195 protein-coding genes, 11 tRNA genes and 16 pseudogenes (2 of these 222 only partly in view) are annotated in these 228,784 nt (G+C 69.6%); 162 read left to right on the plus strand and 60 right to left on the minus strand.

The features are described from left to right. Positions 1-447, minus strand: partial view of a plasmid replication/partition related protein gene (locus tag B1L07_05895; protein ID AUZ56482.1) — the 5' portion only. The gene continues 432 nt to the left of window position 1, outside the view; the window shows 447 of its 879 coding nt (coding positions 1-447); the start codon lies at positions 445-447; its stop codon lies beyond the left edge, outside the window. 120 nt (positions 448-567) lie between these two features. On the opposite strand from B1L07_05895, the gene B1L07_05900 reads away from it, so the two are divergent. Next, positions 568-927 (plus strand): hypothetical protein, encoded by a 360-nt coding sequence (locus B1L07_05900; protein AUZ54707.1) that lies wholly within the window; start codon positions 568-570, stop codon positions 925-927. On the opposite strand, the gene B1L07_05905 is transcribed toward B1L07_05900, so the two are convergent. Beyond that, on the minus strand, positions 924-1,868 hold the full coding sequence (locus tag B1L07_05905; GenBank protein ID AUZ54708.1) for an IS481 family transposase: 945 nt from the start codon (positions 1,866-1,868) through the stop codon (positions 924-926). The genes B1L07_05900 and B1L07_05905 overlap by 4 nt on opposite strands. A 132-nt stretch (positions 1,869-2,000) precedes the next feature. Between B1L07_05905 and B1L07_05910 the strand changes: the two genes are divergently transcribed. Next, positions 2,001-2,357: a hypothetical protein gene (locus B1L07_05910; GenBank protein AUZ54709.1), complete on the plus strand. Its 357-nt coding sequence runs from the start codon at positions 2,001-2,003 to the stop codon at positions 2,355-2,357. Between the two features lie 220 nt (positions 2,358-2,577). Further along, positions 2,578-3,477: a 4-hydroxy-tetrahydrodipicolinate synthase gene (locus B1L07_05915; protein AUZ54710.1), complete on the plus strand. Its 900-nt coding sequence runs from the start codon at positions 2,578-2,580 to the stop codon at positions 3,475-3,477. A gap of 83 nt (positions 3,478-3,560) precedes the next feature. On the opposite strand, the gene B1L07_05920 is transcribed toward B1L07_05915, so the two are convergent. After that, on the minus strand, positions 3,561-3,995 hold the full coding sequence (locus B1L07_05920; GenBank protein AUZ54711.1) for a peptidase M4: 435 nt from the start codon (positions 3,993-3,995) through the stop codon (positions 3,561-3,563). Between the two features lie 382 nt (positions 3,996-4,377). Between B1L07_05920 and B1L07_05925 the strand changes: the two genes are divergently transcribed. Continuing rightward, positions 4,378-5,658 (plus strand): MFS transporter, encoded by a 1,281-nt coding sequence (locus B1L07_05925; protein AUZ54712.1) that lies wholly within the window; start codon positions 4,378-4,380, stop codon positions 5,656-5,658. A gap of 148 nt (positions 5,659-5,806) precedes the next feature. Here the strand turns inward: B1L07_05925 and B1L07_05930 are convergent, their stop codons facing one another. After that, positions 5,807-6,268, minus strand: coding sequence for a bacteriohemerythrin (locus B1L07_05930; protein AUZ54713.1), 462 nt, complete (start codon positions 6,266-6,268; stop codon positions 5,807-5,809). 70 nt (positions 6,269-6,338) lie between these two features. Beyond that, positions 6,339-7,667, minus strand: coding sequence for a diguanylate cyclase response regulator (locus B1L07_05935; GenBank protein AUZ54714.1), 1,329 nt, complete (start codon positions 7,665-7,667; stop codon positions 6,339-6,341). A 158-nt stretch (positions 7,668-7,825) separates the two neighbouring features. Between B1L07_05935 and B1L07_05940 the strand changes: the two genes are divergently transcribed. The 6 genes from B1L07_05940 (at position 7,826) to B1L07_05965 (ending at position 15,830) form a co-directional block, all read left to right on the plus strand. Continuing rightward, a complete protein-coding gene (locus B1L07_05940; protein AUZ54715.1) occupies positions 7,826-8,491 on the plus strand; it encodes a two-component system response regulator in 666 nt (221 codons plus the stop codon). Next, on the plus strand, positions 8,478-9,875 hold the full coding sequence (locus tag B1L07_05945; GenBank protein AUZ54716.1) for a hypothetical protein: 1,398 nt from the start codon (positions 8,478-8,480) through the stop codon (positions 9,873-9,875). The genes B1L07_05940 and B1L07_05945 overlap by 14 nt, the downstream gene beginning before the upstream one ends. A gap of 301 nt (positions 9,876-10,176) precedes the next feature. Continuing rightward, positions 10,177-11,211, plus strand: coding sequence for a hypothetical protein (locus tag B1L07_05950; protein AUZ56483.1), 1,035 nt, complete (start codon positions 10,177-10,179; stop codon positions 11,209-11,211). 4 nt (positions 11,212-11,215) lie between these two features. Beyond that, positions 11,216-14,275, plus strand: coding sequence for a cytochrome-c peroxidase (locus B1L07_05955; GenBank protein AUZ54717.1), 3,060 nt, complete (start codon positions 11,216-11,218; stop codon positions 14,273-14,275). Next, on the plus strand, positions 14,275-14,577 hold the full coding sequence (locus tag B1L07_05960; protein AUZ54718.1) for a hypothetical protein: 303 nt from the start codon (positions 14,275-14,277) through the stop codon (positions 14,575-14,577). The genes B1L07_05955 and B1L07_05960 overlap by 1 nt, the downstream gene beginning before the upstream one ends. Next, the gene (locus B1L07_05965) at positions 14,574-15,830 is read left to right on the plus strand and encodes a hypothetical protein (GenBank protein ID AUZ54719.1); all 1,257 of its coding nucleotides are present in this window, start codon (positions 14,574-14,576) and stop codon (positions 15,828-15,830) included. The genes B1L07_05960 and B1L07_05965 overlap by 4 nt, the downstream gene beginning before the upstream one ends. Positions 15,831-15,878: 48 nt before the next feature. Here B1L07_05965 and B1L07_05970 read toward each other — a convergent pair whose 3' ends face one another. Beyond that, positions 15,879-17,171, minus strand: coding sequence for an FAD-dependent oxidoreductase (locus B1L07_05970; GenBank protein AUZ54720.1), 1,293 nt, complete (start codon positions 17,169-17,171; stop codon positions 15,879-15,881). A gap of 175 nt (positions 17,172-17,346) precedes the next feature. On the opposite strand from B1L07_05970, the pseudogene B1L07_05975 reads away from it, so the two are divergent. The 8 genes and pseudogenes from B1L07_05975 to B1L07_06010 all read left to right on the plus strand — a co-directional run bounded on the left by B1L07_05975 (position 17,347) and on the right by B1L07_06010 (position 25,772). Beyond that, a pseudogene (locus tag B1L07_05975) lies at positions 17,347-18,737 on the plus strand (glutamine synthetase). A gap of 132 nt (positions 18,738-18,869) precedes the next feature. After that, the gene (locus tag B1L07_05980; protein ID AUZ54721.1) at positions 18,870-19,997 is read left to right on the plus strand and encodes a spermidine/putrescine ABC transporter substrate-binding protein PotF; all 1,128 of its coding nucleotides are present in this window, start codon (positions 18,870-18,872) and stop codon (positions 19,995-19,997) included. Between the two features lie 261 nt (positions 19,998-20,258). Then, positions 20,259-21,400 (plus strand): annotated as a pseudogene (gene potG, locus B1L07_05985) (polyamine ABC transporter ATP-binding protein). Next, complete coding sequence (locus B1L07_05990) at positions 21,397-22,323, plus strand: putrescine ABC transporter permease PotH (GenBank protein ID AUZ54722.1); 927 nt, start codon at positions 21,397-21,399, stop codon at positions 22,321-22,323. The pseudogene potG and the gene B1L07_05990 overlap by 4 nt, the downstream one beginning before the upstream one ends. Next, positions 22,320-23,165, plus strand: a complete 846-nt coding sequence (locus tag B1L07_05995) for a putrescine ABC transporter permease PotI (GenBank protein ID AUZ54723.1) — start codon at positions 22,320-22,322, stop codon at positions 23,163-23,165. The genes B1L07_05990 and B1L07_05995 overlap by 4 nt, the downstream gene beginning before the upstream one ends. A 156-nt stretch (positions 23,166-23,321) precedes the next feature. Further along, positions 23,322-24,689: a succinate-semialdehyde dehydrogenase gene (locus B1L07_06000; protein ID AUZ54724.1), complete on the plus strand. Its 1,368-nt coding sequence runs from the start codon at positions 23,322-23,324 to the stop codon at positions 24,687-24,689. Between the two features lie 139 nt (positions 24,690-24,828). Then, positions 24,829-25,035: pseudogene (locus tag B1L07_06005) on the plus strand (IS481 family transposase). Between the two features lie 77 nt (positions 25,036-25,112). Beyond that, a complete protein-coding gene (locus tag B1L07_06010) occupies positions 25,113-25,772 on the plus strand; it encodes an IS481 family transposase (GenBank protein ID AUZ56484.1) in 660 nt (219 codons plus the stop codon). 15 nt (positions 25,773-25,787) lie between these two features. Here B1L07_06010 and B1L07_06015 read toward each other — a convergent pair whose 3' ends face one another. From B1L07_06015 to B1L07_06055, 9 genes are all read right to left on the minus strand, one after another. Then, positions 25,788-27,092, minus strand: a complete 1,305-nt coding sequence (locus tag B1L07_06015; protein AUZ54725.1) for a hypothetical protein — start codon at positions 27,090-27,092, stop codon at positions 25,788-25,790. 52 nt (positions 27,093-27,144) lie between these two features. Beyond that, positions 27,145-28,164, minus strand: a complete 1,020-nt coding sequence (locus tag B1L07_06020; GenBank protein AUZ54726.1) for a magnesium transporter CorA — start codon at positions 28,162-28,164, stop codon at positions 27,145-27,147. 6 nt (positions 28,165-28,170) lie between these two features. Further along, on the minus strand, positions 28,171-29,370 hold the full coding sequence (locus B1L07_06025) for a hypothetical protein (protein AUZ56485.1): 1,200 nt from the start codon (positions 29,368-29,370) through the stop codon (positions 28,171-28,173). Positions 29,371-29,420: 50 nt separating this feature from the next. Then, positions 29,421-30,233, minus strand: a complete 813-nt coding sequence (locus tag B1L07_06030; protein ID AUZ54727.1) for a magnesium/cobalt efflux protein — start codon at positions 30,231-30,233, stop codon at positions 29,421-29,423. A 134-nt stretch (positions 30,234-30,367) separates the two neighbouring features. Beyond that, positions 30,368-30,940 carry a hypothetical protein gene (locus B1L07_06035; GenBank protein AUZ54728.1) on the minus strand — a complete coding sequence of 191 codons (573 nt, stop codon included), beginning with the start codon at positions 30,938-30,940 and terminating at the stop codon, positions 30,368-30,370. A gap of 34 nt (positions 30,941-30,974) precedes the next feature. Then, a complete protein-coding gene (locus B1L07_06040; protein AUZ54729.1) occupies positions 30,975-31,490 on the minus strand; it encodes a hypothetical protein in 516 nt (171 codons plus the stop codon). A 75-nt stretch (positions 31,491-31,565) separates the two neighbouring features. Continuing rightward, on the minus strand, positions 31,566-32,051 hold the full coding sequence (locus B1L07_06045) for an rRNA maturation RNase YbeY (GenBank protein ID AUZ54730.1): 486 nt from the start codon (positions 32,049-32,051) through the stop codon (positions 31,566-31,568). Positions 32,052-32,386: 335 nt separating this feature from the next. Further along, complete coding sequence (locus tag B1L07_06050; protein AUZ54731.1) at positions 32,387-32,857, minus strand: hypothetical protein; 471 nt, start codon at positions 32,855-32,857, stop codon at positions 32,387-32,389. 123 nt (positions 32,858-32,980) lie between these two features. Continuing rightward, on the minus strand, positions 32,981-33,964 hold the full coding sequence (locus B1L07_06055; protein AUZ54732.1) for a phosphate starvation-inducible protein PhoH: 984 nt from the start codon (positions 33,962-33,964) through the stop codon (positions 32,981-32,983). A 197-nt stretch (positions 33,965-34,161) separates the two neighbouring features. Between B1L07_06055 and B1L07_06060 the strand changes: the two genes are divergently transcribed. Genes B1L07_06060 through B1L07_06075 form a run of 4 tightly spaced genes read left to right on the plus strand, consistent with a single transcriptional unit; the run spans position 34,162 to position 37,856 of the window. Next, entirely contained in the window at positions 34,162-34,866 is a 705-nt protein-coding gene (locus B1L07_06060; GenBank protein ID AUZ54733.1) for a TetR family transcriptional regulator, read from the plus strand. Further along, on the plus strand, positions 34,859-35,824 hold the full coding sequence (locus B1L07_06065; GenBank protein ID AUZ54734.1) for a hemolysin secretion protein D: 966 nt from the start codon (positions 34,859-34,861) through the stop codon (positions 35,822-35,824). Before B1L07_06060 ends, B1L07_06065 begins: the two co-directional genes overlap by 8 nt. 20 nt (positions 35,825-35,844) lie before the next feature. Continuing rightward, complete coding sequence (locus B1L07_06070) at positions 35,845-36,771, plus strand: ABC transporter ATP-binding protein (GenBank protein ID AUZ56486.1); 927 nt, start codon at positions 35,845-35,847, stop codon at positions 36,769-36,771. After that, positions 36,768-37,856 carry an ABC transporter gene (locus B1L07_06075; GenBank protein ID AUZ54735.1) on the plus strand — a complete coding sequence of 363 codons (1,089 nt, stop codon included), beginning with the start codon at positions 36,768-36,770 and terminating at the stop codon, positions 37,854-37,856. The genes B1L07_06070 and B1L07_06075 overlap by 4 nt, the downstream gene beginning before the upstream one ends. Before the next feature lie 270 nt (positions 37,857-38,126). On the opposite strand, the pseudogene B1L07_06080 reads toward B1L07_06075, so the two are convergent. Continuing rightward, positions 38,127-39,535 (minus strand): annotated as a pseudogene (locus B1L07_06080) (tRNA (N6-isopentenyl adenosine(37)-C2)-methylthiotransferase MiaB). Positions 39,536-39,755: 220 nt separating this feature from the next. Between B1L07_06080 and B1L07_06085 the strand changes: the two are divergent. From B1L07_06085 to B1L07_06110, 6 genes are all read left to right on the plus strand, one after another. Continuing rightward, positions 39,756-40,658, plus strand: a complete 903-nt coding sequence (locus tag B1L07_06085; protein AUZ54736.1) for a transglycosylase — start codon at positions 39,756-39,758, stop codon at positions 40,656-40,658. 171 nt (positions 40,659-40,829) lie between these two features. After that, positions 40,830-41,450 (plus strand): ubiquinol-cytochrome c reductase iron-sulfur subunit, encoded by a 621-nt coding sequence (locus B1L07_06090; protein AUZ54737.1) that lies wholly within the window; start codon positions 40,830-40,832, stop codon positions 41,448-41,450. 2 nt (positions 41,451-41,452) lie between these two features. Further along, on the plus strand, positions 41,453-42,715 hold the full coding sequence (locus B1L07_06095; protein ID AUZ54738.1) for a cytochrome b: 1,263 nt from the start codon (positions 41,453-41,455) through the stop codon (positions 42,713-42,715). Continuing rightward, the gene (locus B1L07_06100; GenBank protein AUZ54739.1) at positions 42,708-43,451 is read left to right on the plus strand and encodes a cytochrome c1; all 744 of its coding nucleotides are present in this window, start codon (positions 42,708-42,710) and stop codon (positions 43,449-43,451) included. Before B1L07_06095 ends, B1L07_06100 begins: the two co-directional genes overlap by 8 nt. A 152-nt stretch (positions 43,452-43,603) precedes the next feature. Continuing rightward, on the plus strand, positions 43,604-44,239 hold the full coding sequence (locus tag B1L07_06105; GenBank protein AUZ54740.1) for a stringent starvation protein A: 636 nt from the start codon (positions 43,604-43,606) through the stop codon (positions 44,237-44,239). 76 nt (positions 44,240-44,315) lie between these two features. Then, positions 44,316-44,753, plus strand: coding sequence for a ClpXP protease specificity-enhancing factor (locus B1L07_06110; GenBank protein ID AUZ54741.1), 438 nt, complete (start codon positions 44,316-44,318; stop codon positions 44,751-44,753). A 66-nt stretch (positions 44,754-44,819) separates the two neighbouring features. On the opposite strand, the gene B1L07_06115 is transcribed toward B1L07_06110, so the two are convergent. The 4 genes from B1L07_06115 to B1L07_06130 all read right to left on the minus strand — a co-directional run bounded on the left by B1L07_06115 (position 44,820) and on the right by B1L07_06130 (position 47,405). Then, positions 44,820-45,167, minus strand: a complete 348-nt coding sequence (locus tag B1L07_06115; GenBank protein AUZ54742.1) for a hypothetical protein — start codon at positions 45,165-45,167, stop codon at positions 44,820-44,822. A 107-nt stretch (positions 45,168-45,274) separates the two neighbouring features. Beyond that, complete coding sequence (locus B1L07_06120) at positions 45,275-46,141, minus strand: hypothetical protein (GenBank protein ID AUZ54743.1); 867 nt, start codon at positions 46,139-46,141, stop codon at positions 45,275-45,277. Positions 46,142-46,263: 122 nt separating this feature from the next. Beyond that, positions 46,264-47,136: a nicotinate-nucleotide diphosphorylase (carboxylating) gene (locus B1L07_06125; protein ID AUZ54744.1), complete on the minus strand. Its 873-nt coding sequence runs from the start codon at positions 47,134-47,136 to the stop codon at positions 46,264-46,266. Beyond that, on the minus strand, positions 47,136-47,405 hold the full coding sequence (locus tag B1L07_06130; protein ID AUZ54745.1) for a hypothetical protein: 270 nt from the start codon (positions 47,403-47,405) through the stop codon (positions 47,136-47,138). Before B1L07_06130 ends, B1L07_06125 begins: the two co-directional genes overlap by 1 nt. 59 nt (positions 47,406-47,464) lie before the next feature. Between B1L07_06130 and B1L07_06135 the strand changes: the two genes are divergently transcribed. The 3 genes from B1L07_06135 to B1L07_06145 all read left to right on the plus strand — a co-directional run bounded on the left by B1L07_06135 (position 47,465) and on the right by B1L07_06145 (position 49,554). Then, positions 47,465-47,968, plus strand: a complete 504-nt coding sequence (locus tag B1L07_06135; GenBank protein AUZ54746.1) for a 5-(carboxyamino)imidazole ribonucleotide mutase — start codon at positions 47,465-47,467, stop codon at positions 47,966-47,968. Beyond that, positions 47,965-49,110: a 5-(carboxyamino)imidazole ribonucleotide synthase gene (locus tag B1L07_06140; protein AUZ54747.1), complete on the plus strand. Its 1,146-nt coding sequence runs from the start codon at positions 47,965-47,967 to the stop codon at positions 49,108-49,110. The genes B1L07_06135 and B1L07_06140 overlap by 4 nt, the downstream gene beginning before the upstream one ends. Positions 49,111-49,218: 108 nt before the next feature. Further along, a complete protein-coding gene (locus B1L07_06145) occupies positions 49,219-49,554 on the plus strand; it encodes an alkylhydroperoxidase (GenBank protein AUZ54748.1) in 336 nt (111 codons plus the stop codon). Between the two features lie 64 nt (positions 49,555-49,618). Here B1L07_06145 and B1L07_06150 read toward each other — a convergent pair whose 3' ends face one another. Beyond that, positions 49,619-50,197 (minus strand): superoxide dismutase, encoded by a 579-nt coding sequence (locus B1L07_06150; protein ID AUZ54749.1) that lies wholly within the window; start codon positions 50,195-50,197, stop codon positions 49,619-49,621. Positions 50,198-50,319: 122 nt separating this feature from the next. Here B1L07_06150 and B1L07_06155 point away from each other — a divergent pair, with 122 nt between their 5' ends. The 5 genes from B1L07_06155 (at position 50,320) to B1L07_06175 (ending at position 56,953) form a co-directional block, all read left to right on the plus strand. After that, on the plus strand, positions 50,320-50,640 hold the full coding sequence (locus B1L07_06155) for a monothiol glutaredoxin, Grx4 family (GenBank protein ID AUZ54750.1): 321 nt from the start codon (positions 50,320-50,322) through the stop codon (positions 50,638-50,640). Next, the gene (locus B1L07_06160) at positions 50,637-51,395 is read left to right on the plus strand and encodes a short-chain dehydrogenase (GenBank protein AUZ54751.1); all 759 of its coding nucleotides are present in this window, start codon (positions 50,637-50,639) and stop codon (positions 51,393-51,395) included. The genes B1L07_06155 and B1L07_06160 overlap by 4 nt, the downstream gene beginning before the upstream one ends. Continuing rightward, positions 51,392-51,985: a hypothetical protein gene (locus B1L07_06165; protein ID AUZ54752.1), complete on the plus strand. Its 594-nt coding sequence runs from the start codon at positions 51,392-51,394 to the stop codon at positions 51,983-51,985. The genes B1L07_06160 and B1L07_06165 overlap by 4 nt, the downstream gene beginning before the upstream one ends. Positions 51,986-52,222: 237 nt before the next feature. Next, on the plus strand, positions 52,223-55,453 hold the full coding sequence (locus B1L07_06170; protein ID AUZ54753.1) for an Oar protein: 3,231 nt from the start codon (positions 52,223-52,225) through the stop codon (positions 55,451-55,453). Between the two features lie 108 nt (positions 55,454-55,561). After that, positions 55,562-56,953: an LOG family protein gene (locus B1L07_06175; protein ID AUZ54754.1), complete on the plus strand. Its 1,392-nt coding sequence runs from the start codon at positions 55,562-55,564 to the stop codon at positions 56,951-56,953. An 82-nt stretch (positions 56,954-57,035) separates the two neighbouring features. On the opposite strand, the gene B1L07_06180 is transcribed toward B1L07_06175, so the two are convergent. Beyond that, positions 57,036-58,040: a hypothetical protein gene (locus B1L07_06180; GenBank protein ID AUZ54755.1), complete on the minus strand. Its 1,005-nt coding sequence runs from the start codon at positions 58,038-58,040 to the stop codon at positions 57,036-57,038. A 140-nt stretch (positions 58,041-58,180) separates the two neighbouring features. Here B1L07_06180 and B1L07_06185 point away from each other — a divergent pair, with 140 nt between their 5' ends. From B1L07_06185 to B1L07_06210, 6 genes are all read left to right on the plus strand, one after another. Continuing rightward, the gene (locus B1L07_06185; GenBank protein AUZ54756.1) at positions 58,181-58,714 is read left to right on the plus strand and encodes a hypothetical protein; all 534 of its coding nucleotides are present in this window, start codon (positions 58,181-58,183) and stop codon (positions 58,712-58,714) included. Continuing rightward, entirely contained in the window at positions 58,711-59,199 is a 489-nt protein-coding gene (locus tag B1L07_06190; protein ID AUZ54757.1) for a hypothetical protein, read from the plus strand. Before B1L07_06185 ends, B1L07_06190 begins: the two co-directional genes overlap by 4 nt. Next, complete coding sequence (locus tag B1L07_06195; protein ID AUZ54758.1) at positions 59,196-60,056, plus strand: hypothetical protein; 861 nt, start codon at positions 59,196-59,198, stop codon at positions 60,054-60,056. The genes B1L07_06190 and B1L07_06195 overlap by 4 nt, the downstream gene beginning before the upstream one ends. Continuing rightward, positions 60,053-60,604, plus strand: a complete 552-nt coding sequence (locus B1L07_06200; protein AUZ54759.1) for a hypothetical protein — start codon at positions 60,053-60,055, stop codon at positions 60,602-60,604. Before B1L07_06195 ends, B1L07_06200 begins: the two co-directional genes overlap by 4 nt. A 1,634-nt stretch (positions 60,605-62,238) precedes the next feature. After that, complete coding sequence (locus tag B1L07_06205; GenBank protein ID AUZ56487.1) at positions 62,239-64,311, plus strand: hypothetical protein; 2,073 nt, start codon at positions 62,239-62,241, stop codon at positions 64,309-64,311. A 2-nt stretch (positions 64,312-64,313) separates the two neighbouring features. Further along, positions 64,314-64,718 (plus strand): hypothetical protein, encoded by a 405-nt coding sequence (locus B1L07_06210; GenBank protein ID AUZ54760.1) that lies wholly within the window; start codon positions 64,314-64,316, stop codon positions 64,716-64,718. Between the two features lie 97 nt (positions 64,719-64,815). Here the strand turns inward: B1L07_06210 and B1L07_06215 are convergent. Together B1L07_06215 and B1L07_06220 are read right to left on the minus strand one after the other, a co-directional pair. Beyond that, positions 64,816-64,892 (minus strand) — tRNA-Asn (locus tag B1L07_06215). An 81-nt stretch (positions 64,893-64,973) separates the two neighbouring features. After that, positions 64,974-65,539: pseudogene (locus B1L07_06220) on the minus strand (hypothetical protein). A 165-nt stretch (positions 65,540-65,704) separates the two neighbouring features. Between B1L07_06220 and B1L07_06225 the strand changes: the two are divergent. The 12 genes from B1L07_06225 (at position 65,705) to B1L07_06280 (ending at position 77,709) form a co-directional block, all read left to right on the plus strand. After that, positions 65,705-67,720 (plus strand): excinuclease ABC subunit B, encoded by a 2,016-nt coding sequence (locus B1L07_06225; protein ID AUZ54761.1) that lies wholly within the window; start codon positions 65,705-65,707, stop codon positions 67,718-67,720. Positions 67,721-67,866: 146 nt separating this feature from the next. After that, a tRNA-Val gene (locus tag B1L07_06230) sits at positions 67,867-67,941 on the plus strand. Between the two features lie 418 nt (positions 67,942-68,359). After that, positions 68,360-70,264, plus strand: a complete 1,905-nt coding sequence (locus B1L07_06235; GenBank protein AUZ54762.1) for a threonine--tRNA ligase — start codon at positions 68,360-68,362, stop codon at positions 70,262-70,264. 66 nt (positions 70,265-70,330) lie between these two features. Further along, a complete protein-coding gene (locus B1L07_06240) occupies positions 70,331-70,855 on the plus strand; it encodes a translation initiation factor IF-3 (GenBank protein ID AUZ54763.1) in 525 nt (174 codons plus the stop codon). A gap of 286 nt (positions 70,856-71,141) precedes the next feature. Next, positions 71,142-71,339 (plus strand): 50S ribosomal protein L35, encoded by a 198-nt coding sequence (locus B1L07_06245; protein AUZ54764.1) that lies wholly within the window; start codon positions 71,142-71,144, stop codon positions 71,337-71,339. Between the two features lie 11 nt (positions 71,340-71,350). After that, positions 71,351-71,710, plus strand: coding sequence for a 50S ribosomal protein L20 (locus B1L07_06250; GenBank protein ID AUZ54765.1), 360 nt, complete (start codon positions 71,351-71,353; stop codon positions 71,708-71,710). A 357-nt stretch (positions 71,711-72,067) separates the two neighbouring features. Further along, positions 72,068-73,063 carry a phenylalanine--tRNA ligase subunit alpha gene (locus tag B1L07_06255; GenBank protein AUZ54766.1) on the plus strand — a complete coding sequence of 332 codons (996 nt, stop codon included), beginning with the start codon at positions 72,068-72,070 and terminating at the stop codon, positions 73,061-73,063. Positions 73,064-73,130: 67 nt separating this feature from the next. Further along, positions 73,131-75,512 (plus strand): phenylalanine--tRNA ligase subunit beta, encoded by a 2,382-nt coding sequence (locus tag B1L07_06260; GenBank protein AUZ54767.1) that lies wholly within the window; start codon positions 73,131-73,133, stop codon positions 75,510-75,512. A gap of 23 nt (positions 75,513-75,535) precedes the next feature. Then, positions 75,536-75,835 (plus strand): integration host factor subunit alpha, encoded by a 300-nt coding sequence (locus B1L07_06265; protein ID AUZ54768.1) that lies wholly within the window; start codon positions 75,536-75,538, stop codon positions 75,833-75,835. Next, positions 75,816-76,172 (plus strand): MerR family transcriptional regulator, encoded by a 357-nt coding sequence (locus tag B1L07_06270; GenBank protein AUZ54769.1) that lies wholly within the window; start codon positions 75,816-75,818, stop codon positions 76,170-76,172. Before B1L07_06265 ends, B1L07_06270 begins: the two co-directional genes overlap by 20 nt. 66 nt (positions 76,173-76,238) lie before the next feature. Then, positions 76,239-76,314 (plus strand) — tRNA-OTHER (locus tag B1L07_06275). A 375-nt stretch (positions 76,315-76,689) separates the two neighbouring features. After that, complete coding sequence (locus B1L07_06280; protein ID AUZ54770.1) at positions 76,690-77,709, plus strand: TraB/GumN family protein; 1,020 nt, start codon at positions 76,690-76,692, stop codon at positions 77,707-77,709. A 12-nt stretch (positions 77,710-77,721) separates the two neighbouring features. Here the strand turns inward: B1L07_06280 and B1L07_06285 are convergent, their stop codons facing one another. Continuing rightward, complete coding sequence (locus B1L07_06285) at positions 77,722-78,738, minus strand: hypothetical protein (GenBank protein ID AUZ56488.1); 1,017 nt, start codon at positions 78,736-78,738, stop codon at positions 77,722-77,724. Between the two features lie 92 nt (positions 78,739-78,830). Then, positions 78,831-79,118, minus strand: coding sequence for a hypothetical protein (locus B1L07_06290; protein ID AUZ54771.1), 288 nt, complete (start codon positions 79,116-79,118; stop codon positions 78,831-78,833). A gap of 187 nt (positions 79,119-79,305) precedes the next feature. Here B1L07_06290 and B1L07_06295 point away from each other — a divergent pair, with 187 nt between their 5' ends. The 5 genes from B1L07_06295 (at position 79,306) to B1L07_06315 (ending at position 84,491) form a co-directional block, all read left to right on the plus strand. Continuing rightward, entirely contained in the window at positions 79,306-79,722 is a 417-nt protein-coding gene (locus tag B1L07_06295) for a preprotein translocase subunit TatC (GenBank protein ID AUZ54772.1), read from the plus strand. Positions 79,723-79,888: 166 nt separating this feature from the next. Next, entirely contained in the window at positions 79,889-81,298 is a 1,410-nt protein-coding gene (locus B1L07_06300; protein ID AUZ56489.1) for an oxygen-independent coproporphyrinogen III oxidase, read from the plus strand. A gap of 141 nt (positions 81,299-81,439) precedes the next feature. Continuing rightward, positions 81,440-81,526 (plus strand) — tRNA-Leu (locus B1L07_06305). Between the two features lie 22 nt (positions 81,527-81,548). Next, entirely contained in the window at positions 81,549-82,838 is a 1,290-nt protein-coding gene (locus tag B1L07_06310) for a UDP-N-acetyl-D-galactosamine dehydrogenase (GenBank protein ID AUZ54773.1), read from the plus strand. A 30-nt stretch (positions 82,839-82,868) separates the two neighbouring features. Then, positions 82,869-84,491, plus strand: a complete 1,623-nt coding sequence (locus B1L07_06315) for an FMN-binding glutamate synthase family protein (protein AUZ54774.1) — start codon at positions 82,869-82,871, stop codon at positions 84,489-84,491. 79 nt (positions 84,492-84,570) lie between these two features. On the opposite strand, the gene B1L07_06320 is transcribed toward B1L07_06315, so the two are convergent. Together B1L07_06320 and B1L07_06325 are read right to left on the minus strand one after the other, a co-directional pair. After that, entirely contained in the window at positions 84,571-85,833 is a 1,263-nt protein-coding gene (locus B1L07_06320) for an NAD(FAD)-utilizing dehydrogenase (GenBank protein AUZ54775.1), read from the minus strand. Then, positions 85,802-86,233 (minus strand): peptidylprolyl isomerase, encoded by a 432-nt coding sequence (locus B1L07_06325; protein ID AUZ54776.1) that lies wholly within the window; start codon positions 86,231-86,233, stop codon positions 85,802-85,804. The genes B1L07_06320 and B1L07_06325 overlap by 32 nt, the downstream gene beginning before the upstream one ends. Before the next feature lie 156 nt (positions 86,234-86,389). On the opposite strand from B1L07_06325, the gene B1L07_06330 reads away from it, so the two are divergent. The 3 genes and pseudogenes from B1L07_06330 (at position 86,390) to B1L07_06340 (ending at position 88,683) form a co-directional block, all read left to right on the plus strand. Then, positions 86,390-86,755, plus strand: coding sequence for a hypothetical protein (locus B1L07_06330; protein AUZ54777.1), 366 nt, complete (start codon positions 86,390-86,392; stop codon positions 86,753-86,755). 27 nt (positions 86,756-86,782) lie between these two features. Next, a complete protein-coding gene (locus B1L07_06335; GenBank protein AUZ56490.1) occupies positions 86,783-87,529 on the plus strand; it encodes a sulfurtransferase in 747 nt (248 codons plus the stop codon). 165 nt (positions 87,530-87,694) lie between these two features. Then, a pseudogene (locus B1L07_06340) lies at positions 87,695-88,683 on the plus strand (luciferase family oxidoreductase). A gap of 48 nt (positions 88,684-88,731) precedes the next feature. Here the strand turns inward: B1L07_06340 and B1L07_06345 are convergent. Next, the gene (locus B1L07_06345; GenBank protein ID AUZ54778.1) at positions 88,732-89,406 is read right to left on the minus strand and encodes a hypothetical protein; all 675 of its coding nucleotides are present in this window, start codon (positions 89,404-89,406) and stop codon (positions 88,732-88,734) included. After that, a complete protein-coding gene (locus B1L07_06350; GenBank protein ID AUZ54779.1) occupies positions 89,390-90,706 on the minus strand; it encodes a hemolysin in 1,317 nt (438 codons plus the stop codon). Before B1L07_06350 ends, B1L07_06345 begins: the two co-directional genes overlap by 17 nt. 277 nt (positions 90,707-90,983) lie before the next feature. Here B1L07_06350 and B1L07_06355 point away from each other — a divergent pair, with 277 nt between their 5' ends. Both B1L07_06355 and B1L07_06360 read left to right on the plus strand, forming a co-directional pair. Further along, complete coding sequence (locus B1L07_06355) at positions 90,984-91,610, plus strand: pit accessory protein (GenBank protein ID AUZ54780.1); 627 nt, start codon at positions 90,984-90,986, stop codon at positions 91,608-91,610. 142 nt (positions 91,611-91,752) lie between these two features. Next, positions 91,753-92,874 carry an inorganic phosphate transporter gene (locus tag B1L07_06360; GenBank protein AUZ54781.1) on the plus strand — a complete coding sequence of 374 codons (1,122 nt, stop codon included), beginning with the start codon at positions 91,753-91,755 and terminating at the stop codon, positions 92,872-92,874. 90 nt (positions 92,875-92,964) lie between these two features. On the opposite strand, the gene B1L07_06365 is transcribed toward B1L07_06360, so the two are convergent. Continuing rightward, positions 92,965-94,455, minus strand: a complete 1,491-nt coding sequence (locus B1L07_06365) for a peptidase S10 (protein AUZ54782.1) — start codon at positions 94,453-94,455, stop codon at positions 92,965-92,967. A gap of 249 nt (positions 94,456-94,704) precedes the next feature. Then, positions 94,705-96,594 (minus strand): DNA topoisomerase IV subunit B, encoded by a 1,890-nt coding sequence (locus B1L07_06370; protein AUZ54783.1) that lies wholly within the window; start codon positions 96,592-96,594, stop codon positions 94,705-94,707. Between the two features lie 161 nt (positions 96,595-96,755). Between B1L07_06370 and B1L07_06375 the strand changes: the two genes are divergently transcribed. The 8 genes from B1L07_06375 (at position 96,756) to B1L07_06410 (ending at position 104,095) form a co-directional block, all read left to right on the plus strand. Further along, on the plus strand, positions 96,756-97,004 hold the full coding sequence (locus B1L07_06375; GenBank protein ID AUZ54784.1) for a hypothetical protein: 249 nt from the start codon (positions 96,756-96,758) through the stop codon (positions 97,002-97,004). 179 nt (positions 97,005-97,183) lie between these two features. Then, positions 97,184-98,854, plus strand: a complete 1,671-nt coding sequence (pyrG, locus tag B1L07_06380; protein ID AUZ54785.1) for a CTP synthetase — start codon at positions 97,184-97,186, stop codon at positions 98,852-98,854. A 154-nt stretch (positions 98,855-99,008) separates the two neighbouring features. Continuing rightward, positions 99,009-99,842 carry a 3-deoxy-8-phosphooctulonate synthase gene (locus B1L07_06385; GenBank protein AUZ54786.1) on the plus strand — a complete coding sequence of 278 codons (834 nt, stop codon included), beginning with the start codon at positions 99,009-99,011 and terminating at the stop codon, positions 99,840-99,842. Positions 99,843-100,004: 162 nt separating this feature from the next. Continuing rightward, positions 100,005-101,297: a phosphopyruvate hydratase gene (locus B1L07_06390; GenBank protein AUZ54787.1), complete on the plus strand. Its 1,293-nt coding sequence runs from the start codon at positions 100,005-100,007 to the stop codon at positions 101,295-101,297. A gap of 5 nt (positions 101,298-101,302) precedes the next feature. Further along, on the plus strand, positions 101,303-101,653 hold the full coding sequence (locus B1L07_06395) for a cell division protein FtsB (GenBank protein AUZ54788.1): 351 nt from the start codon (positions 101,303-101,305) through the stop codon (positions 101,651-101,653). Beyond that, positions 101,650-102,345, plus strand: a complete 696-nt coding sequence (locus B1L07_06400; GenBank protein AUZ54789.1) for a 2-C-methyl-D-erythritol 4-phosphate cytidylyltransferase — start codon at positions 101,650-101,652, stop codon at positions 102,343-102,345. The genes B1L07_06395 and B1L07_06400 overlap by 4 nt, the downstream gene beginning before the upstream one ends. A gap of 42 nt (positions 102,346-102,387) precedes the next feature. Beyond that, the gene (locus B1L07_06405; GenBank protein ID AUZ54790.1) at positions 102,388-102,894 is read left to right on the plus strand and encodes a 2-C-methyl-D-erythritol 2,4-cyclodiphosphate synthase; all 507 of its coding nucleotides are present in this window, start codon (positions 102,388-102,390) and stop codon (positions 102,892-102,894) included. Between the two features lie 151 nt (positions 102,895-103,045). Next, on the plus strand, positions 103,046-104,095 hold the full coding sequence (locus tag B1L07_06410; GenBank protein AUZ54791.1) for a tRNA pseudouridine(13) synthase TruD: 1,050 nt from the start codon (positions 103,046-103,048) through the stop codon (positions 104,093-104,095). 183 nt (positions 104,096-104,278) lie between these two features. Here B1L07_06410 and B1L07_06415 read toward each other — a convergent pair whose 3' ends face one another. After that, a complete protein-coding gene (locus B1L07_06415; protein AUZ56491.1) occupies positions 104,279-104,818 on the minus strand; it encodes an SMR domain protein in 540 nt (179 codons plus the stop codon). 174 nt (positions 104,819-104,992) lie between these two features. Between B1L07_06415 and B1L07_06420 the strand changes: the two genes are divergently transcribed. From B1L07_06420 to B1L07_06440, 5 genes are all read left to right on the plus strand, one after another. Further along, a complete protein-coding gene (locus tag B1L07_06420; GenBank protein ID AUZ54792.1) occupies positions 104,993-105,772 on the plus strand; it encodes a 5'/3'-nucleotidase SurE in 780 nt (259 codons plus the stop codon). Further along, a complete protein-coding gene (locus B1L07_06425) occupies positions 105,769-106,443 on the plus strand; it encodes a protein-L-isoaspartate O-methyltransferase (protein AUZ54793.1) in 675 nt (224 codons plus the stop codon). Before B1L07_06420 ends, B1L07_06425 begins: the two co-directional genes overlap by 4 nt. Before the next feature lie 18 nt (positions 106,444-106,461). Further along, a complete protein-coding gene (locus tag B1L07_06430; protein AUZ54794.1) occupies positions 106,462-107,076 on the plus strand; it encodes a hypothetical protein in 615 nt (204 codons plus the stop codon). Next, a complete protein-coding gene (locus B1L07_06435; protein ID AUZ54795.1) occupies positions 107,073-107,858 on the plus strand; it encodes a hypothetical protein in 786 nt (261 codons plus the stop codon). The genes B1L07_06430 and B1L07_06435 overlap by 4 nt, the downstream gene beginning before the upstream one ends. Before the next feature lie 361 nt (positions 107,859-108,219). Further along, positions 108,220-108,447 (plus strand): hypothetical protein, encoded by a 228-nt coding sequence (locus B1L07_06440; protein ID AUZ54796.1) that lies wholly within the window; start codon positions 108,220-108,222, stop codon positions 108,445-108,447. 88 nt (positions 108,448-108,535) lie between these two features. Here the strand turns inward: B1L07_06440 and B1L07_06445 are convergent, their stop codons facing one another. Together B1L07_06445 and B1L07_06450 are read right to left on the minus strand one after the other, a co-directional pair. Further along, a complete protein-coding gene (locus B1L07_06445) occupies positions 108,536-108,907 on the minus strand; it encodes a hypothetical protein (protein AUZ54797.1) in 372 nt (123 codons plus the stop codon). A 17-nt stretch (positions 108,908-108,924) separates the two neighbouring features. Beyond that, positions 108,925-109,230, minus strand: coding sequence for an RNA-binding protein (locus tag B1L07_06450; protein AUZ54798.1), 306 nt, complete (start codon positions 109,228-109,230; stop codon positions 108,925-108,927). Positions 109,231-109,267: 37 nt separating this feature from the next. Between B1L07_06450 and B1L07_06455 the strand changes: the two genes are divergently transcribed. The 6 genes from B1L07_06455 to B1L07_06480 all read left to right on the plus strand — a co-directional run bounded on the left by B1L07_06455 (position 109,268) and on the right by B1L07_06480 (position 115,800). After that, a complete protein-coding gene (locus B1L07_06455) occupies positions 109,268-109,924 on the plus strand; it encodes a 23S rRNA (uridine(2552)-2'-O)-methyltransferase (GenBank protein ID AUZ54799.1) in 657 nt (218 codons plus the stop codon). A 55-nt stretch (positions 109,925-109,979) separates the two neighbouring features. Then, positions 109,980-111,902, plus strand: coding sequence for an ATP-dependent metalloprotease (gene hflB, locus B1L07_06460; protein ID AUZ54800.1), 1,923 nt, complete (start codon positions 109,980-109,982; stop codon positions 111,900-111,902). Between the two features lie 357 nt (positions 111,903-112,259). Continuing rightward, complete coding sequence (locus B1L07_06465; protein ID AUZ54801.1) at positions 112,260-113,156, plus strand: dihydropteroate synthase; 897 nt, start codon at positions 112,260-112,262, stop codon at positions 113,154-113,156. Continuing rightward, the gene (locus tag B1L07_06470; protein ID AUZ54802.1) at positions 113,156-114,109 is read left to right on the plus strand and encodes a tRNA (adenosine(37)-N6)-dimethylallyltransferase MiaA; all 954 of its coding nucleotides are present in this window, start codon (positions 113,156-113,158) and stop codon (positions 114,107-114,109) included. Before B1L07_06465 ends, B1L07_06470 begins: the two co-directional genes overlap by 1 nt. Before the next feature lie 90 nt (positions 114,110-114,199). Next, the gene (locus B1L07_06475) at positions 114,200-114,475 is read left to right on the plus strand and encodes an RNA chaperone Hfq (protein ID AUZ56492.1); all 276 of its coding nucleotides are present in this window, start codon (positions 114,200-114,202) and stop codon (positions 114,473-114,475) included. A 14-nt stretch (positions 114,476-114,489) separates the two neighbouring features. Continuing rightward, positions 114,490-115,800 (plus strand): GTPase HflX, encoded by a 1,311-nt coding sequence (locus B1L07_06480; protein ID AUZ54803.1) that lies wholly within the window; start codon positions 114,490-114,492, stop codon positions 115,798-115,800. Between the two features lie 315 nt (positions 115,801-116,115). Here the strand turns inward: B1L07_06480 and B1L07_06485 are convergent, their stop codons facing one another. Both B1L07_06485 and B1L07_06490 read right to left on the minus strand, forming a co-directional pair. Further along, positions 116,116-116,958, minus strand: a complete 843-nt coding sequence (locus B1L07_06485; protein AUZ54804.1) for a phosphatidylserine decarboxylase — start codon at positions 116,956-116,958, stop codon at positions 116,116-116,118. After that, positions 116,955-117,602, minus strand: coding sequence for an SCO family protein (locus B1L07_06490; GenBank protein AUZ54805.1), 648 nt, complete (start codon positions 117,600-117,602; stop codon positions 116,955-116,957). Before B1L07_06490 ends, B1L07_06485 begins: the two co-directional genes overlap by 4 nt. A gap of 204 nt (positions 117,603-117,806) precedes the next feature. On the opposite strand from B1L07_06490, the gene B1L07_06495 reads away from it, so the two are divergent. The 8 genes and pseudogenes from B1L07_06495 to B1L07_06530 all read left to right on the plus strand — a co-directional run bounded on the left by B1L07_06495 (position 117,807) and on the right by B1L07_06530 (position 125,988). Continuing rightward, a complete protein-coding gene (locus B1L07_06495) occupies positions 117,807-118,733 on the plus strand; it encodes a ribosomal protein L3 N(5)-glutamine methyltransferase (protein AUZ54806.1) in 927 nt (308 codons plus the stop codon). After that, positions 118,730-119,833 (plus strand): chorismate synthase, encoded by a 1,104-nt coding sequence (locus B1L07_06500; protein AUZ54807.1) that lies wholly within the window; start codon positions 118,730-118,732, stop codon positions 119,831-119,833. Before B1L07_06495 ends, B1L07_06500 begins: the two co-directional genes overlap by 4 nt. After that, complete coding sequence (locus tag B1L07_06505) at positions 119,826-120,875, plus strand: D-glycerate dehydrogenase (protein AUZ54808.1); 1,050 nt, start codon at positions 119,826-119,828, stop codon at positions 120,873-120,875. Before B1L07_06500 ends, B1L07_06505 begins: the two co-directional genes overlap by 8 nt. 82 nt (positions 120,876-120,957) lie before the next feature. Then, positions 120,958-121,983, plus strand: a complete 1,026-nt coding sequence (locus B1L07_06510; GenBank protein AUZ54809.1) for an aspartate-semialdehyde dehydrogenase — start codon at positions 120,958-120,960, stop codon at positions 121,981-121,983. Positions 121,984-122,277: 294 nt separating this feature from the next. Next, positions 122,278-124,122: a hypothetical protein gene (locus tag B1L07_06515; protein ID AUZ54810.1), complete on the plus strand. Its 1,845-nt coding sequence runs from the start codon at positions 122,278-122,280 to the stop codon at positions 124,120-124,122. Next, positions 124,119-124,499 (plus strand): glyoxalase/bleomycin resistance/extradiol dioxygenase family protein, encoded by a 381-nt coding sequence (locus tag B1L07_06520; GenBank protein AUZ54811.1) that lies wholly within the window; start codon positions 124,119-124,121, stop codon positions 124,497-124,499. Before B1L07_06515 ends, B1L07_06520 begins: the two co-directional genes overlap by 4 nt. 60 nt (positions 124,500-124,559) lie before the next feature. After that, positions 124,560-125,333 carry a tRNA pseudouridine(38-40) synthase TruA gene (locus tag B1L07_06525; GenBank protein ID AUZ54812.1) on the plus strand — a complete coding sequence of 258 codons (774 nt, stop codon included), beginning with the start codon at positions 124,560-124,562 and terminating at the stop codon, positions 125,331-125,333. Continuing rightward, positions 125,330-125,988: pseudogene (locus B1L07_06530) on the plus strand (N-(5'-phosphoribosyl)anthranilate isomerase). Before B1L07_06525 ends, B1L07_06530 begins: the two are co-directional and overlap by 4 nt. A 35-nt stretch (positions 125,989-126,023) precedes the next feature. Here the strand turns inward: B1L07_06530 and B1L07_06535 are convergent. Continuing rightward, the gene (locus B1L07_06535) at positions 126,024-126,917 is read right to left on the minus strand and encodes a transcriptional regulator (protein ID AUZ54813.1); all 894 of its coding nucleotides are present in this window, start codon (positions 126,915-126,917) and stop codon (positions 126,024-126,026) included. Positions 126,918-127,366: 449 nt separating this feature from the next. Between B1L07_06535 and B1L07_06540 the strand changes: the two genes are divergently transcribed. The 6 genes and pseudogenes from B1L07_06540 (at position 127,367) to B1L07_06565 (ending at position 133,884) form a co-directional block, all read left to right on the plus strand. Then, a complete protein-coding gene (locus tag B1L07_06540; GenBank protein ID AUZ54814.1) occupies positions 127,367-128,584 on the plus strand; it encodes a tryptophan synthase subunit beta in 1,218 nt (405 codons plus the stop codon). 131 nt (positions 128,585-128,715) lie between these two features. After that, positions 128,716-129,339 carry a hypothetical protein gene (locus B1L07_06545; GenBank protein AUZ56493.1) on the plus strand — a complete coding sequence of 208 codons (624 nt, stop codon included), beginning with the start codon at positions 128,716-128,718 and terminating at the stop codon, positions 129,337-129,339. A gap of 1 nt (position 129,340) precedes the next feature. Continuing rightward, positions 129,341-130,150 carry a tryptophan synthase subunit alpha gene (locus B1L07_06550; protein ID AUZ54815.1) on the plus strand — a complete coding sequence of 270 codons (810 nt, stop codon included), beginning with the start codon at positions 129,341-129,343 and terminating at the stop codon, positions 130,148-130,150. A gap of 82 nt (positions 130,151-130,232) precedes the next feature. Next, positions 130,233-131,390: an acyltransferase gene (locus tag B1L07_06555; protein ID AUZ54816.1), complete on the plus strand. Its 1,158-nt coding sequence runs from the start codon at positions 130,233-130,235 to the stop codon at positions 131,388-131,390. Between the two features lie 237 nt (positions 131,391-131,627). Beyond that, on the plus strand, positions 131,628-132,515 hold the full coding sequence (locus tag B1L07_06560) for an acetyl-CoA carboxylase subunit beta (protein ID AUZ54817.1): 888 nt from the start codon (positions 131,628-131,630) through the stop codon (positions 132,513-132,515). Further along, positions 132,515-133,884, plus strand: a pseudogene (locus B1L07_06565) (phosphoglucosamine mutase). The gene B1L07_06560 and the pseudogene B1L07_06565 overlap by 1 nt, the downstream one beginning before the upstream one ends. A gap of 114 nt (positions 133,885-133,998) precedes the next feature. Here B1L07_06565 and B1L07_06570 read toward each other — a convergent pair. Beyond that, a complete protein-coding gene (locus B1L07_06570; GenBank protein AUZ54818.1) occupies positions 133,999-134,853 on the minus strand; it encodes a hypothetical protein in 855 nt (284 codons plus the stop codon). After that, a complete protein-coding gene (locus tag B1L07_06575) occupies positions 134,765-136,012 on the minus strand; it encodes a glycosyltransferase family 1 protein (protein AUZ54819.1) in 1,248 nt (415 codons plus the stop codon). Before B1L07_06575 ends, B1L07_06570 begins: the two co-directional genes overlap by 89 nt. Before the next feature lie 183 nt (positions 136,013-136,195). Here B1L07_06575 and B1L07_06580 point away from each other — a divergent pair. The 39 genes and pseudogenes from B1L07_06580 (at position 136,196) to B1L07_06770 (ending at position 175,941) form a co-directional block, all read left to right on the plus strand. Next, a pseudogene (locus tag B1L07_06580) lies at positions 136,196-137,130 on the plus strand (flavonol synthase). A gap of 162 nt (positions 137,131-137,292) precedes the next feature. Then, entirely contained in the window at positions 137,293-138,048 is a 756-nt protein-coding gene (locus B1L07_06585; protein AUZ54820.1) for a triose-phosphate isomerase, read from the plus strand. A 28-nt stretch (positions 138,049-138,076) separates the two neighbouring features. Then, on the plus strand, positions 138,077-138,499 hold the full coding sequence (locus tag B1L07_06590; GenBank protein AUZ54821.1) for a preprotein translocase subunit SecG: 423 nt from the start codon (positions 138,077-138,079) through the stop codon (positions 138,497-138,499). Between the two features lie 52 nt (positions 138,500-138,551). After that, positions 138,552-138,636 (plus strand) — tRNA-Leu (locus B1L07_06595). Positions 138,637-138,748: 112 nt separating this feature from the next. Beyond that, entirely contained in the window at positions 138,749-139,105 is a 357-nt protein-coding gene (locus B1L07_06600; protein AUZ54822.1) for an NADH-quinone oxidoreductase subunit A, read from the plus strand. Beyond that, on the plus strand, positions 139,096-139,650 hold the full coding sequence (locus B1L07_06605; GenBank protein ID AUZ54823.1) for an NADH dehydrogenase: 555 nt from the start codon (positions 139,096-139,098) through the stop codon (positions 139,648-139,650). The genes B1L07_06600 and B1L07_06605 overlap by 10 nt, the downstream gene beginning before the upstream one ends. 32 nt (positions 139,651-139,682) lie before the next feature. Further along, the gene (locus B1L07_06610) at positions 139,683-140,435 is read left to right on the plus strand and encodes an NADH-quinone oxidoreductase subunit C (protein AUZ54824.1); all 753 of its coding nucleotides are present in this window, start codon (positions 139,683-139,685) and stop codon (positions 140,433-140,435) included. Then, a complete protein-coding gene (locus B1L07_06615; GenBank protein AUZ54825.1) occupies positions 140,432-141,739 on the plus strand; it encodes an NADH dehydrogenase in 1,308 nt (435 codons plus the stop codon). Before B1L07_06610 ends, B1L07_06615 begins: the two co-directional genes overlap by 4 nt. A 91-nt stretch (positions 141,740-141,830) precedes the next feature. Continuing rightward, a complete protein-coding gene (locus B1L07_06620; protein ID AUZ54826.1) occupies positions 141,831-142,358 on the plus strand; it encodes an NADH-quinone oxidoreductase subunit E in 528 nt (175 codons plus the stop codon). Positions 142,359-142,361: 3 nt separating this feature from the next. After that, positions 142,362-143,699, plus strand: a complete 1,338-nt coding sequence (locus tag B1L07_06625) for an NADH-quinone oxidoreductase subunit F (GenBank protein AUZ54827.1) — start codon at positions 142,362-142,364, stop codon at positions 143,697-143,699. Continuing rightward, positions 143,696-145,942, plus strand: coding sequence for an NADH-quinone oxidoreductase subunit G (locus tag B1L07_06630; GenBank protein AUZ54828.1), 2,247 nt, complete (start codon positions 143,696-143,698; stop codon positions 145,940-145,942). The genes B1L07_06625 and B1L07_06630 overlap by 4 nt, the downstream gene beginning before the upstream one ends. Then, complete coding sequence (locus tag B1L07_06635; protein ID AUZ54829.1) at positions 145,939-147,033, plus strand: NADH-quinone oxidoreductase subunit H; 1,095 nt, start codon at positions 145,939-145,941, stop codon at positions 147,031-147,033. Before B1L07_06630 ends, B1L07_06635 begins: the two co-directional genes overlap by 4 nt. 3 nt (positions 147,034-147,036) lie before the next feature. Continuing rightward, the gene (locus B1L07_06640) at positions 147,037-147,525 is read left to right on the plus strand and encodes an NADH-quinone oxidoreductase subunit I (GenBank protein AUZ54830.1); all 489 of its coding nucleotides are present in this window, start codon (positions 147,037-147,039) and stop codon (positions 147,523-147,525) included. A gap of 10 nt (positions 147,526-147,535) precedes the next feature. Continuing rightward, a complete protein-coding gene (locus B1L07_06645) occupies positions 147,536-148,195 on the plus strand; it encodes an NADH:ubiquinone oxidoreductase subunit J (protein AUZ54831.1) in 660 nt (219 codons plus the stop codon). Beyond that, on the plus strand, positions 148,192-148,497 hold the full coding sequence (locus B1L07_06650) for an NADH-quinone oxidoreductase subunit K (GenBank protein ID AUZ54832.1): 306 nt from the start codon (positions 148,192-148,194) through the stop codon (positions 148,495-148,497). The genes B1L07_06645 and B1L07_06650 overlap by 4 nt, the downstream gene beginning before the upstream one ends. Positions 148,498-148,504: 7 nt before the next feature. Next, positions 148,505-150,643: an NADH-quinone oxidoreductase subunit L gene (locus B1L07_06655; protein ID AUZ54833.1), complete on the plus strand. Its 2,139-nt coding sequence runs from the start codon at positions 148,505-148,507 to the stop codon at positions 150,641-150,643. A gap of 20 nt (positions 150,644-150,663) precedes the next feature. Continuing rightward, positions 150,664-152,175, plus strand: coding sequence for an NADH-quinone oxidoreductase subunit M (locus tag B1L07_06660; GenBank protein ID AUZ54834.1), 1,512 nt, complete (start codon positions 150,664-150,666; stop codon positions 152,173-152,175). A gap of 37 nt (positions 152,176-152,212) precedes the next feature. Beyond that, entirely contained in the window at positions 152,213-153,673 is a 1,461-nt protein-coding gene (locus B1L07_06665; GenBank protein ID AUZ56494.1) for an NADH-quinone oxidoreductase subunit N, read from the plus strand. A 207-nt stretch (positions 153,674-153,880) separates the two neighbouring features. Continuing rightward, positions 153,881-153,957 (plus strand) — tRNA-Met (locus tag B1L07_06670). Between the two features lie 196 nt (positions 153,958-154,153). After that, positions 154,154-154,744 (plus strand): ribosome maturation factor, encoded by a 591-nt coding sequence (locus tag B1L07_06675; GenBank protein AUZ54835.1) that lies wholly within the window; start codon positions 154,154-154,156, stop codon positions 154,742-154,744. 4 nt (positions 154,745-154,748) lie between these two features. Beyond that, positions 154,749-156,259, plus strand: a pseudogene (gene nusA, locus B1L07_06680) (transcription termination/antitermination protein NusA). A gap of 95 nt (positions 156,260-156,354) precedes the next feature. Further along, complete coding sequence (locus tag B1L07_06685; GenBank protein ID AUZ54836.1) at positions 156,355-158,988, plus strand: translation initiation factor IF-2; 2,634 nt, start codon at positions 156,355-156,357, stop codon at positions 158,986-158,988. Positions 158,989-159,063: 75 nt separating this feature from the next. Continuing rightward, positions 159,064-159,456: a ribosome-binding factor A gene (locus tag B1L07_06690; GenBank protein ID AUZ54837.1), complete on the plus strand. Its 393-nt coding sequence runs from the start codon at positions 159,064-159,066 to the stop codon at positions 159,454-159,456. A 432-nt stretch (positions 159,457-159,888) separates the two neighbouring features. Then, positions 159,889-160,800: a tRNA pseudouridine(55) synthase TruB gene (locus tag B1L07_06695; GenBank protein ID AUZ54838.1), complete on the plus strand. Its 912-nt coding sequence runs from the start codon at positions 159,889-159,891 to the stop codon at positions 160,798-160,800. Between the two features lie 184 nt (positions 160,801-160,984). Further along, on the plus strand, positions 160,985-161,245 hold the full coding sequence (locus B1L07_06700; protein ID AUZ54839.1) for a 30S ribosomal protein S15: 261 nt from the start codon (positions 160,985-160,987) through the stop codon (positions 161,243-161,245). Between the two features lie 145 nt (positions 161,246-161,390). After that, complete coding sequence (locus B1L07_06705) at positions 161,391-163,499, plus strand: polyribonucleotide nucleotidyltransferase (GenBank protein ID AUZ54840.1); 2,109 nt, start codon at positions 161,391-161,393, stop codon at positions 163,497-163,499. Between the two features lie 237 nt (positions 163,500-163,736). Further along, a pseudogene (locus B1L07_06710) lies at positions 163,737-166,126 on the plus strand (transporter). A gap of 3 nt (positions 166,127-166,129) precedes the next feature. Further along, complete coding sequence (locus B1L07_06715; protein AUZ54841.1) at positions 166,130-166,789, plus strand: biopolymer transporter ExbB; 660 nt, start codon at positions 166,130-166,132, stop codon at positions 166,787-166,789. A gap of 6 nt (positions 166,790-166,795) precedes the next feature. Continuing rightward, entirely contained in the window at positions 166,796-167,218 is a 423-nt protein-coding gene (locus tag B1L07_06720) for a biopolymer transporter ExbD (protein AUZ54842.1), read from the plus strand. Beyond that, a complete protein-coding gene (locus B1L07_06725) occupies positions 167,215-168,960 on the plus strand; it encodes a lipid A export permease/ATP-binding protein MsbA (protein AUZ54843.1) in 1,746 nt (581 codons plus the stop codon). The genes B1L07_06720 and B1L07_06725 overlap by 4 nt, the downstream gene beginning before the upstream one ends. Beyond that, positions 168,960-169,982: a tetraacyldisaccharide 4'-kinase gene (locus B1L07_06730; protein ID AUZ54844.1), complete on the plus strand. Its 1,023-nt coding sequence runs from the start codon at positions 168,960-168,962 to the stop codon at positions 169,980-169,982. Before B1L07_06725 ends, B1L07_06730 begins: the two co-directional genes overlap by 1 nt. Before the next feature lie 214 nt (positions 169,983-170,196). Next, positions 170,197-170,970 (plus strand): 3-deoxy-manno-octulosonate cytidylyltransferase, encoded by a 774-nt coding sequence (locus tag B1L07_06735; protein ID AUZ54845.1) that lies wholly within the window; start codon positions 170,197-170,199, stop codon positions 170,968-170,970. Next, a complete protein-coding gene (locus B1L07_06740; GenBank protein AUZ54846.1) occupies positions 170,967-171,455 on the plus strand; it encodes a phosphotyrosine protein phosphatase in 489 nt (162 codons plus the stop codon). The genes B1L07_06735 and B1L07_06740 overlap by 4 nt, the downstream gene beginning before the upstream one ends. Then, entirely contained in the window at positions 171,452-172,867 is a 1,416-nt protein-coding gene (locus tag B1L07_06745) for a hypothetical protein (GenBank protein ID AUZ54847.1), read from the plus strand. Before B1L07_06740 ends, B1L07_06745 begins: the two co-directional genes overlap by 4 nt. Further along, positions 172,864-174,783 carry an excinuclease ABC subunit C gene (gene uvrC / locus B1L07_06750; GenBank protein ID AUZ54848.1) on the plus strand — a complete coding sequence of 640 codons (1,920 nt, stop codon included), beginning with the start codon at positions 172,864-172,866 and terminating at the stop codon, positions 174,781-174,783. The genes B1L07_06745 and uvrC overlap by 4 nt, the downstream gene beginning before the upstream one ends. Positions 174,784-174,790: 7 nt before the next feature. Next, a complete protein-coding gene (locus B1L07_06755) occupies positions 174,791-175,405 on the plus strand; it encodes a CDP-diacylglycerol--glycerol-3-phosphate 3-phosphatidyltransferase (protein ID AUZ54849.1) in 615 nt (204 codons plus the stop codon). 50 nt (positions 175,406-175,455) lie between these two features. Continuing rightward, positions 175,456-175,531: transfer RNA gene (locus tag B1L07_06760), tRNA-Gly, on the plus strand. Positions 175,532-175,714: 183 nt separating this feature from the next. Continuing rightward, a tRNA-Gly gene (locus B1L07_06765) sits at positions 175,715-175,790 on the plus strand. 77 nt (positions 175,791-175,867) lie between these two features. Then, positions 175,868-175,941: transfer RNA gene (locus B1L07_06770), tRNA-Cys, on the plus strand. 830 nt (positions 175,942-176,771) lie between these two features. On the opposite strand, the gene B1L07_06775 is transcribed toward B1L07_06770, so the two are convergent. The 4 genes and pseudogenes from B1L07_06775 to B1L07_06790 all read right to left on the minus strand — a co-directional run bounded on the left by B1L07_06775 (position 176,772) and on the right by B1L07_06790 (position 182,279). Continuing rightward, complete coding sequence (locus B1L07_06775) at positions 176,772-178,682, minus strand: 1-deoxy-D-xylulose-5-phosphate synthase (GenBank protein AUZ54850.1); 1,911 nt, start codon at positions 178,680-178,682, stop codon at positions 176,772-176,774. 541 nt (positions 178,683-179,223) lie between these two features. Then, a pseudogene (locus B1L07_06780) lies at positions 179,224-179,888 on the minus strand (HNH endonuclease). 87 nt (positions 179,889-179,975) lie between these two features. Next, positions 179,976-181,765, minus strand: a pseudogene (locus tag B1L07_06785) (acyl-CoA dehydrogenase). Positions 181,766-181,802: 37 nt separating this feature from the next. Further along, positions 181,803-182,279: a hypothetical protein gene (locus B1L07_06790; protein ID AUZ54851.1), complete on the minus strand. Its 477-nt coding sequence runs from the start codon at positions 182,277-182,279 to the stop codon at positions 181,803-181,805. Between the two features lie 174 nt (positions 182,280-182,453). On the opposite strand from B1L07_06790, the gene B1L07_06795 reads away from it, so the two are divergent. The 5 genes from B1L07_06795 to B1L07_06815 all read left to right on the plus strand — a co-directional run bounded on the left by B1L07_06795 (position 182,454) and on the right by B1L07_06815 (position 190,764). After that, positions 182,454-185,813, plus strand: a complete 3,360-nt coding sequence (locus B1L07_06795; protein AUZ54852.1) for a hypothetical protein — start codon at positions 182,454-182,456, stop codon at positions 185,811-185,813. A gap of 61 nt (positions 185,814-185,874) precedes the next feature. Then, positions 185,875-186,462 carry an RNA polymerase subunit sigma-24 gene (locus B1L07_06800; GenBank protein AUZ54853.1) on the plus strand — a complete coding sequence of 196 codons (588 nt, stop codon included), beginning with the start codon at positions 185,875-185,877 and terminating at the stop codon, positions 186,460-186,462. After that, the gene (locus B1L07_06805; protein AUZ54854.1) at positions 186,446-187,456 is read left to right on the plus strand and encodes a hypothetical protein; all 1,011 of its coding nucleotides are present in this window, start codon (positions 186,446-186,448) and stop codon (positions 187,454-187,456) included. The genes B1L07_06800 and B1L07_06805 overlap by 17 nt, the downstream gene beginning before the upstream one ends. Before the next feature lie 15 nt (positions 187,457-187,471). Next, complete coding sequence (locus tag B1L07_06810; protein ID AUZ54855.1) at positions 187,472-189,292, plus strand: amidohydrolase; 1,821 nt, start codon at positions 187,472-187,474, stop codon at positions 189,290-189,292. A gap of 11 nt (positions 189,293-189,303) precedes the next feature. Continuing rightward, on the plus strand, positions 189,304-190,764 hold the full coding sequence (locus B1L07_06815) for an amidohydrolase (protein AUZ54856.1): 1,461 nt from the start codon (positions 189,304-189,306) through the stop codon (positions 190,762-190,764). A gap of 10 nt (positions 190,765-190,774) precedes the next feature. Here B1L07_06815 and B1L07_06820 read toward each other — a convergent pair whose 3' ends face one another. Next, positions 190,775-191,314 (minus strand): hypothetical protein, encoded by a 540-nt coding sequence (locus B1L07_06820; GenBank protein AUZ54857.1) that lies wholly within the window; start codon positions 191,312-191,314, stop codon positions 190,775-190,777. Positions 191,315-191,581: 267 nt separating this feature from the next. On the opposite strand from B1L07_06820, the gene B1L07_06825 reads away from it, so the two are divergent. Together B1L07_06825 and B1L07_06830 are read left to right on the plus strand one after the other, a co-directional pair. Then, a tRNA-Phe gene (locus tag B1L07_06825) sits at positions 191,582-191,657 on the plus strand. Positions 191,658-191,770: 113 nt separating this feature from the next. Next, on the plus strand, positions 191,771-193,360 hold the full coding sequence (locus tag B1L07_06830) for a diguanylate cyclase (GenBank protein AUZ54858.1): 1,590 nt from the start codon (positions 191,771-191,773) through the stop codon (positions 193,358-193,360). A 72-nt stretch (positions 193,361-193,432) separates the two neighbouring features. Here B1L07_06830 and B1L07_06835 read toward each other — a convergent pair. Together B1L07_06835 and B1L07_06840 are read right to left on the minus strand one after the other, a co-directional pair. Further along, positions 193,433-193,508: transfer RNA gene (locus B1L07_06835), tRNA-Ala, on the minus strand. A 79-nt stretch (positions 193,509-193,587) separates the two neighbouring features. Next, positions 193,588-194,682: a ribonuclease D gene (locus B1L07_06840; protein ID AUZ56495.1), complete on the minus strand. Its 1,095-nt coding sequence runs from the start codon at positions 194,680-194,682 to the stop codon at positions 193,588-193,590. 82 nt (positions 194,683-194,764) lie between these two features. Here B1L07_06840 and B1L07_06845 point away from each other — a divergent pair, with 82 nt between their 5' ends. Continuing rightward, on the plus strand, positions 194,765-196,633 hold the full coding sequence (locus B1L07_06845) for a serine/threonine kinase (GenBank protein ID AUZ54859.1): 1,869 nt from the start codon (positions 194,765-194,767) through the stop codon (positions 196,631-196,633). A gap of 386 nt (positions 196,634-197,019) precedes the next feature. Next, positions 197,020-197,919 (plus strand): peptidase, encoded by a 900-nt coding sequence (locus tag B1L07_06850; protein AUZ54860.1) that lies wholly within the window; start codon positions 197,020-197,022, stop codon positions 197,917-197,919. A 380-nt stretch (positions 197,920-198,299) separates the two neighbouring features. Here B1L07_06850 and B1L07_06855 read toward each other — a convergent pair whose 3' ends face one another. Further along, positions 198,300-199,637: an exodeoxyribonuclease VII large subunit gene (locus B1L07_06855; GenBank protein ID AUZ54861.1), complete on the minus strand. Its 1,338-nt coding sequence runs from the start codon at positions 199,635-199,637 to the stop codon at positions 198,300-198,302. Between the two features lie 80 nt (positions 199,638-199,717). Continuing rightward, on the minus strand, positions 199,718-200,800 hold the full coding sequence (locus B1L07_06860; GenBank protein ID AUZ54862.1) for a tRNA epoxyqueuosine(34) reductase QueG: 1,083 nt from the start codon (positions 200,798-200,800) through the stop codon (positions 199,718-199,720). A 23-nt stretch (positions 200,801-200,823) separates the two neighbouring features. Between B1L07_06860 and B1L07_06865 the strand changes: the two genes are divergently transcribed. From B1L07_06865 to B1L07_06890, 6 genes are all read left to right on the plus strand, one after another. Further along, positions 200,824-202,296, plus strand: a complete 1,473-nt coding sequence (locus B1L07_06865) for a bifunctional ADP-dependent (S)-NAD(P)H-hydrate dehydratase/NAD(P)H-hydrate epimerase (GenBank protein ID AUZ54863.1) — start codon at positions 200,824-200,826, stop codon at positions 202,294-202,296. Positions 202,297-202,304: 8 nt separating this feature from the next. Next, positions 202,305-202,784 carry a tRNA (adenosine(37)-N6)-threonylcarbamoyltransferase complex ATPase subunit type 1 TsaE gene (locus B1L07_06870; protein ID AUZ56496.1) on the plus strand — a complete coding sequence of 160 codons (480 nt, stop codon included), beginning with the start codon at positions 202,305-202,307 and terminating at the stop codon, positions 202,782-202,784. Positions 202,785-202,864: 80 nt separating this feature from the next. Beyond that, positions 202,865-204,409, plus strand: a complete 1,545-nt coding sequence (locus B1L07_06875) for an N-acetylmuramoyl-L-alanine amidase (GenBank protein ID AUZ54864.1) — start codon at positions 202,865-202,867, stop codon at positions 204,407-204,409. 223 nt (positions 204,410-204,632) lie between these two features. Beyond that, complete coding sequence (locus B1L07_06880; GenBank protein ID AUZ54865.1) at positions 204,633-206,483, plus strand: DNA mismatch repair protein MutL; 1,851 nt, start codon at positions 204,633-204,635, stop codon at positions 206,481-206,483. Between the two features lie 2 nt (positions 206,484-206,485). After that, complete coding sequence (locus tag B1L07_06885; protein AUZ54866.1) at positions 206,486-207,427, plus strand: hypothetical protein; 942 nt, start codon at positions 206,486-206,488, stop codon at positions 207,425-207,427. Beyond that, the gene (locus B1L07_06890) at positions 207,424-208,431 is read left to right on the plus strand and encodes a hypothetical protein (protein AUZ54867.1); all 1,008 of its coding nucleotides are present in this window, start codon (positions 207,424-207,426) and stop codon (positions 208,429-208,431) included. Before B1L07_06885 ends, B1L07_06890 begins: the two co-directional genes overlap by 4 nt. A 78-nt stretch (positions 208,432-208,509) precedes the next feature. On the opposite strand, the gene B1L07_06895 is transcribed toward B1L07_06890, so the two are convergent. The 3 genes from B1L07_06895 to B1L07_06905 all read right to left on the minus strand — a co-directional run bounded on the left by B1L07_06895 (position 208,510) and on the right by B1L07_06905 (position 210,894). After that, on the minus strand, positions 208,510-209,031 hold the full coding sequence (locus tag B1L07_06895) for a polyhydroxyalkanoate synthesis repressor PhaR (GenBank protein AUZ54868.1): 522 nt from the start codon (positions 209,029-209,031) through the stop codon (positions 208,510-208,512). A gap of 175 nt (positions 209,032-209,206) precedes the next feature. Further along, entirely contained in the window at positions 209,207-209,950 is a 744-nt protein-coding gene (locus B1L07_06900) for a beta-ketoacyl-ACP reductase (protein ID AUZ54869.1), read from the minus strand. A 59-nt stretch (positions 209,951-210,009) separates the two neighbouring features. After that, a complete protein-coding gene (locus B1L07_06905; GenBank protein AUZ54870.1) occupies positions 210,010-210,894 on the minus strand; it encodes a tRNA glutamyl-Q(34) synthetase GluQRS in 885 nt (294 codons plus the stop codon). Positions 210,895-210,988: 94 nt separating this feature from the next. On the opposite strand from B1L07_06905, the gene B1L07_06910 reads away from it, so the two are divergent. Then, positions 210,989-211,852, plus strand: coding sequence for a zinc metalloprotease HtpX (locus B1L07_06910; protein ID AUZ54871.1), 864 nt, complete (start codon positions 210,989-210,991; stop codon positions 211,850-211,852). A gap of 935 nt (positions 211,853-212,787) precedes the next feature. Here B1L07_06910 and B1L07_06915 read toward each other — a convergent pair. Beyond that, the gene (locus B1L07_06915; protein ID AUZ54872.1) at positions 212,788-213,615 is read right to left on the minus strand and encodes an inositol monophosphatase; all 828 of its coding nucleotides are present in this window, start codon (positions 213,613-213,615) and stop codon (positions 212,788-212,790) included. Between the two features lie 120 nt (positions 213,616-213,735). On the opposite strand from B1L07_06915, the gene B1L07_06920 reads away from it, so the two are divergent. From B1L07_06920 to B1L07_06930, 3 genes are all read left to right on the plus strand, one after another. Next, positions 213,736-214,491: an RNA methyltransferase gene (locus tag B1L07_06920; GenBank protein ID AUZ54873.1), complete on the plus strand. Its 756-nt coding sequence runs from the start codon at positions 213,736-213,738 to the stop codon at positions 214,489-214,491. A 122-nt stretch (positions 214,492-214,613) separates the two neighbouring features. Further along, on the plus strand, positions 214,614-215,471 hold the full coding sequence (locus tag B1L07_06925) for a metal-binding protein (protein ID AUZ56497.1): 858 nt from the start codon (positions 214,614-214,616) through the stop codon (positions 215,469-215,471). Then, positions 215,468-217,612: a hypothetical protein gene (locus B1L07_06930; GenBank protein ID AUZ54874.1), complete on the plus strand. Its 2,145-nt coding sequence runs from the start codon at positions 215,468-215,470 to the stop codon at positions 217,610-217,612. Before B1L07_06925 ends, B1L07_06930 begins: the two co-directional genes overlap by 4 nt. Before the next feature lie 526 nt (positions 217,613-218,138). Here B1L07_06930 and B1L07_06935 read toward each other — a convergent pair. Beyond that, complete coding sequence (locus tag B1L07_06935) at positions 218,139-219,140, minus strand: EF-P beta-lysylation protein EpmB (protein AUZ56498.1); 1,002 nt, start codon at positions 219,138-219,140, stop codon at positions 218,139-218,141. 136 nt (positions 219,141-219,276) lie between these two features. Here B1L07_06935 and B1L07_06940 point away from each other — a divergent pair, with 136 nt between their 5' ends. From B1L07_06940 to B1L07_06960, 5 genes and pseudogenes are all read left to right on the plus strand, one after another. Beyond that, positions 219,277-219,843, plus strand: coding sequence for an elongation factor P (locus B1L07_06940; protein AUZ54875.1), 567 nt, complete (start codon positions 219,277-219,279; stop codon positions 219,841-219,843). Positions 219,844-219,847: 4 nt separating this feature from the next. After that, complete coding sequence (locus B1L07_06945) at positions 219,848-220,486, plus strand: hypothetical protein (GenBank protein AUZ54876.1); 639 nt, start codon at positions 219,848-219,850, stop codon at positions 220,484-220,486. Between the two features lie 39 nt (positions 220,487-220,525). Then, positions 220,526-221,868: pseudogene (locus B1L07_06950) on the plus strand (N-ethylammeline chlorohydrolase). Positions 221,869-221,895: 27 nt separating this feature from the next. After that, the gene (locus tag B1L07_06955; GenBank protein AUZ54877.1) at positions 221,896-222,618 is read left to right on the plus strand and encodes a bifunctional 3-demethylubiquinol 3-O-methyltransferase/2-polyprenyl-6-hydroxyphenol methylase; all 723 of its coding nucleotides are present in this window, start codon (positions 221,896-221,898) and stop codon (positions 222,616-222,618) included. Continuing rightward, a complete protein-coding gene (locus B1L07_06960) occupies positions 222,615-223,301 on the plus strand; it encodes a phosphoglycolate phosphatase (protein AUZ56499.1) in 687 nt (228 codons plus the stop codon). Before B1L07_06955 ends, B1L07_06960 begins: the two co-directional genes overlap by 4 nt. A 19-nt stretch (positions 223,302-223,320) precedes the next feature. Here B1L07_06960 and B1L07_06965 read toward each other — a convergent pair. Then, positions 223,321-223,772: pseudogene (locus B1L07_06965) on the minus strand (hypothetical protein). An 88-nt stretch (positions 223,773-223,860) separates the two neighbouring features. Here B1L07_06965 and B1L07_06970 point away from each other — a divergent pair. Both B1L07_06970 and B1L07_06975 read left to right on the plus strand, forming a co-directional pair. Beyond that, the gene (locus tag B1L07_06970; GenBank protein ID AUZ54878.1) at positions 223,861-224,760 is read left to right on the plus strand and encodes an AraC family transcriptional regulator; all 900 of its coding nucleotides are present in this window, start codon (positions 223,861-223,863) and stop codon (positions 224,758-224,760) included. 70 nt (positions 224,761-224,830) lie between these two features. Beyond that, a complete protein-coding gene (locus B1L07_06975; GenBank protein AUZ54879.1) occupies positions 224,831-225,520 on the plus strand; it encodes a phytoene/squalene synthase family protein in 690 nt (229 codons plus the stop codon). A gap of 83 nt (positions 225,521-225,603) precedes the next feature. On the opposite strand, the gene B1L07_06980 is transcribed toward B1L07_06975, so the two are convergent. From B1L07_06980 to B1L07_07000, 5 genes and pseudogenes are all read right to left on the minus strand, one after another. After that, positions 225,604-225,927, minus strand: a complete 324-nt coding sequence (locus B1L07_06980) for a hypothetical protein (protein ID AUZ56500.1) — start codon at positions 225,925-225,927, stop codon at positions 225,604-225,606. Between the two features lie 39 nt (positions 225,928-225,966). Next, positions 225,967-226,122: pseudogene (locus tag B1L07_06985) on the minus strand (hypothetical protein). Between the two features lie 294 nt (positions 226,123-226,416). Beyond that, a complete protein-coding gene (locus tag B1L07_06990) occupies positions 226,417-227,268 on the minus strand; it encodes a peptidase M23 (protein ID AUZ54880.1) in 852 nt (283 codons plus the stop codon). Then, positions 227,268-228,614 carry a dihydroorotase gene (locus B1L07_06995; GenBank protein AUZ54881.1) on the minus strand — a complete coding sequence of 449 codons (1,347 nt, stop codon included), beginning with the start codon at positions 228,612-228,614 and terminating at the stop codon, positions 227,268-227,270. The genes B1L07_06990 and B1L07_06995 overlap by 1 nt, the downstream gene beginning before the upstream one ends. Before the next feature lies 1 nt (position 228,615). Further along, positions 228,616-228,784, minus strand: the 3' portion of a protein-coding gene (locus B1L07_07000) for a membrane protein insertion efficiency factor YidD (protein AUZ54882.1). 86 nt of this gene lie beyond the right edge of the window; only the last 169 of its 255 coding nucleotides appear in the window; its start codon lies off the right edge, out of view — the gene reads right to left on this strand; it ends in the stop codon at positions 228,616-228,618.

A 228,784-nucleotide genomic window follows, 5' to 3' on the forward strand; every position in this document is an offset into this window, starting at 1 on the left:
CCTGGACAGCTTCGGCGCCGGCTCCCACGGCGGCAGGTCGGCATCGGCCGGGCCGTCGGTGGCCGCCGCCAGCGGCGCCTCGCCCTCGCTCTCGCGGCGCAGCTGTTCCTGCTCGGCGCGGTGCCGGGCCTCGACGATCGCGCGCTTGCGCAGGGCCAGCACGCCGCGCTGGAAATCGGACACGCTGCGCCGCCCCAGGTGCTGCTCGATCATCCACAGGTGCACGTCCTGCATCGACTGGAAACGGGTGTTCTGCACCGTCTGGAACGGGATGCCGTGCTTGCGGCAGATGCCGTAGCGGTTGTGGCCGTCGACCAGCACGTTGCCCCACAGCACCAGCGCGTCGCGGCAGCCCTCGGCCAGCAGGCTGCGCTCCAGCGCGTCATGCTCGTCCGCGGTCAGCGGATCGATGTAGGCCTTGAGTTCTTCGTTGACGATGATGTCCATGCGCATGCCGGTGGAACAGGGGGCGGCATTGTAAGTGAGGCCGGGGACGCCGCGGCCACCGTGCTTGCCGGCCTGCGGCAAGTCGCGCATGCTCGCCTGCCGCGACTGGACGAGGCGGTCATGCTCCTCATTGCCGATATCGCGACCGCCCTGGTCGCGCTGATCCATGCCGGCATCCTTGTGCTGGAGATGTTCCTGTGGACGCGGCCGGCGGGGCGCAGGGCCTTTGGCCTGAGCCGTGAATTCGCCGAACAGACGCGGGTGCTGGCGGCGAACCAGGGGCTCTACAACGGCTTCCTGGCCGCCGGCCTGGTCTATGCCCTGGCGCTGGGCGCGGCCGGATACGGCGTGCGCACGTTCTTCCTGTCCTGCGTGCTGGTGGCCGGCCTGTATGGCGCCGCCACCGCCAGCCGCGCCATCCTGTTCGTGCAGGCGCTGCCGGCCGCCGTCGCGCTGGCGCTGGTGCTGGCGGCCCGCTAGTTGTGTAAACCCAGCACGTTGTTCAGGGGTATGCGGGAGATGGGTGGTTTGTAGCCGAGGCTTGCATGAGGGCGGTGCCAGTTGTAGTGATGCAGCCAGTCATGGAGGGCGCCAGCCCGCTGCCCGGAGTTGTCATAGGCGCGGGCATAGGCCCACTCGCGCAGGCTGGTCTGGACCAGGCGTTCGGCCTTGCCGTTGGTGCGCGGGGTGTAGGGACGCGTGCGCAGGTGGCGCATGCCAAGGCGACGGAGCAGGCGCTGGAAACGGCGCGACCTGTAGCAGGTGCCGTTGTCGGTCAACACCCGCTCGAAGCACACGCCCAGGCTGCGGTAGTAGCGCACCGTGCGGATAAGGGCCTTGCAGGCGCTGGTCCCGCGCTCGTCCGGCTCGATGGAGGCGAAGGCCACGCGCGAGTGATCGTCGATGGCCAGATGGACGTATTCCCAGCCAATGCCCCTGTGTCGATGCGAGCGGTCACCGGTCACACGGTGGCCCGGGGAACCGATCCGCCCCAGCTTCTTGATGTCCAGATGCAGCAGTTGGCCGGGCCGGGCGTGTTCATAGCGGTTCTCCGGCAGCGCCGGCTCCAGTTCGGCCAAGCGGTGCAGTCCGGCACGGCGCAGCAACCGGGCGATGGTGCTTGGCGCCACGGACAGCCGCTGGGCGATCTGGCGATAGGTCTGGCGTGAGCGTCGCAGTTCCAGCATCTGCGCTGCGATGGTTGACGGTGTGGCATGGGGGCAGGCATGCGGCCGGGAGCTGCGGTCGGCCAAGCCAGCAGGACCCTCTTCCCGGTACCGCTTCAGCCACTTGTAGGCCGTGCGCACGCTCACGCCAGCTGCATGGGCGGCCTCCGCGATGCGCAGGCCCTGCACGAGGATGCGGTCCACAAGCAGGGCTCGACCGCGAGGCGTCAAACGGGCATGTTTATGCAGGTTCATCCGGGGCTCCTGGGGCTGGGTTGGTGTCGTAACCCCCATCTTCCAGCGATGCCCCGGATGAACAACCTACTGAGAGATCACAGCTAGTCCACGCCGCACGCAGCCGCTCCCCCGAAACGCAACGCGCCGCTCATGATTCCCCTGTTTCTGAAATCCCTCCTGGGCGCGCTGGCGGTACTGGCCATCGCGCTGCTGGCCAGGTCGAAGAGCTTCTTCATCGCCGGCCTGGTGCCGCTGTTCCCGACGTTCGCGCTGATCGCGCACTACATCGTCGGCAGCCAGCGCACCGGTGCCGACCTGCAGAAGACCGCCCTGTTCGGGCTGTGGTCGCTGTTTCCCTATGCCGGCTACCTGGTGGCGGTCTACTTCGGCAGCGTGCGCTGGCCGCTGGCGGTCACGCTGGGCGTGGCCACCGCGGCCTGGGTGCTCCTGGCGCTGGCGATGATCGTGTTGTGGGCGCGGCTGCATCCGGCGGTGGCCGGCGCCTGAGCCGCCCGCTGCCGTGCGTGGTCGCCGTGTCCGCAGAGCCGGTCGCCGCGGCGGGCGACGGCGCGCGCTGGCCGCTGGCGGTACCTGCCGGCGCGGGAGTGCCCGCGCGATCTGGTTGGGGTTGAAACCAACGTGCGCGGCATCGGACGGACAGGGCCGCGTGCCCGGCTTCACGATTAGAATCGACGCTTCCTTCTCCCCGACGCCCCCGGATACCGCGATGACCTCCTCCCACGTCCCCCTGCGCGGCAGCATCGTCGCGCTCGTCACGCCCATGCACGAAGACGGCAGCGTGGATTACCCGGCGCTGCGCCGGCTGGTGGACTGGCACGTGGCCGAGGGCACCGACTGCATCGGCGTGGTCGGCACCACCGGCGAGTCGCCGACGGTCACCGTGGAAGAGCATTGCGAGATCATCCGCGTGGCGGTGGAGCAGGCGGCCGGGCGGGTGCCGGTGATGGCCGGCTGCGGCGGCAATTCCACCGCCGAGGCCATCGCGCTGGCGCAGTACGCGCGCCAGGTCGGCGCCGACAGCCAGCTGCAGGTGGTGCCGTACTACAACAAGCCGGGGCAGGAAGGGCAGTACCGCCATTTCCGTGCCATCGCCGAGGCCACCGGTGACCTGCCGATCGTGCTCTACAACGTGCCCGGCCGCAGTGTCGCCGACCTGCAGCACGACACCGTGCTGCGGCTGGCGCAGGTGCCGGGGGTGATCGGCATCAAGGAAGCCACCGGCAACCTGGAGCGCGCGCAGTGGCTGATCCGCGACGTGCCGGACGGGTTCGCGGTGTACTCCGGCGACGATGCCACCGCGGTGGCGCTGATGCTGTGCGGTGGGCATGGCAACGTGAGCGTGACCGCCAACGTGGCGCCACGGCTGATGCACGAGCTCTGCGTGGCCGCGCTGGCCGGGCAGGTGCCGGCGGCGATGGCGATCCAGCGGCGGCTGCTGCCGCTGCACCGGCAGCTGTTCGTCGAGGCCAACCCGATCCCGGTGAAGTGGGCGATGCAGCGGCTGGGCCTGTGCGGCGGCACCCTGCGCCTGCCGATGACCGAACTGGAGTCGGGCAACCAGCCGCGGGTGGAAGCGGCGCTGCGCGAGGCCGGCTTGCTGGCCTGACGCGATCCACGCACGCCGCGGGCCCGTGGCCTGGGCCGGCCCGCGGCGGCCACCGCTGCGTCATGCGCCCGGCATGGCGGCGGTCAGTCCTTTTCCAGTGCGATCACTTCACCCGTCGCCGGATCCAGCTGCACCTTCACCTTCTCGCCCGCGGCGGTCGTGCCCTTGGCCTGCCACAGGCCATCGTCGAGCTTGACGTCATGCACCCCGCTGTAACCGGCGGTGGCCAGCTGGGCGCGGATATCGGCCTCGCCCAGCGGCGACACCGCCTTGTCCGGGTACACCTTGCCGGTACGCGGATCCAGGCGCACATCCACGTGCTTGCCGTTGGCGCTGGTGGCATCGGCCTTCCACATGCCGTCCTTGAACTCCAGGTTCTTGACCTTGGTATAGCCCTGCGCCTCCAGCTGCGCGCGTACCTGCGGCGCGGTGAGCGCGTCCTGCGCGTGGGCGGCGCCGGACCCGGCCAGCGCCAGCGCGGCGGCGAGGAGGGCGGTCTGTAGCGGTCGATCGTTCATGGCTGCTCCTGTCGTTTCGGCGTGTCGATATGCGCACGGCCGAACCTAGCCGAGCGCCCGTGCATGCGACCGTGAACCGGCAGCGTGGCGCGGCTCGCCGCTGCGCCGCGGTTAACCGCGGTGGAGGGCGCGGCAAGGCCGCGTTCAATTCCCGTTGCGGGGACGTCGCGCGGGCGTGAACGCACGCCGTCGTGGCCGGGCCCGGGGCAACGTGCCGGCGGGCCGCGGTGGGTCGCTTCGCGCAGCGCCGGGCAGCGTGCCGGGCAGGCCAGGAGGGGGCGATGCAGGGGGCGGTGGACGCGCTGGCGTGTTGCCGCCGGCGGCCGGCAGTGGCTGCCCGCGGCGTGGCAGACTGCGCGGACATCTCCCCACCCTGGCGCCCATGCCCTCGATCGCGACTCCCGCCAATTCCCCGCGCCGCGTGCTCGCCGCCAGCCTGGTCGGCACCACCATCGAGTTCTTCGATTTCTACATCTATGCCACCGCCGCGGTGCTGGTGTTTCCCACGCTGTTCTTTCCCGAGAGCAGCGCCAATGCGGCGCTGCTGCAGTCGCTGGCGACCTTCGCGGTGGCCTTCATCGCGCGGCCGGTGGGCTCGGCGCTGTTCGGCCACTACGGCGACCGCATCGGCCGCAAGGCCACGCTGGTGGCGGCGCTGCTGACCATGGGCCTGTCCACGGTCGCCATCGGCCTGTTGCCCACCCATGCCGATATCGGCCTGCTGGCGCCGGCGCTGCTGGCGCTGTGCCGCTTCGGCCAGGGCCTGGGCCTGGGCGGCGAATGGGGCGGGGCGGTGCTGCTGGCCACCGAGAACGCGCCGCCGGGCAAGCGCGCCTGGTACGGCATGTTCCCGCAACTGGGCGCGCCGCTGGGCTTCCTGATGTCGGCCGGCATCTTCCTGCTGCTGGGCCGGCTGCTGGACGATGCCGCGTTCCTGGCCTGGGGCTGGCGCGTGCCGTTCCTGGCCAGTGCGCTGCTGGTGATCGTCGGCCTGTGGGTGCGCCTGAACATCCACGAGACCCCGGATTTCCGCCGCGCGGTCGCGCACGGGCAGCGGGTGCGGCTGCCGATGCGCGAGGTGATCGCCGGCCATGGCTTCGCGCTGGTGGCCGGGACCCTGGCGGCGTTCGCGACCTTCGTGCTGTTCTACCTGATGACGGTGTTCACCCTGGGCTACGGCACCTCGGCGCTGGGCTATACGCGCGAGCAGTTCCTGCTGCTGCAGATGGTCGGCATCCTGTTCTTCGCCGCGGGCATCCCGCTGGCGGCGCTGCACGGCGACCGCCACGGCACGATCCGCACGATGCTGTGGGCGACCCTGGCGATCTTCGTGTTCGGGCTGCTGTTCCAGCCGCTGTTCCAGGCCGCGCACCCGTGGCAGGTGCTGGGCTTCCTGTCGCTGGGGCTGTTCCTGATGGGCCTGACCTACGGCCCCTGCGGCACCATGCTGGCCAGCCTGTATCCGGTGCAGGTGCGTTATACCGGCGCCTCGCTGTCGTTCAACCTGGCCGGCATCCTCGGCGCCGCGCCGGCGCCCTACGCGGCGACCTGGCTGGCCGGGAAGTTCGGGGTCGGTGCGGTGGGCGGTTACCTGTGCGCCACCGCGCTGGCCACCGCGCTGGCGTTATGGGCGATCCAGCGCCGCGCGGCGCCGCGGCGCTGATCCGTGCCGCGCGTGGTGGGCAAGGGGGGCCGCCATCCCTGGCGGCCATCGGCCGTTCATGGCCGGGTGCCGGGCATCGCTCCCGGCGGTTCCATGGTGCACGAACCGCCGCCATGCGCCGCGCGGCGCCGGCAGGCGTGCGCTGCGCTCAGCGGAACAGGCGCTTGAGCGTGCGCCCGAGCCAGCCGCCTTCCTCGTGTTCGCGGGCGAACTTGTTGAGGTGGCGCTTGACGTGCTCGGCGTAGGCCTTGTCGTCGCCGCGGATGTGGTTGAACAGCCAGCGCGAGAGCATGTTGCGCAGGTCGTCGGTGATGTCCTCGCCCGACTCGAAACGCATGCGGTACTCGGAGACGCGCTTGATGAACACCTCGTGCACGCGCTTGTGCGCGGCGCAGAACGGGTAGCCCGCCTCCTCCATGAGCTCTTCCTCGAAGGCGAAGTGCGACAGGGTGTAGTCGATCAGCTCGTCGATCACCTCGCCCACGGCGACGCGCTCCATGCTCTTCTGGGTCACGTGCAGGTGGTTGAGCATCTCCACGATGCGCATGTGCTGGTGGTCGATGACCTCCACGCCCGTGTTGAGATCGTCCTGCCAGACCAAAAGTGCCACCGCCGCTTCTCCAAGTAGGTGCTGTCGGGCGCACTCTAGGCAGGGCGGCGGCGCGCCGCGTTGATCTGGATCAAAGCACGCAGGCGGTTTCGTCCAGGGTAATGCCGTGCACGCGGTTGCGGCCGCCGGCCTTGGCCAGGTAGAGCTGGCGGTCGGCCTCGGCGATCAGCGCGTGCAGCGTGCAGCTGTGCGCCGGCATGCGGCACACGCCGATGCTCACGGTCATGCGCAGCGTGCTGCCGCCCAGGGTCAGCTCCAGCGCGGCCACGGCCGCGCGCAGCTGTTCGAAATGGCGCGCGCAGGCGTCCTCGTCCTCCACGGTGACCAGCAGGCAGAACTCCTCGCCGCCGAAACGGGCGCTCAGGTCCTGCGGCCGGGTGTGGGCGTGCAGGACCCCGGCCACCGCGCGCAGCGCCTGGTCGCCGGCCTCGTGGCCGAGGCTGTCGTTGATGTGCTTGAAATGGTCGATGTCGACCATCGCCACCGCCACGCTGCCGGCATCGGCGGCGCGCCGCTCCAGCTGGCGCTGGCTGCGCTCCAGGAAGCTGCGGCGGTTGGGCAGGCCGGTGAGGAAGTCGCGGGTGGCCAGGTCCTGCAGGGTGCCGATCAGCTCCAGCTGGTCGACGTTCTGCGACACCCGGCAGAAGAACTCCTCGCGCGAGAAGGGTTTGCGCAGGAAGTCGTTGGCGCCGTTCTTCAGGAAGCGCGGGATCAGCGACGGGTCGGAGTTGCCGGAGATGCCGATCACCGCCACCCGGTCGCGCGCGCGCAGGGCGCGCAGCCGGCGGGTCAGCTCGACCCCGTCCATCCCCGGCATTTCCTGGTCGACGATGGCCAGGCGGATCGCCGGGTCCGCTTCCAGCGCCTGCAGCGCGGCCGGGCCGTCGCCGGCCTGGGCGACGCGGTAGCCGTACATGGCCAGCAGCGAGGCGGCGTAGCCGCGCGCCGACGGCGAGTCGTCCACCACCAGCGCCGAGATGCGGCGGTTGCGCTCCAGCCGCTGCACCAGCCACACCAGGTAATCCAGGCTGCCGGGCGTGTTCTTCAGGACGTAGTCGATGATGTCCTGCTGCAGCACCCGCCGGCGCAGGTCCTCGTCGTAGACGCTGCTGACCACGATGGTCGGCAGCCCGCGTTCGACGAAGTAGGCCACCACGCCGTCGCGGTCGCCGTCGGCAAGCACCAGCCCGGTCAGCACCAGGAACCAGTCGTCCTCGGCGTCGAGCAGGGCGCCGGCCTCGGCCAGCGAGGACGCCACGCTCACCGGCAGCTCCAGGCGCTGCTCGATGGCCTCGCGCAGCATCGTAGTGAAGGTGCGCGAGTTCTCGACCAGCAGGATGCGCTGGGGCAGGGGGGTGATCGGTCGGCTGTCGAAGCCGGCCGGCGGCGACACTGTCATGGGTGGGGGAATCCGGTGGCGGGTCGTCGCAAGCAGTTAGCGGCCGGCGTGCGGCGGACTTTAGCCCGGCGCCGGCGACGGCGGCATGACCGGCCCGCGGTGCATTGGCCGGACGGACAGGGCATGATGCCGCGGTCTCCGGTGATGTCGTCTGCCCCATGCGGTTGTTGCTTGTCGAGGATTCCACCGCCCTGCGCGAGAGCCTGGCCATCGCCCTGGCCGCGGAGGGCCACGCGGTCGACGCCGCCGCCGATGGCAGCCAGGCGCTGGGGTTCCTGGCGCATTACGACTATGACCTGATGGTGCTGGACCTGGCGCTGCCGGGCATCGACGGGCTGGGGGTGCTCGACGGCCTGCGCGCGCAGCGGCGCGCCACCCGCGTGCTGGTGCTGTCCGCGCGCGACCAGGTCAGCGACCGGGTCGAGGCGCTCAACCGCGGCGCCGACGACTACCTGGTCAAGCCCTTCGCCATCGACGAACTGCTGGCGCGGCTGAAGGCGCTGGCGCGGCGCCGCTTCGACGACGCGTCGCCGCGGCTGGTCGCCGGCGCGCTGAGCGTGGATACCGCGACCTGCCTGGTGACCGGTCCGCACGGGGCGATCGCGCTGTCGCCCAAGGAGTACGCGCTGCTGGAACTGCTGCTGCGCGAGCGCGGCCGCGTGCATACCCGCGGCGGCCTGTTCGAGCGCCTGTATGCCGGCAGCAGCACCGCCTCGGACAAGGTGATCGAGGTACTGGTCAGCACCCTGCGGGCCAAGCTCGCGCGTGCCGGCGTCGATGGCCTGATCGAGACCCGCCGCGGGTTCGGCTATGTGGTCGTCTGAGCGGCACTGGCTGAGGTCGATCCGGCGGCGCCTGATCGTGGCGCTGGTGGGCGGGCTGGGCAGCCTGCTGGTGGTGTTGTTCCTGCTGCTGGACCAGGTGCTGGACCACCACCTGTACGCGCGGCTGGACGCGCAGCTGCTCGACCGCGCGCGCGCGGTCGGCGCCATGCTTGCCAGCGGCACCCCGGTGGATGCGCTGATGCCCGAGTTCCGCGAGCACGGGCATACCGATTTCTACACCATCTGGGACCGCACCGGCGCGGTGCTCGCGCGCTCGTCCTCCAGCGGCGCGCAGGCACTGGCGCGCCCGCCGCGGCTGCCCGCCGCCGAGCCGTTGTATTACGACCTGGTGCTTCCCGACGGCCACCGCGGCCGTGCGGTGGCACAGCCGGTGGCCCCGGGCCCGGCCGGCGACCCGCGCGCGGCGCTGCTCACCGTCGCCATCGAACGCACCGACGTGGACCTGCTGGAACGGCGCATCCACCTGTCGCTGCTGCTGGTCAGCCTGCTGGCGGCGCTGGGCGCGGCGGCGCTGGCGATCGTGGTGGTCAACCGTGGCTTGCGGCCGCTGCTGCGGCTGGGCAGACGGGTGGGGGCGCTGTCGCCGGAAACCGCGCAGGTGCCGCTGCTCGACGCGACGCTGCCGTCCGAGCTGGCGCCGCTGGCCGCGGCGCTGGACAGCGCGTTCGGCCGCCTCTACGACGCGCTGGAACGCGAACGCCGGTTCGCGCGCGACGTCGCCCACGAGCTGCGCACGCCGCTGGCCGAGATCCGCACCAGCGCCGAGCTGGCGCTGCGCGGTGGCGACCCCGGCCGCGCGGCGGCGGCGCTGGCGATATCGCTGGCGGCGGTGGAGCGCATGCAGCGCAGCGTCGATGGCCTGCTGGCGTTGTCGCGCTACGAGTCCGGCCAGGCCGAGCCGCAGCCGGAGCCGCTGGACCTGCGCGCGCTGCTCGAGCAGCAGCGCCAGGTATTGGCGCGGGCCACGTCCGCGGGCGCGCGCATCCAGCTCGATGACGCGGTGGAGTGGTGGACGTCGAGCGACGTCGCGCTGCTCGAGCGCATCGTCGCCAACCTGCTGCAGAACGCCGCCGAATACGCCCCGCCCGGCAGCCGCATCGTGGCCGGGGTGCGGGTGCTGGCGGAGGGCGCCTGGCTCGAGGTCCGCAATCCCGCGCCCGATCTGCACGACAGCGACCTGCCGCGGCTGGGCGAGCGCTTCTGGCGCAAGCGCCCGGAGCATGCGCCCGACACCCACGGCGGCCTCGGCCTGGCCCTGGCGCGGACCCTGGCGCGGATACTGGCGCTGGACCTGCAGTTCCGCCTCGAAGCGGGCGAACTGGTCGCCCGCCTGGGCCCGTTCCCGGCGCTGCCGGAGGCCTGACCGCGGTCGCCACGGCCGTGCCGGTGCGACCCAGCACGGCCGCTCCATCGTGCACGGCAGCCACTGGCCCGGCGCTCGCAACCGGCGTGCACGGGGGCGGTGCCGCCGTGTGCAGGCACGCCGCCGGCGGCAACCCGCCGGATGCCGGCAGCGGGACGCAAACGCAACTGCTTCGCACTCGAGCGCCTTAAGCGTTTCCAAAGCCACGCCCGGCAGACTCCCGGCACCCCGTACCCCACGTCGAGGTTGTTCGATGTCCTGCCGTCCCCGTTTCCTTCCGGCGCTGCCGTTCGGCCTGGCGCTGCTGCTGGCCAGTTGCACCGCGGTGGCTGCCGCGGCGCCGGCGGCGATCCGCCTGCCGGCCGAGCAGGCGCGCGCGCTGGGCGTGCGCAACGCGGCGGCGGTCGCGGCCACCGGCATTCCGCTGGAACACCTGCCGGCGACGGTGGAGCCGGCGCTGGAGCGCAGCGCGGTGGTGACCGCGCCGTACGCCGGTACGGTGACCCGGGTGCTGGCGGTCGAGGGCAGCCAGGTCGCGGCGGGTGCGCCGCTGGCGCGGGTGCAGAGCCGCGAACGGATGATGCTCGAGGCCGACGCCGGGCGCGCGGCCAGCGAAGCACGCCTGGCGGCGCGGCAGGCGCGGCGCGATGCCGAGCTGCTGGCCGAGGGCATCGTGCCCGCCGCGCGTGCCGAGAGCAGCCGCGCGCTGCAGGAGCAGACCGGGGCCACCCAGGCGCAGTTCGCGCGGGCGCTGGCGCTGGCGCCGGCGGCCAGGGGCGGGCTGCCGGGCGAATACGAACTGCGCGCGCCGCTGGCCGGGCGCGTGCTCGAGCGCAAGGTTGCGCCGGGGCAGGCGCTGGAGGCCATGGCCGCCGCGTTCGTGGTGGCCGATACCGCGCAGTTGGACGTGGCCATCCGCGCGCCGGTGGCAGCACGCATGCGCCTGGCGGCCGGGCAGGTGGCGCGCATCGACGGCACCGACGCGCGCGGCCGGATCACCGCCGTGGGCAGCGCGGTCGATGGCGCCAGCCAGACCGTGCCGGTGCGCGCGCGCTTTGCGGCCGCCAGCGCACTGGTGCCGGGCCAGCCGGTGGCGGTGACGCTGGAACTGCCGGCACCGCAGGGAGCGCTGGCGCTGCCGCGCGGTGCGTTGGCACGGGTGGGCCGCGACAGCGTGGTGTTCGCCGCCACGCAGGGCGGCTACCGGGTGGTGACCGTCGAAGTGCTGGGCGAATCGGCGACCCAGGTGGTGGTGCGCGGGCCGCTCGCGGCCGGTAGCGCGGTGGCGGTGGCCGGTACCAGCGCATTGAAGGCGCTGCTGGCGGCCGGGGAGTAAGCCGATGCTCGGACGCCTGGTCGAATTCTCCCTGACCCAGCGGGTGCTGGTGCTGGTAGCCGCCGCGGGGCTGGCGCTGGCCGGCGCGCTGGCGTTCCTGGAACTGCCGGTGGATGCCTACCCGGACATCGCGCCGACCCAGGTCAAGCTGATCCTGAAGGCGCCGGGGATGACCCCGGAGGAAGTGGAGAGCCGCGTCGTCGCGCCGCTGGAGCTGGAGCTGCTCGGCCTGCCCAACGGCACCATGCTGCGCTCCACCGCCAAGTACGCCATCGCCGACATCACCCTGGACTTCGCCGAAGGCACCGACATCTACTGGGCGCGGCAGCAGGTCGCCGAGCGCTTCGGCAACGTCGCGCTGCCGGACGGGGTCGGCGGCGGGCTGGCGCCGATCGCCACGCCGCTGTCCGATCTTTTCATGTTCACCATCGAGGGCGGCGACCTGCCGCTGGCCGAGCGCCGCGCGCTGCTGGACTGGGTGATCCGCCCGGCGCTGCGCACCATCCCCGGCGTGGCCGACGTGAACGCGCTCGGCGGCGAGGTGAGCAGCTACGTGGTGGTGCCCGACCGCGCCGCGCTGTCGGCCGCCGGCCTGCATTTCCGCGACCTGGCCGACGCGCTGGAGCGCAACAACCGCAACGACGGCTCCGGCCGCCTCGGCGACGGCGAGGAAGCGCTGGTGGTCCGCGCCGAGGGCGCGGTGCGCGGGCTGGAGGACCTGCGCAACATCGTGTTGCGGGTGCAGGACGGCATCCCCCTGCGGGTCGGCGATGTGGCCCAGGTGCGCATGGCCGGAATGACCCGCTATGGCGCGGTCACCCGCGACGGCCAGGGCGAGGCGGTGCAGGGCATCGTGGTCGGCCTGCGCGGCGCCGATGCCGGCGCGGTGGTCGGCGCGGTGCGCGCGCGCCTGGCCGAACTGGCGCCGCAACTGCCGGCCGGGGTGCGGGTGGAGCCGTTCTACGACCGCAGCGCGCTGATCGACCGCGCGGTCGGCACCGTGACCAAGGCCCTGCTCGAGGCCACCGTGCTGGTGGTGGTGCTGCTGCTGCTGTTCCTGGGCGAGCTGCGCGCGGCGCTGGTGGTGGCGCTGACCCTGCCGTTCGCGGCGCTGCTCACCTTCCTGATGATGCGCGCGTTCGGCATGAGCGCGAACCTGATGAGCCTGGGCGGGCTGGCGATCGCCATCGGCATGCTGGTCGATGCGGCGGTGGTGGTGGTGGAGAACACCGTCAGCCGGCTCGACCCGGCTGCGTCCGGCGCGGGCCTGCCGCGCCTGCACCGGGTGTTCGCCGCGGTGCGCGAAGTGGCCGCGCCGGTGGCATCGGGCATTCTCATCATCTGCCTGGTGTTCCTGCCGCTGCTGGCGCTGGAAGGCCTGGAGGGCAAGCTGTTCGGCCCGGTGGCGCTGACCATCGTGTTCGCGCTGGCCGGCTCGCTGCTGCTGTCGCTGACGGTGATCCCGGTGCTGGCGTCGCTGCTGCTGCGCGAACGCGCCCACGCCGAGCCGTGGCTGATGCGCAGGCTCGACGCCCTGTACATGCCGCTGCTCGATGGTGCGCTGGCGCGGCCGCGGCGCGTGGCGATCGGCGCCGGCGCGGCCTTGCTGCTGGGCGTGGCGGCGTGGTTCGGGGTCGGCAAGACGTTCCTGCCGACCATGGACGAGGGCGACCTGCTGGTGCAGCTGGCCAAGCTGCCGTCGATCGGCATCGAAAGCAGCGTCGAACAGGACCTGGCGGTGGAACGGGCGCTGAAGGCGCGGGTGCCGGAGATCCTGCACGTGATCGCGCGGGTGGGCTCGGACGAGCTCGGCCTGGACCCGATGGGCCTGAACGAGAGCGACGTGTTCCTGGAGCTCAAGCCCAAGGCGCAGTGGCGCAGGCCGGACAAGGAATGGCTGGCCGACCAGATCCGCACCGTGCTGGAGGATTTCCCCGGCATCGACTACGGCTTCACCCAGCCGATCGAGATGCGGGTCAGCGAGATGCTCACCGGCAGCCGTGGCGACGTCGCGGTCAAGGTGTTCGGGCCGGAGCTGGCCACCGTCAACCAACTGGGCACGCGCATCGCGCAGGTGCTGCAGGACGTGGCCGGCGCGCAGGACGTGCTGGCGCAGACCGCCGAGGGCGTGGAATACCTGCGCCTGCAGATCGATGCCCAGGCCGCTGGCCGCGCCGGCCTGGCCGTGGCCGACGTGCAGGACGAACTGCGCGCGCAGATCGAAGGCCTGCCGGCCGGCACGGTGATCGCACCAGACCGGCGCATCCCGGTGCTGGTGCGCGGGGATGCCGGCGTGCAGCAGGATCCGGCGCGCTTCGAGCGGCTGCTGCTGGCGCGCGGCGATGGCACCGGCGAGGTGCCGTTGTCGGCGCTGGCGCAGATCGAGCGCAGCACCGGCCCGGTGGCGGTGCGCCGCGAGAACGGCTCGCGCTTCGCCCTGGTGCAGGCCAACGTCGACGGCCGCGACCTGGTCGGCTTCGTCGAGGAGGCGCGTGCCCGGGTCGCCGGCGAGGTGCCGTTGCCCGAAGGCTACCGCATCGTCTGGGGCGGCCAGTTCGAAAACCAGCAGCGCGCCGCCGCGCGCCTGGGCATGGTGGTCCCGGTCGCCATCGGCCTGATCTTCCTGGTGCTGTTCTCCACCTTCGGTTCGATGCGGCAGGCGCTGCTGGTGCTGGGCAACGTGCCGTTCGCGATGGTCGGCGGCGTGCTCGCGCTGTGGCTGACCGGCCAATACCTGTCGGTGCCGGCCTCGATCGGCTTCATCGCCCTGCTCGGCATCGCGGTGCTCAACGGGCTGGTGCTGGTCGAGCACTTCAACCAGTTGTCCGCCACCGGCATGGCCATGGCGAGCGTGGTGCGCGAAGGCGCGCGGCGGCGCCTGCGCCCGGTGCTGATGACCGCCAGCATCACCGGCCTGGGGCTGGTGCCGCTGCTGTTCGCCAGCGGCCCCGGCTCGGAGATCCAGCGCCCGCTGGCGATCGTGGTGATCGGCGGGCTGGTCAGTTCGACCGCACTGACGCTGTTGCTGCTGCCGGTCCTGTTCCGCCGCTTCGGAGCCCGTTGATGGAACTGCGTCGCCTGAACCTGGTTTTCTCCCCCGTACTGGAGGACGCGGTGATCGCCGCGCTGCTCGACATGCCCGACCTGCCCGGTTTCACCACGCTGCACGGCGAGGGCCATGGCAGCAGCTTCGATACCGCCAGCGTGCGCGAGCGCGTACGTGGCCGCGTCGCCCGCGACCTGGCCTGGCTGGTGCTGCCGGCCGAGCGCGTGGACGAGGTGCTGGACGGACTGCGCCAGCGCCTGCCCGGTGCCGACATCCGTTGGTGGAGCGAGATCGTCGAACGCTTCGGGAGGCTGGCATGAAGCCGCTGCGGCTGACCCTGGCGCTGGCCGCGTGGCTGGCCGCCCCCGGCCTGGCGCTGGCCGCGCCCGATGCCGCCTACCTGCCGCCCGAGCCGCTGGTCCTGCAGGCCATCGCCGTGCACCCGGACGTGCAGGCGGCCGCCGCACGCGCCAGCCGTGCCGAGGCCGAGGCGCGCGGGCTGGCCGCCGGGCCGCACGAACCCACCCTGAGCCTGATGTCGCAGCAGCGGCGCGTGCATGGCGGCCTGGACTACCGCGAATACGAAGCCCAGCTCAGCCGCGGCGTGCGGCTGCCCGGCAAGGCACGGCTGGACCGCGAGATCGGCCGGTTGGGGCGCGAGGTCGCCGGCCTGCAGCTGGCCGACGCCGAGCACCAGGCCGCGCGCCTGCTGCTGGCGCAATGGATGGAATGGTTGCGGGCCGAAGCCGGGGTGGCCCAGGCGCAGGCGCAGCTGGCGCTGGTGCAGCGCGACCGCGATGCCATCGCCCGCCGCGTCGCTGCCGGCGATGCCGCCCGGCGCGACCTCGACAGCGCGCAGGCCGCGGCGGCGCAGGTCCGCGCGCAGGCGACCGCGGCGGCGGCGCGCTGCGAGGCCGCGCGCATCGCCCTGCGCACCACGTTCCCCTCGATCCCGCTGCCCGAACGTGCGCCGGCGCTGCCCGAGCCGGTCGCCGACGACACCGGCGCGCAATGGCACATCGACCACATCGTCAGCCGCAGCCATGAGATCGGCGCCGCCGAGCGCGAGGCCGAACGGCTGGAGCGCGCGGCCCTGCGCGCCCGCGCCGAGCGCCGCCCGGATCCCAGCGTGGGCCTGCGCTGGCTGGACGAGCGCGGCGGCGAGGAACGTTCGCTCGGAGTGGTGGTCAGCATTCCGTTCGGCGGCGCGCTGCGTTCGGCCAATGCCGATGCGCAACGCGCCAGTGCCGAGGCCGGCAGCGCCGTGGCCGAGGGCATGCGCCGGCTGATCCAGCGCGAGGCCGAGCAGACTGTGCGCCAGGCCGATGCCGCCTGGCGGCTGTGGCGCGACAGCTGGCAGGCGCTGGAGGCGGTGCGCGCCAGCACCGGCAAGGTCCGCCGCGCCTATGCGCTGGGCGAAGCCGGGATCGCCGAACTGATCGCCGCGCAGCGCCAGGAACAGGACAGCGCGCTGGCCGAAGCCGAGGCCCGTGCCAATGCACTGGAGGCGGCCCTGCGCATCCGCGTCGACGCGCACGAGCTGTGGCACGACGCCGGGGACAACGACGCCTGAGCGCAGCGCCGGGCGCGGGACACGGCCCGGCCGCACGCGGCCGGCGGTTCACCACAGCAGGTCGCGCAGCTTGTACCAGGCCATCGCCGCCACCAGCAGCGGGCGGCGCAGCGCGCTGCCGCCGGGAAAGCGGTGGTGCGCGATCCGTTCGAATACGTCCAGCCGCTGGGCCTGGCCGGCGATGGCCTCGGCGATGACATCGCCGGCCAGGCCGCTGCTGGCCACGCCGTGGCCGGAAAAGCCCTGCGCGAAATAGATGTTCGGCCCGAGCCGGCCCCAGTGCGGGGCGCGGTTGCGGGTGATGTCGATGTAGCCGCCCCACACGTACTCCAGCTCCACGTCGGCCAGCTGCGGGAACACCGCGCGCATGCGCCGGGTCATCACCCCGCGCAGGCCCGGCGGCGGCAGCGCCGAATAGCTGGCCTGGCCGCCGAACAGCAGCCGGTGGTCGCGGCTGAGGCGGAAATAGTCCAGCGCCCAGTTCACGTCGGCCACGGCCATGTCGTTGCCGATCAGCGCACGCGCGCGTTCGGCGCCGAGCGGCGTGGTCGCGCCGATGTAGGTGCCGACCGGCATCATCCGGGTCTCCAGTTCCGGGGCGATGCCCTGCAGCCAGGCGTTGCCGGCCAGCACCACGAAGTCGGCCTCGAGCCTGCCCTGCGCGGTGTGCAGGACCGGGCGCGCGCCACGTTGCAGGCGCTGCACCGGCGAATGTTCGTGCAGCGTGGCACCGGCCGCCTCGGCCGCGCGCGCCAGCCCCTGCGCATACGCCAACGGGTGCAGGTGGCCGCTGCCCGGGTCGTACAGCGCGCCGCGGTAGCGGTCGCTGGCCAGCACCTGGCGCAACTGCGCGCGGTCCCACCATTGCAGCGGGTAATCGTAGCGCCGCGCCAGGGTGTCCATGTCCGCGCGCAGCGCCCGTTCCTGGCGGCGGCGGATCGGCACGCTGGCATGGCCATCGCGCCAGTCGCAGTCGATGCCGTGGCGCGCGATGCGCTGCCTGAGCCGGTGCAGGCCCTCGCGCGAGAACTCGAACAGCAGCCGCGCATCGCGCTCGCCGAGCAGCGATTCCAGCGTCTGCGCGTCGCAGCCGTAGCCCACCAGCGCCTGCCCGCCATTGCGGCCGGAGGCGCCCCAGCCGACCCGCTCGGCCTCCAGTACGCTCACCCGGTAACCCTTTTCGGCCAGCGCCAGGGCGGCGGTCAGCCCGGTGTAGCCGGCGCCCAGTACCGCCACGTCGGCGCGCGCGTGGCCACGCAGCGGCGCGCGCGGCGCCAGCGGCGGCAGGCTGGCCGCATACCAGCTGGGCGGATAGTCGGGCCGGGCGGCGGCGTCGGGCATCGGGCGCATCGAAGCAGGCGGGCAGTGCAGTCTACGTGTCCGGGCTGCCCCGGGCACGGTGGCGGGCGGTTGCCTAAACGCCGGGGCGGCAGTAGCGTGCCAGCACGCCTGTCCACCGGGGCAGGGCCTGCATACCGGTGGCGGGCGCCTGTCATGCCACCGAAGCCGAACCGTCATGAGCTCCCGTCCCCGTTCCCGCCCCCGCAAGCCCGCCGCCGTGCAGGAAGACAGCACCCTGCTGCGCTGGCTCAAGCAGCGCAACATCACCGAGGTCGAATGCCTGGTGCCGGACATCACCGGCAATGCGCGCGGCAAGATCATCCCGGCCGACAAGTTCTCGCACGACTACGGCACGCGCCTGCCCGAGGGCATCTTCGCCACCACCGTCACCGGCGACTCGCCCGACGACTACTACGAACTGGTGGCGCCGGCCGATTCGGACATGGTGCTGCGCCCGGACCCGGACACGGTGCGCATGGTGCCGTGGGCGACCGACCCGACCGCGCAGGTCATCCACGACTGCTACACCCGCAGCGGGCAGCCGCACGAGCTGGCGCCGCGCAACGTGCTGCGACGGGTGCTGGCCGCCTACGAGGAACTGGGGCTCAAGCCGATCGTCGCGCCGGAGGTGGAGTTCTTCCTGGTGCAGAAGAACACCGACCCGGACTTTCCGCTGCTGCCGCCGGCCGGCCGCTCCGGGCGCCCGGAAACCGCGCGCCAGTCGTATTCGATCGACGCGGTCAACGAGTTCGACCCGATCCTCGACCTGATGTACGACTACTGCGACGCGATGCAGCTGGACGTGGACACGCTGATCCACGAATCCGGCGCGGCGCAGCTGGAGGTGAACTTCACCCACGCCGACGCCATGGCGCTGGCCGACCAGGTGTTCCTGTTCAAGCGCACCATGCGCGAGGCGGCGCTGCGCCACGGGGTGTACGCCACCTTCCTGGCCAAGCCGATGGAGAACGAGCCGGGCAGCGCCATGCACATCCACCAGAGCCTGCTGCGCACCCGTGACGGCGCCAACGTGTTCGCCGGTGAAGGCGAGGGCGAGTACAGCGCACTGTTCATGCAGTACCTGGCCGGGCTGCAGAAGTACGTGCCGATGGCGATGGCGTTCTTCGCCCGAACGTGAACTCCTACCGCCGCCTGGTGTTCGGCGAGGTGTCGCCGAGCAACGTGGAATGGGGCTTCGACAACCGCACCTGCGGGCTGCGGGTGCCGATCGACAGCCTGGAGAACAGCCGCGTGGAAAGCCGCTTCGCCGGCTCCGACGCCAACCCCTACCTGGCGATCGCCGCGACCCTGGCCTGCGGCCTGCTCGGCATCCGCGAGAAGCTCACTCCGACCGCGCCGGTGGCCGGCAATGCCAAGGCGCCGGGCTATGCACTGCCGCGCTCGCTGGGCGAGGCGCTGGACGGGCTGGAAGGCTGCGCGCCGCTGCAGGCGCTGCTCGGCCCCCGCTTCTGCCGGGCCTATGTGTCGGTCAAGCGCAAGGAATACGAGACCTTCTTCCGCGTCATCAGCTCCTGGGAGCGCGAATTCCTGCTGCTCAACGTGTGAACGCGCGGCGGCCGCAGCCGGCGCTCCGGGGTGAAGGCCGGGGCGGGCGGCGTCGCCCCGGCCGGTGCTTCGTGGGACAATGGCCGGCCACGCCGGTTCAGCCGGCCCCTCCCGGATCACACTGGAGAACCCATGAATCTGCGCATCCTGACCGCTGGCGTCGCCCTGTCCCTGCTTGCCGCCTGTGGTGGCAAGGAGCAGGGCGCCCCGACCGCCGACGCCGGCGGCGAGGCCAAGGTCCTCAACGTCTACAACTACTCGGATTACATCGCCGAGGACACCATCCCGAACTTCGAGAAGGCGACCGGCATCAAGGTCACGTACGACGTGTTCGACAGCGACGAGATGGTCGAGACCAAGCTGCTGACCGGCGACAGCGGCTACGACATCGTGGTGCCGACACTGAACTTCTTCGGCCGCCAGATCCAGGCCGGGGTGTTCCTGCCGCTGGACAAGAGCAAGATCCCGAACCTGGCCAACCTCGACCCGGAGGTGATGGCGCGCATCGCCGGCCAGGACCCGGAGAACAAGTACGGCGTGCCGTACATGATGGGCACCACCGGCATCGGCTACAACGTGGCCAAGCTCAAGGAGCGCTTCGGCGGCAGCACCGACATCGCCGGGAGCTGGGACCTGGTGTTCAAGCCGGAGAACATCGCCAGGATGAAGGATTGCGGGGTCACCCTTCTCGACACCCCGGCGGACATGATTCCGATCGCGCTGCACTACCTGGGCCAGGATCCGCACAGCACCGATCCGGCCACCATCCAGAAGGCCGCGGACCTGCTCAAGAGCATCCGCCCGTACGTGCAGAACTTCCACTCCAGCCAGTACGTCGGTTCGCTGGCCAATGGCAGCACCTGCCTGGTGGTGGGCTGGTCGGGCGACATCATCCAGGCCCGCGACCGTGCCGAGGAGGCCGGCAACGGCGTGGAAGTGGCGTATTCGATCCCGAAGGAAGGCGCGCCGCAGTGGTTCGACATGCTGGCCATCCCGAAGGACGCCAAGCACCCGCAGAACGCCTATGCGTTCATCAACTACCTGCTCGAGCCGCAGGTGGCCGCCAACAACACCAACGTCACCCACTACGCCAACCCGGTGAAGCCGGCCACGCCGCTGGTGGACGCGGCGATCCGCGAGGACCGCACCATCTATCCGCCGCAGGACGTGGCGGCGAAGATGTTCACCTATGCGATCAACCCGCCGGAAGTGGACAAGCTCTATACCCGGCTCTGGACCGAGATCAAGACCGGGCGCTGAACTACGCATTCGCGTAGTTCCCCAAGGTTTGCAAGGCAAACCTTGGGCCCCGGCTCATCTTCATCCACATCCCCGCGCCTATGGCGCGCCCCCCTTGGACTCCAAGGGGGGGCTTCTCCTTCGGCCGGCATTTCTGGCGCGCCACCCGGTCCATACAGCGTCGAACAGGGCATTCCTGCGTGGAACGGCAGGGTGTCCCCGGCAAAACGCCGGCACTACACTACGCGCGCCCGTCCGTCCCGCCCGTTCCCGGAACCCTTCATGCCCGTTGATGCCAAGCCCGACATCCGGCCCGACGCCATCGCCCTGAACAGCGAGCCCGGCTACCTGTCCATCCGCGACCTGCGCAAGGAGTTCGATGGCTTCGTCGCCGTCGACGACGTCAACCTGGACGTGCGTAAGGGCGAGATCTTCGCGCTGCTGGGCGGCTCGGGCAGCGGCAAGTCCACGCTGCTGCGCTGCCTGGCCGGCTTCGAGACCCCGACCCGCGGCCGGATCCTGCTCGACGGCCAGGAGATCAACGCGCTGCCGCCCTACGAGCGGCCGATCAACATGATGTTCCAGTCCTACGCGCTGTTCCCGCACATGACCGTGGAGCAGAACATCGCCTTCGGCCTGAAGCAGGACGGCATGGCCCGCGACGCCATCGCCCGCCGCGTCGGCGAGATGCTGGAACTGGTGCAGCTGCAGAAGCTGGGCAAGCGCAAGCCGCACCAGCTCTCCGGCGGCCAGCAGCAGCGCGTGGCGCTGGCGCGCTCGCTGGCCAAGAGCCCCAAGCTGCTGCTGCTGGACGAGCCGATGGGCGCGCTGGACAAAAAGCTGCGCTCGAAGATGCAGCTGGAGCTGGTCAACATCATCGAACAGCTCGGCGTGACCTGCGTGATGGTCACCCACGACCAGGAAGAGGCCATGACCATGGCCACCCGCATCGCGGTGATGGACCAGGGCTGGATCCAGCAGATCGGCAAGCCGGACGACATCTACGAGCAGCCGGCCAACCGCTTCGTCGCCGGCTTCATCGGCTCGGTCAACCTGTTCGAGGGCGTGATCGACGAGGACCTGCCCGAGTACGTCACCGTGCGCACCGCCGACTTCCCGGCGCCGATCTATGTCGGCCACGGCATCACCGGTTATGAAGGGCAGCCGGTGGCCTTCGCGCTGCGCCCGGAAAAGGTGCACATCGCCAAGGACGAGCCCGCCGGCGACACCAACAAGGCGTTCGGGTGGTCGAGGACATCGCCTACTTCGGCAGCCACTCGGTCTACCACGTGCGCCTGCCCAGCGGCGCCAAGATCCTGTCCAACTTCGCCAACATGAAGCGCTGGGACAGCGACGGCATCACCTGGAACGACGAGGTCTGGGTGAGCTGGGACGACAACGACGGCGTGGTGCTGACTTCATGAGCGCGCGCGGGCCGAACCCTGGCGGTTGGCGGCGCTGGCTGCCGGGCGTCCGCGCCGGCGTGATCGGCGTGCCCTACCTGTGGCTGCTGCTGTTCTTCGCGATCCCGTTCCTGATCGTGCTGAAGATCTCGTTCGCGAAGATGGCGGTGGCGATGCCGCCGTATACGTCCATCGTGGCGTACGTGGACAACGCCTTCACCGTCAACCTCAACCTGGGCAACTACACCCAGCTGTTCGCCGACAGCCAGTACGTGGTCGCCTACCTCAGCTCGATCCGGATCGCGGTCATCGCCACCGTGTTCACCCTGCTGATCGGCTACCCGATGGCCTACGTCATTTCGCGCCTGTCGCCGTCGGCGCGCAACATCGCGATGATGCTGGTGGTGCTACCGTCGTGGACCTCGTTCCTGATCCGCGTCTATGCCTGGATCGGCATCCTCGACAGCAACGGCCTGGTCAACCGCACGCTGCTGGGCATGGGTCTGATCGACCAGCCGCTGCAGATCCTGTACACGCCGCTGGCGGCCTATATCGGCATCGTCTACTGCTACCTGCCGTTCATGGTGCTGCCGCTGTACGCCAACCTGGTCAAGCTCGACCACCGCCTGCTGGAGGCGGCCTACGACCTTGGCGCCAGGCCATGGCAGGCGTTCATGCGCATCACCCTGCCACTGTCGCGCAGCGGCATCGTCGCCGGCTGCATGCTGGTGATGATCCCGGCGGTGGGCGAATTCGTCATCCCGGAAATGCTCGGCGGGCCGGACACGCTGATGATCGGCCGCGTGCTGTGGGGCGAATTCTTCAACAACCGCGACTGGCCGCTGGCCTCGGCGGTGGCGATCGTGATGCTGCTCCTGCTGCTGGTCCCGATCCTCATCTTCAACCGCTCCCAGCAACGCACGCTGGAAGGGAAGTTGGCATGAGCGGCGTCCGTGGCCACCGCTGGCTGGGCTGGGGCGTGCTGCTGCTCGGCTTCGCCTTCCTGTACCTGCCGATCCTGCTGCTGATGCTGTACTCGTTCAACGCCTCGCGGCTGGCGACGGTGTGGGCGGGTTTTTCCACGCAGTGGTACGGCGAGCTGCTGCGCGACCGGCAGCTGCTGGACGCGGCCTGGGTCAGCGTCAAGGTCGCGTTCTGGACCGCGAGCGCGTCGATGGTGCTCGGCACCATGGCGGCGATGGCGATGACCCGCTTCCGCCGCTTCCCCGGCAAGACCGTGTTCGGCGCGCTGGTGACCGCGCCGCTGGTGATGCCGGAGGTGATCATCGGCCTGTCGATCCTGCTGATGCTGGTGTCGATGGGCGGCCTGTTCGGGCTGCCGTCCAAGGGCGTGGTGGCGATCTGGATCGCGCACGTCACCTTCACCCTGTCGTTCGTGACCGTGGTGGTGTCCTCGCGCCTGCAGGAGCTGGACCGCTCGCTGGAGGAGGCGGCCATGGACCTGGGCGCCAACCGGCTCAAGGTGTTCTTCCTGATCACCCTGCCGATCATCGCCCCGGCGCTGCTGTCCGGCTGGCTGCTGGCCTTCACCCTGTCGCTGGACGACGTGGTGATCGCCAGCTTCGTCGCCGGGCCCAGCTCGACCACGCTGCCGATGAAGATCTTCGCCTCGGTGCGCATGGGCGTGAGCCCCAAGATCAACGCGCTGGCCACGCTGCTGGTGCTGGCGGTGTCGACCGTGGCGGTCCTCGGCTGGTGGATCTCCGCCCGCGCCGACCGACGGCGCCAGCGCGACATGCAGCTGGCGCTGCAGGACAACGGTTGAGCGGCCTCGACGGCCACGCGGGCAAGCCCCGCATCCGTGGTGCCTGCGGCGACCCTGCGCCGTAAGCGCCGGCTTGCCCGGCACCAAACCCGTCAACGCGAACGCAACGTCACCGGCGCTATCCTGCGGGCCTTCGTTGGATGCAGGTGCAGCGCAATGACTTCGTACCAGACCCTCAACCCCTTCGACGGCCGCGTCCTGCGCACGGTCGAGCTGATGAGCGCCGTCGCCGTCGAGCAGCGGCTGGCCGCCGCGCAGGCGGCGTTCCCGGCGTGGTCGGGCCTGCCGCTGGCGCAGCGCGGCGCGCTGCTGCGCCAGGTGGCCGCGGCGCTGCGCGCGCGCCGCGACGAGATCCAGCACGCGATGACCCGGGAAATGGGCAAGCTGCGCGGCGAGGCGCTGGCCGAGATCGAGAAGAGCGCGGCGGCCTGCGAGTACTACGCCGACCACGCCGCCGCTTACCTCAGCCCGCAGCCGATCGCGACCGAGGCGCAGCGCAGTTACGTGGTGTACCCGCCGATCGGCTGCGTGCTGGCGGTGATGCCATGGAATTTCCCGATATGGCAGGTGTTCCGCTTCCTGGCGCCGTCGCTGATGGCCGGCAACGTGGCGCTGCTCAAGCACGCCAGCAACGTGCCCGGCTGCGCCGACCTGATCGCCGCGGTGCTGGCCGATGCCGGCATGCCGGCCGGGGTGTTCGGCGTGCTGCACATCGACAACGAGCAGGCGGCCGCCGTGCTGCGCGATGGCCGGGTCAAGGCGGTCACCCTGACCGGCAGCGAGCGTGCCGGGCGCTCGATCGCCGCCAACGCCGGCGACCAGTTGAAGAAGTGCGTGATGGAGCTGGGTGGCAGCGACGCCTTCGTGGTGCTGGACGATGCCGACCTCGACGCCGCCGTCGCCGCGGCGGTGAAGTCGCGCTTCGACAATGCCGGGCAGACCTGCATCGCCGCCAAGCGCTTCGTGCTGGTGGATGCCATCGCCGACCGCTTCGTGCAGCGCTTCGTCGAGGCGGCGAAGGCACGGGTGTACGGCGACCCGCAGGACGAGGCCACCACGCTGGCGCCGCTGGCGCGCGCCGACCTGCGCGACGGCCTGCACCGGCAGGTGCGCCAGAGCATCGACCAGGGCGCCCGGGCGTTGCTGGGCTGCGAGCCGCTGGCCGGCACCCATGCCGGCTACCCGGCGTCGATCCTCGACCACGTCGCGCCGGGCATGCCGGCCTACGAGGAGGAGTTGTTCGGCCCGGTGGCGGCGATCCTGCGGGTCAAGGACGAAGCCGAGGCGGTGCGGGTGGCCAACGACACCGCGTTCGGCCTCGGCGGCAGCGTGTGGAGCGGCGATGCCGCCCGCGGCGAGCGGGTCGCCGCGCAGCTGCAGTGCGGCGCGGCGTTCGTCAATGCCGTGGTCAGGAGCGACGCGCGGCTGCCGTTCGGCGGCACCAAGCGCTCGGGTTTCGGCCGCGAACTGGCCGAGCACGGCATCCGCGAGTTCACCAACATCAAGACCGTCTACGTGGCGTAGGTACGGGGCTTGCCCCGTACAGGGGTCTTCCCGGTGAAGCCGCATGCGGGGCTAGCTGTGATCTCTCAGTAGGTTGTTCATCCGGGGCATCGCTGGAAGATGGGGGTTACGACACCAACCCAGCCCCCAGGAGCCCCGGATGAACCTGCATAAACATGCCCGTTTGACGCCTCGCGGTCGAGCCCTGCTTGTGGACCGCATCCTCGTGCAGGGCCTGCGCATCGCGGAGGCCGCCCATGCAGCTGGCGTGAGCGTGCGCACGGCCTACAAGTGGCTGAAGCGGTACCGGGAAGAGGGTCCTGCTGGCTTGGCCGACCGCAGCTCCCGGCCGCATGCCTGCCCCATGCCACACCGTCAACCATCGCAGCGCAGATGCTGGAACTGCGACGCTCACGCCAGACCTATCGCCAGATCGCCCAGCGGCTGTCCGTGGCGCCAAGCACCATCGCCCGGTTGCTGCGCCGTGCCGGACTGCACCGCTTGGCCGAACTGGAGCCGGCGCTGCCGGAGAACCGCTATGAACACGCCCGGCCCGGCCAACTGCTGCATCTGGACATCAAGAAGCTGGGGCGGATCGGTTCCCCGGGCCACCGTGTGACCGGTGACCGCTCGCATCGACACAGGGGCATTGGCTGGGAATACGTCCATCTGGCCATCGACGATCACTCGCGCGTGGCCTTCGCCTCCATCGAGCCGGACGAGCGCGAGACCAGCGCCTGCAAGGCCCTTATCCGCACGGTGCGCTACTACCGCAGCCTGGGCGTGTGCTTCGAGCGGGTGTTGACCGACAACGGCACCTGCTACAGGTCGCGCCGTTTCCAGCGCCTGCTCCGTCGCCTTGGCATGCGCCACCTGCGCACGCGTCCCTACACCCCGCGCACCAACGGCAAGGCCGAACGCCTGGTCCAGACCAGCCTGCGCGAGTGGGCCTATGCCCGCGCCTATGACAACTCCGGGCAGCGGGCTGGCGCCCTCCATGACTGGCTGCATCACTACAACTGGCACCGCCCTCATGCAAGCCTCGGCTACAAACCACCCATCTCCCGCATACCCCTGAACAACGTGCTGGGTTTACACAGCTAGCCCCGCGTCTACGGTTCAGCCGAACGGCTGGTCGATCGACGGGCTCTGCGGGGTCAGCAGTTCGGCGCCGTCGGCGGTGATGTGCAGGATGTCCTCCAGGCGCACGCCGAACCTGCCGGGCAGGTAGATGCCGGGTTCGTTGCTGAAGGTCATGCCGGGTTCGAGCAGGCGGGTGTTGCCGCGGACCAGGTAATCCCACTCGTGCATGTCCATGCCGATGCCGTGGCCGAGGCGGTGGCTGAAGTAGGTGTAGTCCGGGCCGTAGCCGGCATCGACGATGCGCCTGCGCGCGGCCGCGTCCAGCGCTTCCATCGCCACCCCGGGGCGCGCTGCCCGCAGCGCGCTGGTCTGCGCCTTGAGCACCACGTCGAACACGCGGCGGACGTCATCGCCGGCCTTGCCCAGCACCACGGTGCGGGTGATGTCGCTGGTGTAGCCGTCGGCCCGGCAGCCGCCGTCGAAGATGACCGGCGTGCCCTCGGTCAGCCGCTGCGGTGCATCCGAGCCGTGCGGCGAGGCGGCGGCGGGGCCGATGTTGACGTCGGCGCTGCCGCGCAGGCCGGTGCGCGCATACGCCAGGCTCACCAGCGCGGCGATGTCGTCCTCGGTCATGCCCGGCGCCAGCGCCTTCCACACCGCTTCGTACACCGCCAGGGTGGTCTGGTTGGCCAGCCGCATCAGCGCCAGTTCGGCCGCGCTCTTGATGCGCCGGCAGCCGGCGGTAACCGGCCAGGCATCGACGAACGTGGCGTGGGGCAGGGCGTTCATGATCCCGCGGCTGCGGAAGAACGGCACCGTTTCCTCGATGCCGACCGTGCCGCTGGCGGCGCCGAAGCCGCGCAGCACCTGCGCGACCAGCGCGTAGGGGTCCTCGTCTTCCTGCCAGCCGCGTACGTCGCTGCCGAGTTTGATCTGCTCCAGCGTGCGGCTGCGCTCGAACGCCGGGGTCACATAGACCGGCTCGCCGGTGCGCGGCAGGATCACCCCGGTCAGGCGCTCGCTGTTCCACCAGTGCATGCCGGTGAAATAGGCCAGCGAAGTGCCGGCGCCGATGAACACCGCGTCGATCCGCTGCTGGTCCATCAGCGCCTGCGCGCGTGCCAGGCGCTGCACGCGCTCGTCGACGCTGATCGGTACCACCCGCTGCGCCACCGGCTGCAGCGCGCGGATCGACGCGGGCAGCGTCGGCGCATCGCCCTGGCCATCGGCGGCCAGCGCGCCGCCGGACTGGCCCAGCAGTGGCAGGGCCACCGCGCCGGCAGCCACCGAGCCGCGCAGGAAACGCCGGCGGCGGTGGTCGGAAAGGGTGTCGTCGCGCATGCTGTTCCCCGCAGGGCAATGAAGGATGGGAAGGGCCGCGGGCGGCCCGGGCCTACAGCCAGCCCGAGCGCTTGAACAGCCGGTACAGCACCGCGCAGACGGCGCCGACCAGCAGCACCAGCAGCGGGTAGGCGAAGCGTCCGGCCAGCTCCGGCATGTGGGTGAAGTTCATGCCGTACCAGCTGGTGATCAGGGTCGGCGCGGCCAGCAGTGCCGCCCACGCGCCGAGCCGCTTGACGGTCTCGCCCTGCGCCAGGGTGACCAGCGACAGGTTCACGCTCAGCGCGGTGCCGAGCATCTCGCGCAGGGTGTCGATGGCGTCGTTGACCCGCGCGGCATGGTCCTGCACGTCGCGCAGGTACAGCCGTGCCTCGTCGTTGAGCAGCTGCGCCGGATTGCGCTGCAGCTGCGACAGCGCGTCCTGCAGCGGGGTGACCGCCAGCCGCATCTTGTTGAGTTCGCGCTTGAGGTCGTACAGGCGGATGACGGTGCGGCGCCGGTAGTTCTCGGCGAAGATGTCCTTCTCCAGCGAATCCAGCGTATCGCCGAAGCTGTCGGTGATCGGCAGGTAGTTGTCCACCACCGCGTCGAGCACCGCATACAGGCAGAACGACGGCCCCCGGGCCACCAGGTCGTGCTCGCGCTCCAGCCGCGCGCGTACCGGCGCGTACGACAGCGAGGCGCCATGGCGCACGGTCACCAGGTAGCGCGGGCCGAGGAAGGCATGGGTCTCGCCATAGCGGATGCGCTCCTCGACCACCTGCGCGGTGTGCACCACCACGAACAGCGAGTCGCCGTAGGTCTCCACCTTGGGCCGCTGGTGCGCCTTGCGCGTGTCCTCGATGGCCAGGTCGTGCAGCCCGAACTCGGCCTGCACCTTGTCCAGCACCGCGTCGTCGGGTTCGTACAGGCCGACCCAGACGAAGCCGCGGCTGCTGGCTTCGAGCACGTCGCTGATCGAATCCAGCGCCAGGTTGCGCAGCGTGCCGTCCTCGCCGTACCAGGTGCAGTTGATGACGCAGGGCGGGTTGGCCGCCGCCATGGGGGAAATACCGAGGTCCATGGGCTGCATCGTGCCTCAGCCCGGCACAGGCGCCAAGCCGCGCCGGCCCAGCACCAGGGCCAGCGCCAGGTGGACCGGCAGCAGCAGCACGATCCACTGCATGTTGAACTGGGCCTGCAGCGACAGCCAATGCAGCGGCAGCGACAGCGCGGCGATGCCGGCCAGCGTCCACAGCAGCGCGCCGAACGCGCGGCCCGGCAGGCGCCCGCGCAGCAGTTGCCAGGCGCCCGGCAGCAGGGCCAGCGCCAGCGGATTGAGCAGCAGCAGGTTGCGGTTGCCCCAGGCGGCGCGGTGTTCGCTGGCGCCCCACAGGTAGGCCAGCAGTACCCCGGCCACGCCGCAGAACAGCCAGAACGGCAGCGCGACGCCGCCGAGCACGCGCCGGTGGCCGCGCGCGGCGAAGATCCCGCCGGCCAGGACCAGCCCGGTCAGCAGCCACGGCCACCAGGCGCGGTCATGCTCGCCCGGTTCGGGCGCCAGCCGTTGCGGCAGCAGTTCCTGTTCGGCCTGCACCAGCGGGCGTCCCTGGCTGTTGCGGGCCTCGCGCAGGCCGTCGGCCAGGCGCATCGGCACGAACGCCTCCTGCCAGCGCGACAGTGGCTGGTCGGCCCATGGGCCCAGGCCCAGGTCGAAGCCCAGCCACATCCACGGCGACGGCGAGGCCAGCCGCACCGCTTCGCTGCGGTAGGTGTTGCCGCGCGAACGCCCGGCCAGCTGCGACCGCAGGCCGCCGCCCATGGCGCGGTCGAGCGCGTCGCGCACCATCGTCGAGCAGTTGGCGGTGAAGTAGTCGTAGCGGTAGCGCGCGTTCTCCGGGCGGGAGCGCTCGGCCAGGTCGTCGGCCAGCGCCCGCGCCTGCTGCGGTGGCAGGTCCAGCCACTGGATGGAGGCGCCGCGCCCGGCGTCGCGGTACTGCGCCAGGTCCTCGTCCAGCGGCAGCGCGACCAGGTAGTACATCATCCGCCCGCGCACGAAGTTGCCGATGAAGTCCGGCTCGGACGGGTCGAAGAAGCCGAAATTGTAGGAAATGGCCGGGCCGCCGCCGGGCTCGGCGACCACCAGCGCGTCGTGGCCGAAGCGCTCGAAGAACACCTCGCCCGGCTGCATCGTCACCACGCCGATGCGCGGCGCGCTGCCCGTGGCATCGGCGGCGGGCGCGGCTGCGGCCGATGCCACGCCGGCCACCAGCAACCACAGCAGTGCGCACGCCAGCAGGCGCGTGAGCGGCAGGGCGGGACGCGGCCGCCGGAAAAGACCCGCGGCGATCAAGCGTCGTCCTGCGGGTCGGGCGGCAGCACGGTGACGTGGAAGGCCTGCACCCGCCGCGCGTTGGCGCGCGCCACCCGGAACACGAAACGGTCCAGGGTGAGTTCGTCGCCGATCTCGGGCAGGTGGCCGATGGCCTCGGTGACCAGCCCGCCGATGGTGTCGTAGTCGTCGTCGGAGAACCCGGCGCCGAAGCGTTCGTTGAAGTCCTCGATCGCGGTCAGCGCGTCGACCACGTAGCGGCCGTCGGCCTGGATGGCGATCTGCGCGGTGTGGTCCTCGGCCTCGTCATGCTCGTCGTCGATCTGGCCGACGATCTGCTCAAGCACGTCCTCGATGGTGACCAGCCCGGCGACGCCGCCGTACTCGTCCACCACGATCGCCATGTGGTTGCGCGAGAGCCGGAACTCCTTGAGCAGCACGTTGAGCTTCTTGGACTCGGGGATCAGTACCGCCGGGCGCAGCAGCTCGCGGATGCTGGCGTGGCTGTTGTCGGCGACGACGCCGCGCAGCAGGTCCTTGGCCAGCAGGATGCCGAGCACGTCGTCCTTGTTCTCGCCGTGCACGGGGAAGCGCGAATGGCCGGACTCGACCACCTGCTTCATCAGTTCCAGGAACGGCTGCTCGACCGGAAGGGACACCATCTGCGAGCGCGGGATCATCACGTCGCCGACGGTCAGCTCGGCCACCGCGATGGCGCCTTCCATCATGCGCAGGGTGTCGGCGGCGATCAGGCCGTCCTGCTCGGCCGTCTGCAGCACGGCCACCAGTTCGTCGCGGGTATGGGGTTCGCCGGAGAAGGCCGCGCTCAGGCGTTCAAGCCAGCCGCGTTTCTTTTCGCCCAGCTCCGGGGGGTACTACTGTCGTCTTCGGACATCTCTTCGTTCAGGGCACCCGGCGGACCGGGCGGTGCGGAAAGTCTAGCAGGATGTCCGCGCGCGCCCGCTCAGCCCGGCGGCGTGTCCGCCTTGGCGCCCGCGGCGGGGGGCGGCAGCTCGTTCTCGGCCGGCAGATCCAGGCTGTAGGTGCAGCCGGCCAGGGTCTTCCCAGGGTGCGATTTGACGTTGGACACGCTCAGGATCACCGACTCGATCAGCGCCTCGCCGGTGCTGGCGTCGTTCACGTCGCGGCTGACCAGTTCGCGGCCGGCCATGAACTTGCCGTCGGCGTCATAGCCGGTTTCCAGCTCCAGCGCCGTGGCCAGCGGCCGCGGATCGGCGAGGTCGAGGATCGCCATGATGCTGGAGCCGGCCATGGCGATATGGTCGGACGTATGCCCGAACACGGTCACCGGCGTGTTCAGCATGTACTCGTTCATGAACAGGTTGCCCTGCGGCAGCGGCCGCCAGCCCAGGGCCACCGCCTTGAGCGGATCGGCGGCGATCGGCGCCAGCGCGACGAACTCGCTCACGCTCTGGCGGCACTCGATCAGGGCGGGCAGGTCGATGGCCGGGTCGGCCGATGCGGTGGCCGGCAGCGCGGCGGCGAGCAGCAGTGGCAGCGGGCGGATCGTGGGCACGAGGGGCAGGGTGGTCGCAGGGGCCCCCACGTTATCAGTGCGCGCTCATCCGCCGCCACAGCCAGCCGCCGCCCCAACCCAGCAGGCGCCCCAGCAGGATCAGCGGAACCGCCAGCAGCGTGCACAGCGCCAGCAGTGTTGCCGCCGCGCCGATCGCCCGCAGGACCAGCGCCGTGTTGATGGGAAGGGTGAATGCCGCCTGGGCCGCATCGAGCCGCGGAGCCAGGGCGAAGTACGCCGCCGCCAGCGCGAACGCCAGGCCCAGCGTCAGCGGCGATGCACGGAAGAACCGCAGCGTTGCCACCGGGCGCCCGACGAACAGGCGGGCGATCGCTCGCCAGCCCAGCGGCGCCGTCAACAGCGCCACTACCACCACGGCCAGCGCCCATGTGTCGGGAATCGTGCGCGGACCGAAGACAGGCGCAAGCAGCGACAGATAACAGGTGGCCGCGAACGACACCAGGAACACCGTGGCGGACAGCATGCGCACGACCTGCCCGATGCGATGGCGTGGAGCGGATGGAAGCGGGGCCTGCGTGTGGTCGTTCATCCTGAATGACTCCGTGGCGGTGGCTGGCGCGATTGAATGATGGATCGCCGCCGGTTTCAACCCGGGGGGTGGCGGTCAGCGCTCGCCGGCGTAGGGGTCGGCGATGCCCAGCTCGGCCAGGATCTCGCGCTCGAGCTGTTCCATCGCCTCGGCTTCCTTGTCGTCCTCGTGGTCCCAGCCGAGCAGGTGCAGTACGCCGTGCACGGTCAGGTGCGCGTAGTGCGCGTTGAGCGCCTTGCGCTGCTCACCGGCTTCGCGCGCCACCACCGGCGCGCAGATCACCAGGTCGCCAAGCAGCGGGAACTTGACGCCCTTGGGCAGTCCTTCGGGAATCTCGGCCGGGAAACTGAGCACGTTGGTGGCGTAATCCTTGCCGCGGTAATGGCGGTTCAGCGAGCGGCCTTCGCGGGCATCGACCAGGCGGATCGCCAGGTCGGCCTCGCGGATCCGCCCCTCCAGTGCCGCGGCGACCCAGCGCCGGAAACTCACCGCGGCCGGCAACCCGGCGCGGGGCAGGGCGTAGCTGACGGCGACATCGAGACGGACGGGGCCCTTGGTCATGGCAGTTCCAGCGATCAGGCAGTGCGGAGACGCACAGTATCGCGCGCATGCCGTTTCACCGCGACTTCCACGGGGCCGCGTCGAGGGCGAAGCCCACGCTCGCGGCGCTGGCGCACCGGTCGACGATGCCGGCTTCTCCGGCAGCGCGGTGATCCGGTGCCCCGGTGTGGCGCTTCCGGCGCCGCCACGGTGGAGTCATGCAGGGTGTCGTCGGCGCGGCCGGCGACGTTGGCGACCAGCGGCGCCGGGGCCCGCACGCGCACGGCCGGGTCGGCCAGCACGTTGGATTCACCCGGCCGAATACGCGCCTGCGCGGCCGAGGCGCGCAGCGTGAATCAATTGAACTGCTTGTACAGCCGGTAGCCGTTTGAATCCGGCAGCCAGTCCGGCGGCGGCAGGCGCATGCCCAGCTGCGGTTTGTGCCCAGCGGGTTGCCCGGCCTCGGCCTTGGCCGTGAGCACCGCCGGGTCGATGCCGTGGGCGGGTGGCGTGTTGCCCGTCTCCGGCGGGGTCAGCGGAAACGTGCCCTGGCGCAGTTCGCGCAACTGCATGCAGGTGTCTGGCGCGCCTGCCAGCCGCAGCTGCCGGCGGAAGGCTTGCCATGCCGCCCCCGCCCGCGGCGGCCTGCGGCATCGGGCTGGATCGACCTGCATGTCGACGCGGACCTGCGGGTGATCCTGCAGCGCATGGCGGAATCCCGCGCGCGCATGTTCCCGCTGCGGGTTGAAGCGGCTTTCTTCGCGCTCGAAATCGCCGGCCCGCCCGGGCGCGACCGTCGCAGCCGGTTTGCAGGCAGGCGCACGCATCGCGGCATTCCGGTGGCGGCGGCCGCCGGAATGCCGGTGGCAACGGCCAACAGCCCCCGGTGACAACGCACGCGGAAGGGCCATGGCACCTCCCGTGCGGGTCGGTGCCGGGCGTGCTGGCCGTTACCCGGCCGCGGGGTTGACCCGCTGCAGGTCGCGGCGGTCGTAGGCGCTGACGATGCGCGCCACCAGCGGGTGGCGGACCACGTCGCGCGATTCGAAGAAGGTGAAGCTCACGCCCTCGACGTCGCGCAGCACCTCGATGGCGTCGCGCAGCCCGGATTTGACGTGCTTGGGCAGGTCGGTCTGGGTGAGGTCGCCGGTGACCACCGCGGTCGAGCCGAAGCCCAGCCGGGTCAGGAACATCTTCATCTGCTCGATGGTGGTGTTCTGGGCTTCGTCCAGGATCACGAAGGCGTCGTTGAGCGTGCGCCCGCGCATGTACGCCAGCGGCGCGATCTCGATGACGTTCTTCTCCAGCAGCTTGGCGACCTTCTCCACGCCCAGCATCTCGTACAGCGCGTCGTACAGCGGGCGCAGGTAGGGGTCGACCTTCTGGGTGAGGTCGCCGGGCAGGAAGCCCAGCTTCTCGCCGGCCTCCACCGCCGGGCGCACCAGGATCAGCCGCTGCACGCGCGATTCGTTCAGCGCCTCCACCGCCATGGCCACCGCCAGGAAGGTCTTGCCGGTGCCGGCCGGGCCGATGCCGAAGTTGATGTCGTGGGTGGCGATCTGGTGCAGGTAGCGCGACTGGTTCTGGCCGCGGCCGCGCACGGTGCCGCGCTTGACCTTGATCGCCACGTCCTGCGCCTCGTAGGCGCGCTCGGCCACCTGTTCGACATTGGCGCGGCTCAGCAGCAGATGGATGGCGTGGCTGTCCAGGGTGGTGCCGGCGGCCTCGTCGTAGAGCGCCTTGAGCAGGCGCTCGGCTTCGCCGGCGGCCTTGCCCGGGCCGCTGACGCGGAACACGTTGCCGCGGTTGGCGATCTGCACGCCCAGGCGCAGCTCGATCTGGCGCAGGTTCTCGTCGAACGGGCCGGCGAGGTTGGCCAGCCGCTCGTTGTCGGCCGGGTCGAGGGTGAAATCGTGGTGGATGGTCGCAGTCATGGGTCCAGAAATGGTGCCGGCGCGCCCGGTATCAATGCCGCCGGGGCGAGGGTGGGCATCTTCTCACTTCCGGTCCGCGCGCTGTCCGGGGCGGTGGCGGGCTTCCGGTGGTTGGGGCATGGCGCGAAGACGACCGACCGGGAGGACTGCACCGGATCATCATTGAAATTTAATTGTTCGTTGAATTAAATGTGGCGATGAAACGTTCCCGGTCCACGACACCCGCCACTACCGCCAAGCCCGCCGCGCAGGCGCGCCCGCCGCGCAGGCGCGCACCGGGGCGGCGGCCCGGCGCCGATGCCGTCGACCTGCGCGAACGGCTGCTGGACGCGGCGCTGGCCTGCTTCGTCGCCCAGGGCATCGGCGCCACCTCGCTGCGCGACATCGCCCGTCGCGCCGGCGTGACGCCAGCGCTGCTCCACTATTACTTCGGCGACAAGCTGCAACTGCGCCAGGCGGTGGTGGCCGAACGGCTGTGGCCGGTGATGGCCGAGGTCCATGCCGGGGTGGGCGGGGCGGGCGACGACGTGGCGGCGATAGTGGCCGCCTTCGTCGCTGGCATCACCCGCGCGGTGGCGGCCAATCCGTGGTTGCCGACGCTGTGGGTAAGGGAAATCCTCTGCGAAGGTGGTGCCCTGCGCGGGATGATGCTGGAGCAGGCCGGGCCGTTGCTGCCGCGCCTGCTGATGCAGCGGTTGAGCGCAGCGCAACAGGCCGGGCGGCTCGCCCCGGCGCTGGATCCGCGGCTGCTGGTGGTGTCGATGGTGGGGCTGACGATGTTCCCGCTGGCCAGTGCGCCGATCTGGCAGCAGCTGTTCGGCGCCGGGGAGCTGGGGGCCGATGCAGTGCAGCGGCATGCGATGGCGGTGTTGACGCGCGTTCTGGAGCCGGGGCATGAATGACCGGGGCAACCCCGTGGCATGGGTGTTGGTGCTGGCGCTGGCGGGCTGTTCGCAGCAGGCGCCGCAGGCGCTGGGCACGCTGGAATGGGACCGGGTGACGGTGCCGGCGCCGGTGTCCGAGCGCATCGTGCGCCTGGATGTGCGCGAAGGCCAACGGGTCGCCGCCGGGGCGCCGCTGCTGCAGCTGGAACCGGCGCAGACCCGGGCGCAGCTGGATGCGCTGCAGGCGCGGGTGCAGCAGAGCGACGCCGCACTGCTGGAACTGCGCCATGGCCCGCGCAGCGAAGATATCGACCAGGCCCGCGCGGCGCTGGCCGCCGCGCAGGCGCAGGCGCGCCAAGCGCAGGCGTACCTTGCGCGACTGCGGCCCCTGGCGCAGCGCCAGTTGGTGGCGCCGGCGGAGCTGGATCGCGCGCTGGCCGCCGCGCGCAGCGCACAGGCGCAGGTGCGGCAGGCCGCGGCGGCGCTGGACGAACGCCTGCACGGCAGCCGCAGCGAGCAACTGGCGCAGGGCGAGGCCGCGCTGGCGGCAGCCCGGGCCGCGGCCGCGACGCAATCGCTGCTGCTGGACAAGCTGACCCTGGTGGCCCCGCGTGCCGGTCGCGTCGACAGCCTTCCCTACAAGCTCGGCGACCAGCCGGCGGTGGGCGCGCCGCTGGCGGTGCTGCTGGTGGGGGAGGCGCCCTACGCGCGCGTCTACCTGCCGCAGGCGCTGCGCAACCGGCTGCAGGTGGGCGATCCGCTGCGGGTGCAGCTGCAGCCGGCCGGTCCGGTGTTCGCCGGCCGGGTGCGCATGATCCGCAGCGACCCGGTGTTCACCCCGTACTTCGCGCTGACCGGGCAGGACGCCGAGCGCCTGAGTTACCTGGCCGAGATCAGCCTGGGCAGCGACGCGGCGGCGCTGCCGGTGGGGGCCCCGGTACGGGTGCTGGCCGACGCCGCGGTGGGCGCGCGCTGATGGACGGCGCCGGCGTCGCGATCCGCGCGCGCGGCCTGAGCCGGCGCTTCGGCGCGCTGCGGGCGGTGGACGGCATCGACCTGGACGTGCCGCGCCGCCAGGTGTACGGCTTCCTGGGGCCGAACGGTTCGGGCAAGTCCACCACCATCCGCATGCTGTGCGGCCTGCTCACGCCCAGCGCCGGCGAGATCGAGGTGCTGGGCCTGCGCATTCCCGCGCAGGCCGAGGCGCTGCGCAGCCGCATCGGCTACATGACGCAGAAGTTCTCGCTGTTCGACGACCTGGGCGTGCGCGAGAACCTGGAGTTCATGGCGGCCGTGCACGACCTGCCGGGAGCGCAGGCGCGGCGGCGCATCGACACGCTGGTCGAGCAATACCGTTTCCAGGACCGGCAGAAGCAGCTGGCCGGCACCCTGAGCGGTGGCCAGAAGCAGCGCCTGGCGCTGGCCGCGGCGGTCATCCACCAGCCGGAACTGCTGTTCCTGGACGAGCCCACCAGCGCGGTGGACCCCGAATCGCGCCGCGATTTCTGGGAAAAGCTGTTCGAACTGGCCGATGCCGGCACCACCCTGCTGGTCTCCACCCATTACATGGACGAGGCCGAGCGCTGCCACCGCATCGCCATCCTCGACCGTGGCGTGCTGGTGGCCGACGGCACCCCGGCCGAGCTCACCGCGCGGCTGGCCGGGCGCACGCTCGTGGTCGACGCCGATCCGCCGCGGCAGGCCGCGCGGGTGCTGGCGGCCTGCGCCGGCGTGGCCAGCGTGGCGCAGATCGGCAACCGCCTGCGCGTGCTGCTGGATCCCGGTGCCGCGCCGGCGCCACTGGCCGAAGCGCTGCAGGCGGCGGGCATCGCCGCGCGCATGCACCCCCAGCCCGCCAGCCTGGAAGACGTGTTCGTCGCCGCGACCCGCCAGCGGCCGGCTGCCGCCCGGGACGAGGCATGAAGCTGCGCCGCCTGCTGGGGGTGATGCGCAAGGAGCTGCGGCAGATGCGGCGCGACCGCATCACCCTGGCGATGATCATCGGCATCCCGGTGATGCAGCTGCTGCTGTTCGGCTACGCCATCAACACCAACCTGCGCGATCTGTCCGCGGGTATCGCCGACCAGGCCCGCACCTCGGCCTCGCGGATGCTGGCGCGTGACATCGTGGCCAGCGGCGTGGTGGCGCCGGCGCTGGAGGTGGCGACGCCGCGGCAACTGGTGGACGCGATGCGCCGCGGCGAGATCAGCATCGGCATCGTCATCCCGCCCGACTACGAGCGCCGCCGCGCCGAAGGCCGCGAAGCGCTGCAGATCCTGGTCGACGGCAGTGACAACGCGGTGCAGAGTGCGGCCGCGCAGCTGGCGCGGATGCCGCTGGACGGCATGGCGTTCGACCCGCTGGCGCCGACCCCGGTCAGCGTGGTCGCCTTCTACAACCCGCAGCGCAGTTCGGCGACCAACATCGTACCGGGGCTGGTGGGGGTGATCCTGACCATGACCATGGTGCTGTTCACCGCGGTGGCGATCGTGCGCGAACGCGAACGCGGCAACATGGAACTGCTGATCGCCACGCCGCTGACCAGCGCCGAGCTGATGGTCGGCAAGGTCGTTCCCTACGTGGTGGTCGGGCTGGTGCAGACCAGCATGGTGCTGGCACTGGGCGCGTGGTGCTTCCACGTGCCCATGGGGGGCAGCCTGTGGCATGTGTTCATCGCCGCCAGCCTGCTGATCGTCGCCAACCTGGCGCTGGGGCTGCTGATATCGACCCGCGCGCAGTCGCAGTTCCAGGCGATGCAGATGACCTTCTTCCTGTTCCTGCCGTCGATCCTGCTGTCCGGCTTCATGTTCCCGTTCGCGGGCATGCCGCGTCCGGTGCAATGGCTGGCGGAGCTGCTGCCGCTGACCCATTTCCTGCGCCTGGTGCGCGGGGTGATGCTGCGTGGCGCCAGCCTGTGGGAGCTGTGGCCCGATGCGCTGGCGCTGCTGGTCTTCAGTGCGGTGATGATGGCAGGCGCGATCCTGCGCTTCCGCAAGCGGCTGGACTGAGCATGCGGCGCGGTTGTCCACCGTGGGTGTGGATGCGCGCGCGACGAACCTGTGGATAGCTGCGCGCGCGCCTTGCGTGGCAAGCGGTTGCCGGTGGTGGTGAAAATCTGTCCACGTGGCGCGGGGTTGTCCACAGCGGATGTGGATGAGGCCCGGGCGAACATGTGGATAAGCCGTGGCGGCCGTTGCCGCACAAGGCGGCGCACGGGCTGGCCAGGAACTGGCCAGCGGCCGCGCGCACCGGCAGCCCGGGGGGCAGCCGGCTACGGCTCAGTCCGGGGTGACGATGCGTCCGCGCAGCGAGTTGGTCAGCGCCTCGGTGATGACCACGTCCACGAACTGGCCGATCAGCCGCTTCGGGCCCGGGAAATTGACCGAGCGCATGTTCTCGGTCTTGCCGGTCAGCTCGTTGTCGTCCTTGCGCGAGGTGCCCTCCACCAGCACGGTCTGCACGCTGCCTACCATGTTCCTGGAGATGCCGGCGGCATATGCGTTGATGTGCGCCTGCAGGCGCGACAGGCGCGCGTGCTTCTCCGCCTCGGGGTGGTGTCCTCCAGGTCGGCGGCCGGGGTGCCGGGGCGGCGCGAGTAGATGAAGGAGAAGCTCTGGTCGAAGCCCACGTCCTCGATCAGCTTCATGGTCTTCTCGAAGTCGGCCTCGGTCTCGCCCGGAAAGCCGACGATGAAATCCGAACTGATCGAGATGTCCGGGCGTACCGCGCGCAGCTTGCGGATCTTGGCCTTGAACTCGAGCGCGGTGTAACCGCGCTTCATGGCGCTGAGCACGCGGTCGCTGCCGGCCTGTACCGGCAGGTGCAGGTAATTGGCCAGCTTGGGCACGTCGCGGTAGGCGTCCACCAGCGAGTCGCTGAACTCCAGCGGGTGCGAGGTGGTGAAGCGGATGCGGCCGATGCCGTCGATCTCGGCGATGGTGCGGATCAGCAGGCCGAGGTCGGCGAACTGGGTTTCTCCGTCCGAGCCAAGGCTCGAACTCGGGCCATCGCCGTAAGGCCCGCGATAGGCATTGACGTTCTGGCCGAGCAGGTTGATCTCGCGCACGCCCTGCGCGGCCAGCTGCGCGCACTCCACCACCACGTCCTCGAACGGGCGGCTGACCTCGGTGCCGCGGGTATAGGGCACCACGCAGAACGAGCAGTACTTGGAACAGCCTTCCATGATCGACACGAACGCCGAAGGGCCTTCGGCGCGTGGCTCGGGCAGGCGGTCGAACTTTTCGATCTCGGGGAAGCTGATGTCGACTTGCGGGCGGTTCTGCTCGCGGCGGGCACGGATCAGCTCCGGTAGCCGGTGCAGGGTCTGCGGGCCGAACACCAGGTCCACGTACGGCGCGCGCTTGACGATGGCCTCGCCCTCCTGCGACGCCACGCAGCCACCGACGCCGATGATCACGTCACGACCGCCGGCCTTGAGTTCCTTCCAGCGCCCGAGCTGGCTGAATACCTTCTCCTGCGCCTTCTCGCGGATGGAGCAGGTATTGACCAGCACCACGTCCGCCTCCTCGGGGTTGTCGGTCAGCTCCAGGCCCTCGGCCTGCGCCAGCACGTCGGCCATCTTGGCCGAGTCGTACTCGTTCATCTGGCAACCGTGGGTCTTGATGTAGAGCTTGCCGCGCGCCGGCGTGCCGGCGGCCGCGCCGCGGGCACCGGGCAGGGGGATCAATTCGGGGTGTTCATGTCGACGGAAGACACGGCGGAAACCGCCATGTTCGGCAGGGGGAGGCGGGCGTCCCGGGCATGGCGCTTATTCCAGACGGGTGGGCGGGCAGGCGGCGCTGGCGCCGCGGCGGGGGGCGATTGTACCGGGGTTGCCGGTACCGGGCGTACCGGCGGCGGCCGGCAGTTGGCATTCCGGGCGCGAAACTGGGACACTTCCGCCCGCAATGAAGACCGGACTGGGGATTGCTGGGGTATTGATCGCCGCGCTGACGGCTATGCCGGCCAGTGCCGGTACCCTGTACAAGTGCCTCGGTGCCGATGGCGTCTCCAACTACGTCAGCAAGCGCATCCGCGGAGCCAGCTGCAGCGTGGTCGGCAGCTACCGGCCGTCGGCCCGGCCGGCCAGCCGGCCACCGGCCGCCGCGCCCGCGGCCAGTGCCGGGGGCGCCACCACCGCGGACCGCCCCGCGCCCACCACGGTGACCGCCAGCGCAGCGCCCGCCACACCGGCGCCAGCGCCGGCGCCCGTCAGCCGCGCGCAGCGGGTGGTCAGCGGGCAGGTCTATACCTACATGAAGGACGGCGTGCGCCACTACACCAGCGCCCGTCCGGCGCAGGTCGCCAGCCTGGGCGAAGTACGCACCATCCGCTACAGCTACATCGAGCGCTGCTATGCCTGCGGCGCCAACCCTGGCGTCAACTTCGGCACGGTGCGGCTCAACACCCAGGCCTATCGCGCCGAAATCGCCGCCGCGGCGCGCGAGTTCGGGGTCGAGGAGGCGGTGGTGCGCGCGGTGATCCATGCCGAGTCGGCGTTCAATCCCACTGCCTTGAGCCGCGCCGGCGCGCAGGGGCTGATGCAGCTGATGCCGGCCACCGCGCGCCGCTTCGGCGTGAGCGATGCCTACGACGCCAGCCAGAACATCCGCGGCGGCGTGCGCTACCTGTCGTGGCTGCTGCGCCGCTTCAACGGCGACCTGACGCTGGCCGCGGCCGGTTACAACGCCGGCGAGGGCGCGGTGGACCGGCACGGGGGCGTACCGCCCTACAACGAAACCCAGTATTACGTAAAGCGCGTGGCGCAGTTGGCCGACCGCTACCGTGGCGAGCTGGGTTCGCGCCAATGAATGCTGTTCTTTTTTATTCCAGGAGCGCGTGACAAAAGTCATGGACTCGTGTTTCATCGCGTTGTGCGGCCGCTGAGCGTTCAGCTAAACTCGGGGAGATTCGATTCTGAGCGGTCCGGTTCCACCGGTCGCAGGCAGCCGCAAGCCACCTAATCAATATCGGAGGGCCGGATGGCCAACGATGGGGTAAATGATCCAGTCAATGCCGGACGCCGGCGCTTCCTGACCGCGACCACCGCCGTGGTCGGCGCAGTCGGGGCAGGTTTCGCAGCAGTTCCTTTCATCAAGTCATGGAATCCCAGTGCCAAGGCCCAGCTGGCCGGCGCACCGGTGAATGCCGACATCAGCGCGTTGCAGGAGGGGCAGCGCCTGGTCCTAGAGTGGCGAGGCCAGCCGATCTGGATCGTCAAGCGCTCCAAAGCGGTGCTCGAGGCGTTGCCGACGCTCGATGGCCGCCTGCGCGACCCCAAGTCCGAGAATGCGGACCAGCAGCCGGATTATGTGCGCAAGGCCAACCCGGAGCTGCGCTCGATCAAGCCGGAAATCTCGGTGCTGGTCGGCCTGTGCACCCACCTGGGCTGCTCGCCGGAAATGGCCGCCGAGATCAAGCCCGAGCCGTATGACCCGGAATGGAAGGGTGGCTACTTCTGCCCGTGCCACAAGTCGCGCTTCGACATGGCCGGACGCGTGTTCCAGGGCGTGCCGGCGCCGACCAACCTGGTCGTGCCACCACATCACTACGCCGACGACAACACCATCGTCATCGGCGTCGATCCGAAGGGGGCGGCGTAATCATGGCTGACAACATCCTCGTCCGCGCCGCCAATGGCGTGATGGGCTGGGTCAACGACCGCGCCCCCGCGCTGATGCCGATGTACCGGAAGCACATGTCCGAGTACTACGCGCCGAAGAACTTCAACATCTGGTACATCTTCGGCGTGCTGTCGATGGTGGTGCTGGTCAACCAGATCGTCACCGGCATCTTCCTCACCATGCATTACAAGACCAGCGCGGCGGAAGCCTTCGCCTCGGTCGAGTACATCATGCGCGACGTGGAGTGGGGCTGGCTGATCCGCTACATGCACAGCACCGGCGCCTCGCTGTTCTTCATCGTCGTCTACCTGCACATGTTCCGCGGGCTGATGTACGGCTCCTACAAGAAGCCGCGCGAGCTGGTCTGGATCCTGGGCATGCTGATCTACCTGGCGCTGATGGCCGAAGCCTTCATGGGCTACGTGCTGCCGTGGGGCCAGATGTCGTTCTGGGGCGCGAAGGTCATCATCTCGCTGTTCGGCGCGATCCCGGTGATCGGCAACGGCCTGACCGAGTGGATCATGGGCGACTACCTGCCGTCCGACGCCACCTTGAACCGCTTCTTCGCCCTGCACGTGATCGCGGTGCCGCTGGTGCTGCTGTTGCTGGTGGTGCTGCACCTGGGGGCGCTGCACGAGGTGGGCTCCAACAACCCCGACGGCGTGGAGATCAAGAAGGGCCCGAAGGGCAACCGCTGGTCGCCGACCGCGCCGGCCGATGGCGTGCCGTTCCATCCGTATTACACGGTGAAGGACACCTTCTACGTGTTCGCGATGATGGTCATCGCCGCCTTCATCATCTTCTTCGCCCCGGCGTTTGGCGGCTGGTTCCTCGAGCACGACAACTTCACCGAGGCCAACAGCCTGGTGACCCCGGCGCACATCAAGCCGGTGTGGTACTACACGCCGTACTACGCGATGCTGCGGGTGATCCCGCACAAGCTCAGCGGCGTGCTGGTGATGTTCGGTGCCATCGCGATCCTGTTCCTGGTGCCGTGGCTGGACCGCGCCAAGGTCAAGTCCTACCGCTACCGCGGCCTGCTGTCCAAGCTGCTGCTGTTCGGCTTCGCCATCAGCTTCGTGTGGCTGGGCAAGATCGGTGCGGGCCCGGGTACCGACCCGGTGGAGACCATCATCGGCCGTTTCCTGACCGCGTATTACTTCCTCTTCTTCCTGACCATGCCAGTGTGGACCAAGCTGGACAAGACCAAGCTGGTGCCGGAGCGGGTGACGACGCATGACTAAGAAATGGATTGCCTTGCTGGCATCGGCCGCTGCCGCGCTCCTGTTCTCGGCCACCACCTTCGCCGCCACCGAAGGCGCGCTGCAGCAGGCCGGCAACGACCTGTCCGACCAGGCATCGCTGCAGCGTGGTGCGCAGGCCTACATGAACTACTGCTCGGGCTGCCATTCGCTGAAATACCTGCGTTACTCGCGCATGGCGTCGGACCTTGGCCTGACCGAGCAGCAGGTCATGGACAACCTGAACTTCACCGGTGCCAAGTTCGGTGAGCAGATCCATGTGGCCATGACCAAGGCGCAGGGCGAGAAGTGGTTCGGCAAGATGCCGCCGGACCTGAGCCTGATCGCGCGCGTGCGCCAGAGCGACTGGGTCTACACCTATCTCAAGTCGTTCTACCTGGACGAGTCGCGGCCGCTGGGCTGGAACAACAAGCTGTTCCCGAACGCCTCCATGCCCAATCCGCTGTGGGAGCTGCAGGGCCTGCAGCATGCCGAGTTCGGCGAGCCCGACGCGGCCGGCGAGCGGCACCCGGAGCGGCTGGTGGTGACCAGTCCGGGCAAGGTGACGCCGCAGGAGTACGACCAGACCGTGCGCGACATCACCAATTTCCTGGAGTACGCGGGCGAGCCGGCCGCACTCAAGCGCCAGAGCCTGGGCGTGTGGGTGGTGCTGTTCCTGGCGCTGCTCTCCTTCCTGGCTTACCTGCTCAAGAACGAGTACTGGACCGACGTGCATTGACGTGAGGGTGGGTCCCGGACCGGTGCGGGGGCAGGTTCCCCGGCACTTGGCATCGGCACCGGCTGACTGCACACTCAGGGAAGGTGGCGACCGCGGGCGCTGGGCCCGCGGCGCCGTAAGGCTGGCGGATGCCGGCCCTTGGAGAGCCCTTGATGGCGGCGAGTGTGCGCATGCGAAATACCCTGACGTTGTTCTCGGCCAATGACGATGTCCTGTGCCATCGGGTGCGGCTGGTACTGGCCGCGAAGGGCGTCACCTACGATCTGGTCCCGGTCGATCCACAGAATCCGCCGGAAGATCTCATCGACCTCAATCCCTACCATTCGGTGCCGACCCTGGTCGAGCGCGAGCTGGTGCTCTATGCGGCCTCGGTGGTCAGCGAGTACCTGGACGAGCGCTACCCGCATCCACCGCTGATGCCGGTGGACCCGTTGTCGCGGGCGCGCCTGCGCCTGGCGATGTTGCGCATCGAGCACGACTGGGTGCCCCAGGTGCAGGCGATCCAGCTGGGCAACAAGAGCCAGACCGAAGCCGCCCGCAAGCGGCTGAAGGAGCTGGTGGCGCAGTCGGTGCCGTTGTTCAAGGCATCCAAGTTCTTCCTCAATCCGGAAATGAGCCTTGCCGACTGCGCGATGGCGCCGATCATCTGGCGGCTCGAGGCACTGGGCATCGCGCTGCCCAAGGACGGCAAGGCCATCGAGGACTACGGCAACCGCATCTTCCGCAACCCGGGTTTCATCCGCAGCCTCACCGAACAGGAAAAGAAGCTGCGCGACCTGCCGGCCTGACGCATCTGCTGTATGCAGACTTATCGATCACCGCCGCAGGGCGGTGACGGCACCCGATGCCGCGTACACTTGCCCCATGAGTGAAGAATCTTTCCGCATGAGCAGCCATCGCCCCTACCTGTTGCGGGCGCTGGTGGAGTGGATCAACGACAACGGCATGACCCCGCACATCATGGTCGACGCCGGCGTGCCCGGCGTGCAGGTGCCGGCCAGCGCCGTAAAGGACGAGCGGGTCGTGCTGAACATCGCCGAGCGCGCGGTGATGCGGCTGCACATCGACAACGATGCGGTGAGTTTCACCGCGCGTTTTTCCGGCGTCAGCTTCCCGGTGAACGTGCCGATCGCCGCGGTGCTGGCGGTGTATGCGCGCGAAACCGGGCAGGGCATGGCTTTGCCCGATGACATTCCGGGCAATGATGGGCCGGAACCGCACGACGACGACACCTCGCCGCCCACGCCACCGGATCCGCCGCAGCCCTCGGGCAAGCGCCCGTTCCTGCGGGTCGTGAAATGAACCCACCGCCGCCGCCAGGCGGCGGTTTCGTTTGCATGGCAGTGCGGATCGCGCCGCGTGCCGGCGTCAGATGTCCTCCGCCTCGTCGCGCGGCTGCAGCATGCTGACCCGGGCGCTGGCCGGGCCGACGAAGGACACCAGCTGCCTGCCGCGCAGCACCATGCGCCCGCTATGGCGCTCGACGCCATCGTAGGAATAGTCGAAGCGGAAACTGCGCTCGAAGCCCAGCCAGCCGCTGGGCAGCCGGCACAGCCGCAGCCCGGTGGCATGCACGCTCTGGTCCAGCCACTGCACGTCCGCGGCCTGGCAGGCGTTGCGGCCCAGTTCGGTCGCGCGTTCGGCTGCGGCCCGGGACGCATCCCAGAAGGCATAGCCGATGGCGCCGAGGATCATCAGGATCAACAAGGTAGGCATGGCGCCACTTTAGGCGGCCGCGCGCAAAAGCGGAACCACGCCCGATGCGATGGGTGGCGTGTGCCACGCGACGATCGCGGCGCGGGGCCGGGCGTGCGCCGGGCTGTTCAGCGCTCGCTGGCCGCCGCGTCCACCGACGTCGGCGCGGACGCTTCCACCAGCTTCAGCAGTGCCGCCCAGTCCTGGCGGTTGAAGTCGCACTCCTCCTCGCGGCCGGGCGAGCACGCGGGCTCCAGCGTCAACGGCTGCGGGTCGGCCGGCGCCGGCATGAGCAGGCGCCCGGTCCGGTCCAGCGGCAGCTTGCGCATCACCACCGCGTTGGCGACGTTGCCGCCTACCAGGTACAGGGTGTGGTCGCCGCCGGCATTGGCGGCCACGACCACTTCGCAGTGCGACTTCCAGCGGTCGGCGCCGCCGCCGTCCAGGGCCTGCGCCAGGCCCGCGTAGCTGAGCGGCCTGCTGCGCTCGCGCAGGAAGCACAGCAGGTCGCCGGGCGCGGGTTTTTCCTGCATCGGATCGGTGAGCCGGTAGGGCCGGGCGGCAGTGCCACCGCGGCGGGCGGCACGGATGTAGTCGATATGCCGGGGCGAACGGGCGAAGCCCGGCACGCCGGCACGCGTCATTACCCAGGAAACGAACGCGGCCGACCAGGGATTGTCGACCAGGAACGCACGGCAATCGTTATCGGTGGTGCGCTCGCCGGGCAGTGCCATGCAACTGCGGGCGCCGGGCAGGGCGGCCATCGGCGACAGCGTGCCGCTCTCGCGCCAGTAGCCGGCCACCCGCTGCCATGCGACCATGCCATCGTCGGCCAGGCTGCCGCTCTCGGCCTCGGTGATGGCGAGGCTGGCGATGCGCCCGTCGCGGTCGATGAAAGGGCGGTACCAGAGTCGGTGCTCGCCGCACGCGGCGCGGATGACCGCCTTGGCGGTTTCGCCCACGCCGTAGCGCGGCGGGATGTCACAGACTTCCACCGCCGCAGCTGGCAGGGCGGGCAATGACAGCGCACAGCAGAGCAGGAAGCGGTGGGCCACGGCGGGTTTCCTTCGGGCATGCCTGCGAGCCTCGCAGAGCCGAGCGTGGCGGTGCCGTGAAATCAGCGCGGCGGTGGGCCCAGCTTCAGCGACAGGTCGATCGCCTGCACATGCTTGGTCAGTCCGCCGATGGAAACATAGTCGACCCCGTCCTCGGCGATCGCGCGCAGCCCGTCCAGGCCGACGCTGCCGGAAACCTCCAGTGGAATGCGCTTCGCGGGCGCTTGGCTGGCGGCGATGCGTACCGCATCGCGGCGCATGGCCGGGCTGAAGTCGTCGATCAGGATGCGGTCGCAACCGACGGCCAGCGCCTCTTCCAGCTGCGCCAGGTCCTCCACCTCGACCACCAGCGGCAGGGCCGGTTGCTGCGCGCGCGCGGCGCGTACCGCGGCGGTCAACGAGCCGGCGGCGCGGATGTGGTTCTCCTTCAGCATCACCATGTCGAACAGGCCGATGCGGTGGTTGTCGCCGCCGCCGCAGCGCACCGCGTACTTCTGCGCCAGGCGCAGGCCGGGCAGGGTCTTGCGGGTGTCGAGGATGCGCGTCCCGGTGCCGGCCACGGCCGCGACATGGCGCGCGGTGGTGGTGGCGGTGGCCGACAGCGTCTGCATGAAATTCAGCGACGTGCGCTCGGCGCTGACCAGGGCGCGGCTGCGGCCCTGCAGCGTGGCCAGTACGGTGCCGGCAGCGACCTGCTCGCCCTCCCGCACCCGCCAGTCGATCCTGACCTGCGGATCGAGCGCGCGGTGGGTGGCGTCGAACCAGGGGCGGCCGGCGATCACCGCGTCCTGCTTGCACAGCAGGTAGGCGCAGTCGGCGGTATCGGGCAGCAGCGCGGCGGTGACGTCGCCGCTGCCGATGTCCTCAGCCAGGGCGCGGGCGACGTCGGCGTCGATCTGCTCCTGCGGCGGAGCGGCCGGCGGCTGCGGCAGCATCACTTGCCCGGGAAACCGTCGATCTGCGCGGTGGCGATGGCCTCCTCGGGCAGCAGCACCGGGATGCCATCCTCGACCCGGAACACCTGCCTGCGGTCGCGGGTGACCAGCGCCTCGCGCAGCGGTTCTGCCTGCGCGCTGCCGTCGGCGCGGGTGACGCCGCCGGCGGCGATGGCGCGGTTCAGCGCTTCCAGTCCGGCACTGTCCAGCAGGGCCAGCGGCTGGCGGGTGTCGGGCGAGACGAGCAGGTCGAGCAGTTTGCGGTCCATCGGGTCGTGGTCTTGCGTGGAAGATGGCTAGAATACGTCTTTGCAGCAGGTGACGGCCAATGACCCCCAATTCCTCCGCGCCGCTCGTCGGCATCGTGATGGGTTCCCGTTCCGACTGGGAAACCATGCAGCACGCGGCCCAGAAGCTCGACGCGCTGGGCGTGCCCTATGAAGTGAAGGTGGTTTCAGCGCACCGCACGCCGGACGTGCTGTTCACCTATGCCGAACAGGCCGGCCCGCGCGGGCTGCGCGCGATCATCGCCGGCGCCGGCGGCGCCGCCCACCTGCCGGGCATGATCGCGGCCAAGACCGCGGTGCCGGTGCTGGGCGTTCCGGTGCAGTCCAAGGCGCTGAACGGCATGGATTCGCTGCTGTCGATCGTGCAGATGCCGGCCGGGATCCCGGTGGCGACATTCGCCATCGGCAATGCCGGCGCGTCGAACGCGGCGCTGTTCGCGGCGGCGATGCTGGCGCCGGCGCAACCGGCCATCGGCCAGGCGCTGGAGGCGTTCCGCGCGCGCCAGACCGCCGACGTGATGGCCGCCGACGACCCGCGCCAATGACCACGGTCGGCATCCTCGGCGGCGGGCAGCTGGCCCGCATGATGGTCCTGGCCGGTGCGCCGCTCGGCCTGCGCTTCGTGGTGTTCGATCCCGCCGCCGACGCCTGCGCCGGGCAGCTGGCGCCGCTGCAGGTCGGGGCGTTCGACGACACCGCCGCGCTGGCCGAGTTCGCCGCACGGGTGGACGTGGTTACCTTCGATTTCGAGAACGTGCCGGCCGCAAGCGCGCGCTGGCTGGCCGAGCGCAGGCCGGTGTTTCCCAACCCCGCCGCGCTGGCGGTGGCGCAGGACCGGCTCAGCGAGAAATCCCTGTTCCAGGAGCTGGGCATTCCGCTGCCGCCGTTCGCCGATATCCGCAGCCGCGACGAGCTGGCGGCGAAGGCCGCCGAGTTCGGCATGCCCTGCATCCTCAAGACGCGCCGGCTCGGGTACGACGGCAAGGGCCAGTTCCGCATCCGCGGCGAGGCCGACATCGATGCCGCCTGGCAGGCGCTGGGCGCCCAGGTGGACGCGACCGGCCTGATCCTGGAGGGCTTCGTGGCCTTCGACCGCGAGGTCAGCGTGGTGGCCGTGCGTGGCCGCGATGGCGAGTTCCGCGCCTGGCCGCTGACCGGCAACTGGCACGTCGATGGCGTGCTGTCGGCGAGCCTGGCGCCGGCCCCCGCGGGCGCGGCCCAGCACGAAGCGGCCATCGGCTATGCGCGCCGGGTGGCCGAGCGGCTCGACTACGTCGGCGTGTTCGCGCTCGAACTGTTCTGCCGCGGCGACGAGCTGCTGGCCAACGAGATGGCACCGCGCGTGCACAACTCCGGCCACTGGACCAGTGACGGCGCGGAAACTTCCCAGTTCGAGAACCATCTGCGCGCGGTGCTGGGCCTGCCGCTGGGCGACACCCGGGTGCTGGGCCACGCCTGCATGCTCAACTGGCTCGGCCGGATGCCGGATGCGCGTGCCGTGCTCGCCGAGCCCGCCGGCCACTGGCACGACTACGGTAAGCAGCCGCGCGAAGGCCGCAAGGTGGGCCATGCCAACCTGCGCGACGACGATGCCGAGGCATTGGCCGACGCGCTGGAGCGGGTGGGGCAGGCGCTTGCCCGGCCGGCGCAGGTCGAACCGGTGGTGCGCGCGCTGCGCGGCCGCTGACCGCGCCAGCGCCAGCGCCGGATCGACGGCGTGGCGGTGCGCTCCCGTGCGCACCGCCACGACCGGCCGGGTGGTAGCGTGGCGGCTCCTTCCCTCGGAGTGGCCGCCATGCTGGACTGGAACGCATACCGTCGCGAGCTGAAGGGGCGTATCGGCGAGCTGGGCAAGCTCTCGCCCGATACGCTCAAGGGCTACATGACACTGAGCGGTGCCGGCGCGCAGACCGCGCACCTGGATGCCCGGACCCGCGAGCTGATCGCCCTGGCGGTGGCGGTGACGACCCGCTGCGACGGCTGCATCACCACCCATGTCGACGCGGCGCTGAAACAGGGCGCGAGCCGCGAGGAGATCGCCGAGGCGCTGGGCGTGGCGGTCGCGCTCAATGCCGGTGCCGCGCTGGTGTTCTCGGCGCGCGTGCTGGACGCGGTGGACGCCCACGGCTGAGGCGGCCCGGGCCGCGACCGGGGCGGTCGCGGGCGGTGACGCCCGCGCAGGCCCGCCGGCGCGCTCAGCGCAGCCGGGCGCCGACGAAATCCCAGTTCACCAGCTTCCAGAACGCCTGCAGGTAGCGCCCGCGGTCGTCCTGGAAGTCGGTGTAATAGGCATGCTCCCACAGGTCGCAGCCCAGCAGGGGCGTGCTGTCCCCGGTCAGCGGCGTGTTGGCGTTGCGGGTGGTGACGATGGCCAGGCGGCCGTCCGGATGCTGTACCAGCCACGCCCAGCCGGAACCGGCCAGGGCCAGTGCCGCGCGGTTGAATTCCTCGCGCAGTTTCTGGGTGTCGCCGAACTGGCGGGCGATCAGGTCGGCCAGCGCGCCGTGCGGCTCGCCGCCGGCCCGGGGGTGCAGGCACTGCCAGTAGAAAGCGTGGTTCCAGGCCTGCGCGGCGGCTTCGAACAGGCTGCCCTGGCTGGCGCGGACGATCTCCTCCAGTGCCAGGCCCTCCAGTTCGGTGCCGGCGATGCGGGCGTTGACGGCTTCGATCTCGGCGCGCTGGTGGTGGCCGTGGTGCAGGTCCAGGGTCGCCGTGGTGAGATGCGGCTGCAGGGCGTCGCGGGGATAGGGCAGGTCGGGCAGTTCGACGGGCATGGTCCGTTTCTTTTCGGTCTGGGGCGCCGGCAGCCGGCTGGCTCGGCTTACAATCGGCAGCCACGGGGGAAGAGTCTATCCGACCGGACAGGCCGTTCCTTCGCAGCAGCTGGGAGATTGCAATGGCGGTGATGGAGCAAATCCAGGCGGAGGTGGAGCAGCATCCCCTCGTCCTGTTCATGAAAGGGACGCCGCAGTATCCGATGTGCGGGTTCTCCAGCCGGGCCGTACAGGCGCTGCTGGCGGCGGGCGCGGTCAACCTGCGCACCGTCAACGTGCTCGAGCTGCCCGAAGTGCGCGCCAACCTGCCGCGCTATTCCAACTGGCCGACGTTTCCGCAGTTCTTCATGCATGGCGAACTGATCGGCGGCTGCGACATCATCCTGGAACTGCTGGAGTCGGGCGAACTCAAGCGCATCGTCGCCGAGGCGGGCCAGGCATGAGCGCGCGATCGATCGACGCCGGCAACGCGCCGGCCCCGGGTTCGCGCCTGGACGGGCGCGTCGTGCTGGTCGCCGGTGCCGCCGGCGGCCTCGGTGCGGCGGCGTCGCGGGCCTGCGCCGCGGCCGGCGCCACCGTGGTCCTGCTCGGGCGCAAGGTCGCCAAGCTCAACCGCGTCTATGACAGTGCCGCGCAGCTCGGTCCCGAGCCGCTGCTGTATCCGCTGGACATGGAGGGCGCCTCGCCCGATGACTACGCCGAACTGGCCACGCGGCTGGCGTCGGAAGTCGGCCGGCTGGATGGCCTGCTGCACTGTGCGGCCGACTTCGCCGGACTGACGCCGTTTGCGCTCGCGGACCCGGCGGCATTCGCCCGCGCCATCCACGTCAACCTGACCGCCCGCGCCTGGCTGACCCAGGCCTGCCTGCCGCTGTTGCGCCAGCGCGAAGATGCGGCGGTGGTGTTCGCGCTGGACGACCCGCAGCGGGTCGGCCAGGCCTACTGGGGCGGCTATGGCGTGGCCCAGTATGGCCTGCGTGGCCTGCTCGATACCCTGCACCACGAACTGCGCAGCGGTCCGGTGCGGGTCAGCGGGTTGCGGCCGCGGCCGATGCGCACGCCGCTGCGGGCGCGCGCCTTCACCCACGAAACCGACTACGCGCCGGTCGATCCGGCGGCCTGCGCCGATGCCTGCGTACAGCTGCTGGCCGCCGATGGCGCGGACTGGCGCGGCAAGGTGCTGGAACTGCGCGGGTGACGATCCTCTCCGCCGCGCTGCTGCTGTTCCTGATCCTGGATCCGCTGGGCAACATCCCGGTGTTCCTCAGCCTGCTCAAGCCGCTGGCGCCCCGCCGCCAGCGCGTGGTCCTGGTGCGCGAACTGCTGATCGCGCTGGCTGTGCTGATGGCCTTCCTGTGGGGCGGCAAGTACGCGCTGGAGCTGATGCACCTGCGCCAGGAGTCGGTGGCCATCGCCGGTGGCATCGTGCTGTTCCTGATCGGCATCCGCATGATCTTCCCGCGGCCGGAAGGGCTGATGGGGGCGGTGCCGGACGGCGAGCCATTCATCGTGCCGATGGCGATCCCGCTGGTGGCCGGGCCGTCGGGCATGGCGGCGGTCATGCTGATGGGCAGCAACGAGCCCGACCGGCTCGGTGAATGGAGCCTGGCACTGCTGCTGGCGTGGGGCGCCACGGCGGCGATCCTGATGTCGGCAACGCTGCTCTACAAGCTGCTCGGGGCGCGGGCGCTGACCGCGCTGGAGCGCCTCATGGGCATGCTGCTCGTCGCGATTTCCGTGCAGATGTTGCTAGACGGTGTCGCCACCTACCTGGCGTCCATCCCGTAAGTCTTTGATTCGATTGTGCCGCATTTGCTGCAATGCAAGATGGCTGTCTTGCTGCGGTCATATTTGGTGCTTACCGTGTTAACCTTATCTTAACCGTTGCGCATGTAACCGCCGCGGAAGGTACCCCCAGATTCAAGCCGATCAGGCGCCCGGTGGCCCCGGGGCTGATGGATCGCGTTTTTTCCCAATCGCCAACTCGTATCGAGGCTACCCAGAATGAACCACCCTCGCATCCGGATGTCCAAGCTTGCCCTTGGTCTCGTTGCCGCTCTCGCGGCCGCGCCGGCTTTCGCACAGAGCACCTCCGCCGGCGTCGGCGGCCTGGTCACCAACAACGGCGGTTCGCCGGTGGCCGGTGCCGAAGTCACCATCACCCACGTCGAGTCGGGCACGGTCAGCCGCGCCACCACCGATGCGTCGGGTCGTTACAACGCGCGCGGCCTGCGCGTGGGTGGTCCGTACACCATCACCGTGACCAAGCCGGGTGAGGGCACCAAGACCGAAGAGGGTGTGTACCTCAACCTGAACCAGGTCAACACCGTCAATGCGGCACTGGCCGGCGACGTGACGACCCTGCAGGGCGTGGAAGTGGTGGCCGCGATGGTCGGTTCCGACCTGTTCAGCGCCAACAAGATGGGCACCGGCTCGAACGTGACCCGCGAGCAGATGGATGCGCTGCCGTCGGCCAGCCGCAACATCCAGGACTACATCCGCCTGGACCCGCGCATTTCGCAGGTCAGCAAGGCTGACGGCGCGATCTCCGCCGGTGGCCAGAACACCCGCTACAACGCCATCCGCATCGACGGCATCGGCGCCGGCGACCCGTTCGGCCTGGAATCCAACAACCTGCCGACCGAGCGTCAGCCGGTGTCGATGGACGCCATCCAGGAAATCAACATCGACCTGGCCAACTACGACACCACCATCTACGGTGGCACCGGCGCGGTGATCAACGCCGTGACCAAGTCGGGCACCAACGAGTTCCACGGCACGGTCTATGGCTCGTACCGCAACAAGGACGACATGGTCCGCCGCCGCCTGGATACCGACAAGGGCGATTTCAACGGCTTCAACGACGAAAAGACCTACGGCATGACCTTCGGCGGCCCGATCGTCAAGGACAAGCTGTTCTTCTTCGCCAACTACGAGAAGTACGAGCGTTCGGCCCCGGGCGTGGCGCTGGGCGACACCCCGTACGGCAAGGGCAACATCACCGACGCCGACATCAAGGCCGTGCAGGACTTCATGACCGGCAAGGGTTACGACGTCGGCAGCCTGTCGGCGCCGGACAGCAAGACCGAGATCGAGGAATACGCGGTCAAGCTGGACTGGAACATCAACGAGAACCACCGTGCCGCGCTGCGCTACAACAAGATGGAGCAGAACGTCATGCGCTTCCCGGGCATGGCCTCGGGCACCGTCTCGCTGAGCAGCTACTGGTATGCGCAGCCGAAGACCTATGAAACCTGGATGGGCGAGCTGTTCTCCGACTGGAGCGACAACTTCTCCACCGAGTTCAAGGTCTCGTACAAGGACTACAACGCTACCCGCGTGCCGACCGTGAACCTGCCGCAGATCCGCATCAACGGCTTCGGTTCCAACAACTCGGCGCTGCTGCTGGGCACCGAGCAGAACACCCATGTCAACATCGTCGAGTCGAAGGAGCTGAGCGCCTTTGGTTCGGCGAACTGGTACATCGGTGACCACACCGTCAAGTTCGGCTTCGACTACTCGAAGAACGAGCTGATGAACTTCTATGGCCGCAACCTCAACGGCGTGTACGAGTTCAACAGCCTCACCGACTTCCTGGCCGGCAAGGTCAACCGTTACCAGCTGCGTGCGCCGCGCCCGAACGGTGGCAGCCTCAGCGACATCCCGGCGAGCTTCACCCTGAAGAACACCGGCCTGTTCGTGCAGGACACCTGGGCGATCAACTACAACCTGAACCTGATGTACGGCGTGCGCGTCGACCTGCCGGACTTCAGCAACCAGAAGCTGTACAACCCTCGCATCGAGCAGCTGTACGGCTACAACAACACCGTGCTGCCTGACAGCAGCCTGGTGCAGCCGCGCGTCGGCTTCAACTACACCTTCGACTCGGATCGCCCGACCCAGCTGCGCGGCGGCGTGGGCCTGTTCGGCGGTGCGGCGCCGAACGTGTGGCTGGCGGGTGCCTACCAGAACACCGGCCTGAACTATGTCGAGTACGACCTGCGCGGCAACCAGGCCCCGGCGTTCAACCCGGCGCTGCCGCCGTCGACCGCCGGCCTGACCCCGGGCTCGGGTCGCATGAACGTGGACATCATCGAGCCGGGCACCCGCATGCCGTCGGTGTGGAAGGCCAACCTGGCGTTCGACCACGAGCTGCCGTGGTACGGCATCACCGCGTCGGCCGAGCTGCTGGTCACCAAGGTCAAGGACGCGCTGTACTTCGAGCGTCTGGACGTCATGACCCCGACCGCCTACGGCCAGGACGGGCGTGCGATCTACTGGAACGCCGCCGGTCTTGACCCGAGCAATTCGCGCATGAGCGGCAGCAACAACTTCGGCATTACCGATGGCACCAAGGGCGCCCTGACCCGTGCCAACCGTCCGTCGGATATCGGTGACGTGATGCTGCTGCGCAACACCGACAAGGGTGGCAGCTCGCAGGCGACGTTCGCCCTGAGCAAGCCGATGACCGAGAACTGGGGCTGGTCGCTGGGTTACACCTACACCGCCGCCAAGGAAGTCAGCTCGCTGACCAGCTCGCAGAACACCTCGAACTGGAACAACACGCTGATCTTCAACTCCAACGAGAACGTGGACTACAACTCGCGGTACGCCATCAAGGACCGCCTGACCGCGACGCTGGAGTGGAAGCACGCCTTCTTCGGTGACTACGCCACCCGTGCCGGCCTGTTCTACGAAGGCCGCACCGGCCGTCCGTACAGCTATATCTTCTACAACGACGTGAACGGCGACGGTGCCACCACCAACGACCTGTTCTACGTGCCGAAGGGTTATGGCGACGTGCTGTTCGGCAAGGTCGTGAACAACAAGTTCGAGCAGGATCCGGCCATGGAGAAGGCGTTCTTCGACTGGCTGGAGAACACCCCGGAACTGGCCGGCTACAAGGGTCAGGTGGTGCCGGCCAACTCGCACCGCGCCAAGTGGGTCAACAGCTTCGACGTGCGCCTGAGCCAGGAGCTGCCGGGCCTGTTCAAGGGCCACAAGACCGAGCTGTCCCTGGACATCATGAACGTGGGCAACCTGCTCAACAAGAAGTGGGGCCTGATCGACGACTACGGCTTCTACTCGACCCGTCGCGTGGCCAACTACGGCGGTATCGATCCGGCGACCGGCAAGTACGTGTACTCGTTCACCGGCACCACCGACAACTCGTCGATCCAGGAAAACAACAACGACAAGGGCAACACCGCGGTGTCGCGCTGGTCGATGATGCTGAGCCTGAAGTACAAGTTCTGATGCCCTGACGGATCAGTGCTGCACAAGGAAACGGCCGGGGCAACCCGGCCGTTTTCCTTTTCATGGGGGCAGCGCTACATTCGACCAACTGTGAAGACGGAACCGACGATGGAAATGACGAAAGAAGCGGTGGCGCGGGCGCTGCCGGTGCAGGATGCGCGGATCTACCCGCGCGGCGGTCTGGACGTATTGTCGCGGGCGGAGGTCGCGCGCCTGCGCGATGCATCCAGCGGCGGCATGCACGAGCTGCTGCGGCGCTGCGCGCTGGCGGTGCTCACCAGCGGCAGTGCGTCGGACGACCCGCGTGCGGCGCGCGACCTTTACCCCGATTTCGACATCCAGGTGGCGCAGCAGGACCGCGGCGTCCGCATCGACCTCACCAATGCGCCGGCGATGGCGTTCGTCGACGGCGAGATCATCCGCGGCATCGCCGAGCTGCTGTTCTCGGTGGTGCGCGACCTGGCCTACATGGCCATCGAGCTGGGGCCGGAGTATGCCTCGGACCTGGAGACATCCGAGGGCATCACCAACGCGGTGTTCGGCGTGCTGCGCAACGCCCGCATCCTGCAGCCGAGCGAACCGAACCTGGTGGTGTGCTGGGGCGGTCACTCGATTTCCCGTGACGAGTACCTGTACACCAAGCAGGTCGGCTACGAGCTGGGGCTGCGTGGGCTGGACATCTGCACCGGCTGTGGCCCGGGTGCGATGAAGGGGCCGATGAAGGGCGCGACGATCGCCCATGCCAAGCAGCGCAGGACCAATACCCGCTACATCGGCATCACCGAGCCGGGCATCATCGCCGCCGAGTCGCCGAACCCGATCGTCAACCACCTGGTGATCATGCCGGACATCGAGAAGCGCCTGGAGGCGTTCGTGCGCATGGGTCACGGCATCATCGTGTTCCCGGGCGGCGTCGGCACCGCCGAGGAGATCCTGTACCTGCTGGGCATCCTGCTGCGCGAGGAGAACAAGGCGCTGCCGTTCCCGCTGATCCTCAGCGGCCCGACCATCGCCGCGCCGTACTTCGAGCAGATCGACCGGTTCATACGCATGACCCTCGGCGAAGAGGCCGCCAGCCGCTACGAGATCATCGTCGGCGACCCGGTCGCGGTGTCGCGGCGCATGACCCAGGGCATCAAGCGGGTGCGCGAGTACCGCCTGGCGCACAAGGATTCATTCTTCTTCAACTGGTCAGTGGAGATTCCGCACGAGTACCAGCAGCCGTTCGTGCCGACGCACGAGGCGATGGCCGCGCTGGACCTGCACCACGGCCGTCCCGCGCCCGAACTGGCGGCGGATCTGCGGCGCGCGTTCTCCGGCATCGTTGCCGGCAACGTCAAGGAGGACAGCATGCAGCGGATCGAACGCTTCGGTCCGTTCAAGATCCACGGCGATCCGGACATGATGCAGGCGCTGGACGCGCTGCTGCGCGCCTTCGTCGAACAGCGCCGCATGAAGATCTCCGGCGAGTATCACCCCTGCTACCAGGTCGTGACCTGAGCCGGCGCGCCGCTGTGGCGCGGGCCCAATGCCGCTGGGCATCGGGCTTGGGCCGCCACCGCTGCCGGCCCGCTGCCCGCACTCAGCCGGCCGGTACCCGCAACGAGGCCAGGTAGCGCCGGTCGGCGATCTCCGTGTGGACGTCGCCGCCCATCATCTGCACCCGCGCGCGCAACGCCTGCAGCCCCACGCTGTGGCCGCGGTGGATGCTGGTCGTGGTGGCGGGCAGGTCATTGCTGACCGTGATCCTGGCGCCCCCGGCTTCGGGCTGGATGGCGATCCGCAGCCTGCACGGCCCGGCGGAGGGTTCCACGCCATGGTGGATGGCGTTCTCCACCAGCGGCTGGATCGACAGAATCGGCACCTGCAGGTCGGGCAGCGCGTCCGGCAACGCCCATTCCACCTGCATCCGCGCGCCGAAGCGCAGCTGCTCGATGGCGATGTAGCGACGGGCCAGTTCCAGCTCCTCGCGCATCGGGACCTGGCGCGAGTCGGTCAGGGCCGCGCGGAACAGATCGGCCAGGTCCAGCAGCAGCTGCTCGGCCTTCTGCGGTTGCTGATGCACGAGCGCAGCCCCGGTATTGAGCGTGTTGAACAGGAAGTGCGGATGGATGCGCGCCTGCAGGGCCTCCAGTTCCGCCTGTTTGGCGCGCAATGCCAGTTGCCGGACGCGCCAGTGGTTCTGGAATGCAAGCAATACCAGCAGCCCGGCGACCAGCGCCAATGCCAGCGCGCGCAGCACGAACAGGGCGCCTTCGTGATCCCCCTCGACGTGGCGGAAGCTCATCAGCGTCCAGGCGGCCAGTGCCATCAACAGGGTGGTGACCAGCAGCACGCCCAGGCAGGCCCATGCCAGCGGCTGGGGGCCGAGCCGGCCCAGGACCGGGCGAAGCAGGTGGACCAGGGCCAGGGTGCCGAGGGTCGCCCACTGGATGCCCAGCGATGCCAGCCCGAACAGCACCAGCCGGTCGTCCACCGGTGCCGGCGACAGGGCAAGCAGCGCGGCCAGTGCCTCGCCGGCGAGGACCACCGCGATCAAGGTCGAGGGGCTGAGCAGGATGTCGATCGGGCGATGGGGATGCGGCACGGCACCAGCCTGGGCGGGGAACCGAGATCATAGCCAGCGCGGGCTACCGCTGGCGCCCGTGATCGGTCCGCTCGTCGCCTTTGTATGGAACGGGGCGCTCGCAGGGCTTACTGTCGGGCCGGACAATCATGGGGAGTGTCATGTCGCGACGGGATGCTGGAACTCCGCGGCCATCGGCAGGGGCGGGGTTCACCTTGATCGAACTGATGGTGACGGTCGCCGTGCTGGCGATCATCGCCGCGATCGCCGTGCCTGCCATGCAGGGGCTGATCGCCGCCAATCGCCTCAGCGCCGCATCCACCGAGCTGGTCACCGCCCTGCAGTTGGCGCGTTCGGAGGCCATCCGCCGCAATGCGGCTGTCACCGTATGCGGCAGCGACAATGGTACGAGCTGCGCCAGCACGACCGACTGGAGCCGGTGGATCGTGACCGGTCGCGACACTACCAGTGGCAGCGACGAGGTGATCCGCGATTCGTCGGTCACGGGCGACATGCAGGTCGCCGGCCCGGCCGCCGGCATCCGTTTCCGCCCGACGGGCCTGCTCGATGCGCAGGCCAGCATGACGGTCTGCCTGCCGGTCAGCAGCGTCGGCGACAACCAGCGCGTCGTGACCATGATGGTCGGCGGCGGAGTCACCACCAGCAAGCACAACGGAGCTGGAGCATGTCCATGAACAGCGCTGTCCGCGGTCCGGTCCACGGTCCACGCCGATCGCCGGGGCGGCGGTTGCCCCGCCAGCAGCGTGGCGTCAGCCTGCTGGAAGTCATGATCTCGGTGCTGATCCTCGGCGTCGGCCTGCTCGGCATCGCCGCGATGCAGGCACTCGCGCTGCGCGGCGGCCAGGGCTCGCTGGAGAGCAGCCAGGCGGTCATGCAGACCACGTCGATCGCCGAGGCGATGCGCGCCAACCGGCTCAATGCGGGCAACTATGCGATGGCCATGACCTGTACCGCAGGGTCCGGCGGAAGCCTGGCACAGAACGATCTGGCGGCCTGGATCAACGCGCTCAAGCGCACCATCGGTACGGTCGGCGATAGCAGCACCTGCGGCAGGATCGAGGCGCTGGGCAATAATCGTTTCCGGATCACGGTGCAGTGGGACGACCAGCGCGCCGGCGGCAGCAGTACCCGCCAGGTGGCCACCGAGGTGCGCATATGAGCCGCTTTGCTTACCGTGCGGGTCGCCGGCATTCGGGCGGCTTCAGCCTGATCGAACTGATGATCGCGCTGGTGCTGGGGTTGCTGGTGCTGGGTGCGGCATTCGTCGTGTTCCAGTCCAATCAGAACTCATTCCGTGCCAATGAAGGGCTGAACCGCATCCAGGAGAGCGCGCGGGTTGCCTTCGAGGTGATGTCGCAGGACATCCGCTCGGCCGGCGGTTCGGCGTGTTCCACGGCCTCGGTCGTGGAAAGCTCCGGCGCCCAGTCCGACGCGTTCCGTGATACTCCGATTACCGGTAACGCCAGCCAGTTGACCGTGGTCTCGGGCGAGGATGCGGCCTACAAGGTCACCGCTTCGACCGCCACCTCGGTCACCCTGGATTCAACGCAGGTGTCCGATGCCACGGACAAGTTCGAGGTCGGCGACTGGCTGCTGCTGTGCAACGCGCGCAAGAGCTTCGTGGTGCAGGCCACGAGCGTCAGCAGCAGCACCCTCGGGTTCGCCGCGCTGCCGGGCGGCTACAACCCGGGGGCCGACCAGCATGCGCCTCCCTCCTCGGTGGTGGTGGGGCGGTTGCGCAGCGCGCGCTGGTTCGTGGCCGACAATGGTCGTGGCGGCAGCTCGCTCTACGTCTCGCGCTTCGGCGGTGCCGCCGAGGAAGTCACCGATGGCGTGCAGTCGATCGCCTTCTCGTACCTGCAGCAAGGGGGCACCAGCTATACGGCCACGCCCGCCGACTGGTCCACCGTGATCAGTGTGCGTGCGGACATGGTGCTCAATGGGCGTGACGTGGATGGCAGTGCGCTGACCCGCAATTCCTCGAATATCTTCAGTCTCCGGAGTCGTACGCTATGAGTCTTTCCGTCGGCGCGGGCGGCCCCAGCCTGGCGGCGAGCCGGGCCCAGCAGGGCATCACCTTGCTGGTGGTGATGATATTGCTGCTGATACTTTCGGTGCTGGGTATCGCGATCCTGCGCAGCTCGGCCATGCAGGAGCGCATGAGTGCCAACATGCGCGACCGCAGCCTGGCCTTCCAGGGCGCCGAAACGGCCTTGCGTTATGCGCAGGACGTGGTGCTGGCCGGAAATTCCGCCTGGGAGGCGGGAACGATCCCGGCCGCTGCCGATTGCACCAGCACCAGCGTCTGCCCAACCGGCGCCAGCCCGGTCTGGGCGAACCTGCCCGCGGGCACATATGACACCCGGCTGGCTGCGCCGCCGCAGTACTGGATCGAGTACCTGGGCGTCGGGCCCGGCTACAAGGGGAACTGCGACAGCCTGCCGCCGTCCCCGGACTGCGAGAGCCCGCTTTTCCGCATCACCGCACGCAGTCGTTCCGCCGGGCGGGCGGATGTCCTGCTGCAGGCCAATGTCGCCAGTCGCACTCCATCGCCGGGGCAATGATCATGAAGCGCAAGCATTCCAAGCATCGGACGTCGCAGCCGGCCATGCGCCAGTGGTGGGCGGGTCCTGCCGCGTTCCTGGCCAGCATGCTGGCCCTGCCGGTCAACGCCGGCATCGTGATTCCCGATGACCCGCTGACCACGGCGGCGCGCGTCGCCCCCAACATCCTGTTCATCCTGGATGACTCGGGGTCGATGGCCTGGCGCAACATGAACAACCAGGATGTCACCGAGATCACCGGCCCCGGCTCGTTCAGCAGCCGGCCCGATGCCAACGGTGTGTCCACGGGTACCAGCGTCACCAGCGAGACGCTGGACAACTCCAAGTTATACATGCAGAGCTATGCGACCAACACGCTGTATTACAACCCGGCGGTGACCTACAAGCCGTGGATGGATGCCGATGGCAATCGGCTGACGGGCGGCATGAACTATACGGGGGTCTACAGCAGTGACCTCGTGGTAACGCATTCCGGCGCCGGGACCAATGGTGGTTCGAAGGACCTGTCGGCCAACATCCAGACGTTCTACGTACCGAAGAACACCGCCAACAGCAGCGCGTCCTATCTCTCCAGCGTGTCCAATTACTACCGCTACCAGATCCTGCCCGGCAACGGCGGAATCCTGCGCGGTGTCTACGGCACGGTGGTGACCAGCGCCAAGCAGACGGTGCAGGTGGGGGGCAGCAATACGGCCACCGGCACGCTTTCCAACAACACGGCCGTCGACAACCGGCTGGCCTCCGTGTCCGCGGGCGTGGTGCTCGAGATCACCATCGACAACACCAGTTCGAACAATTCCCGGACCCTCAACTACTGGGTTTACGACCCTGCCGGCAACACGGTATGCAGTGGCGTTTCATCACGGAACAGTGCCGGTTACTGTCTGGTGCCCGAGACCGCTGCCGGCCAGTACACGGTGAGGGTGCAGCGCGCCACCAACAACAGCACCAGTTACCAGATTTCCGCGCAGCGTTACACCACCAACAGCTGTGACGGACAGGGCAGTGGCTATGGCTGGATCGACTGCACCGCGGCACTGCCTGCGCCGCGTACGGGGTCGGGCAATACGGTGGCGGACGAGAAGGCCAACTTCGCCACGTGGTATTCCTATCACCGCACCCGCACCAAGGCGGCCAAGGCCGGTGCCGCCGAGGCATTCAGCCCCCTGAACAGCAAGGTGCGTGTCGGGTTCCGCACCATCTGGGGGCGCAACACGTTCGACATCCCGGTCCGTGACGGCAACGACGGACGCTTCGTCAACAACGTGGCCGATCCCAGCGTGGCCGGCAGCACCAGCACCACCTCCCGCTCCACCTGGTACAACCGCCTGTTCGCCGCCGGTGCCAGCAACGGCACGCCGCTGCAGCAGGCGTTGGACGATGCCGGCACCTATTTCAGCCGCTCCGATTCGAGCGGTCCGTATGGCCCGGAGGCGGGCAGCGACCAGCTTTCCTGCCGGCAGAACTTCGCGATCCTGACCACCGATGGTTACTGGAACACCTCCACGGTCGACAGCGGCAACGCCGACGGCACCAGTGGCAGCACCATCAAGGGGCCCAAGGGCAAGACCTATACGTACACGGCGGCCGCGCCGTTCAGCGACAGCTATTCCAGGACCCTGGCCGACGTGGCGATGAGGTACTGGAAGACGGACCTGCGCACCGAAGACTACATGGGGAACACGACCCGGCCGGACAACAACAATGTGCCCACGACGGACGCCGACCCCGCGTTCTGGCAGCACATGGTCACGTTCGGCATCTCGATCGGCCTGAAGACCACCATGGGCTGGTCCAGCGTCGACAGCGTGCCGGCGAACCCGGCCTGGCCGGACCCGGATACCTCCAACCCGGGCACGGACAACGCACGACGCATCGACGATCTGCTGCATGCGGCGGTCAACGGCCATGGCCAGTTCGTGTCCGCATCCAGTCCTTCCGAGTTCACCGCGGGCCTGGGCAAGGCGCTAGCGGCGATCGCCCAGCGCACCGGGTCGTTCTCCAACGTCGCCACCAACTCCGCATCGCTCAATGCCGGCTCCAAGGTGTTCAGTGCCAGCTATGTATCCGGCACCTGGACCGGCACGGTGAAGGGGCAGACGGTGACCCGCGACGGCGTGGGCAGCGGCTGGACGTCCAGCATTCCGTCGCTGGCCACCCGCAAGGTGTTCACCTACGGTGCGACCTTCCCCACGACGAGCCAGCAGGCGGCCCTGGCGCGCGTCGGTGGGCCGGCGGACTACGCAGTGACGGGCGCGGACAACGCCGCGTATATCAAGGGTGACAGCAGCAACGAGGAGCGTAACGGCGGGCTTCTGCGCAACCGGCCCAACACCGTGCTGGGAGACATCGTTGGTTCCTCTCCCTTCTACGTGAAGGAGACGGATACCCTGTACGTGGGTGCCAACGACGGCATGCTGCATGCGTTCGACGGCACCAGCGGCCAGGAACTGTTCGCCTACGTGCCCAATATCATCAATTTCACCCAGCTCGCCACCCTGAGCCGGGGTGACTATTCGCACAAGTTCTTTGTCGATGGTCCGGTGGTCGTGACCAACCGCGCGTTGACGCCCAACAAGAACATCCTGGTGGGCAGCCTCGGCAGGGGTGGCAAGGGCCTGTATGCGTTGAACGTGACCGCACCGGCGTCGGCCACCGCGAGTGGCGTCTCCCTGTGGGAGCGTTCGGAAACCACGGCTGGCAACATGGGGCAGGTGCTGGGCAGGCCGATCCTGGCCAATGTGCAGGGAGCGAGCAATGCCGCGGTCGTTTTCGGCAACGGCGTCAACAGCAGTCACGACCGGGCCGTGCTCGTCGTGCTGAACGCCGAAACCGGTGCCGTCATCCGCGAAATCGATACCGGCGCGGGTTCGTCCGCGGCGCCCAACGGTCTTTCCGCGCCGACCGGCGTCTACGGTCCCGATGGCAAGACCCTGGCCTATGTGTATGCCGGGGACATGCTCGGCAACGTATGGAAGTTCGACCTGACCAATACCTCGTCTGCTGCATGGAGCGCCACCCGGCTGTTCACGGCCCAGGACGCGGCCGGCAAGGCGCAGCCGATCAGTGCCGGCGTCACCGTTGCGACGCACCCGTGGACCAACAAGCGCTGGGTGTTCTTCGGTACCGGTCGCTATCTCACGACCGAAGATGCCGATTCCAGCAACGTCAACGTGCAGAGCATGTATGGCTTCATCGACTCGGGTACGGCGGTCAGTCGTTCCGAGCTGACCCAGCGCACCGTCCAGGTGACCTCGGGCACCTCGAGCGGATACCCGGTGCGGGCCTTCCAGGGCAAGGCCAGTCTGCCAGCCGGGTCCAAGGGCTGGTATATCGACCTGCCCGAAGCAGGCGAGCGGATCGTGCAGGATGCCCAAGTGGTTTCCAGCTTCCTGCTCACCGCCAGCATGATACCCACCGGCAATGCCTGTGATGCGGATGGCCGCGGCTACATCAATGCGCTGGATGCGTTTACCGGGACCAGTGCGGGCAGTTCCTATTTCGATCTGGACAGGAACTCCTCGACCAGCGATACGGTCAACAACCTGCCGGTCGGCTCGGTGGACGCGGGCGTGGGCATGCCCACGTTGCCAAACCTGATGCGCGGCGTCATGTTGGTGGCGGGCAGCAACGGCGAGATCGTGGCTGTGCCGACGATTCCTCCGCGTTGGGAGCGGGTATCGTGGCGCGATCTGAAGGGAGATTGAGAATGAAGAGTGGACGATATGCCGGGGAATCCGGCTTCAGCCTGATCGAGTTGATGGTGGTGGTGGCGATACTGGCGATACTGGCCAGTATCGTGCTGCCCAGCTACAACAACCACGTGCGCAAGACGCGCCGGGCGGCCGGTGCCGCCTGCGTGGCGGCGGTGGCGCAGAGGCTGGAGCGCGTATACACGACCGACCTGAGCTACGCGGCTGCACCGAACATCGCCACGTTGACCGCTTCGTGCGACAGCGACGCGCTGCGTTACTACAGCCTGCAAAGGCAGGTCCAGGCACGGACATACACGGTGTCCGCCGCCCCGAAGGGCGCCCAATCGGGTGATTCGTGCGGGACGTTGAGCATCAACCAGCTGGGCGTGAAATCCCCGAGCAGCCCTGGCTGCTGGTAATCCGGCAGCGCGGCACGTGTGGGGGAGCGTGGGCCGACAGGGAGGTTGGTCAGGCAAATAAAAAAGCCTGCGAGTGATCGCAGGCTTTTTCTTTATCTGGCGCCCGAAGTTGGACTCGAACCAACGACCCCCTGATTAACAGTCAAGTGCTCTAACCGGCTGAGCTATTCGGGCGGGGAGGCGCATTCTACGCAGCGCCGCAGGGGCATGCAAGTCCCCGGTGCCCGTATCGGGCCGCTTTCGGCGGAGCACGCTTCAGCCTGGACAGGCCTGCGGCGTCTTCGGGCGTTCGCTTCGTGCGCGGCCGGCGTTGTTGACGATGACCGCTGCCAGCAACTGCCCTTTGGCGTTGCAGAGCGAAAAGGTCAGGTTGCTGCTGGCGCTGCGGCCGTCGGGCAGGTAGCGGACCTGCCTGCGTCCGGCGGAGCTGACCACCCGCAGGTGGTGCGACGCCGGGGGATGTCCTGCCGCACGATGTCGCCCGGGGTATCGGGCTGGCGGTTGCCGTCGCGATCAAGGAACAACAGCCAGCCACTGCTCCAGTCGGTCGAGCGCGCGCAGGTGATGCCATCCGTGGAGGGGCAGAGCGCGGCGGTGCTGCGCCTGCTGACCGCGGTGAGGCGGGCCAGGGCGAGGTTGTTGAGCAGCGCGTAGGTCGCCGCGCGGGTGCGTTGCCGTTCGATCAGGCCGTCCATGGACGGCAGGGCGATGAGGGCAAGGGTCGCCAGGATGAGGGTGCCGACCAGCATTTCCACCAGGCTCATGCCCCGCGGGTGCGGGCACGATGGGGCAGGGAGTGGGGTGAGGGGCGTCCAGGCCATGTCCGGCTTTCCCATGGAGCGGCGCGCGGCGCGCCTGCAGCCAGACTGGATGGTGGCGACGATGGCGGGAATCGGCCGCAGGGGCCGGCTGGCATGGGAAACATCCTCAGCCAGCCGTCATCCTTGCGCTGGCTATACTTGCCGGTCCATACCGCCGGCGCCGCCATGTCCGACCGCTTCCAGCTCGTATCGCCCTATTCGCCGGCAGGCGACCAGCCGGCCGCCATCGCCAGGCTCGTCGCCAACTTCGAGGCGGGCATCGCCAAGCAGACCCTGCTGGGCGTGACCGGCTCGGGCAAGACCTACACCATCGCCAACGTGGTGCAGCAGATCCAGCGGCCGACCCTGGTGATGGCGCCGAACAAGACGCTGGCGGCGCAGCTGTACGGCGAGTTCAAGTCGTTCTTCCCGCACAACGCGGTCGAGTACTTCGTCAGCTACTACGACTACTACCAGCCCGAAGCCTACGTGCCGGCCTCGGACACCTTCATCGAGAAGGACAGCTCGATCAACGAGCATATCGAGCAGATGCGGCTCGCCGCCACCAAGACCCTGCTGTCGCGGCCCGATGCGCTGGTGGTGGCAACGGTGTCGGCCATCTATGGCCTCGGTGCGCCCGAGGACTACCTGTCGCTGCGGCTGATCCTGTCCAAGGGCGAGCGCATCGACCAGCGCGACTTGATCAACCACCTGACCCAGTTGCAGTACACCCGCAACGAATACGAGCTGCAGCGCGGCACCTTCCGCGTGCGCGGCGAGGTCATCGACGTGTTTCCCGCCGAATCGGACAGCGAGGCGGTGCGCATCGAGCTGTTCGACGGCGAGGTCGAGCAGTTGAGCATGTTCGACCCGCTCACCGGGGAAAGCCTGCGCCGGATGCAGCGCTACACGATCTACCCCAAGACACATTACGCCACCACCCGCGAACGGGTGCTGGCGGCGATCGAGACGATCAAGCTCGAGCTGAAGGAGCGGCTGGAGCAGCTGTACGCGCAGAACAAGCTGGTCGAGGCGCAGCGCCTGGCGCAGCGCACCCAGTTCGACCTGGAGATGATGGCCGAGGTCGGCTACTGCAGCGGCATCGAGAACTACTCCCGGCATCTGACCGGCAAGGCCGCCGGCGAGCCGCCACCGACCCTGTTCGACTACCTGCCGCCGGACGCGTTGCTGGTGATCGACGAATCGCACGTGACCATTCCGCAGATCGGCGCGATGTACAAGGGCGACCGTTCGCGCAAGGAGACGCTGGTGGAGTTCGGCTTCCGCCTGCCGTCGGCGCTGGACAACCGCCCGCTGCGGTTCGAGGAGTGGGAGGCGCGCTCGCCGCGCAGCATCTACGTATCGGCCACCCCCGGACCCTACGAGCTGCGTGAATCCGGCGACGAGATCACCGAGCTGGTGGTGCGCCCGACCGGTCTGGTCGACCCGCAGGTCGAGATCCGGCCTGTGGCCACCCAGGTCGACGACCTGATGTCCGAGTGCCACGAGCGCATCCGCATGGGCGACCGCGTGCTGGTCACCACCCTGACCAAGCGCATGGCCGAGAACCTCACCGAGTACCTGGGTGAACACGGCATCCGCGTGCGCTACCTGCACTCGGACGTGGATACGGTGGAGCGGGTGGAGATCATCCGCGACCTGCGCCTGGGCAAGTTCGACGTGCTGGTCGGCATCAACCTGCTGCGCGAAGGCCTGGACATGCCGGAAGTCTCGCTGGTGGCGATCCTGGACGCGGACAAGGAGGGCTTCCTGCGTTCGACCGGCTCGCTGATCCAGACCATCGGCCGCGCCGCCCGCAACCTGCGCGGCAAGGCGATCCTCTATGCCGACAGGATCACCCGCTCGATGCAGGCGGCGATCGACGAGACCGACCGTCGCCGCCAGAAGCAGGTGGAGCACAACGAGGCGCACGGCATCGTGCCCAGGTCGGTGGCGCGGCCGATCACCGACATCCTCGAGGGCGCGCACGAGGAGGGGGCGGCCAAGTCCGGTGGCAAGGGCAAGGCCCGCCGCGTGGCCGAGCCGGACGCCGAGTACGGTGCGCTCGATCCGGCCCAGGCGGCGGCCCGCATCAAGGTGCTGGAGCAGCAGATGTACCAGCACGCGCGCGACCTGGAATTCGAGGATGCGGCGCGGGTGCGCGACCAGATCCGCCGCCTGAAGGAAGCGAGCCTGGGGTGAGCGGATGCGGCGCTGCCATGGCGCGGCGGCTGCGGAAAACGGTGCGGGCAGGGCGATGTGAAAATTTTTCCGGAAACCTGTTGCTCTCCCCGCATCGCTGGCATAAGATACGCGCCCTCGCAGCAAGCAATTGATTGCGACGCGAAGGGCGGTTAGCTCAGCGGTAGAGCACTACCTTGACATGGTAGGGGTCACAGGTTCGAACCCTGTACCGCCCACCACTCCGGTAAGGAGTGGATCAATGACCCGGCAGATGCCGGGTTTTTTGTTTCCGTCGTCCGCTCGCGTGGTGCGCCGGCAGCCGGTCTCCCGGCCTGCCTTGCCCGGTTCTCCCGCTGTTCGTCGCGAGGGCGTGTGGCGTCCTGCCGGCGCCGTTGGGCGCGGGTGAGCGGGATGAGGCGAAATGGCCGCGATTGGTTTACCATCGTGCCCGACCTCCTTCCGGAAAAGGTGGCCCGCGGAAACGCCGGCCGAGCGTGCGACATGAGCACTACCCACTCCTGACGCCAGATTCCGCCACGGCCCTGCAGCAGGCGCCTTCGTGGCGCTTTTTTATTGCCCCGGTTTTCCGCAGGCGCGTTCCCGCATCGCGTGCTCCGCGATCCGCCGCGACCGGCGGGCCCCCACCCAGGTGAAGCCATGATCAACATCACTCTCCCCGACGGCAGCATCCGTCAGTTCGAAAATCCGGTCAGCGTCATGGACGTGGCCCAGTCCATCGGCGCCGGCCTGGCCAAGGCCACCATCGCCGGCGCGGTCGACGGCGTGCTGGTCGATGCCAGCGACGTCATCGACCACGACGCCGCGCTGCGCATCATTACCGCCAAGGACGAGGAGGGCGTGGAGATCATCCGCCACTCCTGCGCGCACCTCGTTGGCCACGCGGTCAAGCAGCTGTACCCGGACGTGAAGATGGTGATCGGCCCGGTCATCGCCGAGGGCTTCTATTACGACATCTATTCCGAGCGCCCGTTCACGCCCGAGGACATGGCTGCGATCGAGAAGCGCATGGGCGAGCTGATTGCGCAGGACTATGACGTGATCAAGAAGATGACGCCGCGCGCGGAAGTCGTCGAGATCTTCAGGGCCCGCGGCGAGGACTACAAGCTGCGCCTGATCGAGGACATGCCCGCCGACATCCAGGCCATGGGCATGTACTACCACCAGGAATACGTGGACATGTGCCGCGGCCCGCACGTGCCCAACACGCGCTTCCTCAAGGCGTTCAAGCTGACACGCATCTCCGGCGCTTACTGGCGCGGCGACGCCAAGAACGAGCAGCTGCAGCGCATCTACGGCACGGCCTGGGCCGATAAGAAGCAGCTCGAGGCCTACATCAAGCGCATCGAGGAAGCCGAGATGCGCGACCACCGCCGCATCGGCAGGCAGCAGGAGCTGTTCCACCTGCAGGAAGAGGCGCCGGGCCTGGTGTTCTGGCACCCGAAGGGCTGGGCGCTGTGGCAGGTGGTCGAGCAGTACGTGCGCCGCGTCTACCGCAGCAGCGGATACGGTGAGGTGCGCTGCCCGCAGATCCTGGACGTGAGCCTGTGGAAGAAGTCCGGCCACTGGGACAACTACCAGGACAACATGTTCTTCACCGAGTCGGAGAAGCGCACCTACGCGGTCAAGCCGATGAACTGCCCGGGTCACATCCAGGTGTTCAACCAGGGCCTGCACAGCTACCGCGACCTGCCGATCCGCTATGGCGAGTTCGGCGCCTGCCACCGCAACGAGCCGTCCGGCGCGCTGCACGGCATCCTGCGCGTGCGCGGCTTCACCCAGGATGACGGCCACGTGTTCTGCACCGAGGAGCAGGTGGAGTCCGAGGTCCGCGCGTTCCACGCCCAGGCGCTGAAGGTCTATGCCGATTTCGGCTTCGAGGACATCCAGATCAAGATCGCGCTGCGCCCGGAATCGCGCCTGGGCGACGACGCCACCTGGGACAAGGCCGAAGACGCCCTGCGTTCGGCGCTGTCCAGCTGTGGCGTGGAGTGGCAGGAACTGCCGGGCGAGGGTGCCTTCTACGGCCCCAAGATCGAGTATCACCTCAAGGACGCCATCGGCCGGACCTGGCAGCTGGGCACCATGCAGGTGGACTTCATGATGCCGGGCCGCCTCGGTGCCGAATATGTCGACGAAAACAGCCAGAAACGGCACCCGGTGATGTTGCACCGGGCCATCGTGGGCTCGATGGAGCGCTTCATCGGCATCCTCATCGAGCACCATGCCGGTGCGTTCCCGACCTGGCTGGCGCCGGTGCAGGTGGTGGTGGCGAACATCACCGACGCCCAGGCTGAATACGTTCAGCAGGTTCGCAAAACCCTTGCGGAGCAAGGGTTCCGGGTTACTGCCGATTTGCGGAACGAGAAGATCGGCTATAAGATTCGCGAGCATACGCTGCAGCGTGTGCCGTATCTGCTGGTGGTCGGCGACCGCGAGAAGGAGAACGGCGCGGTGGCGGTACGCACCCGTTCGGGCGAGGATCTGGGCAGCATGTCGCTCCAGGCCTTCATCGAACGCCTGCAGGCGGAACACAGGCAGTAAGCATCCAGCCCCGGTCCCCGCGGACGCTCCGCCGGGGCCGGTTCGATTCCATCCGGAGATTGCAATATCAGTACCCCTGACAACAAGCAGAATCGTCGCAACCACGAAATCCGCGTGCCGCGCGTGCGCGTGATCGGCAGCGACGGTGAGATGATCGGCGTGTTGACGCGCGACGAAGCGCTGTCGATGGCCGAGGATGAGGGCCTGGACCTGGTCGAGATCCAGCCGCAGGCCGATCCGCCGGTCTGCAAGATCATGGACTTCGGCAAGTTCAAGTTCGAGCAGCAGAAAAAGGCCAACGAGGCCAAGAAGAAGAGCCGCCAGGTCGAGATCAAGGAAGTCAAGTTCCGTCCGGTCACGGACGAGGGCGACTACCAGATCAAGCTGCGCAAGATGCGTGGTTTCCTCGAGGAAGGCGACAAGGTCAAGGTCAACATCCGCTTCCGTGGCCGTGAGATGAGCCACCAGGAACTGGGGCGCGAAATGGCCGGCCGCATCGAGGCGGACCTGGGCGAGGACATCGTGATCGAATCGCGCCCGCGCCTGGAAGGCCGGCAGATGGTCATGATGATCGCGCCGAAGAAGAAGTAACGGCGCCGCGGCCTGGCCGCCGCCGTGCCGGTGGATGGGGAGGGGGCGATCCCGGTTTCCCGTCCCGCGTTCATGTGCCTGGGTCCTCGGTCGCCTGCGATTGCATGTGCGCCGGCTCCGGGGCATAATGGGCGGCCCGGTTCGCCGGGTTTGTTGTTTGCAGCACCCAACAGGACCTGCCTGCCTCCATCGGGAGCGCGGGCTTCAAGCAGGCAAGGGCAAGGATGGAAAGCGTGGTCCAGACCACCGCCCGGCCAGTAAAAAAGAGACCATCAAGGACATAGCAATGCCCAAGATCAAGACCAACCGGGCGGCGGCCAAGCGTTTCCGCAAGACCGCTTCCGGCAAGTACAAGGCTGGCCACGCCAACCGTAGCCACATCCTCACCAAGAAGGCGACCAAGCGGAAGCGTAACCTGCGTCAGACGAACCACGTCCGCGCGGAAGACGCAGGCCGTCTGGACCGCATGCTGCCCTACCTCTGAGGAACTGAACCATGGCACGAGTTAAGCGTGGTGTGCAGGCGCGCCGCCGCCACAAGAAGATCATCAGCCAGGCGAAGGGCTACTACAATGCCCGCCGCAAGGTTTTCCGCGTCGCCAAGCAGGCGGTCATCAAGGCGCAGCAGTACGCCTACATCGGCCGCAAGCAGAAGAAGCGCAATTTCCGTTCGCTGTGGATCACCCGCATCAATGCGGCTGCCCGCATCAACGGCATGAGCTACAGCCGTTTCATGAACGGCCTGCTCAAGGCCGGCATCACCCTGGACCGCAAGGTGCTGGCGGACATCGCCGTGCACGACGCGGCGGGTTTTGCCGCGCTGGCCGAGAAGGCCAAGAGCGCGCTGGCGGCATAAGTCCTTCTCCTGCCGGCGCGGTCCACCCGCGGCGGTGGTGAATGAGGCAATGCATGGGGAAGGGCGCAAGTCCTTCCCCATTTCTTTTTCCAGCTTGGCCGTTCCCTTCTCCCGTGGGAGGAGGCGCCCCGAGGGGCGGATGAGGGCGCGCCGCAGGAGCCCGCGGCAGTCGCGGGGTTGAACGCGTCGCCGCGCCGGATTGGAATGCAATCCGGCGTCGGCGCCCGGGCAATCCGACTACGCTAGGATGCGCTCGTGCCCTCACCTCAGTCTTCTTCCGCCGGGAGAGGGCCGGGAGCTCCGGGATGTCCCCCGGCGCGGAACGCGTGAGGCGACCCATCCGAGATCCGTCGATCCATGAGTGACATCCAATCCCTGACCGCCCAGGCGCTGGCCGACGTGGCCGCGGCGCAGAATCCGGAAACCCTGGAAAACCTGCGTGTCGCCCTGCTGGGCAAGAGCGGCAGCATCACCGCGCAGCTCAAGCAGCTGGGTGCATTGCCGGCCGACGAACGCAAGGCGGCGGGCGAGGCGATCAACCGGGCGCGCGACGCGGTGTCGGCCGCGCTGGGCGAGCGCAAGGCGCTGCTGGAGAACGCGGCGCTGGACGCGCGCCTGGCCTCCGAGCGCATCGATGTCACCCTGCCGGGGCGCGATGGCGGGCGCGGTGGCCTGCATCCGGTCACGCGCACCCTGGAGCGCATCACCGGGATCTTCGGCCGGCTGGGCTACGAACTCTCCGAAGGCCCGGAGATCGAGGATGACTGGCACAACTTCGAGGCGCTGAACTTCCCGCCGCACCACCCGGCGCGCGCCATGCACGACACCTTCTACTTCGGCGACGGCCGCCTGCTGCGCACGCACACCTCCGGGGTGCAGGTGCGCTACATGGGCGACCACCGCCCGCCGCTGCGCATGATCGCCGCCGGCAAGGTCTATCGCAGCGACAGCGACCAGACCCACTCGCCGATGTTCCACCAGGTCGAGGGCCTGCTGGTGGACGAGCATTCCACCTTCGCCGACCTCAAGGGCACGCTCAGCGAGTTCGTGCGCGCGTTCTTCGAGCGCGATTTCGAAATGCGCTTCCGGCCCAGCTATTTCCCGTTCGTGGAGCCCGGCGCGGAGGTGGACATCGCCTGGCAGCAGCCCGACGGCAGCACCCGCTGGCTGGAAGTGCTGGGCTGCGGCATGGTGCACCCGAACGTGCTGCGCAACTGCGGCATCGATCCGGAGCGCTACACCGGCTTCGCCTTCGGGCTGGGCGTGGAGCGCTTCGCGATGCTGCGCTATGGCGTGAACGACCTGCGCGCGTTCTTCGACAACGACGTGCGTTTCCTGCGCCAGTTCGCCTGAGGCGCGGCAGCAGGTTCCCCACAGGCATACACGGCGGGCGATGGCCCGCACAACGGATCGAGCAACGATGAAATTCTCCGAAAACTGGCTGCGCAGCCATGTCCCCACCGACGCCTCGCGCGACGCGCTGAGCGCGGTGCTGACCGCCATCGGCCTGGAGGTCGAGGAGGTGACGGCGTTGGGCCAGGGCCTGGACCACGTGGTGGTCGCACGCATCGTCGAGGCGGTGCGCCATCCGGAGGCCGACCGCCTGCAGGTGTGCAAGGTCGATGCGGGCCAGGGCGAACTGCTGCAGATCGTCTGCGGTGCGCCGAACGCGCGCCCGGGCCTGGTCGCGCCGCTGGCCCTGGTCGGCGCGCAGATCGGCGAGCTCCGGATCAAGCCGGCCAGGCTGCGTGGCGTGGAATCCAACGGCATGCTGTGTTCGGCCAGGGAGCTGGGGCTGGATAGCGACGCCTCCGGGCTGCTGGAGCTGCCGGATGACGCGCCGGTGGGTGCGGCGCTGGTCGACTACCTCGGCCTGCCTGATGCCAGCATCGAGATCAAGCTCACGCCGAACCGCGCCGACTGCTTCAGCGTGCGTGGCATCGCCTTCGACGTCGCCGCCGCCACCCGCAGCGAAGTGAAGCCGTTCGCCGCCGACGCGGTGCCGGCGCAGGCCACGCGCGAGCTGGCCATCACGCTGCAGGCCGGCGCCGAGGCGCCGCGCTATCTGGGCCGCGTGATCGAAGGCGTCGATGCGCGCGCGGCCACGCCTTCGTGGATGGCCGAGCGCCTGCGCCGCAGCGGCGTGCGCCCGGTGTCGCTGCTGGTGGACATCACCCAGTACGTGATGCTGGAGCTGGGCCAGCCGATGCATGCCTACGACCTGGATACGCTCAAGGGCGGCATCGGCGTGCGCCGCTCGCGCGCCGGCGAAACCCTGAAGCTACTCGATGGCCGTGACGCGACCCTGGACGACAGCTTCCTGGTGATCACCGATGCCGACCGCCCGGTCGGCCTGGCCGGGATGATGGGCGGCTTCGATACCCGGGTCACCGACGCCACCGGCAACGTGTTCCTCGAGGCCGCGCACTTCGCCCCGGCGGCGATCATGGGCCGCGGCCGCAAGCTGGGCCTGCACACCGATGCCGGGCACCGTTTCGAGCGCGGCGTCGATCCGCAGCTGCCGCGCACCGCGATCGAATACGCCACCCGCCTGGTGCTGGACCTGGCCGGTGGCGTGCCGGCGCCGGTCACCGAGGCGGTGCGCGAGGCCGACCTGCCGGCGGCGGCCACGATCCTGCTGCGCCGCGAGCGCATCGCGCGCGTACTGGGTATCCGCATCGACGATGCCGAGGTCGAGCGCATCCTGCGCGCACTGGGCATGGGGGTGGTGGCGGCGGCCGACGGCTGGAGCGTCACCGCGCCGAGCCGGCGCTTCGATATCGCCATCGAAGAGGACCTGATCGAGGAGCTCGCGCGCATCCATGGCTACGAGCAGATCCCGACCACGCTGCCCGCCGGCGCGGCGCGCATCGCCATGCCCAGCGAAACCTGCCTGGACGAGCTGAGCGTGCGTCGCCAGCTGCTGGCGCGCGACATGCTGGAAACCATCAACTACGCCTTCGTCGATGCGCAGCTGCTGGACAATTGGTCGCTGCTGGACGGCCGCGTGGCGCTGGCCAATCCGCTGTCGGCGGAGCTGGCGGTGATGCGGCCGATGCTGCTGCCGGGCCTGGTGGCCACCTTGGGCCGCAATGTCGCGCGCCAGGCCGGCCGCGTACGCCTGTTCGAGCTGGGGCGCGTGTTCGCGCAGCAGTCCGGCCACGCCGGGCAGGCACCGCGCGAGACCGTGCGGGTCGCCGCCGCCGTCTGCGGCGACGCCGCGGCGCTGCAGTGGGGCGAGAAGGCGCGCAAGGTGGATTTCCACGACCTCAAGGGCGACCTGGAATCGCTGGCGGCCGCTGCCGGTGCACGCCTCGAGTTCCGGGTCGCGCAGCACCCGTTCGCGCACCCGGCGCGATCGGCCGACGTCTACCGCGACGGCCGCCGCATCGGCTGGATCGGCCAGCTGCACCCGCGCCTGGCCGCGGCGATGGAGATCGACGTCGAGGTGCTGGCGTTCGAGCTGGACCTGGAGCCGCTGGCGGCGCGTGCGCTGCCGCGCGCCGGCGAGCTGTCGCGGTTCCCGGCGGTGCGCCGCGACCTGGCCGTGGTGGCGGCCGAAGCGGTCGAGTGGGAGGCGCTGTCGGCGACCATCCGCCAGGCCGCGGGCAGCCTGCTGCGGGAGGTGGTGCTGTTCGACCGCTATGTCGGCCAGGGCGTCGAACCCGGATTCAAGAGTCTGGCTATGGGCTTGATTTTGCAGGACACCTCGCGCACTCTGACGGACCGCGACGTGGACGCCGTGGTCGCCTCCGTGGTGGCTGCCGTCGAGCGTGAACACGGCGCCAGGATCCGGGGTTGAAGCACAGGTAGCAGGGAACAGGCATGGCATTGACCAAGGCGGAGATGGCCGACCGGTTGTTCGACGAGGTTGGCTTGAACAAGCGCGAGGCCAAGGAGTTCGTCGATGCGTTCTTCGACGTGCTGCGCGATGCATTGGAACAGGGACGCCAGGTGAAGCTGTCCGGCTTCGGTAATTTCGACCTGCGGCGCAAGAACCAGCGCCCGGGCCGCAATCCCAAGACCGGGGAGGAGATTCCGATTTCCGCCCGCACGGTGGTCACCTTCCGTCCGGGCCAGAAGCTCAAGGAGCGGGTGGAGGCATATGCTGGATCCGGGCAGTAACCGCGAACTTCCGCCGATTCCGGCCAAGCGCTACTTCACCATCGGTGAGGTGAGCGAGCTGTGTGACGTCAAGCCGCACGTGCTGCGCTACTGGGAAACCGAGTTTCCCAGCCTGGAGCCGGCCAAGCGCCGCGGCAACCGCCGCTACTACCAGCGCCATGACGTGCTGATGGTGCGGCAGATCCGCGGCCTGCTGTACGAACAGGGCTACACCATCGGCGGTGCCCGCCTGCGCCTGGAAGGCGAGGGCGCGCGGCAGGAGTCGGCACTGAGCAACCAGATCATCCGCCAGGTGCGCATGGAGCTGGAGGAAGTGCTGCAACTGCTGCGACGTTGACCGCTTCGGCGGCAATACGCGTATAATCGCCGGCTCGCCACCACGGTGGCGGCATGCAGTAACGATCGGGGCGTAGCGCAGCCTGGTAGCGCATCTGCCTGGGGGCAGAGGGTCGTCGGTTCGAATCCGGCCGTCCCGACCAATTACTGTTTGTGGATCAACGGCTTGCACTTCATGGTGCAGGCCGTTTTTCGTTGTGCCCTCCAGCGCGCCTCCGTGGTGCGGCGCGTAATGCACGCTGCTTGGTAGCCCGTGTGCCGGCCGGCTCGACCGCAAGCGGTCGTGTGGCGCGCCGCTGCGTCGCCAGCCACGGCTCGTTCGTGCGCGTGGCCCCTGCGGTGTACGAAGCGCCCGCGCCACCACCGCGCGCACGCGGCGTGCCCAGAGCGCGCCTGTCGGCGGCTGGACGTACGTCGCAACGCGCTCGTACCGGGCCGTGCAGCAGCGCCGGCCGGCTTAACGCGTGGGTGCACGGAACCGGCTAAGGTCGCGCCTTTCCCGGAGGCCAGGAACGGACATGCGCGTTGCCCGATTGAGTGTGCTGGTGGGGTTGTGGTTGGTTTCGCTGCCACCCGTGCATGCCGCGCAGTCCGCGGAGCCTGGCAGCGCGCCGGCCACCGCACCGATCCGCGACCTGGACACCCTGGTGGTGCACGGCGTGCAGCCCGGGCCGGGGTTGTGGAAGGTCAGCAAGGACGACCACGTGTTGTGGATCCTGGGCACCGCGTCGCCGCTGCCCGACCGGATCCAGTGGCAGTCGGGCGAGGTGGAAGCGATCATCGCGCGTTCGCAGCAGGTACTGCTGTCACCGTCGCTGTCGTTCAATGCCGACGTCGGCTTCTTCGGCATGCTGGCGTTGGCGCCCGCCGCGTGGAGGGCGATGCGCAACGAGGATGGCGCGACGCTGGAGGATGTGCTGCCGCCAGCGCTGCATGCACGCTGGCAGGCGCAGAAACGCCGCTACCTGGGGCGCGACGGTGGCGTCGAGCGCAAGCGGCCGATGATCGCCGCCAACGAACTGTACGCGGCAGCGATCAAGTCGGCCGGGCTGGGGCAGAAGCCGGTGATCTGGCCGGTGGTGCAGAAGGCGGCCAAGGCCGCCGGCATCAAGCCGACCTCGACGACGCTGAAGTTCGAGATCGACGACCCGAAGGCGGCCATCCGCGAGTTCCGTGCCGGCGGTTTCGATGACCTGGCCTGTTTCGAGCGCAAGCTGGTGTCGGTCGAGCGCGATCTGCCGCGGCTGGTGGAGCGCGCCAATGCCTGGGCGGTCGGCGACATCGAGGCATTGCGCCAGTTGCCGCTGGAAGACGCCGACGGTGCCTGCCTGCGCGCCGTGGCCGATTCCGGGTTCGCCCGCAACCGGGGTTATGGCGACCTGCGCGAGCGTGGATACCGGCACTGGATGACGATCGCCGAGGACGCGCTGCGCCGGAACCGCGAAACCTTCGCGATGTTGCCGGTCGACAGCCTGCTGGCGGCCGATGGCTACCTGGCCCGGCTGCAGGCGCGTGGGTATGAAGTGGAGACGCCCTGACCCGGCGCGGCGTCAGCTGGCCGCCAGCAGCCCGGTGACCGCCAGCACCAGGAACAGCACCGTCAACGCGCCGAACAGCAGCGGGCGGGCGCGGAAAGGGGCGGCGGGGCGCTGTTCGATGCGGGCAGTGCTGGTGCGCAGGATGAGCCCGGCGGGGAAACCATTGCGGGCCATGGTGTCGTCACAGGCGTCGGTGCAGGCATTGCATTCGATGCATGAGTCGTTGCGGCCATTGCGGATGTCCAGCCCGATCGGGCAGGCGCGGACGCAGGCGTCACAGTCGGTGCAGTCGCCGAGATGGGCGTCGCTGAAGGTCGGGCGCGGGCCGGCGCTGGCCGGGTGCGCGGCGCGGAACACGTAATCGCGTGCGGTTACCGGGTCCAGCAGGCCGCGCGCGCGCTGCATCACGCTGCCGCCGCCGGCGGGACGCGCGCCGCGCGGTTCGCCGCGCCGCGCGTCGTAATGGATCGAAGGGGTGAAGGCGTCGGTCAGCCACGGCTGCACGCGGCCATACGGGCACAGGTAGGTGCAGACCTGTTCGTGCAGGAACAGTACGTTGGCCCAGGTGGCCGCAGCGTAGAAGGCGATCCAGAATGCCTTCCAGCCGCCGATCGCGAAGGCGGGCAGGCCGCTGACAAGTTCGCCGATCGGCGAGAAGTAGCCGACGAAGGTAATGCCGGTCCACAGCGATACCGCGGCCCACAGCGCATGCCGCAGCACCGCTTCGGCGCGTGCGCCGGCCCATCCGTTGAGCGCGGTGACGCGCCGCACTGCGCGGTGCAGGCGGGTCAGCACGGTCTGCGGGCAGGCATACGCGCACCACAGCCGGCCATACAGGCTGGTGACCAGGCATAGTGCGGCCAGCCCGGCCAGTGCCAGCCACAGCAGCGGCACGACGGCGTCGGTACGCAGGCCCAGGCCGAAGAAGTGGATGCGGCGGGCCTCGACGTCGAACAGCAGCAGCGGCGCATCGTGCCAGCGCAGCCACGGCATGCCGTAGAACAGGCCCAGCATCAGCGCCAGTACCAGCCATTGCGCGACATGGCGCCGTTGCACCGGTGCCCCGCGTGCGGGCGCGGCCGGGTGCACGGCGGCGGAGTAGCCGGGGCGCTGGACGCTGTTCATTCCAGCGGCAGCTCGTCATCGCCCGCGGGCGGGCGCAGCAGCAGGGCGGTCACGCTGCAAGCGCTGAACGTACCCAGCCACGCCAGGAAGAAGCCGGCGGTATAGCCGAGGCCACGGCTGATCACGCGGTCCGGGAAGCCGATGCGCTGCAGCTCCAGCGGGTCGAAGAAGGCGAAGAACAGCACCGACGCGACCACCGCGACGAAAAAGCTCGGCCACAGCACCGCGCCCAGCTTCTGTACCGGGGAGGGGCGCGGAGGGGACGAGGTGTCGGGGTCGATCATGGTGACATCGGACGCGGGGCCTGGTGGGCGTACAATCGGCGTTCGCCGCTTCGCCGGGGCGGCGCCAAAGGCGGGGGTGGAGATGCCGTCAGCCTAGGCAGCCCGGCGCCGGGCAGCCTTGATCTGGATCAAGCCGTGCCCGGAAGCCGTTCAGCACAATGGCCGCCAGGCGAGGAGTTCTGCAGCGATGAACGATGGGCGCGTGCCGCAACCGGCAGCGGATCTGTGCAGCGAGGAAGAGATCGACCGCCTGGTGCGCGCGTTCTACGGCCGGGTGCGCCAGGACGATCTGCTGGGCCCGGTGTTCGAGGCCCATGTCCACGACTGGGAGGCGCACATGCGGCACCTGGTCGATTTCTGGTCGGCGCTGCTGCGTGGCACCCGCCGTTTCCAGGGCGCGCCGATGCAGAAGCACATGGTGATCGACGAACTGCGCGAGGAGCTGTTCGCGCGCTGGCTGCAGCTGTTCCGGCAGACCACGGCCGAACTGGGCAACGTGCCGATGCAACGGCTGGCCGACGATGCCGCCGAGCGCATCGCCGGCAATTTCTGGCGCCGCTTCCAGATGTCGCGCTGGCCGACGCTGCAGGTGCTGGGGCAGTAGCGGGGAGTGAGTGAAGAGGAGTGAGTAGTAAAAAGGATCAAGAGCGATCTCCGCCTGCGCGGAGATGATGGCTCTGCCTTCTCTCACTTCTCACTCCTCTTCATTCACTCCTGCCTCATTGATCTGGCTCAAGGCGGCCTTGCGCGGCATGCGGCAGTCTGTGCCCATGGACACTCCCCTTGCATTTCCCGACCCGCTGGGCTGGACCTTCGACCCGGACATCCTGCGCCGCCATGATCGTCCGGGGCCGCGCTATACCTCCTATCCCACCGCGCCGCACTTCCACGACGGCTACGGCGCCGGGCAGTTCCGCGAGGCGATCGCGCGCAGCAATGCATCGGCGCGGCCGCTGTCGCTGTACGTGCACGTGCCGTACTGCACCAGTCCGTGCTTCTACTGCGGCTGCAACCGGGTCATCAGCCGCGACCGCGACAAGGGCGCGCCGTACGTGGACCGCGTGCTGGCCGAGGCGGACCGGGTGGCGCCGTTGTTCGCGCCCGGGCGCGAGGTCACCCAACTGCACTTCGGCGGCGGCACCCCGAACTTCCTCGAGCCGGAACAGCTGTCGCGCCTGGTCGAGGGGCTGCGCCAGCGCTTCCGCTTCAGCAGTGATGCCGGCCGCGATTTCTCCATCGAACTGGACCCGCGCTCGGTCAGTCCGGACGATATCGCCGTGCTGGCGCGACTGGGCTTCAACCGCGCCAGCCTCGGCGTGCAGGATTTCGACCCGGCGGTGCAGCAGGCGATCAACCGCGTGCAGGGCGTGGACGAAACGCTGGCGATCATCGACGCCTGCCGCCGTCATGGCCTGCGCTCGGTCAACGTCGACCTGATCTACGGCCTGCCGAAGCAGACCCTGGAAGGCTTCGCGCGCACGCTGCAAACCGTGCTGGCGGTGCGCCCGGACCGGCTGGCGATCTACGGCTACGCGCACATGCCGCACCTGTTCAAGGCGCAGCGGCGGATCGTCGATGCGGACCTGCCCGACGCCGAACGCAAGCTGGCGCTGCTGGGGCTGGCGGTGGAGCGGCTCTCGGCCGCCGGTTACCAGTACATCGGCATGGACCATTTCGCGCTGCCGGAAGAGGACCTGTCACGCGCGCAGCGCGCCGGCAGCCTGCACCGCAATTTCATGGGTTACACCACCCATGCCGAGACCGACCTGCTGGGCCTGGGGGTCAGCGCCATCAGCCGGATCGACAACAGCTACAGCCAGAACCCGCGTGACCTGAAGGACTGGGAGGCGCGGATCGATGCCGGCGGGCTGCCGGTATGGCGCGGGCTGGAGCTGGATGCCGACGATGTACTGCGCGCCGAGCTGATCCAGCAGCTGATGTGCCATGGGCGCGTGGATGGCCACGCCCTGGCGGCGCGCCACGGCATTGATTTCGAGCAGTACTTCGCCAGCGAACTGGCGGCGCTGCAGCGCCTGGCCGCCGACGGGCTGGCGCGGTACCACGACGGCGTCGTCGCCGCGACCCGGCAGGGGCGGCCGCTGCTGCGCCTGATCGCCATGTGCTTCGACCGTTACCTGCAGGCGCCGCAGCAGCCCGCGCGCTATTCGCGGGCAATCTGACGCCGCCGCGGCGCGCGGCTGGCGTGCGACGGCCACGCGCGCGGCGGGATCGGCCGCGGCAGCCCTGCCGCGATGGCGCGGCCCACCCGTGCAGCAGCGTCGGATTCACAAGCGCGCCTCGATCAGGCAGGCTATCGCGATGCCCGGATGGCGAAACTGGTAGACGCATCGGACTTAAAATCCGCCGGGGGCAACCCCATGCCGGTTCGATTCCGGCTCCGGGCACCAGCATGCAACCTCGAGGGATGGGATGAGCGCCGACATTTCCGCAGCCAGTGCGCCGCGCATCGCCGTCATTGGCCTGGGCTATGTCGGCCTGCCGCTGGCGGTCGAGTTCGGGCGGACGCTGGACACGCTTGGCTACGATATCGACGCCGGGCGCGTGGCCGAACTCCGCCAGGGCCATGACCGCACGTTGGAACTGGATGCCGCCGAACTGGCGGCGGCCGCCTGCCTGCGCTATTGCGCCGACGCCGCCGAACTGGCCCGGTGCAACGTGTTCATCGTCACCGTGCCCACGCCCATCGATGCCTGGGAGCAGCCCGACCTGGAGCCGTTGCGCGGCGCCAGCCAGCTGATCGCCGGGGTGCTCAAGCGCGGCGACCTGGTGATCTACGAATCCACCGTCTACCCCGGTACCACCGAGGAAGTCTGCGTGCCGTTGCTGGAGCAGGGCTCGGGCCTGCGCTTCAACCAGGATTTCTGGTGCGGCTACAGCCCGGAGCGGATCAATCCGGGCGACCGCCAGCGGCGCCTGCCGGACATCCGCAAGATCACCTCCGGTTCCACGCCGGAAGCGGCCGAGGTGGTGGACGCGCTGTACCGGCGCATCATCGCCGCCGGCACCTGGCGCGCGCCCTCGCTGCGCGTGGCCGAAGCGGCCAAGGTGGTGGAGAACATCCAGCGCGACGTCAACATCGCCCTGGTCAACGAACTGGCCCTGATCTTCGACCGGCTCGGCATCGATACGCTGGACGTGCTGGAAGCGGCCGGCACCAAGTGGAACTTCCTGCCGTTCCGCCCGGGCATGGTCGGCGGCCACTGCATCGGCGTGGACCCGTATTACCTGCTGCACAAGTCCGAGAGCGTGGGTTACCACCCGGACCTGATCCACACCGCGCGCCAGGTCAACAACCGGGTGGTCGCACACGTGGTGGCGCGGGTGGACGCGCTGCTGGCCGGCAAGGGCAAGGCACTGCGCGGGGCGCGGGTGCTGGTGCTGGGGGTGACGTTCAAGGAGGACTGCCCGGATCTGCGCAACAGCCGGGCGCTGGACCTGGCGCGCCTGCTGGCCGGGCAGGGCGCGCGGGTGGATGCGTTCGATCCATGGGCCGACGCGGACGAGGCCGAACGCGAGTCCGGCCTGAAGCTGGTCGACGCCCCTGCGCACGGCCAGTACGACGCGGTGGTGCTCGCGGTGGCGCACCGCCAGTTCCGCGAACTCGATGCCGCGCGTATTCGCGCGCTGGGCGTGGCCGACATGGTGGTGTACGACGTCAAGTCGGCGTGGCCGCGGCACGTGGTGGACGACCGGTTGTAGAATCCGCCATCCCCGGTCACGAGGACGGCCATGCACCGTTATCTGGTTTACGTACTGGCGCTGGTCCTGCTGCCGGTATCGCTGGCTTTGGCGCAACACTGGCCCGCCTGGTACTGGGGCGTGGGCCTGTTCGGCGCCATGGCGCTGCTCGGCACCTGGGACGTGCTGCAGCGGCGCAGCGTGCTGCGGCGCAATTACCCGGTGCTGGCGCACTTTCGTTACGGCTTCGAATCCATCGGCCCGGAAATCCGCCAGTACTTCGTGCAGAGCGACCTGGAGGACGTGCCGTTCTCGCGCCAGCAGCGGCAGCTGGTCTACCAGCGTGCGCGCAACGTGATGGACGTGGTGCCGTTCGGCACGTTGCGCAGTACCTATGCGGTGGACTACGAGTGGATCAACCACTCGATGGCGCCCACCAGCATTCCGCACCATGACTTCCGCGTGGTGATCGGCGCCGGCTGCGCGCGGCCGTATTCGGCCAGCGTGTTCAACATTTCGGCGATGAGCTTCGGTTCGTTGTCGGCCAACGCCATCCGTGCGCTGAACAAGGGCGCGAAGATGGGCGGCTTCTACCATGACACCGGCGAAGGCTCGATTTCGCCTTACCACCGCGAGAACGGTGGCGACCTGGTGTGGGAGATCGGCTCCGGTTACTTCGGGTGCCGTGACGAACACGGCCGTTTCAGCGAGGAGCGCTTCGTCGAGAACGCCAACCACGACCAGGTCAAGATGATCGAGATCAAGCTGTCGCAGGGCGCCAAGCCCGGCCACGGCGGGGTGCTGCCCGCGGCCAAGGTCAGTGCCGAGATCTCAGTGACCCGTGGCGTGCCGATGGGCGTGGACTGCGTGTCGCCGTCGCGGCACTCGGCGTTCTCCACCCCGGTGGAGCTGCTGCAGTTCGTCGCGCGTCTGCGCGAGCTGTCCGGCGGCAAGCCGACCGGCTTCAAGCTGGCCATCGGCCATCCGTGGGAATGGTTCGGCATTGCCAAGGCCATGCACGAGACCGGGTTGCTGCCCGACTTCATCGTGGTCGATGGTGCCGAGGGCGGCACCGGCGCATCGCCGGCGGAGTTCATCGACCATGTCGGTGTACCGATGAACGAGGCGCTGATCCTGGTGCACAACACGCTGGTGGGCCTGGACCTGCGCGACCGCATCCGCATCGGCGCGGCCGGCAAGGTGACCAGCGCCTTCGACATCGCGCGGACCATCGCGCTGGGCGCGGACTGGTGCAACGCCGGGCGTGGCTTCATGTTCGCGCTGGGCTGCATCCAGTCATTGAGCTGCCACAACGACAAGTGTCCCACCGGCATCGCCACCCAGGACCCCAGCCGCTGGCGCCACCTGGACCCGACCGACAAGGCCGAGCGGGTACGCAATTTCCACGAGAACACCCTGCGTGCGCTGCGCGACCTGCTGGGCGCGGCCGGCCTGAACGACCCGTCGGAACTGGGCCCCGAGCACATCCTGCGGCGGGTGTCGCCGATCGAGATCCGCTCGATGGCGACCCTGTACCGCTACCTGTCGCCGGGCGAACTGCTCGACCGCGTGCCGGGGCATGCGGTGTTCCGCGAATACTGGGCGGACGCGCGCAGCGATTCGTTCGACCCGCCGGCACGGATCGCGGCGCTGCGCGGGACCAAGCTGCACTGAGGGCGGGGCAGGCGGTGCTGCATGTCCTGCCTCGACCGCAGTGGCGTGCGGAGCAGGCTGCGTACCTGCGGAAATGTGCTTAGCGTAGCCAGGCGATCACGCCGTCTGCCGCGCGCAGGGCGCTGGCATAGCACGCGGTGAGCAGGTAACCACCGGTCGGTGCTTCCCAGTCCAGCATCTCGCCGGCGCAGAACACCCCGGGCAGCGCCTGCAGCATCAGTCCCGCGTTCGTCGCCTCCAGACATACGCCGCCGGCGCTGCTGATGGCCTCGGCCATCGGCCGCGGCCGCAGCAGGCGCAGCGGCAGGCGCTTGAGCGTGCGTGCCACGGCGTCCGGGTCGTTGCCGGCGTCCTTGCCGAGCCGTTCGAACACCAGCGCGGCCTTGGCGGCGTCGATGCCCGTGGCGCGCCGCAGGTGCTCGCCGAAGCTGCGCCCCCTGCGCGGGCGCGACAGCTCGGCACGCAGGCGCGCCGCGTCGCGGCCCGGCACCAGGTCCAGTTCCAGCAGCGCATGGCCGTCGCGGTTGATCGTCTCGCGCAGGTCGGCGGCGATGGCATAGACCAGGCTGCCTTCGATGCCGTACTCGCTGGCGACGCATTCGCCCTGCAACTGCTGGGGGGCGCCGTGCAGGTCGCGCCAGTGCGCGATGACCGGCTTGAGCGGGCTGCCGGCATGGCGCTGGCGGAAATGCCCGCTCCATTCGATGTCGAAGCCGCAGTTGGCCGCCTGCAGTGGCGCCACGTCCACGCCGCGCGCGCGCAGCGTGTCCACCCAGGCGCCATCGGAACCGAGTTCGGGCCAGCTGCCGCCGCCCAGCGCCAGCACGGTGGCGTCGACGTTCACGGCGACGTCGCCATCGCTGGTCTGCATGCGCAGTGCGCCGTCGTCGTTCCAGCCCAGCCAGCGATGCTGCACGTGGAAGCGCACGCCCTGTTCCTTCAGCCGCCGCACCCAGCCGCGCAGCAGCGGCGCGGCCTTGCGGTCGAGCGGGAACACCCGCCCGGAACTGCCGACATAGGTGTCCACGCCCAGGCCACGCGCCCACCCGCGCAGCGCCTCGGCATCGAAGCCGTCCAACCAGCCGGCGACCTCCGCTTGGCGCTCGCGGTAGCGCTGGTCGAACCGCGGGCGCGGTTCGGAATGGGTGAGGTTCAGTCCGCCCTTGCCGGCGATCAGGAACTTGCGCCCGGGCGAACCCTTGGCCTCGTACAGGTCGACCGACAGGCCGGCCGCGCGCAGGCGTTCGGCGGCGAACAGCCCGGCGGGGCCGCCGCCGACCACCGCCACCCGCTTGCCGGCGCCGGCCGGATCAGCGTGGCTGGACATCGAGCAGTTCGACATCGAACACCAGCGAGGAACCCGGCGCGATCGGGCCGGCACGGCGGTTGCCGTAGCCGTAGTCCGCCGGAATCATCAGCGTGCGCTTGCCGCCGACCTTCATCCCGGCCACGCCTTCGTCCCAGCCGCGGATGACCTGCTTCTCGCCAAGATCGAAGGTGAACGGTTCGCCGCGGTCGAGCGAGCTGTCGAACTTGTCGCCATGCTTGTCGGCGCGGCGCTCGTCGTAGATCCAGCCGGTGTAGTGCACGGTGACCCGGGTCCCCGGTACCGCTTCGGCGCCGCTGCCCGGCACCGTGTCGATGCGCTCGAAGGCGGCGATGCTGCCCCCGGGCGGCGGCCCGGGCGGGGTGCAACCGGCGGCAAGCAGAGACAACAGCAACGGCACGAACAGGCGACGCATGGGGGACTCCAGGTTGAGGGCGGCCGCGCGGGATGCGCGGCAGGCCGGGGCAGGGGGCTGCGGCACCGCCCCGCGCACGCACGGGCGCGTGCGGCATGGGGGCGCCAGCGCCACGGCGCGCAAGGGTAGCGCATCGCCAGCGGGTATCATGGCGCGATGGCCAAACTGCTGCTCAATCTGCGCAATGTCGACGACGACGAGAGCCGCGAAGTCTGCGAACTGCTCGACCGTCACGGTATTGCCTGGTACCGCACCGAACCCAGCCCCTGGGGCATTTCCAGTGGCGGGCTGTGGCTGCGTGACCGGCAGGACCACGCACGCGCGAAGGAATTGATGGACGGCTACCAGGCCGCGCGTGCGCGGCGCGTGCGCGCCGAGCGCGAGGCCGCGCTGCGCAACGGCACCGCCGAGACCTTCGGCTCGCTGCTGCGGCGGCGGCCACTGTACGTGGTCGCGGTGCTGCTGGGCATGCTGGCCGCTGCCTCACTGGTGCTGCTGCCGTTCATGCTGTTGCGTGGCTGACGCCCGCGTGCGCCGTAAAATATGCCGATGATCGTCAATACCGCCGCCTACCACTTCGTTCCCATCGCCGATGCGGACGCCCTGGCCGCCACCCTGCTGGAGCGGGCGCAGGCACGCGCACTGCGCGGCACGATCCTGGTGGCGGACGAGGGCCTCAACCTGTTCCTGGCCGGCGACCGCGACGGCATCGACGCGTTCTACGCCGCGCTGAAGGCCGACCCGCGCTTTGCCACCATGCGGGTCAAGTACAGCTACAGCCGCATGCAGCCGTTCGCGCGGCTCAAGGCCAAGGTCAAGCCGGAGATCATCAGCTTCCGCCGCGACGACGGCCAGCCGCTGGATTACCCGCGCGCGCCGTCCGTGGCCCCGGCCACGCTGCGGCGCTGGCTGCGGCAGGGCCATGACGATGAAGGCAGGCGCGTGGTGATGCTCGACACCCGCAACGCGCAGGAGTTCGCGCACGGCACCTTCGCCGGCGCCCTGACCCTGCCCATCGCCCGTTTCACCGACCTGCCGGCGGCACTGGCGCCGCACCGCGCCGACCTTGCCGACGCCACCGTGGTCAGTTTCTGCACCGGTGGCATCCGCTGCGAGAAAGCCGCGCTGTGGATGCGCAATGACGGCATGGACAACGTGCTGCAGCTGGACGGCGGCATCCTGGGGTATTTCGAGGAAGTGGGCGGCGAGGGCTACGAAGGCCGCTGCTTCGTGTTCGACGAGCGCGTGGCGCTGGACCCGCAGCTGCAGCCGCTGGTCGACCAAGCCACCCCGTAGGCGCGGGCCCGCCCCGCATGCGGCCTGCCCGCCGAGGCTCCCGGCCGCTGCGAGCGCGCGTGCGACGGGCCGGAAAACAGTGTTCGGCCGCCGGCGCCGCGCGCAGGGATGGGAAACCGCCCCGCGCGCCCCATGTTGCAGGAACCTCCTGCCGGAAGCCGCCGCATGATTCCCCTTTCCGTCCTCGACCTCGCCCCCGTCTGCGAAGGCGCCACGCCGGGCCAGGCGTTCGCCAACATGCTCGACCTCGCGCGCCATGCCGAGCGCTGGGGCTATCGCCGCTACTGGCTGGCCGAGCACCACAACATGCCGGGCATCGCCAGTGCGGCCACCTCGGTGCTGATCGGGCATGTCGCCGGCGGCACCTCGACCATCCGCGTCGGCGCCGGCGGCATCATGCTGCCCAACCACTCGCCGCTGCAGGTGGCCGAACAGTTCGGCACCCTGGCTTCGCTGTATCCGGGGCGCATCGACCTGGGGCTGGGCCGCGCGCCGGGTACCGACCATGCCACCGCCCGCGCGCTGCGCCGCTACTTCGACAGCGCCGACCAGTTCCCCCAGGACGTGGCCGAGCTGCTGCATTACTTCGAACCGGTGCAGCCGGGCAGGGCGTGCAGGCGGTGCCGGGCGCGGGCATCGACGTGCCGGTGTGGCTGCTGGGCTCCAGCCTGTTCAGCGCGCGGCTGGCGGCGGCGATGGGCCTGCCGTTCGCGTTCGCCTCGCACTTCGCCCCGGACGCGATGGATGAGGCCGTGGCGCTGTACCGCCGCGATTTCCGCCCGTCCGCCCGCTTGCAGGCACCCTGGGCGATCCTGGCGCTGAACGTGGTGGCCAGCGCGTCGGAGGCCGAGTCCCGGCGGCTGTTCACGACCCAGCAGCAGAGCTTCGTCAACCTGCGGCGCGGCCGTCCGGGACGGATCCCGCCGCCGGTGGACGACATCGAGGCGTTCTGGGAGCCGCACGAGAAGGCCGGGGTGGAGCGGGCGCTGGCCTGCACCGTGCTCGGCGACCCGCAGCAGGTGGGCGAGGGGCTGGCGGCCTTTGCCGCGCGCCACCGGCCCGACGAAATGATGCTCACCGCCAACATCTTCGACCATGCCGCGCGGCTGCGCTCGTTCGAACTGGCGATGCGGGCCTGGCAGGCGCGGCCCTGAGCCGTCGGTCGGGGCCGGGGTAGTTGCGGGCGCCGCGCGCGGCAGGGCTCAGCTGGTCCAGCGCTGGAACAGTTCGACGGTGTGGCCGACCAGCTGCCCCGAGCCGAGACCGAAGAACAGGCCGGCGGCGAGCGCCGCGACCCAGTTGAACAGCATCAGCGCGCCATCGCGCTCGATCAGCGCCAGCGCGAACAGCAGCAGCTGGAAGCCGAACAGATAGTTGGTCAGCGGGATCGGCAGCGACAGCAGCACACCGGTCATGACCAGCAGCAACCCCGTGAACACCCGCGCCGGAAGCGGCCCCACCAGGGCCGGCAGGCGCGGTTTGAGCATCCGGTCCAGGCGCCGCAGCGGGCGATCGATGCGGCCCAGGAAGCGGTGCATGGTGCCGCGCCTGGGCCCGCGCCGGGCGATGAACCCGGGCACCCAGGGCCGCGCCAGGCCGGCCATCATCTGCAGGCCGATCAGCAGCACCAGCGGGCCGCTGACCGCGCCGCCGATGCCGGGCACCGGAATGAACGCCGGCAGGATGGCGACGAACAGGAACACCCCGAACGCGCTTTCCTGCAGGCCCTGCAGGATCCTGCCCAGCGGCTGCTGTTCCGCGGGGTCGCCGTGCTCGAACATCGACAGCAGGGTGCGGATGCCCTCGTTGCGGTAGCCGCCCGCCGCGGCCGGGCCGGCGCCTGGCCCGTCGTCCTGCGGCTCAGCCGGTGGTGTCATCTTCGTCTTCTTCCGGCAGCCGGCGCAGCAGCAGTTTGTCGATGCGGGCGCCGTCCAGATCGACGATCTCGATGCGCCAGCCGGCCCAGTCGAAGTACTCGCTGGCGTGCGGGATGCGGCCGAAGAAGTGCATGCACATGCCGGCCAGGGTGTAGTAGTCGCCTTCCTCGGCATCGGGCAGCTCGACCCCGCCCATCAGCTCGCGCAGGTCATCCACCGGCAGCGAACCGTCCACCAGCAGCGAACCGTCCTCGCGGGTGACCACCAGGGCGTCCTCGTCGGTGTTCTCCGGCGCCTGCAGGCGGCCGACCACCGCGCCCATCAGGTCGCTGATGGTCACCAGGCCCTGGATCTCGCCGTACTCGTCCACCACCAGCGCCATCGACTGGTGCTCCTCGCGGAAGATCTCCAGCAGCTTCATCGCATGGGTGGATTCGGAGACATAGAGCGTCTCGCGCAGGTTCTCGAACAGCGCATGGGTGTCGCCCTGCAGGCGGCGCGTGACCAGCGACTTGACCTCGAGGATGCCGGCGATGTCCTGGTCGTTGCCGCGGTACACCGGGTAACGCGAGAACGCATGCTCGTGCATGGTCTCCAGGTTCTTCTCGACATCGGCGTTGGTATCCAGCCAGGCGATGCGGTTGCGCGGGGTCATCAGGCTGTCGGCGGTGCGGTCGCCCAGGCGCATGACCCGGTTCATCATGTCGCGCTCGTGGATGTCGATCACCCCGGCCTCGTGGCTTTCGGCCACCAGCATGCGGATCTCTTCTTCGGTCACCGACGCCGAATCGGTGTTGCCCAGCCCCAGCAGGCGCAGCACCAGCCGGGTGGTGCGCGACAGCAGCCACACGAACGGGAAAGCCAGCGTGGCCAGCCAGCCCATCGGCACCGCGACCAGCCCGGCGATGTCCTCCGAACGGGTCAGCGCCAGCCGCTTGGGCACCAATTCGCCGAAGATCAGCGTGACGAAGGTGATCAGGGTGACCGCCAGCGCCTTGCCGACCGCGCCGGCGTAGTCGAAGCCCGGCATCAGCCCCTGGATCCAGGCGGCGATGGCTTCGCCCAGCGCTTCGCCACCGAGGAAGCCGGTCAGCACGCCGATCACGGTGATGCCGATCTGCACGGTGGACAGGAAGTTCTCGGGCTTCTCGGCCAGCGCCAGGGCGCGCTCGGCGCGCTTGCTGGTGGCGGACATCTGCTTGAGCCGGCTCTTGCGCGATGTCATGACTGACATCTCGGACATGGCGAAGAAGCCGTTGAGCAGGATCAGGGCGAAAACGATGAGGATCAGTTCAAACACGGGTCGCTCCCCGGGTCGTTGGCAGGGAGGGAGGGTGCTTGCGGTGGCGGCAGGGGCTCAGGGGCGTGCCCGGGCGCTGCGGCGGGGGGTAAGGGTCGTCGTCCATAGGGTGCGCCCGCGGAGGGCGCCGCCGCATCTTAGCAAACCGGCATGCGGTGCCGGCAACCGCCTGTTCATTTTCGTGGGCGGGAACCGGCCGGGAATACCCGAGACGTCATCCAGCCGTCATAATTCGCCCCGGTGCCGTCCCTTCCGCGACGGCGGACAGGCATTTCCAATGTTTTCATTGCAGACCATTTTCGGCTCCGGCAAGCAGTTCTACACCTATCTCGACGAGGCCGCCCAGGCCGCCGCCGACAGCGCCAAGGCGCTGCACGCGATGATGCGCGAAGCCGACCGCGAGCCCGCCCTGGATGCATTCAAGCTGGCCCGCCTGCGCGAGCGCGCGGCCTCGGACAAGATCAGCCAGGCGCTGGTGGACAGCTTCATGACCCCGATCGAGCGCGAGGACATCGAGGCGCTGGGCTCGGCGCTGTACAAGATTCCCAAGCAGATCGAGAAGTTCGCCGACCGCTATGCGCTGGCCACCCAGCACCTGGCGCACATCGATTTCGCCCCGCGCGCGGCGATGCTGGAGCAGGCCGCCGGGGTGGTGGTGGACATGGTCAAGGACCTGCGCCACATGAACATCGACCGCATGACGGCGATGAACGAGAAGCTGCGCGCGCTGGAGAACGAGGCCGACCGGCTGATGCTCGAGCTGTACCGGGAAATCTACTCCGGGCGCCTGGACAACCTGCAGATGTTCCTGCTCAAGGAATTCTTCGAGATCCTGGAGAAAGCCATCGACCGCTGCCGCGAGGCCGGGGTGGTGGTCTACCAGATCGTGTTGAAGAACTCGTGATCGCCATGATGCGGATCCCGTGCATTTCCGGCTTCGGAAGCGGGGGCGTCGGCTGTGCCGATGCCCGCGAGCCGCGCTTCCACATCCCCCGTCCCGCCACGGCGCGGCGGGACTTCCCGCTTGACCCGAGGGGGCAGCTGCGATGCTGACCCTTGTCCTCGTCGTGATCCTGGCGGCGCTCGTGTTCGAGTTCATCAATGGCTTCCACGACACCGCCAACTCCATCGCCACCGTGGTGGCCACCAAGGTGCTCTCGCCCGGCTGGGCGGTGATGCTGGCCGCGGGCATGAACCTGATCGGCGCGCTGACCGGCACCGCGGTGGCGCTGACCATCGCCAACGGCCTGCTCAACACCAGCGTGGTCGAGGTCACCCCGCAGGTGATCCTGTGCGCGCTGCTCGGCGGCATCGTCTGGAACCTGATCACCTGGTGGAAAGGGCTGCCGTCCTCGTCCTCGCACGCGCTGATCGGCGGCCTGTGCGGCGCCGGCCTGGCCGCCGCGCACAACAACTGGGACGCGCTGATCTGGTCGCAGAACCTCGGCAACTGGGCGCAGAACAAGGGCCTGCTGTGGAAGGTGTTCGTGCCGATGATCACCTCGCCGATCGCCGGCTTCCTGCTCGGCATCGTGGTGATGTGCCTGCTGTGGGCCATCATCGCCGGCATGGCGCGGGCCGGTGGCGTGCTGCGGCGGCTGGCGCGTCCGCGCTGGGTCAATGCGTTCTTCGGCAAGGCGCAGATCGTCTCGGCCGCCTACATGGGCTTCGCCCATGGCCACAACGACGCGCAGAAGACCATGGGCATCATCGCCATGACCCTGATCGGCGCCGAGGCCACCGGCGCGCTGGACAACCTGCCGTCGTGGCTGGCGTTCATGCACCCGGACGCGCATGCCGGCGATGGCATCGCCATGTGGATCGTGCTGACCTGCGCGGTGGTGATGGCCGCCGGTACCGCCTCGGGCGGCTGGAAGATCATCAAGACCCTGGGCCACAAGATGGTCAAGCTGCACCCGATCCACGGCTTCGCCGCGGAGACCAGCTCGGCCACCATCCTGACCCTGGCCGCGCACTTCGGCATGCCGGTCTCGACCACCCACAGCATCTCCACCGCGATCATGGGCGTTGGCTTCGCCAAGAACCCGAAGTCGCTGCGCATCGGGGTGATCGAGCGCATCATCTGGGCCTGGATCCTGACCATCCCGGCGGCCGGCGGCTGCGCCTACCTGATCCTGAAGCTGTTCGAGCTCGCCGGCTGGAACTGAGCCGGTCGAGCCGGCCGCCGGCCCGTTGGCCGCTGCATGCAGAAAGGCCCGCCTTCCCGGCGGGCCTTTCGTTGTGCGCCGGCGTGGGCTTCAGTTGCGCTGGTACAGCGCGCGCACGTCGCGGCGGAACGCGGCCTGGCTGTCGGCGCGGCTGTAGAACATGTGCCCGCCCGGATAGCTGCGCACCTGCACGCGTTGCGGGTCGCTGCCCATGGCCGGCATCTGGTCCACGGTCAGGATCGAACCCATGAACGGGCATGACAGGTCGTTCCAGCCATGCGCGATCAGCACCTGCAGGCGCGGGTCGATGGCCACGGCCTGGCGCAGCTGGGTGACCGCGCCGGCACGCAGGTCGCCATTGCGGTCCCACTGGCGGTTCACCTCGTAGCTCAGCGCGTGGTAGCGCGCATCCACCTTCCAGCCGACCACGCGGGTGACGAAGTCCACCATGGCGGTGGTGGTCGGGGCGATGATGCTGTCCAGCAGCGGGTCGTTGGCACGCTGCTCGGGATCGGTGGGGAAGGGGTCGAAGGCGGTGACGTTGGAATCGTAGCGGCTGCCCAGCGTGCCCTTGTCACGGAACACCTCGCGCAGGTAGGCCTGGGTTTCCAGGCGGCCGCCGGCGCGGCGCACGAACACCGGATCCAGGCCGGTCAGCTCGGTGACCCGGCGCAGCATGGCCTCGGTCGCCTGCGGGTCGGAGCGGCCCTTCATCAGCGCGCTGGCGTAGTCGCTGCGGGCGTACTCGACCACCTCGCGCATCGCCGCGTCAGTGAGCCGGCCCTGGCGCTCCAGGTGCGCGGCGGCGATCGACGGCAGGGTCTGGATCCAGGCCATCGGCGAGACGTCGCTGTTGTCCTCCAGGGTCGGGCTCAGGTAGGGCGAGACCAGCACCAGCCCGTTCATCGCCACCCCCAGCCGGGTCTGCAGATAGTGGGTGATGCGCGGGCCGCGGTAGCCGCCATAGCTTTCGCCGGCCAGGTACTTGCGCGAGGTCATGCGCTGGTTCTTCAGCAGCCAGTCGTATACCACCCGCGACAGGTACTCGATGTCGGCGGACGGGTTGAAGAACTGCTTCTTCGCCTCCTCGTCGGGAATCCGCGAGCGGCTGAAGCCGGTGCCGACCGGGTCGATGAACACCAGGTCGGTGAAATCCAGCCAGGTGCCGGGGTTGTCGCGCAGCGTGGCCGGCGCCGAGGCGCTGTCGCCTTCGCTGCCGAACGCCACCACCTTCGGCCCCACCGCGCCCAGGTTCAGGTACACCGACGAGGCGCCGGGGCCGCCATTGAGCGCGAAAGTGACCGGGCGGTCCTTGCCGGGCACGGTGTAGGCGGTGAACACCACCTCGCCAATGGTCTTGCCCTGCGCATCGCGCACCGGCAGCGAGCCGACGGTGGCGGTGTAGTCCAGGGTGCGGCCTTCCAGGCGCATGCTCTGGCGGACCGAGGCATCGGCCGGCAACGGTGCCGGCGCGGTCGATGCGGCCTTGTCATCGCCGGCGTCGGCGGCGGGCCTGGCCGGCGCGGGAGCGGCGAACAGCAGGCCGGCGCCGAGCGCGGCCACGTACAGCAGGTGTTTCATGCGGATGACCTGGGGATCGGGAAACGCACGATCCTAGGCCCGTGGCGGGAGCGGCAAATGTGCCCAAAGCCATGCGGCGCCGGCCCGGATGGGCAATCCCGGGCGCGGAACGATGCCGGTGCGCGGCTGCTGCGCGCATCCGCGGCGCGACGGTGGCCGCACGCCGTGCGTGGCAGGCCGGCCCTCGCGTCCGCCGCGCGCTGCGCCCATGGCGCCGGTCGCCTGGGCGGGCACGGGCGCAGTGCCGGATCAGACCTCCAGGGAGGCGAGGTCGCCCTTGCTTTCCAGCCAGCCCTTGCGGTCGCCGGCGCGCTTCTTGGCCAGCAGCATGTCCATCAGCGAGCGGGTCTGCTCCTCGTCGTCCACGGTCAGCTGCACCAGGCGGCGGGTATCGGGGTGGATGGTGGATTCGCGCAGCTGTTGCGGGTTCATCTCGCCCAGGCCCTTGAAGCGGGTGACGCTGACCTGGCCGCGGATCTTCTCGCGCTCGACCTTTTCCAGCAGCGAGCGCTTCTCTTCCTCGTCCAGCGCGTAGAACACCTGCTTGCCCACGTCCACGCGGAACAGCGGCGGCATCGCCACGAACACGTGGCCGGCGGCGACCAGCGCCGGGAAGTGCTTCAGGAACAGCGCGGTCAGCAGGGTGGCGATGTGCAGGCCGTCGGAGTCGGCGTCGGCCAGGATCACCACCTTGCCGTAGCGCAGGCCGGACAGGTCGTCCTTGCCCGGGTCGCAGCCGATGGCCACGGCCAGGTTGTGCACTTCCTCCGAGGCCAGCACGCTGCCCGAGGCCACTTCCCAGGTGTTGAGGATCTTGCCGCGCAGCGGCAGGATCGCCTGGAAATCCTTGTCGCGGGCCTGCTTGGCGCTGCCGCCGGCCGAGTCGCCTTCCACCAGGAACAGCTCGGTGCGCGACAGGTCCTGGCTGATGCAGTCGGCCAGCTTGCCGGGCAGCGCCGGGCCCTGGGTGACCTTCTTGCGGACCACCAGCTTCTCGGTCTTCAGCCGCGCGCTGGCGCGCTCGATGGCGATCTGCGCGATCTTCTCGCCGATCTCCACGTTCTGGTTCAGGGCCAGGCTGAAGGCATCGTGGGCGGCGCCCTCGACGAAGCCGGCGGCCTGGCGCGAGGACAGGCGTTCCTTGGTCTGGCCGCTGAACTGCGGGTCGGTCATCTTCAGCGAGAGCACGAACGACACCCGGTCCCACACGTCTTCCGGCGCCAGCTTGACCCCGCGCGGCAGCAGGTTGCGGAAATCGCAGAACTCGCGCAGTGCCTCGGTCAGCCCGGTGCGCAGGCCGTTGACATGGGTGCCGTGCTGGGCGGTCGGGATCAGGTTGACGTAGCTTTCCTGCACCAGTTCGCCTTCCGGCAGCCAGGCCACGGCCCAGTCCACCGCCTCGGTTTCCTTCTTCAGGACGCCGACGAACAGGTCGGCAGGCAGCATCTCGCGTTCGCCCAGCTCGGCCTTGAGGTAGTCGCGCAGGCCGTCCTCGTAATGCCAGGTCTCGGTCTCGCCGGTCGCCTCGTCGGTCAGCCGGACGGTCAGGCCCGGGCACAGCACCGCCTTGGCGCGCAGCAGGTGGCGCAGCGCGCGCACGTTGAACTTCGGGGTGTCGAAATACTTCGGGTCCGGCCAGAAACGCAGCCGGGTGCCGGTGTTCCTGCGGCCGACGGAGCCGACCACTTCCAGCGGGCTGGCACGGTCGCCGTCGCGGAAGCTGATGCGGTGCTCGCTGCCTTCGCGCCTGATGTGGATCTCCACCAGCGTGGACAGCGCATTGACCACCGACACGCCGACGCCGTGCAGGCCGCCGGAGAAGGTGTAGTTGCGGTTGCTGAACTTGCCGCCGGCGTGCAGCCGGGTCAGGATCAGTTCGACGCCGGGGATCTTCTCCTCCGGGTGGATGTCGACCGGCATGCCGCGGCCGTCGTCGCTCACCTCGCAGCTGCCGTCCTTGAACAGCACGACCTCCACGGTCTTCGCGTGCCCGGCCAGCGCCTCGTCCACCGAATTGTCGATGACTTCCTGCGCCAGGTGGTTCGGGCGCGCGGTGTCGGTGTACATGCCGGGGCGGCGTTTGACCGGGTCCAGGCCGGAGAGGACTTCGATGTCGGCGGCGTTGTAGCGGGCGTTCATGTATCTCGATAAGGCGCTGATGCGACGGGCAAGTTTGCGGTCTGCCGGGGAAATTTGCACGCCGGTGTTCAGTGCGGGGAGAGGCGCGGGGCGGTATCCTGTGCGCCCTGGAACGTACGCAGCCGATCCCCCTGAATCGGCGGAGACTCCGGAGGATGACAATGAAATCGTCGAAATTGTTGGTTCTGGCCGTGGCTGCCGCCGCCGTCGTGGCGGTGCCGCTGGTGATGGCCCAGAGCGTGGACAAGGCCAAGACGGGCGAGGCCGCCCAGGCCGCCGCCGACAAGGCGCAGAGCGAGGCCGAGCAGAAGGCCAAGCGCCGCGCCGCCGCCGCCGCCCAGGAAAAGGCCCGGGGCGAGCAGCCGGCCCCGCGCGAAGAGGAAGAGGAAGAAGCCCGCAAGCGTCGCTGACGCGGGTTTCCCGATGAACGTGGACGCCCCGGCGCAGGCCGGGGCGTCTTTTTTGTTACCGCCCCGTGGCGGCCGGGCCGCAAGGCCGGCGCGTCGCGGGCAGGATTTTCCGCGGTCGCCGCATCCGGTGCTTGGGTGTTCGCGCGACAACCTTTAAACTAGGGCTTTCCGGGAGGCAAGTGAGCCATGACCCCCTTATTTTCGTTACCGGCGGCGTGGTGTCCTCGCTTGGCAAGGGCATTGCCGCCGCGTCGCTGGCCTCCATCCTCGAGGCGCGTGGCCTGAAGGTCACGATGATGAAGCTGGATCCGTACATCAACGTCGATCCGGGCACCATGAGTCCCTTCCAGCACGGCGAGGTCTACGTCACCGATGACGGTGCCGAGACCGACCTGGACCTGGGCCACTACGAGCGCTTCGTCCATACCCGGCTGAGCCGCAAGAACTCGGTGACCACCGGGCGCATCTACGAGAACGTGATCCGCAAGGAGCGCCGCGGCGACTACCTCGGCGCGACCGTGCAGGTGATCCCGCACATCACCGACGAGATCCGCCGCTGCATCGACGAGGCCACCGAGGGCTACGACGTGGCGCTGGTGGAGATCGGCGGCACCGTCGGCGACATCGAGTCGCTGCCGTTCCTGGAGGCGATCCGCCAGGTGCGCACCGAGCGCGGCCCGGAGAAGGCGCTGTTCATGCACCTGACGCTGGTGCCGTACATCGGCGCCGCCGGTGAGCTGAAGACCAAGCCGACCCAGCACTCGGTCAAGGAACTGCGTTCGATCGGCATCCAGCCCGACGTGCTGCTGTGCCGCTCCGAGCAGGCCATTCCCGATTCGGAGCGGCGCAAGATCTCGCTGTTCACCAACGTCTCCGAACGCGCGGTGATCAGCGTGCCGGACGTGGACGTGCTGTACCGCGTGCCGATGGGGCTGCACGCGCAGGGCCTGGACGAAATCGTGGTCAACCAGCTCAAGCTCGCCGACAAGGCCGGCCCGGCCGACCTGTCCGAGTGGGAGGCGGTGCTGGATGCGGCCCTGCACCCGCTGGACGAGGTGACCATCGCCGTGGTCGGCAAGTACGTGGACCACCAGGACGCCTACAAGTCGGTCGGCGAGGCGCTCAAGCACGGCGGCCTGCGCCAGCGCACCCGGGTCAACCTCAAGTGGCTGGAAGCGCAGGACCTGGAAGAAGGTGGCATGGCCGCGCTCGAGGGCGTGGACGGCATCCTGGTGCCGGGTGGTTTCGGCGACCGCGGCTTCGAGGGCAAGGTGCTGACCTCCAGGTATGCCCGCGAGCACAAGCTGCCGTACTTCGGCATCTGCTACGGCATGCAGGCGGCGGTGGTCGACTATGCCCGCCACGTGGCCGGGCTGGACGGCGCCAACAGCACCGAGAACGACCGCCAGTCGCCGAACCCGGTGATCGGCCTGATCACCGAATGGCGCACCGCCAGCGGCGAGGTCGAGAAGCGCGACGAGAAGTCCGACCTGGGCGGCACCATGCGCCTGGGCCTGCAGGAGCAGCGGCTGAAGCCGGGCACGCTGGCGCGCGAGCTGTACGGCAAGGACGTGGTGGCCGAGCGCCACCGCCACCGCTACGAGTTCAACAACCGCTACCGCACCCAGCTGGAGGACGCCGGGCTGGTGATCTCCGGCAAGTCGATGGACGACACCCTGGTGGAAGTGGTGGAGCTGCCGCGCGACGTGCATCCGTGGTTCCTGGCCTGCCAGGCGCACCCGGAGTTCCTGTCCACGCCGCGCAGCGGGCACCCGCTGTTCATTGGTTTCATCCGCGCCGCGCGCGAGAAGAAGGCCGGCGGCAAGCTGTTGAAGGAAGCGCGGGCCTGACGCTCGTTTCCGCCTTCTCCCGCGGGGAGGGCGCACCGTAGGGGCGGGCGGGACGCCGGCGAAGGCTGGGTTCCCGGTTCCGCAAGGGCCTGCCCACGGCCCCTCATCCAACCCCTTTCCCGTCGGGAGAGGGCTACAAACACGAGGTAGTTGAATGAAGCTCTGCGGATTCGAAGTCGGCCTGGACCAGCCGCTGTTCCTGATCGCCGGCCCGTGCGTGATCGAGTCGATGCAGCTGCAGCTCGATACCGCCGGCAAGCTCAAGGAAATCACCGGCAGGCTGGGGATGAACTTCATCTTCAAGTCCAGCTTCGACAAGGCCAACCGCACCTCCGGCACCAGCTTCCGCGGCCCGGGGCTGGAAGAGGGCCTGAAGGTGCTGGCCGAGGTGAAGAGGCAGATCGGCGTGCCGGTGCTGACCGACGTGCACGAGTACACGCCGATGGACGAGGTGGCCTCGGTCGTCGACGTGCTGCAGACCCCGGCATTCCTGGTGCGGCAGACCGATTTCATCAGGAAGGTGTGCAGCGCCGGCAAGCCGGTGAACATCAAGAAGGGCCAGTTCCTGTCGCCGTGGGACATGAAGCCGGTGGTGGAAAAGGCGCGCTCCACCGGCAACAACGACATCATGGTCTGCGAGCGCGGCGCCAGCTTCGGCTACAACAACCTGGTCAGCGACATGCGCTCGCTGAGCGTGATGCGCGACACCGGCTGCCCGGTGGTGTTCGACGCCACCCATTCGGTGCAGCTGCCGGGCGGGCAGGGCAGCAGTTCCGGCGGACAGCGCGAATTCGTGCCGGTGCTGGCGCGCGCGGCGGTGGCGGTGGGCGTGGCCGGGTTGTTCGCCGAGACCCATCCCGATCCGTCCAAGGCGCTGTCCGACGGCCCCAACGCGTGGCCGCTGGACAAGATGGAAGCGCTGCTGGAAACACTGCTGGCGCTGGATTCGATCACCAAGAAGCACGGGTTCCTCGAGTCCACCGTGTGAGGCGACGGATGGCCCGCTCGATGCGGGCCATCATCGTTTCAGGGCCTGCCGCCGTGCCTGCGTTTTCAGCCGCAAGCATCGCGCCGCGCCGGCCCCGGCTTCGTTTAAACTGCGGCCGGTTTCCCATTCCCAGACCTACCCAAACGAGTCCATCCCCAGACCATGACCACTATCGCCAAGATCCACGCCCGTGAAATCCTCGACAGCCGTGGCAACCCCACGCTGGAAGCCGAAGTCACCCTGGCCGACGGCTCGTTCGGTCGTGCCGCCGTGCCCTCGGGTGCTTCGACCGGCACCAAGGAGGCGGTGGAACTGCGCGATGGCGACAAGACCCGCTACCTGGGCAAGGGCGTGCGCGATGCGGTGGCCAACGTCAACGGCCCGATCGCCGCGGCGCTGAAGGATTTCGATGCGCAGGACCAGGCCGGGCTGGACCGCCGCCTGATCGACCTGGACGGCACCGAGAACAAGGGCCGCCTGGGCGCCAATGCGCTGCTGGGCGTTTCCATGGCCGCCGCGCACGCCGCCGCCGCTTCCAACAAGCAGGCGCTGTGGCAGTACCTGGCCGGCAAGACCGGCGCCACGCCGTCGCTGCCGGTGCCGATGATGAACATCATCAACGGCGGCGCGCACGCCGACAACAACGTCGACTTCCAGGAGTTCATGGTGCTGCCGGTCGGCTTCACCTCGTTCGGTGAATCGCTGCGCGCCGGCACCGAGATCTTCCATGCGCTCAAGTCGGTGCTCAAGGGCCACGGCCTGAGCACGGCGGTGGGCGACGAAGGCGGCTTCGCGCCGGACTTCCGCAGCAACGTCGAGGCACTGGACACCATCCTGGAAGCCATCGGCAAGGCCGGCTACACCGCCGGCGAGGACATCCTGCTGGGCCTGGACGTGGCTTCCAGCGAGTTCTACGAGAACGGCAAGTACAACCTGGTCGGCGAGAACAAGCGCCTGACCTCCGAGCAGTTCGTCGATTTCCTGGCCGACTGGACCACGCAGTACCCGATCATCACCATCGAGGACGGCCTGGCCGAGAACGACTGGGCCGGCTGGAAGCTGCTGACCCAGCGCATCGGCGGCAAGGTGCAGCTGGTCGGCGACGACCTGTTCGTCACCAACCCGAAGATCTTCGCCGAGGGCATCGAGTCGGGCACCGCCAACGCCATCCTGATCAAGGTCAACCAGATCGGCACCCTGAGCGAGACCCTGGAGGCGATCGCCATGGCCGACAAGGCGCATTACGCGGCGATCGTCTCGCACCGCTCCGGCGAAACCGAGGACACCACCATCGCCGACATCGCCGTGGCCACCACCGCCACCCAGATCAAGACCGGCTCGCTGTGCCGCAGCGACCGCGTGGCCAAGTACAACCAGTTGCTGCGTATCGAGGAAGCCCTCGGCGGCAACGCGCGCTACGCCGGTCGTGGCGCGTTCGTCTCGCTCAAGCGCTGACGCCGATGCGTGACTGGCGCTGGCTGCTGCTGGTGCTCGCGGTACTGCTGGCGCTGCTGCAGTACCGCTTCTGGTTCGGGCCGGGCAATTCGGGCGAGGTGATGATGCTCGAGGCCCAGGTCGCCAACCAGAAGCGCGACAACGAGGGCCTGCAGCAGCGCAACGATGCGCTCGCCGCCGAGGTCAAGGACCTCAAGGAAGGCGAGGCCGCCATCGAGGAGCGGGCGCGCAGCGAACTGGGCATGATCAAGCCCGGCGAGAAGTTCTACCGCGTGGTCGAGGACGCCCCGGTGGCGCGGCCGGGCGTGGCCCAGCCGGGCGCGCACGACGCCGCCACCCAGGAGGTCGTGCCATGACCACCCAGGTGTGGGCGGTGGTGCCGGCTGCCGGTCGCGGTACCCGCTTCGGCGGCCCGGTGCCCAAGCAGTACCTGCTCGCCGCCGGCGAGCCGCTGCTCGCGCACACGCTGGCGGCGCTGCTGGCGCACCCCGGCGTGGCCGGGGTGATGGTGGCCATCGCCGAGCACGATGCCGACTGGCCGGGCTGGAATGACTTCGCCGGCAAGCCGGTGCTGACCTGCACCGGTGGCGATACCCGTGCCGCCTCGGTGCTGGCCGGGTTGCAGGCGCTGCCGGAAAGCGTGCGTGCCGACGACTTCGTGCTGGTGCACGACGCCGCGCGCCCGAACCTGCCGGCCGCCGACCTGGGCCGGCTGCTGGAGGTGGGGCGCGCCGATCCGGTCGGCGCGATCCTCGCTGCCCCGGTGCGCGACACCCTCAAGCGCGCCGGCGACGATGGCGGCATCGACCGCACCGAACCGCGCGAGCGGTTGTGGCGCGCGCTCACGCCGCAGCTGTTCCGCCGCCACCAGTTGACCCGCGCGCTGCTGGAAGCGACCGGCGCCGGTGTCGAGGTGACCGACGAGGCCATGGCCATGGAGCGCCAGGGCGCGCGACCGCTGCTGGTCGAAGGCGACGAGTGCAACTTCAAGGTCACCACCCCGGCCGACCTGGCCCGCTTCGAGTTCGAGCTGTCGCGGCGTGGCTGACGCCCGTCCGGCGCCGCCCGCGCGGGCCTGAACCACAACCTGATCCGACGCCATGAATCCTTCTGCTTTCCCCCCCTCCGCATCGGCCAGGGCTATGACGTGCACGCCTTCGGCGAAGGCGACCACGTCATGCTCGGCGGCGTGCGCGTGCCGCACCGTTGCGGGGTGCTCGCGCACAGCGACGGCGACGTGATCCTGCATGCGCTGTGCGACGCCATGCTGGGGGCGCTGGCGCTGGGCGACATCGGCCAGCACTTCCCGCCCAGCGACGACCGCTGGAAGGGCGCGGACAGCAGCGATTTCGTGCGCCACTGCAACGGCCTGCTGCGCGCGCGCGGGTGGCAGGTGGGCAACACCGACATCACCGTGATCTGCGAGCGGCCCAAGGTCGGCCCGCATGCGACTGCGATGCGCGAGACGGTGGCGCAGCTGCTGGGCGTGGCGCCGGACCGGGTCAGCATCAAGGCCACCACCAGCGAGAAGCTGGGTTTTACCGGCCGCGAGGAAGGCATCGCCGCGCAGGCGGTGGTGCTGCTGCTTCCCGCATGATTTCCATTCCGCAGGCGTGTCGCCGGCCGCGACCGGGCGTCGCCCGGCGCGGCGCCGGCAGCAGCGCCGCCCTCCGCACGGGTTGCCCCGGCAGGCCCGCCGTCACCGGCGCGCCCGCGGCAGGCAGGCCGGGCCATTGTTCAGGACCGACATGATGGATCTTCCCCTTGCCTATGGCGCCCCGGTATTGAGCGCGTCGATGCGCAGCGTGCCCGAGGACTTCCAGGTCGATGAACTGCCTGCCTTCGAGGCGAGCGGCGAGGGCGAGCACCTGTTGCTGGACATCCGCAAGCGCGGCGCCAACACCGTGGCCGTGGCCAGGCAGCTGGCGCAATGGGCCGGGGTGCCGGAAATGGGCGTCAGCTACGCCGGACAGAAGGACCGGCATGCGGTGACCACGCAGCGTTTCAGCGTGCACCTGCCCAGGCGGGTCGCGCCGGACCTGGCGCTGCTGGAATCGGACGAGGTGCATGTGCTCGCCTCCACCTGGCACAACCGCAAGCTGCAGCGCGGTGCGCTGGCCGGCAACCGCTTCACCCTGGTGCTGCGCGGGGTGCAGGGCGGGCGGGACGCGATCGAGCAGCGGCTGCAGGCCATCGCCACGCGCGGCCTGCCCAACTGGTTCGGCGAACAGCGCTTCGGTCGCGATGGTGGCAACGTGCCGGCGGCGCTGGCGATGTTCGGCGGCCGCCGGGTGCGCAAGGACCAGCGCTCCATGCTGCTGTCGGCGGCGCGCTCGGCCCTGTTCAACCGGGTGCTCGCCGCGCGGGTGGAGCAGGGCAACTGGGACGCTGCGCTGGACGGCGAGGTGTGGATGCTCGACGGCAGCCGTTCGGTGTTCGGTCCCGAGCCGATGAGCGAGGCGCTGGCCGAACGCCTGGCGCGGTTCGACATCCACCCCAGCGGGCCGTTGTGGGGCGCGGGTGAGCTGCGCACCGCCGGTGCCGCGCTGGCCCTGGAGCAGGCCGCGCTGGCCGATGAGCAGGCGCTGGCGCTGCGCGCCGGCCTGGAGCAGGCCGGCCTCAAGCAGGAGCGCCGCGCGCTGCGGCTGCGGCCGGCGCTGATGCGCCATGCCTGGCTGCTGGACGACGTACTGGAGCTTGCCTTCGCGTTGCCGCCAGGGTGCTACGCCACCGCGGTGCTGCATGAACTGGGGCCCGTGGCCGACGCCAGCCGCGCCGATACCGTCGCCCCGGCGTAAGCCGGAGGTTCTCCGCGTGGCGCCTCCCGGCGTGTGGGGCGGCGCGCGCGCAGCCGCTACGCGCGGCCGCGGAAGGTGAAGGGGCCGTGGCGCATCGCCTGGCGGGAGGCGGACGCATTGCGCCTGGCGGCCGCGTCGCGCCCGCCGCGGGCGCGCGATGGATCGCTGGCGGACTGGCGCCGCTCAGCGCCGCGCCAGCAGCACCAGCACCGCGCCGGTGCCGCCCTGCGCCGGCGGCGCGGAGTGGAACGCGAGCACGTCGTTGCGCTGGCGCAGCAGACGGTCCACCAGGTTCTTGAGTACCGGCGCGCCGCCATCGGACTGCAGGCCCTTGCCGTGGATGATGCGCACGCAGCCGTGGTCGTGCGCGTGCGCCTCCAGCAGGAACTCGCGCAGCAGGTGCTCGGCCTGGGCGACGCTGGCGCCGTGCAGGTCCAGTTCGTCCTGCACCGAGTACTGGCCGCGCCTGAGCCGCTGGAACATGCGCGCCGGCAGGGTGTCGCGGCGGTAGCTGACCACGTCGCCGGCTTCCAGCGGCGCGCTGGAATGCAGCAGCCGGGCGAACTCGCCCAGCGCCTGGGCCTCGTCCTGCTCGGCCATGCGCGCGCGCGGCTTCGGCCGTGGCCGGCTGATCGCCGGCGCATCCACCTTGCGCAGTGGCGTTACCTCGCCGATCGCCGAGCGGAACAGGGCGCCGTCGTCTTCGTCTTCTGGGTGCGACATGTGCATAGCGTAACGGCTGCGGCAATGGGGAGAGCGTCACGGGAAGGCGGTGGGCGCATTCCGGTATCATGCCGGATCGGGCCATGCCGGCCGGCGTGCAGCACGCCGGCGGGGATGGCGGTAGACGGCGGGGCTGCGGGAGCGCCGTCATGGATTCAGCGATTCAGGTCTTCAATGCGCGTACTTGTAAGCAACGACGACGGCGTGGACGCCCCCGGCATCAGGATGCTCGCCGAGGAGCTGCGCAATGCCGGCCACGAGGTCACCGTGGTGGCACCGGACCGCGACCGCTCCGGCGCCAGCAATTCCCTTACCCTGGACCAGCCGGTGCGGCTGCGCCGGATCGACCACTACACCTGCGCGGTCAGCGGAACGCCGACCGACTGCGTGCACCTGGCGCTGACCGGCATGCTGGAACACGAGCCGGACATCGTGGTCTCGGGCATCAACAACGCCGCCAACCTCGGCGACGACGTGATCTATTCCGGGACCGTGTCCGCGGCGATGGAAGGGCGCTTCCTCGGCCTGCCGTCGGTTGCGGTGTCGCTGGTGACCCAGCGCCACGAGGCGAGGAATTTCCTCAGCGCCGCGCGCGCGGCCATCGAGATCGTGGCGCGGCTGAAGGCCGACCCGCTGCCCGCCGACACCATCCTCAATGTCAACGTGCCGGACCTGCCGTGGGACGAGATCCGCGGGTTCGAGGTCACCCGGCTGGGCAACCGCCACCGCGCCGAGGCCTGCATCCCGGCCACCGATCCGCGCGGCAATACCGTGTACTGGATCGGTCCGGCCGGTTCCGAGCAGGATGCCGGCCCCGGTACCGATTTCCATGCGGTGCGCACCGGCCATATCTCGATCACCCCGATCCAGGTCGACCTGACCCGCTACGAGGCGCTGGAAAAGGTGGCCAGCTGGGTGGGCGGGTTGTCGGCGACGCTGGAGCGCCCGGCATGACGCCACGCCTGCGCCTGTCCCCGGAGGCGGTCGGCAGCGGCATGACCTCGCAGCGGGTGCGCGACCGCCTGGTCGATCGCCTGCGCGAGGTGGGCATCGGCGACGAACGCGTGCTCAACGCGGTGCGGGTGGTGCCGCGGCACCTGTTCATCGACGAGGCGCTGGCCTCGCGCGCCTACGAGGACACCGCATTGCCGATCGGCCACGGTCAGACCATCTCCCAGCCCTGGGTGGTGGCGCGCATGACCGAGGCGGTGCTGCAGGTGGCGCCCAGGACCGTGCTCGAAGTGGGTACCGGCTCGGGTTACCAGGCGGCGATCCTGGCCGCGGTCGGGCTGGAGGTGTTCACCGTCGAGCGGATCGGCGACCTGCTGCGCCAGGCCCGCAAGCGCCTGCGCCAACTGGGCATGAACGTCCGCAGCAAGCATGACGACGGCCGCATCGGCTGGCCCGAGCACGGCCCCTACGACGCCATCGTCGTCACCGCCGCGGCACCGGCGCTGGTGGACGCATTGATCGAACAGCTGGCCGTGGGTGGCCGCCTGGTGGCGCCGGTCGGCGGCCCCGGCGGGCAGGTGCTGCTGCAACTTACCCGCCAGGCGGACGGCATCGTGCAGGAGGAACTGGCGCCGGTCAGCTTCGTGCCGTTGCTCCCGGGCCTGCTGGACTGACACGGGAAACCCGCGACGATGAAGATATTCGGGCCGCTGTACGACCGCGCGCTGTACTGGGCCAGCCACAAGCGCGCGCCCACCTACCTGACCGTGCTGAGCTTCATCGAGGCCATCATTTTCCCGGTGATGCCGGAAGTGATGCTGATGCCGATGTGCGTGGCGCAGCCGCGCAAGGGCTGGCGCTTCGCCACCCTGAGCCTGGCCGGTTCGATGGTCGGGGCGATGGTCGGCTATGCGCTGGGCCACTATGCGTTCGAGGCGATCAAGCCGCTGTTCGCCGCGCTGGGCATGCTGCCGGCCATCGAGTCGGGCATCGCCACGCTGCAGGCGAAGATGGTCGAATCGCCGTGGGCGGTGTTCACCTTCCTGGTGCTGGGTGGCTTCATGCCGATTCCGATGAAGGTATTCACCTGGGCGTCCGGTATCGTCGGGGTGCCGCTGCCACAGTACGTGTTGAGCATGCTGGTCGGGCGCGGCAAGCGCGTATACGTGCTGGCGGCGGTGATCCGCTTCGGCGGCGCGCGCGCGGCCGATGCGCTGCGGCGCTGGATCGAACCGCTGGGCTGGATCGCGACCGCGCTGGTCGCCGGCCTGGTGGGCTGGCTGGTATGGAGGGCGAAATTCGCATGAATGCAGAGGTAGGGATCAAGGGCGCTTCCAGGGCGGTCGCCGGCATGGCGGTACTGCTGCTGGTGGCGATGGCGGCGGGCTGCGGTACCGCCACGGTGGTCAAGCCTTCCGGCAGCAGCGCGTCCCGGGCCGCGGCCACGCCGCGCACATCCGTGCCCAAGCCGGGCCAGACCGCGGTGGTGCGCCGGGGCGACACGCTGTACGCGCTGGCACGCATCCACAACATCACCCCGGGCGACCTGGCGGCGTGGAATGGCCTGTCCAATCCCAACGCGATCTACCCGGGGCAGACGCTGCGGTTGTATCCGGGCGGCGCCACCGCCACGCGCCCGGCGGCCGGCAGCGGCAGTGCGACTGCCACGCGGCCATCGTCGCCGCCGCCCGCGGCGACGCCGGCGCCGGCCAACAGCGGCATCGGCTGGCGCTGGCCGGCCGACGGCGCGCTGGTCGGCCGCTTCGTCGCCGGCGAGACCACCAAGCAGGGCATCGACATCGCCGGCAGCAGCGGCCAGCCGGTACGCGCGGCCGGCCCGGGCGTGGTGGTCTATTCCGGTGCCGGCCTGGTCGGCTACGGCGAGCTGATCATCATCAAGCACAACGAGCAGTGGCTGTCGGCCTACGGCCACAACCGCAAGCGCCTGGTCAACGAGGGGCAGAACGTCAAGGCCGGCGACCAGATCGCGGAAATGGGCCGCACCGGCACCTCGCGCGACATGCTGCACTTCGAGATCCGCTACAACGGCAAGCCGGTGGATCCGCTGCAGTACCTGCCACAGAAGTAGCCGGCCGAATGCGGGTTGCCGCAGGCGGCTCCATGGCGGCACGCGGAGCAACCGGGGGGGCGTTGGCCGGCGGCATGAAGCACACGTGTTCCGCCCTGCTTCCGTTGCATGTCGTGCTGGCGGCGTTCGACCAGCGCCATCAGCGGTGGCAGGATGCGTGGCCGGCGCCGCGCTGCGCACTGTTGACGCTGTGGCCGGGGCAGGCCTGCTCCTGTCCGGGCCGTTGCAGCGCAGGGCGCGGCATCCGGCTGAAACGCCGCCTGCCGCCGGTGTCAGGGCGGATTCCGCGGCCAGCGGCCCCGGGCCGCGCCGCGGTCAGGGATATTTGCGTCGGTCGGGTGCCGGGTGATGGAGAAAGCGCATGGGCAAATCGCGTTACTGGTTCGCCGCCAAGGAGCATGGATGGGGCTGGGGCTGGCCGCTGGCGTGGCAGGGATGGCTCGCCTATGCCAGTGCGGCCGCGCTGCTGGTGGCCGGTTTCGTGATCTTTCCGCCGGCCGCTGCTCCGGCCCGCTTCGTCGCCTGCAATGCGGGCGTGGTCGTGGCGCTGCTGTTCGTCTGCTGGCTCAAGGGCGAGCCATTGCGTTGAACGCACGCCTGTAGATGCGGGGCTTGCCCCGCATGAGAAAACAGGAAGGTGCGTACGCGAGCAGTCCCAGGCCGCGTGACGCCAGGCGTCACTCCAGGATGAAGGCCGCGACCACGCGGCGGTTTTCGCCGGCCAGCACGTTGAAGGTACGCGCGGCCGAGGCGTTGTTCATCACTTCGATGCCGATGCCGCGGGTCAGGCAGGCGGCCATGACCTCCACCGGCGGAAACACCTGGCGCTCGCCCGTGCCGAGGATGAACACGGCCGGGTTCTGTTCCAGCGCGGGCGCCAGGTCGGCCACGCTCAGCTGGCCGACCGCGCTCACCGCCCAGTCTTCGATCAAGCGGTCGGGGGACAGGATGAAGCTGCGTGCCAGCGTCTGGTCGTTGACCCGGGCCTGGCGGCCGTCGGCCGAGCGCAGGGCATAGATGTAGTCGGGCAGTTCGCGGCTCAGTTGCATCTTGGCTTCTCGGCGGGTCAGCCGCGGGGCAGCACGATCTGGCGCTTTTCCCGGGCCGGGCGGTACAGGACGGCGACATGGCCGATGCGCTGGACCAGCGCGCCGCCGCTGGCCTGGACCAGCTCGGCAACCATCGCCTCGCGCGCCTCGCGGTCCTCGGCGGCGATCTTCACCTTGATCAGTTCATGGCGTTCCAGCACCTCGTCCAGTTCCGCCAGGAAGGCGGGGGTGACCCCCTTGCCGCCGATCTGCAGCAGTGCTTTCAGATCGTGGGCCATGCCGCGCAGGAATCGGTTCTGGGCCGGGGTGAGAACGATGGACATGCAGTGATTACGGGTTATCAAGGGGGTTCAGGGTATCATGACCACCCCTACAGGCCGCATTCCGATGTCCCGCAGCAAGAGCAGTCAACGCTGGTTGAAGGAGCATTTCTCCGACCCCTTCGTGAAGAAGGCGCAGGCCGAGGGCATGCGCTCGCGCGCCGCCTACAAGCTGGAGGAACTGCTCCAGCGCGACCGGCTGCTGAAGCCGAACATGGTGGTGGTCGACCTCGGCGCCGCGCCAGGCGGCTGGTCGCAGCAGGTGCGGAGACAGCTGGGCGACAGCGGCCGCGTACTGGCGCTGGACATCCTGGAGATGCCGCCGCTGGCCGGCGTGGAGTTCCTTCATGGTGACTTCAGGGAAGAAACCGTCCTATCCCAGTTCGAGGCCATGCTTGGCGGCCAGCCGGTAGACCTTGTCCTGTCGGATATGGCCCCCAATAAGAGTGGCATGGATGCGGTGGACCAGCCGCGGATGATGCACCTGGCGGAGCTGGCGATGGATTTCGCCGATCACCATCTCAAGCCGGGTGGGGCGTTCCTGATCAAGCTGTTCCAGGGCGTCGGCTTTGACGACTACGTGCGGGAAATGCGCCGCCGTTACGACAAGGTCGTGATCCGCAAGCCGGAAGCCTCGCGCAAGCGCTCGCCCGAGGTCTATGCGCTCGGGCAGGGCAAGCGCCCGCAGATCAAGTAAGCTCGACACCATACGAATCGCGTCAAAAATTAGAGGAACACCGGAGCCGATGAGGATGAACGACCTGACCAAGAACCTCCTGCTATGGGTGGTTGTCGCCGTCGTGCTGATGGTGGTGTTCCAGAGCTTCGCCCCGCGCGGCGGCACGCCCGTGGCCAGCGATGCCAGCAACTACACCCAGTTCCTGCAGGAAGTGGACGCGGGCCGGATCAAGTCGGTGGAGTTCACCGACGACACCACCCTGACCACCAATGCCATCCGCTTCAAGCGCAGCGACGGCAGCGAAGGCTCGCTGTACGCGCCGCGCGACGAGAAGCTGATCGACCAGCTCTACACCAAGAAGGTCGACATCGTGCGCATGAAGCCGGCCAGCGGCCCGAGCTTCTGGTCGATCCTGCTGCAGTTCCTGCCGGTGCTGCTGCTGATCGGCTTCTGGATCTTCATGATGCGGCAGATGCAGGGCGGTGGCGGCGGCGCCAAGGGCGCTATGTCCTTCGGCAAGTCGCGCGCCAAGCTGCAGGGCGAGGACCAGATCAAGGTGACCTTCGCCGACGTGGCCGGTTGCGACGAGGCCAAGGAAGAGGTCGGCGAACTGGTCGACTTCCTGCGTGACCCGTCCAAGTTCACCAAGCTCGGCGGCAAGATCCCGCGCGGCGTGCTGATGGTCGGCCCGCCCGGCACCGGCAAGACCCTGCTGGCGCGCGCCATCGCCGGCGAGGCCAAGGTGCCGTTCTTCAGCATTTCCGGCTCGGACTTCGTCGAGATGTTCGTCGGCGTCGGCGCCAGCCGCGTGCGCGACATGTTCGAGCAGGCCAAGAAGCACGCCCCGTGCATCATCTTCATCGACGAGATCGACGCGGTCGGCCGCCATCGTGGCTCCGGCATGGGCGGTGGCCATGACGAGCGCGAGCAGACCCTGAACCAGATGCTGGTCGAGATGGACGGCTTCGAGGGCGGCGAGGGCGTGATCGTGATCGCTGCCACCAACCGCCCGGACGTGCTCGACAAGGCGCTGCTGCGCCCGGGCCGCTTCGACCGCCAGGTCATGGTCGGCCTGCCCGACATCAAGGGCCGCGAGCAGATCCTGCGCGTGCACCTGCGCAAGGTGCCGGCCGCCGACGACGTCAAGCCGGAAGTGTTGGCGCGCGGCACCCCGGGCTTCTCCGGCGCCGACCTGGCCAACCTGGTCAACGAGGGCGCCCTGTTCGCCGCGCGTCGCGGCAAGCAGGAAGTGAGCATGCAGGACTTCGAGGACGCCAAGGACAAGATCTACATGGGTCCGGAGCGCCGCAGCATGGTCATGCGCGAGGACGAGCGCCGCAACACGGCCTACCACGAGTCGGGCCACGCGGTGGTCGCCATGTCGCTGCCCAAGGCCGACCCGGTGCACAAGGTCACCATCATGCCGCGCGGCTGGGCGCTGGGCGTGACCTGGCAGCTGCCCGAGCACGACCACATCAGCAAGTACAAGGACCGCATGCTGGAGGAGCTGGCGATCCTGTTCGGTGGCCGCATCGCCGAGGAGATCTTCGTCGGCGAGATGTCCACCGGCGCCTCCAACGACTTCGAGCGCGCCACCAAGCTGGCACGTGGCATGGTCACCAAGTACGGCATGTCCGACGTGCTTGGCACCATGGTCTATGCCGACGAGGAAGCCGGCTACGGCATGCACAGCAAGACCATTTCCGAGGCCACCCAGCAGAAGGTGGACGCGGAAATCCGCCGCATCCTCGACGAGCAGTACAACGTGGCGCGCCGCATCCTGGAAGAGAAGCGCGACATCGTCGAAGCGATGACCGCGGCGCTGCTGGACTGGGAAACCATCGATGCCGAGCAGGTCAAGGCGATCATGGAAGGCCGCAAGCCTTCGCCGCCGGCCGGCTGGGTGGACAAGGGCAAGAGCGACCCGTCCGACGGCGACAAGGGCGGCGACGAGCGCCCGGTGGCGCCGATCACCGACCCGGCCGGCCAGCACTGAGCCACCGCCGTTGCCATGCACGCACGACGGGCCGGGTTTTCCCGGCCCGTTGCTTTTATGCCCGGCCTGGCGCGGGCGTATCGCGGCCCTCCCGCCCTGGGGGCACATCGGCCGCTGCCACGGCCGGTCGGATGACGACCGGGGTATTTTCCTCCCATCCTCCGCTACCCTTCGCAGCATGAACGAACCTTTTCCCAAGACGTCCACCCACATCCCGGAAATGGTGATTGCCACCGTGGCCGGCGTCGCCTTCGGGGTGAAGACCGGCCATTACCTGGCGGGCATCTTCATCGGTATCGTGCTGGGCGTGGCGCTCAGCGTGCTCGGCAGCGTGGTCCGGGCCAGGAGCCGGCGCTGATGTTCGATATCGCACCTGTGCTGGATTGTGCCGGGCGGCTGCTGCGGCTGGACCGCCCGCGGGTGATGGGCATCGTCAACGTCACCCCGGATTCGTTTTCCGACGGCGGCCGGCATTTCAGTGCCGAGGCGGCCGTCGCCCACGCGCTGGCGCTGGTCGAGCAGGGCGCGGATGTCCTCGACATCGGCGGCGAGTCCACCCGGCCCGGCGCCGAACAGGTGTCGGCGCAGCAGGAGATCGAGCGCGTGGTGCCGGTGATCGAGGCACTGGTGGCGCGCACTCCGGTGCCGGTCAGCGTCGATACCTTCAAGCCCGACGTGATGCGCGCGGCGCTGGCGGCCGGCGCCGGCATGGTCAACGACGTGCAGGCGCTGCGCCAGCCGGGCGCGCTGGAAACGGTGGCCGACGCGGGCGCGGCGGTGGTGCTGATGCATGCGGTGGGCGGCCCGTACGATGCCGGGGTGGCATGGGCCAGCGACGATGTCGCCGGCGACGTGCAGCGTTTCCTGGCCGAGCGGCTGTTCGCCGCGGAGATGGCCGGCATCGCCCGCAACCGGCTGGTGGTCGATCCCGGGTACGGCTTCAACAAGGACACCACGCAGAATTTCGCGCTGCTGGCCGCGCAGGAAAAACTGCTGGCGCTGGGCGTGCCGTTGCTGGCCGGGCTGTCGCGCAAGCGCTGCATCGGCGACGTCACCGGCCGCGCCGTCGCCGCCGAACGCGTGGCCGGCTCGGTCGCCGCGCACCTGCTGGCGGTGCAGCGCGGTGCGCGCATCGTGCGCGTGCACGATGTCGCGGCCACGGTCGACGCGCTCAAGGTACTGGCCGCGCTCGATGCGGTACCGGCCGGGCGCAGCGAGCGTGCGCAGCCGCCGCGCTGGCCGGACGAGGACTGATGGCGGTCGACACGCGGCCGCTGGCGATCGCGCTGATGGGCCCCACTGCGTCGGGCAAGACCGCCGCGGCGATCGAACTGGCCCGGCGCCACGGTGGCGAGATCGTCAGCGTCGATTCGGCGCTGGTGTACCGCGGCCTGGAGATCGGCGCGGCCAAGCCCGACCAGGCCGAGCGTGCCGGCATTCCCCATCACCTGCTGGACCTGCGCGACCCCTGGCAGGGCTACTCGGCGGCCGAGTTCGCCGCCGATGCCGCCGCCGCGGTACGCGACATCGTCGCGCGCGGCCGGCTGCCGATCCTGGCCGGCGGCACCGGGCTGTACTTCCGGGCGCTGCTGCAGGGGTTGTCGCCGATGCCCGAAGCCGACCCGGCGCTGCGCGCGCAGATCGCCACCGAAGCCGACGCCCTGGGCTGGCCGGCGCTGCATGCGCAGCTGGCCCGGGTCGATCCGGCCGCGGCCCGGCGCATCCACGCGACCGACCCGCAGCGCATCCAGCGTGCGCTGGAGGTGTACCGGCTCACCGGCAAGCCGATCAGCCACTGGCAGGCACAGCCCGGTGTGGCCCGGCTGCCGGCGCGCGTGCTCAAACTGGTGCTGGCACCGGCCGAGCGTGCGCTGCTGCACGCCCGCATCGAGCGCCGCTTCGACCTGATGCTCGCGGCGGGTTTCCTCGACGAGGTGCGGCGCCTGCGCGCGTTGCCGCAGATGGCCGGGGTGGCGGCGCCGCTCGACCTGCCGGCGATCCGCGCGGTGGGTTACCGCCAGGCCTGGCAGTTCCTGGACGGGCAGGACACGGCCGCCGGCTTCCGCGACAAGGCGATCTTCGCCACCCGCCAGCTGGCCAAGCGCCAGTTGACCTGGCTGCGCGGCGAACTGGATGCGCGCTGGTTCGATCCGGCCACCGACGACGGCCGCCTGCAGGACGCGGTTTCCCTGTTTTTGGGGCGATGAAGCGCGCCGGGCGGTGTAACATCCCGGTTCCGGGCAGGCAGGGGAAGCCGCATGGCCCGGGTCGATAAGAACAATAATGAGGAGTTGAAGATGTCCAAGGGGCAATCCTTGCAGGACCCGTTCCTGAACGCACTGCGCCGCGAGCGCGTGCCGGTTTCGGTCTACCTGGTCAATGGCATCAAGCTGCAGGGCACGATCGAGTCGTTCGATCAGTTCGTGGTGCTGCTGCGCAATACGGTCAGCCAGATGGTCTACAAGCACGCCATTTCCACCGTGGTGCCGGCGCGCAACGTGCGCGTGGGGCCGGGCGGCGGCTACGTGCAATCGGCCGACAGCAGTCAGGCAGGCGATGACGACAACGAATAAGCAGGACGTGGCGCGTGTTTGACCGCTCCAAACGAGGCGAACACGCGCTGTTGATCCAGCCGCACGCAGGGCGGCTGGAAGAGGATGTGCTGGAAGAGTTCACCGACCTGGCCCGCTCGGCCGGTGCCAGCATCGCGGCCACCGTGACCGCGCGCATCGACCGCCCCAACCCCTCCACCCTGATCGGCAGCGGCAAGCTGGACGAGGTCAAGGCCATGGCCGACGCCACCGGCGCCGACCTGGTGCTGGTCAACCATGCCCTGACCCCGGTGCAGGAACGCAACCTGGAGCGGTTCCTGGAGCGGCGCGTGATCGACCGCACCGGGCTGATCCTGGACATCTTCGCCCAGCGTGCGCACAGCCACGAAGGCAAGCTGCAGGTGGAACTGGCGCAGCTGCGCCACCTGGCCACGCGCCTGGTGCGCGGCTGGACCCACCTGGAGCGCCAGCGCGGCGGTTCCATCGGCCTGCGCGGCCCCGGCGAAACCCAGCTGGAAACCGACCGCCGCCTGCTGCAGAAGCGGGTGGAGCAGCTGCAGAAGCGGCTGGAAAAAGTCGAGGTGCAGCGCACCCAGATGCGCCGCGCACGCGTGCGCAGCGAAATGCCGCGCGTGGCCCTGGTGGGCTACACCAATGCCGGCAAGTCGACCCTGTTCAATGCGCTGACCGGTGCCGGCGCCTACGCCGCTGACCAGCTGTTCGCCACGCTCGACCCGACCGTGCGCCGCATCGCGCTGCCCGGCGGCAACGCGATGCTGGCCGACACCGTGGGGTTCGTCCGCGACCTGCCGCATGAACTCGTGGCGGCGTTCCGCTCGACCCTGAGCGAAGCACGCGAGGCCGATTTCCTGCTGCATCTGGTGGACGCCGCCGATCCGCTGCGCGAGGAACGCATCGCCCAGGTGGACGAAGTGCTGGAGGCGGTGGGCGCGGGTGAGCTGCCGCAACTGCTGGTGTTCAACAAGATCGACCGCATCGAGGGTGCCGAGGTGCGCCACGACGCGCAGGACGGCGTGCCGGACGAGGCGCGCCGCGAGCGGGTGTGGATCTCCGCGCGCGACGGCCGCGGCCTGGACCTGTTGCAGTCGGTGCTGGGCAAGCGCCTGGGCCTGCAGCACGTCACCGGCCGCGTACGCCTGCCGCCGGGCGCTGGCCGGCTGCGCTCGCGGCTGCACCAGCTCGAAGTCATCCGCAGCGAGCAGGCCGACGAGGAGGGCTGGCTGATCGACGTGGACATTCCCATCGCCGAGGCCGAGAAGCTGGCCGCAGGCGCCGACGGCGCGGTGATCCGCGCGCTGCTGCCGGAGCGCGAACCGGAGTGGTGAGTCGTTCACGATGGACTTGCATGGGAAACGAAACAGGAGCGACGTGAGTCGCTCCTGTTTCGTCATTGTGCTGGCGGTTTCCGCTGGCGGCGCTTCGTCCGTCTTGGGAGATGCAACTTCAACCGCGCCAGTGCCTGCCCCGGCCGCACCGGGCTTTCGGCTTTCAGCGCGGGATCGAACCGCGCCACGCCCGGCGACGGCAGCACGATCACGGTGGGGCCATGGATGAAGCGCGCCGCGCCTCACTGCCGCCAGGGCGCCAGCGGGGTGAGCGCGTCGCCATGCGTCGTGATGTGGCCGCGCCGGAACAGGTCATTACGTCAGCCGTGCCAGTGCCTGCCCCAGCCGCACCGGGCTTTCGGCTTTCAGCGCGGGATCGAACCGCGCCACGCCCGGCGGCAGCAGCACGATCACGGTGGAGCCGTAGTTGAAACGGGCCATCTCCGCGAACCGTTCCAGCGTGATCCCCTTGCCGCGCCAGTCCTTGCGGGTGATGCGGTCGCCGTAGGCGGGGATTTCCTCGCCGCTCCAGACCGTTTCCACGCCGCTGACCAGCAGCGCGCCGACCATCACCTGCACCATCGGGCCGAAGTCGGTGTCGAAGTGGCACACCAGCCGCTCGTTGCGGGCGAACAGACGTGGCACGTGGGCCACCGCGGCCGGGCCGACGCTGAACAGGCGCCCGGGCACGTGCACGGTCTCGCGCAGGGTGCCGGTCCAGGGCATGTGCACGCGGTGGTAGTCGCGCGGCGACAGGTACACGGTGGCGAACAGGCCGTTGGCGAAGGGTTCGGCAGCGCTGGCGTCGCCGAGCAGTTCGGCGGCGGTGAACGACTGGCCCTTGGCCTGGAAGATGCGACCGTCCTCGATCGCGCCGAGCTGGCTGATGCGCCCGTCGGCCGGCATCAGCAGCGCACGCGGGTCGGCATCGGCCACGCGCGCGCCGGGGGCCAGCGCGCGGGTGAAGAAGGCATTGAAGCTGGAGTAGCTGCGCGGGTCCGGGTCGGCCGCCTCGGCCAGGTTGACGTCGAACTTCCGGGTCACCGTGTCGATCAGCCAGCGCGACACGCGCGGGCTGCGCGAATAGGCCAGCGAGCGCGCCATCGACGACAGCAGGCGATGGGGCAGGGCATGGGTGAGCGTGGTCAACAGACTCATGGTGCGGTGGTTCCGGTGAGCTTGGTCAGGTCGCTGGCGATCAGCTTCGGGTCGAACGGCGGGCGCATCAGCCCGGCCAGCCGGCCCTCGGGGTCGAGCACCGCGATGCTGGCCGAGTGGTCCATGCTGTAGTCGTTCGGGTTGGTCTTGTAGTTCTTTCCCGGGGCCTTCTGGAACACCAGGCCCAGCGGCGTGGCGAAGCGCTCCAGCGACGGCACGTCGGCGGTGGCGGCCAGGGTGTCCTTGTGGAAGGCATGGGCGTATTCGCCCAGCCGTGCCGGGGTGTCGCGCTCGGGATCGACCGACACGAACACCACGCGCGGGCGCAGGCTTTCGGGAATGCGCTCCCACTGCTTCTGCGCCAGGGCCAGTTCGGACAGGGTGGTCGGGCACACGTCCGGGCAGGAGGTGAAGCCCAGGAACACCAGGGTCCAGTGCCCGCGCAGCTCACCGGGAATCAGGCGGGTACCGTCGGACTGGCTGAGGCTGAAATCGGGCAGCGGCCGGGGCGTGGGGTAGAAAATGATCGAGCCGGCCTGGTGGCCGCCGTTGCCGGCCGGGCCGAATACCTTCTGCGCCAGCAACAGGCCCAGCCCTGCCGCCAGCGCGATGGCCAGGACGATGCCGGTATTGCGGTTGAACATGGACCGTTTCTCCGTAGGGGTGGTGGCGGCCCCGCCAGGGCGGGGCGCGGGTCTGCGGGGGCGGTGGCCGTGCGCGCTGACGGCTGCTTGCCGGGGCGTTGCGGCCCGATGCCGGGACATCGCCGCAGTTTCGGCTGCAACCGGGCGCTCAATATACCGGGTGCACGCCTATAATCGCAGACCACTCTTGCCCCCCGTATTGCCATGACAGCCCAGGCGGCCGCCGAACTCCACACGATCATCGACCTGATCCGCTACGGCGCCAGCCGTTTCAATGCCGCGGGCCTGACCTTCGGGCACAGCTACGACAATGCGCTGGACGAGGCCACCAGCCTGGTGCTGCATACCCTGCACCTGCCGCCGGACCTGGGCCCGGCCTATGGCCAGGCGCGACTGCTGGCCGAGGAGAAGCAGCAGGTGCTGGCGCTGTTCGAGCGCCGCATCGCCGAGCGCGTGCCCGCCGCCTACCTGACCGGCGAGGCGTGGTTCGCCGGGCTGAGCTTCAAGAGCGACGCGCGCGCGCTGGTGCCGCGCTCGCCGATCGCCGAGCTGATCCTCAATGGTTTCGAACCATGGCTGGCCGGGCGCGAGGTCACCCGCGCGCTGGACCTGTGCACCGGTTCGGGCTGCATCGCCATCGCCATGGGCCACTATTACCCGAACTGGCAGGTGGACGGCAGCGACATCAACGACGCCGCGCTGTCGCTGGCGGCCGAGAACAAGGAGCGCCTGCTCGCGCACAACGTCGAACTGGTCAAAAGTGACCTGTTCGCCGGCCTGCAGGGCCGGGTCTACGACCTGATCGTCACCAACCCGCCGTACGTCACCAACGACGAGACCGATGCGCTGCCGCGCGAGTACGCGCACGAGCCGGAACTGGCGCTGCGCGCCGGCGACGACGGCCTGGACCTGGTGCTGAAGATCCTGCGCGACGCCCCGGACCACCTGAGCGAGGACGGCCTGCTGATCTGCGAGGTGGGGGATTCGGAGCAGCACCTGGTCAAGCTGCTGCCGGAAGTGTTCATGTCCTGGATCGAGTTCAAGGTCGGGCAGATGGGCATCTTCGCGGTCGAGGCCGCCGAGCTGCGCGCGCACCACGCGCGCATCGCCGAGCTGGCGGCGCAGCGATGAGTTCCAACGCCTTCGGCAAGCTGCTGACGGTCACCACCTTCGGCGAGTCGCACGGGCCGGCGATCGGCTGCGTGATCGATGGTTGCCCGCCGGGGCTGGAGATCGCGCCGGAGGAATTCACCCGCGACCTGCAGCGCCGCGCTACCGGCAGGAGCCGGCACACCTCGGCGCGGCGCGAGGCCGACGAGGTGGAGATCCTGTCCGGGGTGTACGAAGGCCGCACCACCGGCACCCCGATCGCGCTGCTGATCCGCAACACCGACCAGCGCAGCAAGGACTACAGCAATATCGCCGCGCAGTTCCGCCCGGGCCATGCCGACTACAGCTACTGGCAGAAGTACGGCATCCGCGACCCGCGCGGCGGCGGTCGCTCCTCGGCGCGCGAGACCACCATGCGCGTGGCCGCCGGGGTGATCGCCAAGAAATGGCTGCTGCAGCGCCACGGGGTGACCGTGCGCGGCTGGCTGTCGCAGCTGGGCGGGATCACGCCGACGGGCTTTGACTGGAACGCGGTGGAGGACAACCCGTTCTTCTGGCCGGATGCGGCCCAGGTGCCGGCGCTGGAGGCGTACATGGACGCGCTGCGCAAGTCCGGCGATTCGGTCGGCGCGCGGGTCAACGTGGTCGCCGACGGCGTGCCGCCGGGCTGGGGCGAGCCGATCTACGGCAAGCTCGACGGCGAGATCGCCGCGGCATTGATGAGCATAAACGCGGTCAAGGGCGTGGAGATCGGCGACGGTTTTGCCAGCGCCGCGCAGAAGGGCACCGAACACCGCGACCTGATCACGCCGGACGGCTTCCAGTCCAACCATGCCGGCGGCATCCTCGGCGGCATCGCCACCGGCCAGCAGATCGTCGCCTCGATGGTGCTCAAGCCGACCTCCAGCCTGCGCCTGCCGGGCGCCACGGTGGACGTGCACGGCAATGCGGTGGACGTGGTCACCACCGGCCGCCACGACCCCTGCGTCGGCATCCGCGCCACCCCCATCGCCGAGGCGATGCTGGCGCTGGTGCTGATGGACCAGGCGCTGCGCCACCGCGCGCAGTGCGGCGACGTCGGCGTGGTGCAACCGCGCATCCCCGGCAGCCTCGATGGCTGAGCGGCGGCCCCGCGTCTGGGTGGCGCAGCCGCTGTTCGACGACACCGTCGCGCAGCTGGCCGCGTACTGCGACGTGGACGCCACGACGGCCATCACCGCCCATGACAGTGCGGCGCTGGCCGCGCGCCTGGCCGGGGTCGATGGCGCCCTGGTCACGCTCAACGAGCGCATCGGCGCGGCCGAGATCGCCGCTGCCCGGTCGCTGAAGGTCATCGCCAACGTCGGCGTCGGCTACAACAACCTGGACATCGCGGCGTTGGGCGCGGCCGGCATCATCGCCACCAACACCCCCGACGTGCTCACCGAGACCACCGCCGATCTCGGTTTCGCGCTGCTGATGGCCGCGGCGCGGCGCATCGTCGAATCCGACCGCTGGCTGCGCGATGGCCACTGGGGGCAGTGGTCGTTCACCACCATGCTCGGCGCCGACCTGCACGGCAGCACCCTGGGCATCGTCGGCATGGGCCGCATCGGCCAGGCCATCGCCCGCCGTGGCCACCACGGCTTCGGCATGACGGTGCTGTACCACAACCGCTCGCGCCTGCCCGCGGACGTGGAGCAGGCGGCCGGTGCGCGCTACGCCGGCTTCGAGGAACTGCTGGGCCGCGTCGACCACCTGCTGCTGGCGCTGCCCTACAGCGCGCAGAACCACCACCTCATCGACGCCGCCGCGCTGGCGAGGATGAAGCCCAGCGCCACCCTGGTGAACATCGCCCGCGGCGGTCTGGTCGACGAGCTGGCGCTGGCCGACGCGCTGGCCCATGGCCGCCTGGCCGCGGCCGCGCTGGACGTGTACGAGAACGAGCCCGACGTGCGTCCGGAACTGCGGGCGCTGCGCAACATCGTGCTGACCCCGCATATCGGCAGCGCCTCGCTGGCCACGCGCCGGGCGATGGTGCAGCGGGCGGTGGACAACCTGCTCGCCGGCCTTGGCCTGGGCGCGAACGCCGGGCGCCCGGCCAACGTGGTCAACGCCGGGCTGCTGGCCGGCGGCGCCGGCGTGGGCGATGCCGGCGGCAGGATCGACATCAACAAACGATAGGGAGCCTCCGCGGCTGTCGCCGGAGGTTCCCCGAACCTGGCTCGACGTGTGTTCCCCCTCTCCATTTTTCGAGTACCCCCCCATGAGCAATGAAGCCCGTCGTTTCCATGTAGCCGTCGTCGGCGCCACCGGCGCGGTCGGCCAGACCATGTTGGCCATCCTCGCCGAGCGCGGTTTCCCGGTGGGCACGCTGAGCCTGCTCGCCTCCGAGCGCTCGGCCGGCCAGCAGGTCGAGTTCAACGGTGGAAAGGTCACCATCCAGGACCTCGCCACGTTTGATCCGACCGGCGTCGAGATCGCCCTGTTCTCCGCCGGTGGCGGCATTTCCAGGGAATACGCGCCGAAGTTCGCCGCCGCCGGCGCGGTCGTCATCGACAACTCGTCCTGCTTCCGCTACGACGACGACGTGCCGCTGGTGGTGTCCGAGGTCAACCCGGAAGCGGCGAAGAACCGCCCGCGCGGCATCATCGCCAACCCCAACTGCTCGACCATGCAGCTGATGCCGGTGCTGGCGCCGATCCACCGCGAATACGGCATCGAGCGCATCAACGTGGCCACCTACCAGTCCGTGTCCGGCGCCGGCCAGACCGGCATGGAGGAGCTGGGCAAGCAGACCGCGCAGCTGCTCGGGTTCCAGGAGATCGAGCCGGCCAAGTTCCCGGTGCAGATCGCCTTCAACCTGATCCCGCATATCGACGAGTTCCTGGACAACGGCTTCACCAAGGAAGAGATGAAGCTGGTGTGGGAGACCCGCAAGATCCTCGGCGACGACAGCATCCAGGTGAACCCCACGGCGGTGCGGGTGCCCGTGTTCTATGGCCACTCCGAGGCGGTGAACATCGAAACCCGCAGGAAGATCAGCGTCGAACAGGCGCGCGAACTGCTGGCCGCCGCGCCGGGGGTGAAGGTGGTCGACGAGCGCCGGGCCGGTGGTTACCCGACCCCGGTCACCCATGCCTCGGGCACCGACCCGGTTTACGTGGGTCGTATCCGCGAGGATCTTTCGCACCCGCGTGGGCTGAACATGTGGGTGGTGGCCGACAACATCCGCAAGGGCGCCGCGCTCAACGCGGTGCAGCTGGCCGAGCTGGTCGCCAACGGCGGCTGAGAGACCAGGCCGGCACAACGCCGGGTCCGCTGTACCGCAACCTTCGGATCGCATCTGGACCACAGCCCCCTGCGTCAGGGGGCGCGCCGAAGGCGGGGGTGTGGCAAGCGGGAGACGGGGCCCGCGGTTTGCGCAGCAGACCGTGGGGCGACAGCGCGCAGCGCTGGCGTGTCCGTGGCAAACGGGAGACGGGCCACGCGGTTTGCGCAGCAGACCGTGGGACGCCAACGCGCCGCGCCGGGGTGTCGTCCCCCGCGGTATTCGGAACCCGGCTGTGCCGGTATATTTGCCGGCATGAAACCAAGGGGCAGGGGCGCGACGCGCTCGATACAAGGCATGCTGGTGCTCGCGCTGGGGCTGTACAGCAGCGCCGCGCTTGCCCTCGGCCTGGGCAACATCCGCGTCCTGTCCAGGCCGGGGCAGCCGCTGGTGGCCGAGATTCCGGTGATCTCCAGCGACCCGGGCGAGCTGGAGCGCGCCACGGTGGGGCTGGCGTCGGCGGCGACCTTCGAGCGCGTCGGCCTGTCGCGCCCGGAGGGGCTGGTCGGCGAACTGCAGTTCCAGTTCGCCCAGGATGCGCAGGGGCGGGCGGTGGTCCGGGTGACCAGCGCGACGCCGGTACAGGTGCCGGCGCTGAGCTTCCTGATCGAGGTCGACTGGGGGCAGGGGCGGCTGGTGCGCGAATACTCCGCGCTGGTCGTCGCGCCGGAGGCCGCCACCGCGGTCGCAGAGCCGGTGATCGAGGCGCCGGCGGCGGCCCCGTCCAACCTGATCGTGCGCGAGCCGGCACCTTTGCCGGCATCGGCGCCCACGCCAACCGCAACGCCGAAGCCCGCGCCGGCCACGGCCGCGGTCGCCACGGCCGCTGCGCCGCGTCCGGCGCCCATTTCGCAGGCGACGGCGCCGGACGGCACCCTGGCGCCGGTACGCAGCGGCCAGACCCTGTCGGGCATCGCCGGCCAGCTGGCCCGTGACAACGGCGTTTCCCTGGACCAGGCGATGGTCGCGCTGCTGCGCGCCAACCCCGAGGCGTTCATCCGCGGCAACGTCAACCTGCTCCGCCAGGGGGCCGTGCTGCGCGTGCCGGAAAGCGGCGAGCTGCAACGCATCGACAGCGCCGCCGCGCGCGTGCTGGTGCGCGAGCATGTCGCGCAGTGGCGCCAGGCGCGTGCGCCGATTCCGCAGCCGGCGCTGGCCGGTGCGGCGGCCAGCGTGGCCAGGCCGGCGACGGCGACGGCGGCGGCAAACGATGCGCGGCTGGAAATCGCGCCGGCGGTGGCCGGCGCGCAACAGGCGGCAGGAACGACGACCGGGCTCGAGGCCGGTGGCGAGGGCGACATGGCGGCGAACGAACAACTGCGGCAGGCCAGGGAAGACCTCGCCACGCGCGATGCGGAATTGCAGGAACTGCGCGAGCGCGTGGCCGAGCTGGAGAAGCTGCAGGCACAGCAGCAGTCGCTGATCGCGATGAAGGACAGCAACCTGGCCGCGGCGCAGCAGCGCCTGGCCGAGGTCGGGAAGAAGGAGCCGGCAGGTACGGCGCCATGGGCGTGGTTGGGGGTGTTGCTGCTGGTGGTGGCCGCGGCGGGCTGGTGGCTGTCGCGCCGGCGCCGGCCTTCACCGCTGCCGCCGGCGCCGGGCGCCGGCCATGCTGCCGCTATGGAGTTGTCCGCGCTGGCCGCGGCAATGCCCGCGGTGGAGGCGCAGGCCGTGGCCCGGGACGTGCCTGCCGTGCAGGAACATGCGCCCGCCGCCGACCAATCCGAAGTCGAGCTCGAGGCCGAGGTCGAGGCTGAAGCCGAAGCCGTGCCGTTCTGGTCGAGGCCATCCGCTGGCACCCCCGCATCGCGTCCGCCGCGACAGGAACCGGTGCTGTCGTCCGACGCGGCACCGGTGTCGGGCGCTGACGCACCGGCGGAACCCGCCGCACAGGAGACCGACACGTGGCCGGCCGCCGACATGGCCAGCCTGGCGCCGCTCAATCCGGCCCCGGCCGGGCGCGAACGGCTCGAACTGGCGATCGCCTATCTGGACCTGGGCGATGCGGAAACCGCGCGCACGCTGCTGAACGAGGTGGCGGCGGGCGAGGACGCGCAGGCGCGCGCCGAAGCAATGGAACTACTGGGACGGCTGCGATGAGCGGACAACAGGCGGCGGTGAAGCATGAGCGGCGCATCGACTACGTGGAGTTCGCCTCGCGCGATCCGGCGGCGAGCCGGCGCTTTTTCGAAGCGGTGTTCGGCTGGAGTTTCGAGGATTACGGCCCGGACTACACCGCGTTCGACGACGGCGGCCTGCAGGGCGGCTTTTTCCGCGGCGAACCGGTGACCAGCACCGCCGGTGCGCCCCTGGTGGTGTTGCACGCCACCCAGTTGTCGCCGTTGCAGGCGGCGGTACTGACGCATGGCGGGCGGCTGAGCAGGTCCGAATTCACCTTTCCCGGTGGCCGCCGTTTCCAGTTCATCGAGCCCGGCGGCAACGAGCTGGCGGTGTGGTCCCAGCGCGACGCGGATTGAACAGGCGTCCGCCGGGGAATTCCAGCCCCGGCCGCGGCTGGCGACAGGAGAAGTTTGACGATGCGCTATGCGCTGGGCGTGGAATACGACGGCAGCGATTTCAAGGGCTGGCAGCAGCTGGGTGAGAGCGGCTGCGCCAGCGTGCAGGCCACCTTGCAGGCGGCCCTGTCCTCGGTGGCCGATGCCCCGGTGGGCGTGGTCTGCGCCGGGCGTACCGACGCCGGCGTGCACGGCGAATGCCAGGTGGTGCATTTCGACAGCGACGTCGCGCGCACGCCGCGCGGCTGGGTGCTGGGCACGACCACGCGGTTGCCGCCGTCGGTGTGCGTGCGCTGGTGCGTGCCGGTGGCCGACGATTTCCATGCGCGTTTCTCCGCGCGTGCGCGGCGCTACCGCTATCGCCTGCTCAACCGCCAGGTGCGGCCGGCGCTGTACCGGCAGACGCTGAGCTGGGAGCGGCGCCCGCTGGACGCCGGTGCGATGCACCGCGCGGCGCAGGCATTGCTGGGCGAGAACGACTTCAGTTCGTTCCGCAGCGTGCAGTGCCAGGCGCTGCATGCCCGCCGCGAGCTGCAGGCGATCTCGGTCGTGCGCCAGGGCGAGGTGGTCGAGGTGCAGGTGCAGGCCAACGCCTTCCTGCACCACATGGTGCGCAACATCGTCGGCTCGCTGCTGCTGGTTGGTGCCGGCGAGCAGCCCGAATCGTGGATCGGCGAGCTGTTGGCGCTGCGCGACCGCACGCAGGCCGGGCCGACCGCGCCGCCGCAGGGGCTGGTGTTCGTGGGCCCGCTGTATCCTGACCAGTGGCAATTGCCGGCCGAGGTGACGCTATGACCCGCACGCAGTTCCGCACCCGCATCAAGTTCTGTGGCATGACCCGCGCCGGCGACATCCGCCTGGCCAGCGAGTTGGGCGTGGACGCCATCGGCTTCGTGTTCGCCCGTGGCAGCACGCGCCGGGTGGCGCCGGTCGAAGCCCGCGCCATGCGCCAGGCGATCTCGCCGATGGTCGACGTGGTGGCGCTGTTCCGCGACAACAGCCGCGAGGAAGTGCGCGAGGTGATGCGCACGGTGCGGCCCAGCCTGCTGCAGTTCCACGGCGACGAGGACGACACCTTCTGCCGCGCCTTCAACATGCCGTACCTGAAGGCGGTGGCGATGGGCGGCGCCCAGGCCGTCACCGCGCGCGGGCTGCAGCAGTCCCACCCGCATGCGGCCGGTTTCCTGCTGGACAGCCACGCGCCGGGCGGCAGCGGCGGCAGCGGCGTGGCGTTCGACTGGTCGCAGGTGCCAGCCGGCCTGCACCGGCCGTTCCTGCTGGCCGGCGGCATCCGCCCGGACAATGTGTTCGATGCGATCACCACGGTGCAGCCATGGGGGTGGATGTCTCCAGTGGCATCGAGTCGGCGCCGGGCATCAAGGATGGCGAGCGCATGCGCCGCTTCGTCGAGGAAGTGCGCCGCGCGGACCTGCACGACGCGCCCGCGTAAACGCGGGCCTGCCGCGGCGCCCGCGTGGTGCCCGCCTACGCGGCCAATTGCCGCCGCAGCCAGTCCGCCAGCGCATCGACCCGCGGGTGCCGGTCGCCGCCTGCGGTGCACAGCGCCCACTGTCCCTCGGTGTCGACGAACCCCCACGGCGCGACCAGGCGGCCATTGACCAGGTCGTCGGCCACCAGCGGCTCGGGGGCGATGGCGATGCCCAGTCCGGCGACCGCCGCTTCGAGCAGGTAGTACAGGTGTTCGAAGCCAGTGCCCTGGCGCAGCGCCGCAGGGTCCAGGTCGTTGAGCGTGGCCCAGGTGGGCCAGGCCTGGGGCCGCGAACGGGTGTGCAGCAGCGCGTGCTCGAGCAGCGCCTCCGGCGGCTGGTGCACGAGCCGCTGCGCGCCATGCATGGACGGGCTGAACACCGGGCCGATGCGCTCGCTGCCCAGGCCATGCACGCTCCACCCGGCCGGCCACGGCGCCTGGCCGAGCAGCAGGGCGGCATCCAGTCCAGCCAGCCGTGGCGCGAAATCGCCGTCCTGCGCGGCCAGGTGCAGGGTCAGGCCCGGCAGGTCGCGCTGCAGCTGCTGCAGGCGCGGGATCATCCAGCGCGCCAGCACGCTGCCCGGGCAGCCGAGCACGAAGGCGTCGTTGCGTTTGCCCCGGCGCAGCGCGGCCACGCAGTCGCGCAGCTGCGAAAACGCCCCGGAGGTGGCTTCCTGCAGGCGCCTGCCGGCGGCGGTGGGGCGGATGCCGCGGCCGTCGCGTTCGATCAGCGCCACTCCCAGTTCCTCCTCCAAGGCCCGCACCTGGCGGCTGACCGCGCCATGGGTCACGTGCAGTTCGTCGGCGGCAAGGCTGACGCTGCGCAGCCGGGCGGCGGCCTCGAAGGCGCGCAGGGCGTTGAGCGAGGGCAGGGCGTGATCGTCTTTCATGGCGCACACCTGACCGCCATGGATGGCGGGAATGCCGGTTCTGCAGGAGCAACAGCCGGCCCCGCGCCACCCTGCGTGCGGCTTCGCCGTGAATAACGGCTGTCCTGCCGTTCTTTCATGGCGCACCCCAGACCGCCATGGATGGCGGGAATGCCGGTTTTGCAGGAGCAAAAGCCGGCCCCGCGCCACCCTGCGGGCGGCTTCGCCGTGAATAACGGCTGTCCTGCCGTTCTTTCATGGCGCACACCTGACCGCCATGGATGGCGGGAATGCCGGTTTGCAGGAGCGAAAGCCTGCCCCGCGCCACCCCGCGGGCCGTGTTGCCAAGAAGAACAGTTGCCCGGTTGTTTTTTCATGTGAGTTTTTCTAACACATTACGGCGCATATATCGATTTTCACGGACGCGCGCGTGCGCTACGGTGCAGGCCTGTCCCGCCCCGCGTGATGCCATGACCGCTGCACCCATCCCCGATTTCCATGCCTTCCCCGACGCCCACGGGCATTTCGGCCGCTACGGCGGCAGTTTCGTCGCCGAGACCCTGGTCGGGCCGTTGCAGGAGCTGGCTGCCGCCTACGACCAGGCGCGGGTCGATCCGGCGTTCATCGCCGCCTATGACAAGGACCTGAAGCACTACGTCGGCCGGCCCAGCCCGATCTACCACGCCGAGCGCCTGAGCCGCGATGTCGGCGGCGCGCAGATCCTGCTCAAGCGCGAAGACCTCAACCATACCGGCGCGCACAAGGTGAACAACACCATCGGCCAGGCGCTGCTGGCCGCGCGCATGGGCAAGACCCGCATCATCGCCGAGACCGGCGCCGGCCAGCACGGCGTGGCCAGCGCCACGGTGGCCGCGCGCCTGGGCCTGGAGTGCGTGGTCTACATGGGTGCCACCGACATCGAGCGGCAGAAGATCAACGTCTACCGGATGAAGCTGCTGGGCGCCACGGTGGTGCCGGTGAGCAGCGGCTCGGCCACGCTCAAGGATGCGCTCAACGAGGCGATGCGCGACTGGGTGACCAACGTGCGCGACACCTTCTACATCATCGGCACCGTCGCCGGCCCGGACCCGTATCCGCGCATGGTGCGCGACTTCAACGCCATCGTCGGCCGCGAGGCGCGCGCGCAGATGCTGGAAGACTACGGCCGCCTGCCCGATGCGATCACCGCCTGCGTCGGCGGCGGCTCCAACGCGATCGGCCTGTTCCATGCCTTCCTCAACGACCGCGGGGTGAAGATCTACGGCGCCGAAGCGGCCGGCGACGGCATCGCCAGCGGGCGCCACGCGGCTTCCATCTCGGCCGGTCGCCCCGGCGTGCTGCATGGCAACCGCACCTACGTGCTGTGCGACGACGACGGCCAGATCACCGAGACCCATTCCATCTCCGCCGGCCTGGATTACCCGGGCGTCGGCCCCGAGCATGCGTTCCTGGCCGACAGCGGCCGCGCGCAGTACGTGGGCATCACCGACGACGAGGCGCTGGCGGCATTCCACCGCCTGACCCGCACCGAGGGCATCCTGCCGGCGCTGGAATCCAGCCACGCGGTGGCGCAGGCGATCAAGCTGGCGCGCGACCTGCCGAAGGACGCGCTGGTGCTGTGCAATCTGTCCGGCCGCGGCGACAAGGACGTGCATACCATCGCCGCGCGCGAAGGGCTGTCGCTGTGAGTGCCTGCCCACGCGCCCGCTGCGCCCAGCGCGGGTCCGCCACGTGCTGCCCGCAGTGCCCGCGCATCGCCTGTGCGCCGCGCCTGATCCGATCCGCCACCGACGGCAGGCAGGCGCCGCGCGCGCCGGTCATGCGCGGCGTCGCGCTGGCCTGCCTCGCGCTGGCGCTGGCGGCGTGCACGCCGGCGCCGCCCGCGGCCACGCCGGCACCGGCCGCCGCGCCCGCCGCACCCGCACCGGCCGCCGCACCGGCCGCCGCACCGGAAGCGAGGGATGCAGCGGCGCAGCTGGCCGCCGTGGGCGACCTGCGGATCGGCGCCGCGTTCGGCAAGGCGCCGGGCGACGCGGCCTTCGTAGCGGCCGGCATGCGCGAGGCGATGGAGGGCGACTGCGAGTACTACGACCGCGGCTCGCTGCCCGAAGGCATGTCGATGATGGTGATCGCCGACCACATCGTGCGTTTCGACGTGGATGGCGAAGGCGACCCGGGAGTGCGCGTGCACACGCGGCCGGCGGGTGCGCCCGTCGTGCCGTTCGGGCTGTGGGTGGGCATGGACGTGGCCGAGGCGAAGAAGCGCCTGCCGGCCGGCGTCGTGGTCAGCCCGCACGCCTACGTATCGCCCAACGGCGACTACCTGACCTGGACCGACGCGCAGGCCGACCTGGCGCTGCGCCTGGAAACCCTCGACGGCGTGGTGACCTCGATCTACTGGGGCCGGCCGGATGCGGTGGAACTGATTGAAGGATGTGCCTGAGATGACCGTGAACCGTATCGACGCGTGCTTTGCCCGCCTGCGCGCCTCCGGGCGCAAGGCGCTGATCCCGTTCATCACCGCCGGTGATCCTTCGCTGGAAGCCACCGTGCCGGTGATGCACGCGCTGGTCGCCGCCGGCGCCGACGTGATCGAGCTGGGCGTGCCGTTTTCCGACCCGATGGCCGACGGCCCGACGATCCAGCGCAGTTCCGAGCGCGCGCTGGCGCGCGGTGCCGGCCGCCGTTACGTGCTCGACAGCGTGGCCCGGTTCCGCATGCAGGACGCGCTCACTCCGGTGGTGCTGATGGGCTATCTCAACCCGGTGGAAATCCGCGGTGCCGCCCGGTTCGCCAGCGAGGCGGTGGAGGCTGGCGTCGACGGCGTGCTGCTGGTCGACCTGCCGCCGGAAGAAGCCGCCGAGATCCGCGCCGCGTTCAGCGCCGCCGGGCTGGCGCTGATCCTGCTGGCCTCGCCGACCAGCAGCCAGGCGCGGCTCGATGGCCTGTGCGACGCCGCGCAGGGCTACCTTTACTACGTCAGTTTCGCCGGCGTCACCGGCGCTTCGGAGCGGCTGGACAGTGCCGCCGCTGGCGAACGCCTGCGGTTGCTGCGCAGCCGCTCGAAGGTGCCGGTGGTGGCGGGGTTCGGGATCAAGGACGCGGCCAGTGCGGTGGCGATGGCGGCCGATGCCGATGGCGTGGTGGTGGGCAGCGCGCTGGTCGCGGCGATGGCCTCAGCCGACGCCGTGGAAGCGGCGGTGCACAGTGCTGGCGCTTTCCTGGCGCCGCTGCGGCAGGCGCTGGACGCCTGAGCGACGCACCCGCCACGCGCGGGTGCCGGGCATGGATAATGCGGACCGGCCCGGGTCCGCAGGATGGCGCTTGAACGGTTCAATGATGCAGGCCGGTGGCCGCAACCCCGGCATCGACGCCTTGCGTGGTGTCTCGATCGTGATGGTGGTGCTGCACCACCTGGCGCTGCGCATCCCGTTGCGCGATACCGCACTGGGCGACGTGCTGCCGCGGCGCCTGCTCGACGCGCTGAGCTACAACGGCTACGAGGCGGTCTTCGTGTTCTTCGTCGTGTCCGGGTTCCTGATCGCGTCGCATTCGTTGCGGCGCTGGGGCGCGCTGTCGTCCATCGACCTGCGCGCCTTCTACGTGCGCCGTGCCGCGCGCATCCTGCCATGCCTGTTGCTGCTGCTGGCGGTGTTGAGCGTGCTGCACCTGGCCGGCGTGCCGTCCTACGTGATCGACGGCGAAGGCCAGTCGCTGGGCGGCGCGCTGTTCTCGGCACTGGGCCTGCACCTGAACTGGTACGAGGGCCGCACCGGCTGGTTGCCCGGCGGCTGGGACGTGCTGTGGTCGCTGTCGATCGAGGAAGTGTTCTACCTGGGGTTCCCGCTGCTGTGCCTGCTGCTGCGCCGGCGCACGCCGCTGCTCGTGCTGCTGGCGCTGGCGGCGCTGTCACTGCCGTTCACCCGCGCCGCCCTGGCGGGCAACGCGATATGGCAGGAGAAGGCCTATCTGCCGGGCATGGCGGCCATCGCCACCGGCGTGCTGGCCGCGTTGCTCATCGAGCGCTGGCCGGCGCCGCCGCGGACCGCGCGGCTGCTGCGCGTGGCGGGCGTGCTGGGCCTGTTGGCGGTGCCGCTCCATGGGCGCGAGCTGTGGGCGTCGCTCGGCAACGGCTACATGCTGGTGCTGACCGGGTCGGCGGCGATGCTCATCGCCGGCCTGCACGCCGGCGGCGGCGCGGGCGCGCCGATGCGCGGACTGGGCTGGCTGCGTGCCTGCGGCCGGCTCAGCTACGAAATCTACCTGACCCACATGTTCGTGGTGTTCGGTCTGGTGGCGCTGTACCGCCACGGTGGCAGCGATATCCGTTCCGGGTTCTGGTGGTACCTGCCGTTGCTGGGCCTGTGCTGGGCGCTCGGGGCGCTGCTGGCGCGGTTCTATTCGGACCCTTGCGATCGCGCCGTGCGGCGGCGCTGGCTGGGGGCGCACGACGCACCGGGCAGCGGCCTGCCGGGCGCGGTGCCAGCGCCCTAGGGCGGCGCCCGCCCCTAAGACCGCGCGGACCTGTCCGCGGCGGACGCCGGCGGGTCCCGCGGCTGGCCCGCGGGACGACCCGTGGGGGAGGCCGATCGGGCAGGGCGGGGTGCCATCGCGTTTCCGGGCGATGCTGCCGGCCCGGGCTCTGTACGCTACCGTCGGTTTGCCGCCGCGCGCTAGACTGTCGGCCCTGTCGCGGCCCCCGGGCCGCCTAGAACGGAACCGTCATCCCGCATGAGCTGGCTCAGCAAATTGATGCCTTCGGGCATCCGCACCGACAACACGCCCAACCGGAAACGCAGCGTCCCTGAGGGGCTTTGGGAAAAGTGCAGCAGTTGCGGTGCCGCCCTGTACCGGCCGGAGCTGGAGGAGAACCTGGAGGTCTGCCCCAAGTGCGGCCACCACATGGCGATCCGCGCCCGGGCCCGCCTGGCGTCGCTGTTCGATGCCGACAGCACCACCGAGATCGCCGCGCGCCTCGGGCCGACCGACCTGCTCAAGTTCAAGGACCAGAAGAAGTACGCCGAACGCATCAAGGCCTCGCAGAAGAACACCGGCGAGTACGACGCGCTGGTGGCAATGCGCGGTACCGTGAAGGGACGCCCGCTGGTCGCGGCCTCGTTCGATTTCGCCTTCATGGGCGGCTCGATGGGCTCGGTGGTCGGCGAGCGCTTCGCACTGGCGGCCGAGACCGCGCTGGAAATCGGCGCGCCGTTCGTGTGCTTCTCCGCCAGCGGCGGCGCGCGCATGCAGGAAGGCCTGTTCTCGCTGATGCAGATGGCCAAGACCTCGGCCGCGCTGGGCAAGCTGCGCGAAGCCGGCCTGCCGTACATCTCGGTGCTGACCCATCCCACCACCGGTGGCGTGTCCGCCTCGTTCGCGATGCTGGGCGACATCAACATCGCCGAGCCGCAGGCGCTGATCGGCTTCGCCGGCCCGCGGGTGATCGAGCAGACCGTGCGCGAGAAGCTGCCCGAAGGCTTCCAGCGCGCCGAGTTCCTGCTCGAGCACGGTGCCATCGACCAGATCTGCGACCGCCGCGAGATGCGGCAGCGCCTGGCCGACCTGCTGGCGATGCTGATGCGCCGCGAGCGCCCGGCCGACGACGTGGCCGCCGCCTGATGGTGGCGCGCAGGTATTTCGGCACCGACGGCATCCGCGGCCGGGTCGGTGAAGGCGCGATTTCCGCCGATTTCGTACTGCGCCTGGGCAATGCCTACGGCCAGGCGCTGGTGCGCGCCACCCAGGCGCGCGTCGCCGGCCGCAAGCCGCTGGTGGTGATCGGCAAGGACACGCGCATCTCCAACTACATGTTCGAGGCCGCGCTGGAGGCCGGGCTGGTGGCGGCCGGGGTGCACGTGCAGCTGATGGGGCCGATGCCGACCCGGCGGTGGCGCACCTGACCCGCTCGCTGCGCGCCGACGGTGGCATCGTCATCTCCGCCTCGCACAACCCGCACCACGACAACGGCATCAAGTTCTTCTCCGCGCAGGGCGAGAAGCTCGACGACGCCACCGAGCTGTCGATCGAGGCCGCGCTTGAGCAGCCGTTCGCGACCGTGGCCTCGGAGCAGCTGGGCAAGGCGGTGCGCACGCGCGATGCGATCGGCCGCTATGTCGAGGCCTGCAAGAATTCGGTGCCGCGCGACTTCGACCTGCAGGGCATGCGCATCGTGGTCGATTGCGCCAATGGCGCGACGTACCAGGTGGCGCCGCTGGTGCTGCGCGAACTGGGAGCCAGCGTCGAGGCGATGGGCGTCGAGCCCAACGGCGTGAACATCAACGACGGGGTCGGCTCGATGTACCCGCAGGCGCTGGCCGCCCGGGTGCGCGCCAGCGGAGCCCACCTGGGCATCGCCTTCGACGGCGACGGCGACCGCCTGCTGTTCGTGGACAGCGATGGCGTGGTGCACGATGGCGACGACCTGCTGTACCTGCTGGCGCTGGACTGGAAGGCCAGTGGCCGCCTGCACGGGCCGGTGGTGGGCACGCTGATGACCAACTACGGGTTCGAGCAGGCGCTGGCGCAGGCCGGCATCGGTTTCCTGCGCGCCGACGTCGGCGACCGCTACGTGCACAAGGCGCTGCTGGAACACCATGGCGTGCTCGGCGGCGAAGCCTCGGGTCACCTGCTGTGCCTGGACCGGGCCACCACCGGCGACGGCATCATCAGCGCGCTGCAGGTGCTGGAGGTGCTCCGGCGCCGCGGCATCACCCTGCAGCAGGCGCTGGCCGGGCTCAGCCGGGTGCCGCAGCAGACCATCAATGTCCGGGTCGGGCAGGGCATGTCCGCCAAGGAGATCGTCCGCTCACCGGCGGTGGCCGCGGCACTGGCCGGCGCGCAGGTCGCGATCGTCGGGCGCGGACGCGCGTTTCTGCGTCCGTCCGGCACCGAGCCGGTGGTGCGGGTGACGGTGGAGGCCGACGACGCCGGGTTGATGCAGGCCACGCTCGAGCGCCTGGCCGACGCGGTCAAGGCCGCCGCAGCATGACCAAACGCCCCGGATCCCCGGGCGTTTTGCTTTGTCTTCCCGCCATCCCTGAAGGCAGCCTGGCGTGCCGGCGGCATGTGCTGCCCCGCGGCGGTGCCGGGCGCCCGGCGCCGGTCACGGCCCGGCGACCATGCCCCGGCGCTGCGCCTTGAAGCGGTTGAACAGCGGCGCGATCAACGGGTGGTAGCTGCTGGCGATGCGCTTGCGCAGCCACTTCGCCGGCCGGTTGCGGATGGCGAAACGGTAGATGTGCTCCGGGTCCCCGCCCACCAGGTTGCGGCCGAACGGATGGGTGGTGTGCAGGTAGCGGAAGCCGAGTTCGCGCGCGATCCGCACGTAGTCCTCGTCGAAATCGCCATAGGGCCAGCACAGGGTGTCGGAGGCCTCGCCCAGTTCCGTGCGCAGTTCATCGCGTGCGCGCACCAGGTCCTCGCGGATGCCCGCGCACTTCTGTTCGCGGCTGATTTCCATGCGCAGCCAGCGGGTATGGGTATGGGTATGGCAGTGCATCTCGAAGGTGCCGGCGGCGATGGCCGCGCGCGCCTCGCTCCAGCGCATCATCACCTCGTCGGGGCGGTCCAGGCGGAAGATCGCGTCCTCGCAGCCGCGGTGGTCCGGCGTGGGCGGCAGCGCCATGCCGGCTTGGCCGGCGTGCGGGCGTACCTCGCCCTGGCCCATCCAGCCGGTGACCAGGAACACGACCGCGTGCATGCCGTACTTCTGCAGGACAGGGTGGGCGTAGACCCAGTTGTCCAGGTAGCCGTCGTCGAAGGTGATGAGGATGGATCTGCGCGGCACCGGCGCGCCGGCCAGGAAGCCGGCGTACTGCTGCATGGTCAGCGAGGTCCAGCCGTCGGCGGCCAGCCAGGCGATCTGGCTTTCAAAGTTTTCCGGTGAGACGGTGATCATGCCCGGCGACGGGCTGACGTGGTGGTGCATCAGCACCGGTACCGACTTGGCGTGGGCCATGTCCCAATTCCTCGAGCCACTGGTGGTAAAGGTGTTCGGTGGCTTCGCAATGCCCCGCCGCCGTGAAGCGGTGTTCGCCGCGGATCCAGTCCAGGCCGGCGCGGCCCATCGCCTGGCGGAGTTCGCCGCAGGCTGCCAGCGTGCGCAGCGCGGCGGTCAACGCGGCCGGGTCCCCGGGCGCGACGAGAATAGCATTGGCCTGTTCGACCACCATTTCCGGAATGCCGCCCACGCGCGTGGCGACGATCGGCACGCCGGCCTGGGCGGCCTCCAGGAACACGGTCCCGGCGGCCTCCTTGTGGCTGGGCAGGGCGAACACGTCGAAGCCGGCCATCAGTCGCGCCGCGTCGGCGCGGTAGCCGGGCAGGTGCACCTGGCTTTCGATGCCGTACTGCGCGCGCATGGCCTTCAGTCGCGTCATGACCGGCTCGCCGTCGCCGACGATCAGCAGGTGCAGTTTCGGGTCCGCCCGGCACAGCGGCGCGATCGCGTCGAGCAGGTCGAGGTGGCCCTTGGGCTCGCGCAGCACCGCCACGCACCCGACCACGACGTCGTCCTCGCCGAAACCCAGTCCGGCGCGGATCTCGGCGCGCAGTTGCCGCAGCTCCGCCCAGGAGCGCGCCGGCGGTTCATCGCCGCTGGGCAGCGGCGATTGCGCCATCGGCGGCACCACGCCGATCCGCCCCGGGGCGATGCCGCGTTCCTGCAGCAGGCGCTTGACGAACTGGCTGACGGTGATGACCCGCTGCGGCAGCCAGGTGTAGGTCAGCAGCGAGTGCACCGGGCTCATCAGGTGGCGCGAGCGCACCACCAGCGGAGCGCCCGCCAGGCGTGCCCCGGCGGCGGCGATCAGCGCATCGCGGCGGCTGGTGACGTTGACCACGTCATAGCGGTGCGTGCGCACCAGGTGGCGTACCGCGGGGATGCCCCGCAGCAGCCGCGGCAGCCCGCCCATCTCCAGCGTGTGCACGACGAAGCCGTGGTCGCGCGCGGCCTCGGCCAGGCGCGCGCCGGGCTGGCACAGCAGGGACATGTCGTGTCCACGCGCGCGCATGGCCAGCAGGTGGCGCAGCAGGTAGATCTCCTGGCCACCCATGCCGCGCGCGGCCTCGGTATGCAGGATCTTCAGCGGGCGGTCCGTCAGCGGGGCGGGTTCCATGCAGGCCACGGGGTGGGGAAGGGACCGGGGCGGGTTGCCGGTCCGGCGCCCGCCGCGGGCGCTCGAATTGTATCCTTTTGTATCAATGTGTCAGCGACCGGCCACAAGGGCGATCTGTCACAATATTCAGACGGGCGGCAGGGTGCTGCCGGCCCGGCTATCCATGACAAGCCAGGAACCGCTGTGAGCAAGATCCCAACCCTCGACATCACCCGCTTCGACAGCGACCGCGAGGCCTTCGTGGCCGAGCTGGGCGCGGCCTATCGCCAGTGGGGGTTCGCGGGCATCCGCAACCACGGCATCCCGCAGGCCGACATCGACGCGGCCTACGATGCCTTCAAGGCGTTCTTCGCCCTGCCCGAAGAGGTCAAGCGCAAGTACCACGTGGCCGGCGGCGGCGGCGCCCGCGGCTACACCCCGTTCGGCGTGGAGACCGCCAAGGGCTCCAAGCACTTCGACCTGAAGGAGTTCTGGCACATCGGCCGGGAAATCCCGACGACTCGCCGTACCGCGAGGTGATGCCGCCGAACCTGTGGCCCAGTGAGGTGCCCGGGTTCCGCGAGCGCGGCTATGGCCTGTACCAGGCGCTGGACAACCTGGGGTCGCGCGTGCTGTCGGCGCTGGCCCTGCACATCGGGCTGCCGCAGGATTTCTTCGCCGACAAGACCAACAACGGCAACTCGATCCTGCGTCCGATCCACTACCCGCCGATCACCACCGATGACATCCCGAACGTGCGTGCCGGCGCCCACGGCGACATCAATTTCATCACCCTGCTGGTCGGCGCCAGCGCCGCGGGGCTGGAAGTGCAGTCGCGCGATGGCGAGTGGGTGCCGTTCACGTCCGATGCGGACACCATCGTGGTCAACATCGGCGACATGCTGCAGCGCCTGACCAACCATGTGTACCCGTCGACCATCCACCGCGTGGTCAACCCCCCGGGCGAGCTGGCCCGCCAGCCGCGTTACTCGGTGCCGTTCTTCCTGCACCCGAACCCGGATTTCCTGATCGACGTGCTGCCCTCGTGCATCACCGCGGACAACCCGAGCCGGTACCCGGAGGCGATCACCGCCCATGGCTTCCTCGAGGAGCGCCTGCGCGAGATCAAGCTGAAGTAAGCAACGAAGGCCGCCGCGAGGCGGCCTTCGCCGTCATGCCGCCTGCGCACGGCGGGCGGTGTGCGGTCCCGCGGCGGGTGTCTCGTGTTGTCCGCCGGTTGTCCTGCGGCTGTCCGGAGTGGGCTATCCTTCGCCCACTTTTCACCTTGGAGTCGCTCCTGAATGCGCCGCACCATCGTTGCCGGTAACTGGAAGCTGCATGGCAGCCGTCAATTTGCCACCGAGCTGGTGGGGCAGGTGGCTGCCGGCCTGCCGCTGCAGGGGGTCGAGCTGGTGATCCTGCCGCCGCTGCCTTACCTGGGGGATCTGGTCGAGGACTTCGAGGGCACCGCGCTGGCCTTCGGCTCGCAGGACGTCAGCAGCAACGAGAAGGGCGCCTACACCGGCGAGGTCTCGGCCGCGATGCTGGTGGACGTGGGGGCCAGGTACGGCCTGGTCGGCCACTCCGAGCGTCGCCAGTACCACCATGAAAGCAGCGAGCTGGTCGCGCGCAAGTTCGTGGCCGCGGTGCATGCCGGCCTGGTGCCGGTCTTGTGCGTCGGTGAGACGCTGGAGCAGCGCGAGGCCGGGCAGACCGAGCAGGTCATCGCCGCGCAGCTGGCACCGGTGCTGGAGCTGGCCGGGGTCGATGCCTTCGCCGGGGCGGTGGTGGCGTATGAGCCGGTCTGGGCCATCGGCACCGGCCGTACCGCCAGTCCGGAGCAGGCGCAGGCCGTGCACGCCTTCATCCGTGGCGAAGTCGCCGGGCGCGATGCTAGAATCGCTGATTCGCTGCCGATCCTGTATGGCGGCAGCGTGAAGCCCGACAATGCTGCAGAGCTGTTCTCACAGCCTGACGTCGATGGCGGGCTGGTAGGCGGCGCTTCGCTGGTGGCGGCAGATTTCCTGGCCATCGCGAGGGCGGCAGCCGGTCGCTAACGGTGGAACTGTCCGGGACGGATTTCAAATGCTGATGTTGATCCTCAATGTGGTCTATGTGCTGGTGGCGGTCGCGATGATCGCGCTGATCCTGATGCAGCGCGGCTCCGGCGCGGCGGCGGGCTCGGGCTTCGGCGCCGGTGCTTCGGGTACGGTGTTCGGCGCCCGTGGCGCGTCCAACTTCCTGTCCAAGTCCACCAAGTGGCTGGCCGTGGTGTTCTTCGGCATCAGCCTGTTCATGGCCTGGTACGCCAGCCATGGCGCGCGCCCGGCCGAGCAGGGGCTGGGCGTCATGTCCCAGGCCCAGGCGCCGGCTCCGGCCGCCCCGGCGGGCGAGCTGCAGTCCGTTCCGCAGGCCGCGGCCGCGGGCGAAGTGCCGCAGGCGGCGCCTGCGGCAAATAATCCGGCGCAGAGCGAAGAAAAGCCCGCCGAGGGCTCGCATAAAGACTGAAGACGGTTACAATACGCGCCGCACTGCAGAGCCGGTGCGCTGACGTAAGTAAGCCCAGGTGGCGGAATTGGTAGACGCACTACCTTGAGGTGGTAGCGACGCAAGTCGTAGGGGTTCGAGTCCCCTCTTGGGCACCATGAGTTTGTTATGCGGGTATGCGGGATGCGGCAGCTCCCGCCGAGGCAAGTCCCGTCAATCCCCATGCGCGGGCGCCTGCAGGTGCCCGGGCAGAGGCAAGAGAGAATCGCTGTGCTGGCCGAATATTTGCCGTCCCTGCTGTTTCTGATCGTCGCCACCGGCATCGGCGTCGCCCTGATGCTGATCGGTCGTTTCCTTGGCCCCCGCAGCCCCGACGAGCAGAAACTGTCGCCGTACGAGTGCGGCTTCGAGGCGTTCGAGAACGCGCGCATGAAGTTCGACGTGCGCTATTACCTCATCGCCATCCAGTTCATCGTCTTTGACCTGGAAATCATCTTCATCGTGCCCTGGACCCAGGTGTTCATGGAGCTGGGCGCCCGCTCGCTCGTCACCATGGGCCTGTTCGTGGGCATGCTGTTCCTCGGCTTTATCTACGTGTGGAAGAAGGGAGCGCTGGAATGGGAGTGATTCAGACTCTCGATGGCCTGATGAACAACCCCATCCCGGAAGGGCGGGTTGACGACATCCTCCGGCCCGAAGGCGACAATCCGCTGCTCGAGAAGGGTTACGTCACCACCAGCGTCGACGCCCTGCTGAACTGGGCGCGCACCGGCTCGATGTGGCCGATGACCTTCGGCCTGGCCTGCTGCGCGGTCGAGATGATGCACGCCGGCGCCTCGCGCCTGGACCTGGACCGCTATGGCGTGGTGTTCCGCCCGTCGCCGCGCCAGTCCGACGTGATGATCGTCGCCGGCACCCTGGTCAACAAGATGGCCCCGGCGCTGCGCAAGGTCTATGACCAGATGCCCGACCCGAAGTGGGTCATCTCGATGGGCAGCTGCGCCAACGGCGGTGGCTACTACCACTACTCGTACGCGGTGGTGCGTGGCTGCGACCGCGTGGTGCCGGTGGACGTGTACGTCCCGGGCTGCCCGCCGACCGCCGAGGCGCTGGTGTACGGCATCCTGCAGCTGCAGAAGAAGATCTGGCGCACCCAGACCATCGCCCGCTGATTCCCTTTCAAGTCAAGAGCACGCCAGCCCCCATGGCCCAGCAAGCACCTTCACTCATCGACCGACTTCGCGCGCGTTTCGCCGGTGCGCAGGTCTCCGTGGTCGAACCGCGCGGCGAAGTGACGCTGGAGGTTCCGTCGGCCGACTGGCATGCCGTGGCCGTCGCCCTGCGCGACGAGTTCGGCTTCGAGCACGCCACCGACCTGTGCGGCGTCGACTATCTCGGCTACGGCAGCGACGAGTGGGATACGTCCGACGTTTCCTCGCACGGCTTCAGTCGTGGCGTCGAAGGCAAGGGTGCCGGCCGCTTCGCCTGGGGTGAGTTCCCCAGCCACGAAACCGCCAATGGCGCGCAGCCCGACGCGCTGCCGAAGCAGCGCTTCGCCGTGGTCGTGCAGCTGCGTTCCTACCAGCACAACCAGCTGCTGCGCATGCGCTGCTTCGCCCCGGACGAGGCGCTGCCGGTGGTCGCGTCGCTGACCAGCGTATGGCCGGGCCTGAACTGGTTCGAGCGCGAGGCGTTCGACCTGTACGGAGTGATCTTCGAAGGCCACCCGGACCTGCGCCGCATCCTGACCGACTACGGTTTCGTCGGCCATCCGTTCCGCAAGGATTTCCCGCTGATCGGCAACGTCGAAGTGCGTTACGACGAAGAAAAGAAGCGCGTGGTCTACGAGCCGGTGACTTCGGTCGAACCGCGCGTGGGCGTGCCGCGCGTGATCCGCGACGACGCCCGCTTCCAGACCGCCGAAGGCGAGCGCGCGCAGACGGAGGCAAGCAAGTGAGCGAGTTCCACCAGGCCACCGGGGCCTTTGCCAGCAATCCCGCCGAAGCCCGGCAGGAGATCCGCAACTACACCATGAACTTCGGCCCGCAGCATCCGGCCGCGCATGGCGTGCTGCGCCTGATCCTGGAGATGGACGGCGAGACCATCATGCGCGCCGACCCGCACGTGGGCCTGCTGCATCGCGCCACCGAGAAGCTGGCCGAGTCCAAGCCGTTCAACCAGTCGATCGGCTACATGGATCGCCTGGACTACTGCTCGATGATGTGCAACGAGCACGCCTACGTGCGTGCGATCGAGACTCTGGCGGGCATCGAGGTGCCGGAACGCGCGCAGTACATCCGCACGATGTTCGACGAGATCACCCGCATCCTCAACCACCTGATGTGGCTGGGTTCGAACGGGCTCGACCTCGGTGCGATGGCGGTGATGCTGTATGCGTTCCGCGAGCGCGAGGAGCTGATGGACTGCTACGAGGCGGTGTCCGGCGCGCGCATGCACGCGGCCTACTACCGCCCGGGCGGCGTCTACCGCGACCTGCCGGACACGATGCCGAAGTACAAGGAATCGCGCTGGCACAAGGGCAATGCGCTCAAGCGCCTGAACGCGGCCCGCGAAGGCTCGCTGCTGGACTTCCTGGAGAACTTCACCAACGAGTTCCCCAAGCGCGTCGACGAGTACGAGACCCTGCTCACCGACAACCGCATCTGGAAGCAGCGCACCGTCGGCATCGGCGTGGTCAGCCCGGAGCACGCGCTGGCGTGGGGCATGACCGGCGCCATGCTGCGCGGCTCGGGCATCGCCTGGGACCTGCGCAAGAAGCAGCCGTACGCCAAGTACGACGCGGTCGATTTCGACATCCCGCTGGGCACCAACGGCGACTGCTACGACCGTTACCTGGTCCGCGTCGCCGAGATGCGCCAGTCCAACCGGATCATCCAGCAGTGCGTGCGCTGGCTGAAGGCCAACCCCGGCCCGGTCATGGTCCGCAATTTCAAGGTCGCCCCTCCGTCGCGTGCGGAGATGAAGGACGACATGGAAGCGCTGATCCACCACTTCAAGCTGTTCAGCGAAGGCTACTGCGTGCCGGCCGGCGAGACCTACGCCGCGGTCGAGGCGCCCAAGGGCGAGTTCGGCTGCTACCTGGTCTCCGACGGCGCCAACAAGCCGTTCCGCGTGCACCTGCGTGCGCCGGGCTTCGCCCACCTGTCCTCGATCGACTCGATCGTGCGCGGCCACATGCTGGCCGACGTGGTGGCGATGATCGGCACCTACGACCTCGTGTTCGGCGAGGTCGACCGGTAATGCCGGGCAAGCGCACAACGCCCGGTGCCAGCGCGGCCATGCTGCTGCAGGCACCGGTTTCCCAGGATCTGCTATTGGTTGAGGTCGGCCGATGAAGGCGACAGGTAATTTCGAGGCGGCGCGCGACGTCGACCCGATGGTGGTGTTGAGCGACAAGACCCGTGCTCACATCGATCACTGGCTGACGAAGTTCCCGCCGGAGCGCAAGCGCTCGGCGGTGCTGCAGGGCCTGCACGCCGCGCAGGAGCAGAACCAGGGCTGGCTGAGCGACGAGCTGATCGCCGCGGTGGCCAAGTACCTGGACCTGCCGTTCGTGTGGGCCTACGAGGTCGCCACCTTCTATTCGATGTTCGAAACCCAGAAGGTCGGCCGCAACAACGTCGCCATCTGCACCAACATCAGCTGCTGGCTCAATGGCGCCGAGGACATCGTGCGCCATTGCGAGAAGAAGCTGGGCATCAAGCACGGCGAATCGACCCCGGACGGCCGCGTCTACCTCAAGCGCGAGGAAGAGTGCCTGGCCGGCTGCGCGGGCGCGCCGATGATGGTCATCAACGGTCACTACCACGAGCGCCTGACGCTGGACCAGGTCGACGCGCTGCTGGACGGGCTGGAGTAAGGCATGGCACACCACGAATCCAGGGGCCCGGTCGGTCCGGCGCCGCTTCCGCACAACGTGGTCTACACCACGCTGCACTACGACACCCCGTGGTCGTACGAAAACTACCTCAAGACCGGTGGTTACGCCGCGCTGCGCAAGATCCTCGAAGAGAAGATCGCGCCGGCCGACGTGATCGAGATGGTCAAGCAGTCCGGCCTGCGCGGCCGTGGCGGCGCGGGCTTCCCGACCGGCCTGAAGTGGTCGTTCATGCCCAAGGACGCGCCGCAGAAGTACATCCTGTGCAACTCGGACGAGTCCGAGCCGGGCACCTGCAAGGACCGCGACATCCTGCGCTACAACCCGCACTCGGTGGTGGAGGGCATGGCCATCGCCTGCTACGCCACCGGTTCGACCGTGGGTTACAACTACCTGCGCGGCGAGTTCCACCACGAGCCGTTCGAGCACTTCGAGCAGGCCCTGGCCGATGCCTACAAGCATGGCTGGCTGGGCAAGAACGTGCTGGGCAGCGGCGTGGACATCGACATCTACGCGGCGCTGGGCGCCGGCGCCTACATCTGCGGCGAAGAGACCGCGCTGATGGAGTCGCTGGAAGGCAAGAAGGGCCAGCCGCGCTACAAGCCGCCGTTCCCGGCCAACTTCGGCCTGTACGGCAAGCCGTCGACGATCAACAACACCGAGACCTACGGCTCGGTGCCGGCGATCATCCGCAACGGCCCGGAGTGGTTCAAGGGCCTGAGCAAGACCGCCAACGGCGGCCCCAAGTGCTTCTCGGTGTCCGGCTGCGTGCAGAAGGGCGGCAACTTCGAGGTGCCGCTGGGCACCACCTTCGACGAACTGCTGGAAATGGCCGGTGGCCTGCGCCCGGGCCGCAAGCTGAAGGGCGCGATTCCGGGCGGCGTGTCGATGCCGGTGCTGACCGCCGAGCAGCTCAAGGGCCTGCCGATGGACTACGACACCATCCGCGCGCTGGGCTCGGGCCTGGGCTCCGGTGCCATCGTGGTGCTGGACGACAGCGTGTGCTGCGTCAAGTTCGCCTGCCGCATCAGCCAGTTCTTCCACAAGGAATCCTGCGGCCAGTGCACCCCGTGCCGCGAGGGCACCGGCTGGATGCACCGCGTGCTGGAGCGCATCGTCGCCGGCAAGGCCACGATGGAAGACCTGCACCAGCTGCGCACCGTCGCCGGGCAGATCGAAGGCCACACCATCTGCGCCTTCGGCGAAGCGGCGGCATGGCCGATCCAGGGGTTCCTGCGCCAGTTCTGGGACGAATTCGAGTACTACATCGTCAACGGTCATTCGATGGTTGACGGCAAGAAGGTGGAGGCTGCTGCCGCATGAGCGCGCAACCTGTAAATCCGAGCGAGGCGCCGGTGGTGCCGGAAGGACACGTCACCATCGAGATCGATGGGCAGACGCTGTTCGCGCCCAAGGGGTCGATGATCATCCAGGCCGCCGACAAGGCTGGCATCCCGATCCCGCGCTTCTGCTACCACGAGAAGCTGCCGATCGCGGCCAACTGCCGCATGTGCCTGGTCGACGTCGAGAAGTCGCCCAAGCCGTCGCCGGCATGTGCCACGCCGGTCATGGATGGCATGAAGATCCAGACCCGCAACGAGAAGGCGCTCAAGTACCAGCGTTCGGTCATGGAGTTCCTGCTGATCAACCACCCGCTGGACTGCCCGATCTGCGACCAGGGCGGCGAGTGCGAGCTGCAGGACGTGTCGCTGGGCTATGGCCGCTCTGTCAGCCGCTTCAACGAGCGCAAGCGCGTGGTGGCCGACGAGGACATGGGCCCGCTGGTCGCCACCGAGATGACCCGCTGCATCCAGTGCACCCGCTGCGTGCGTTTCACCGCGGAAATCGCCGGCACCTACGAGCTGGGCGGCATGTACCGTGGCGAGAACCTGCAGATCGGCACCTATGACGGCAAGCCGCTGACCACCGAGCTGTCCGGCAACGTGATCGACGTGTGCCCGGTGGGCGCGCTGACCAACAAGGTGTTCCAGTTCCGCGCCCGCCCGTGGGAGCTGACCGCGCGCGAATCGCTCGGCTACCACGACGCGATGGGCTCGAACCTGTTCCTGCACGTGCGTCGCGGCGAAGTGCTGCGTGCGGTGCCGCGTGACAACGAACTGGTCAACGAGTGCTGGCTGTCCGACCGCGACCGTTATTCGCACCAGGGCCTGTACGCCGCCGACCGCGCGCTCAAGCCGCTGCAGAAGGTCAACGGCGAGTGGAAGGAAGTGAGTTGGGCCGAAGGCCTGGCCGCCGCCCGCGAGATCCTGGACGGCAACCGTGGCGACGACCTCGGCGTGCTGGTGCACCCGTCGACCTCCAACGAGGAGGGCGCGCTGCTGGCCCGCCTGGCCGCCGGCCTGGGCTGCACCAACATCGACCACCGCATCGACAACCGCGACTTCTCCGACGCCGCGTCCGCCGAAGTGTTCGGCGCCACGCTGGCCGAGATCGAAGGCGCCGACCGCATCGTGCTGCTGGGCAGCAACATCCGCCACGAGCTGCCGCTGCTGCACGCGCGCCTGCGCAAGGCGCAGACCAAGCATGGCGCGCAGGTGTTCGCGATCAACCCGGTCGACTTCGACTTCGCGTTCACGCTGGCCGGCAAGCAGATCGTCGCCCCGTCGAAGTTCGCCGACGCGCTGGCCAGTGCCGAGCTGCGTGCGGCGGTGCAGGGCGGTGGCAATACCGTGCTGATCGTCGGTGGCATCGCCGAGAACCATCCGCAGGCCGCCGCGATCCGTGCCGCCGCGCGCGAATTCGCCGCCGCCACCGGCGCCCGGCTGTGCCGCATCCCGCAGGGCGCCAATGCCGTCGGCCTGTCCCGCGCCGGCGTGTTGCCGGCCGGCAAGGACGTCGCCACGATGCTGGCGCAGCCGCGCAAGGCGTACGTGCTGTACGGCATCGAGCCGGGCCTGGACTTCGCCGACAGCGCCGCCGCGCGCAAGGCGCTGGCCGCTGCCGGGGTGGTGGCGTTCAGCCACTTCGCCTGCGCTTCGACCCGCGACGTGGCCGACGTGATCCTGCCGATCGGCGCACTGCCGGAAATCGACGCGACCCTGACCAACCTCGACGGCCACGAGCAGCAGGCCCGTGCCGGGGGCAAGCTGCCGGGCGAGGCCCGCGAGGGCTGGCGCGTGCTGCGCGCCCTGGGTGGCGATCTGCAGCTGGCCGGTTTCGGCTTCACCGACCTGGCAGGCCTGCGTGCCGGCCTGCAGCCGGTGCAGGTGAAGGTGGCCGCGTCCGCGCAGCCGCAGGTCGCGGGCGAGGGCCTGGAAGTGGCGTCGACCGCCGCGATCTACCGCACCGACGCGGTGGTCCGCCGCGCCGCGGCGCTGCAGGCGCACCCGCTGAACAACGCGCCGCGCATCGTGCTCAACAGCGATGACGCCGCGCGCCTGCAGCTGGTGGAAGGGCAGATGGCCAAGGTCGGCACCGATGCCGGCAAGGCGACCCTGCCGGTCGTGGTCGACGCGTGCGTCGCCGCCGGTGCGGTCTGGATTGAATCGGGCCACGGCGCCACCGCGCCGCTGGGCGCCGCTCGGGTAACGGTGGTGGCTGCATGAACGAGTTGCTGTTGAACGCGGTCGATCCGCTGCACCAGTGGTTGCTGGCACTGGGCGACATCGGCGTCGTGCTGTGGACGGTGCTGAAGATCCTGGTGATCGCCATGCCGATCATCGTGTCGGTGGCGTTCTACGTGTTGTGGGAGCGCAAGCTGATCGGCTGGATGCACGTCCGCCACGGGCCGATGTACGTCGGCCTCGGTGGCCTGCTGCAGGCCTTCGCCGACGTCACCAAGCTGCTGTTCAAGGAAATCGTGCGCCCGGCCAACGCGCACAAGGCAATGTACGTGCTGGCGCCGCTGATCGTGCTGGCGCCATCGTTCGCCGCCTGGTCGGTGGTGCCGTTCGACTACAAGCTGGTGCTGTCCAACGCCAACGTCGGCCTGCTGTACCTGCTGGCGATGACCTCGCTGGGCATCTACGGCGTGATCCTGGCCGGCTGGGCGTCCAACTCCAAGTACGCCTTCCTCGGCGCGATGCGCTCGGCCGCGCAGATGGTCAGCTACGAGATCGCCATGGGCTTCGCGCTGGTCGGGGTGATGATCGCCGCCGGCAGCCTGAACCTGACCGAGATCGTGCTGGCGCAGAAGGGCAGCTCGGGCCTGTTCGACTGGTTCCTGCTGCCGCTGCTGCCGCTGTTCGTCGTGTACTGGGTGTCCGGCGTGGCCGAGACCAACCGCGCCCCGTTCGACGTGGTGGAGGGCGAGTCGGAAATCGTCGCCGGCCACATGGTCGAGTATTCCGGCGGTGCGTTCGCGCTGTTCTTCCTGGCCGAGTACGCCAACATGATCCTGATCAGCTTCCTGATCTCGATCTTCTTCCTGGGCGGCTGGCTGAGCCCGATCCAGGGCTGGGTCACGGCGGACGTGTCGCCGTGGGTCGACTGGATCTGGAACGGTGGCTGGCCGTGGCTGCTGGCCAAGGTGTTCTTCTTCGCCAGTTCCTACATCTGGTTCCGCGCCACGTTCCCGCGCTTCCGCTACGACCAGATCATGCGTCTGGGCTGGAAGGTGTTCATCCCGCTGACCATCGCGTGGATCGCGGTGACCGCACTGCTCGTGTTCTACGGCGTGATCCAGAGAGGCGTTTGATTCATGAAAAAGATCACCCACTATTTCAAGAGCCTGCTGCTGCTGGAGCTCGTCTCCGGCATGTGGCTGACGCTGAAGTACGCGTTCAAGCCCAAGTACACCGTGCTGTACCCGATGGAGAAGTTCCCGCAGTCGCCGCGTTTCCGCGGCCTGCACGCGCTGCGCCGCTACCCGAACGGCGAGGAACGCTGCATCGCCTGCAAGCTGTGCGAAGCGGTGTGCCCGGCGCTGGCCATCACCATCGACTCGGCCAAGCGCGAGGACGGTACCCGCCGCACCACGCGTTACGAGATCGACCTGTTCAAGTGCATCTTCTGCGGTTTCTGCGAGGAGAGCTGCCCGGTGGATTCGATCGTGGAAACCCACATCCTCGAGTACCACTTCGAGAACCGTGGCGAGAACATCGTCACCAAGCCGCAGCTGCTGGCCATCGGTGATCGGCTGGAAGCCGAGATCGCCGAACGCCGTGCCGCCGACGCCGCCTTCCGCTGAGGACCGAAAGATGGATTGGGTAAATATCGCCTTCTGGTTCTTCTCGGTCGTGGCGGGGCTGTCGGCCCTGTCGGTGATCAGCGTGCGCAACCCGGTGTATGCCGTGCTGTGCCTGATCCTGACCTTTTTCTCCGTCGCCTGCGTCTGGCTGCTGGTCGGCGCCGAGTTCCTCGGCGTCACCCTGGTGCTGGTGTACGTCGGCGCGGTGATGGTGCTGTTCCTGTTCGTGGTGATGATGCTGGACGTCGAAACCGACAGCCTGCGCGAGGGCTGGGTGCGCTACCTGCCGGTCGGGCTGGTGGTGGCGGTGGTGATGCTGCTGCAGATGCTGACCCTGATCGGCATCAAGGCCCGTGCGGCCGCCCCGTTCCCGGCGGACAACGCCGCCGCCGCGGCCGCCGACAGCTCCAACATCACCTGGCTGGCGCGCAGCCTGTTCACCGAGTACCTGCTGCCGTTCGAGTTCGCCGCGGTGATCCTGACCGTGGCGGTGATCGCCGCGGTGATGCTGACCCTGCGCCGCCGCACCGGCGTGAAGACGCAGAATCCCTCGGAGCAGACCCGTGTCCGCGCCAGCGACCGCCTGCGCATCGTGAAGATGGCGGCCGAGAAGCCGGTGCCGCTGACCGATACCCTGCACAACGAAGGCGGCGAGGAGGCCAAGCCATGATTTCCCTGGGCCACATGCTCGCGCTCGGCGCGGTGATGTTCTGCATCTCCGTCGCCGGCATCTTCCTCAACCGCAAGAACATCATCGTGCTGCTGATGTCGATCGAGTTGATGCTGCTGTCGGTGAACATCAACTTCGTCGCCTTCTCGCGGCAGCTCGGCGACACCGCCGGCCAGCTGTTCGTGTTCTTCATCCTGACCGTGGCCGCGGCGGAAGCCGCCATCGGCCTCGCGATCCTGGTGACCCTGTTCCGTACCCGCCACACCATCAACGTTGGCGAAGTCGATTCGTTGAAGGGCTGACCCACAGATGGAAATCACTCTCTCCAAGAGTCTGTTGATCGCAGTGGTGCTCGCACCGCTGTTCGGCAGCATCATCGCCGGCCTGTTCGGTCGCCAGGTGGGGCGCAAGGGCGCCCAGTACGCCACCATCCTGGGCGTGGCGGTCAGCTGCGCACTGTCGCTGCATACCCTGTACCAGCTGCTGTGGGGCGGGGCGCAGCCGTTCAACCAGAACATCTACACCTTCTTCGAAGTCGGCCAGTACACCGCGCATGTCGGTTTCATGGTCGACCGCCTGACCGCGATGATGATGGTGGTGGTGACCTTCGTGTCGCTGCTGGTGCACATCTACTCGATCGGCTACATGGCCGATGACGATGGCTACCAGCGCTTCTTCAGCTACATCTCGCTGTTCACCTTCTCGATGCTCACCCTAGTGATGAGCAACAACTTCCTGCAGCTGTTCTTCGGCTGGGAAGCGGTGGGCCTGGTGTCGTACCTGCTGATCGGCTTCTACTTCAAGAAGCCCAGCGCGATCTTCGCCAACATGAAGGCGTTCCTGGTCAACCGCGTGGGCGACTTCGGCTTCCTGCTCGGCATCGCCGGCGTGCTGTGGGTGTTCGGCACCCTGGACTACGCCACCGTGTTCGCCAATGCGCCGCTGCTGAACGACCCCAACGCGCTGATCCAGGTGTGGTCGGGTTCGATCAACCTGTTCGGCCATCCGGTGCAGGTGCTGAGCGAGCCGGTGATCTGGTCGATCGCCACCCTGATCTGCATCTGCCTGTTCATCGGTGCGATGGGCAAGTCGGCGCAGGTGCCGCTGCACGTGTGGCTGCCCGATTCGATGGAAGGCCCCACCCCGATCTCGGCGCTGATCCATGCCGCGACCATGGTCACCGCCGGCATCTTCATGGTGACCCGCATGTCGCCGCTGTTCGAGCTGTCGCAGACCGCGCTGAACTTCGTGCTGTTCATCGGTGCCACCACGGCCTTCTTCACCGGCCTGATCGGCATCGTGCAGAACGACATCAAGCGCGTGGTCGCCTACTCGACGCTGTCGCAGCTGGGCTACATGACCGTCGCCCTGGGTGTGTCGGCCTATTCGGGCGCGGTGTTCCACCTGATGACCCACGCCTTCTTCAAGGCGCTGCTGTTCCTGGGTGCCGGCTCGGTCATCATCGGCATGCACCACGAGCAGAACATGATGAAGATGGGCGGCCTGCGCAAGTACATGCCCATCACCCACATCACCATGTGGATCGGCACCCTGGCGCTGGTGGGCACGCCGTTCTTCGCCGGCTTCTACTCGAAGGACACCATCATCGAGGCCGCCGCGCTGCATGCCCACACCTCGGACAACTGGGTGGCGACCTACGGCTACTGGGCGGTGCTGGGCGGCGTGATCGTCACCAGCTTCTACAGCTTCCGCCTGCTGTTCCTGACCTTCTTCGGCAAGGAACGCTTCCGTGACGCGCATGACGACCACGGCCACGACGCCCACCACCATGGCGACGCGCATGGCCACGGCGCACACGAGCCGCACGAGTCGCCGTGGGTGGTGACCCTGCCGCTGATCCTGCTGGCGATCCCGTCCATCCTGATCGGCTTCTTCACCATCGGCCCGATGCTGTTCGGCACCGGCTGGGACGGCCACGCCGCCGCCACCGGGATCCCCGGCCAGACCCTGTCGTTCTTCACCGGCATCGTCGATTTCTACGATCCGGCGCGCGACACCATCGCCGCGGTGGGCAGGGAGTTCTGGCACGGTTCGGTGGCCTACGCCCTGCACGGCATGATGATGCCGGCGTTCTGGCTGACGGTGGCCGGTTTCATCCTGGCCTGGGTGTTCTACATCTGGAAGCCCGAGCTGGCAGGCAAGTCCCGCAAGGCCCTGGCGCCGGTGGTATCGGTGCTGGAGAACAAGTACGGCTTCGACAAGCTGTGGATCGATGGTTTCGCCGGTGGCAGCGTCAAGCTTGGCAAGGCCGCCCGTGCCGTGGACAGCAACGTGGTGGATGGTGTGGTCAACGGCGCGGCCCGCGTGGTCGAGCTTGCCGCCAACCTGCTGCGCCGCACCCAATCCGGTTTCCTCTACCACTACGCCTTCGTGATGATCATCGGCCTGATCGCCCTGCTGGGCCTGCTGATGCATTTCTCGCGTTGACCTGTACGGAATAAGAAGACGTGTCGAACTGGCCCCTACTCAGTATCCTCATCTGGCTGCCGATCCTCGGCGGTGCGTTGATTCTTGCCGTGCGCAACGCCCAGGCTGCCCGTTGGGCGTCCCTGGCGGTGGCACTGCTCACCTTCCTGTTGAGCCTCGGCCTGCTCACCGGCTATGACCGCACCGCCGCCGAGGTGATGCAGTTCGTCGAGCAGCATCCGTGGATTCCCGCCTACGGCATCGGCTACAACCTGGCGGTGGACGGCATCGCCATCGCGCTGGTGCTGCTGACCACCCTGGTGGGCGTGCTGGCGCTGGTCGGCGCCTGGGGCGTGATCGACAAGCGCGTCAACCAGTACGTGGCCGCCTTCCTGATCCTGGAAGGCGTGACGGTGGGCATCTTCGCCGCCACCGACGCGATGCTGTTCTACGTGTTCTTCGAAGCCATGCTGATCCCGATGTTCCTGATCATCGGTGTCTGGGGTGGCCCGCGCCGCATCTATGCCGCGCTGAAGTTCTTCCTGTACACCTTCCTCGGCTCGGTGCTGATGCTGGTGGCGCTGATCTACCTGTACATCAAGGGCGGCAGCTTCCAGCTGGCCGACCTGTACCAGCTGCAGCTGTCGGCCAGGGAGCAGACCTGGGTGTTCTTCGCGTTCCTGATCGCCTTCGCGGTCAAGGTGCCGATGTTCCCGGTGCACACCTGGCTGCCGGACGCGCACGTGGAAGCGCCGACCGCCGGTTCGGTGATCCTGGCCGCGATCGCGCTGAAGATCGGTGGCTACGGCTTCCTGCGCTTCAACCTGCCGATCGTGCCCGATGCCAGCCACGAGTGGGCCTGGCTGGTGATCGCGCTGTCGCTGGTGGCGGTGATCTACGTCGGCCTGGTGGCGCTGGTGCAGGATGACATGAAGAAGCTGGTGGCCTATTCCTCGGTCGCGCACATGGGCTTCGTCACCCTGGGCACGTTCACCGCGCTGTGGCTGGTGCGCGAGGCCGGCAACGCCGATGCCGCCCGCCTTGGCCTGCAGGGTGCGATGGTGCAGATGGTCTCGCACGGCTTCGTGTCCGGCGCGATGTTCTCCTGCATCGGCGTGCTCTACGACCGCCTGCACACCCGTCGCATCGCCGACTACGGCGGCGTGGCCAACGTGATGCCGTGGTTCGCTGCATTCGCGCTGCTGTTCTTCATGGCCAACTCCGGCCTGCCGGGCACCAGTGGTTTCGTCGGCGAGTTCATGGTGGTGCTGGCCAGCTTCCAGTGGGAGCCGCTGGTGGCGCTGGCTGCGGCCACCACGCTGATCATCGGCGCGGCGTATTCGCTGTGGCTGTACAAGCGCGTGTTCTTCGGCGAGGTGGGCAACGCCCACGTGGCCGAGATGAAGGACATCAACGGGCGCGAATGGCTGGTGCTGGGCGTGTTCGCGGTCGGTACGCTGGCGCTTGGCGTGTATCCGCGTCCGCTGACCGAACTGATGGAGCCCTCCATCGCCAAGCTGGCGATGCAGATCGCATCGAGCAAGCTGCTGTAAGCGGCCCCGTCGAGAGTATTGATTCCAGGATTTGATGATGACAACGCCGACGCTACTGCCGTTGACCGCCGCCGACCTCCCGCCGTTGCTGCCAGAACTGGTGGTGATCGGCGGGGCCTTCGCCCTGCTGATCCTCGACCTGTTCATCAGCAACCGCCACAAGGTCTGGACCCACTTCCTGTCGGTCGCCATCCTTGCCGTTGCTTTCGCCATGCTGCTTGGCGGCGTGGGCGGGCAGGGCGAGGTGTTCCATGGCATGTTCATCCGCGACAACGCCGCCGACGTCATGAAGACGGTGGTGGTGCTGGTCAGCGGCCTGACCCTGATCTATGGCTGGAGCTACCTGCGCGAGCGCAACCTGTACCAGGGCGAGATCGCGGTGCTGGTGCTGTTCGCCACCGCGGGCATGATGCTGCTGGTCTCCGCCGGCAGCCTGCTGATGGTCTACCTGGGCCTGGAGCTGCTGGCGCTGTGTTCCTATGCGCTGGTGGCCAGCAACCGCGACAACAAGCTGGCCGCCGAAGCGGGCATGAAGTACATCGTGCTCGGCTCGCTGGCCTCTGGCCTGCTGCTGTACGGCATGTCGCTGGTGTATGGCGCCACCGGTTCGCTGCACCTGGACGTGATCCATGCCGCCGCCACCCAGTCGGACGAGCGTGTGCTGCTGCTGACCGGCGCGGTGTTCATGGTCGCCGGCGTCGCCTTCAAGCTGGGCGCCGCGCCGTTCCACATGTGGCTGCCGGACGTCTACCAGGGTGCGCCGGCGCCGATCGCGCTGTTCATCAGTTCGGCCCCGAAGCTGGCCGCGTTCGGCATGGCCTATCGCCTGCTCGAAGCCGGCGTCGGCCCGTTGTCGAGCGAGCTGCAGTACGTGCTCGCGGGCCTTGCCGCGCTGTCGCTGGTGGTGGGTAACCTGATGGCCATCGCCCAGGTCAACCTCAAGCGCATGTTGGCCTATTCGACGGTCTCGCACATCGGCTTCCTGCTGATGGGCGTGGCCGGCGGCGGCGCCGCCGGCTATTCGTCGGCGATGTTCTACGCCGTGGCCTACGCGATCATGTCCACCGCCGCTTTCGGCGTGATCGTCGCGCTGTCGCGCTCGGGCTTCGAGGCCGAGAGCATCGACGACTTCAAGGGCCTGAATGCGCGCAATCCTTGGATGGCCGGGCTCATGCTGTGCGCCATGTTCTCGCTGGCCGGCATCCCGCCGTTCCTGGGCTTCTGGGCCAAGCTGGCGGTGCTGGGCGCGGCGGTCAACGGTGGCCTGCTGTGGCTGGTGATCCTGGGCGTGATCAGCGCGGTGGTGGGCTGCTTCTACTACCTGCGCGTGGTCAAGGTCATGTACTTCGACGAGCCGGTGGGCGAGCCGCTGCCGCGCAACAATGACCGTCTCCTGGGCATCGTGCTGGGCGTGAACTGCGTGGCGCTGCTGGTGCTGCCGGTTGCGCTGGGGCCGCTGCTGGCCTGGATGCGCAACGCATTTGCCCATTTGTCATAAAAAGCGATACAAAACGGCGCGATTCATGTAATATGCGCGCACTGAGTTGAGGGCGGTGCCGGCAAGTCGGTATCGCCAGGCCATCGCAGGATGGTCAGCCGGAACGTGGAGCGTTCCGGGTTTCAGCGGAATCCCCGGATTCCCTGAAACAATGAAGTAAAAAAGGCTTGCGGTAACGGTCCAATTACTTCATAATTCCGCTTCTGCTGCGGGGTGGAGCAGTCTGGCAGCTCGTCGGGCTCATAACCCGAAGGTCGCAGGTTCAAATCCTGCCCCCGCTACCAGTTCCGGCCTTCTTCAACATCTGTTGTGGAAGGCTGAATCTGGGCTCGCAGGAACGATTGCTTCCGTTCCTGCAACCGGAATCCAGTCACCGGATTCATACCGGACAAAGGGCCCAGTCGGGCCCTTTGTTGTTTCCGCAAAACGAAAAGTCCGGCCGGTTCTTCCCGTTTCCCATTACCCAAATCAAGGCAGGCTGTGAGCGACAAGGCTACTGAAATCGCGAATCTGCTGGGCCCCACCGTGCAGGCGTTGGGCCTGGATCTGCTGGGCGCCGAGTATCTGCCGGCGCCGGGCGGCGCCACGCTGCGTCTGTACATCGACGTGCCGCTGGCCGAGCAGCCCGAACGCGTGGTCAACATCGACGACTGCGAGCGGGTGAGCCGCGAGGTCTCCGCGCAGTTGGACGTCGAGGATCCGATCAGCGGCAACTACACGCTGGAGGTGTCTTCCCCGGGCGTGGACCGGCCGCTGTTCACCCTGGAGCAGTTCGAGCGCCACCTGGGCGAGTCGGCCAAGGTCGGGCTGAAGCTGCCGCAGGAGAACCGGCGCCGCCTGCAGGGCGAGATCGCCGCTGTGGATGCCGATGCCGGCACCGTGACCTTCGTGGTCGATGGCAAGCCGTTCGTGGCGGCTTTCGACAATATCGACAAGGCGCGCATCATTCCGGACTGGGCCGCGCTTGGCCTGGCTCCGACCAAACCGACCGGCCCGGCCCCCAGGCAGGGGAGCGCGGCCAGGAACAAATCCAATAACGAAACCGCGGCCCGCAAGCCGCGCGCGGAGTAAGCCGATGAGCAAGGAACTTCTGCTGGTAGTCGACGCGGTCGCCAATGAGAAAGGCGTGCCGCGCGAAGTGATCTTCGATGCGATCGAGGCGGCGCTCGCCTCCGCGGCCAAGAAGCGCTATGTGGACCAGGACGTGCTCGCGCGCGTTTCGATCGACCACAAGGACGGCAGCTACGAGACTTTCCGCCGCTGGGAAGTTGTGGCCGACGACGTGGTGATGGAGTCGCCGGACCGCCAGATCCGCCTGATGGACGCGATCGAGGAGGCCGACGGCGTCGAGGTCGGCGACTATATCGAGGAGCAGATCGAGAACCCGGACTTCGGGCGCATCGCCGCGCAGGCCGCCAAGCAGGTGATCGTGCAGCGCGTGCGCGAGGCCGAGCGCCAGCAGGTCGTGGACGCGTGGAAGGACCGTGTCGGCGAGCTGGTGACCGGCGTGGTCAAGCGTGCCGAGCGCGGCAACATCTACGTCGACCTGGGCGGCAACGCCGAGGCGTTCATCCCCAAGGATAAGGGCATTCCGCGCGACGTGCTGCGCGCCGGCGACCGCGTGCGCGGTTACCTGGCCGAGGTGCGTTCGGAGCCGCGCGGCCCGCAGCTGTTCATCAGCCGCGCCGCCCCGAGTTCATGATCGAGCTGTTCAAGCTGGAAGTGCCGGAAGTCGGCCAGGGGCTGGTCGAGATCAAGGCCTGCGCCCGCGACCCGGGTGACCGCGCCAAGATCGCGGTCATCGCCCACGACAGCCGCACCGATCCGATCGGCGCCTGCATCGGCATGCGCGGTTCGCGCGTGCAGGCGGTGAGCAACGAGCTCAACGGCGAGCGCGTGGACATCGTGCTGTGGAACGAGAATCCGGCCAATTTCGTCATCAACGCGATGGCGCCGGCCGAGGTGCAGTCCATCATCGTCGATGAGGAAAAGCACTCGATGGACCTGGCCGTGGCCGAAGAGCGCCTGGCCCAGGCGATCGGCAAGGGCGGCCAGAACGTGCGCCTGGCCAGCCGCCTGACCGGCTGGCAGCTCAACGTCATGACCCAGGACCAGGTCGCCGCCAAGTCGGAGGCCGAGCAGGCCGTCGCCCGCCAGCTGTTCATGGACAAGCTGGAAGTGGACGAGGAAATCGCCGGCATCCTGGTCAGCGAGGGCTTCAGCACCGTCGAGGAAATCGCCTACGTGCCGATCGGCGAGCTGCTGGCGGTGGAGGGCTTCGACGAGGACATCGTCGAGGAACTGCGCGCCCGCGCCCGCGACGCACTGCTCAACGAGGCGCTGGCGGTGGAAGAGGGCGCCGAGGAAGGCGTGCCGGCGGCGGACCTGCTGGCGCTGCCGGGCATGGACGAGGCCACGGCCTATGCGCTGGCCGGGAACGGCGTGCGCACCAGCGAGGACCTGTCGGACCTGGCGGCCGACGAAGTCCTGGAGTTCGGCATCGAGGGCATGGACCTGGAGCGCGCCGCGGCGCTGGTCCTGGCAGCCCGCGCCGAGGAGATCGCCCGTCTGGAGCGCGGCGAATGAGCCAGCGATGAACAGGGCCCTGAGCCGCTCAGGGCGTAGACTCCGCGCTGCCTTCGTCCGTATCGAGGGGGCGCCAACAAGATCATAGGATCCGAATGTCGCAGCAAACCACCATCCGCAAGCTCGCCCAACTGGTCAACACGCCGGTGGAGAAACTGCTGGAACAGCTGGCCCAGGCCGGCATGAAGTTCAGCGGTCCCGACCAGGTCGTGACCAGCGCCGAGAAAGTGAAGCTGCTCGGTTTCCTTCGCCGTTCCCACGGCAAGGACGAGCAGGTCGCCGACGAGGCTGACGCCGCGCCGAAGAAGATCACCCTGAGCCGCCGTACGCAGCAGGAAGTGACCGTCAACGCCGGCCGCAGCAAGACCACGGTCAACGTCGAGGTGCGCCAGAAGCGTACCTACGTCAAGCCGGCCGCCGGCGCGCCGATGGATGCGGATGCCGAGCGCGCCGAGATCCTGCGCAAGCTCGAGGAGTCGCGCCAGCGCAATCTCGAGGAGCAGCGCATGCTCGCCGAGAAGGACCGCGCGCGCGCCGAGCAGATCGCCCAGCAGAAGGCGGCCGAAGAGGCCGAGCGACTGCGTGCCGAGGCCGAGCGCAAGGCCGCCGAGGAGGCCGCGCAGGCCGCCAAGGCGCCGCCGCGCGCCGCCGAGGACGAGGATGACGAGCCGGTGGTGAAGAACGTGCGCCATGCGCCTTCGCCGAGCCGTCCGCACGCCGTGCGCGACGATCGCGCCGCGCATGCCAAGCCGGGCAGCAAGGCGCGTGGCCCGCAGTCGTCCGACGACAATGGCGGCAACCGCTTCGGCGGCCAGCTGCACCTGTCGCCGTCCGACCGCGCGCGCCGCGGCGGCAACAACAGCAATTCCCGCGGCCGTCCGGGCGCGCGCGCGCCGCAGGGCCGCCGTGGCGCCGAGCAGTCGCGCGGCGGTGGTGGCAACCATGGCTTCGAGCGTCCGACCGCGCCGGTCGTGCGCGAGGTCGCCATCGGCGACACCATCACCGTGGCCGACCTGGCGCAGAAGCTCGCGCTGAAGGGCGGCGAAGTGGTCAAGGCGCTGTTCAAGATGGGCGTGATGGCCACCATCACCCAGTCCATCGACCATGACACCGCGGCGCTGGTGACCGAGGAACTCGGGCACAAGGCGGTACGTGCCGGCAACAACGATGCCGAGGACGCGCTGCTGGCCATCACCGATGCCGACCAGGGCGACGCCGTGCCGCGTCCGCCGGTGGTCACCATTATGGGCCACGTCGACCACGGCAAGACCTCGCTGCTGGATTACATCCGCCGCACCAAGGTCGCCAACGGCGAAGCCGGCGGCATCACCCAGCACATCGGCGCGTACCACGTGGAAACGCCCAAGGGCGTCATCAGCTTCCTCGACACCCCCGGCCATGCCGCGTTCACCTCGATGCGTGCCCGCGGTGCGCAGCTGACCGACGTGGTGGTGGTGGTGGTGGCGGCCGACGACGGCGTCATGCCGCAGACCCGCGAAGCCATCCAGCACGCCCGCGCGGCCAACGCGCCGATCGTGGTGGCGATCAACAAGATCGACAAGTCGTCCGCCGATCCGATGCGGGTCAAGAACGAGCTGCTCGCCGAGCAGGTCGTGGCCGAGGACTTCGGTGGCGACACCCAGATGGTGGAGATCTCGGCCAAGACCGGCCAGGGCATCGACGACCTGCTGGATGCGATTTCGCTGCAGGCCGAAGTGCTGGAGCTGAAGGCCGTGGCCGAAGGCCGCGCCAGCGGCGTGGTCATCGAATCCTCGCTGGACAAGGGCCGTGGCCCGGTCGCGACGGTGCTGGTGCAGCAGGGTCAGCTCAAGAAGGGCGACTACCTGGTGTGCGGCATCCAGTACGGCCGCGTGCGTGCGCTGTTCGACGAGACCGGCCGCCAGGTGGCCGAGGCCGGCCCGTCGATCCCGGTGCAGGTGCTGGGCCTGTCCGGCGTGCCGGATGCCGGCGACGACTTCGTGGTCGTCGACGACGAGCGCCTGGCCAAGGACGTGGCGCAGCAGCGCGAGACCAAGCGCCGCGAGTCGCGCCTGGTCGCCAGTGCCGGCAGCCGCATGGAAGACATCATGGCGCAGATGGGCAAGGGCGAAGGCCAGCAGGTGCTGAACCTGCTGATCAAGGCCGACGTCCAGGGTTCGGTGCAGGCGCTGAGCCAGTCGCTGGTGGGGCTGTCCAACGACGAGATCCGGATCAACGTGATCCACTCCGGCGTGGGCGGCATCACCGAATCGGACGCCAACTCGGCGGTGGCCTCCAAGGCCACGGTCATCGGCTTCAACGTGCGTGCGGACGCTTCGGCCCGTCGCATCATCGAATCCAACGGCGTCGACCTGCGCTACTTCTCGATCATCTATGACGTGATCGACCAGGTGAAGCAGGTGGCTTCGGGCCTGCTGGGCGTGGAAATCCGCGAAGAGATCATCGGCATCGCCGAGGTCCGCGACGTGTTCCGCAGCTCCAAGTTCGGCGCGGTCGCCGGCTGCATGGTGGTCGAGGGCGTGGTCAAGCGGAACAAGCCGATCCGCGTGCTGCGCGACAGCGTGGTGGTGTTCGAGGGCGAACTGGAATCGCTGCGCCGCTTCAAGGAGAACGTGGACGAGGTCCGCAACGGTACCGAGTGCGGTATCGGCGTGAAGGCCTACAACGACGTCAAGGCGGGCGACCAGATCGAGTGCTTCGAGCGCATCGAAGTGCCGCGCACCCTGTAATGACGCCGTACCGGCCGGCCCGCGCGACGCGGGCCGGCCGCGTTTTCCCCGCAACAACCAGACGAGCGAGATTCCGTGCCCAAGACTTTCCACCGTACCGACCGAGTTTCCGCGCAGATCCGCCGTGATCTGGGCACGCTGGTGCATGCCGCCGTGCGCGAGCATGGCCTGCCATCGGTCAGTGTCTCGGACGTGGAGGTCACCCGCGACATGGCCCATGCCAAGGTGTTCGTCACCGCGCTGATGCCGGAGCGTTCGGTCGAGGCGGTCAAGGGCCTGCGCGAACTGGCCGGCGAGCTGCGCATGGGCCTGGCCCGGGCGATGAAGCTGCGCCACGTGCCGGAGCTGCATTTCCATTACGACGATTCGGTGGACCGCGGCGAACGCATCGACAACCTGCTGCGCGACCTGCCGGATGTGCAGTCGGCGCAGCCCGGCACCGATGGCGAGGAAGGCGAGAAGGCCTGAGCGTTCGAGCATGTGTCGTCTCCCGGCGGTAAGTATCCTCCGGGGGATGGATGCGAGCGAGGCGGGCGGGACCGAACCGGGCGGTGTTTCGCGGCCGCGGCAGCCCATGGCGCAAGCGGCTGGTTCCGCTCACGCGCAAGGAGCGGGTAGCTTTTCTTCGCCAGTGCAGAGACAGATAGTCCAGAGCGGTGCTCTGCCATTGCTGGCTGGCAAGCACGCCCTGCCAGCGCGCCCGGCGTGTTGCGCGCCACGGGCCGCTCCGCCGCATCCGATTGCCCGCCGGGACATCCGTGTCTCTTCCAGAACCGGTGCCATCCCTGCGTGCCGGCCAGCGGGTTTGTCCGCGGCTGGGTCGCTGCGGAAGGACGCCCCAAGATCCAAGGCCGCAAGGCCACTGCAACCGCAGCAACAAGGCAGACCGAGGCAGAACTAATGCGTCCCCGTATCCAATTCCGCCGCCTGGATGGCATCGTCCTGCTCGACAAGTCTGCCGGCATGAGCTCCAACACCGCGCTGCAGGTGGCACGGCGGCTGTTCCGTGCCGAGAAGGGCGGGCATACCGGCAGTCTCGACCCGCTGGCCACCGGGCTGCTGCCGCTGTGCTTCGGCGAGGCAACCAAGATCGCCGGCCTGCTGCTGGGCTCGGCCAAGGCCTATGACGCGCAGATCGCGCTGGGCACGACCACCGATACCGACGATGCCGACGGTGCGGTGTTGCGGCAGCGTCCGGTCCCGGCGCTCGACGCGCAGGCGCTGCGCCAGGCGCTGGCGCCGCTGATCGGGCACATCCGCCAGCGCGCCCCGATCTACTCGGCGCTGAAGCAGGGCGGCGAGCCGCTGTATGTGAAGGCGCGCCGCGGCGAGGCCATCGAGGCGCCCGAGCGCGAGGTCCACGTACAGGCGATCGAGGTCCTGGACCAGCAACCTGAATGGCTGCGGCTGCGGGTGACCTGCGGCTCGGGCACCTATATCCGCAGCATCGCCCGCGACCTGGGCGAAGCGTTGGGCTGCGGTGCCCACATCACCGCACTGCGGCGGCTGTGGGTGGAGCCGTTCCTGGCGCCGCGCATGATCGGCCTGGACGCGCTGCGCGAGCTGGCCGAAGCCGGTGACGACGCGGCGCTGTTGGAATGGCTGCTGCCGCTGGAGGCAGGGCTGGGCCATTTCGGCCGGGTCGAGCTGGATGCCCCGCGCGCGCAGCGCTTCTGCATGGGCCAGCGCCTGCGGGATCCGGCGTGGCCGCGCGGACAGGTGGCGGTGTTCGCCGACGACGGCAAGGCCCTGGGGCTGGGGCAGGTGGATGCGGCCGGCATGCTGGCGCCGCAGCGCCGTTTCAACCTCTGACCCGTTGCGCCCGGCAGGGGCGCCGATACAGGTTGCGCCTTGTGGCCGCAGGCGCGGATCGTTACAATTCTGCGGCCCTTTGCCGGGCACCGGTCCGCCGTCGGCGGGCCGCCTTCCTTAAACGGCGAGCTGCGCGGTGCGTCATCAGCACGTTCCTGCCGGCCACGCATCCAGAGAAAACATCATGTCGATCGACACCCAGAAAGTTATTGAAGACAACAAGCGCGGCGCCAACGACACCGGTTCGCCGGAAGTCCAGGTGGCCCTGCTGACCGCCCGCATCGAGCAGCTGACCGAACACTTCAAGGTCCACAAGAAGGACCACCACAGCCGCCGCGGCCTGCTGCAGCTGGTCAACCGCCGCCGCAGCCTGCTCGACTACCTGAAGAAGAAGGACGTCGAGCGCTACAAGGGCCTGATCGAAAAGCTTGGCCTGCGTCGCTAAGCAACAATCCCCCGCGGCGCAGCGATGCGCCGCGGTTTTGTTTTTGCAGTTCAGCAACATCTCCAGGGCCGGAACTCCGGCCGCCCGCCGGTGACAAGGGTCGCCGACGGTCCATTCGCAGACAGCATCCCCAAGGACACCCTCCGTGGCAAAAATCACCAAAACCTTCCAGTACGGCAAGCACACTGTCACGCTTGAGACCGGCGAAGTCGCCCGCCAGGCCAGCGGCGCCGTCATCGTCAAGATGGACGACACCGTGCTGCTGGTCACTGCCGTCGCCGCCAAGAGCGCGCGCGAAGGCCAGGACTTCTTCCCGCTGACCGTTGATTACCAGGAAAAGTTCTACGCCGGTGGCCGCATCCCGGGTGGCTTCTTCAAGCGCGAAGGCCGCGCCACGGAGAAGGAAACGCTGATCTCGCGCCTGATCGACCGTCCGATCCGCCCGCTGTTCCCGGAAGACTACAAGAACGAAGTGCAGATCATCGCCACGGTGATGTCGCTGAACCCGGAAGTGGACGGTGACATCCCGGCCCTGATCGGCGCCTCGGCGGCGCTGGCACTGGCCGGCACCCCGTTCAAGGGCCCGATCGGCGCCGCCAAGGTCGGCTACAAGAACGGCGAGTACATCCTCAACCCGACCGTGTCGGAGCTGAAGGAATCGCAGCTGGAACTGGTCGTTGCCGGTACCGCCAACGCCGTGCTGATGGTCGAGTCCGAGGCCGCGCTGCTGTCCGAGGACGTGATGCTGGGCGCGGTGACCTTCGGCCACCGCGAGATGCAGAAGGTCATCAACGCGATCAACGAACTGACCGTCGAAGCCGGCACCAAGCCGAGCGACTGGGTCGCCCCGGCCAAGAACGAGGCGCTGATCTCGGCGCTGAAGGAAGCCATCGGCGGCAAGCTGGCCGACGCCTTCCAGGTGCGCGACAAGCTGCAGCGCCGCGACGCCATCGCCGCGATCAAGAAGGACGTGACCGAGCAGCTGGCCGGCCGCGTCGCCGCCGAGGGCTGGAACCCGGCCGAACTGGCCAAGGAGTTCGGCGAGCTCGAGTACCGCACCATGCGTGATTCGGTGCTGGACACCAAGGTCCGCATCGACGGCCGTGCCCTGGACACCGTGCGCCCGATCACCGTCAAGGCCGGCGTGCTGCCGCGTACCCACGGCTCGGCGCTGTTCACCCGCGGCGAGACCCAGGCCATCGTGGTCACCACCCTGGGCACCGCCCGCGACGGCCAGATCATCGATGCCGTCTCCGGCGAGTACAAGGAAAACTTCCTGTTCCATTACAATTTCCCGCCGTACTCGGTGGGTGAGTGCGGCCGTTTCGGCGCGCCGAAGCGTCGCGAGATCGGCCACGGCCGCCTGGCCAAGCGCGGCGTGCTGGCGGTGATGCCGACCATCGAGGAATTCCCGTACACCATCCGCGTGGTGTCGGAGATCACCGAATCCAATGGTTCCTCGTCGATGGCCTCGGTGTGCGGCTCCTCGCTGGCGCTGATGGATGCCGGCGTGCCGGTCAAGGCGCCGGTGGCGGGTATTGCCATGGGCCTGGTGAAGGAAGACGACCGTTTCGTCGTGCTGAGCGACATCCTGGGTGACGAAGACCACCTGGGCGACATGGACTTCAAGGTCGCCGGTACCTCCGAAGGCGTGTCCGCGCTGCAGATGGACATCAAGATCGAAGGCATCACCGAAGAGATCATGAAGCAGGCGCTGGAGCAGGCCAAGGCCGGCCGCCTGCACATCCTCGGCGAGATGGCCAAGGCGCTGACCGCGCCGCGCGAGGAGCTGAGCGATTACGCGCCGCGCCTGCTGACCATCAAGATCCACCCGGACAAGATCCGCGAAGTGATCGGCAAGGGCGGTTCGGTGATCCAGGCGATCACCAAGGAAACCGGCACCCAGATCGACATCCAGGACGACGGCACCATCACCATCGCCTCGGTGAACAACGCCGCCGCGCAGGAAGCCAAGCGCCGCATCGAGCAGATCACCTCGGACGTCGAGCCGGGCCGCATCTACGAAGGCAAGGTCGCCAAGATCATGGACTTCGGTGCGTTCGTCACCATCCTGCCGGGCAAGGACGGCCTGGTGCACGTCTCGCAGATTTCCAGCGAGCGCGTGGAGAAGGTCGGCGACAAGCTGAAGGAAGGCGACGTGGTCAAGGTCAAGGTGCTGGAAGTGGACAAGCAGGGCCGCATCCGCCTGTCGATGAAGGCCGTCGAGGAAGGCGAGGGCACCCCGGCCGAATAAGCCCGGGTACCTGTGCTGCATCCGGAAAAGCGGGCCTCTGGCCCGCTTTTCTTTTGCGTGGTTTCCGCGGCGGCGTTTTCCTGCAGGCCCGACGCTGCGGGCTGGCCCAAGCCACGGCACGGCATTTCCTGCATCGTGGATGCGTGACCGGCCTACGGCGGGCGCGCTATCGCCCGGGCAGCATGGGGGCGGGCTGGCGGAAGGGGATGGGCCGTGTGCAAGCGACGCCGCGACTGGATTCGGGCGCTGCGCCCTGCCACCGGTACGCGGGCTTGCCCGCGCTTGGGCAAGGCTGCCGCGGCCTGCTTTCTGGCCGGCGTCGGCATGATGCTGTGGATGCCGGGGTTGCCGCCGCCCGGGGTGCGCTGGAGCGCGCTGCTGGCCGGGCTGGCACTCTGGGCGGCGGGCCGTGCACCGTGCTGCGGGGCGTTGCTGGCAGGGGCCGGCTGGGCGGCGCTGCAGGCCGGCTGGGCGCTGCAGGCGCAGTTGCCGCCGGCGCTGGAGCGCAGCGTGGTGTCCGTCGCCGGCACCGTGGCGTCGCTGCCGGAAGTGGAGTCCAGGCGGACGCGCTTCCGGTTCCGGGTCGACGGCGACGCGGCCCAGCCTGACGCGCTGCGCGGACGGCTGCTGCAGTTGGCCTGGTACGACGATTTCGGGAGCACCCAACCGGGCCCCGGTTGGCGCTGCAGGCCGGCGCCCGCTGGCGGTTCCAGGTGCGGGTGCGGGCCCCCGCGGGCTCGCCAACCCCGGCGGGTTCGACGCCGAGCGCAATGCATTGGCGCGGCGGATCGCCGCTACCGGGCTGGTGGTGAGCGGCAGCGGGCGGCGACTGGCGCCCCCGCGTGGGATCGATGCCTGGCGCGAACGCATCGCCGGGCGGATCGACGCCGCCATCGAAACCCCGGCCTCGCGCTACGTACGAGCGCTGGCCGTGGGCGATACCCGGGCGCTGGACGAGGGCGATTGGCACATGCTGCGCGCCACCGGCCTGACCCACCTGATCGCGATTTCAGGCTTCCACGTCGGCATGGTCGCCGGCTTCATCGCCCTGGCCGCCTCCGCGGCCTGGTGGTTGCTTCCCTGGCTGGGGCGGTATTGCCCGCGTTCCCATGCCGCGGCCCTCGCCGCGGTGGCCGGGGCCGTCGGCTACGCGGCCGTGGCCGGTTTCGCCCTGCCCACGGTGCGCACGGTGCTGATGGTGGCTGTGGTGGCACTGGCCAGGCTGTGGCGCCGCCCGGCCAGCGTTTTCGGTGCGCTGGCGCTCGCCGCGCTGCTGGTGCTCGGCTGGGATCCGCTGGCGATGCTGACCGCCGGGTTCTGGCTGAGCTTCGCCGGCGTGGCCTGGCTGGCCTGGTGCCTTCCGGAACGCATGCACTGGCTGCGTGGCTTCCTGTCCGCGCAGTCGGTGGCAACGATAGGGCTGTTGCCGCTGACCGCGGTGCTGTTCGACCAGGCTTCGCTTGCCGGCCCGCTGGCGAATCTGCTGGCAATCCCGTGGTGGAGTCTGGTGGTGGTGCCGTTGGCACTGTTGGGGACGGGGCTGGAGGCGCTGCTGGCGGGGCCGGCAGCGGGCCGTGGCGCGCCTCGGCCTGGTGCTTCGAGCTGAGCTGGTCCGCGCTGTCGTGGCTGGGGGGCAGCCGCTTCGCCCTGTGGTGGCTGCCGGAGGCGGCCGGTCCCGCGCTGCCGCTCGCGCTGGCCGGCGCGGGCTGGCTGCTGCTGCCGCGTGCGATCCCGGGCAAATCACTGGCACTGCTGCTGTGGTTGCCGCTGCTGTGGCCGGGGCGCGAGCTTCCGCGGCATGGCGAGGTCGAGCTGGTGCTGCTCGACGTCGGCCAGGGGCTGTCGGTGCTGGTGCGTACCCGCGGCCACCGCCTGCTCTATGACGCCGGGCCGGCGGTGCACGACGGTTTCGACGCCGGTGCGCGGGTGGTGGTGCCGGCGCTGCGCGCCCTGGGCGTGGGGCGGCTCGATGCGGTGGTCGTCAGCCATGGCGACAACGATCACGCCGGCGGCATCGCCGCCGTCCACACGGCGCTACCGGTCATGGCCTGGCATGCGCCGCCGGGCATGCAACCGTCGATACCGTCACGTCATTGCGTCGCCGGCCTGCGCTGGCAGTGGGATGGCGTGCAGTTCGAATACCTGCATCCGCCTGCCGGCTTTCCGTACCTGCGCAACGAATCCAGTTGCGTGCTGCGGATACGTTCCGCTCATGGCGCGATGCTGCTGGCAGGGGATATCGGCGAGGTCATCGAGGCCGGCCTGGTGCGTCGGCAGCGCCCGGCGCTGCGGGCCGAGGTGGTCGTGGCCCCGCACCATGGCAGCGCCGGCTCGTCCCGGCCGGGATTCGTGGCGGCCACCGGGGCGCGCCTGGTGCTGCTGTCGGCCGGGCACGGCAACCGTTTCGGCCATCCGCGGGCGGAGGTGGTCGAGCGCTGGCAGGGGGCGGGGCCGAGGTGCTGGCGACGCCGGCGAGCGGCGCGGTCAGGGTCTGGCTGGGGGCGCAGGGCCTGCAGGTGCGTGAGCGCCGGCCGTGGCGTCGTCGCCTGTGGGATGCTGCTGGGCGGGCGCGGGCGGCTGTTATCCTATCGGCGGATGAAAAGACGGCTGTCGTGCCGGAGGGTTGAAACGTGTGGGAACTGGTCAAGGCCGGCGGTTGGCCGATGGTGCCGCTGCTGCTGTTGGGCGTACTGGCTTTGGCGATTGTCCTGGAGCGCTTCTGGAGCCTGCGGCGTAACGAGGTGCTGCCGCCCGGGCTGGGGCAGGAAGTGCGCAACTGGGCCGCGCGCGGCAAGCTGGACGCTTCCCACATCGAATCGCTGCGCGCGAACTCGCCGCTGGGCGCGCTGCTGGCCGCGGCGCTGGAAGCCCGCAACCGCCCGCGCGACCAGATCCGCGAGCGCATCGAGGACACCGGCCGCCACCTGGTGCACCGGATGGGGCGTTACCTCAACGCGCTGGGTACCATCGCATCGGCCGGCCCACTGCTTGGCCTGCTCGGCACGGTGATCGGCATGATCCAGATGTTCCTGGGCATCCTCGACCATGGCGTGGGCGACGTGAACCAGCTGGCCGGCGGTATCGGCAAGGCCCTGGTGTGCACCGCCACCGGCATGATCGTGGCCATCCCCGCGCTGATGTTCCACCGCTATTTCCGCGCGCGCGTGGACGGTTACGTGATCGAGATGGAACACGAAGCCGGCGCGCTGCTGGATACCCTGGACGGCCGCCCTGCGGTGATGGCCGCGGCCAGGCCGGCCGCGCAGGCAGCGGCAGTGGCCAAGGCCTGACCCCGCATGCGCATCCGCAACGACCGGGCCCAGGAAGAGCCGCATATCGATCTGGTGCCGCTGATCGACGTGATCCTGGTGCTGATCATCTTCTTCGTGGTCACCACCACCTTCGACGCACGCTCCACCCTGCAGGTGCAGCTGCCGACCGCCAGCGACCAGCGCAATGCCGAGCCACCGCGCTCGCTCAGCGTGCTGGTCAATGCCGATGGCCGTTATTTCATCAACGACCGCGAGGTGCTGCGCACCGACGTGGAATCGGTGAAGCGGACCATCGTCCAGGTCGCCGGCGATGACCGCGGGCAGACCGTGCTGCTGCGCGCCGACGCGCGCACGCCGTACCAGGCGGTGGTCACCGTGCAGGACGCCCTGGGGCAGCTCGGCTTCCGCCGGATCGCCATCGCCACGGCACCGGAGGTGCAGCGATGAGCCTCAGCGAAACACCCTGGCAGACCTACCGGCGCCTGCTGGGGTTCGCGCAGCCCTACCGCGGGCTGCTGATGATGGCCGCACTGGGCATGCTGATCGAGGCCGCGGCCGGTGGTGGCTTCCTCATGCTGATGAGCCCCATCACCAACAACCTGGTGAATCCGAAGGACATCAACGGGTGGATGCCGCTGGCCATCATCGGCCTGTTCCTGCTGCGCGGCATCGCCGGTTACCTGACCGACATCGGCATGGGCAGGGCCGCGCGCAGCATCGCCCGCGACCTGCGCGTGCGGGTGCTGGACAAATACCTGCACCTGCCCGGACTGCAGTTCGATACCGAGCCGGTGCCGTCGATGCTGGTGCGGCTCGGTTCGGACAGCGACCAGGTGGCGCAGGCCGCGGTCGACGCCATGAAGGTGGTGCTGCAGCAATCCCTGCAGGTGCTGGTCTCGCTGGCGGCGATGCTGTGGTACAGCTGGCAGGTGACGCTGGCGATCTTCGTGCTGGCGCCGCCGCTGGCGTGGGTGATGAACAAGGTCGCCAAGCGCTACCGGCGCATCAGCCACCGCATCCAGGAGAGCGGGGCGGAACTGCTGCAGGCCGCGGACCAGACCCTGTCCAGCCACCAGGAGGTGAAGATCTACGGTGCGCAGCGCAGCGAGCTGGCGCGCTACGGCGGCCTGGCCGACACCAACCTGAAGCTGGCGATGAAGGTGGAAGCCACGCGCAGCATCTCCTCGGCGATGGTGCAGTTGATCGGTGCGGTCGGCCTGGCGTCGCTGCTGCTGATCGCCGGCCACGAGGCCGCCGCCGGGCGCCTGTCGGTGGGCAACTTCGTGTCGATGATGCTGGCGATGATGACGATCATCCCCGCGCTCAAGCAGCTGACCAACGTGCAGAACATGACCCAGCGCGGCATCGCCTCGGCGCAGCGCCTGTTCGTGGTGCTCGATGCCCAGGACGAGCCAGACGCGGGCACGCGCGGGCTGCAGCGGGCCGAGGGCCTGCTGGAATTCCGTAACGTCACCGCGCGCTACCCGGGCCAGGCCCGGCCGGCGATGGAGGGCGTCAGTTTCGTCGCCCGTCCCGGTACCGTGACGGCGATCGTCGGCCGCTCGGGCAGCGGCAAGTCGACCCTGATCAAGCTGATTCCGCGTTTCTACGAGCCCGAGTCCGGGCAGATCCTGCTCGATGGACATCCCGTGCAGGAGTACCGCCTGGCCGACCTGCGCCGGCAGATCGCGCTGGTCGGGCAGCAGGTTGTGCTGTTCGATGGCAGCATCGCCCAGAACATCGCCTACGGCGAACTGCAGGGCCGCAGCGCCGAGCAGTTGCAACAGGCCATCGCCGGCGCCAACGCGCGCGAATTCGTCGACCAGCTGCCGCAGGGCGTGGATGCCCAGGTCGGCGCCAAGGGCGGGCGCCTGTCCGGCGGCCAGCGCCAACGCCTGGCGATCGCCCGCGCCATGCTCAAGGATGCGCCGATCCTGATCCTGGACGAGGCCACCGCGGCACTGGACAACGAGTCCGAACGGCTGGTGCAGGATGCGCTGCAGCGGCTGATGCCCGACCGCACCACGCTGGTGATCGCGCACCGCCTGTCCACCATCGAACACGCCGACCAGGTGCTGGTGATGGACCAGGGGCGGATCGTCGAGCGCGGCACCCACCAGGAGCTGCTGGCGCTGGGCGGGCTGTACGAACACCTGTACCGGATGCAGTTCCGGGAAAGGCAGGTCTGATGGCCGGCAAGGGAACGCAGACGCCGCCATGGTGGTATGACGGCGCCCCGGTGCCGTGGACGGCCCGCCTGCTGGCGCCGCTGTATGCCGCGGTCGCCGGCCTGCGCCGCGGGCTGTACCGCCGCGGCTGGCTGCGCGGCCGCCAGGTGCCAGTGCCGGTGATCGTGGTCGGCAACATCACCGCCGGCGGCACCGGCAAGACGCCGCTGACCATCGCGCTGGTCGAGCGCCTGCGCGAGGCGGGCTGGAAGCCGGGCGTGGCCAGCCGCGGTTACGGCCGCGACGATGCCGGCAGCGCCCGCTGGGTCACCCCGGAACTGGCGCCGGAACTGGCCGGCGACGAGCCGCTGCTGATCGCCTGGAAGACGGGCGTGCCGGTACGCGTGGACCGGGATCGCGTCGCCGCGGCGCGGGCGCTGCTCGAGGCCGGCTGCGACGTGGTGGTCTGCGACGATGGCCTGCAGCACTACCGGCTGGCGCGCGACATCGAGATCGAAGTGGTCGATGCGCAGCGGCGCTACGGCAACGGCCTGCTGATGCCGGCCGGCCCGCTGCGTGAACCGGTGGCGCGGGCGCGCGACTGCGATTTCCGGGTGGTCAACCTGGGCCAGGCCAGCGATGCCGGTGAGGTCCCGCCGGGGGCCGGGTTCGGTGAATGGACGATGCGCCTGCGCATCGACAGCGCCCGCCCGCTGCGTGGCGGGCGCGAGCGTTCGCTGCAGGGTTTCGCCGGGCAGCGGGTGCATGCCGTGGCCGGCATCGCCCATCCGCAGCGCTTCTTCCAGATGCTGCGCACCCGCGGCATCGGCGTGGTGCCGCATGCGTTCGCCGACCACCACCGCTACCAGGCATCGGACCTGTTCTTCGGCAGCGAGCTGCCGGTGCTGATGACCGAGAAGGACGCGGTGAAGTGCAAGGCGTTCGCCACCGACTGGCACTATGCGGTGCCGTTGCAGGCCGAACTGCCTGCGGCGTTCTGGGTCGCGCTGCTGGACCGCCTGGGCAAGCTGGCGCGGGCGTGATGCGTGCGCCGCGCGCGGCGGCGCCGGTGCAGGCCGCCGGCGGGCAGGGCTGGCGTGCGCGGCAAATGCGAACCCGGTCGAAGCCTGGCCATGCGGGCGTACGCCGCGGTGGTGGCAACGCTTATCCTCAGCGGCGATCTCCGTCCCCGCGCGGGCATGCGCGTCGCGCCGTGCGGGGCCATCCAGTGCAGCCCGGAGCGGGCAAGGAGTACAGATGAACGCGGTTCCTGAATTCGTCGTGGCGATCCCGGCGCGCCATGCGTCCACCCGCCTGCCCGGCAAGCCCCTGGCCCTGCTGGCCGGGCAGCCGATGGTCGTGCACGTGGCGCGGCGCGCCCTGGACGCCGGCGCGCGCGAAGTGTGGGTGGCCACCGACGACCGGCGGATCGCCGACGCGCTCGATGGCCTGGACGGCATCCGCGTGGCAATGACCCGCGATGACCATGCGTCGGGCACGGACCGGCTGGCCGAATGCGCGCGCCACGCCGGCTGGGACGAGCAGGCCATCGTGGTCAACCTGCAGGGCGACGAGCCGTTCGCGCCGACGGCCGGCATCCGCGCGGTGGCGGCGACGCTGGCGGCCAGCGAGGCGCCGATGGCGACCCTGGCCACGCCGGTGGAGGACGCCGCGACCCTGTTCGACCCCAACGTGGTCAAGCTGGTGCGCAACGCGCGGGGCGATGCGCTGTACTTCAGCCGCGCGCCCATTCCCTGGCACCGCGACGCCTTCGCCCGCTCGACCGCGCAGTTGCCGCAGGCGCAATGGCTGCGCCATATCGGCATCTACGGCTACCGCGCCGGCTTCCTGCAGCAGTTCGCGGCGATGCCACCGGGAACACTGGAGCAGATCGAGTCGCTGGAACAGCTGCGGGTGCTGGAGGCGGGCTTCCGTATCGCCGTGGCGCTGTCGCCGGAGCCGTTCCCGCCGGGCATCGATACCCCGGAAGACCTGGCGCGTGCCGTCGCACGGCTGGAGGGCGCGCGTTGAAGCTGCTGGTGGTGTGCCTGGGCAACATCTGCCGCTCGCCGATGGGCGAGGGCGCCCTGCGCGCGCGGATCGCGCGTTCGCCGCTGGCCGGGCGGGTCGAGGTGGACTCGGCGGGGACCGCCGGCTGGCACCGCGGCAAGGCGCCGGATCCGCGGGCGGTGGCCTGCGCGCGCCGCCACGGGGTGGACATCTCCGGGCTGCGCGCGCGCCAGCTGCAGCCCACCGACTTCCTCCGCTTCGACCACATCCTGTGCGCGGACCCGGACAACCTGGAGCAGGCCCGGGCGCTGGCGCCGCCGCAGGCGCGCGCCAGGGCCGCCTTGCTGCTGCCCTGGGCCGGGGGCGCCAGCGCCAGCGCGGTACCCGATCCCTATTACGGCGGCGAGGCGGATTTCGAGCACAGTTGGGCGCTGCTGGAGGCGGCGGCCGAGGCGGTGGTCAGGCGCCTGTCGGCCGCGCCCGACTCCGGCATAATCGGCCCATGAACGCTCAGCCTGCGATGGATCTTCCCAAGTCCGGCATCTGGCTCAATGCGGCGCCGTCCACGTTGCAGGACCACGCCGGCCGCCCGTTGGTGCTGGCCTTCGTCAACGCCGCCTCGGTCTGGTGCGTGCAGCGGCTGCTCGAGGTGCTGCAGTGGCAGGCGCGCAACCCCGGGCGCGTGCAACTGCTGGTGGTGCAGGTGCCGCGCTTCGATTTCGAACGTGAGCCGCAGCCGGCGCTGAAGCTGCTGCGCCGGCATGGCGTCGGCGCACCGATCCTGCTCGACGCGCAGTGGGAAACATGGCGCCGTTTCGGCATCGAGGCATGGCCGACGCTGCTGCTGATCGATGCCCAGGGCCAGGAACGCGAGCGCCTGGTGGGCGCCGCCGGCGACCTGGAGCGCAGCCTCAACGCGCTGTGCGAAGGACTGGCGCGGCCTGCCGACGAGGACCTGCGCGCGGTTGCGGAAACCAACGTGGAACCACGCCTGCCACTGCGCTTCCCCGCTGGCCTGGCGGCCAGCGCCGACCGGCTCTATGTCGCCGATACCGGCCACCACCGCATCCTCGAATGCACCCATGGCGGGCGCGTGCTGCGCCAGTTCGGCGTCGGCAGCGCGGACCTGGTCAACGGGCCGGCGGCCGAGGCGGCGTTCAACCGGCCGCATGGGTTGGCGCTCGAGCGCGAGATGCTCTACGTCGCCGATACCGGCAACCATGCCGTGCGCCGCATCCACCTGCCGAGCGGGCAGGTCGACACCCTGTGCGGCACCGGCCGCGCCGGCGATCCGGTAGCCGGCGTGCTGGCGCAGCCCTGGGACAGTCCGCTGAGCCACCCGCTGGACATCGCCATCGCCGACAACCAGCTGCATATCGCCATGGCCGGTGACAACCACATCTGGAGCTACGACCTGGGCATCCGCGCGCTGCGCTGGCGCGCCGGCGCCGGTGCGCTGGAAGTGCGCGACGGCGGTGGCCATCTGGCCGCGTTCGCCCAGCCCTGCGGCGTGGTGGCGGTGCAGCAGGTGCTGTATGTCTGCGACGCGCTGGGGTCGGCGATCCGCTCGGTGCAGCTGCGCGGCGACGTGGTGCAGACCCTGGTGGGGCAGGGGCCGTGGGAGTTCGGCAATACCGACGGACCGCGCGCCCGCGCGCACCTGCAGTATCCGCAGGCCATCGCGATGGGCAGCGAATCGCCGCTGCTGTGGATCGCCGACGCCGGCAACGGCTGCCTGCGCATGCTGCGCCTGGGGGGCGGTGACCTGACCACCGTCAACCTGCCGCGGCGCCTGCACGGCCCGGCCGCGCTGGCAGTGGCCGCCGGCGCGGTGTGGATCGCCGAGACCGATGCCCATGCGATCCTGCGGTTCGATCCGGTCAGCGGCGAACTGGGCCACGTGCCGATCGAGGAATGAGCGGCACGGTGACAAGCGGGTTCGACGGCCGGGCGTACGCGGCGGCGCTGAGTACCGCGCCGGGCGTGTACCGCATGTACGCGGCCGACGACACGCTGCTGTACGTGGGCAAGGCCGGCGCGCTGCGCAAGCGCGTGGGCAGCTATTTCAACGGCTCGCCGAAGAGCCGGCGCATCATGATGATGCTTGCGCAGGTGGCGCGGATGGACGTGACCGTCACCCGCACCGAGGCCGAGGCGCTGCTGCTCGAGAACCAGCTGATCAAGTCGCTGGCACCGCGCTACAACGTCTCCCTGCGCGACGACAAGACCTATCCGCAGGTGCTGCTCACCCGCGAGCAGTGGCCGCGCATCGCCCTGCATCGCGGTCCGCGCTCGGTGCCGGGACGCTATTACGGGCCGTATCCGGGCGTGGGTGCGGTGCGCGAGACGCTGAACCTGATGCACAAGCTGTTCAAGCTGCGCAGCTGCGAGGACAGCGTGTTCCGCAACCGCTCGCGGCCCTGCCTGCAGTACCAGATAGGCCGCTGCAGCGCGCCGTGCGTGGAGCTGGTGGCGCAGGCGGAGTACGACGAATCGGTACGCCGCGCGGCGTTGTTCCTCGAAGGCCGCAGCGACCAGCTGGCCGATGAACTGGTGCAGGCGATGCAGCAGGCCAGCGACGCCCTGGAGTTCGAGCGCGCCGCGCGCCTGCGCGACCTGGTCGCCTCGCTGCGCAGCATGCAGAACCGGCAGTACGTGGACGGCCGCGCCGCCGACCTGGACGTGCTGGCCTGCGCGACGCAGGGCGCCAGTGCGTGCGTGCTGCTGCTGGCCTTCCGCGATGGCCGCAACCTCGGCACGCGCGCGTTCTTCCCGCGCACCAACGGCGAGGACAGCGCCGAGGAAGTGCTGGGCGCGTTCGTGTCGCAGTACTACGCCGAGCACGCGCCACCGCCGGAAGTGCTGCTGGACCGCGAAATTCCCGACGCCGGGATGATCGAGGCGGCACTGGCCAGCGCCGCCGAGCGCAAGGTGGTTCTGAAATGGAACGTGCGCGGCGAGCGTGCCGGCTATGTCGAACTCGCCAGCCGCAACGCGCAGATCAGCCTGGTCAGCGAGCTCGACAGCCGTGGTGCGCAGCATGCGCGCAGCGAGGCGTTGCGGCAGATGCTGGGCCTGGCCGAACCGGTCCGGCGCGTGGAGTGTTTCGACATCAGCCACACCATGGGCGAGGCCACGGTGGCGTCGTGCGTGGTGTTCGACGCGGCCGGCCCGGTGCGCGCGCAGTACCGGCGCTACAACATCAGCGGCATCGAGCCCGGCGACGATTACGCGGCGATGCGCCAGGCCATCGACCGCCGGTTCCGGCGCGCGCTGGAGGCCGCGGAGATGGCGGCGCCGGACGCCGATGCCAGCGACGGCGGGCGTTCCCGCGCCGCGTCGCGCAGTGGCGACCTGCCGGCCTTGCCGGACGTGCTGCTGATCGATGGTGGCGCCGGGCAGCTCGCGCAGGCGCAGGCCGCGCTGGCCGACCTGGGGGTCGAGGGCGTGCTGCTGCTGGGCGTCGCCAAGGGCGTCGAGCGCCGCGCCGGCCACGAGGCGCTGGTGTTGCCCGACGGGCGCGAGATCCGCCCGGGCGCGGCGTCGCCGGCGCTGCAGTTCATCCAGCAGGTGCGTGACGAAGCGCACCGTTTCGCGATCACCGGGCACCGTGGACGCCGGCAGAAGGCGCGCATGACCAGCCGGCTGGAGGATATTCCCGGCATCGGCCCGCGGCGCCGCGCCAGCCTGCTCAAGCATTTCGGTGGACTGGCCGGGCTGAAAGCGGCCGGCGAGGCCGAGATCGCGCGCGTGGAAGGCATCAATGCCGCCCTTGCAACGCGCATCTACGCTAACCTTCACGGACTGTCGATCCCGGATCCGGCAGCGGAGTAAAGCTGTAATGACCCTGACCGTACCCACCTGGCTGACGTTGCTGCGGATCGTGATGATCCCGGTGCTGGTGCTGGTGTTCTACCTGCCGTACACGTGGACGAACTTCGCGTCGGCCGCGGTGTTCGGCCTGGCGGCGATCACCGACTGGCTCGATGGCTGGGTCGCGCGCCGCTACCAGATGCATTCGGCGTTCGGCGCCTTCCTCGACCCGGTGGCCGACAAGCTGATGGTGGCCGTGGCGCTGTTCCTGATCGTGCAGGGCCACCCGACCGCATGGATGGCGTTCTGGGCCGCGGTGATCGTCGGTCGCGAGATCGCGGTATCCGCGCTGCGCGAGTGGATGGCCGAGATCGGCCAGCGCGCCAAGGTGCGGGTGGCGATGATCGGCAAGATCAAGACCACCGCGCAGATGATCGCGCTGCTGTGCCTGCTGTACTCGGTATCGCCCAACACGCCGGTGACCGACATCTGGCTGGGCGGGCCGATATTCCACATCGGCGACTGGATGCTGGCGATCGCCGCGCTGCTCACGCTGGTGTCCGCCGTGCAGTACCTGCGCGCGGCCTGGCCGAGCCTGCGCGAGGACGAAATCGCCGCGCGCTCGCAGTCGAAAAAAAGATGAAACAGGGCTGTTGACAGGTAGGCGATTGCATGTAGAATTTCGCCTCCCAAGCGGGAATAGCTCAGTTGGTAGAGCGCAACCTTGCCAAGGTTGAGGTCGCGAGTTCGAGTCTCGTTTCCCGCTCCAAGTCGATGAAGCTTCCGGGTTTTCAACGGAGCTGAATCAGGGAATTCACCTCATGTAGATCGACGCGATCAGCTGATTGCAGGCGGTATGCGGGGAAGCTGGAAAGCTTCCCGGAAGCGTGAAGAAAGTTGTTAAAAAGGCTGGCGCAATTCCTACGAAGTCTGTAGAATGCACGGCTCCCAAGCGGGAATAGCTCAGTTGGTAGAGCGCAACCTTGCCAAGGTTGAGGTCGCGAGTTCGAGTCTCGTTTCCCGCTCCAGATTACGAAAAGGCCCGCGAGCGGGGTTTTTTCATATCGGGAAGAGGTTTTTCTTCCTGTACGATCGACAAGATTGTGGCCTGGTAGCAGAGTGGTTATGCAGCGGATTGCAAATCCGCGTACGCCGGTTCGATTCCGACCCAGGCCTCCATTTGAAGCCCTGATGATTCAGGGCTTTTTCTTTTTCTGGATTCGCAGCGCGCCGGGTGCCGGAAGTGTGCGCCGGTGGCGCGCGCGGTCGGCAGCTCGCGATCAGTGCCATTTGCCGTGCCGTCGCCGGGCGCGTGTGCCGCCGTCATCCACGGCGCACAGGATCGCGCGCGGGCGGCGCCACCAGTCGGCCCTTGTGGCACCGCGCGGCGCCTGCTGTCCGCGCATGCGCTGAAGCGCCCGGATGCGGCCCGACGACCGTGAGCGCGGCCTTTGCCGCGGTGGTTTCAGTGCGGCGCACGCGCTCCGCGACTGCGCCCGTGGCGACAGTCAGCGTCGTGATCCTGGTGTTGACGGCCGCGCACAACGTGCCAACGGTGCCGGCGGGATGCTCGTCCCACCACGGCAACCGGCCGCGGCAATCAGGAGACCGTCATGACCCAGCAGCGCGACCAGAACCCGAAGCAGAACGTCGGGCAGCAGAACCCGGACAACCCCAACCAGAAACAGCAACCCGGGCAGCAGGATCAGGGCCAGCAGCGCAAGGCGCCGGGCCAGGGCAACGACGAAGAAGAGTAAGCCGCAGCGTTGCGCCAGCGCGCATGCAACCCAGGCCCGGCCATCACACTGATGGCCGGGCCTTTTCGCGGGTGTGCTTGGCGCCAGGCCGGTACGCGCGCCGGCAGGAGGCAGTCGGGAAACGCGGGAAACGGCGGTGCCTGCGCACCCGTGGAAGGCCGCGACGGAACGCCGGGAGCCCGCCGCCTGCGCAGGCACCGGCTCGTCCCGCTGCCGGCAGGGCAACGGGTGCGCGCATCCAGAGGACGTCAGTCAGCCGGCTACGCTCAGCGGCGCGGTGGTGCCGCGCACGTCCGGCCAGCGCCGCAGGATCGCGTCGCGGATGCCGGCCGCATCGATGCCGGCTTCGGCCAGCAGGTCTTCGCGGCTGGCATGGTGCTGGAAGCTGTCCGGCAGGCCCAGGTGCAGCACCGGCAGCACCACGGCCTCGGCGTTGAGCAGTTCGGACACGCCCGAGCCGGCACCGCCGGCGACCACGTTGTCCTCGACGGTGACGAAGCCTTCGTGGGTGCGGGCGAGGTCGAGCAGCAGGGCGCGGTCCAGCGGCTTGACGAAGCGCATGTTGACCACGCTCAGGCCCAGTTCGCGCCCCACCTGCTCGGCGGCCGCGACGGTCGAGCCGAAGGCCAGGATGGCCAGGCGCTGGCCCTGTGCGCGCAGCTGCGCCTTGCCGATCGGCAGGGTGGACAGATCCACGCCGGGCGCGACCCCCGGGCCGGTGCCACGCGGGTAGCGCACCGCCGCCGGTCCACGGTATTGCAGGCCGGTGCTGAGCATCTGCCGGCACTCGGCCTCGTCGGCCGGCGCCATCACCAGCATGTTCGGCACGCAGCGCAGGAAGCTCAGGTCCAGGTTGCCGGCATGGGTGGCGCCGTCCGGGCCGACCACGCCGGCGCGGTCGATGGCGAACAGCACGTCCAGGTCCTGGATGGCGACGTCGTGCACCAGCTGGTCGTAGGCGCGCTGCAGGAAGGTGGAATAGATCGCCACCACCGGCTTTGCGCCCTGGGTGGCCATGCCCGCGGCCAGGGTCACCGCGTGCTGCTCGGCGATGGCCACGTCGAAGTAGCGCTGCGGGTACTCCCTGCTGAAACGCACCAGGCCCGAGCCCTCGCGCATGGCCGGGGTGATGCCCATCAGCTGCGGCTCGGCGGCGGCGGCATCGCACAGCCAGTCGCCGAACACGTCGGTGTAGGTCGGCTTCTTCGGCGCGCTCTTGGCCGGCAGGCCCTTGCTCGGGTCGAACGGGCCGACGGCGTGATAGCCGATCTGGTCGCCCTCGGCCGGCTCGTAGCCCTTGCCCTTGGTGGTCATGATGTGCAGCAGGTGCGGCCCCTTCTTGCCCTTGAGGGTCCTGAGGGTGGACAGCAGCAGCGGCAGGTCGTGGCCGTCGATCGGGCCGGTGTAGTGGAAGCCCATCTGCTCGAACGCGGTGGACGGCACGAACATGCCCTTCCACTGCTCCTCCCAGCGCTTGACGAAGCGCGCCGGCGGGCTGTGGCGCTTGTCGCCGAGGATCTTCTTGCCGCCCTCGCGCAGCGCGTTGAGGGTACGGCTGGCGGTGGCGCGGCCGAGCATCTTGGTCAGCCCGCCCACCGCCTCGGAGATGGACATGTTGTTGTCGTTGAGGATGACCAGGATGTTGGGCTCCTCGTCCATGCCGCCGGCGTGCGCCAGCGCCTCGAACGCCATGCCCGCGGTCATCGCGCCGTCGCCGATCACCGCCACCATGCGGCGCTCGTCGCCCTGGCGCTGGCGCGCGATTGCCATGCCCAGCGCCGCCGAGATCGAGGTCGAGGAATGGCCGACGCCGAACGTGTCGTACTCGCTTTCCTCGCGCTTGGGGAACGGCGCCACGCCGTCCTTCTGCTTGACCGTGTGGATGGTGTCGCGGCGGCCGGTCAGGATCTTGTGCGGGTAGGTCTGGTGGCCGACGTCCCACACCAGCTGGTCGACCGGGGTGTCGTAGAGGTAGTGCAGGGCGACGGTGAGTTCGATCACGCCCAGCCCGGCGGCGAAGTGGCCGCCGCTCCGGCCCACGGATTCGATCAGGTAATCGCGCAGCTCGCCGGCGACCGCGGTCAGTTCGGTTTCCTCGAACGTGCGCAGATCGTGCGGGGTCTGGATGCGCGACAGGCGCGGATAGCGGACGGAGTCGATCATGTTCTTCGCGTTTCAGCTGGACCGGTATTTTCGCCCCCATTCCGGGGTGGGGCAAGCAAACCACCGGTGGCGTGGGCCGCCGATGACGGCTTCCGCGGCAGGAGTGCGGGTGGGGTTCAGCTTGCGCCGTGGCGGCGCTCGCCCGATGCGTGTGCGCTGGGTGCTTGGGCCTGGCGATGGCACGCCGCGGTGCGCGGGTGGTGGCCGTTTCAGGCACTGGGACCGCGAGGGGTGCATGCGTTCGGTGCCTGCCTGGGCCTGCGGCAACGGCGTCGGGTCGGCCAGGAACGGGGTGCGGTCGTGACATGCGCGGGCGGGAGCACACGTCCATGTATGCCCGCGCGACACGCGGGCCGCACATCAGTCAGAGCGCAAGGCGCCGGTGCTGCGTCGCGGTGCCTGCCCGGGGCGCCTCAGGGGCAACGCCCTCGGGCGCGGTGCGGGTGAACGGACGCTGGCGCGCGTCGCGGGCGGGCGAACGCGTCGATGAATCCCCGCACGCTGGACATGTCCGGCAGTCGTGCACCGGCACCGCGCCGGCTCAGGCGCTGCGGCGCGGGGCCTTCTTGGGCAGCTGTGCCTGCAGGAACGCCATCTGGTCGGCCAGGATGTTGCGGTTGGACAGGATCAGGTGCTCGATCCAGCTCGGCCGGTACGGCACCGCCAACAGCGGCATGTTGGCCTGCTGCGGGGTGCGGTTGCTCTTGCGCGAATTGCACTGGAAGCAGGCGCTGACCACGTTCTCCCAGATGTCGCGGCCACCCTTGGACAGCGGCATCACGTGGTCGCGGGTCAGGTGCGGGCGGCTGAACTGCTGGCCGCAGTACAGGCACAGCTGGGCGTCGCGGGCGAACAGCGCGGTGTTGGTGAGGTTGGGGTCGGGTCGATGGCGCGCGAACGGGCATGGCCGCGCGAGGCGATGATCGGGTGCAGGTCCAGGCCGCTGCGCAGGCCGCTGGCGCGGTTGATGGCGCCGTGCACATGCAGGCAGGGGTCGCCCAGGGTCCAGGCCACCGCGCCGCGCGCGTAGAGGCAGGACGCTTCCTGCCAGTTGATCCAGTCGAGCACGCGGCCGTGCGCGTCCAGCGACAGCAGGCGCACGGAACCAAGGCGGTGCAGGGAGGGCGGGAGCGAAAACTCCACGTCCGGAGCGGATGCGGCGACTCCGGTATCGATCAGACCACGCGGTGTAGTGTCTGTCTCCATCGGGAAAACAGCTTATACACGAAGCGTGACAATTTGTGTAAACCCGGCCGCCATCGACGATGGCGGCCGGGCCGGGCCGGGCCGGGCTCACTCGCCGAAGCGCGCGGCGTCCATGGCCATCAGCGGCGCGGCGCCGCTTTCCATGCTGGCGGCATGGGCCAGGGTGCGCGGCAGGATGCGCGCGTAGTAGAAGCGCGCGGTTTCCAGCTTGGCCTGCTTGAAGGCGTCGGGATGGGCCGATGCCTGCGCCGCGGCTACCGCGCGCGCCCACCAGTAGGCCAGGGCGACGTAGCCGCTGTAGAACAGATAGTCCCAGCTGGCCGCGCCCAGCTCCTCGGGATTGGCCGCAGCGCGCTGCAGGACGCTGCGGGTCAGCGTGCCCCATTCGTTGGCCCGGGCGCCGAGCACCGGCAGGAATTCGGCGACGGCGGGATTGTCGCCGTTGGCGGCGATGAACGCCTGGATCTCGGCCAGGAACAGCTTCAGCCCCGCGCCCTGCGACAGGGCGGTCTTGCGCCCGATCAGGTCCAGCGCCTGGATGCCGGTGGTGCCTTCGTACAGGGTGGTGATGCGGGCGTCGCGGGCCAGCTGCTCCATGCCGTGCTCGGCGATGTAGCCGTGGCCGCCGAAGCACTGCTGGGCGTTGTAGGTGCACTCGATGCTCCACTCGGTCAGGCAGGCCTTGACGATGGGCGTGAGGAAACTGACCAGGGTCTCGGCATCGGCGCGCACCTGTGCGTCGCCGGCGCTCTGCGCGGCGTCGAGCTGGGTATAGGCGTGCGCGGCCAGCAGCCGCCCGCCTTCGGTCAGCGCCTTGATCGACAGCAGCATGCGCCGCACGTCCGGCTGGGCGATGATCGGGTCGGCCGGCTTGTCGGCCAGCTGCGCGCCCTTCGGCGCGCGCGACTGCAGGCGCTCGCGGGCGTAGGCCAGGGCGCCCTGGTAGGCGCGCTCGGACTGCGCCAGGCCCTGGATGCCGACGCCGAGGCGGGCGGAGTTCATCATCACGAACATCGCCTGCAGGCCCTTGTGCGGCTGGCCCACGAGGTAGCCCTGGGCGCCGTCGAAGTTCATCACGCAGGTGGACGAGCCGTGGATGCCCATCTTGTGTTCCAGCGCGCCGCAGCGCAGGGCATTGCGCTCGCCCATCGTGCCGTCGCGGCCGACCTTGTACTTGGGGGTGACGAACAGCGAGATGCCCTTCGGCCCGGGCGGGGCGTCGGGCAGCTTGGCCAGCACCAGGTGGACGATGTTCTCGCTCAGGTCGTGCTCGCCGGCGGTGATGAATATCTTGGTGCCGGTGATGGCATAACTGCCATCGGCGTTGGGCTCGGCGCGGGTCTTGAGCAGGCCCAGGTCGGTGCCGGCATGCGGCTCGGTCAGGCACATGGTGCCGGTCCAGTTGCCGGCCACCAGCGGCTTCAGGAAGGCTTCCTTCTGCCAGTCCTCGCCGTAGTGCTTGAGTGCCTCGACCGCGCCGTGCGACAGCATCGGGAACAGGCTCCAGGCCAGGTTGGCCGAGGACACCATCTCGCTCAGCGCCATGCCAGGGTTTCGGGCATGCCCTGGCCGCCGAACTCCGGCGCGGCGGTCAGGCCGGTCCAGCCGCCGTCGACGAACTGCGCGTACGCTTCCTTGAAACCGGGCGCGGTGGTGACCTCGCCGGTGGCCTTGTCCAGCGTGCAGCCGTTCTGGTCGCCCACTGCGTTGAGCGGCGCCAGCACGCTGGCGCTGAAGCGGCCGGCTTCCTCCAGCACGGCGTCGATGACGTCGGCGCTGGCGTCGGCGTGGCCCATCGCGGCGAACAGGGACTCGGCCTTGAGCACGTCGTGCAGGGCGAAGCGGAGGTCGGTAACGGGTGCCTTGTAGTTGCTCATCGGTGCGATCTCGGATGAAACGGAAAGGGGAGGCGGATCAGCGCAGCACGCCGGGCAGGCCCGGCGCCTGGTTCAGGGTGTTGCGTGCGCTCACCTCGAAGCTGCGCTGCTTTTTTTCTTCCGGGGTGGCCTTGACCGTGCCCTCCAGCTCGTAGAACAGCGAGCGGCCGCCGGCCAGGGCGTCGGCCACGACGATGCGCGCCGGCGAGGCCGGCTGCAGGCGGACCTTGATCACGTCGGCCGATTCCGGGCCGATCGACAGCCCCGGGGTGGCGGCCAGGGTACCGGCGGCCTGGTCACCGACCTTGATCCGCAGGGCGACGTCGTCGAAGCGCATCGGCATCGAACTGTAGTTGCGCAGCCGCAGCTCGACTTCCCAGCTGCCGTCGTTGGCGACGGTGAGCTGCTGGATGCCGGCGGCGGGTTCGGAAACCCGCTTCACCATGCCGCCGCCGCACGCGGCCAGGGCGAGGCTGAGAACTGCGGTCAGGACGTACTGTGGGCGAAAACGCATACTGCTCGGTCCTCGGGATCCGGAGGGGTTGACCAAAGGATACTACGCCGTATGGCGGGCATGGCCGGGGGGCGAAGGTGCGGCCGATGGCGGAACTTCCGCGCAGGCTCATCTAGGCAGGTGAGGAGACCGACAACGTCGCCGCATTCGCATATACCGGAGAGGGGTTCATCAATGCGTTCATTCAAGTTGTTGCCGCTGGCCAGCGCCATCCGTGGCGGCCTGGCCGCCGCGGCGCTGTGCGTGGCCATGCCGGCGCTCGCCGCACCGCCGCAGTTCGATATCGAAGGCGGTCGCATCGAGGAAGTGCTGCCTGAATTCGCCCGCCAGGCGGGCCTGCAGATCATCGCGCCGGCCGCCATGGGCGACGAGGGGCGGATCGAGGTCGGGCAGCTGAAGGGGCAGATGGACCCGCGGCAGGCGTTGAACCGCCTGCTCAATGGCACCGGGCTGGCCATCGCCTCGGACGACGGCCGTACGATCACCCTGCGCGCCGCCGCGCCGATGCTGGCCTCGCTCGGTGGCCTGGGCGGGCTGGCGGTGGCGCAGGCCGCCGAACCCGAACCGGTGGCCCCGGCGCCGCAGCCGGCGCCGGCCAGCGGCCCGGTCAATACGCTGGACCAGGTCACCGTGGTCGGCAGCCAGATCAAGGGCAGCAAGTCGGCGGCGATCCTGCCGGTGGCGACGCTGCAGGCCGAGCAGATCGAAGCCACCGGCGCGGTCTCCGGCGACGACCTGTACCGCTCCATCCCGCAGATGGGCAATGTCTCCTTCAGCGGCACCAACGGCGGCAACAGCTCCAACTACGCGCGCGGCGACATCGCCTCGGTCAACCTGCGCGGGCTCGGCGTGGGCAACACGCTGCTGCTGATCAACGGCCGCCGCACCGTGGTGCACCCGACCAGCCAGGCCGACGGCAACCTGGTGCCGGTGCTGACCTACAACGCCAACACCGTGCCGGTGGCCAACCTGCGCCGGGTCGAGGTGCTGCTGGACGGCGCTGCCGCGATCTACGGCACCGACGCGGTGGCCGGCGTGGTCAACAACGTGCTGCGCGACGACATGGACGGCGGCACGCTGAGCGTGCAGAAGGGCGTGGGCGAGGGCACCCACCTGAGCGATGTGTCGGTCAACGGCATGTGGGGCCGCAATTCGCAGGACCTGCGCTCCAACGTCACCGTGGCCTTCAATTACTACAACACCACCGGCCTGAATTCGCTGGACCAGGACTGGACCCGCAGCGGCAACCGCATCGACGACTTCGCCGGTACCCCGTACGCAGGCCTGGCCGGGGTGGACAACCGCAACACCAACAGTCCGTGGGGCAATTTCACCGCCAATGGCGCGCGCGTGTCGCAGAACGGCAAGTGGTTGACCACCGCCGCCGGCGCCTTCCACGTCAAGCCGACCAGCAACGGCAACTGCGCCGCGACCCTCGGCGACGGCCTGTGCGTGCAGTCCGGCAGCAAGGCCACCTCGGGTGCCGACGCCAACCTGCGCGACAACCACCAGTCGTTGTACCCGGTGTCTATCGCGCCGGACGTGCGCCGCATCAACCTGTTCGCCACCGGCAAGCATGATTTCGAGAACGGCATCTCGCTGTTCAGCGAGGCCGGCCTGTACGACTCGCGCGCCTACAGCCTGCAGAATGGCGTGAACACCATTTCCTCGCTGCCGATGACGGTCGCCGCCAGCAATTACTGGAACCCGTTCGGCGCGATGTACCTGCCCGACGGCACGCTCAACCCGAACCGGCTGCAGGGCCTGAACATCGGTCCCAACGGCCTGCCGGTGACGATCACCAGCTACCGCTTCGAGCGCCCGACCCGGATCGAGGTCAAGAACACCCAGGTGCGCGCGCTGGCCGGCCTGCGCGGCTACCACTTCGGTTTCGACTGGGAAAGCGCGGCGCTGTACTCCAAGGCCAGGGTCGAGGACACCCAGGACGCGGTGAGCATGACCCTGTTCCAGCAGGCGCTGGCCGATTCGACCGCGGCGGCCTACAACCCGTTCTGCGGCGGCTGCAACGACTGGAGCAAGCTCGACCGGTTCTTCTACAAGGCCAAGCGCCAGAGCGAGACCGAACTGTACCTGTGGGACGTCAAGGCTTCGCGCCCGGACCTGTTCCGCACCTGGGCCGGCGACGTCGGCATGGCGGCCGGCATGGAAGTGCGCCATGAGACCCAGCGCGACGACCGCGACGCCCACGTCGACGGTTCGTTGACCTTCACCGACGCGATCACCGGGGTCCAGTACCCGAGCGACATGTATGGCGTCAGCCCGACCCCGGACACCTACGGGTCGCGCACCGTCGCCGGCGTGTTCGCCGAGTTCTCGGTGCCGCTGGTCGCGCCGGGGATGGACATCCCGCTGGTGCGTTCGCTGGACCTGCAGGTGGCCGGCCGCGCCGAGCGCTACAACGACTTCGGCAGCGTGGCCAAGCCGAAGCTGGCGCTGGGCTGGCAGATCATCGACGGCCTGACCGTGCGCTCGTCCTGGGCCAAGGGCTTCCGCGCGCCCAACCTGGAGCAGGTCAACGCCACCATGGTCAGCCGCTCCAACAACCGCACCGACTGGGTCCAGTGCCTGGCCGACGTGCGCAGCGGCGCGCAGGCCTCGATGGCGGGCTGCAAGGGCTACACCGCCTCGACCACCGCGCGCCGTTCGGGCAACCCGGACCTGAAGCCGGAAACCTCGACCAACACCAGCGCCGGCATCGTGTTCCAGCCGCAGTTCATCCCCGAGGACTTCGGCCGCTTCACCTTCGCGGTGGATTACTACAAGTACGCGCAGGAAGGCATCATCGGCCTGTTCGGCGAGGGCAACGCGCTGATCCTGGACTACGTGCTGCGCCAGCAGGGCGGCAGCAACGCCGACGTGGTGCGCGCCGACCCCACCGCCGACGACATCGCGCGCTACGCCGGTACCGGGCTGGAGGCCGCGGGCAAGGTGCTGTACGTCAAGGACCAGTACGTCAACCTCGAACCGCAGACCGTGCGCGGCGTGGATTACAGCTTCAGCTGGGCCTCGCCGGAAACCCGCGCCGGTCGTTTCGACGTGTCGCTCAACGGCACCCGCCTGATCGAGTTCTACCGCCAGCGCTCGCCGGCGCTGCAGGCGCTGGAAGACGCCAAGGGCAGCGGCCTGGTCGATCCGTCGATCCGGGTCACCGGCGGCGGCAACCTGATCGGCAACGGCGGCAACCCGCAGTGGAAGTGGTCCGGCACCCTCACCTGGCGTTACCAGCAGCTGTCGGTCGGCGCCAGCGCGCGCTACAGCAGTGCGTTCGTCGAGAACGGCCTGGTGCTGGCCGACGGCACGCCGTGGACGGTGAAGTCGCAGACCCTGGCCAATGCCTTCGTCAAGTACGACTTCCGCGGCGACGGCTGGATGGACGGACTGTCGCTGAAGGTCGGCGCCAACAACCTGGCCGACAAGCGGCCGCCGGTGTCCAGCGACGCGTTCGGCTATTCCTCGGCGGTGTACCAGGCGTATCCGCGCTACTGGTACGTCAACGTGACCAAGGCGTTCTGATGATTCCAGACGTTGTCCGTGAAAACGCCCGGCACGCGCCGGGCACCGCGGGGGTGCGGCGATGAGCGCGGCACTGGGCGCGGCGCGTGCGTTGTGGCTCGCCGAGCACGTGCTGCCGTGCGAGCCGGCGCTGCGCGACTGGCTGCAGCGCCGGCTGCCGGTGCGCCAGGACGTGGATGACGTGATCCAGGAAACCTACGCCATCCTGGCGGCGCTGGCGGACGTGTCCCACGTGCGCCAGCCGCGCGCCTACGTGTACTCGGTGGCGCAGTCGGTGGTGCTGCAGCAGCTGCGGCGTGCGCAGGTGGTGTCGATCGAGGCCGTGGCCGAGATCGAGCGGGTGGCCATCGGCGGCGAGGAGGCGTGCCCGGAGCGGACCGCGTCCTCGCGGCAGGAACTGGCGCGGATCGGCGCGTTGATCGACAGCCTGCCGGACAAGTGCCGGCAGGCCTTCGTCCTGCGCCGGATCGAGGGGTACTCGCAGCGCGAGATCGCCCAGCGGATGCAGATCAGCGAGAACACCGTGGAGAAACACATCTGCAAGGGAATCCGGGTATTGATGGATTCGATGAAGCGTGACGGGAAAGACGCGGACGAGGGCAGGGAACGGCCTGCGGCAGGAGGAACACGCCATGCGCGCACGCGATGAGCACAGCATCGACGATATCGCCGCGGCCTGGGTCGCGCGCGAGGACCGGGCCCCGCTGACGGCCGCCGACGCGGTCGCGCGCGATGCCTGGCTGCAGGCCGATGTGCGCCACTTCGGCGCCTATGCGCGGGCGCATGCAGTGCTGGCGCGCACCGCGCGTGCGCGCGCGTTGTCCAATGGCACGGCCGCGATCGCCGCGGCTCCTGTGCCGCCGCGTTTCCGGCGGTCGCGACGGGTGCTGCGCTGGGCGGCCGGCATGGCCGCGGCACTGAGCCTGCTGGTGATCGGCGTGCACCGCCAGCAGGATGATGCCGAGTACTACGCCACGCGCCGCGGCGAAATCCTGCGGGTGCCGCTGGAGGACGGTTCGGCGATCACCCTGGACTCGGATTCGCAGGTACGCGTGCGCTACGACGACGCGCGCCGCAGCATCACCCTGCTGCAGGGCGAGGCGCTGTTCGACGTGGCCAAGAACCCCGGCCGCCCGTTCGTGGTGCGTGCGCAGGAAACCGACGTGACCGCGGTCGGCACCAGTTTCGCGGTCAGCCTCACCGAGCGTCGCAGCGGCGGTGTCGAGGTGCTGGTGCGCGAAGGGGTGGTGGACGTGGCCGACACCCAGGGCGCGGTGGCGCCGGCGCGCCTGCTGGCCAACTACCGCGCGCTGGCCAATCGCAGCCACGGCATCCGCATCGAGGCCGTGCCCGCCGAGGACCTGGAGCAGCAGCTGGCCTGGCGCGAGGGCATGCTGTCGTTCAACGGCGACACGCTGTCGGTGGCGGCCGCGCAGTTCCTGCGCTACAGCGACACCCGCATCGTCATCGACGATCCGCTGGTCGGCAGCCGCCGCATCGTCGGCCTGTACTCGGCCAGCGATCCGCTGGGCTTCGCCCGCAGCGTCGCCCTGAGCCTGGGGCTGGTGGTCGAACAGCAGGGCAAGGTGGTGCGCCTGCGCACCCCGCAGAGCGCGCCGCAGGCGGCGCATTCCATGCAATGACTCTGGATTGAATACATGAACATCACTCCCCGCCGCGCCCGCGCGCTCGCCCTGCTCACCGCGTTGCTGCTGTCCTCCGGGCAGGCCAGCGTGGCCGCCACGTCCGCCGATACGGCGCTGCTGATCCGCGATGCCATGGTGTTCGATGGCACCGGGCGCCCCGCGTATCCGGGCAGCGTGCTGGTGCTGGACGGCCGCATCGCGGCGGTCGCCGGTGCCGGCCAGGCCCTGGCCGCGCCCCGCGGTGCGCGGGTGATCGACGCCCGTGGCCAGGCGCTGCTGCCGGGGCTGTTCGACCTGCACACCCACTGGACGCCCAATGCGCGCCCGGCCGAGCTGCCGCAGATCGCCAACCTGTACATGGCCGCCGGCGTGACCACCGTCAGCGATTTCCACGAGCCGCCCGAGGCCTATGCGCCGCGCCGCGCCTGGCTGGCCGACATCGCCGCGCCTGACGTGAAATTCGCCGCGCGCATGAGCACGCCGCTCGGCCACGGTGCCGACTGGGGTGACGAGAACACCACCCGCTGGGTGAATTCGCCGGAGGCCGCGCGCGCCGGCGTGCGTGCGGTGGCGGCCTACAAGCCGGACTTCATTAAGGCCTTCACCGACGGTTGGCGCTATTCCAACGCTGCCGACAACAGCAGCATGGACGAGGAGACCCTGGCCGCGCTGGTGGACGAGGCGCACCGGCACGGGCTGAAGGTGTTCTCGCACACGGTGATGGTCAAGCGCGGCAAGGTCGCCGCGCGCGCCGGCGTGGACGTGATCGCGCACAGCGTGCAGGACATGCCCGTGGACGCCGAACTGGTGCGGCTGATGCGTGAGCATGGCACCGCCTACGCGCCGTCGCTGGCGGTGTACCTGCCCGCGCGCGTGGATGGCAGCGGTGCCGCCGGTACCCGCCCGGAGGTGCTGCGGCAGCGCGAGCGCAATTTCGCCGATGCCCTGCGCAACGTGAAGGCGCTGCACGATGCCGGCATCCCGGTGGTGGTCGGCACCGACGCCGGCATGACCGGCACGCCGCACGGGGCCTCGACCCTGCGTGAACTGGAGCTGCTGGTCGACGCCGGGCTGACCCCGGCCGAGGCGCTGGTCGCCGGCACCGCCAACAGCGCCCGCGCGCTGGGCGTGGACGACCGCGGCACCGTCGAGGTCGGCAAGCGTGCCGACCTGCTGCTGGTGAAGGGGCGGCCCTGGGAGCGCATCGCCGATATCCGCAACACCCAGCGGGTCTACGTCGCCGGCCGCCAGGTGCACGGGCCGGGCACGGTGTTGCCGGCCGGCAACCGCGCGCTGGCGCTGCCGGCGCAGGCGGTGGCGCCGCTGGTCGACGACTTCGAGCGCGCCGACGGGCGCACCGCGCTGGATACGCTGCGCATCGACGAGGCCGATGGTGGCAACGACCGCACGCTGCAGGTCAGCGAGACCGTCGCCCGCGAGAGCGGCGGCCACGCGCTGTCGGTGCAGGCGCGGCTGTCCACCAAGCCCAACGCCTATGCCGCGGCGATCCTGCCGCTGAGCCGCGGTTCGGTCGCGCCGGTGGACCTGCGCGGCTACCGCGGCATCCGCTTCGACGTACGCGGCGGCACGCCGGCGCTGCGGCTGGAGGTGCGGGCACTGGGCGACCGCCGTTTCATCGCTCCGGTCCAGGCCGCGCCGCAGTGGCGCAGCGTGGAGATCCCGTTCTCCGCGCTGCAGGGACAGCCGCCCTACCGCGGCAAGGGCCCGGTGGCCGCATGGCAGGGCGACGACGTCCAGCAGCTGGTGTTCTCCGCCGGCGGCGAGGCCGGCGGCAAGGTGTGGTTCGAGATCGACAACGTGGGCTTCTACTGAGGGTGCGGGCGATGGGCATGCGGCGGGCGCGGTTCGGGATCCGGCTGGGCGCCGGGCTGGTGGCCTGCGCGGCCGGCGTGGCCTGGGCGGCCGAGCCCGGGGTACTGGCGGCGTTGGACGCCTATGCACCACGCCAGGCGCAGGTCGCCCAGGCGCTGTGGCGGCAGCCCGAGCTGGGCTACCTGGAAGAGCGCTCCTCGCGCCTGTTGCAGCAGGAACTGCGCCAGGCCGGCTTCCGCATCGAAGCCGGCGTGGCCGGCATGCCGACCGCGTTCGTCGCCTCGTACGGCACGCGCGGCAGCGGACCGGTGATCGCGCTGCTGGCCGAGATGGACGCGCTGCCGGGCATGGCGCAGGCGGCCGGGCCGGTGCGCATGCCGATCGACGGCCAGGACGCGGGCCAGGCCTGTGGCCACAACCTGTTCGGCGCGGCGTCGGTGGGCGCCGCGCGCGCCATCGCGCAATGGCTGCAGGCCAGCGGCACGCCGGGCGAAGTACGCCTGTACGGCACGCCGGCCGAAGAGGGCGGCTCCGGCAAGGTCTACATGACCCGCGCCGGGCTGTTCGACGATGTGGACGTGGTGCTGCACTGGCATCCGGCGGCCGAGAACTCGGCCGCGCAGGGCACCAGCCTGGCCAACATCAGCGGCAAGTTCCGCTTCCACGGCGTCGCCGCGCACGCGGCCATCGCGCCGGACCGCGGCCGCTCCGCGCTCGACGCGGTCGAGGCGTTCAACCACATGGCCAACCTGATGCGCGAACACGTGCCCGACGGCACCCGCATCCACTATGTGATCAGCAACGGCGGCAGCGCGCCGAACGTGGTGCCGGATTTCGCCGAGGCCTACTACTACGTGCGCCATGTCGATCCGGCAGTGGTGCGCGAGGTGTTCGCGCGCCTGCGCAGGGCCGCCGACGGCGCGGCCATGGGCACCGGTACCACGGTCGAGTTCGAGCAGACCGGCGGGGTGTTCTCGCTGCTGCCCAACGACACCCTGGGCCAGGTGATGCAGGCGGCGCTGGAGCAGGTCGGCGGCGTGCGCTACGACGCCGCCGAGCAGGCCTTCGCCGAAGCGCTGCAACAGAGCCTGGAGCGGCGGCCGCCGCTGGCGGTGGCGATGCAGCTGCAGCCCTACCGCGCGGACCTGGCCGGCAGCGCATCGACCGATGTCGGCGACGTCAGCTGGAACGTCCCGACCGCCGGCCTGGGCACCGCCACCTGGGTGCCGGGCACGCCGGCGCACAGCTGGCAGGCGGTGGCCGCGTCGGGTGCCCCGCTGGGCGCCAAGGGCGCGCTCAATGCAGCCAAGGCGCTGGCGCTGGCGGCGGTGCGGCTGTTCCAGTCGCCGGACATCGTCGGCAGGGCCAGGGAGGAATTCGGCCGGCGCCGCGGCGCGGACTTCCGCTACGTGCCGCTGCTGCAGCGCGACGCGCCGCCGCTGGATTACCGGCGCGGGCCCGGCGCGCCATGAGCGCGTGCGCTCAGTCGACCGGCGCCATCACCTTCAGTGGCGCCAGGTCGTAGCCCATGTCGGCGGCCTGGCGCTTGAGCCGCTCGAGCAGGGCGGCGTCCATCGACGGCGTGCGCGACAGGATCCACAGGTATCTGCGCCCGGGTTCGCCGACCATCGCCCACTGGTAATCCGGATCCAGCGCGATCACCCAGTAGTCGGCCCACGCCCAGGGCAACCACGACAGCCAGTCGGGGGCGAAGCGCACCTGCAGGCGCCCCGGGTGGCCGCTGACCGGGCGTGCGACCCCCTCGGCTTCGATCATGCCGCCATCGCCGGTGCGGCAGCGGTTGAGCACGCTGATCCGGCCATCGGCGCGCAGACGGTAGCTGGCGGTGATGTCGGCCACGCACTTCTTCTGGAACGACACCGGCAGGTGCGCGATCTCGTGCCACTGGCCGGCGTAACGGTCCAGCTCGAAACGTCCGACCGATTCCACCGGCGCCGCCGCCTGTGCGGTGCAGGCGAGCAGCAACGACAGCGGCAACGACAACAGCAGGCGAGGGTGCATGGTTTCTGGCCTCCCGGGATGGAGTGCAGGCTATGCAAAGCCGGGCGCGGCGAAGTAAAGGTTTTGTTGGGGCGCATGCCGCGCGGCCGATGCGTGTCATGCCCGGGCATCGGCGGCGAACGCATGCGGCCATGCGCGGATGGCCGCGCTCGGTCCGCCGTGTTGCCGGCATCGAAAAAAAAAAAACTTGCCGATAACGCTTGCCGAAACAGCAAGACCTCCGTATCATGCGCGTCCTCGCCGGCGGGAACGTCGCGAAAACAAAGTGGCCGGGTAGCTCAGTTGGTAGAGCAGGGGATTGAAAATCCCCGTGTCGGGGGTTCGATTCCCTCCCCGGCCACCACGAATACGAAAGGCCTGCAGTGATGCAGGTCTTTTTTTTTTGTACGCATGGCCGCCGGTTGTGCGAAAGCGGCGGCATGCGGCGCCGGAGCCGTCACTGCAGGCGACGGTCCGGTGGATCGGGCATCCCGGCGCGGGAGGGCAACGACGGCGATGGACCTGCGCAAGCTGATACTGGCCCTGGCCCTGCTGGGTGCTTTCCTGCCGTTCGCCAAGACGCTGCATGCCAGCTACCAGGTGCAGCGGCAGCAGCTGATCGACAGCACCCTTGAAAGCAACCTGGCGTACGCGACCAAGCTCGCCAAGAGCACCGACGACTTCGTCCAGTCCGCGCAGCTGCAGCTGGACTACACCGCCCAGTTGCTGGCCGGGCAGATGGACGATGCCGACCGGCTCGACAAGGAAGCCGCCCGCCTGCGGCTGATGAGCAAGAGCTTCAATTCCATCGTCATCTTCGACGATGCCGGCAAGGTGCTGGCGACCTCGCCGGAAACGCTGCAGCTGCAGGGCAAGACCCTCGCCAGCGCCGCGGTCCGTGAATCGATCCGGTCGCGTCAGCCGCTGATCAGCAAGCCGTATCTGTCGGCAGCCGGCAATTTCATCGTGCTCATGGTCAGCCCGATCCGCGACCCGCGCGGCGGCTTCCTCGGCGCGATCGGTGGCGCCATCCACCTGCAGAAGGAGAACATCCTGGACCGGCTGCTGGGCCGGCACTTCTACCGCGATGGTTCCTACCTGTACGTGGTCGATGGCGAGCGGCGGATCATCTACCACCCCGACCCGGGCCGGGTCGGCAAGGTGGTGAACGGCAACGCCGCGGTCGACGAGGTGACCCGTGGCGGCAGCGGCACGGCCACCCTCGTCAACAGCAAGGGCACGACCATGCTGGCCGGCTACGCGCCGGTCGCGGCGACCGGCTGGGGCGTGATCGCACAGCGCCCGCGCGACGTCACCCTGGCGCCGCTGACCTCGCTGATGCGCACGGTGTTCGTCAAGACACTGCCGCTGGCCGTGGCCACCGTGCTGCTGCTGTGGTGGTGCGCGCGCATCATCGCCCACCCGCTGCGTATGCTGGCCGACGGCGCGCGCCACATGGACCAGCCCGGCACCCCGCAGCGCATCCGTTCGGTGCGCTCCTGGTATTTCGAATCGCGCGAGCTGAAAAAGGCCATGCTGCTGGGCATCGGCCTGTTTCAGAAGAGCATCAGCAAGCTGCGCGAGGACGTGAACACCGACCCGTTGACCGGGTTGGGCAACCGCCGCCATCTGCAGGCGCGGGTGCAGGAGCTGCAGGAGCGCGGCACGCCGTTCGCGGTGGTGTCGCTGGACATCGACCACTTCAAGCGGGTCAACGACACCTGGGGCCACGACGTCGGCGACCTGGTGCTGAAACAGCTGTCCATGCACATGCAGGACATCTCGCGGGTGGACGACACGCCCTGCCGCGTGGGCGGCGAGGAGTTCGTGCTGCTGCTGCCGGGCGCCTCGGTGGCCAGTGCCGCGCAGGTCGCCGAGCGGCTCCGGCTGCAGATCGAGCGGGCCAACATGGCGCCGGTCGACCGGGTCACGGTCTCGCTGGGCGTGGCCGCCTGGCCGGAGAGCAGCGCCGACGTCGGCACCGTGTTCAAGAACGCCGATGACATGCTCTACGCAGCCAAGCGCGGCGGCCGCAACCGGGTGGAGGTGTACGTGCCGGGGAACTGAGCGGCACCGCCGCCGGGCCGCACCGGTCGCCAGGCAAGAAAAAACCCCGGGGGATACCCGGGGTTTTTGTTTTGGTGGAGCCAGGGAGGATCGAACTCCCGACCTCGTCATTGCGAACGACGCGCTCTCCCAGCTGAGCTATGGCCCCGTACTTCCTGTGAATGCAGTGCGCTGGGTGGGGGCGGGACCCCGTCAGCCGTGTGACTGCCTCACATCGCCAGCGAATTCTAACGCGATGCCGGCGTCGTCGCCAAGAGGGGCTGCAGCAGTGCCTGCAACTGGTCGCGGCGCCAGCCGCCGAGCGCGGCGGGCCAGTCGCAGCTTTCCAGCAGCGCTTCCAGGTGGCGTCGCGAGGCCAGCAGGCCGTCGGGCAGGCCGAGCTCGGCGCTACGGCGGGCCACCGCGTCCTGCAGGCGCTTGAGCGCGGCCTTGTTGCCGTCGCTGGCGGCCAGCGCCTGCGGTGCCTGGTCCTCGTCGGCCAGCGGCGTCTGCAGCGCCTGCCACACGGCCTGGGCCAGCTTGCGCGGGGCCTTCGGGAAGCGCTCGAACAGGCGCAGCAGCGCGTCGTAGTCGGCCGGCGGCGTGCGTGCCAGCAACGTGGCCAGTTCGTTGTCCAGGATCCAGCTGCGCGGCCGGTCACTTTGCCGGGCCTGCTGGTCGCGCCAGCGCAACAGGCGCAGCAGGCGGCGCTGCGCGTCGGCCTCGAGGAACTGCGCCGCGCGCATCGACAGGTGCGGCCAGCGCTCGCCTTCGTCGTGTTCGACCGACGCCAGCAGGCGCCGGGCGTCGTCCTGCAGCCACTCGCGGCGGCCGAGTTCGCGCAGCCGCGCGTCGATCGCGTCGTGCAGCGCGAACAGGTACTCCACGTCGTCAGCGGCGTACTCGAGCTGGGCATCGGACAGCGGCCGGCGCATCCAGTCAGAACGGGTCTCGCCCTTGGGCAGGACCACGCCGGTGACCTGCGCGACCAGCTTCTGGTAGCCCATGCCACCGCCGATGCCGGCCAGGGCGGCGCCGATCTGGGTATCGAACAGTGGCCGCGGCAGGGCGCCACAGGCGCACTTGAATGCCACCAGGTCCTCGCTGGCGCTGTGCATGATCTTGAGGATGGAGTCGTCCTCCAGCCACGGACGCAGGGCCTGGGTCATGCCGGGTACCAGCGGGTCGATCAGCAGGATCTCGTCGCCCACCGCCATCTGCACCAGCGCCAGCTGCGGCCAGTAGGTGCGTTCGCGGATGAATTCGGTGTCCAAGCCGATGCGGTCGGGGCGCTGGCGAAGGCGTTCTTCAAGTTCGGCGGGGTGTCTGATCCAGTGAGCCACGTTCAATCCATCAACTGCAGGGTTTGCCCAGGCAGGCGAGAATAGCCTAACGTCGCAGCGCACCCGAGCGCGCAGAGCCTGTATGGGAGGAAGTTTGCGTACAACCGGCCCGTTGGCCTGCCTGGCCCTGTCCATCGCGCTGGCGTGCGCCGCCTGCAGGCAGGAGCCGGCTGCGGCCACCGCGCCACAGCCGGTCGAGGCCGAGCCGGTGCCCGCGGTCGCGGCGGAGGCGCTACCCCCGGCGGCCGCGCCGGATCCGGCCACGCTGCCGCTGCCGGTATGGACACCGCCACCGGTGGAGCTGCAGCCGGAAGGGGTGCGCGACGCGCTCAAGCGCGCGGGCGCAGCATTGGCCGAGGGCCGGCTGTACCAGGAAGCGGACGATGCCATCCCCCTGTACCTGGCGGTGCTGGCGCTGCAGCCGCAGCAGCGCGAGGCGCGGCGCGGCCTGGACAAGGCCCGCGCGCGCCTGCTGGCTTCGGCCCGCGCGCTGCTGGAACAGCCGGACGACCAGCGCCGGGCGCTGGCCAGTGCGGCCACCCAGGCCGCGGTGCTCGCGCACCTGGCCCCGGAAGGCAAGACGGAGCGCGAACTGCAGCAGCGCGTGCAGGTGGCGCGGCGCCTGCTGGCATTGAACCGCTCGGGCGAAGAGGCGCTGCGCACGGGCAGCCCGGCGCTGGCCGCCGGCGCATTTGCCCAGGTACTGGAACTGGACCCCGGCAACCGCCGTGCCCGCCAGGGCCTGGCCGCGGTCGAGAGCGGGTTGATCCGCCAGGCGGAGGACGCCGCCGCGCATGCCGATTTCAATGAGGCGCTGGAGTGGCTGCAACGCGCTTCGCGCATCCGCGAGGACGCGCCCACCGTGGCCGATGCGCGGGTGCGGATCGAGGCGATGCGCATGGCCCAGCTGGCCGCACTGCGCGACGGCGGCCTGCGCGACCTGACCACGCCCAGCGGGCTGAAGGCGGCGCGCGAGAAGCTCGAACAGGCGCTGCGGATCGCCGCGCCCGGCGACGCGGCGGTGGCGGTGCTGCGGCAGCGCATCGACCTGGTCGCCCATTACGGCAGTTTCCGCCCCGGCCAGGTGTTCAGCGACGCTCTGCAGGACGGCGGGCGCGGCCCGCAGATGATCGTGGTGCCGCACGGCGGCTTCCAGATGGGCGCCGGCTATGCCGAGCCGGGCGCCAGCGATGCCGAACGCCCGCAGCATTACGTGCGCTTCGACCGTGGCTTCGCCATGTCCATTACCGAGGTTACCGTGGCCGAGTTCGGCCGCTTCGTGGCGGCGACCAAGGCGCGCCCGCGCGCGACCCGGCGCGGGCATTCGATCGTCTACGACGAGCGCAGCGGCAATTTCGTCCGCCGCAACGGCGCCGACTGGCAGGCCGGCTACAACGGCGCCAAGGCACCGCCGGACAACCCGGTCATGCATGTCAGCGTGCGCGACGCCGAGGCGTACGCGGCCTGGCTGTCGGCGCAGACCGGCCGCCACTACCGGCTGCCGAGCGAAGCCGAGTTCGAATACGCGCTGCGCGCCGGCACCACCGGCCGTTATCCCTGGGGCGACGCCGGGGTGCCGCCGGAGGGCAGTGGCAACTTCACGGGCAGCCTGGATGTGTCGCCCAGCGGCCGCCACTGGAAGAACGCGTTCCTCGGGTACGGCGACGGCTACTGGGGTGAGGCGCCGGCGGCCAGTTTCCGCGCCAACCCCTGGGGCCTGCACGACATGGCCGGCAACCTCAGCGAATGGGTCGCCGACTGCTGGCACGCCAGCTACCGGCGTGCGCCGCCGGATGGCGCCGCCTGGTACAACCCGGGCTGCCGCCAGCGCGTGGTCCGCGGCGGCAACTGGGCCAACGCGCCGGAGCAGACCCGCGCGGCGTGGCGGCTGTCGCAGGATTCGGACGTGACCAGCGCGCGCATCGGCTTTCGCCTGGTGCGCGGCATCTGAAGCGGCGCACGCGGGACGGCGGGCGGTGCCACGTTGATTCCCGGCGCGAAAGCCGCGGCTCGCGGGGCGGGGGGCTTCGCCCGGCGGCGGGTCGCCCCGGCGGTTTCCCGGCGTGGCGCGGGCCGCCTGTTGTTCGCGGCGGTGCTGGGTATGCGGGCACGTTGGGATGGCTGCCGGGTCGTGCCGCCCGGTGCCGCCGTTCTCCCGCAGCCCCGTGGCGTTGGCCGCCTGCAGCGATTTCGCCTGCTCATCACCGTGACCAGTGCGATGGTCTTGTCCGGTTACCGTGGCGGCGTGTTTCAGGCATGCTGCGGTCGGCGCCGGGGTGTGCTGTCCGGGCCGGCCCGCTTTCGCGCTCGGCCCCTTCCAGACGATGGAGACATGCAATGCGACAGGATCCGCTGGGCAACCAAGGCAACCCGCGCCGGCGCGGCATCGGCGGCGGCCTGCGCTGGCTGATCCTGATCGGCTTCGCGGTCTATGGCGGCTGCTACTACTTCGGCAACCGCAGCGTGGACCCGTATACCGGCGAGAAGGTGCTGATCGACAAGACGCTCGACGCCGAGGGCGAGAAGGCACTGGGCCTGCAGGCCTACCAGCAGATCCTGGCGCAGGAGCGGCCGGTCGATCCCAATACGCAGGTGGCGCGGCAGATCCGCGAGATCGCCCAGCGCCTGATCGCCAAGGTCGACGCGGTGGAGACCGCGCTGGCCACCGAGCACGGCCAGCCGCCGAACCACTTCTCGCGGTCGTTCGACTGGGAAGTGAACGTGCTGCAGTCCGACCAGGCCAATGCGTTCTGCCTGCCGGGCGGCAAGATGGCGGTCTATACCGGGCTGGTGCCGGTGGCACGCAACGCCGACGCGATGGCGGTGGTGATGGGCCATGAGATCGCCCACGCGCTGCTGCGCCACGGTGCGCAGCGCATGGCCCAGCAGAAGCTGACCGAGATCGGGCAGATGGCCGGTGCCGCCGGTGGCATGGACGCGCAGCAGCAACAGATGCTGATGTCGGCGTTCGGCTACGGCTACCTGCTGCCGTACGCGCGCAGCCACGAAACCCAGGCCGACGAAGTCGGGCTGATGCTGGCCGCCGCGGCCTGCTTCAACCCGCAGGAAGCGGTGCCGCTGTGGGAGCGCATGGGCGCGGCCAGCGGCGGCCAGGCGCCGCCGGAGTTCGCCTCGACCCATCCCAATCCCGGCACCCGGATCCAGAACCTGCAGGCGTTGATGCCCAAGGCGATGGAATACCGCCAGCGGTTCTGCGAAAGCGCGCAGGCGCGCTGAGCGGCCCCTGCCTGTCCTGCGGCTTCACCGGTAAGGCCCATGCGGGGCGAGCCCCGCATCTACGGGGTCTGCTCGGCGGCAACGACCCGCACGTCCACCACGCCGTCGCCGACGCTCATGCGGGCATCTGCATGGTTGCGTCGGCTGTCTGCTCGTCGATGCCGGGCTTGCCCGGCACCGGGCTTCATCGGCAAGGCCCATGCGGGGCGAGCCCCGCATCTACCGGATCTGCTCGGTGGCAACGACCCGCACGTCAAGCACGCCGTCGCCGACGCTCATGCGGGCATCTGCATGGTTGCGTCGGCTGCGTGTTCGTCGATGCCGTGCTTGCCCGGCACCGCGCTTAATCGGCAAGGCCCCTGCGGGGGCGAGCCCCGCATCTACGGGGTCTGCTCGGCGGCAACGACCCGTACGTCCACCACGCCGTCGCCCACGCGCGCGCGCAGCGCGTCGCCTTCACGCAGCTGTGCGGTGGAGCGGACCAGCGCGCCGTCGTCGGCGCGGGTGAGGATCGCGTAACCGCGCGCCACGGTGGCCAGTGGGCTCACTGCTTCCAGCGACCGGGCGATGCCGCGCAGGTGCAGGGCATCGCGCTGCAGGTGCCGGGCCATGGCCGCCTGCGCGCGCGGAGCGAGCGCGTCCAGGCGCCGCCGCAACAGCGCCAGCCGCTGCGCCGGCTGCACCGCGCGCAGTACCGAATGGCCATGCGCCAGCCGCGCGCGGCGCTGTTCCAGCTGCCGCTGCCACGCCGCGCGCAGCCGCGCATGCATCGCCTCCTGGCGCTGGCGCAGCAGCGCCAGCCGCGCCTGCGGGCCCTGTGCCTGCAGCCGCAGCGCGGCGCGGTCGGCGCGCTGCATTGCCTGGCCCAGCGCGTGCGCCTGCAGCTGTGCCAGCCGCCGCTGCAGGTTGCGCAGGCGCGCATCCAGGTCGCGCCGGTCCGGCACCAGCAGCTCGGCGGCCACCGACGGTGTCGGCGCGCGCAGGTCGGCGGCGAAATCGGACAGGCTGAAATCGGTCTCGTGGCCGACCGCGGAGACCACCGGCGTGGTGCTGGCGGCGATGGCCCGTGCCAGTTGTTCGTCGTTGAACGCCCACAGGTCTTCCAGCGAACCACCGCCGCGGGTCAGCAGGATCGCGTCGTAGCGGCCGCTGGCGTCGGCACGGCGCAGCAGCGCGGTGATCTGCGCGGCCGCGGCCTCGCCCTGCACCAGGGTCGGCAACAGTTCCACCTCGAGCAGCGGGAAGCGCCGCGCCAGCACGCTGAGCACGTCGCGCACCGCCGCGCCGCTGGGCGAGGTGATCACCGCCAGGCGGCGTACATGCGCCGGCAGCGGCCGCTTGCGTGCCGGGTCGAACAGGCCTTCGGCCTGCAGCCGCGCCCGCAGCGCCTCGAACGCCCGGCGCAGCGCGCCTTCGCCGGCTTCCTCCATGTGGTCCAGCACCAGCTGGTACTCGCCGCGTGCCTCGTACAGGGTCAGGCGGCCGCACGCCAGCACGCGCAGGCCCTCGCGCGGGACGAACTTCAGCCACTGGCTCTTGGGCCTGAACATCGCCGCGCGCACCTGCGCGCGTGCGTCCTTCAGGGTGAAGTACAGGTGCCCGGATGCGGGGCGGCTGACATTGCCGAGTTCGCCTTCCACCCACACCAGCGGGAACGCGCCCTCGAGCAGGTCGCGGGCGAGCGTGTTGAGCTGGCTGGGGCTGAGGACGTTGTCCATGGCAGGCGCGGGGAACGGGACGCTATTGTTCCCGCGCGCGGGCGCTAAAGCCAATGTCGCCGAGGCCGGTGCCTGCGCCGCTAGCCGGGATCCTGCCGCGGATCGTGGCGCCGCAGCGCCCAGGCGACATGTTCGCGCACCAGTTCGGACGGGTGGTCCAGGCGGCTGAGCAGCGCCTGCCGCGCGGCAGGCGAGGGCGCCGCGTTGCCCAGCGCCACGGCGATGTTGCGCAGCCAGCGTTCGTGGCCGCTGCGGCGGATCGGGCTGCCCTCGGTGCGGCGCAGGAATTCGTCTTCGTCCCACGCGAACAGCTCCGGCAGGGTCGCCGTGTCCAGGTCGTTGCGCGCGCGGAAGTCCGGCTCGTCGGTGCGCCGCGCGAACTTGTTCCAGGGGCACACTAGCTGGCAGTCGTCGCAGCCGTAGATGCGGTTGCCCATCAATGGGCGCATTTCCAGCGGGATGGCGCCCTCGTGCTCGATGGTCAGGTAGGAAATGCAGCGGCGCGCATCGAGCCGGTGCGGGGCGATGATCGCCGCGGTCGGGCAGATGTCGATGCAGCGCGTGCAGCTGCCGCAGTGCGCGCTGGCCGGGGCGTCCACCGGCAACGGCAGGTCGATGTAGATCTCGCCGAGGAAAAACCACGAGCCGCCGTCCTTGTCGATCAGGCAGGTGTGCTTGCCGATCCAGCCCAGCCCGGCGTTGCGCGCCAGCGCGCGTTCGAGCACCGGCGCCGAATCGACGAACACGCGGTACCCGAAGGGGCCGATTTCGGTGGCGATGCGCCCGGCCAGCTTCTGCAGGCGGTTGCGCATGAGCTTGTGGTAATCGCGGCCCAGCGCGTAACGCGCCACGTAGGCGCGCTCGGCGTCGTCCAGGGTGGCCCAGGCCGCGGCATCGTCCTTGTGGCCATAGTCCAGCCCCACCGAGATCACCCGCACCGTGCCCGGCAACAGCTCCTGCGGCCGCGCGCGCATCGCGCCGTGCCGCGCCATCCATTCCATGGTCCCGTACAGGCCCTTGCCCAGCCAGTCGGCGAGGTGCGCCGCGTCCTCGCCCAGGTCGACGCCGCTGATGCCGCAGCGCTGGAAGCCGGCCTCGCGCGCGAGCTGGCGGATGCGCAGCGACAGCTGCGCCATGTCGGCGGTGGCAACGGCTCCAGGCATGGCGCAAGTATAGAATCGCGGGCATGAGCCAGCCCGATGGACTGTTCGATACCGCCGCCGCGCGCCGCATCGACGCGCAGGCCACCGCCGCGCTCGGTGGCGACGGCTACCTGTTGATGCAGCGCGCCGGCCAGGCCGCCTGGCAGTGCGCGCTGCAGTACTGGCCGCAGGCGCGGCGCATCGTGGTGGTGTGCGGCCCGGGCAACAACGGCGGCGACGGCTATGTGCTGGCGCGGCTGGCGCGCCAGTCCGGGCGCGCGGTGTGCGTGCTGCACCTGCCCGGGCACGCGCCACGCACCCCGCTGGCGCAGCGTGCCTGTACCGACTACCTGGCCGTTGGCGGCCAGGTGGAGCTTGCCGCCGATTGCCTGCGCGATGCCGACCTGGTGGTCGACGCGCTGTTCGGCATCGGCCTGGACCGCGCGCCCGATGCGGAGGCCGCGCGGCTGATCACCGCGGTCAACGCCGCCGCCGCGCCGGTGCTGGCGCTGGACGTGCCCAGCGGCGTCGACGCCGACAGCGGCGCGGTGCCGGGCGCGGCGATCCATGCCGCGCGCGTGCTGCAGTTCATCGTGCCGCACCGTGGCCTGCACACCGGCGCCGCGCTGGAGTACGCCGGGCAGCGGCTGCTGGATGCGCTGGATGTTCCCGCGCAGGCGTTTGACGGCGTGGCGCCGGCCGCATCGCGCTGGAGCGCGGCGCGGCTGCCGGCGCAGTTGCCGCCGCGGCGCCTCAACACCCACAAGGGCGAGTCCGGCCACGTCCTGTGCGTCGGTGGCAACCATGGCAGCGGTGGCGCGCTGATGCTGTGCGCCGAGGCTGCGCTACGCAGCGGTGCGGGGCTGGCCAGCGCGGCCACCCGCGCGGCGCACGTGGCGCCGCTGCTGGCACGTTGCCCGGAAGCGATGGTGCATGCGGTGGAGGACGCATTCGACCTGGCGCCGCTGCTGGCGCGTGCCGGTGTCGTCGCACTCGGGCCCGGGCTCGGCCAGGACGAGTGGGGGCGCCGGCTGTGGCTGGCGGCGGTGGACGGCGGCAGGCCGCTGGTGGTGGATGCCGACGCGCTGAACCTGCTGGCGCAGCAGCCGCGAGCGCTGCCCACAGCGGTGCTCACGCCGCACCCGGGAGAGGCGGCGCGCCTGCTTGGGGTCGACGCCGCCGCCATCCAGCGCGACCGTTTCGCCGCGGCACAGGCGCTGACGGAACGGTTTTCGGCGGTGGTTGTGCTCAAGGGCGCGGGCACCGTGGTTGCCGCGCCGGGGCAGCGGCCGCGGGTGATCGCGGCGGGCAATCCGGGCATGGCGGTGGGCGGCATGGGCGACCTGCTGACCGGGGTGATCGCCGCGCTGCTGGCGCAGGGCCTGTCGCCATTGGACGCAGCCAGCACCGGCGCGCTGCTGCATGGCCTGGCCGGCGACGCGGCGGCCGCGGAGGGCCAGCGCGGGCTCCTGCCGCGTGACCTGCTGCCGCACCTGCGCGCCCGTGCCAATCCATAATGACGGCCATGATCGAACTGTTCCTTCCCGATGCCGCGGCCACCGACCAGCTGGGCGCGGCCCTGGCCGCGACCCGGCCGACGCCGGCGGTGGTCCACCTGCACGGCGACCTGGGTGCCGGCAAATCGACCCTGGCGCGCGCGCTGCTGCGGGCGCTCGGCGTGCAGGGGGCGATCCGCAGCCCCACCTATACCCTCGTCGAACGTTACCCGCTGCCGGCCGGCGAGGCCTGGCACCTGGACCTGTACCGGATCGGCGATGCCGGCGAACTGGATTTCCTGGGCCTGGACGAGGCCGAGGCCGACCTGTGGCTGGTCGAATGGCCGGAGCGGGGCGGCGCGGCACTGCCGCCCCTGGACCTGCGGGTGGCGCTGGACATGCACGGTGCGGGCCGCCGGGCGCGGCTGCAGGCCTGCTCCCCGGCCGGCCAGGCATGGCTGTCGCGCCTGGGGCAATCGGGCCACTTGCAGGGGTTTCCTGCCGCCTGATGGAAGGAAAGTGTGGCAGGTTGCGGATTATTAAGGGAAAAGGTGTTGCAATTACGCAATTCCGGTGATTGAATCCGCCCATGCTCAAGGGAAGCCGCCTGATCGCCCTGTCTGCCTGTGTCGCCGGTCTCTGCCTGGCTGGCGCTTCGGCGTGGGCGGGTGAGATCCGCAGCGTCGCCGTGCAGGCCGGAAGCACCGGTACCCGTGCCGAGATCCAGCTGGCCGGCGGTGGCAGCTACAAGACCCTGTCGCTGGCCGGGCCGAACCGCCTGGTGGTGGATTTCCCGGATTCGACCGCCGTGCGCGGGCTCAAGTTGCCGCCCGCCGCCGGTGTCGTCACCGCCGTGCGCACCGGGACCCCGGCGCCGGGCACGTTCCGGGTGGTGTTCGACCTGGCCGAGTCGGTGGTGGCGTTCAAGCCGCAGCTGCAGGGGCAGGGCGCCGAGTCGCGGCTGCTGATCGAATGGCCCGGCGAGACCAGCGGCGCCAGTACCCGACCGGTGACGGTGAATGCGTCCGCGACCCCGCTGCCGGCGCAGCCCGGCAGCGCCGAGGCGCGCCGCGAGGCCGCCCGTGCCACGGCGGCACTGACCGCGGCGGTGGTGCAGCAGGCGTCCGCCGCGCCTGCCCCGCCGGCTGCCGTCGTCAACACCCCTGTGCCCACCACGACGGCGGTGGCCACCACGAACACGCCTTCGCCGGCTGCCATCCTCAACGGACAGGCGAGCGTGCCGGCCGTGGTCGCCTCGGCGACTGCGCCGACCCCGGCACCCGCGCCTGCACCGGTACCGGCCGACGAACAGCCGGCCCCGCGTCCGGTCATGCCCAGCGATGCTTCGCGCATCCGCATGCAGCCGGGCATGCGCACGCTGGTGGTCGCCATCGATCCCGGCCATGGCGGCCAGGACCCGGGGGCGATCGGCCCGACCGGCAAGCGCGAGAAGGACGTCACCCTGGCGGTGGCGCGCGAGCTGGCGCGGCAGGTCAATGCCACGCCCGGCCTGCGCGCCTACCTGACCCGCGACACCGACGTGTTCATCCCGCTGCCGCAGCGTGCCCAGCGCGCGCGCGCGGCCAAGGCCGACATTTTCATTTCGATCCATGCCGACGCGGCGGAGAACCGCGCCGCCACCGGCTCGTCGGTGTACGTGCTTTCCACCAAGGGCGCGTCCTCGCAGCGCGCGCGCTGGCTGGCGGACAAGGAAAACGCGGCCGACCTGATCGGCGGCGTCAGCCTGCAGCGGACCGAGGGCACCCTGGCCAACGTGCTGCTGGACCTGGCCCAGAGCGGCAACATGAAGGCCTCCGAAGATGCCGCCAGCCACGTGCTGGGTGGGCTGAAGCGGATCGGCAACAACCACAAGCCCAACCTGGAGCGGGCGAACTTCGCGGTGCTGCGCACCTCGGACATGCCGGCGATGCTGGTGGAGACCGCCTTCATCTCCAACCCGGACGAGGAGCGCCGCCTTACCGACCCGGCCTACCAGCGCCGCGTCGCCGGTGCCGTGCTCGACGGCGTGCACACCTATTTCAGCCGGCAGCCGCCGCCGGGCACGCTGTTCGCCGCGCGCGCGCAGGCCGAGATGGAAGCCGCCGCGGGCACCGTGGCCGGCGGCAGCAAGTAAGCACGGCGCGCGCCAGCGCTGCGCATCCTGTCCGGCGGCTGCAGTCATTCGGATCGCATCCGTCATCGACCCGCCCCTCCCGTGCCCCGGGCGCAGTGCCGCCACTGGCGGGGTGAGGGGCGACTGGCTGCTACACGCGGTGGCGGGGCGGCTATCATCTAGCGATGCGAGATAGCGATTTCATTCCCCTGCTGCGCCCCGCTGGTTTCCCGGAACGCGCGGCATGAGCACCATCCGTCCGCTCCCCGAGATACTGATCAACCAGATCGCCGCCGGCGAAGTGGTCGAGCGCCCCGCGTCGGTGGTCAAGGAGCTGGTCGAGAACGCACTCGATGCCGGCGCCACCCGCGTCGACATCGACCTCGAGGAAGGCGGCGTGCGCCTGATCCGCATCCGTGACAATGGCGGCGGCATCGCCGCGGCGCAGTTGCCGCTGGCGGTGTCGCGCCATGCCACCAGCAAGATCGCCTCGCTCGACGACCTGGAGTCGGTCGCCACGCTGGGCTTCCGCGGCGAGGCGCTGCCGTCGATCGCCTCGGTCAGCCGCTTCACCCTGGCGTCGCGCCAGCCGCAGGACGAACACGGCGCCGCGCTGCAGATCGAGGGCGGCAAGATCGGTGAAGTCACGCCGCGTGCGCATGCGCCGGGCACCACCGTGGAAGTGCGCGAGCTGTTCTACAACGTGCCGGCGCGGCGCAAGTTCCTGCGCGCCGAGCGCACCGAACTGGGCCATATCGAGGAATGGCTGCGTTCACTGGCGCTGGCGCGTCCGGACGTGGAACTGCGGGTGTCGCACAACGGCAAGCCGTCGCGCCGCTACAAGCCCGGCGACCTGTACTCCGATGCGCGCCTGGGCGAAACCCTGGGCGAGGACTTCGCGCGGCAATCGCTGCGCGTGGACCACAGCGCGGCCGGCCTGCGCCTGCACGGGTGGATCGCGCAGCCGCAGTACTCGCGCGCCAGCGCCGACCAGCAGTACCTGTACGTCAATGGCCGCTCGGTACGCGACCGCAGCGTCGCGCATGCGGTGAAGATGGCTTACGGCGACGTGCTCTACCACGGCCGCCAGCCGGCCTACGTGCTGTTCCTGGAACTGGACCCGGCGCGGGTGGACGTCAACGTGCATCCGGCCAAGCACGAAGTGCGTTTCCGCGATGCGCGGCTGATCCATGATTTCGTCTACCGCACGCTCAAGGATGCGCTGGCCGAAACCCGCGCGGGCCTGGAGCCGGCGGCCGGGCTGGCGGCTGCACCGGCCCTGCCGCCGCAGGCGGCGGGCGGGCAGGCCGCCGGCTATCTGCTGTCGCGGCCGTCGGGCGGCGCCGGTGGTGGTGGCGGCTGGGCACCGCGGCAGTCGCCGTTGGGACTGCAGGTGGCCGAGGCGCCGTCGGCCTATGCCGCGCTGTATGCGACGCCGGCCGATGCCACGCCGCCGGGTACGCCTGCCGGCGGCACTTCGGGGCTGCCGGCGACCGCCGCCGACAGCGGCGTGCCGCCGTTGGGCTACGCCATCGCGCAGCTGCATGGCATCTACATCCTGGCCGAGAACGCCGACGGCCTGATCGTGGTGGACATGCATGCCGCGCACGAGCGCATCGGCTACGAGCGCCTGAAGACCGCGCACGATGGCATCGGCCTGCATGCGCAGCCGCTGCTGGTGCCGATCACCCTGGCGGTGGGCGAACGCGACGCCGACACCGCCGAACGCGAGGCGGCGACGCTGGCCGAACTCGGCTTCGAGGTGACCCGCTCCGGCCCCGGTTCGCTGCACGTGCGCAGCATTCCGGCACTGCTGGCCAACGCCGAACCGGAAGGGCTGCTGCGCGACGTGCTCACCGACCTGCGCGAACACGGCCAGAGCCGGCGCGTGGCCAGCGCGCGCGATGAACTGCTTTCGACCATGGCCTGCCATGGCGCGGTGCGCGCCAACCGGCGGTTGACGGTTCCGGAAATGAATGCCCTGCTGCGCGACATGGAAACCACCGAGCGCTCCGGGCAATGCAACCACGGCCGCCCGACCTGGGCGCGCTTTTCGCTGGCGGAGATCGACCGCTGGTTCCTGCGGGGGCGTTGACGATGAAACGATGGGTGGGCATGGCGCTGCTGCTGGTGGCGATGGCCGGTTGCGGTGGCGGCGACCGGCCGGCGCCGGCTCCCGACGCGCCGCGCTTCGATCCGGCGTTCCTGATGAACAACGACATCTGGCGCGAACAGCGCCAGGCCGAACTGCTGCAGCCCGATGGCTGGACCAGCCTGGTCGGCCTGCACTGGCTGGAGTTGAAGGCCCACTACATCGGCAGCGGCAGCACCAGCGGCATCCGCCTGGCGATGGGGCCGCCGCGGCTGGGCATGGTGACGCACGCGGCGGGGCGCTACTGGTTCACGCCCGAGCGCGGCGTCGCGGTACAGGTCGACGGCAAGCCGGTGAAAGGCCGCATCCCGTTCCATGCCGATGACGCGCCCAGCCCCACCACGATCACCTTCGACGGTGGCAAGGGCACGCTGAGCCTGATCCATCGCGGGCCGCGCCACGCGTTGCGGGTGCGGCACGCCGACGCCCCGGCCCGCACCGGTTTCGGCCACCTGGAGTACTGGCCGGCCGATGCGTCCTGGCGCATCACCGCGCGCTTCGTGCCGCACGCCGCCGGCACGACCCTGCCGGTGGTCGACATCACCGGCCTGACCACCGAACAGCCCAATGCCGGCGCCATCGAGTTCGAGCGCGATGGCCGCACCTGGCGGCTGCAGGCGCTGGGCGAGCCGGGCGGGGCGCTGTTCGTGATCTTCGCCGACCGCACCAGCGGCCACGGCAGCTATGCCGCCGGCCGCTACATCGACCTGGACGCGCCCGACGGCGACAGCCAGGTGCTGATCGATTTCAACCGCGCCTACAACCCGCCGTGCGCGTTCACCCCGTTCGCCACCTGCCCGTTGCCGCCGCCGGAGAACCGGCTGGACCTGCCGGTCGAGGCCGGCGAGAAAACCTACGTCAAACCCGCACAGGAACACGCGACATGAAATGGATGGCCCGCGCCGCGGCGCTGCTGCTGGGATCGGTGATGCTGCTGGGCGCGCCGGCGCCGTCGCTGGCGCGGCAGGCGCCGGCGGCCGCCACCCCGGCCAAGGCACCGCCGGTGCCGCTGTTGTGGAAGGCGAGCGGCCCCAGGGGCGCCGAACTCTACCTGCTGGGCTCGTTCCACCTGCTCAGGGCCGACGATTACCCGCTGTCGGCGGACGTGGACGCGGCTTTCGACGCATCGAGCCAGCTGCTGTTTGAACTGGCGCCGGAAGAAATGAACTCGCCGGCGCTGGCCACGCAGATGGCGCAGGCCGCACTGCGCCGCGATGGCCGCCTGCTCAAGGACGAACTGGATGCCGATACCTGGCGGCGGCTGCAGGACTACGCCGCCGCCAACGGGCTGCCGATCGATCGCCTGGCCGGGCTCAAGCCCTGGTTCGTCGGGCTGACCATCAGCCTGGGGCAGATGGCACGGCAGGGGCTGGATGCGCAGGCGGGGCTGGACCGGCACCTGATGGCGCGCGCGGCCACCGCCGGCAAGCCGGCGCAGGGGCTGGAAAGCGCGGCGGCGCAGATCGCCATGCTCGACGGCATGAGTGGCGACGAGCAGCGGCAGCTGCTGCGCGAGGCGCTGGAGCAGGTGGACAAGGGCGACGAACAGAGCCGGCGCCTGCACGACGCCTGGCGGCGTGGCGATGACGTGACCCTGTGGCGCGACATGGCCGCGCAGATGAAACGCGACTATCCGGCGCTGTACCGGCGCATCAACACCGAGCGCAACGATGCCTGGCTGGCGCCGCTGCAGGAGCGCCTGCAGGCCGGGCCGGGCGCGACCCTGGTGGTGGTCGGCGCGCTGCACCTGCTCGGCAGCGACGGCGTGGTCGAGAAGCTGCGCGCGCGCGGCTACAGGGTCGAGCGGATCTGTTCGGCCTGCACCCCGTCCACGCATCCGGCGCGGCGTGCTCCGGCGGCAACGGCGCCAGCGGCCCGCAGCCGCAACTGAGGCGCGCGCTGCCAGGCCGGGGGTGCGGCCGCGGCCACCCAAATGCGAAGGCCGACGCTTGCGTCGGCCTTCGTGCTTTCAGCGGTTGCCGCGGGTCTTGCCGGCCGGCGGTGGCGCGGGCGGCGGCTCGGGGGTCTTGCCGCCGGCAGCCGGCGGGCGGCCGAAGCCGGCGCCCATGCTGCGCTGGAATTCCTGCCACAGCTCCAGGTTGCGCTCGGTGAGCTGGTTCATCATCGCCCACGGCGTCTGCCCGAGCAGGTTGCCCATCTGCTGGCGGAACTGCTGCTGCTGGTCCAGGAATACCTGCATGCTGCGCTCCAGGTAGTTGCCCATGAAGCCCTGCAGCGAATCGCCGTAGAAACGGATCAACTGGCTCAGCAGCTGGGTGGACAGCATCGGCTCGCCGTCCTGCTCCTTGTCGGCAATGATCTGCAGCAGCACCGAGCGGGTCAGGTCCTCGCCGCTCTTGGCGTCGCGTACCTCGAAGTCCTCCCCGTCCAGGATCAGCTGGCGGACGTCCTCGATGGTGATGTAGCTGGAGATCTCGGTGTCGTAGAGCCGCCGGTTGGGATACTTCTTGATGATGCGGGTCGCAGCCATTAAGCAGTCACTCTTCCTTCACGGTAGGGGCGCAGCATGGCGCAGTGCAACAGGCCTTGCAACCGCCAAAAGTACAGGGGGGCATGCCCCGGGGAAGGGGGCGCGGCGGCGTGCAGCATCGCTGCGATGCTGCGCAGCATTGGCCGCCGGCCGGGCCGTGGCGGGCGCGGCGGGCTCACCAGCCCATGTGGTGGCCGCCGTTGATGTCCAGGTTGGAGCCGGTGATCCAGGCGGCTTCCTCGGCCACCAGGAAGGCCACCGCGTAGGCGATCTCCTCGGGCTTGCCGAGGCGCCCGGTGGGGATGTCGGCAATGATCTTGGCGCGTACTTCCTCCGGCACCGCCATCACCATGTCGGTGGCCACGTAGCCCGGGGAAATGGTGTTGACGGTGATGCCGAAGCCGGCATTCTCGCGTGCCAGGGAGATGGTGAAACCGTGCATGCCGGCCTTGGCCGCGGCGTAGTTGGCCTGGCCGTACTGGCCCTTGAGGCCGTTGATCGAGCTGATCTGGATCACCCGGCCCCAGCCGCGCCGGCGCATGCCTTCGATGACCGGGCGGGTCACGTTGAACACCGAGTTGAGGTTGGTGTTGATCACCTCGTGCCACTGCTCCGCGCTCATGCGGTGGAAGGTGGTGTCGCGGGTGATGCCGGCGTTGTTGACCAGGATCTCCACCGGTCCCATGCCGGCCTCGACCGCCTGCACCAGTTCGCGGCCGCCGTCGGGGCTGGAGACGTCGCCGCGGAACAGGGCGATGTCGTAGCCGCGGGCGCGCATCCGCTCCTGCCACAGCGCGGCCTTGTCGGCGTTGCGGAAATTGGTGGCGACACGATGGCCCTGGTCGGCCAGGCGCTGGCAGATCGCGGTGCCGATACCGCCGGTGCCGCCGGTGACCAGTGCAATACGGGATGTCGTCATGGGGTGCGCTCCAGGCGCAGGCGCTGGGGAACCTTCGATTCTATGTGAACCGGGCGCGCTCACGGCAACGGCGGCGAGGCGGGGATGGGGGCGCGGCGCAGCCGGCCCGGCTGGAACGCGGCCGCCGCGCGCTGCAGCAATGCCGGCAGCGCGTCGATGCCCGCCAGCTCGGCGGGCTCCTGGCCGAGCGCGGCCCACAGCCAGCGCAGCGTCGGCACCGGGTCGGCGGCCTCCACCGGCCGCGCGGCCAGCGACTTGGACAGCTTGGCGCCGTGCGCGTCGAGCAGCAGCGGCAGGTGCAGGTAGCGCGGCGTGGGCAGGCTCAGCGCCCGCTGCAGCAGGATCTGGCGCGGTGTGGAGTCGAGCAGGTCGGCGCCGCGCACCACGTCGGTGATGCCCTGCGCGGCATCGTCCACCACCACCGCCAGCTGGTAGGCCCAGCAACCGTCCGCACGCAGCAGCACGACATCGCCGACCGTGCGATCCACCCATTGTTCGAAGCGCCCCTGGAGCGCGTCATCGAAGCCGACGAGGCTGTCGTCGGCCACCCGCAGGCGGATCGCCGGGTGCGGCCGCTGGCGGCCGGCGACACAGTGGCGATGGACGCCCTGCTGGCCGGCCAGGTCGCTGCGGCTGCAGTGGCAGGGGAAGGCTTTGCCATCGGCCAGCAGGCGTTCGAGGGCGGCGCGGTAAAGGCCGTGGCGGCGACTCTGGTACTGCACCGGCTCGTCCGGCTGCAGGCCGAACGCGGCCAGCGTCGCCAGCTGCGATGCGGCGGCGCCGGCCACCTCGCGTGGCGGGTCCACGTCCTCGATGCGCACCAGCCAGCGGCCGCCGGCCTGCCGCGCCAGCAGCCAGCTGCCGAAGGCGGCCAGCAGCGACCCCAGGTGCAGGGGCCCGGTGGGCGAGGGGGCGAAGCGGCCGCGGTAGGGGGAGGTGTACATCGAAGCTGAATCGTCGGTCAGAATCGCGCTTGAATTCAACCTGTCCGCACCGCAGATTTAGCGCGTTCATCCAACCCCAACCGGATCCTTCCGCATGTTTACCCGTATTGGCCTGTTCCTGTTGACCAACCTTGCCGTGCTGGTCCTCGCAGGCATCGTGATGTCGGTGCTGCGCGTCAACCCGGCGCAGATGAGCGGCCTGCTGGTCATGGCCGCGATCTTCGGCTTCGGCGGCTCCATCATCTCCCTGCTGCTGTCCAAGTTCATGGCCAAGCGCGGCACCGGCGCGGTGGTGATCACCGAGCCGCGCAACGCGACCGAGCGCTGGCTGCTGGACACCGTGGCGCGGCAGGCCAAGGCGGCCGGCATCGGCATGCCGGAAGTGGCGGTGTACGACGGCCCCGAGATCAACGCCTTCGCTACCGGCGCCAACCGCAACAACGCGCTGGTGGCGGTGTCCACCGGCCTGCTGCACAACATGAGCGAGGACGAGGCCGAAGCGGTGCTGGGGCATGAGATCGCGCACGTCGCCAACGGCGACATGATCACCATGGCGCTGCTTCAGGGCGTGCTCAACACCTTCGTGATCGTGCTGGCACGCGTGGTCGGCGGCATCATCGACAGCGCGCTGTCGGGCAACCGCGACGGCGGGCGTGGTTTCGCCTACTACATCATCGTGTTCGTGCTGGAGATGGTGTTCGGCCTGTTCGCGACGATGATCGCGATGTGGTTCTCGCGCCGACGCGAGTTCCGCGCCGACGCCGGTGGCGCCAGCCTGGCTGGTCGCCAGAAGATGATCGCCGCGCTGGAGCGGTTGAAGCTCAATCACGGCCAGAGCACGCTGCCGACCCAGATCGCGGCGTTCGGCATCGCCGGGTCGACGGCGAAGAAGCTGTTCCTGAGCCATCCGCCGCTGGAGGAGCGCATCGCCGCGCTGCGTTCTTCGACGGTGGCGTAACCGGTTCGACAACCCGCGGTAGCCCAAAGACGCCCGGCAAGTGCCGGGCGTTTTTCATTGGAGCAGTGTTTCCGCTCTCGCTCTTGCTTGTGCCTTGGCTCCTGCGCTTTTGACTTCAGATCCCCTTCCGCAGCGACGGAGCCGACGGGAAAAACCCGAAGGGCGACGCGCATGGACGCGCGTCGTTTTTCTACGCGACAGGGATGTCGCGTAGAAAAATCCCGGCGGCGGAGTGGACCCGGAGTGCCGCAGGCACGGAGGGCGCGGAGGCAGGGGCGTGCTTTCTCTTGGTTACTTCTCTTTGCACGAGCAAAGAGAAGTAACTCGCTCCTGCGAAGCAGGGGCGAAAGCTCTGCTTTCAAGCTTCCGCTTTCATGCTTGGCCTCTGGCTTGGCCCCTTTGACTATCGCGTTGGTACAGACGTCCAGGGAAAGCCAGAGCAAGGGCGGGAACAGGATCAAAGGCTTTCGCTCCCCTTCGGGGCGCGAGCCACCTTGACCAGCCATTCGGCTGTTGAAGAGCTCTTCTTTGCTCGTGCAAAGAAACGTGGCCCAAAGAAAGCACGCCCTGCCTACGCGCCCAGCCCGCTGCGCGGGCTGGGTCCACTGCGCCGGCGGGATTTTTCGACGAGACATCCATGTCTCGTCGAAAAACGACGCGCGTCCATGCGCGCCGCCCTTCGGGTTTTTCCCACCGGCTCCGTCGCTGCGGAAGGGGACCCGTAAGTCAAAAGCAAAAGCACCAGCAACAGCCAAAGCCAAAGCCAAAGCCAAAGCCAAAGCCAAAGCCAAAGCCAAAGCCAAAGCCTTCATCTGGTGACATTGAATGGGGGCGCAGCCGCGGGCCGCCGGTTCGCGGCTGCCGCGGCGGACGGCATGCCAGAAACGGAAACGGCGCCCTCGCAGGCGCCGTCCGGGATCGCGGGAAAGGCCGGATCAGAACTTCGGATCGAACTCGGCGGCGTGGCCGGTGTTGACGATCACCTTCTGCAGCGCCTCGCACACCTTCAGGTTGCCGGCCACCACCTGCTGGGTTTCCGGGCCCTTGTCGTCCATGCGCGCCAGGGTGGCGCCGCGGTAATTGCAGACCTTGCCGCCGGCCTCGCGCACCAGCAGCACGCCGGCGGCGATGTCCCATGCCTTCACCCCGGCCTCGAAGTAGGCGTCGGCGCGGCCGCAGGCCACGTAGGCCAGGTCCAGCGCCGCCGAACCGGTACGGCGGATGTCCTCGGCCTGCACCAGCAGGGTATCCACGGTCTTGAGCTGGCTGCCGGCACGGGTGCGCTCGCGCGGGGCGAAGCCGGTGTGGATCATGGTGCCGTCGAGGTCCTTGCGCTCGGCCACGCGGATGCGGCGGTCGTTGAGCACCGCGCCGGCGCCCTTGGAGGCGGTGAACAGTTCGTTGCGCAGCGGGTCGAAGATCACCGCGTCGGTGGGTTCGCCATTCTCGACCAGGGCGATCGACACGCAGTAGTGGGGGAAGCCGCGCAGGTAGTTGCTGGTGCCGTCCAGCGGGTCGATGACCCACATCTGCCGGCCGTTGCCCTGCAGGCCGCCTTCCTCGCCATAGATGCCGTAGTCCGGGTAGGCGCGCTTGAGTTCCTTGACGATCACCTTCTCGGCGTCACCATCGACTTCGCTGGCGTAGTCCATCCGGCCCTTCTGCACCACGTTCAGCGCTTCGAGCTTGTTGATGTTGCGCAACAGGACGTTGCCGGCGAGGCGTGCGGCCTTGACCATGACGGTGACGGCGGGTTTCTGCATGGCGAAGGGCTCCCGTGAAGGCGAATGGGTCGGACTGGCGGAGGAAAAGAGCGGTCCCGGCGCACGGGCCGGCCGCGCAGTTTACCATCTGCGGCTGTCCCGCTCCTGACTTTTTTCGCCATGTCCGCTTCCGCCCGTATCCGTTTCGTCCTCGTCGGCACCCAGCATCCCGGCAACATCGGCGCGGCGGCGCGGGCGATGAAGACCATGGGGCTGTCGCGGCTGGTGCTGGTGGCCCCGGAGCAGCCGCTGGACGAGGTCGCTTTCCGCCGCTCGGCCGGCGCCGAGGACGTACTGGGCGATGCCCCGGTGTTCGCCACCCTGGCCGACGCGGTGGCCGATTGCCGGCTGGTGCTGGGCTGCACCGCGCGCGCGCGCCGGGTGCAGTTGGAGGAGCTGCTGCCGGAGGTGGCCGGCCAGCGCGCCGTGGCGCGGGCGGCCGAACCGGCGGAGGTGGCATTCGTGTTCGGGCGCGAGCGTACCGGCCTGAGCAACGACGAACTGCAGCTGTGCCACGCCGCCGTGCACATCCCCTCCGATCCGGAGTTCAGCTCCTTGAACCTGGCCGCGGCGGTCCAGGTACTGGCCTACGAGGTGCGCATGGCGCAGCTGGAAGGGCAGGCCGCCCCGCCGCCGGAGCCGGGGTACGGCGAGGCACCGGCCAGCCACGCCCAGCTGGAGGGGTTGTTCGGGCAGCTGGGCGATACCCTGGACCAGATCGATTTCCACAAGGGCCGTGCCCCGGAATCGGCCATGCGCAAGCTGCGCCGCCTGTTCATGAAGGCCGACCTGTCCGAGCAGGAGGTCCGGCTGCTGCGCGGCATATTGTCCGACGCCCAGCGCATGGCGCGGCTGGCCAGCGCGCGCCAGAACTGAGACATCCGTCATTCGGGTTTTTTTCGGATAGTCTGTGCGCACACTCTTGGGGGAGCGCCGGTTTGCGTGTTTCAAGATGGCTCTGGGGAGCCGCGCTGGTGTTGTCCGTGGCGGTGCCCGCCATGGCCGCGGCAGCCGAGCGTTCGGTGCTGGTGCTGGGGCGTCTGAGCGATGATCCGAAGTCGCATTACGAACAGCTCAAGCCCCTGCTGGACTACGTGATTCCAAGGATGCGCGACGTGGGGATCGTCGAGGGCCGCATCCTGATGGCCAAGGACATGCAGCAGATGGCCAGTTACCTGCGGCGGGGGCGGGTGGACTGGGTGACGGAGACTTCCGGGACCGCCATGGCGCTGCGCCAGCGCAGCGGCGCCGAGCCGCTGCTGCTGACCGAGCGCGGCGGCGTGGCCGCCTACCATAGTGTGTTCTTCGTCCGCCGCGACAGCCCGATCAACACCCTGGACGAACTGAAGGGGCGCTCGCTGGCGATGCAGAGCGCGTGGTCCACCAGTTCCTACCTGGTGCCGGTGATGGAGCTGCTGGCCCACGGGGTGCGCCCGGAAATCCTGCTGACCCCGCAGGACACCCCCACCGCCGACACCGTGGGCTACGTGTTCGCGCGGTCGGAGCTCAACATCTCCACCTTCGTGCACAAGCGCGTGGTCGATGCCGGGGTGGTCAGCAATATCGACTGGCTCGACGAGCGCCGGGTGCCGGCGGTGTTCCGGCGCGACATGCGCGTGCTGTACGAGACCCAGGACGTGCCGCGCGCGGTGGAAATGGTGCGGCCGGGCATGGATCCGGCGGTGCGCAGGCGGTTGCAGGAAGTGCTGCTGGAGGCCAGCAGCGACCCGGCGGCCGGCCCGGCGCTGCGCAAGTTCTTCGGTACCTCGGCGTTCCACCGCCTGGACCCGGCCAGCCAGCGCGCGCTCGACCGCTTGCGCGCCGGCCTGGCGCGGGTACGCATGGAGGTCGAATGAAGCGGCCGCGCTTCGGGCTGCAGGCCCGCTTCCTGTGCGTGGCCGCCGCTGCGGTGCTGGTGGTGATCGCGATCGTCGCGGTGCTGCTGGCGCGGCAGGCGGCGGCCCAGCGCGAACTGCTGCAGGCCAGCAGCAGCGTGGTCAGCCAGGTGTTCGACGACAGCGTGCGCGAGCAGGGGACGTCGCTGGCGACCTCGCTGGCCGACGCGCTGGTCAACCCGCTGTACTTCTCCGACCTGGACGCGATCGGCGCGCTGGTGCGCAGTACCGCCAGCCAGAAGTCGGTCAGCTACGTGCTGGTGCATGACGCCGAGGGCCGGCTGATCCACGACGGCTCGGTCGAGGTCGCCGGCTACGGCCGGCAGATGCAGGACCCGCTGGCGCAGGGCGCGATCAACGCCCAGCAGCTGCGGATGCAGGAGTCGCCGATGGTGCTGGAGGTGGACCTGCCGCTGCGCATCGGCGAGCAGCGCATCGGCGGGCTGCGGCTGGGCATGGACCTGGCGCCGGTACGGGCGCAGGAGGCCGAGGCCAAGGCCGCGCTGGAGCAGCGCATGGGGCTGGCCAACCGCCGCCAGCTGGCCTGGGTGGTGCTGATGATGGTGGCGCTGGTCGGGCTGGCGTGCCTGGTGGCGCTGTACGTGCAGCGCACCCTGGTGCAGCCGGTGCGCTGGCTCGGCGCGACCGCGCGCCGGATCGAGGCGGGCGACTACCAGATCGAGCAGCAGGACACCCGCCGCGGCGACGAGATCGGCGAACTGCTGCGCACCTTCGGGCGGATGGGCCAGAGCATCGCCCGCCACGACCGCGAAGTGCGGCAGATGGCCTATACCGACTCGCTCACCGGCCTGACCAACCGCCTGGCGTTCCGCGAGGCGCTGGACCACCGGTTGCTGGGCGCGCGGGCCTCGGGCCAGGGGCTGGCGCTGCTGTTCATCGACATCGACGAGTTCAAGCGGGTCAACGACACCCTCGGCCACGAGGCGGGCGACGAGGCGCTGCTGCAGTTCGCCCAGCGCATCGCCGCGGCGGTGCAGCAGGATGGTGGCGACGATGCGCTGCTGGCGCGATTCGGCGGCGACGAGTTCGTGATCCTGATCGGCAACGAGGCGGGCCGGGTGGAGAACATGGCCACGTCCCTGGCCAAGCGGTTGGTGGCCGACCTGGGCTCGCCGCTGCAGGTGCAGGGGCGGGAGATATTCCTGGGCAGCTCCATCGGCATCACCCTGTTCCCGGAGGACGCCACCGACGCCACCGGGCTGCTCAAGAACGGCGACATCGCCATGTACCAGGCCAAGCTGGCCGGCAAGAGCTGCTTCCGCTACTACAGCCGCGCGCTGGACCATGCGGTCGAGCGGCGCCTGCACCTGGAGCAGGAGCTGCGCGGCGCCTGGGAGCGGGGCGAACTGCACCTGGTCTACCAGCCGATCTTCCGCACCGCCGACCGCATGCTGATCGGCGTGGAGGCGCTGCTGCGCTGGCAGCACCCGGTGCTGGGCGCGATCCCGCCGTCGATGTTCATCGACATCGCCGAGCAGAGCGGGCTGATCCAGACGCTGGGGCCCAAGGTGCTGCATGCCGCGTGCCTGCGGGCGCGGCAGTGGCCGTGCAACGGCGCCGGCGAGGAGTTGTTCGTCTCGGTCAACGTATCGCCGCGGCAACTGCGCAGCGGCGACCTGGCCGCGGCGGTGGAGCAGTGCCTGCATGTCTCCGGGCTGGCCGCCTCGCGCCTGCACCTGGAGCTGACCGAAACCGCGGTGATCGGCGACGAGATGCTGGCCGCCTCGCTGCTGGAGAAGCTGCACCGCACCGGGGTCAAGGTGTGGCTGGACGACTTCGGTACCGGCTTCTCCGGGCTGAGCCACCTGCGCCAGGTGCCGGTGGACGGGGTCAAGATCGACAAGAGCTTCGTCGCCGACCTGCAGCGCGACCCGGACGACCTGGCCCTGACCAGCGCGATCATCGCCATGGCCCACGCGCTGGGCATCACCGTGGTCGCCGAAGGCATCGAGCACCAGGCCCAGTTCGAGCTGCTCAACGAGCGCGGATGCGACCTGGTACAGGGCTACTGGCTGGCGCGCCCGCTGGACTCGGACGACCTGGTGCGGCTGCTGGACGCCGCGCCGAGCCCGGCGGCCTGATACATCGGCCGTCGCGCCACACGCAGGTGCGCGGCTACCCCACACCGGGACATACCGATAAAGCCCCGGGCGGGGCGAGCCCCGCCCCCCACGACGTAGGTGGCGGCTTCATGCGTATTGCCGGTGATCCACCCACGTAGGTGTGGGGCTTGCCCCACACGCGGACGTACCGATAAAACCCCGGGCGGGGCGAGCCCGCCCCCACGGGTGGCGGCTTCATGCGTATTGCCGGCGATCTACCCACGTAGGTGTGGGGCTTGCCCCACACGCGGACGTACCGATAAAACCCCGGGCGGGGCGAGCCCGCCCCCACGGGTGGCGGCTTCATGCGTATTGCCGGCGACCCACCCACGTAGGTGTGGGGCTTGCCCCACACGGGGACGTACCGGTAAAGCCCCGGGCGGGGCGAGCCCGCCCCCACGGGTGGCGGCTTCATGCGTATTGCCGGCGATTTACCCACGTAGGTGTGGGGCTTGCCCCACACGCGGACGTACCGGCAAAGCCCCGGCGGGGGCGAACCCCGCCGTTACCAGGCGTGTAGCGGCCGCTTGCCGCTGTCGCCGGCGATCTCGCGCACCAGTTTCGGCACCAGGTAGCCGGACAGGCGCGCCCGCAGCGCGGCGTGCAGCTCCAGCGCGCGGGCGTTGTCGACCTCGAAATGGGCCACGCCCTGCACCCGGTCCAGCTGGTGCAGGTAATAGGGCAGCACGCCGGCGGCGAAGCTGCGTTCGCTCAGCGCGGCCAGTGCATCCAGGTCGTCGTTGACCCCGCGCAGCAGCACCGCCTGGTTGAGCAGCTGCGCGCCGGCGCCGCGCAGGCGGGCGAGCGCGGCATCGACGCCGGCGTCGAATTCATTGGCGTGGTTGGCATGGATCACGAAGGCCAGCGGCCAGGGCAGGCCGGCCAGCCACTGCACCAGTTCATCGTCCACGCGTTCGGGCAGCACCACCGGCAGCCGGCTGTGGATGCGCAGGCGGCGGATGTGGGGGATCGCCGCCAGCGCCGTGGTCAGCTCCGCCAGCTTGGCGGTGGCCAGCGACAGCGGGTCGCCGCCGGACAGGATCACTTCGTCGATCGTCGGATCGGCGGCAATGGCCGCCAGCGCCGCTTCCCAGCCGCCGCGGGCGGCATTTTCGCCCGCATAGTCGAAATGGCGGCGGAAACAATAGCGGCAGTTGATCGCGCAGCTGCCGGTGGCCACCAGCAGGGCGCGCCCGCGGTATTTCTGGATGACCCCGGTGGCCGTCTTGGCCGCGCCATCGCCGACCGCGTCGAAGCTGAACCCGGGGACCACCCGCATCTCGGCGTCGACTGGCAGCACCTGGCGCAGCAGCGGGTCGGCCGGGTCGCCGCGGCGCATGCGCGCGGCGAAGCTGCGCGGCACCCGCAGCGGGAACTGCGCCAGCGCCTGCGCCGACACGCCCAGGTCGGCGGGGTCCAGCCCGAGCCCGGCCAGCAGTTCGGCCGGGTCGCGGATCGCCTCCCGCCAGAGCGCCTGCCAGCGGATGGCTGGCAGGGGGCGGGGGATTCCTGTGGAGCGGGGGCGAGGGCTGCGGTTATCATGGGCGACCAGAAAAACAGATGCCCGCCTTCGATGGCGGGCGTTCCATTCTAATCCGGCCGCCAGGCGCGCGCCGGTTTTGCCACTTATCAGGAGTTCCAGCATGGCCAGCTACGGCATGAACGACGTGAAGAACGGGATGAAAATCCTGGTCAACAACCAACCGGCTGTCATCATCGACACCGAGTACGTCAAGCCGGGCAAGGGCCAGGCGTTCACCCGCGTGAAGTACCGCCTGATCAAGGACGGCCGTACCCAGGAAATCACCATGAAGTCGACCGACTCGCTGGATGCGGCCGACGTCGTCGACACCGACATGAACTACATGTACAGCGACGGCGAGTACTGGCATTTCATGGACCCGGAAACCTTCGAGCAGGTGCAGGCGACCAAGGCCGGCATGGGCGGCGCCGAGAAGTGGCTCAAGGGCGAGGAATCCTGCGTGGTGACCCTGTGGAACGGCGAGCCGATCGCGGTGCAGCCGCCGAACTTCGTCGAACTGAAGATCACCGAGACCGACCCGGGCGTGCGCGGCGATACCTCCGGCGGCGGCGGCAAGCCGGCCACCCTGGAGACCGGTGCGGTGGTGCGCGTGCCGCTGTTCGTCGGCCAGGACGAGGTGATCCGCGTCGATACCCGCTCCGGCGAATACTCCGCGCGCGTCAAGTAAGCCCATGCGCGAACCCGCCGGCGTCGAGCAGGCTGTCGAGGAACCGGTCCGCGAGGACCGGTTTCCGCATGAGCGGGTGGTGAACTTCTGCGATGCGGTGTTCGCCATCGTCATCACCCTGCTGGCGATCGAACTGCGCCTGCCGGGCAGCGAACTGATCGAACGGGTGGGCGCCGACCAGGCCTGGGGCGAGACCTTCAGCGTGCTGCTGGCCTATGTCATCAGCTTCTTCGTGACCGGGCTGTTCTGGGTCGGGCACATGCTCACCTGGAAACACGTGCGACGGGTCAATGCCAGGCTGGTGTGGCTGGCCCTGCTGCAGCTGTTCTTCGTCGTGCTGATGCCGTTCGCGACCCGCCAGGTGTCCGAACATTTCGTGGTCTACGCGCTGGTGCTCACCGGCATTTCGCTGTTTTCCTGGCTGCTGCGGCGCACGGTGGTGGCACAGGAGAACCTGCATGCCCGGCTCGGCCCGGCGCAGGCCCGCCTGCTGCTGGTGCGCGGGCTGATCCCGCTGCTTGTGTTTTCCTGCGCCATCCCGCTGGGCGTGTTCGTCCCGGGGAAATGGGCGGCGCTGGTGTTCGCGCTGATTTTCCCGCTGTCCATGCTCGCCCGCCGGCGCATCCTCGCCCGTGGCGATTGAGCGCGCGCCGCAGGCCCGGTCCCGGAAGGAAGCTTTGCAATGACAATCCATGAAACCGCGGCGTCCCGCTGCGACCTCCTGATCGAAGCCGGCTACGTGGTACCGGTCGAGCCGCATGCGGTGGTGCTGGAAGACCATGCGGTGGCGGTGAGCGGGGGCCGGATCGTGGCGGTGCTGCCGCGCGCCGAGGCACGCGCGCGCTTCCAGCCCGCCGAGGTGGTGTCGCGGCCGCAGGCGGCGCTGATCCCGGGGCTGGTCAACGCCCACACCCACAACCCGATGACCCTGCTGCGCGGGATCGCCGACGACCTGCCGCTGATGACCTGGCTGCGCGAGCACATCTGGCCGGTGGAGGCCGCGGTGATCGGCCCGGAGTTCGTCGCCGACGGCACCACCTTGGCCATCGCCGAGATGCTGCGCGGCGGCACCACCTGCGCCAACGAGAACTATTTTTTCGCCGACGTGCAGGCCGCCGTGTACAAGAAGCACGGCTTCCGCGCGCTGGTCGGCGCGGTGATCATCGATTTCCCCAGCGCCTGGGCGAAGAGCGACGACGAATACTTCGCCCGCGCCGGCGAACTGCACGACCAGTGGCGCGGTGATCCGCTGATCGGCACCGCGTTCGCGCCGCACGCGCCGTACACGGTCAACGACGCCAACTTCGAGCGGGTGCGGATGCTGTCCGACCAGCTCGACATCCCGGTGCACCTGCATACCCACGAGACCGCGCAGGAAATCAGCGATTCGCTGAAACTGCACGGCCAGCGCCCGCTGGCACGGCTGGACCGGCTGGGGCTGGTCAACGACCGCCTGATCGCGGTGCACATGACCCAGCTCACCGACGCCGAGATCCACCTGTGCGCCGAACGCGGCGTGCACGTGGTGCATTGCCCGGAATCGAACCTGAAGCTGGCCTCGGGCTTCTGCCCGGCCTGCGCGCTGGTGCGCGCGGGGTGAACCTGGCCATCGGCACCGACGGCTGCGCCAGCAACAACGACCTGGACATGTTCAGCGAGAACCGCACCGCGGCGATCCTGGCCAAGGCCGTGGCCAACGACGCCACCGCGCTGGACGCGGCCACCACGCTGCGCGCGGCCACCCTGGGCGGCGCGCGCGCGCTGGGGTTCGGTGACAGGATCGGCTCGATCGAGGTCGGCAAGCAGGCCGACCTGGCGTGCGTGGACCTGTCGGCGCTGGAGACCCAGCCGCTGCACCACGTGCTGTCGCAGCTGGTCTACGCCGCTGGCCGCCACCAGGTCAGCGACGTGTGGATCGCCGGCCAGCCCAAGCTGGTGCAGCGCGAACTGGTCGGCATGGACGTGGCGGCGATCACCGCCAATGCCCGCCAGTGGCGCGACCGCATCCGTTCCAGCCGCGCCTGAGCGCGGCGGCTTCACGAGGATTCCGACATGACCGCAGCACCGACGTCCAACAATTTCGATCAGGCCGAGCTGGACAAGTTCGCCGCACTGGCCAACCGCTGGTGGGACGCCGACGGCCCGCAGAAGCCGCTGCACGCGCTCAACCCGGTGCGGCTGCGGTACGTGGCCGAGCGCGCCACGCTGCGCGGCGCGCGGGTGCTCGACATCGGCTGCGGCGGCGGCCTGCTCAGCGAAGCGCTGGCGAAGGAGGGCGCGCAGGTCACCGCCATCGACCTGGCGCCGGAGCTGGTGAAGGTCGCGCGCCTGCACGGGCTGGAATCCGGGGTGCAGGTCGATTACCGGGTGCAGGCGGCCGAGGACCTGGCCGCCGAGCAGGCCGGAGCGTTCGACGTGGTGACCTGCATGGAGATGCTCGAGCACGTGCCGGACCCGGGCGCGATCATCGCCGCCTGCCAGCGCCTGCTGCGTCCCGGCGGCAAGCTGTTCCTGTCCACGATCAACCGCACCCCGGCCGCGTTCGCGGTGGCGGTGGTCGGCGCCGAGTACATCGCCCGGCTGCTGCCGCGCGGCACCCACCACTACCAGGAATTCATCAAGCCGGCCGAGCTGGGCGCCTGGCTGCGCCAGTCCGGGTTGCAGCTGCAGGACGTCAGCGGCATGGCCTACGAGCCGTGGCGCAACCGCGCGCGCCTGAGCCGGCGCACCGACATCAACTACCTGGCCTTCGCGGTCAAGCCCGAGCAGGCCTGACCGTGCCCGCGTTCCCGCCGGTGGTGCTGTTCGACCTGGACGGCACCCTGCTCGACACCGCGCCGGATTTCGTGGTCACCGCCAATGCCATGCGCCAGGCGCGCGGCATGCAGGCGCTGGTCGCCGAGTGCCTGCGCCCGGTGGTGTCCAAGGGCTCGCGGGCGATGCTGGCGGTGGCCTTCCCGCAGATGGCCGAAAGCGAACGACAGGCGCTGGTGCCCGAGTTCCTGGACGTCTACCAGTCCCTGATCGGCCGCCACGCGCGGCTGTTCGACGGCGTCGCCAGCATGTTGCATGCGCTGGAGCAGGCGGGCAGCCGCTGGGGCATCGTCACCAACAAGCCCGAATACCTGGCGCGGCTGATCCTGCCGCAGCTGGGCTGGGAACAGCGCTGCGCGGTACTCATCGGTGGCGACACCCTGGCCGAACGCAAGCCGCACCCGCTGCCGCTGCAGGTGGCGGCGCAGCGGATCGGGTGGGCGCCGCAGCACTGCGTCTACGTCGGCGACGACGCGCGCGACATCCAGGCCGCATCGGCGGCCGCGATGCCCTCGGTCGCCGCGCTGTGGGGCTACCGCCCGGACGGCGACGACCCGGCGCTGTGGCAGGCCGACGTGATGGCGGCGACCCCGGCCGCGCTGCTGGAGCCGGCCGCCTGGCCGTGGCCGCGCGGCCTGCGCTGAAGCCGCGGCGCCTGGCGCCTCAACCGCCGCAGCGGCGGTACGCGAACGGGATTTCCAGCCTCTTGCCGTCTGGCCCCGGTCCGGAGATGGAGGCCTGCAACCCGGTGCCGTCGCGCCGGTACTCGATGCGCTGGGGAAGTCGTGTCCGGGGTTCGCGAACACCACCCAGCCCTCGCCGTGGCCGGCGATGGCGAACACCGTGGGCGCCACGCCATTGGGCTGGACATGGAAACCCGCATCGCTGCCGGCAGGCACCAGGCGCATGAATTCGAACGATTCGGTGGCGCCGCCGCGCAGCGTGCGCGACATGCCCAGCAGTGCACCGCCGGCTTCCGGCAGCCAGGCCTCCTCGATCTTCCGTTCCGCGCTGCCGCCGCACCATTGGCCCGCGAGCCAGTCGAACTCGCCGGCCACGGCGGTCCCGCCCGCCAATGCCATGCCCACCCCCAGCACGATTGCCGCCTTTGCCATGTTCCCGCCTCCTCGATGGATGGCCGCAGGCTAGCCGGGCCGCGGCGGCCACGCTTGTAAAAACGCGCAGCACCGGGTTCGATGGCGCATGGACTACCGCGAGTACCCGCCGCCGCCCGACCTGCAGCGCCACGTGCGCTGCCTGTGGGTGTTGCGCGACGACGCCCCGGACGGCGAGGTGCAGGTGATCTACCCGGACGGCTGCTGCGAACTGCTGGCCGAACTGGGCGTGCCGCTGCGTTTCCACGGCGCGGACGGGCAGGTCCGCGCCGACCAGCCGTTCTGTTTTGCCGCCCAGCAGCGCGGCCCGGTGCGGCTGCAGGCGGCCGGTGCGGTGTTCTGCATCGGCGTGCGGCTGACGCCGGCGAGCAGTGCGCTGGTGGCCGGCGCGCGCCTGCCCGGGTTGCGTGACCAGGCCCCCGACCTGTTCACCCTCGATCCCGCGTTCGCCGCGCGCTTCGCCGGGGCCGCGCGCGGCTACGTCGCCGCGCAGTCGCCGCAACCGTTGTGGCGGCTGCTGCGGGAACGGGCGGCCGGGTTCGTGCCCGATGCGCTCATCGTGCGCGCCGTTGCCCTGCTCGACGCGGCCGACGGCGACCTGCGCATCGCCGAACTGGCGCAGCGGCTGGGAGTCGGCCTGCGGACCCTGCAGCCGCGGTTTCTCGCCGCGGTCGGCATGACGCCGAAGGAATACGCGCGCGTGCGCCGGCTGCAGGCCCTGCTGCGCACGCTGGATGCCGCGGACGCGGACATTGCCGCGGCGGCCGCGCGCCACGGTTACAGCGACCAGGCGCACGCCACCCGCGAGCTGGTCGGCTGGACCGGGGCCACACCGGCCCGGTTGATGCGTGCCCTGCGCGGCAACCGGGAAGGCGACGATGCGCTGCGGCTGGCGGCGGCCTTCGTGCGTGGCACCAGCGCCACGCCCGCGGTGCCGGCGCGTGGCGCGCGTTCGCCGGGAACACGCCGGCGGCCGGCCACGGCCTGATGCGCAGCCTGCCGCGCGGCGCCCGCGCAAAGCCGCAGACGGCGCCCGGACAGGTTCTTACAATAGGCGCATGACTGGATCTGATTCCCTGGACGGTTTCCTGGACAAGTGGCGCGAGCGCTGGCCCGAATGGTCGCTGGTCGACCGTTTCGTCGCACCGGAGCTGCATCGCCGCACGCTGGCGTGGTTCGCGCTGCTGCAGGAATTCGACGACATGCTCAACATCGCCGGCGATCCGTTGCCGGCCAATGCCAAGCTCGGCTGGTGGGGCGAGGAACTGCGCAGTTGGGCCGGGCAGCGCTCGCGGCATCCGCTGGGGCGGGTGCTGGAACCGGTGCGGGCGCCCTGGGCGCAACTGGCCGAGGCCTTGCCGGACCTGGTCGAGGCGCGTGAATGCATGGCCGACCCGGCGCAGGCGCGGGGTGCGCTGCAGCGCTTCGCCGCTGCGGTGGCGGCGGTGGAGGCGGCGGTGTTCGATGCGCCGCTGCAGCCCGCCGCCGGCGATGCGGTGCTGACCCAACTGCTGGCGCAGCGGGTGCAGGACCTGGGCGCGGCCGCGGTGCCCGCTGCCGCGGGCGGCGAGGCCGTCTGGCAGCAGGCGTTGCTGGCGCGCTGGCCGGCGCGGGTCGCCGGGCCGCGACCGCGCCGGCTGTATGCCGCGCTGGCGCGCGGGCGCCTGCAGGCCCGCATCCGTGGCGGCGCCTACCAGCCGCGCCCGGCGGCGCTGCTGTGGCGTGGCTGGTGGGCGGCGCGCGGCTGACCTGCCGGGGCGTCCGGGGGCGATGCGCGTCGATTGCACGGCGCCTGCTCGCGGGCCGACAACCCTCGCCGGAAGCGGCGCTCTCAGGCCGGCGGCGCCGCAAGTGGCGCCGGTGCCCGGGTCGGATAGGTGAGCAGGTAGAGCAGCACCAGGATGCCGGCCACCGGCGCCAGGCTGATCAGCTGCCACCAGGGATTGAGGCCGGCGTCGCGCAGCCGCCGCGTACAGGCCGCCAGCCACGGCAACAGCACCAGCAGCGCAGCCAGCTGCAGCGGCAGCGGGCCAACAGCCTCGGCAAGTAGTCGGGCGAAGGCCAGCAGCATGGCCACGGCCAGTGCGAACCACCAGAAATCCGCGCGGGGCGTGGTGCCGTTGAACTCCAGCCCACGCAGGACGCCTTCGCGCATCGCCTGCAGTGCCGGCTGGCTGGGCGCGGGCTCGCCGAGCAGCAGGCTCGCCGGCGCTACTTCGAACACCGCGGCCAGGGCCCGCAGCGATTCGGTGGAGATCTTCGCGCCCGATTCCAGGCGCTGGATGGTGCGTAGGTTCAGGCCACTCAGCGCGGCCAGTTGTTCCTGCGACCACTGGCGGGCGATGCGCAGTTCGCGAAGTCGGGGGCCGTTGGCGTGCATGCAGATTCCTCGGGGCAGTGGGCTCGGGTTGCCGCCATCATCCTGCCAGGCGCCCAGCCGTGGTGAGGACACGGCCCCGACATGGACCCGACACGGCCCCGACGGCGCGGCCGCACGGGGCCCGGACCTACCGGCAGCGCGGTCCCGGGCCCGGACCCGGGAGTAACGCGGCGGCTGTTCGCCACGCCTGGGCACCGCTTCGGGTGACGGGAATGGCGGGGTACGAAAAACCGGGCGCCCCGCGCGCGTGCCGGGCGCGGACGGCTACTTGCCGCGCTCGAGCACCAGCAGCGGGTCGATGCGGGTGTCGAACCAGTTCATTCCCCAATGCAGGTGCGGCCCGGTCGCGCGCCCGGTGGCGCCGACCGCGGCGATCACCTGGCCCTGCACGATGCGCTCGCCGACCTTCACGTCGATGCGCGACAGGTGCAGGAAGTTGGAGCTGATGCCGAACCCGTGGTCCAGCACCAGGGTGCCGCCGGTCAGGTACAGGTCCGGGTCGGCGAAGGTGACGATGCCCGCGGCCGGTGCCTTCACCGGAGTGCCGGTCGGCGCGGCGATATCCATGCCCGAGTGCCCGGCGCCGGGCTGGCCGTTGTAGATGCGGGCGTTGCCGAAGCGGCCGCTGATGCGCCCCTGCAGCGGCCACTGGAAGGTCTGGGTGAAATCGGTGCGGTCGTCGTCGCGCTGGCGCGCCTCGGTGACCCGGGCCTGTTCGCGGGCAATGCGCTCGGCGATGGCCGGCGGCGGGTTCACCGTCTTCGGCGGCACGCCGTTGACCCGTTCCAGCGGCCAGTCGCGCGGCGTCACCCTGATCGAGGCGGTTTCGCTGCCCCCATCCGGGCGCTGCACCTGCACCTGCAGTGGCCCCTTCTCGTCGCGGCCGATGCCGAACACCACGCTGCCGTAGCCGCTGACCCGCAGGTCGCGGCCGGCATGCCGCACGCGGCTGCCGGCAGGCACCTTGCCGATCACCATCGCGCCCTGCGAGGCGCTGGCCGGGAACACCACGCGGTTGTCGACCAGGTCGGCGATGCCGTCCTGGGCCAGCGCGGGCGGGGCAGGGGACAGCGGCGCGGCGAGCAGCAGCGCGCCCCACAGGAGCGAGCGACGCATCAGCGGGCGTAGGTCATGCGCTGGCCGGCGGGCTGGCCCACCAGCCTGCGGCCATCCCACACGCGTTGGCCATTGACCCAGGTGGAGGCGATGCGCGAACGGAAAGTGGTGCCTTCGAATGGCGACCAACCGCACTTGGACAGCACGTCCTCGCGCCTGACCGTGAACGGCACGTCCTCCACCAGCACCAGGTCGGCGAAATAGCCCTCACGCAGGAAGCCGCGTTCTTCCACGTCGAACAACTGCGCCGGGGCATGGGCGAATTTCTGCACCACCTGCTCGCGGGTCAGTTTGCCTTCGTGCACCCGCTCCAGCGCGGCGACCAGCGCGTACTGCACCAGCGGCAGGCCCGACGGCGCCTGCGCATAGGGCTTCTGCTTCTCTTCCCAGGTGTGCGGGGCGTGGTCGGTGGCCAGCACGTCGAGTACATCGTCGGCCAGCGCGGCGATGATCGCCTCGCGGTCGGCCACGTCCTTGATCGCCGGGTTGCACTTGATCAGGTTGCCCTTGGTCGCGTAATCCGGGCGGGCGAAATGCAGGAAGTGCACGCAGGTCTCGGCGGTGATCTGCTTGCGGCTGCCGTCGGCGCGGACCAGCGGGCCCTTCTCGAACAGCGCCAGCTCGTCGGCGGTGGAAATGTGCAGCACGTGCAGGCGGGTACCGTGCCTGCGCGCCAGCGACATCGCCAGCCGGGTCGACTTGATGCAAGCCTCGCGCGAGCGGATGTCCGGGTGCATCTCCGCGGTCAGTGCCTCGCCGTACTTTTCCTGGAACGCCTTCATGTTGGCGTCGATCATCGGCGTGTCTTCGCAGTGCGTGATGATCGGCGTGGGGCAGTCGCGGAAGATCGCGTCCAGCGTGTCCGGGTCGTCGACCAGCATGTTGCCGGTGGACGCACCCATGAACACCTTCACCCCGGGGGCCTTCTTCGGGTCGAGCGCGCGGATCGCTTCGAGGTTGTCGTTGCTGGCGCCGTGGTAGAAGCCGTAGTTGGCCCAGGCGCGGCCGCGCGCGAGCTCGTACTTGGCTTCCAGGATGGTCGAGTCCAGCGTCGGCGGGTTGGTGTTGGGCATGTCCATGAAGCTGGTCAGGCCACCGGCCACCGCCGCCGCCGATTCACTGGCGATGTCGCCCTTGTGGGTCAGGCCCGGTTCGCGGAAATGCACCTGGTCGTCGATCATGCCCGGCAGCAGCCAGCGGCCGCCGGCATCGACCACTTCCTCGCCGGCGCGTGGCGCCAGCCCGCTGCCGATCCGGGCGATGCGGCCGTCCTCGATGCGCAGGTCGCCGTCGAAGGTGCGGCCTTCGTTGACCATGCGGGCATTGGTGATGAGCGTGGAGGACATGTCAGTGTTTTCCTGTGCAGCGGCAAGAGGGGGGAGGGGCCTTGTCCGGGACCGGGTCGAAGCCGCCCGGGTGCAGCGGATGGCAGCGGCCCAGCCGGCGCAGCGTAAGCCAGCAGCCCCGCAGCGGGCCGTGCAGGCGGATCGCGTCCATCGAATATTCGGAGCAGCTG

Origin of the sequence: Stenotrophomonas acidaminiphila (assembly GCA_002951995.1) — a bacterium.
GTDB lineage: Bacteria > Pseudomonadota > Gammaproteobacteria > Xanthomonadales > Xanthomonadaceae > Stenotrophomonas > Stenotrophomonas acidaminiphila_A.

Coding starts and splice junctions, on each gene's coding strand:
- B1L07_05900 (AUZ54707.1), top strand. CDS start 568: ATGCTCCTCATTGCCGATATCGCGACCGCCCTGGTCGCGCTGATCCAT.
- B1L07_05905 (AUZ54708.1), bottom strand. CDS start 1,868: ATGAACCTGCATAAACATGCCCGTTTGACGCCTCGCGGTCGAGCCCTG.
- B1L07_05910 (AUZ54709.1), top strand. CDS start 2,001: ATGATTCCCCTGTTTCTGAAATCCCTCCTGGGCGCGCTGGCGGTACTG.
- B1L07_05915 (AUZ54710.1), top strand. CDS start 2,578: ATGACCTCCTCCCACGTCCCCCTGCGCGGCAGCATCGTCGCGCTCGTC.
- B1L07_05920 (AUZ54711.1), bottom strand. CDS start 3,995: ATGAACGATCGACCGCTACAGACCGCCCTCCTCGCCGCCGCGCTGGCG.
- B1L07_05925 (AUZ54712.1), top strand. CDS start 4,378: ATGCCCTCGATCGCGACTCCCGCCAATTCCCCGCGCCGCGTGCTCGCC.
- B1L07_05935 (AUZ54714.1), bottom strand. CDS start 7,667: ATGACAGTGTCGCCGCCGGCCGGCTTCGACAGCCGACCGATCACCCCC.
- B1L07_05940 (AUZ54715.1), top strand. CDS start 7,826: ATGCGGTTGTTGCTTGTCGAGGATTCCACCGCCCTGCGCGAGAGCCTG.
- B1L07_05945 (AUZ54716.1), top strand. CDS start 8,478: ATGTGGTCGTCTGAGCGGCACTGGCTGAGGTCGATCCGGCGGCGCCTG.
- B1L07_05955 (AUZ54717.1), top strand. CDS start 11,216: ATGCTCGGACGCCTGGTCGAATTCTCCCTGACCCAGCGGGTGCTGGTG.
- B1L07_05960 (AUZ54718.1), top strand. CDS start 14,275: ATGGAACTGCGTCGCCTGAACCTGGTTTTCTCCCCCGTACTGGAGGAC.
- B1L07_05965 (AUZ54719.1), top strand. CDS start 14,574: ATGAAGCCGCTGCGGCTGACCCTGGCGCTGGCCGCGTGGCTGGCCGCC.
- B1L07_05970 (AUZ54720.1), bottom strand. CDS start 17,171: ATGCCCGACGCCGCCGCCCGGCCCGACTATCCGCCCAGCTGGTATGCG.
- B1L07_05980 (AUZ54721.1), top strand. CDS start 18,870: ATGAATCTGCGCATCCTGACCGCTGGCGTCGCCCTGTCCCTGCTTGCC.
- B1L07_05990 (AUZ54722.1), top strand. CDS start 21,397: ATGAGCGCGCGCGGGCCGAACCCTGGCGGTTGGCGGCGCTGGCTGCCG.
- B1L07_05995 (AUZ54723.1), top strand. CDS start 22,320: ATGAGCGGCGTCCGTGGCCACCGCTGGCTGGGCTGGGGCGTGCTGCTG.
- B1L07_06000 (AUZ54724.1), top strand. CDS start 23,322: ATGACTTCGTACCAGACCCTCAACCCCTTCGACGGCCGCGTCCTGCGC.
- B1L07_06015 (AUZ54725.1), bottom strand. CDS start 27,092: ATGCGCGACGACACCCTTTCCGACCACCGCCGCCGGCGTTTCCTGCGC.
- B1L07_06020 (AUZ54726.1), bottom strand. CDS start 28,164: ATGCAGCCCATGGACCTCGGTATTTCCCCCATGGCGGCGGCCAACCCG.
- B1L07_06040 (AUZ54729.1), bottom strand. CDS start 31,490: ATGAACGACCACACGCAGGCCCCGCTTCCATCCGCTCCACGCCATCGC.
- B1L07_06045 (AUZ54730.1), bottom strand. CDS start 32,051: ATGACCAAGGGCCCCGTCCGTCTCGATGTCGCCGTCAGCTACGCCCTG.
- B1L07_06050 (AUZ54731.1), bottom strand. CDS start 32,857: ATGCGTGCGCCTGCCTGCAAACCGGCTGCGACGGTCGCGCCCGGGCGG.
- B1L07_06055 (AUZ54732.1), bottom strand. CDS start 33,964: ATGACTGCGACCATCCACCACGATTTCACCCTCGACCCGGCCGACAAC.
- B1L07_06060 (AUZ54733.1), top strand. CDS start 34,162: ATGAAACGTTCCCGGTCCACGACACCCGCCACTACCGCCAAGCCCGCC.
- B1L07_06065 (AUZ54734.1), top strand. CDS start 34,859: ATGAATGACCGGGGCAACCCCGTGGCATGGGTGTTGGTGCTGGCGCTG.
- B1L07_06075 (AUZ54735.1), top strand. CDS start 36,768: ATGAAGCTGCGCCGCCTGCTGGGGGTGATGCGCAAGGAGCTGCGGCAG.
- B1L07_06085 (AUZ54736.1), top strand. CDS start 39,756: ATGAAGACCGGACTGGGGATTGCTGGGGTATTGATCGCCGCGCTGACG.
- B1L07_06090 (AUZ54737.1), top strand. CDS start 40,830: ATGGCCAACGATGGGGTAAATGATCCAGTCAATGCCGGACGCCGGCGC.
- B1L07_06095 (AUZ54738.1), top strand. CDS start 41,453: ATGGCTGACAACATCCTCGTCCGCGCCGCCAATGGCGTGATGGGCTGG.
- B1L07_06100 (AUZ54739.1), top strand. CDS start 42,708: ATGACTAAGAAATGGATTGCCTTGCTGGCATCGGCCGCTGCCGCGCTC.
- B1L07_06105 (AUZ54740.1), top strand. CDS start 43,604: ATGGCGGCGAGTGTGCGCATGCGAAATACCCTGACGTTGTTCTCGGCC.
- B1L07_06110 (AUZ54741.1), top strand. CDS start 44,316: ATGAGTGAAGAATCTTTCCGCATGAGCAGCCATCGCCCCTACCTGTTG.
- B1L07_06115 (AUZ54742.1), bottom strand. CDS start 45,167: ATGCCTACCTTGTTGATCCTGATGATCCTCGGCGCCATCGGCTATGCC.
- B1L07_06125 (AUZ54744.1), bottom strand. CDS start 47,136: ATGCTGCCGCAGCCGCCGGCCGCTCCGCCGCAGGAGCAGATCGACGCC.
- B1L07_06130 (AUZ54745.1), bottom strand. CDS start 47,405: ATGGACCGCAAACTGCTCGACCTGCTCGTCTCGCCCGACACCCGCCAG.
- B1L07_06135 (AUZ54746.1), top strand. CDS start 47,465: ATGACCCCCAATTCCTCCGCGCCGCTCGTCGGCATCGTGATGGGTTCC.
- B1L07_06140 (AUZ54747.1), top strand. CDS start 47,965: ATGACCACGGTCGGCATCCTCGGCGGCGGGCAGCTGGCCCGCATGATG.
- B1L07_06145 (AUZ54748.1), top strand. CDS start 49,219: ATGCTGGACTGGAACGCATACCGTCGCGAGCTGAAGGGGCGTATCGGC.
- B1L07_06150 (AUZ54749.1), bottom strand. CDS start 50,197: ATGCCCGTCGAACTGCCCGACCTGCCCTATCCCCGCGACGCCCTGCAG.
- B1L07_06155 (AUZ54750.1), top strand. CDS start 50,320: ATGGCGGTGATGGAGCAAATCCAGGCGGAGGTGGAGCAGCATCCCCTC.
- B1L07_06160 (AUZ54751.1), top strand. CDS start 50,637: ATGAGCGCGCGATCGATCGACGCCGGCAACGCGCCGGCCCCGGGTTCG.
- B1L07_06170 (AUZ54753.1), top strand. CDS start 52,223: ATGTCCAAGCTTGCCCTTGGTCTCGTTGCCGCTCTCGCGGCCGCGCCG.
- B1L07_06175 (AUZ54754.1), top strand. CDS start 55,562: ATGGAAATGACGAAAGAAGCGGTGGCGCGGGCGCTGCCGGTGCAGGAT.
- B1L07_06185 (AUZ54756.1), top strand. CDS start 58,181: ATGTCGCGACGGGATGCTGGAACTCCGCGGCCATCGGCAGGGGCGGGG.
- B1L07_06190 (AUZ54757.1), top strand. CDS start 58,711: ATGAACAGCGCTGTCCGCGGTCCGGTCCACGGTCCACGCCGATCGCCG.
- B1L07_06195 (AUZ54758.1), top strand. CDS start 59,196: ATGAGCCGCTTTGCTTACCGTGCGGGTCGCCGGCATTCGGGCGGCTTC.
- B1L07_06200 (AUZ54759.1), top strand. CDS start 60,053: ATGAGTCTTTCCGTCGGCGCGGGCGGCCCCAGCCTGGCGGCGAGCCGG.
- B1L07_06205 (AUZ56487.1), top strand. CDS start 62,239: ATGAGGTACTGGAAGACGGACCTGCGCACCGAAGACTACATGGGGAAC.
- B1L07_06210 (AUZ54760.1), top strand. CDS start 64,314: ATGAAGAGTGGACGATATGCCGGGGAATCCGGCTTCAGCCTGATCGAG.
- B1L07_06225 (AUZ54761.1), top strand. CDS start 65,705: ATGTCCGACCGCTTCCAGCTCGTATCGCCCTATTCGCCGGCAGGCGAC.
- B1L07_06235 (AUZ54762.1), top strand. CDS start 68,360: ATGATCAACATCACTCTCCCCGACGGCAGCATCCGTCAGTTCGAAAAT.
- B1L07_06245 (AUZ54764.1), top strand. CDS start 71,142: ATGCCCAAGATCAAGACCAACCGGGCGGCGGCCAAGCGTTTCCGCAAG.
- B1L07_06250 (AUZ54765.1), top strand. CDS start 71,351: ATGGCACGAGTTAAGCGTGGTGTGCAGGCGCGCCGCCGCCACAAGAAG.
- B1L07_06255 (AUZ54766.1), top strand. CDS start 72,068: ATGAGTGACATCCAATCCCTGACCGCCCAGGCGCTGGCCGACGTGGCC.
- B1L07_06260 (AUZ54767.1), top strand. CDS start 73,131: ATGAAATTCTCCGAAAACTGGCTGCGCAGCCATGTCCCCACCGACGCC.
- B1L07_06265 (AUZ54768.1), top strand. CDS start 75,536: ATGGCATTGACCAAGGCGGAGATGGCCGACCGGTTGTTCGACGAGGTT.
- B1L07_06270 (AUZ54769.1), top strand. CDS start 75,816: ATGCTGGATCCGGGCAGTAACCGCGAACTTCCGCCGATTCCGGCCAAG.
- B1L07_06280 (AUZ54770.1), top strand. CDS start 76,690: ATGCGCGTTGCCCGATTGAGTGTGCTGGTGGGGTTGTGGTTGGTTTCG.
- B1L07_06290 (AUZ54771.1), bottom strand. CDS start 79,118: ATGATCGACCCCGACACCTCGTCCCCTCCGCGCCCCTCCCCGGTACAG.
- B1L07_06295 (AUZ54772.1), top strand. CDS start 79,306: ATGAACGATGGGCGCGTGCCGCAACCGGCAGCGGATCTGTGCAGCGAG.
- B1L07_06300 (AUZ56489.1), top strand. CDS start 79,889: ATGGACACTCCCCTTGCATTTCCCGACCCGCTGGGCTGGACCTTCGAC.
- B1L07_06310 (AUZ54773.1), top strand. CDS start 81,549: ATGAGCGCCGACATTTCCGCAGCCAGTGCGCCGCGCATCGCCGTCATT.
- B1L07_06315 (AUZ54774.1), top strand. CDS start 82,869: ATGCACCGTTATCTGGTTTACGTACTGGCGCTGGTCCTGCTGCCGGTA.
- B1L07_06320 (AUZ54775.1), bottom strand. CDS start 85,833: ATGTCGAACTGCTCGATGTCCAGCCACGCTGATCCGGCCGGCGCCGGC.
- B1L07_06325 (AUZ54776.1), bottom strand. CDS start 86,233: ATGCGTCGCCTGTTCGTGCCGTTGCTGTTGTCTCTGCTTGCCGCCGGT.
- B1L07_06330 (AUZ54777.1), top strand. CDS start 86,390: ATGGCCAAACTGCTGCTCAATCTGCGCAATGTCGACGACGACGAGAGC.
- B1L07_06335 (AUZ56490.1), top strand. CDS start 86,783: ATGATCGTCAATACCGCCGCCTACCACTTCGTTCCCATCGCCGATGCG.
- B1L07_06345 (AUZ54778.1), bottom strand. CDS start 89,406: ATGACACCACCGGCTGAGCCGCAGGACGACGGGCCAGGCGCCGGCCCG.
- B1L07_06355 (AUZ54780.1), top strand. CDS start 90,984: ATGTTTTCATTGCAGACCATTTTCGGCTCCGGCAAGCAGTTCTACACC.
- B1L07_06360 (AUZ54781.1), top strand. CDS start 91,753: ATGCTGACCCTTGTCCTCGTCGTGATCCTGGCGGCGCTCGTGTTCGAG.
- B1L07_06365 (AUZ54782.1), bottom strand. CDS start 94,455: ATGAAACACCTGCTGTACGTGGCCGCGCTCGGCGCCGGCCTGCTGTTC.
- B1L07_06370 (AUZ54783.1), bottom strand. CDS start 96,594: ATGAACGCCCGCTACAACGCCGCCGACATCGAAGTCCTCTCCGGCCTG.
- B1L07_06375 (AUZ54784.1), top strand. CDS start 96,756: ATGAAATCGTCGAAATTGTTGGTTCTGGCCGTGGCTGCCGCCGCCGTC.
- B1L07_06385 (AUZ54786.1), top strand. CDS start 99,009: ATGAAGCTCTGCGGATTCGAAGTCGGCCTGGACCAGCCGCTGTTCCTG.
- B1L07_06390 (AUZ54787.1), top strand. CDS start 100,005: ATGACCACTATCGCCAAGATCCACGCCCGTGAAATCCTCGACAGCCGT.
- B1L07_06395 (AUZ54788.1), top strand. CDS start 101,303: ATGCGTGACTGGCGCTGGCTGCTGCTGGTGCTCGCGGTACTGCTGGCG.
- B1L07_06400 (AUZ54789.1), top strand. CDS start 101,650: ATGACCACCCAGGTGTGGGCGGTGGTGCCGGCTGCCGGTCGCGGTACC.
- B1L07_06410 (AUZ54791.1), top strand. CDS start 103,046: ATGATGGATCTTCCCCTTGCCTATGGCGCCCCGGTATTGAGCGCGTCG.
- B1L07_06415 (AUZ56491.1), bottom strand. CDS start 104,818: ATGTCGCACCCAGAAGACGAAGACGACGGCGCCCTGTTCCGCTCGGCG.
- B1L07_06420 (AUZ54792.1), top strand. CDS start 104,993: ATGCGCGTACTTGTAAGCAACGACGACGGCGTGGACGCCCCCGGCATC.
- B1L07_06425 (AUZ54793.1), top strand. CDS start 105,769: ATGACGCCACGCCTGCGCCTGTCCCCGGAGGCGGTCGGCAGCGGCATG.
- B1L07_06430 (AUZ54794.1), top strand. CDS start 106,462: ATGAAGATATTCGGGCCGCTGTACGACCGCGCGCTGTACTGGGCCAGC.
- B1L07_06435 (AUZ54795.1), top strand. CDS start 107,073: ATGAATGCAGAGGTAGGGATCAAGGGCGCTTCCAGGGCGGTCGCCGGC.
- B1L07_06440 (AUZ54796.1), top strand. CDS start 108,220: ATGGGCAAATCGCGTTACTGGTTCGCCGCCAAGGAGCATGGATGGGGC.
- B1L07_06445 (AUZ54797.1), bottom strand. CDS start 108,907: ATGCAACTGAGCCGCGAACTGCCCGACTACATCTATGCCCTGCGCTCG.
- B1L07_06450 (AUZ54798.1), bottom strand. CDS start 109,230: ATGTCCATCGTTCTCACCCCGGCCCAGAACCGATTCCTGCGCGGCATG.
- B1L07_06455 (AUZ54799.1), top strand. CDS start 109,268: ATGACCACCCCTACAGGCCGCATTCCGATGTCCCGCAGCAAGAGCAGT.
- hflB (AUZ54800.1), top strand. CDS start 109,980: ATGAACGACCTGACCAAGAACCTCCTGCTATGGGTGGTTGTCGCCGTC.
- B1L07_06465 (AUZ54801.1), top strand. CDS start 112,260: ATGTTCGATATCGCACCTGTGCTGGATTGTGCCGGGCGGCTGCTGCGG.
- B1L07_06470 (AUZ54802.1), top strand. CDS start 113,156: ATGGCGGTCGACACGCGGCCGCTGGCGATCGCGCTGATGGGCCCCACT.
- B1L07_06475 (AUZ56492.1), top strand. CDS start 114,200: ATGTCCAAGGGGCAATCCTTGCAGGACCCGTTCCTGAACGCACTGCGC.
- B1L07_06485 (AUZ54804.1), bottom strand. CDS start 116,958: ATGAGTCTGTTGACCACGCTCACCCATGCCCTGCCCCATCGCCTGCTG.
- B1L07_06490 (AUZ54805.1), bottom strand. CDS start 117,602: ATGTTCAACCGCAATACCGGCATCGTCCTGGCCATCGCGCTGGCGGCA.
- B1L07_06495 (AUZ54806.1), top strand. CDS start 117,807: ATGACAGCCCAGGCGGCCGCCGAACTCCACACGATCATCGACCTGATC.
- B1L07_06500 (AUZ54807.1), top strand. CDS start 118,730: ATGAGTTCCAACGCCTTCGGCAAGCTGCTGACGGTCACCACCTTCGGC.
- B1L07_06505 (AUZ54808.1), top strand. CDS start 119,826: ATGGCTGAGCGGCGGCCCCGCGTCTGGGTGGCGCAGCCGCTGTTCGAC.
- B1L07_06510 (AUZ54809.1), top strand. CDS start 120,958: ATGAGCAATGAAGCCCGTCGTTTCCATGTAGCCGTCGTCGGCGCCACC.
- B1L07_06515 (AUZ54810.1), top strand. CDS start 122,278: ATGAAACCAAGGGGCAGGGGCGCGACGCGCTCGATACAAGGCATGCTG.
- B1L07_06520 (AUZ54811.1), top strand. CDS start 124,119: ATGAGCGGACAACAGGCGGCGGTGAAGCATGAGCGGCGCATCGACTAC.
- B1L07_06525 (AUZ54812.1), top strand. CDS start 124,560: ATGCGCTATGCGCTGGGCGTGGAATACGACGGCAGCGATTTCAAGGGC.
- B1L07_06535 (AUZ54813.1), bottom strand. CDS start 126,917: ATGAAAGACGATCACGCCCTGCCCTCGCTCAACGCCCTGCGCGCCTTC.
- B1L07_06540 (AUZ54814.1), top strand. CDS start 127,367: ATGACCGCTGCACCCATCCCCGATTTCCATGCCTTCCCCGACGCCCAC.
- B1L07_06545 (AUZ56493.1), top strand. CDS start 128,716: ATGCGCGGCGTCGCGCTGGCCTGCCTCGCGCTGGCGCTGGCGGCGTGC.
- B1L07_06550 (AUZ54815.1), top strand. CDS start 129,341: ATGACCGTGAACCGTATCGACGCGTGCTTTGCCCGCCTGCGCGCCTCC.
- B1L07_06555 (AUZ54816.1), top strand. CDS start 130,233: ATGATGCAGGCCGGTGGCCGCAACCCCGGCATCGACGCCTTGCGTGGT.
- B1L07_06560 (AUZ54817.1), top strand. CDS start 131,628: ATGAGCTGGCTCAGCAAATTGATGCCTTCGGGCATCCGCACCGACAAC.
- B1L07_06570 (AUZ54818.1), bottom strand. CDS start 134,853: ATGGCCCACGCCAAGTCGGTACCGGTGCTGATGCACCACCACGTCAGC.
- B1L07_06575 (AUZ54819.1), bottom strand. CDS start 136,012: ATGGAACCCGCCCCGCTGACGGACCGCCCGCTGAAGATCCTGCATACC.
- B1L07_06585 (AUZ54820.1), top strand. CDS start 137,293: ATGCGCCGCACCATCGTTGCCGGTAACTGGAAGCTGCATGGCAGCCGT.
- B1L07_06590 (AUZ54821.1), top strand. CDS start 138,077: ATGCTGATGTTGATCCTCAATGTGGTCTATGTGCTGGTGGCGGTCGCG.
- B1L07_06605 (AUZ54823.1), top strand. CDS start 139,096: ATGGGAGTGATTCAGACTCTCGATGGCCTGATGAACAACCCCATCCCG.
- B1L07_06610 (AUZ54824.1), top strand. CDS start 139,683: ATGGCCCAGCAAGCACCTTCACTCATCGACCGACTTCGCGCGCGTTTC.
- B1L07_06620 (AUZ54826.1), top strand. CDS start 141,831: ATGAAGGCGACAGGTAATTTCGAGGCGGCGCGCGACGTCGACCCGATG.
- B1L07_06625 (AUZ54827.1), top strand. CDS start 142,362: ATGGCACACCACGAATCCAGGGGCCCGGTCGGTCCGGCGCCGCTTCCG.
- B1L07_06630 (AUZ54828.1), top strand. CDS start 143,696: ATGAGCGCGCAACCTGTAAATCCGAGCGAGGCGCCGGTGGTGCCGGAA.
- B1L07_06635 (AUZ54829.1), top strand. CDS start 145,939: ATGAACGAGTTGCTGTTGAACGCGGTCGATCCGCTGCACCAGTGGTTG.
- B1L07_06640 (AUZ54830.1), top strand. CDS start 147,037: ATGAAAAAGATCACCCACTATTTCAAGAGCCTGCTGCTGCTGGAGCTC.
- B1L07_06645 (AUZ54831.1), top strand. CDS start 147,536: ATGGATTGGGTAAATATCGCCTTCTGGTTCTTCTCGGTCGTGGCGGGG.
- B1L07_06650 (AUZ54832.1), top strand. CDS start 148,192: ATGATTTCCCTGGGCCACATGCTCGCGCTCGGCGCGGTGATGTTCTGC.
- B1L07_06655 (AUZ54833.1), top strand. CDS start 148,505: ATGGAAATCACTCTCTCCAAGAGTCTGTTGATCGCAGTGGTGCTCGCA.
- B1L07_06665 (AUZ56494.1), top strand. CDS start 152,213: ATGACAACGCCGACGCTACTGCCGTTGACCGCCGCCGACCTCCCGCCG.
- B1L07_06685 (AUZ54836.1), top strand. CDS start 156,355: ATGTCGCAGCAAACCACCATCCGCAAGCTCGCCCAACTGGTCAACACG.
- B1L07_06695 (AUZ54838.1), top strand. CDS start 159,889: ATGCGTCCCCGTATCCAATTCCGCCGCCTGGATGGCATCGTCCTGCTC.
- B1L07_06700 (AUZ54839.1), top strand. CDS start 160,985: ATGTCGATCGACACCCAGAAAGTTATTGAAGACAACAAGCGCGGCGCC.
- B1L07_06720 (AUZ54842.1), top strand. CDS start 166,796: ATGCGCATCCGCAACGACCGGGCCCAGGAAGAGCCGCATATCGATCTG.
- B1L07_06725 (AUZ54843.1), top strand. CDS start 167,215: ATGAGCCTCAGCGAAACACCCTGGCAGACCTACCGGCGCCTGCTGGGG.
- B1L07_06730 (AUZ54844.1), top strand. CDS start 168,960: ATGGCCGGCAAGGGAACGCAGACGCCGCCATGGTGGTATGACGGCGCC.
- B1L07_06735 (AUZ54845.1), top strand. CDS start 170,197: ATGAACGCGGTTCCTGAATTCGTCGTGGCGATCCCGGCGCGCCATGCG.
- B1L07_06745 (AUZ54847.1), top strand. CDS start 171,452: ATGAACGCTCAGCCTGCGATGGATCTTCCCAAGTCCGGCATCTGGCTC.
- uvrC (AUZ54848.1), top strand. CDS start 172,864: ATGAGCGGCACGGTGACAAGCGGGTTCGACGGCCGGGCGTACGCGGCG.
- B1L07_06755 (AUZ54849.1), top strand. CDS start 174,791: ATGACCCTGACCGTACCCACCTGGCTGACGTTGCTGCGGATCGTGATG.
- B1L07_06775 (AUZ54850.1), bottom strand. CDS start 178,682: ATGATCGACTCCGTCCGCTATCCGCGCCTGTCGCGCATCCAGACCCCG.
- B1L07_06790 (AUZ54851.1), bottom strand. CDS start 182,279: ATGCGTTTTCGCCCACAGTACGTCCTGACCGCAGTTCTCAGCCTCGCC.
- B1L07_06795 (AUZ54852.1), top strand. CDS start 182,454: ATGCGTTCATTCAAGTTGTTGCCGCTGGCCAGCGCCATCCGTGGCGGC.
- B1L07_06800 (AUZ54853.1), top strand. CDS start 185,875: ATGAGCGCGGCACTGGGCGCGGCGCGTGCGTTGTGGCTCGCCGAGCAC.
- B1L07_06805 (AUZ54854.1), top strand. CDS start 186,446: ATGCGCGCACGCGATGAGCACAGCATCGACGATATCGCCGCGGCCTGG.
- B1L07_06810 (AUZ54855.1), top strand. CDS start 187,472: ATGAACATCACTCCCCGCCGCGCCCGCGCGCTCGCCCTGCTCACCGCG.
- B1L07_06815 (AUZ54856.1), top strand. CDS start 189,304: ATGGGCATGCGGCGGGCGCGGTTCGGGATCCGGCTGGGCGCCGGGCTG.
- B1L07_06820 (AUZ54857.1), bottom strand. CDS start 191,314: ATGCACCCTCGCCTGCTGTTGTCGTTGCCGCTGTCGTTGCTGCTCGCC.
- B1L07_06845 (AUZ54859.1), top strand. CDS start 194,765: ATGGGAGGAAGTTTGCGTACAACCGGCCCGTTGGCCTGCCTGGCCCTG.
- B1L07_06850 (AUZ54860.1), top strand. CDS start 197,020: ATGCGACAGGATCCGCTGGGCAACCAAGGCAACCCGCGCCGGCGCGGC.
- B1L07_06855 (AUZ54861.1), bottom strand. CDS start 199,637: ATGGACAACGTCCTCAGCCCCAGCCAGCTCAACACGCTCGCCCGCGAC.
- B1L07_06860 (AUZ54862.1), bottom strand. CDS start 200,800: ATGCCTGGAGCCGTTGCCACCGCCGACATGGCGCAGCTGTCGCTGCGC.
- B1L07_06865 (AUZ54863.1), top strand. CDS start 200,824: ATGAGCCAGCCCGATGGACTGTTCGATACCGCCGCCGCGCGCCGCATC.
- B1L07_06870 (AUZ56496.1), top strand. CDS start 202,305: ATGATCGAACTGTTCCTTCCCGATGCCGCGGCCACCGACCAGCTGGGC.
- B1L07_06875 (AUZ54864.1), top strand. CDS start 202,865: ATGCTCAAGGGAAGCCGCCTGATCGCCCTGTCTGCCTGTGTCGCCGGT.
- B1L07_06880 (AUZ54865.1), top strand. CDS start 204,633: ATGAGCACCATCCGTCCGCTCCCCGAGATACTGATCAACCAGATCGCC.
- B1L07_06885 (AUZ54866.1), top strand. CDS start 206,486: ATGAAACGATGGGTGGGCATGGCGCTGCTGCTGGTGGCGATGGCCGGT.
- B1L07_06890 (AUZ54867.1), top strand. CDS start 207,424: ATGAAATGGATGGCCCGCGCCGCGGCGCTGCTGCTGGGATCGGTGATG.
- B1L07_06895 (AUZ54868.1), bottom strand. CDS start 209,031: ATGGCTGCGACCCGCATCATCAAGAAGTATCCCAACCGGCGGCTCTAC.
- B1L07_06900 (AUZ54869.1), bottom strand. CDS start 209,950: ATGACGACATCCCGTATTGCACTGGTCACCGGCGGCACCGGCGGTATC.
- B1L07_06905 (AUZ54870.1), bottom strand. CDS start 210,894: ATGTACACCTCCCCCTACCGCGGCCGCTTCGCCCCCTCGCCCACCGGG.
- B1L07_06910 (AUZ54871.1), top strand. CDS start 210,989: ATGTTTACCCGTATTGGCCTGTTCCTGTTGACCAACCTTGCCGTGCTG.
- B1L07_06915 (AUZ54872.1), bottom strand. CDS start 213,615: ATGCAGAAACCCGCCGTCACCGTCATGGTCAAGGCCGCACGCCTCGCC.
- B1L07_06920 (AUZ54873.1), top strand. CDS start 213,736: ATGTCCGCTTCCGCCCGTATCCGTTTCGTCCTCGTCGGCACCCAGCAT.
- B1L07_06925 (AUZ56497.1), top strand. CDS start 214,614: ATGGCCGCGGCAGCCGAGCGTTCGGTGCTGGTGCTGGGGCGTCTGAGC.
- B1L07_06930 (AUZ54874.1), top strand. CDS start 215,468: ATGAAGCGGCCGCGCTTCGGGCTGCAGGCCCGCTTCCTGTGCGTGGCC.
- B1L07_06940 (AUZ54875.1), top strand. CDS start 219,277: ATGGCCAGCTACGGCATGAACGACGTGAAGAACGGGATGAAAATCCTG.
- B1L07_06945 (AUZ54876.1), top strand. CDS start 219,848: ATGCGCGAACCCGCCGGCGTCGAGCAGGCTGTCGAGGAACCGGTCCGC.
- B1L07_06955 (AUZ54877.1), top strand. CDS start 221,896: ATGACCGCAGCACCGACGTCCAACAATTTCGATCAGGCCGAGCTGGAC.
- B1L07_06970 (AUZ54878.1), top strand. CDS start 223,861: ATGGACTACCGCGAGTACCCGCCGCCGCCCGACCTGCAGCGCCACGTG.
- B1L07_06975 (AUZ54879.1), top strand. CDS start 224,831: ATGACTGGATCTGATTCCCTGGACGGTTTCCTGGACAAGTGGCGCGAG.
- B1L07_06980 (AUZ56500.1), bottom strand. CDS start 225,927: ATGCGCGAAGGCGTCCTGCGTGGGCTGGAGTTCAACGGCACCACGCCC.
- B1L07_06990 (AUZ54880.1), bottom strand. CDS start 227,268: ATGCGTCGCTCGCTCCTGTGGGGCGCGCTGCTGCTCGCCGCGCCGCTG.
- B1L07_06995 (AUZ54881.1), bottom strand. CDS start 228,614: ATGTCCTCCACGCTCATCACCAATGCCCGCATGGTCAACGAAGGCCGC.